The sequence below is a fragment of the Pseudomonas mandelii genome (assembly GCF_006438925.1).
Classification (GTDB): Bacteria; Pseudomonadota; Gammaproteobacteria; order Pseudomonadales; family Pseudomonadaceae; genus Aquipseudomonas; species Aquipseudomonas mandelii_C.
Genome location: NZ_RCZA01000011.1, coordinates 55,048 through 252,342, shown reverse-complemented (window position 1 = coordinate 252,342; position 197,295 = coordinate 55,048). Strand labels below are relative to the sequence as shown.

Below are 197,295 nucleotides of genomic sequence, written 5' to 3'. Positions count from 1 at the left end.
GACCTGAAAAGGCACCAGATTGCGGTGTGTGAAGACGATACAAGTCGAAAATTCGAAACGAAACACACAAATCTATCGCATACCCATTCGCTGGAGCGTGATCCGTAAGGAGAACGACCTGGCTACCGAATTTCTTGACGACCATAGAGCATTGGAACCACCTGATCCCATCCCGAACTCAGCAGTGAAACGATGCATCGCCGATGGTAGTGTGGGGTTTCCCCATGTGAGAGTAGGTCATCGTCAAGATTAAATTCCGAAACCCCTATCTGCGTATGCAGGTAGGGGTTTTGTTTTGCCCGCAGGAAAGTTCGTACAGCAATACCGGACGGCTTCCGGCTGTCACAGTCTCCCGACAATGCTAAGGTTCGGCCCTAGCTTTTGTATTTTCCCAAGGAAGCCTTTATGCCGGACGCGACGTCCCTCAGTGCTGGTTTTATGGTGGTTCACGGCAATCGCCTGGACGAGTTGCGCAGCCTGGTGGTCAGCTGGATGCGGCGTTACCCGTTGGCTCCCTTGGAAAATGAAATTGCCCTGGTTCAGAGCAACGGCATCGCCCAATGGCTGAAGCTGGCACTGGCAGAAGACCCTGAAGACGATGACATGGGCGGCTGCGGAATCGCAGCAGCCATCGACGTGCAGTTACCAGGTAGCTTCATGTGGCAGCTCTATCGCATGGTGCTTGGACGTGACGAAATCCCGGCCAAATCCCTGCTCGATAAAGCTCCCTTGACCTGGCGTCTTATGCGTCTGCTTCCGCAGTTGATCAATCAACCGCACTTCGAACCGCTGCAGCGCTTCCTTACCCATGACACCGATTTACGCAAACGCTATCAGTTGGCTGAGCGGCTGGCGGATTTGTTTGACCAATACCAGGTGTATCGGGCCGACTGGCTTGAAGACTGGGCAGAAGGTCGCCATCAATTACGAAATGGCAGAGGCGAATCCAAACCTCTGACCCCGGCTAACTGCTGGCAGGCAGAGTTGTGGCGAGCGCTGTTGCTGGATGTGGGTGAACAAGGCATGGCGCAAAGCCGAGCCGGCGTCCATCAACGGTTTATCGAGCGCATCAACAGCCTCGACGTAGCCCCAAGCGGATTGCCTTCACGGGTGATCGTTTTCGGGATTTCTTCACTGCCCGCACAAGCCCTGGAAGCACTGGCGGGGCTGGCGCGCTTCAGCCAGGTTCTGCTCTGCGTGCACAACCCGTGTCGTCACCATTGGGCAGACATCGTCGCCGATAAAGACCTGTTGCGGCATCAATACAAGCGTCAGGCTCGCAAGAGCGGAATGCCGGTTGTGCTCGACCCGCAAACCCTTCACCAGCATGCCCATCCACTACTGGCGGCATGGGGCAAGCAGGGGCGGGACTATATCAATCTGCTCGACAGCTACGACGATCCCAACAGCTATCGCTCGGCATTCCGCGATGGCCGTATCGACCTGTTCAGCGATAGCCATCCACAGAACATGCTCAATCAATTGCAGGACGACATTCTTGAGTTGCGTCCCTTGAACGAGACTCGCGAGCGCTGGCCAGCTGTCGATCCGGCGATGGACGAGTCGATCCGTTTTCACATTGCCCATAGCGCCCAGCGCGAAGTGGAGATCCTCCACGACCAGTTGCTTGCACGCTTCAGTGCTGATCCAGACTTAAGGCCTCGCGATGTGATCGTGATGGTCCCGGACATCGACAGCTACGCACCGCATATTCGTGCGGTATTTGCTCAGCTTGAACGCAACGATCCGCGTTTCATTCCCTTCACGCTCGCAGATCAAGGCCAGCGTGGTCGCGACCCGTTACTGATTGCTATCGAACATCTGCTCAAACTGCCCGACAGCCGTTTCCCCGTGAGCGAGATCCTCGATCTGCTGGATGTTCCTGCACTACGCGCTCGCTTCGGTGTAGAGGAACGTGATCTGCCGACCCTGCACCGTTGGATCGAAGGCGCAGGCATCCGCTGGGGCATGAATGCCGAGCAGCGCGCGGGTCTCGGTCTGCCGCAGGAGCTGGAACAAAACAGTTGGCGTTTCGGCCTGCGACGGATGCTGCTCGGTTATGCCGTGGGCAGTGCCAGTGCTTGCGAGGGTATCGAACCCTACGACGAGATCGGTGGTCTGGATGCCGCGCTCATTGGGCCTTTGGTCGCGCTGCTGGACGCATTGGAGATTGCCCACCAGGAGCTCTCTCTACCCGCAGCTCCCAAACAATGGGGCTTTCGATTGCACGCACTGGTTCAGTTGTTTTTCCTGGCCAGTAACGAGCATGACGACTACGTGTTGGCCCAACTCGAAGAGCTGCGTGAAACCTGGCTTGAGACCTGCGAGTCAGTTGGTTTGTATGATGAGCTGCCGTTGACCGTGGTCCGTGAAGCCTGGCTCGCCGGTCTCGACCAAGGCCGCCTGTCCCAGCGTTTTCTGGCCGGTGCGGTTAACTTTTGCACCTTGATGCCCATGCGAGCGATCCCGTTCAAACTGGTCTGTCTGCTGGGTATGAATGACGGGGACTACCCGCGCGCACAGCCGCCACTGGACTTCGACCTCATGGGCAGTGACTACCGCCCTGGCGATCGCTCCCGACGTGAAGATGACCGCTATCTGCTGTTGGAAGCGCTGTTGTCGGCACGTGACCAACTCTATATCAGCTGGGTCGGTCGCAGCATTCGCGATAACAGTGAACGCCCTGCGTCGGTACTGATTGGCCAATTGCGAGATCATCTGGCCAGCGGTTGGCGACTGCATGATGTCGACGAAGATCTGCTTGAGGCCATCACTCAGGAACATCCACTGCAACCGTTCAGCGCCCGCTACTTCCATGAAGGCGATGATTTGTTTAGCTACGCGAATGAATGGCAGGTGCTGCATCAAACCAGTGAGGCGTCGACTGATATCGAGGTCCTTGATCCCTATGTTCAGGAGGAGCCGCTAAGTCTCGGTCAACTGCAGGACTTCCTGCGTAATCCTGTGCGACATTTCTTCAGTCAGCGTCTGAAAGTGTATTTCGAAGCGGCTGAAGTGCCCTTGGCTGATGAAGAGCCATTTGTACTCGACGCGTTGCAACGTTACAGCCTCAGCGACAGCTTGCTCGAAGCGGCGCTGGGACATCTGGACAGCACCGACCAGGTACTGGAAGCACAGGCAAAACGTTTGCAAAACAGTGGGCTTCTGCCCATGGCCGGGTTCGGCGAATGCCTTCAGCGAGAGTTGATCGAACCGTTGCCGGATCTGCTGCAGCGTTACCAACAGCTTTTGGCGCTATGGCCAACGCCGCTCACCAACGCTCTGCCAGTGAGTCTGGAATTGCTGGGTCTGCGCCTGGAAGGTTGGCTCAGCGGCCTGCATCAACGTGCGGACGGTGGTTTGCTATCAGTCACTACAATCCCCAACAGCATCGGCTCAATCAAATCGCGCAAATGGCATCGGCTGACACGGCCATGGGTCAATCATCTGGTTGCCTGCGCCAGTGGTATGGCGATGACCACCGCGTTGGTGGCCAGCGACGACAGTCTGCTGCTCGGTCCGATGCCGGAGGATGCAGCCTTGCGGATTCTGGGCGACCTGTTAATGGCTTGGCAAACGGGCATGCGTCAACCACTGCCGATTGCGGTGAAGACCGGCTTCGCATGGCTTGGTCAAACTGATCCGGTCAAAGCCCAGGCCGCAGCCCGCAAGGCCTATGAAGGTGATGGCTTGACCTCCGACGGCGAGCGTCGCGAAAGCCCGGCACTCGCCCGACAGTTTGCCGACTTCGACTCGCTTGCCGCAGACGAAACGTTCCCGGATTGGTGCAACGCGTTGTACCGGCCGTTGCTTGAAGCGCCTTGGCGTTCATTGAACAGCGAGGAGGCGCGCGCATGACCACAAAACCGCTGGCCTTGGCATTTCCCCTGCGCGGCAGCCAACTGATCGAAGCGAGCGCCGGGACCGGCAAGACCTTCACCATTTCCGCGCTTTATCTGCGCCTGGTCCTTGGCCACGGCGCAGAGTCGAGCGGCTTCGGACGTGAACTGTTGCCGCCGCAAATCCTCGTTGTGACGTTCACCGATGCCGCGACCAAAGAATTGCGCGAACGTATCCGCACGCGTCTTGCTGAAGCTGCACGGTTTTTCCGTGATGAAACACCGGCGCCCGATAGCCTTATCGCGGAACTTCGTAACGAATATCTACCCGAGCAATGGTCCGGCTGCGCGAACCGCCTGGACATCGCCGCGCAGTGGATGGACGAGGCTGCAGTTTCGACTATCCACAGTTGGTGCCAGCGCATGTTGCGCGAACATGCGTTCGACAGTGGCAGCCTGTTTACACAAACCCTGGAAACCGATCACAGCGATTTGCTGGGCGAAGTCCTGCGCGATTACTGGCGCCTGTTTTGCTACCCGATGCAAGGTGATGCGCTGAGCTGGGTGCGGGGGAATTGGGGTGGTCCGGCGGCATTGCTGCCGCGAGTACGTGGTTTGTTCGCCAGTGAGCGAGACAGTGTTGAAGGTAAAGAGCCTGCCGAGCTGATCACGGAGTGTCTGCAAGAGCGACGGGCAGCCTTGCTCGAACTCAAGATGCCCTGGCGCCAGTGGGCAGACGAATTGCTTGCCGTCTGTCACCAGGGGGTTGCGAGCAAAAGTGTCGATGGTCGAAAAATGCAGGCGCGCTATTTCGAACCCTGGTTTGAAAAGATCAGGGCCTGGGCCGAAGACGAATCCCTTGAGCAACTGGATATCGGCACCGGATTCTCGCGCCTGACTCCCGAGGGTATGGCCGAAGCCTGGAAGGGCGAAGTACCCAGTCATCCCGGGCTGGACGCCATGCCCGGCCTCAAGGCCAGTCTCGATGGATTGCCGACACCTGATGCCGCCGTGCTGCAACACGCCGCCCAGTGGGTCGGTACACGGTTCGAGGAAGAAAAGCGTCGCCGTGCGGAGATGGGCTTCGATGACATGCTGCTGCGCCTCGATGCAGCGTTGCAGTCCGATGGCGGTGAGCGGCTGGCGACCCTGATTCGCGAGCAGTTCCCGGTGGCGCTGATCGATGAGTTCCAGGACACCGACCCGGTGCAGTACCGGATCTTCGAGAGCATCTATCGCATCGAAGACAACAATCCCGAATGCGGTCTGTTTCTGATCGGCGACCCCAAGCAAGCGATCTACGCATTCCGCGGTGCCGACATCTACACCTACCTGCGCGCTCGCCAGGCCACCGCTGGCCGGCTGCATACCCTAGGCACCAATTTCCGTTCAAGTCATGGCATGGTCAGAGCTGTGAACCATGTGTTCGAGCGTGCCGAGTCTCGCGAGACCGGGCGGGGCGCCTTCCTGTTTCGTGAAAAGAACGGTGAGAACCCGGTACCGTTCCTGCCCGTCGAGTCCCAGGGACGCAAAGAAGTTCTGCACGTTGATGACCAGGTCGTGCCTGCCCTGAACATCTGGCACCTGTCCGCCGATCAGCCGCTGTCCGGCGCGACGTACCGACAACAACTCGCCGCCGCCTGCGCCAGTGAAATCACCGCTTTGCTCAACGGCGGGCAACAAGGTCGCGCGGGTTTCATACAGGACGGCAAGGACTTCAGAGGTCTGCTGCCAGCGGATATCGCGATCCTGGTCCGCGACGGTAAAGAGGCCCAGGCTGTGCGCGGCGAACTCTCCGCTCGTGGCGTGCGCAGCGTCTATCTGTCGGACAAGGATTCAGTGTTCGCTGCCCAGGAAGCCCGCGACGTACTGACCTGGCTCAAGGCCTGTGCCGAGCCGGATGTCGAGCGCCCGCTGCGGGCCGCGTTGGCCTGCATCACGCTGAACCTGTCGCTGGCTGAACTGGAGCGGCTGAATCAGGACGAACTGGCATGGGAAGCGCGGGTCATGCAGTTCCGCCATTATCGCGAGCTCTGGCGCAAGCAGGGCGTCTTGCCAATGCTGCGGCGATTGCTGCATGACTTCCAGCTGCCTCAGACATTGATCATGCGCAGTGACGGCGAGCGGGTGCTGACCAATTTGCTGCACTTGTCCGAATTGCTGCAACAAGCGGCCGCCGAGCTCGATGGTGAGCAAGCGCTGATCCGTCATTTGTCCGAGCATCTGGCGCTGTCCGGTCAGGCCGGCGAAGAGCAGATCCTGCGTCTGGAGAGCGACGAACAACTGGTCAAAGTCGTGACCATTCACAAGTCCAAGGGGCTTGAGTATCCCTTGGTGTTCCTGCCGTTCATTTGCTCGGCGAAGCCGGTGGATGGCAGCCGTCTGCCGCTGCATTACCACGACGCCACGGGCAAGGCCCAAGTGACCTTGAAACCGACAGCCGAGTTGATTGTTCAGGCGGATGATGAGCGTCTTGCCGAGGATCTGCGCTTGCTTTACGTAGCCCTGACCCGGGCGCAACACGCCTGCTGGCTCGGAGTGACGGATCTCAAGCGCGGCAATAACAACAGCTCGATGCTGCACCTGTCAGCATTGGGCTATCTGATGGGCGGCGGAGCGCCATTGGCCGAGTCGGCAGGCTTGAAGCGTTGGCTGGAAGACCTGCAGCAGGATTGTGCAGCGCTGAGCTACGGTGAAATGCCTGAAGCGACCGTCGAGCACTACCATCCGCCGCGCAACGATGCGACGTTGCTTGCTCCGCTGATACCCAAGCGCAAGGCCAGCGAAAACTGGTGGATTGCTTCCTACAGTGCCCTGCGCATTGGCGACAGCATGAGCGTGGGCACTGATGAAGCGCCGGAAAGCCCGCAAGCGCAAAAGCTCTTCGACGACGAACGCCTCGATCCGCAAGCACCACGAGAAGTGGTGGCCGGTGGTGCTGATATCCATCGATTCCCTCGTGGGCCGAACCCCGGCACCTTTCTCCATGGTTTGCTCGAATGGGCCGGTGACGAAGGTTTTGCCGCCACACCGCAAGCGCTGGAAGACGCCATTGCCCGTCGTTGCAACCGACGTGGCTGGGAGGGCTGGATAACCGCCCTGAGCGACTGGCTGCAGCACCTGCTCGCGTCCCCGTTGCATATCGGCGGCGGGCAGGCCCCCGTGGTATTCGAGCGATTGACCCAGTACCGGGTCGAGATGGAATTCTGGTTCGCCAGTCATAAGGTCGATGTGCTCAAACTCGATGAACTGGTGCGTCAATACACCCACAACGGCGTGGCCCGGGTGGCTGCCGAGCCGGTGTTGCTCAATGGCATGTTCAAGGGCTTCATCGACCTGACGTTCGAGCACGACGGCCGCTACTACGTCGCCGACTACAAATCCAACTGGCTGGGCGTCGATGACGCGGCCTATACCGAGCAGGCCATGGAGCAGTCGATTCTCGACAACCGTTACGACCTGCAATATGTGCTGTACCTGTTGGCCCTGCATCGCCAGCTCAAGGCGCGACTTGCCGATTACGATTACGATCGGCATGTCGGTGGTGCGCTGTACCTGTTCCTGCGCGGTACACGCGCTTCCAGCCAGGGCGTGTATTTCGCCCGTCCTCCAAGAGAGCTGATCGAACGTCTGGACCGGCTGTTCCAGGTCAAGCCAGAACCCAAGGCCGAACCCGCCTGGGAACAGGGAGTTTTGCTATGAGTCGCACCTTCGCTGATTTGCTGCCCACTTCGTTGACAGCCGAAAGCCTGGCGGATCTGGCGCCATTGAGTCGCGCCGATGACTTGCTCTTGTTGCTGACGCGCTGGGTTGAGCGCGGCTGGCTGCGAGCGCTGGACAAAGCCTTCGTCGCTTTTCTTCATGAGCTCGCTCCCGGCGATGATCCACTGGTGCTGCTGGCCGCTGCGTTGGCCAGTCATCAACTGGGCCACGGTCATGTGTGCCTGGATGTGTTCGAGACGCTCAAGGAGCCGGACTTCGCCCTGTCGCTGCCACCGGAAGGTGATGTGCAGAGTGGTGCGATGTTGTTGCCGTCGCAATTGCTTGAGGCGCTGGACGGTGCCCATTGGTGCAAGGTCCTGGCCTCTAGTAGTCTGGTCGCATTGGCGGTCGATGGCCGCGAGGCGGCGCAGCATCGGCCATTGGTGTTATCGGGCAAACGCCTGTACTTGCGTCGCTACTGGGCTTACGAACGGCGTATCGACACCTCGCTGCGTCAACGCCTGGTCGAACACGAATCCACGCCGGATGATTTGTCCCAGCGCCTCACCCGTTTGTTCGGCCCAGCTCGGCCCGGCGAAGTGATTGACTGGCAGAAACTCGCCTGCGCCCTCGCAACCCGCAGTGCATTCAGCATCGTTACCGGTGGCCCGGGGACCGGCAAGACGACGACGGTCGTGCGTTTGTTGGCGTTGCTCCAGGCGCCGGCAGTGGAGGCGGGCAAGCCGCTGCGAATTCGTCTTGCTGCACCCACCGGCAAGGCTGCAGCCCGCCTGACGGAGTCCATCAGTCAGCAGGTCAGGACTCTGGAAGTCGATGAAACCGTGCGTGTGAAGATCCCGTCAGACGTCACCACCGTGCACCGTCTGCTCGGCAGTCGTCCCGGTACTCGACACTTCCGTCACCACGCCGGTAATCGCTTACCGCTGGATGTGTTGGTGGTGGACGAAGCCTCGATGATCGATCTGGAAATGATGGCCAACCTGCTCGATGCATTGCCGGCCCATGCCCGTCTGGTGCTGCTCGGTGACAAGGACCAACTGGCATCGGTGGAGGCCGGCGCCGTGCTGGGCGACCTGTGCCGCGACGCCGAGGCCGGTTGGTACAGCCCACAGACTCGCCTGTGGCTGCAAGCGGTCAGTGGTGAAAGCCTGGATGCCAGCGGTTTGCAGGAAGACACCCAAGGCGCTCATCCCCTGGCCCAGCAAGTTGTGATGCTGCGTCATTCACGTCGGTTCGGCGAGGGCAGCGGCATCGGCCAACTGGCTCGTTGGGTCAACCAGCAGCAACCCGAGGAAGCCCGCAAGTTGTTGGCAGCGCGAAGCCATGACGACGTCTTTTCCCTGCCCCTCAAGGGAGAACAGGACCGGGCGCTGGAACGCTTGCTGCTTGAGGGGCATGGCGATGGTCCGCAGGGTTATCGCCATTACCTGAGTCTCTTGCGCAGCCTGCGGCCACCGCTCGACAGCACGCTTGATGATCCCTGCTGGACCGATTGGGCGCGCCAGGTGCTGCAAGCCTTCGACACCTTCCAGTTGTTGTGCGCCGTACGCAAAGGGCCGTGGGGCGTGGAGGGGTTGAATCAACGCGTGACCGCCGCGCTGCTCAAGGCTCGGCTGATCGACAGCGACCAGCAGTGGTACGAAGGTCGGCCGGTGCTGATGACTCGCAACGACTATGGTTTGGGTTTGATGAACGGCGACATCGGCATTGCCCTCAAGCTACCGGAACGTGTTGGGCCGGAGGCAGGGAAGCAGGTGTTGCGTGTGGCGTTCCCGCGTAATGATGGTCAGGGCGGCGTACGGTTTGTTCTGCCAAGCCGGCTCAACGATGTCGAAACCGTGTACGCGATGACAGTGCACAAATCCCAGGGCTCGGAATTTGCCCATACGGCGTTGATTCTGCCGGATGTCCTGAACCCTGTACTCACCAAGGAGTTGATCTATACCGGAATAACCCGGGGGAAAAACTGGTTCACCCTGATCGAACCTCGCTCCGGCGTATTCGAAGAGGCGGTGCGGCGCAAGGTCAAGCGCTTGAGCGGGTTGATGCTGGAGTTGGATGAGGTGAGCGCCGACTAATCGGCGAACAGCATCTCCCGACTTTCGCCCATCAACAGACTCTGATTCTGCTCTGTGACCGAACGGATGTAATCCCACAACAGGGTGATCCGCTTGAGCTTGCGCAGGTCTTCGCGGCAGTACATCCAGAACTGTCGTGTGATGTTGATCTCTTCCGGTAACACCGGCAGCAACCGCGGGTCCTGGGCCGCCAGAAAGCACGGCAGAATCGCCAGCGACCGACCTTGCTGCGCGGCAACGAACTGCGCAATCACACTGGTGCTGCGCAGATTGGCACTGGCGCCGGGCAACACATTTGCCAGGTACAACAGCTCCGAGCTGAACGCCAGATCGTCGACGTAACTGATGAATGAATGTTTTCCCAGGTCTGCCGGGCGGCGGATGGGTGGATGCTTGTCGAGATAATCCTGAGTCGCGTAGAGCTGTAATTTGTAGTCGCAGAGTTTGCAGCAGACGTACGGACCATGCTCCGGGCGCTCCAGGGCGATGACGATGTCCGCCTCGCGTTTGGACAGGCTGATGAAGTGCGGCAGTGGCAGGATGTCCACGGAGATCGCCGGGTAGGCGTCGACGAAATGGCTCAGCTGCGGGGTGATGAAAAAGCTGCCGAAGCCTTCGGTGCAGCCCATGCGCACATGCCCGGATAACGCGACCCCGGACCCCGAAACCTGCTCGCAGGCCATGTGCAGCGTGCTTTCAATCGACTCGGCATAACCCAGCAACCGCTGGCCTTCGGTGGTCAGGACAAAACCACTGGTCCGGGATTTCTCGAACAGCAACGTGCCCAACGCCGCTTCCAGCGAGCTGATGCGCCGCGACACGGTGGTGTAGTCGACCGCAAGGCGCTTCGCTGCGGTGCTGGCCTTGCGGGTGCGGGCGACTTCAAGGAAAAACTTGAGGTCATCCCAGTTCAACGAGCCTAGAGACGTGATGTTTTTTTGCATGATGGACCGGCTTTTATGTGCGTTCTTATTAGAAGTTTGCACATCTATACTCCAAAAACAGTCCGACAACCAATTCGCAACACGCGCCTCATCTCAAGGCGACTTTCTCGCCTTGGCTCCCTAGATAGCTCTCTAAATAAGAACAACGTCCCGGAGACCCAACATGAACGCATCGCTCACGCCAAACGAAACCACTGTCCAAACGGTAAAGCTGTTGATCGACGGCGAGTGGGTCGAGTCCCAAACCACCGAGTGGCACGACATCGTCAACCCGGCGACCCAGCAAGTGCTGGCGAAAGTGCCGTTCGCGACCGCGCAGGAAGTGGACGCCGCCATCAGTGCCGCCCATCGCGCCTTCCAGACCTGGAAGCTGACGCCGATCGGCGCGCGGATGCGCATCATGCTCAAGCTCCAGGCGTTGATTCGCGAACACTCCAAGCGTATCGCCGTGGTGCTGAGCAACGAGCAAGGCAAAACCATCGCCGACGCTGAAGGCGATATCTTTCGCGGCCTGGAAGTGGTCGAGCACGCCTGCTCCATCGGCAGCCTGCAAATGGGCGAGTTCGCCGAGAACGTTGCCGGCGGCGTCGATACCTACACCCTGCGCCAGCCAATCGGCGTTTGCGCCGGCATCACCCCGTTCAACTTCCCGGCGATGATTCCGCTGTGGATGTTCCCGATGGCCATTGCCTGCGGCAACACCTTCGTGCTCAAACCGTCCGAACAGGACCCGATGTCGACCATGCTGCTGGTGGAACTGGCGATCGAGGCTGGCGTACCGGCCGGCGTACTCAACGTCGTTCATGGCGGTAAAGACGTGGTGGATGCACTCTGCACCCACAAGGACATCAAAGCTGTTTCCTTCGTCGGTTCGACTGCCGTCGGCACTCACGTCTACGACCTGGCCGGCAAACATGGCAAACGCGTGCAGTCGATGATGGGCGCGAAGAACCACGCCGTTGTGCTGCCGGATGCCAACCGCGAACAAGCGCTCAATGCACTGGTCGGCGCCGGTTTCGGTGCGGCCGGGCAACGTTGCATGGCCACTTCCGTGGTGGTGCTGGTGGGCGCAGCCAAACAATGGTTGCCTGACTTGAAGGCACTGGCGCAGAAACTCAAAGTGAATGCCGGCAGCGAGCCGGGCACTGATGTTGGTCCGGTGATTTCCAAAAAGGCCAAGGCGCGGATTCTGGATCTGATCGAGAGCGGCATCAAGGAAGGCGCCAAGCTTGAGCTGGATGGTCGCGACGTTACCGTTCCTGGTTTCGAAAAAGGCAACTTTGTCGGCCCGACCCTGTTCTCCGGCGTGAAACCCGAGATGCAGATCTACACCCAGGAAATCTTCGGTCCGGTATTGGTGGTGCTGGAAGTCGATACCCTCGACGAGGCCATCGCCCTGGTCAACGCCAACCCGTTCGGTAACGGCACTGGCCTGTTCACTCAAAGCGGTGCGGCGGCGCGTAAATTCCAGACGGAAATCGACGTTGGCCAGGTCGGCATCAACATCCCGATTCCAGTGCCGGTCCCGTTCTTCAGCTTCACCGGTTCCCGCGGTTCCAAACTCGGCGACCTCGGTCCGTATGGCAAGCAAGTGGTGCAGTTCTACACTCAGACCAAGACTGTCACCAGTCGCTGGTTCGATGACGACAGCGTCAACGACGGTGTGAACACCACCATCAACTTGCGTTAAGGAGCCGGACATGAAAATCGCTTTTATCGGTCTCGGCAACATGGGCGCGCCGATGGCGCGCAACCTGATCAAGGCCGGCCATTCGCTACGGCTGGTCGACCTGAACAAAACCGTTCTGGCAGAGCTGGAACAACTGGGCGGCAGCATCAGCGCTTCGGCACGAGAAGCCGCTCAAGACGCGGAGCTTGTGATCACCATGCTGCCCGCCGCGGTGCATGTGCGCAGCGTGTGGCTGGGTGAAGACGGCGTGCTGGCAGGTATCGCCAAGGGCGTGCCGGCAGTCGATTGCAGCACCATCGATCCGCAGACGGCGCGTGAAGTTGCTGCGGCGGCGGCCAAGCAAGGCGTGGCCATGGCGGATGCGCCTGTGTCTGGCGGTACTGGCGGTGCGGCAGCCGGGACCCTGACGTTTATGGTCGGCGCTACCCCTGAGCTGTTCGCCACCCTGCAACCCGTGCTGGCGCAAATGGGCCGCAACATCGTCCATTGCGGCGAAGTCGGCACCGGGCAAATCGCCAAGATCTGCAACAACCTGCTGCTGGCGATCTCCATGGTCGGTGTCAGCGAAGCCATGGCGCTGGGCGATGCGCTCGGGATCGACACGACGGTGTTGGCGGGAATCATCAACAGTTCCACCGGCCGTTGCTGGAGTTCGGAGATGTACAATCCGTGGCCGGGCATCGTCGAAACGGCGCCGGCTTCGCGCGGCTATACCGGTGGTTTCGGTGCCGAATTGATGCTCAAGGATCTGGGGCTGGCCACGGAAGCTGCACGTCAGGCGCACCAACCGGTGGTGCTCGGCGCGGTAGCCCAGCAGTTGTATCAGGCGATGAGCCAGCGTGGGGAAGGTGGCAAGGACTTCTCGGCGATCATCAACAGCTATCGCAAACCGCAATAATCGGGCTGGAAACCTGTGGGAGTGAGCCTGCTCGCGATAACGGTAGATCAGTTATCGTTGATGTTGAATGTGCTGGCCTCATCGCGAGCAGGCTCGCTCCCACAGGGGCAGCATGTACCCATAGATATTTACCGGGAAATCACGTCGGGTGACCTCCCGGTTTTTTTGCATCAGGCAAACACGAAATACTTGCGCACGGTCTCAACCACTTCCCACGTGCCTTTCATGCCCGGCTCAATGACGAAAATATCACCGGCACGCAGATGGATCGGCTCCTTTCCCTCTGGGGTGATGATGCAGTACCCCTCGCGGAAATCGCAGTATTCCCACTTCACGTATTCCACATACCACTTGCCTGGCGTGCAGATCCAGGTGCCCATGATTTTGCTGCCGTCTTCGCTGGTGTAGGCGTTGAGGTTGACGGTGTGCGGGTCGCCTTCGAGTTTTTCCCATTTGCAGGCATCGAGTACCGGCAGTGGGTGGGTATCGCGAAGAACGGTAATCGGTGCGGACATGATGACTCCGAGCGTTAGGGAGAACTGAAGTCGCACCCTATAGGGCTTGGTCCGGCACCAGTTGTCTGTGCTCGACATTGAGGTATCCAGAAGCGCAGCGGCCGTCGTCTGTTCATACAACGCTTGGCGGTGGAAACCGGCGATGCGTACGTTGAAATTTCCTCTCGATAAACTGCCGATTCCTGGCAGTTTGTGCGAAAGCCTCAGGCTTTTGCGAACGTTTTTGCAAGAACATGCACAGGTATCACTCGTATCATTCACTTCGGAAAAGGCCGAGAGCTTTGTAATGAAAAAAACAATGTCGTGGTGGGACATCAGCCCGCCCTTGAGTACCGCAACACCGACCTGGCCGGGTGATACGCCGTTCCAGGAGGAGCGCGTCTGGACCTTCGGGCCTGAATGCCCGGTGAATGTCGGGCGTATCACGCTGTCGCCGCACACCGGCGCTCACGTCGATGCACCGCTGCACTACAGCCCGGAGGGCGCAGCCATTGGCGATGTGTCGCTTGATGTTTATATCGGGCCTTGCCGGGTGTTGCATTGCCTGGACAGCGGCCGACTGGTGCAACCGGAGCAAATAGAGAGTCGACTGGACAACCTGCCCGAACGCGTCCTGCTGCGCACGTATCGACAAGCGCCGCTGACCAGCTGGGACCCGGATTTCACCGCCGTCGCCAAAGAAACCGTCGACCTGCTCGCCAGTCTCGGCGTGCGCTTGATCGGTATCGATACGCCATCGCTGGACCCGCAGCAATCCAAGACCATGGATTCGCACAACGCCGTGGCCCGTCACGGCATGGCTATTCTCGAAGGCATCGTGCTCGATGAGGTCCCGGAAGGGGACTATGAGTTGATCGCGCTGCCGCTGCGCTTTGCCAATCTCGACGCCAGCCCGGTGAGGGCAATTCTGCGTCCATTGAATTCACCGCAACGTGAGGAGCCTGCTCAATGAGCCAATGTCCCTATTCACCTGTTAACCAGACAGGGGAATGGCATAACGCCGAGCTGAATTTTTCTGATTCCATGAGCTACGGCGACTACTTGGATCTGGGGCGCATTCTCAGTGCACAGCACCCGTTGTCGCCGGACCATAACGAGATGCTGTTCATCATCCAGCACCAGACGTCCGAGTTGTGGATGAAGCTGATGTTGCACGAGCTCAAGGCTGCCCGCGAACACGTCCGGCTGGGAGAGTTGCCACCGGCCTTCAAGATGCTGGCGCGGGTCTCGCGGATTTTTGATCAACTGGTGCATGCCTGGACGGTGCTGGCTACCATGACTCCCACCGAATACCACTCAATCAGGCCTTTTTTGGGGCAGTCGTCCGGTTTTCAGTCGTTTCAATACCGTGAGATTGAGTTCATTTTGGGCAACAAAAGCGCGACCCTGTTGCGCCCCCATGCCCATCGGCCGGAATTATTGCAGGAACTTGAAAAGGCGATCGCGACCCCTTCGCTGTATGACGAAGCGATTCGCTTGATGGTCAGCGCGGGCTTGAAGATTGACCCACAGCGTTTCGAGCGAGACCCAACCCTCCCGACAGAGCATGACGCCTCGGTCGAAGCCGCCTGGCGCGAGGTCTACAAAGATCCTTCGCGTTATTGGGATCTCTATCAACTGGCCGAAAAACTCATCGACCTCGAGGATTCGTTCCGTCAATGGCGCTTCCGTCATGTCACCACGGTTGAGCGGATCATTGGCTTTCAACCGGGAACCGGCGGCACTGAAGGTGTCGGTTATCTGCGCAAAATGCTCGATACCGTGCTGTTCCCGGAGTTGTGGCGGGTGCGTTCGACCCTCTGATCCCGTCCGTATAAAAAAGCCCCGGCATTCATTGAATGCCGGGGCTTTTTGTTGCGCTCCGGGACTATTGAGCGACTGGCAAGCCTCGATCCCTCGCTACACGCACCCGGTAGAACACGTAGATGATCAAGACCCAGACCGGGATGGCGAAGACCGAGGCGCGTATTCCCGGAATCATCCACATCACGCAGATGATCATGGCCATGAACGCCAGGCACAGGTAGTTGCTGAAGGGAAACCAGAACGACTTGAAGCCTGGCACGATGCCTTGCTGGCCCATGACTTTACGAAACTTCAGGTGGGTCAGGCTGATCAGCGTCCAGTTAATCATCAGCGAGGCGACCACGAGTGCGAACAGCAACTCCAGCGCTTCATGGGGCGCGAGGTAGTTGACCAGCACGGACAACATAGTGATCAGCGCCGAGATACCCAGCGCCCGCAATGGCACGCCCTGTTTGTTCAGTTTCATCAGCGACTTCGGTGCGTCGCCCTGTTCGGCCAGGCCGTAGAGCATGCGGCTGTTGCAGTAGACGCCGCTGTTGTAAACCGAGAGCGCTGCGGTCAGTACCACGAAATTGAGGATATGCGCGGCGGTATTGCTGCCGATCAGCGAGAAGATCTGCACGAACGGGCTGCCACTGTAGGCATCGCCCGAAGCGCCCAGGGTCTGCAGCAGTTGATCCCACGGATACAGCGAAAGCAGAACGGTGAGTGCGCCGACGTAGAAGATCAGCACGCGATACACCACCTGGTTGATCGCCTTGGGTATCACCTTCCTCGGTTCGCTGGCTTCAGCGGCAGTGATGCCGACCAGCTCCAGGCCACCAAAGGAGAACATGATGAACGCCATCGACATCAGCAAACCGGTGGTGCCGTTGGGGAAGAAACCGCCGTGACTCCACAGGTTACTGACCGAAGCTTGCGGGCCCCCGGAGCCGCTGAACAGCATGTAGCAACCGAGGGCGATCATACCGATGATCGCCACGACCTTGATGATCGCGAACCAGAACTCCATCTCGCCGAAGACTTTGACGTTCATCGTATTGATCAGGTTGACCAGCACGAAGAACACTGCCGCGCTCACCCAAGTGGGGACTTCCGGCCACCAGAACTGCACGTACTTGCCGACAGCCGTCAGCTCGGCCATGCCCACCAGCACGTACAGCACCCAATAGTTCCACCCGGACAGAAATCCTGCATAACCGCTCCAATACTTGTGGGCGAAGTGGCTGAACGAACCGGCCACCGGCTCTTCGACAATCATTTCGCCCAACTGGCGCATGATCAGGAAGGCAATGAACCCGGCAATCGCATAGCCGAGGATCATCGACGGACCGGCCGACTTGAGTACGCCGGCAGAGCCTAAAAACAGCCCGGTGCCAATCGCCCCGCCCAATGCGATCAGTTGAATATGACGATTTTTCAACCCCCGCTTGAGCGTTCCCTGTTGCAAGATTTCATCCGCCATCTCGTTCCCTTCTGATTATTGTTGTCAGGCCTGATTTGAAAGATCAGATATTACTCTCGGTGAATTTTTCGTAATACAGATGCACGGTCTCCAGTGCCTGAGTCTGCAACCAGCTCTTGATCGACTCGACCATGGGCGGTGGCCCGCAGACGTACATGTCGATCGGCGCGTCGCGCAGTTCACTGGTGTCGAAATGCTCGGCAATGTAGCCGCGCTTTCCTGCCCATTGTGGCGAAGGATCGCTGACGACCTCGGTGTAGCGAAACCCCGGAATACGCTCGGCATAGGCGGCGATGCGTGTGCGTTCGCACAGATCGGCAGCGTCTCGCACGCCATAGTACAAATGCACCGGTTGCGCGCACCCGCGCTCGGCGAGTTCGTCGAGCATACCCAGCAGCGCGGAAAGCCCGGTTCCGCCGGCCACCAGGATCAGCGGTTTGGCGACGTGCCGAAGATAGAAGGCGCCCAGCGGTGCCTCCAGGGCGATTTCATCACCCACCTGACAGCGTTCACGGATGTAGTTACTCATCACGCCGTCGGGCAGCAAGCGAATCAGGAACTGCAGCTGATTGCTGTCGCTCGGTCGATTGGCGAACGAGTAGGAGCGCCTGCTTTGAGTCCCAGGGATCAGCAACCGGGCGTATTGCCCCGGCAAAAAATCCAGCAAGCCTGTCGTGCCCAGATCCAGATCCAGATGCAGGATCGCAGTGCTGGCTGAGACCTGCCTGACTTCAGTGACTTTGCCGCTGAGTTGCTCGGGGGCCGAGGCGCTGCACAGGCTGGAAGCGAAGTCGAAATAAAACGCAGCATCGGACTTCACCCGAGTCTGGCAGGTGAGCATTTTGCGTTGTTGCAGGTCCTGGTTGGAGAGGGCTTCCTCATCCACATAGTCCTGGCTGTAGTCGCCCGACTCGCAGCGCCCCTGGCATGTTCCGCAGACGCCTTCGCGGCAATCCAGAGGAATGTTGATGCCGTTGCGCAGGGCGGCGTCGAGCAGTATTTCGTTAGGCTGTACGGGAAAGAACAGCGTTTTGCCGTCGGCAAAGCTGAACGCGACCTTGTGGTTCATGCCCGGTCTCCATGGTTTCAGAGGTGGTAGAAATCGAGCACCGAGTTGATGGTGTCGTTGAGCAGCAGGACATGCTTGCGGGTGATCAGCCAGCTGTCTGCGTGAGGCTTGAGGCGATAGGTCGCGCGGCCATAGAACTGTTCGGACGTGGCCAGGCGATAGAACAAGGTGTGCCAGTTCAGACGCACCTCCAGCTCGCCGCCCTCGACCTCTTCGATCCGTACGTTGTTGATCAGGTGCAAGGTGCGCGGCATCGGCGTTGAGGACGCGGATTTGCCCGTGCGCAGGCGGAACACGCGGTCCTCCAGACCGGAACGATTGGGGTAGTAGATCAGCGACATTTCGCGCTTGGGGTCGACGGTGTAAACGTGTTCCGAGTCCCACTGCGGCAGGTGAAACTCGCTGTGCTCGTCGAACAGCTTGATATAGGCGTCCCACTCCTGGGCGTCGCACAGTTCGGATTTGCGATAGAAAAACTGTTCGATCTGGTACTGCAATTGCGCATTCATGTTCACACCTCACGTAGCTTCAGGGATTTCGCTTCCAGGCCATCGAGCAGGAATTTCTGCCAGTTGCTGTGCTGGTTGACGTAAAGCCCTTCGTGGGTGAATTCGGTTCCGGTCATGGCCGGGGCGATGCCGATCGACTCGCTGTTGGGCGTGGCGCCGGTTGCCCATTGGTGACTGCCACGGGAAATATCGCTCCAGCGTTCCAGGCGTGCCTGGAAACCACGCTGGGCTTCGCGGAACTCCACCAGGTCATCCGGAGTGCCCAGACCCGACACGTTGAAGAAGTCTTCGAACTGACGAATCCGGTTTTCACGATCCGCGTCCGACTCGTTTTTTACGCCCAGGCACTGGCTGATGATTTCAGTCTTGTTCCAGGCTATCGGGCGGATTATGCGCAGTTGCGAGCTGATCTGATCGAGGAAAAACAGGCTCGGATAAATGTTCAGATTACGCAGTCGGTGCATCATCCACTCAGCTTTTTCCTGACCGTGTTCTTCGATCAGCCGCGGCATGATCGTGGCGTAACCGGAGCGCACCGTCGGGTTCGGCATGTCACTGAACAGCAGGCTGTGGCCGTTATCGAAGGCGAACCAGCCGTCATCGGTATTGGCGTCGCCAGCGCCGAGTTTGCTGTAGTCGAGCGTGGTGCCGCTGTCAGTGCCGTTCTCGCTGTTGACCTGCTGGCGGTGTTGCACGGTGGCCACGTAGTTGTAGTGGACAGTGCTGACGTGATAACCGTCGAGGCCGTTTTCGTTCTGCAACTTCCAGTTGCCGTCATACGTGTAGGCTGACTTGCCGGGCAGCACCTCCAGCTCACCGGTGGGCGATTGGGCAACCATCATGTCGAAGAACACTTTGGCGTCGCCGAGGAAGTCTTCGAGGCTGTTATCGGCATGAACATCCAGGCTGATAAACACAAACCCCTTGTAGCTCTCGATGCGTGCTTTTTTCAGGCCGCGTGTGGCCTTGTCGAACCCTTCCGGGTATTCGCCGGGCGCCTTGACCTTCACCAGGCGGCCGTCGCTTTTGTAGCACCAGGCGTGGAACGGGCAGGTGAAGGTCGACTGGTTGCCCTTGCCGACACGGGTCAGGGTCGTGCCGCGATGCTGGCAGGCGTTGATCAACGCATTGAGCTGACCGTCACCGTCGCGGGTGATGATCATTGGCTGGCGGCCGGCGCGCATAGTGATGAAGTCGTGATTGTTGGCCAACTCACTTTCGTGACAGGCATAGATCCAGTTCTTCTCGAAGATCAGTTCCATCTCCAGATCGAACAACTGCGGTTCGGTGAAAATGTCCCGGGCGATCCGGAACACGCCGTCTGTCGGACGGAAGTCCAGGCAGCCTTCGATAAACGCTTTCCACTGCTCGACGTTTTTTTCGCCACTCATGGGTGTGTACCTTTTTTATTCGGACTAATCGGTTGCGCTCATTAGAGAGAGTGGGGCGGGCAGGGGTCTATCCGGTTTGTCGACGAAGGCAGTCCATAAAATTTGTGCGGTAACACCCCCGTATCGAGCTGGGCAGGTACTACTCAAACAGTGCCTGACGCGATGGACGGCTGCACCTGATTGCAGCAATCAGGTACTGTTTTGCAGGACGTCGGATGCTGTTCGATGACACTTGCGGGCTTCAAGCCGGGCGCGTTGTCCGCTTAGTAGATGATTACTATCCGCTGGGTTGGTACCGTCGTTTTGTGGCTTGGAATTTGCTCTTTCCTGCCTGATACGCGCCCTCAGAGCGCGCTTGAAAAATACCGCCGTGGGTGCCCCGTGATGAGTAGCAAAACTGATCCGCAGTTTCGCGACATTCGTATTGATAGCTTTGACGTTGAGGGTGCGCGGAACTGGATGTCCGGTATCTGCGGGCCCCATCGACTCGTGACCACCACTCCGGAGCGGATCCGCTTTCATCACAGCGCCAATGTGTTCAAGTCGATGGCCACGACCCTGGGCACGATTGAGTACGGTACCGACGTCACCGTCGATATCGAAGACCCTGAGCACTTCAGCAGTTACAGCCTGAGTTTGCCGTTGGTGGGCGAGCAGGAGCTGAGCAAGAACGGCAGCGTGGTGAAGTCCAATCGCGATCAAGGGGTGATCATTTCGCCGAATGAAAACCAGGTGCTGGCGATCTCCGGCGATTGTCGCAAGGCCCAGGTGGTCATCACCCGCGCCGCCATGAGTGAGTCTCTGGAAGGCATGCTGCAGCGACCGTTGGATGCGCCTTTGCGTTTCGAGTCGGTGATGGATGCGGTCGACGGGGCGTCGGCATCATGGTGGCGCATGGCGCGTTATTTCATCGCCGAGCTGGAACGCAGCAGTGAATTGTATGAACAAGTGGCCTTCACCCGGGATGTCGAAAGCTCTTTGATCAAGGGGCTGATCCTCGCCCAGCCGAACAATTATTCTGAAGAACTGCGGGACGTGTTGGGCGTGAAGCTGCCGCACTATCTGATCCGGGCCCGGCAATACATTCACGCAAACGCCCGGGAAGCTCTGCATCTGGAAGACATCGAAGCCGCGGCCGGAGTCTCGCGCTTCAAATTGTTCGAAGCGTTCAAGAAGTACTTCGCGCTATCGCCGATGGTCTACCTGAAAAAATACCGCTTGAACGCCGTGCGTCAGGACATTCTTGAGCACGGTTCTGCGCGCAATATTTCCGAGATCGCCATGGGGTGGGGCTTCACGCACCTTGGGCGTTTTTCTGCCGAGTACCGCAAGTTGTTCGACGAATCCCCAAGCATGACTTTGCAGCGTAACGAAGCCCGGCGCATGCGCGGCTTCTGAGGATCAGGACGCCCAGGGAGTTGTCGATATCTCCCTGGCGGTTTCCCTTACTTGCGCACCACCAGATCAAGCAATTCCTCTCGCTCCTTGATTTTCTGCAGGACGATTTCCGAGCGGATATCGGTGACCCCTGCTGTGCGGTTCAGATGGTTGACGATGAAATCGGAGAAGTGTTTGAGGTTGCGCGCCTGGACTCGCAAAACATAGTTGCTCGCGCCGGTAATCACATAAGCGGTGACCACTTCCGGCCACAACTGAACCTTCTTGATGAAGGTTTCGTGCCAGTCCTCGACGTCCTGTCGCAACGATACATGGACGATGGCTTCCAGTTCGATTCCCAGCCGTTCGGCATTCAGTACCGCGCGATAGCCGGTGATGATTCCCTCACTTTCCAACAGGCGCAAACGGCGTAAACACGCCGACGGGGACAGGGCGACTTTCTCCGCCAATTCCTGATTGCTGATGCGGCCATCCTGTTGCAGTTGGTGCAGGATTCGCAGGTCTGTCGAGTCGAGATTCATGGTTGGAATAAATCCGCGTTTATTGGAGTTAGATTCGAATTTTCTGCGAGATAACTACTATAAGGCTGCTCACTTTGCACGAAAATTCTCCAAAGCTTCGTTCATTATTTCTCCACCGAGAAGGGGGAAATAGCGCCTGAAACATGACACCGAAACCCTGGATCGACCCGATTATCGCGACCTGCCCGGACGGCATGTCATTCAAAAAACAGGACACTCAATGACGACAAGAAACGATTGCCTGGCGCTTGATGCTCAGGACGCTCTGGCGCCACTGCGTCAGCAATTTGCACTGCCCGAAGGCGTGATCTATCTGGACGGCAACTCCCTGGGCGCGCGACCGGTTGCTGCATTGGCGCGTGCTCAAGCGGTGATCGCCGAAGAATGGGGCAATGGCCTGATCCGCAGTTGGAACAGTGCTGGCTGGCGCGACCTGTCCGAGCGTCTGGGCAACCAATTGGCCGGGCTGATTGGCGCCCGTGATGGTGAAGTGGTGGTGACCGACACCACCTCGATCAACCTGTTCAAGGTGCTCAGCGCCGCCCTGCGGGTGCAGGCCACTCGGTCGCCGAAACGGCGAGTGATCGTCACCGAATCCAGCAATTTTCCGACCGATTTGTACATCGCCGAAGGTCTGGCGGACATGCTGCAACAGGGCTACACCTTGCGCCTGGTTGGTAGTCCCGAGGAGCTGCCGCAAGCGATAGACCAGAACACCGCTGTGGTCATGCTTACCCACGTCAACTACAAGACGGGCTATATGCACGACATGCAAGCCATGACCGCGCTGACTCACGAGTGCGGCGCGCTGACCATCTGGGACCTGGCGCATTCCGCCGGTGCGGTGCCGGTCGACCTGCATCAGGCACGTGCCGATTACGCCATCGGCTGCACCTACAAGTACCTCAATGGCGGTCCGGGCTCGCCAGCGTTTGTCTGGGTGTCGCCCGATCTGTGTGATCTGGTGGCGCAGCCGTTGTCTGGCTGGTTCGGGCATTCGCGGCAGTTTGCCATGGAGCCTCGCTACGAGCCGAGCGAGGGTATCGCTCGTTATCTGTGCGGTACCCAGCCGATCACTTCATTGGCGATGGTCGAGTGCGGTCTGGATATTTTCGCCCAGACCGACATGGCCAGCCTGCGCTGCAAATCCCTGGCGCTGACTGACTTGTTCATCCAGTTGGTCGAGCAGCGTTGTGCCGCACATGAGCTGACGCTGATCACCCCGCGCGAACACGCCAAGCGTGGCAGCCACGTCAGCTTCGAACATCCCGAAGGTTACGCGGTGGTCCAGGCTCTGATCGCCCGTGGCGTGATCGGTGACTACCGCGAGCCTCGGATCATGCGCTTCGGCTTCACCCCGCTGTACACGACCTTCACCGAGGTCTGGGATGCGGTGCAGATCCTGGGCGAAATTCTTGATCAGAAAACCTGGGCGCAAGCGCAATTCCAAGTGCGCCATAGCGTCACCTGAATCTCCGAGGTCCTTGTCTTGCTGCCGGATTTCACCGGTAGCAGGCTTTCGGTCGCCTCCAATAAAAAGTTCTGTGAAAACACAATAATAAGGAGCACGCAGAATGAAACTGTCCCTCTGGCCCGCCTTGCCGCTCGCCATCACTGGTTGTCTCGGTCAAATGGCCTGCGCCGCCTCCGACACTGGATTCGTCGAAGACAGCAGCCTGACACTGACTAACCGTAACTTCTATTTCTACCGCAACAACCTCAATAATCCTGGCGGTCAGAACTATCGGGACGAGTGGGCGCACGGGATCATGCTCGATTACCGTTCCGGCTATACCCAGGGCACGTTGGGTTTCGGCATCGATGCCTATGCGCAACTGGGCATCAAACTCGACAGCGGCAGGGGCCGAACCGGCACCGGTTTGCTGCCGGTCGATTCCGATGGTCGCCCCGAGGATGAGTATTCCGAAGCGGGCGGTGCGCTCAAGGCGCGGATCTCGAAGACCGAACTCAAGTACGGCAACCTGACCCCGCTTAACCCGGTATTCGGTACCGGCAATGCGCGACTGTTCACCCCTCAGGCCAATGGCTTTCAGCTGACCAGCAGCGAATTGAAAGGGCTGATGTTCGACGCCGGGCACTTCACTTCTGGTAACGACAGTACCTCGACCAACGACGATGGCGCCCTCAAGGCACTGTATGCCGGGGTGGAAACCCGCAGTGTCGATTATCTGGGCGGCAGCTACGCCCTGAGTGATCAATTGAACGTCAGCCTGTACGGTTCGCAATTCACCGATATCTGGCGGCAGTACTACGCCAATACCAACTACAGCTTCGCGCTGAGTGAAAACCAGTCGCTGAACCTGGATCTCAATATTTACCGCACCGATGACACTGGTCAGAGTCTGGCCGGCAAGATCGACAACACCACGTGGTCCCTGTCCGCCGCCTACAAGGTCGGCGCCCATCGATTGACCCTGGCGTACCAACGCGTCGATGGCGATGAGCCGTTCGACTATCTGGGTTTCGATCAGCAGCCGGGTACTTCGATTTTTCTCGCCAACTCGATTCAAGTCCTCGACTTCAACGCCCCCAACGAGCGCTCCTGGCAATTGCGTTATGACCTGGACATGGCTCCTTTCGGCGTGCCGGGCCTGAGTTTCATGTCGCGTTACGTCAGCGGTGACCATATCGACGACAGCCACTACGACGGCGGGGCCAATGGCGCTTATGGACGTTACGGCAGTGACGGCAAGCGCTGGGAACGCGACATTGAAGCGCGTTACGTCGTGCAATCAGGCAAGGCCAGGGATCTGTCGGTGCGAGTGCGTCAGGCCAGTGTGCGTTCGACCGCTCAGGTGGCCCTCGCGGACACCACCGACAACAACGAAGTCCGGGTGATCATCGAGTATCCGCTGAGTATTTTCTGATCAGTGCCCTGCTGTGTGTGGCTGATCCCCACGGGTAATTACAACGACTTGCTCTCTTCAAGAAAGACAATATTCAGAGGACGGAAAAATGACCGATACCAGCGGTTTTGAAAGCATATCCAAGCGTGAGCAAGGCCTTAGGCGCCAGCTCACGTCGGGCCAGATGAGCATGATCGCCATTGGCGGTGCGATTGGCACCGGACTGTTTATGGGCAGCGCCTACGCCATCAGCTATGCCGGGCCGAGCGTACTGCTCAGCTACGCCATTGGCGCGATCATCACCCTGCTGTTGATGGGCTGTCTTGCGGAAATGACCGTCGCCCATTCGACCTCGGGTTCGTTCGGCGCCTATGCCGAATTCTATGTCAGCCCATTGGCCGGATTTCTGGTGCGCTATGCCTATTGGGCGGCGATTGTGCTGGCTGTCGGCACGGAAGTGACGGCGGTGGCGATGTACATGAAGTACTGGTTTGCCAACGTGCCGGAGTGGATATGGATCGTCTCGTTTTCCAGCATCCTGATCGTACTCAACGCCATCAGCGTGAAGACATTCGGCACCTTCGAATACTGGTTCTCGACCATCAAGATCGGGGCGATTGTCGGTTTTATCATCCTCGCGGTGTACGTGGTATTCGGTTCCGGTAACGCGGATTACGGTGTGCACAATTACACGGCCCATGGAGGCTTTTTCCCCAATGGTCTGCAAGGGATGTGGATCGCGGTGATCGTGTCGATCTTCAGCTATTTGAGCGTTGAGATGATCGCGGTGGCCGCCGGTGAAGCACAGGACCCGGAGCGGGCAGTGAAGAAGGCCTTTCGCGCGACTATCGTGCGGTTGGTGGTGTTTTACCTGCTGACCCTGGCGCTGATGTTGGCCATCGTACCGTGGGTTCAGGCTGGCCATGCCCAAAGCCCATTCGTCACGGTCATGCAAACCATCGGCATTCCCGGCGCAACCGGGGTGATGAATTTCGTGATTCTGATCGCGGCGTTGTCGGCGATGAACAGCCAGCTCTATATCACCACGCGCATGATGTTCAGCCTGTCCCGTGGCGGCTATGCACCCAAATCCATGGGCGTATTGAGCAAGACCGGGATCCCGCTGAATGCCTTGTTGCTGTCGAGTTCGGGCATTGCCCTGGCGACCTTGCTCAACGTTCTGTACCCGGAAAGCTCCTTCACCTTGATGATGGCGATTTCCATGTTCGGCGCCATTTTCACCTGGTTCATGATCTTCCTGACGCACTACTGTTTCCGTCGCTACCACGAGCGCAATGGCGAACGAAAACTGTCTTTCCGTATGCGCCTGTTCCCGTACACCACATTGTTGGGGTTGGTGCTGATGGGCGCGGTGATGATCACCACCTACTTCACCGAAGCCTTCAAGATGACCTTGGTGTTCGGTGTGCCTTTCCTGTTGGTTCTCACGGTTGTCTACGGCCTCTTTTTCAGAAAACCCAAGGCGGCCGGGGCATTGAGTCCGCAGCCAAAGGTTTAGACAGGAGATGCCTGGTGTCGGCCGGTGGTTTTCACAGACTGCCGAGCCGGCATTGATCCTGAGCACTCTTGAGGCTCGCCTCGAAGGCTTCCAGCCCGTAATGGAGTTGCTGCAGTGCGCCGATACTGTCCATCAGTTCGCGTTTCTTGTCGGCTATGGCTACTCGAGCAAGCTCCCACGGAAGTGCCTCGCCCCGGTGTTGTTGAAACATCGCCTGCAACTCTTTGAGCCTGAATCCCAGTTGTTGAGCACACTTGATGAAGATCAACAGTTCGACGCTTTGCTGGTTGTAGATCCGGTATTTACCACTGCGCTGTGCGGGCGGTAACAAGCCGATGGCTTCGTAGTGGCGGATACTCTTGACTGTGTTTCCCGACAGCCGCGCAGCTTTGCCGATGTACATGAAAAATCCCTTTTTTGAATGTCCCGGAGTGCGCCCCAAAAGACCAGCGCATTATCCGGGAGATTCAACGGCTGGCGATAGCGTTCGCTTGTTTGAGCCACGTCTCCCGTTGCGCTGCTTTGGAGCCGAGAATCGGCCCGAAGGTGAGGGTCCTGGTTGGCTTGATGCCGCAGAATTCCAGGGTGGTTTTGCGTACCTGATGCAGTCCAGGCATGCGATAGATCCAGCGGTAATACCAGGACGGCGTGTCCATAGTCACCAGCAAATGCGCGCTTCGTCCCTGCAGGAGTTTTTCGGGAAAGGCTTTGCCTTTGCGGTATTTGAAAGCGAAACCCGGCAGGAACACCCGATCGAAAAAGCCTTTGAGCAACGCCGGAACTCCGCCCCACCAGATCGGATAAACCAGTGTCAGGTGCTCGGCCCACACAATGTCCGCCTGGGCGCGGCGCAAGTCGACTTCCAGTGGCTGGGTCTGTTGATAACCTTCACGCAGCACCGGGTCAAAGTCCATTGCACCTAGAAACAACTGGCGCACCTCATGCCCGGCGCGCACCGCTGACTGGGCGTAACATTCGGCGAGTGCGCCGCAGAAACTGTTGCTCGCCGGATGCCCGAGAATCACCAGAATTCGTTTGCCCATCGTCTCGTTCCTTGAAGATGAAAGCTCAAGGGTAAAGTCTGCCCCTCAGGGGAGAGTCAAGGCATGCAGCAAGGCCTTGGCGTAACCGGGCAAGGCGGCGAACTCCCGAGCACAGAGCAACAGTTTGCGCGTGGCCCAAGGTTCTTGCAGGGCGAGACTCTTGAAGGATTGTTCGCCACGCCAGCGCTCAACCGCCGCGAGGGGCACGATCGCCAGCCCGGCCCCCCGAGCGACCATGCGCATCACGCCATCGAAACCTTCGGCGCGGATGCGGATTTGCATGCGTGACCCGGTGTGCAGCGCCTGTTCTTCCAGGTACACCGCCAACGCGCTGTTGGCGTTCAGGCCAACGTAGTCGTGGTGCAAGGTGTCGCTGAAGCTCACGACCCCTGCGTGTGCCAAGAGATGATCGCGGGGGGTTATCAGCACCAGTGGATCGTCGCGAAACGGGCGGGTCTGCAGGTCATCGGTGTCCACGGCGTCAGAGACGATGCCCAGGTCTGCCGCACCTTGGCGCAAGGCGTGGGTGATGCGAGCGCTGGGCAGTTCTTGCAGATCGATGTCGAGGTTGGGGTGGCTGCGAAGAAAGTCCGCGAGCAACTCCGGCAGATATTCGGTCATCGCTGTGGTGTTACACAGCAGCCGCACCTGGCCTTTGACGCCGTTGGCGTATTCGGCCAGATCCTGCTGCATGCGTTCGGCCTGTTGCAGCAGGACACGGGCATGTTGCGTCAGGGCCTTGCCGGCCGGGGTCGGGCTGACACCGCGGCGACCTCGCTCGAGAAACTCGATCCCCAGTGAAGCTTCCATGGCGCGGATGCGCGCACTCGCCGCCGCCAGGGACAGATGACTGCGAGCGGCGCCGGCGGTGATGTTGCCGCTGTCGAGGATGTTCAGGTAGAGGCGCAGGTCGGTCAGGTCGAAGTGCATCGCAGCAAGCTCGGAATAGGTGTTGCCTGATAGGACGCTTTCGCGAGCAGGCTCGCTCCCACAGTAGACCGAGTCAGCCCGGACGACGCGGTCACCTGTGGGAGCGAGCCTGCTCGCGAAGGCGTCAGTAAAAACGACGAAGCCTTAAGCCTCTTGCTGAACAAGAGGCTGCCTCAGTATATGGCAGATTTTCAAGCAGCCAATCCAGGCCCAGGATAGCGCCATGAATACTCTCGCCGCGTTCTATCAAAACCTCGGTATGGCCCTTTCATTGATGGTCATCGCTACCTTTCTGCTGGCCGGCATGATCAAGGGTGTGATCGGCCTCGGCCTGCCGACCATCGCGATGGGTTTGCTCGGTCTGGCTATGGCCCCGACACAGGCTGCCGCGCTGTTGATCATCCCCGCGACGCTCACCAATGTCTGGCAACTGGCATTCGGCGGGCATTTACTCGGATTGTTCAAACGCCTGTGGCCGATGTTGCTGGCAATTTTCATCGGCACCGGGGCCGGCACGCTGTGGATCGGCATGGCCGGTGGTCATTGGGTCGTGCGGGGATTGGGCGCTGCGCTGTTGCTCTATGCGTTGAGCGGATTGTTTCTGCCGACCTTGCGTGTCGGCCGTCACACCGAGCATTGGCTCGGTCCGCTTTGCGGCCTGTTGACGGGCGTTATCACCTCGGCCACCGGCGTCTTCGTGATTCCGGCCGTGCCTTATCTGCAAGCGCTGGGCCTGAGCAAGGATGAACTGGTGCAGGCGCTGGGATTGTCGTTCACCGTCTCGACCCTGGCCCTGGCTGCCGGCCTGTTATGGCGCGGTGCGCTGGGCGGTGGCGAGTTGACGGCGTCGTTGCTGGCGCTGATCCCGGCGGTGCTCGGCATGTTGCTGGGGCAATGGCTGCGCCAGCGGATCAGCGCCGTGCTGTTCAAGCGTGTGTTCTTCATCGGCCTGGGCGTGCTCGGCGGCCACTTGTTGATCAGCGGGTAGCGGACGACGGGCTAAGCATCTCGATGGCGCGGATATCGAAATCCCGTTCCAGATACTCATCGCGCTGCTCGAGGAATTGCTTCATGTGCGGCAGGTTTGAGTGCACGTCGAGGTGAGCCTGGGACTGCCAGATCTCGTAGAAGATAAACAGCGTCGGGTCCTGTTTGTCGCGCAGCATGTGGTACTCGATGCAACCGGGCTCGGCGCGGCTCGCTTCCACATAAGCGCTGAAAAACGCTTCAAAGGCGTCAGATTTTTCCGGGCGGGTCTTGGCGTGCAGGATGAAGCCTTGCATTTCACTCATCAGAAATTTCCTCAAATTCAAAATCGGCGCAAGTGTATGGCAACAATCGCCTGTCGATTCGTGCGTATTGGTCAAATGAATTTTGTGAATCAGGCGCTTATTCCGCGCGAGGCAGATCGATACTCTGCCGTCATCGAATTCCAACCTTCCGAGACCTTTCATGAAAAAAGTCCTGTTGCTCAATGGCGGCAAAAAATTTGCCCACTCCGATGGCCGTTACAACGCCACCCTGCATGAAGCCGCGCTGAGCGTGCTGGATCGCGGCGGTGTCGACGTGAAAGCCACCTTCATCGACGAGGGTTACGACGTCGCCGAAGAAGTCGCCAAATTCCTCTGGGCCGACGTGATCATTTATCAGATGCCCGGCTGGTGGATGGGCGCGCCCTGGACCGTGAAAAAGTACATCGACGAAGTCTTCACCGAAGGCCATGGCAGCCTTTACGCCAGCGACGGCCGCACCCGTTCCGATGCCTCGCAAAAGTACGGCAGTGGCGGCCTGTTGCAAGGTAAGCAGTACATGCTTTCGCTGACCTGGAACGCACCGCAGCAAGCCTTCGACGACCCGACCGATTTCTTCGAAGCCAAGGGCGTGGACGCGGTGTACTTCCCGTTCCACAAGGCCAACACCTTCCTCGGCATGACCGGTTTGTCGACGTTCCTGTGCGTTGACGTGATGAAGCGCCCGAATGTCGAAGCCGATGTCGCACGCTATGAGCAGCATTTGATCGAGGTGTTCGGTCTGCCGGCGTAAGCGTTTCGGGCTACTATCCGTCGCAACGGCGGGAAAGATCGCAGCCTGCGGCAGCTCCTACAGGTGTACGCATAATGATGTAGGAGCTGCCGAAGGCTGCGATCTTGGCGATTCATGTCACGCCCATTCGCGAAAGAGGACACACGTGAAAGCCAGATCCGATGAGTTGCAGATATTCGTCTGCGTGATTGAGTGCGGATCGATTTCCGCTGCGGCCGAACAGGTCGGGCAAACGCCTTCGGCAGTCAGCCGTACGCTGTCGCGGCTGGAGGCGAAACTCGATACCACGCTGATCAATCGCACCACGCGGCGCATGGACCTGACCGAAGAGGGCAAGTACTTCTTCGAGCACGCCAAGCTGATTCTGGATCAGATGGACGAGCTTGAAGAGCGCCTGACCTCACGTCAGCAAACCCCGTCCGGGCGTCTGCGAATCAATGCCGCATCGCCGTTCATGCTGCACGCCATCGTGCCGTACATCGACGAGTTCCGCCGGCTCTATCCGGACATCCAGCTGGAACTCAACAGCAACGATTTGATCATCGATTTGCTCGAGCAAAGCACCGACATCGCCATCCGTATCGGCACGCTTGCAGACTCAACGCTGCATGCCCGCTCCCTGGGATGCAGTCCGCTGCACATCGTCGCCAGCCCGGCTTACCTGGAAAAACACGGCGTACCTGCGCAGGTGGCAGACCTGGCCGGGCATACGCTGCTGGGCTTTACCAACAACGAAGGCCTCAACCAATGGCCGCTGCGCTACGTGCATGGCGACCGCTGGCCGATTCAGGCGTCGATCAGCGCCTCCAGCGGCGAGACGATCAGGCACTTGGTGCTGGAAGGTCAGGGCATTGCCTGCCTGTCGCACTTCATGACGATTGATGACATCCGCGCCGGCCGTTTGCAGGTGCTGCTGGCGGATTTCAACAGCGGTTATCGTCAGCCGATCAACGCGGTGTACTACCGTAACTCGCAACTTGCGCTACGGATTCAATGCTTCCTGGACTTTATCCAGGGCAAATTGGCGGCTTACGCGAACGCCGATTTCAAGGGCTGATTCGTGACCCCTGCGCAAGAGTGAATTGGGCAACGCTGTCTGTTTCCGCAGGCATCGGTCCTCGATACTGGCTGCATCACTTATTAACGCAGGGAGTTTCTCCATGAACGTATTCGTCACCGGCGCAGCCGGTTTTATCGGCGGCTCCATCGCCACGGGTCTGGTCCGTGCCGGCCACAAGGTCACCGGTCTGGTGCGCAGCGCCGAACAAGCCAATGAACTGAGCGCTCTGGGCATCACCCCGGTGCTCGGCACGCTTGACGACAGCGCATTGCTGGCGGAACAGGCCCGGGCTGCCGACGCCGTGATCAACGCCGCCAGCAGCGACCATCGCGGCGCGGTAGAAGCGATGCTCGATGCACTTCGCGGTTCCAACAAAGTGTTCCTGCACACCAGCGGTTCGAGCATTGTTGGCGATGCGTCGGGCGGCAAATCCAGCGACGTTATCTATTACGAAGACAACCTGCCGGCACCTACCGTCGACAAGGCTGCTCGCGTGGCCATCGACAACCTGATCCTCGCCGCAGCGAAGGACGGGGTGAACTCGGCAGTGATCTGCAACACCCTGATTTACGGCCACAGCCTGGGCGTCAAACGTGACAGCGTGCAGCTTCCACGTTTGCTGAAACAGGCGCGTAAAAGTGGGGTGGTCCGGCATGTCGGTACCGGCCAGAACATCTGGTCCAACGTGCACATCGAAGACGTGGTTTCCCTGTACCTGCTGGCGCTGACCAAAAACGTACCGGGCACCTTCTACTTCGTCGAAAGCGGTGAAGCGTCGTTCATCGACATGACCACTGCGATTGCCGAAGCTTTGAAACTGGGTGAACCACAAGATTGGCCGCTGAAGGACGCCGAAGCCGAGTGGGGTTATGAAATGGCCAACTATGGCCTGGGCTCCAACAGTCGGGTTCGCGGTAAAAAGGCGCGGGAGTTGCTGGGCTGGGCGCCGAAGCGGACATCGGTGATTGAATGGATTCGTGACGAGATGGTGTGAGTTCGCTTTAAACCGCGTCATCGTTTATCGCGAGCAGGCTCGCTCCCACATTTTGATCTGCACAGGACACAGATTTTGTGTCCGACGAAGATCCACTGTGGGAGCGAGCCTGCTCGCGAATGCATTTTTGAAGTCCCAACAACTGGCCGGGCCGCCCTCAATTCCGTAACATCCGCCCCCTCTTTTCCCGCCTGTATTTTAGGTCAGCCATGAAACCCAAACATCTGCGCGCCGATACCCTGGCCGGGCTCACCACGTCTTTCGCTCTTCTACCCGAATGCATCGCCTTCGCGCTGGTTGCGCACCTCAATCCATTGATGGGGCTTTACGGCGCTTTCATCATTTGCACCCTGACCGCGCTTTTCGGCGGCCGGCCGGGCATGGTGTCCGGCGCTGCCGGGTCGATGGCCGTGGTGATCGTTGCGTTGGTGGTGCAGCACGGCGTGCAGTACTTGCTGGCCACCGTGCTGCTGGGTGGGTTGATCATGCTGGCGTTCGGGTTGCTGAAGCTTGGCAAGCTGGTGCGCATGGTGCCGCACCCGGTGATGCTCGGCTTCGTCAACGGTTTGGCGATCATCATTGCCCTGGCGCAGCTGGAACACTTCAAGAGCGGTGACGTTTGGCTCAGCGGCACGCCGCTGTACCTGATGGCGGGGCTGGTTGCCGTGACGATGGCCATCGTTTACTTGCTGCCGCGCCTGACGAGCGCCGTGCCGCCGGCGCTGGTGGCGATTCTGGGCGTTGGACTGGCGGTTTATCTGCTCGGTCTGCCAACCCGCACCTTGGGTGACATGGCGCACATTGCCGGCGGTTTGCCGACCTTTGCGCTGCCAGACATTCCCTGGAGCCTGGAAACCCTGCGCATCATCGCGCCTTACGCGATATTGATGGCGTTGGTCGGCTTGCTGGAAACCCTGCTGACCCTGAACCTCACTGACGAGATCACCGAGAGTCGTGGTTACCCGGATCGCGAGTGTGTGGCGCTGGGCGCGGCCAACATGGTCTCCGGGGTGTTTGGCGGTATGGGCGGTTGCGCCATGATCGGGCAGACCGTGATCAACCTCAGTTCCGGTGGTCGCGGTCGGCTGTCCGGTATTGTGGCCGGTGTGCTGATTCTGCTTTTCATATTGTTTTTGTCGCCGCTGATCGAACGCATCCCGCTGGCCGCGTTGGTTGGGGTCATGTTCGTGGTGTCGCAGCAGACGTTCGCCTGGGCCTCGCTGCGGGTGTTGAACAAAGTGCCGCTGAATGATGTGTTGGTGATCATCGCGGTAACGGTCATAACGGTGTTCACCGATTTGGCCACCGCCGTGCTCTGCGGGATCATCATTGCGGCGCTCAACTTCGCCTGGCAGCAGGCCCGGCAACTTTACGCCGACAGTCATCTGGAGACCGACGGCAGCAAGCTTTACCGCGTGCATGGCACCTTGTTCTTTGCCTCTACCACGGCCTTCCTCCGACAGTTCGATCACGCCAACGACCCGGTCCAGGTGACCCTTGACTGTCGCCACCTGAGCTTCGTCGACTACTCGGCCATCGCCGCGCTGAATGTGCTGCGAGAGCGCTATGCCAAGGCCGGCAAGCACCTGCGCGTGCTGCACTTGTCCGAACGCTGCAAAAAACTGCTCAAGCGCGCCCGCGTGAATCACGACTGAGGGTGATCGATCGTTCCCACGCTCCGCGTGGGAATGCCGCCCGGGACGCTCTTCGTAAGTCGTGACGCAGAGCGTCACAGGATGCATTCCCACGCGGAGCGTGGGAACGATCGGTGTGGGGGCGATGAAAGTTCCCCTGTCCGATTTTCATGACCTACGACCTCCCATACCTCTGCGCGACATCTCTTATCCCTCTACGAAAATTACTTTCACTCCGTTTGAAAATCACACCTAGAAATGTTTTATGAGTTTCACAACCCATTCGACGTGACCCTTTCGAGGAGTACCGCATGACACCGTCCTTCGGCTATTGGCTGCTGGTTTACGCCGCCATCGCCATCATCGCGTTGATCGTTCTGATCGCCCGTTACCGACTCAATCCGTTCATTGTCATCACCTTGGTGTCCATCGGCCTGGCGCTGCTGGCCGGAATGCCGCCGTCGGGCGTGGTGGGGGCGTACGAAGCGGGCGTCGGCAAGACGCTGGGCCATATCGCGCTGGTGGTCGCACTGGGCACGATGCTCGGCAAAATGATGGCCGAGTCCGGCGGCGCCGAGCAGATGGCGCGAACGTTGATCGACCGCTTCGGTGAGAAAAATGCGCACTGGGCGATGGTCTGCATCGCTTTCCTTGTAGGACTGCCGCTGTTCTTCGAGGTCGGTTTTGTACTGCTGGTGCCGATTGCATTTACCGTGGCACGGCGCGTGGGCGTGTCGATTCTGATGGTCGGTTTGCCGATGGTGGCCGGGCTCTCGGTGGTCCACGCGCTGGTGCCGCCACACCCGGCGGCGATGCTGGCAGTGCAGGCCTATCAGGCCTCGGTGGGGCAGACTTTGCTCTACGCGATCCTGATCGGGATTCCGACCGCGATTATCGCCGGTCCGCTGTACGCCAAGTTCATCGTGCCGCGCATTCAACTGCCGGAAGATAACCCGCTGGAGCGTCAGTTCCTTGAGCGTGAACCGCGCGACAGCCTGCCGGGTTTCGGCATCACCATGGCGACCATTCTGTTGCCGGTGGTGCTGATGCTGATCGGTGGCTGGGCCAATCTGATTTCCACGCCGGGCAGCGGTTTCAATCAGTTTCTGTTGTTCATCGGCAACTCGGTGATCGCCTTGCTGCTGGCGACCTTGCTGAGCTTCTGGACGCTTGGCCTGGCCCAAGGCTTCAACCGCGAATCGATCCTCAAATTCACCAACGAATGCCTGGCGCCGACCGCCAGCATCACCTTGCTGGTGGGCGCGGGCGGTGGCTTGAACCGGATTCTGGTGGACGCTGGCGTCACCGACCAGATCGTCAGCCTGGCCCAGGTATTCCACCTGTCGCCGCTGTTGATGGGCTGGCTGTTCGCTGCATTGATGCGCATCGCCACCGGATCTGCCACGGTGGCCATGACCACCGCGTCGGGCATCGTCGCGCCGGTGGCCATTGGTCTGGGTTATCCCCATCCAGAGCTGTTGGTGCTGGCGACAGGCGCGGGGTCGGTTATCTTTTCTCACGTCAATGACGGCGGTTTCTGGTTGATCAAGGAATACTTCAACATGACCGTCGCCCAGACCTTCAAGACCTGGACGGTGCTCGAGACCATTATCTCGGTCGTCGCCTTCGGTCTGACCGTTGGCCTTTCTTACCTGCTTTAGCCGGAGCCGCCCGCCATGGACATCCTCTACCAGATCCGCGCCCGTCAGGATTCCTTCAGCGCGGGTGAAGGACGCATCGCTCGGCTGATGCTCGACGACGTAGGATTTGCTTCCGCCGCCAGTCTCGATGAGCTGGCGCTGAGAGCGGAAGTCAGCACCGCCACACTCTCGCGTTTTGCCCGCACCGTTGGCTGTCGCGATTTGCGCGATCTGCGCCTGCAACTGGCTCAAGCCAGCGGTGTCGGCAGTCGCTTTTTGGACCCGGCGGGCACGCCCGAGCAGTCGGCGTTTTACGGGCAGATCGTTGGCGATATCGAGTCGACCTTGCGCCAGCATCTGTCGGCCTTCGACGAATCACGTTTCGCCGATGCGGTGAAGCTGCTGGGTAAGGCGCGGATGATTCACGCCTTCGGCATGGGGGGTTGCTCGACCTTGTGCAGTGATGAGTTGCAAGTGCGGCTGGTGCGATTCGGCTACCCGATTTCGGTGTGTCACGACCCGGTGATGATGCGCGTCACCGCCGCCAGCCTTGATGCCGAGCGCGCCGTCATTGCCTGTTCGCTGACCGGCCTAACGCCCGAACTGCTCGAGGCCGTCGAGCTGGCGCGCAACTACGGCGCACGAATTGTCGCCATCACCCGGGCCGACTCGCCGCTGGCGCAACTGGCTGATGTGCTGCTGCCGCTGCAAGGTGTCGAAACCTCGTTCATCTATAAACCCACGGCGGCGCGCTACGGCATGTTGCTGGCCATCGACGTACTCGCCACCGAGCTGGCGCTGGCCAATCCTGAAGACAATCAAGAGCGTCTGCGGCGGATCAAACTCGCCCTGGACGATTACCGCGGCGGCGACGATCACTTGCCGCTGGGAGACTGACATGATGTACGACACGCTGATCCGCAACGCCCTGATTATCGATGGCAGCAACGCGCCCGGTTATCCCGCCGACGTGGCGATTCTGAACGGCCGCATCGAGCGTATCGGTAACTTGCACGATGCCAGCGCCACCGAAGAAATTGACGCCGCCGGTCGCGTGTTGGCACCAGGTTTCATCGACGTGCACACCCACGACGACACCGTGGTGATCCGCCAGCCGCAAATGCTGCCCAAGCTCAGCCAGGGCGTGACCACGGTGATTGTCGGCAACTGCGGGATCAGTGCTTCTCCGGTGAGTTTGCGCGGCGATCCGCCCGACCCGATGAACCTGCTCGGCACCGCCGCGGCGTTTGTTTATCCAAGGTTCAGCGACTACCGCGCTGCCGTCGAAGCGGCGAACACCACGCTGAACGTGGCTGCACTGGTCGGTCACACGGCGCTGCGCAGTAATCACCTCGACGACCTGTTTCGAACCGCAACACCCGATGAAATCACCGCGATGCGCGAGCAACTGCGCGAGAGTCTTGAGGCCGGAGCGTTGGGTCTGTCCACGGGGCTTGCCTATGCCAACGCGTTCTCGGCTTCCACCGATGAAGTGATGCAATTGACCGAAGAGCTGACCGCCTTCGGCGCGGTCTACACCACCCATTTGCGCAGCGAATTCGAGCCGGTGCTGGAGGCCATGGACGAAGCATTCCGGATTGGCCGCCACGCGAAATCGCCGGTGATCATTTCCCATCTCAAATGTGCAGGCGCGGGTAACTGGGGGCGCAGTCCGCAACTGCTAGCGTCCCTCGAACACGCGGCGAAAACCCACCCGGTAGGCTGCGACTGTTATCCCTACGCGGCGAGTTCATCGACGCTGGACCTCAAGCAAGTCACCGACGCTCATCGCATCACCATCACCTGGTCAACGCCGCACCCTGAAGTGGGTGGCCGTGACCTGATGGACATCGCCGCCGAGTGGGGCGTGCCGCTACTTGACGCCGCTCGACGCCTGCAACCGGCCGGCGCGGTGTATTACGGAATGGACGAGGCTGACGTACGAAGAATCCTTGCGCATCCGCTGTCGATGATCGGCTCTGACGGCTTGCCGGAAGACCCGTTTCCGCATCCACGTTTGTGGGGCGCTTTCCCACGGGTGCTCGGACATTTCAGTCGCGACGTGGGGCTGTTTCCGCTGCACACCGCCGTGCACAAGATGACCGGGTTGTCGGCGGCGCGATTTGGATTGAAGGAACGTGGCGAAATCCGTGAAGGACATTGGGCGGATCTGGTGTTGTTCGATCCTGTGACCATCCGCGATGTGGCGGATTTCAATGATCCGCAACGGGCGGCGGAAGGGATTGATGGGGTGTGGATCAATGGTGTTTTGAGTTACAGCGAAGGTCAGGCAAATGGAAGAAGGGAAGGGCGGTTTCTGGCGCGGCAAGGGGACTTGCGTGATGGATTTCAGTAAGCATTCCGAGTGCTGCGTCACAGTGATGGCACATTGAGACTAAAGAAAGCCATTACCAAGCCGAAGCGCTGACATCTCGCCCGGCTACACTCTGGGCCTTATCAGTCTGGGAGCAACTCCATGAGCTTCGGCAAAACCACCCCGGTTCTGCGGATTTTCGATGAAACCAAGGCATTGGAGTTCTACGTCGACTTCCTGGGGTTCAAGATCGACTGGCAACATCGCTTCGAGCCGAATTTTCCGCTGTACCTTCAGGTTTCCCGAGGAGAATGCGTGCTGCATTTGTCAGAGCATCACGGCGACAGCTCGCCGGGTTCGGCACTACGTATCGAGACGGACGAGCTGGAGGCGTTTCAGCAGCAACTGCTCGCCAAGGAATACAAGTTTTCGCACCCACAGATCCAGGCCATGCCCTGGGGGAGCCAGGACATGACGATCAGTGATCCGTTCGGGAATCGGTTGGTGTTTACCAATGCGATCAGTGTTTGAACGGATAGGGCTTTTGGGAAGCGTTTCAGTCAGGCCACGCTGTCAATGTCCAGGGCCGTTTATTTGCTGTACGCGAGCGTTATACGCTGCGTAATTTATGGGCGTGCGATGGGTCCAGACCTGGACCGATTTGGGAATGATGCCGCTGCAATTTAAGCAGGCTATAAATGGCTTTGGCGCGTGCGGACCGATTAATTTAGTGGTGGAAAGATTCGTATTCGAAAGCATTCTTTCAGCCTTGTCCGGGAAGAGAGCAACAATTGAGTTCAGCGCCCGCACCTCGCCATGAGCCCCTGGTCCTCCGGTCAGTATGGGAATGATCCCGTCACTGTGCTCGATATGCTTTTCAATTAAATCGCGGGTCCATTGCTGGAGTTCATGGGCGTTCGCGGCTGTTCTGCTTAGTGTTGGGTGCTCCTCCAGCATATCCAGACTTATTGTTATTCTTTGAAGCCGGTCATCTTTCGTGGCGCTATATCGACTGGCCAAATCTGTCATGTAGTCAGCCGTATTACCGATCTTGTAGCTTCCGAAGCTCAAGTAGAAGTCAGGGCTTGTGGCGGTGCCTGCATAATTGTTATCTACCCCGGAGTAATTCCGCGGGCCAGATCTTGGCCCATTCAAGTTGTAGAACCGGCTGGCGTTCACGATCCCCTCATCCCGCTCATCCCAAAAGTCGGCAGTAGAGTGAACAACAAGATCTTTCAGACTATTTTTGCTGAGGCCGAATTCGGGATCACGTCCACCGGCATCTTCGGTTGGCTTTTTCTGTTTCTTTGCTGTGCCGCCCGCGTTGGCATTCGCAGTCGTTACGATTTTTTTCGCAACTTCATCCTTTAGCCACGGGGTAGTGAAATCAATGAATTGTATTTTGCCCAACCCTTGGTGATCGATAAATCTAACGGGGTTATTCCCCACCATGGCATACAGATTCAACCCATCCACGGCACCCGCAGGATCGGGGCTGATCCAGCGCTGCAACCACGGCGCGTAATACCGATGACCGTAGTAATACAGCCCACTGGCATCGCGCTCCTTGCCGGAATACCGGATGGTTCGGTAGTCGGCCTCCACGGCCGAGCGGGACGCTACCCATGCCGTTCCTCCATACGGCAAGTAACTCTCCTGACTGATCAGCCAGGCCTTATCGTCGAGTTCGATTGAACTTGAACCCAGATGATCATCGAGGCTATAGCGCAACTGGTTTGCCGCGATGCCGTCCGGTCGACCTTTGGTCCAGTGCAAGTAGCGCACATTGCAGCGCCCGGCTTGCAGGGTGATGACTTCCAGTCTTTCGTTATGGCGGGTACGAATTTCGAGGCCCGGCAGATAGCGGACCTCTCGGGTGTGAGTCACCGACGCGGCATGGGTTGTGTGGATTTTTCGTACGCGTTGCCCGTTACTGTCGTAGCAATAACGTTCATCGTCATCAGGGCCATCCTCACGCGTCACCAGCACTACGTTGTCAAGTTGATCGCGTATGTTCCATTGCAGCGATCGGCCGGGTTGCAGTGCTTGCAGATTGCCGTTTGTATCGAATGTTGCGGTCACACCGGGCGTTGAGTCGCCCTTGTTCCAGGACAAGAGGCGATTGCTTGCCGCTGCAACGTTCAGCGTCCGGGTGTAGTTATTGCGATCACGCACATGGCGCAGTTCGGTCAAGTTACCACCCGCGTCGTACTCGTACTGTTCTGAAAAGTTGAACAGTTGCAGCGCATCAACAGGTGCCCTGCTGGACATGGGGAGGTGGGGTTGGTTGTTCGGTCCCGCTGCTTCACGACCTGTAGCGCTGATCAGTTGATAGAGGCTGTCGTAGGTAAACGTGCTGACGGCTTCAACCTTCTGGTTACTGCCGAACTGTGCCGGCTGGGCTTTGTCTTCGATTTTCGTCACATTGCCCACGGCGTCATAGGCGTAGTGAAGATCTTGCAAGATGCTCGACGAAACGGATGCGCTGAGTGAGGTCAGTCGACCGCTGGCCGGGTCGAACACTGCACGGCTGATAACATCATTCCCGGCAGTCTGGGATTCAACCTGACCAAACGCGTTATAGCGCAGATCCTTGAAGATGATCTGTTCAGTCGTCGCCTCCTTGATCAACAGGCTGACGGCCTTGAGCTGGCCGGATACGTCAAACGAGAAGCGCTGTCGATGTCCGCCTGCATCGATCTGTTGTATGGATTGTCCCAGTGCGTCGTACTGCCAGATCGTCGCATGTCCTTTACTGTCTTCAAGCAGGCTGTCACATGCTTTCTCGTCAGCCGGCCAGTTTGGTCGATCGGCGTTGCGCAGGAAGTGCCGCGTATGGCCAAGGGGTTTGGCGCAGATCGCGTGTCCTTCAGTAATCAAGGTGCCGGCGCAGTCATCATGACGAGTCAGCTCTCCACACAGATTACGTGATGCGTTCTGTGGAGAGCTGTCGCCGTAGGTCATACGCTCGACTACGTTCAGGGTATCGCCTGCTGCTTGTTCCTGGATGCTGACCGGCCTTAGCTGGTCGTCGTAGTGGGTGTGCCGAACATTGCCGCGCTGGTCCCAGTTACGCACTATGTGTCCTGCGTCTGCGGGTAGATTGACCTGCCACCCGGCGTCAACACTGTCTGTCTGTAACAATCTGCCGGACAGGCTGTAAATGCTGCTCAGATTGGCCCTGGACTCGCCGTGGGACAGTCGTGGATCCCACTGCGCAACCAGACGCCCCGCAATGTCATGCAGTTGGCGCGTTATCCTTGCCTGTGCTGTTGCGGCCGCGTCGCTACGCCAGTAAGCGACATGCCGGGTTGTCAGACCTCGGCTGTCGACCGCGGTCAGCGTCGGTGTCTTGCTATGCAATTGCGCGCTCATGCGGCACCTCCGGAAATGGCAGGTGTCTTGGGCGTGATCTCTTCGAGCGTATCGTTCTCGTCCTCCTCAACGGTGTACCAGGGATGTCGGGTTTGCCGCCGCATACAGGAAAGGTCGCCTTGTCTGGCGAGTCGTGTGCAGGCTGGTCGGCCCAGCGCATCGTAAAACTGCAGGTCGTAGTGGCCGAACTGCCGCAAGGACACATCGTTGATGTACTGATGGTGATTGGCAAAGTACGGCCGGTAAGTGCGGATCGCCAATCCCTTGTTGTTGTATTCAACCCGTTCGCTGATACGCCAGCGCATAGCTGACACCTGCTCGAGCGGTTTTCCATTTTCAAGCGTCAATCCACCCTTGGCGTCGACAACATAAGCGGTCCCTGATTCAACCAATTGCTTGCTTTGCAATGTTCGGCCGAAGCCATCAAGGCAAGTAACGCTGATGTGGATTTGTTGCTGCTTGTCGTCGGGGTAACGATCGGCGACCAGGGTGGCGACGTGTATCGGCTCACGGGGCGACTTGTCGATTTCGATCTTCAATTTCTCATCATCGGCAGAGTGCTTCTCAAGTGCCGCCAGACGATCTCGGGCACGATTGCAAATAAACCCACCGGGTAGCAAATCGCCCTTGGTTATGCAGCGCGCCAGCCAATCAGCCTCTTTCATGGCCGCCTCCGAGATGCATCCCATCCAGCTGAACGGCGCTGAAAATGTGGTGCTGGCGGCTTTCTGTAACGCTTTTTTACCGTCTGCGATGGCATCGCCCGGCCTGGTGAATGTCGGGCGCTTGTAATCAGCAATCGGTTTGAAACCTGTGGGTTTGTTGCCTTCGGTGCCGTAAAAACTGTTGGCCAGCAACCGGCCAAAGCTGTTGTAGAGAGCTTCATGGACGTTGCCGTTCGGGTCGACGATGCGCAGAGGTAGAAGCGAACGATAGTCGTAGGTTGCTTGAGTGGCACAGCGATCGGGCAGCCTGAACTCAGTGATCAGGCAACAATGCTTGTCATAGAAAACCTTGGTCACGCCTTGGCTCTTACTCGCTTGGAAACTCTTTATTTTGTAGAAGCCCGCCAAAGTGGCGTAGGTCGAAAAAGAGCTTTTGACCGACCAGAATTTTTCTGAGGGCGCCGAAAAAAAATCGGTCATGCGCTGATAGCCCATTTGTTCGATCAGCTCTTCTGTGGGGCGACTCGCCTGCGGCAATACGTCGAAAGCAGTCAGGGCCGTTTCGTCGAGCTCGGCAGTTTCCAGATAGTCGGCAAGGGCTTCGAAGTGCGCGACACCCTCCTTGAGGGTTTCTGCGGTTGAGGTGTTCTTATAGCGCTGCACCGAAAGGCCAGTCAGAACACTCTGGTGGGTCCAGGCTGATTCCTTTACCCGTTCGAGGAGTTTTTCGTACGTCATGTCCTTTGCCGGCAGCCCTCCATTCTCGGGCGCCTTGGGTCGTTTCTGTGCCCGGGTGCGCTGACGATAGGGCAGGCCCAGTCGCCATCCTTGGGGCGCGTCCAGATGGATGAACTCGGCGCGGGTTTCGCTCAGGTAGTAGAACTGTTGCGCCGGATCATGCGCATCGCGCCACCATTGTTGTTGATCGGTATCGCTGAAGGGCGGGGTGTCGTCGGCGGCTTTGCGTCTGGCGTAATGGACGCTCACGCTGTGGGTCAGAGCGCCGTACGGGTCATGCCGCAGATTGAAGGTGTGCTGACATTGCGGGTCATCAGCGATGCCTTCGTATTGATAGCTGATGGATTCCAGCGCCAAAGGCAACATCCGGGCGTAGTGCCGTTTGCCTTGCGGCACTTGCAGCAAGCGAACCCGATAGCGGTTTTCCTGGACAGAATAGAGCGTGCTGATTCCTGAGCGCTCATCGATGCCAAAGACTTCGCTGCGCAGCACTTGGCCACTCAGGGCGCGTGCCATTTCCAGGGTTGTCGACAGGTCTGGCGAATCGATTACAGCGTCACTGTCAGTCTCGGACCGGTATTGGCAAAGCAGCGATTTGCCCGGTTCCACAGCGTGTTTGTCAGTGACGTCGAAACCGTCACGGGGCATGTCCACCGCTTGTCCCGTATGGAACCAGCTCTTTGTCAGGCATGGCGTTGTAAAACCTTCCAGTGGGGTATCACTGGGGGGCGTTTCACTGTCGACCTGTAGCAATAAGCCGAAGCCGCGAAACTCCCGCTCGATACCATCATAGTATCCTTGGCGATAGGAAAAACTCTGGGTCAGGCGATTGCCAGTGATCTCGTCGAGTTGGGTCTTTTTCGAGACCACATGCATGGCAAATGGCAGGTGACAGATGGGAGGTTTGCCGGCTTTGATTTTCTCCGCTTTCTCATCCAGCCATTCCTGCGCCGAACTGCGATAACTGATGCAGTTTGCGGCGCCCATATTGTTATTGGCGCCGATGAGCAAATAGGGTTTTGCACTGACGAAATCGTAGCGCCAATGGCGGGGCGTCATGTTCGGCGTGCTCAGTATCAGGCTGGAGCAGCCGAGCCCTTGAAGGCTGTCGAAGCTCACCTGACATAAACTGTTGAAGCGAACACCCTCTGGCCAGGTCAGCCTGACCGGCGGAGCAAAGCTGTTGCCGCTGCGGTTCATATAGATAAGCGCATGCTTGGACTCCAGGTAAATCAGGTCGGTAGCACCAGAGCCGTCCAGATCCGCCAGACGAATACGCGAAGCGTCGAACGCCTCGTATGCAATGCCCGGCGACCCGAGCACGAGACCTTTGCCGAAACGCCCGCGGCCCAGGTTTGGCCAGCACTTCACTTCGTTGTGACGTATGCGTACCAGGTGTTGTTGACCACTGCCGAGCATGTCGCTGAAGGCGACCAGTTCGCCGGGTGAAGACGTCAGCACGGGAAGGTCGTCGTCATCCTTTTTACGAGGCACTTCGACAGCGGGGGCGAAGCCTTTCTTGCGCCGGTTGGCGTACAACCGGACGCTTCGGGGTCCTATCATGGCGAGGTCGCTGAGTCCGGCACCCATCAGGTCGGCCAATTGGCTTTTTCGCTGGAAAAACTCAATCGGGAACGCATCGAACGTGGCAAATCCTGACCACTTTCGCTCGGCATCAAGCGAGAAAAACCCGCTTGACTTCGGCTGGGCAGTGATCAAGTCCAATCGACCATCGCCAGTCAGATCGCTCAGTGACTGAAACGCCATCCTGGCGGATGCAGCCGTCGGTACTGCGGGGACGACGCGCAGCTGGTCGTAAGCCACCTCGTTGCTTTTGGCTTTGGCGCGAATGGGTTCGCGGTAGTACCAGCCAGCGCTATCCCGATACAGCACACCCGCCAGACCTTCGCCGTACAGGTCCACCCATTGATAACGTTGCCCGTCGTTGAGACCGGGCATGTTCTGAAACGGCTGCCACATGCTGGAGGCTGCCGGTAGTTCAAAGGCGCTGTAGGTGAATTCCATGGGCGGGCGGTTTTCGGCGGTTGTCGCCTCTGTGTAGGCCTGCTCATGGGCGGCGCTCAGATGCTGATACCCCAGAGGCGTCTGTCGGTAATCGATTAACAGGCGTCTGACCAGAACCGGATCGTTACCCAGCTCTGCGGGAAAACGATGGAACATCAGCACCTGGCGGCACAGGCGATGTGTGCGTATTTCAAAGCCATAGGCGAAACTGGAAAAAGCGTCGTTACGTGTTAGCCATTGCTGTCCGGCGTACGCCGGTTTCTCTTGATAATCCAGGCTGCGTTCGCCGTAGTCGAACACCAGTTCGAAGTGCCATTGCACCGTTTTCAGCTGATCCGGTTTCCATAAATACAGCTGCGCGTCGGCCTTGAAATTGCCATAGCTCACGCTGCTCAGGTAGCGCTGCGCCTTTTCAGCCGTGTACTGGTAGAGAATGTGCTCGCCGTGCGGGTTCACGCTTTCCTCCAGCAACCATTCGGCAACACGGTTCGCATCCTCGGGATCGGCGCGACGCGATGCCGGTTGTCTGCCGAACACGTGAAGGCTGCCATCGGCACCGTGCACCAGCCAGAAACCCGGTCTGTCGTTTTTGGAAGACCAGTGTTCGATTCGGTCAAAGCTTTTTTCGAGGCGCGGGAAGTGGCGTACCACGGTGTAGGTTGTATCCAGTTGCAGATCGTTGTAGCGAGTAATGTTGGTTGTGAGCGTGCCCTGAGCGCCTTGCTCGGGCATCCACACCACTGCGCCGGGGCCGACGATCTCGTCATCGTCGGCATAGGCCGGCACACCTTTGCTGGTGCGTCGCGCCACGACAGGCAAAGAAACTCCCCAGCCGATGCCAAACTCACTGTTACCGACTGAACTGCCATAGCTCAGCGACAAGTCAGGTGCGAAGCCGCGTCCCGGAGAAATGGGTAAGGCGACTTCATACGAGGCAGCACCCTGGGCGCCGATATCGCCAAAACCCTTGCCGATGCTTTGAATGGCGCCCCCGCCTTTTGGCAGTACAGGAGCGGCGACGGACATTGTGCCTTGTTCACTCATCGCGAAACTCCAGGCCTTTTGGCCGTGTATTTCACATGCACGATGATGTCGGTCAGCGAATCAAGCATGGCTTTCTGCGCCGTGTGGTTCGGGAAGGTCAGGCGCCACGTTGAAATCGCCCCGGTGTATTCGAAAGGCAGGTAGCGTTCATCGAGAAGGTTGAGAGTGAACAGGCCGCTATCGTCGTCTCCGGTGGAAAGCGCGACTTGTTGTTTAACGCGCGGATCCTTGATGCTCGGTCCTTTGGTATCGGTAGACAGGTACATCGAACTGGACGTTTGAGTCAGCGTTGCCCTGATGTTTTCGTAGGGGCTCACAATGCCCGGTATCGTCACGCTGAGGGTCTTGATACGCCGCAGGTAATGTCCTTGTCCCTTCCAGTCGTCTTCAAACATTTTATGGGTCAGTTCGAAATCACAGCTCCCTTCCTCTATGAGCGAGGTGTGAATCTGCTCCCAGGTCCGATTGATCTTGCTGGTCTTGTCCTTATCCTTGAGAGTTCTCAGGGATACGGTTTTAGTGATTTCCAGGCCGCGACGGTTAGCCTTCAGGAATTCGGCCTGCATTGTCACCAGACGGCTCTTGAGGCTCTCACCTGCTGAAAAACCACGGTAAGTGGTGTTCCACTTCCCGGGTTGAATGAACCGTCTGGTGTAGTCGGCGCACTCGTATTGCCAGCAGGCCTCGGCGGCCAGGCATAAGTCCAGCGCCACTTCATAAGCCTGTTCATACAACGTTGAAAATTGATTGTTGAGCCATTGATAAAGCTGCTTGTTGGTAAAGCGCTTGCGGAGAAAGTCGTGGTTGTCTCGGGCATGGCTCAATGCTGTTTCAGCCTGTTTCAGCTGCAGGCGAGTGACCTTTTCCTGCTCGGCAGATTGCGCGATTTGTGCCGTGATCTGTGTCAGCTCAAGTTGTGCCTGATTACGATTCAACGCCCACTCCTCCCGACGGCGAGCGAACTGTGCATTACGGTCGAGGTTGCTCGCCTCGGAACGAGCCTGCGTAGCTCGCAGCTGTGCGAGAGCGCTGGTGGCATAGGCTGTCCCTTCCCAGCGCGAACCACCGTTGGCGACGCCAAAGATGTTTGGAATCAGCATCAGGCCGCCTGCGACGGCCTGGGCGGATGCTGAAGCCATTTCTTCGGTGGCGCTGCTCAAATACAGTCGACCAGCCTCGGCTTCTTCCGGGGTTACATCTTTCTCCAGTAATTGCTCGTAGTGCTTCAACCGCCCGAGGATGACTTGTTTGCCAGTGTTCAAAAACTCACGGTTTTTACTATCAACGCTGAGCGCCTGGGTTTGCAACGCGACGGAAATTTTTGCCATGTCCCAGGCTTGTTGTTGCTGCTGCTCTTGCAGATGAGCCTGTTCCTGGCGTTCGATCAGCGACAATAGCGTGGAACCGAACTGGATCACGCTGTCTACCGCACTCAACGCCTGACTGTGCATGGCGTTGAAGCGATAGTGCCAGAGCGCAGGTTTGTGTAATTGCGAATTGACGCCATAGGAGACGCCCGACGCACGGAGGCTGACCAGAACTTTCGGGTCCATGGGCGCCGCGAACAATGGCAAACGCAACGGCTTGCCGCTGATGTCGATGTTGTGTCGCAGGTTGTACAGGCGACTCTCGACAATGTCCCAGCGCTTGAGTAGCTCCGGGTTGAACGGCACGCGCAGGCTCGAAGTCTGGATAGCAGGCAGCGCCTCTCGTACGTCTCCTCCTGGGAGCCTGATCGAGCCATTGGCGTTCAACAGGTTCAGTGTCTTCTTAAGTGCACGGCGCTTCTCGGTGTGGTTCGCGCTCAGTGCTTTCAAACTGATGGACGACCATTGATCCGCCCATTGAATAACCGGGCGCGAGCCAAGAAGAGTCGATGCTCGCATATACCAAAGCTTTGCCTCGACGAGACTATCTGGCGTCAATTCCCGGTACGTGGCATCGCCCCGATTGATCAAGATGTCGAGATAAAGCAAGTAAAGCGCCTTGCGAGCGTGCACTGGGTAGCTTTGGGAAATCATGTGCGGATCATGCGGGGCGCGAGCGGCATAGGAGGGCACGTCGGTGCCGGTCAAGGGCACAGTCTTCCAGCATTCGGACAGTCTTCGGCCCGGATCGAAGAGGTATTTGATCCAGCGTTCGGCCTCGACGTATCGCCCTTCCGCGTTTAATCGATGTGCTATCAACCAAGGTAAATTAAGGAACAGCTCTGCGTAATAGCGGCCGTTGGGGCCGTGAAAGTCCATGGATTGATCAGAGTCGCCATTAGATATTTTCGGTTCCCGCAACTGTTGTGTTTCCCGGCTGAACAGTTCATCCAGACTGTTCTCGGCACGACCGGTCAGCTCGGTGGCAAGCAAGGTATTGAGTCTGATGGGTTGACGATCTACCAGACCGATATCGCTGTGCAGTATCAATGAGTCTGAAAAATCGAGATATTGCACTGAATTATTATTTGAAAGTTTTGGAGTGCTAAAACGATCCGCCGTACTAACTTCAATGCCCCCGCCAAACCAATGCTCGTCATTTTCATGTATTGTTAAACCATATTGGAATATTTCAGTGGTTCTAATTAGGTTGCAATTTTCAAAATGGAAGTGGTACGAATCCGTCCCTGAGATAAGAGGGGTGGTTTGAACGAGTTGGGGCATTGCTGACTGTTGAACTACAAATAAAGAAGCTGCTTGCGAGTTTGAAATTAAGTCCGGATTTAGATTCAGGTAAATGATTGTTTCTGAACTATGCATCGCGTAATCTACTTTGTAGTATATTGAGTCAGTTGGCAATAATGGTGTCTGGGTAGGGGCAGGTTTTATGGTTCCATGTTTCGTGTGATTTGTTTCCTGCTTTGATTGCAGGTAGAAAACAGGTTTGGATAACTCGTTTATAGGGTGTTTGTGAATGTTGTATGCAAGTTTGTAATGCGGAAGTGAAAGAGGCTCTAGTATGTTGTAGCTCCGAGAGGGAGGGCCAGGGATGTGAGTAAGATTTTTATTAATGCTTGCGGAACTTAAAAAGAGAGGGGTGTTGTTTTGCTTGTGCTCATAGCGATTCCACCCGTCGTAAACACCGTTTGTATAGGACGTCCTTGGCAGCATTAATTCTGCTTGCTCGCCATACAATACGATGGCAAGGAGCAGAACGTCTTGTGAATTCTCTCTGTTTTGGACGGCTACCGTATTTATACGTGATTTTATTTTGTCTGGGTGCAGGTCGGATAATGGAGTTTCTTCGATAGGGCGTGATGTGTGTTTGCCAAGCAAGCCATTATTGACATATTCGTTCAAGACCGTTTGCGGTGAGCTCCAGGTGTCGTTAGTCTTTTTGTAGCAGTAACTCATCAATAGTTGAGGATCTCTTCTGTTTTTTGTTACACCCGCCGGGTCTTGATGAATGCACTGGGCCCAGGTAACGAACAGCCGATTATTGAACCAGACAGGGCGAATGGTGTGTTCGATGGCGTCGTGCGGAATAGGGATATCTGCTTTTTCCCAGTCCGACCATGCGTACGGTTCGGGATGGTCCTGTTTGACACGTTTTCCACTTGCGGTTTTCTCGCCGTTATATGGCCGTTCGGCCATGTTCAGTGAGCGCCAGAAATAAGTATGCCCGGAACGCGATTTGGCAATGAAATAGTATTTGCTATTGGCGAAATCCGTGCCGTCGATATACCCATTGAGAATGTTTAGATTGGATACTTCCTCAAAGCGCGTCAGGTAAGATTTTACGGCCGACTCAATGGCCTCAGGTTGAATCCGGCTTTGGTTTATGTCGTTTTTCAGTTGTTTGAAATTATCGCTGTCCGTGTTTCTGAGGCTTGGATCGAGGTAAATCTCAGGGTAATACAATAGTTTTTGGTGGCCCGCCCAGATTGAGTAACGACGCATTTCGTCGGTCCAGGTCTTTACTCGCTCAGGCGTTTTAGTCGCTGGGCCGTAGCCGGGCTCCATGTCATGCAGAATGCGGTAAGTGTATTGCTGCAGGCTGGCAATGGCACACGCAACGGGGGAAGTGCGAACACGCTGGCTAACCTGTACATCAAGCAACCAAAACTCGCTGAGATCCTCGACAGTCTTTAGCTTGAGTGTCTTTTTGGTGGTGTCGGAGGGCACAACTTTCTTCAAGTAATACGCCAGCTGAACATCGCGCAGGGTTTCATCAAGTTTTGTTAGTACATCCTTCATATTCAATCCTTGAATATTTGCAAAAGAAAGGCGTGTCAGAAATGAGCCGCGATCAGGGCTTCCCCAACGGTTTTCCAGTCTGCAGTGGGTTTTTCGGTGTTTAACGAAGCTGCCAGTTTCAGGTTGTTGACCGACAGGCCTGTCTCTTCGCAGCATTTTTTGCAGCGTATGACCCAATCCACTTCTTCCATTGATCGGGCGCGCTGGTGCGGCAAATCGGCAGTCAAGGTACCGACCTCTTCAATCGTCCAGTTCAGGAGCTCAGCCAGTGAGGTGTTGGAATTGTTAATGGCCACAGCGTCCGACTGTCCATTGGCCTGTTCTAGGTAGTTCAGAAGCCTGGTTTCTGCTTGTACATGGTGGTGGGTGCAAGTACTGAATCGATCAAGCAGATACAGCGTATGGGGCGTCAGTGTCCCGTAGTTGCCGTGTGCAAGCCATGCCGGGTTATTCAGCAATTTCAGTAATGAGGCATTGCTTATCAACAGCGCCTGTATTGCCTCGGTAGCGCGCAGTGCGCTTGCGAATAACCGTGGTTTTTTCCCGGAGACGAACGTCTGCGGAGTCATTTCATCGAAAATCGCGACTTCGGAAGTCTCGGCCAATTTCATCGCGCACGGGACTTGTTCCCTGGAAAGAGCGGCCACATCGTGCAGAAGTTTTTGCACCAGAAAAACTTTTTTCTCATCCGTGTCATGCGGACTGTTTTGAACGGTTTTAATTTGATCTTCCAGTGTCGGGTTCAACGCCAGTTCGTCCTGGGTTTTATCGAGTAAGCGGCACCATTGCTTGACCGAATAGTTATTTTGCTTGAGCCAGTCAACGGCCCAATCCATCGCCATCAGTACGTCGAAAATGTCGCTTTCGGAACTGCTTTCCGCCTTTATGGTCCCTGTCACCAACGACTTACAGAATGCTTCGCCCCCCAGCAATCGTGCCAAGTCTGTGCATTCAGAAGGTGACAAGCCAAACATCTGGGCGATTCGTGCCTGACGGTAAATGGCAGAGGCGCTCGAGAGATCATGTTTGAATGACGTCAGGTGTTTCTTGCTTTGTCGCGCGATAAGTAGAAAGTCATCCTGTGTGACACTCGAATCTAGCCCCGCTTTTAAAAAGTGTAGTGTCGCCAGGGATTCAGGGGCGTCGATATCAATGTCTTTCCCATTGTTTTCTATCAGAGGGCTCGTGGATGGTTTGGTTTTACTGAATACCTGATCGAACAATGATTCGCGATCACCGCAGGAGTAAGTTGGCATGTTGTGGTAAAGCGAAGCAAACTCTTCTGGCTTGATGCTAAAGCGCTTGTTCATGTAGTGATACACGCCGAGTGCCCGTAACATGTTGCTGTTCATGCCATGATGTATGCCCGGTGCCGACAGGTCGACGTTAGTAGTTAAAGTGTCAAGCTCGGCGAAGGAAATATCTGTCCAGCGGTGCAGTCGGATCATTCGTAGCATGCGATCCAAACGGTGTGTGTTTAAGTTGTAAAATTTCTGGTCCGCCGCAAAAACTTTACCGTCTGATTTTCTATTGATGTACAGGCAGCCATAAAGATGGCGAGCGGACCATAAGTTATGAATTGACTCGTTTGGGAAATATTTACCGTAAGCCAGTAATTGTTCAATCTGATCGCCTGTCAGTCCGGTTAACTCCTGGAAACTATTGACGCTCCACAAAAGATGGTAGTTTTCAGAGCCGTAGGCATTCCATGCCACATCGTCACCGTACGGCGCGGTGAGCAGTTTCTGTTGTTCCGGACTTAAACCTGATAGCAGTTTTTGAGACTCGGCTCGCGTTCTCGAAGTTCCTCCATAAGTCGAATTTACTCCCGAGAACGGCAGTTCAAGACTGACCCGATAATTAAACTCACCCAGCGCCGGCTTATCATCGCCCAACGCGAGCAGGCATTTGTGGTGATGTAAATCGTAGGGCAACTGAAGCGGATAGTGCTCGCTGGCCAATACCTCTTGAACGGTCTTTTTGTTGTTGGTTTTATCCAGATGTTGTTGGATATGAGTCTTCAAGGTGTCGTTGACGATGCTCAGCATCGGGCGTTCAACGAAAGTGCTTTGTGCGTCCAGCATTAATGCCGGGATATCAGGGCGGCGTTGTTCCAAGGTGATTTTGTCTGAGTGTGTAGACGATTTTTCCAGCTCAAGGGAAAACCGATACAGCGCCCTCAGATAGGCCGCGGGAGAGTTGTTGGCCGCTATATTGCCTTCATGGCAAAACTGGTCCCAGTTTTCCTTGAACAGCGATTGATAGGTGATGGGTACGGATGCCTGTTCGGAATCTGCGTTTCGTCGGTTACGCTGTATAACGTCGTCGGACGATACCTGCTGCTCGTAATACAGACGATTAATCATGTGTGCACATGCAACCGCGTTGTCATAGATCTGCTGTGCATCGGCAGCGCTGTGCAGTGCTAGCGCATTAGCAAAATCTTCCGGCGACATGCTGACGATGTCGAACACCGAGTCAATCTGCATATTCTGCATAGCTGTTTTGAATTCGGTGTTTGTTCCGTCTTCGCTGGAAGTAGGGTCAACGAGTGGGTACAGAAGGGCGTCGTTATCGTCCATGTGTTGTGTATCTCCTGATCGAACAGAGTGTTCCGGTCAGAAGAAACTACAGAAGCTAGCAGCACGGGGAGATAGGAGGACTGAGATTGATCCGTATGAAAAGACGATTTTTCGTGCGGGTTCTTAGGGGAGGGATGCAGGTTTTTCAGGCAGATGCCGATGGCAGGCTGGTTGCCAATGGCTCCCACCTTGCGTGGGAGCCTTGGCAAATATGAGTCATAGGGGTGAGGGTTAAACCCTGAAGTGGCTAACCATCATCTGCAACTGATTGCCCAACCGCGCCAGTTCAACACTGGACGCAGCGGTTTCATCGCTGGCGGCGGCAGTCTGTTCGGACACGTCGCGCACGTTGATGATGCTGCGGCTGATCTCTTCGGCCACGGCGCTTTGCTGTTCGGCGGCGGCAGCGATCTGCTGGTTCATCGACTGGATGTTGGACACCGTGCGGGTGATGTTTTCCAGTGACACGCCAGCCTTGCGGGTCAGCGCAACGCTGCTGTCGGTCAGGGCGCGGCTGTTGTTCATCACGGCGGACACTTGTTGTGTGCCGTTCTGCAGACCGGCCACCAGGCCTTCGATTTCTTCGGTGGATTTCTGCGTTCGCTGAGCCAGGCCACGGACTTCGTCGGCAACCACGGCAAAGCCACGACCGGCTTCACCGGCACGGGCGGCTTCGATGGCGGCGTTGAGCGCCAGCAGGTTGGTCTGTTCGGCCACGGCCTTGATCACGTCCATGACGCTGCCGATCTTGTCGCTTTCCTGTTGCAGCACGCTCATGGCTTCGGTGGAGCGCGCCACTTCAGTGGCCAGGCGTTCGATCTGGGCGATGGCTTCGTTGACAACCTTATCGCCTTCGCGGGCTTCGCCGTCAGCAGCGGCGGCCGCCTGGGAGGCTTCTTCGGCGTTGCGCGCAACTTCCTGCACGGTGGCAGTCATCTCGTGCATGGCGGTCGCCACTTGATCGGTTTCGATCTTTTGGCTGTTGACCCCGGCGCTGGTTTGCTCGGTCACCGCGGATAGTTCTTCGGCAGCACTGGCGATCTGGGTGACACCGTCGCGGATGCCGCTGATCAAGTCGCGCAGGGTTACACCCATGCGAGCGATGCCTTGTTGCAACACGCCGAGTTCGTCGCGGCGAGTCACTTTGACGTCCTGGGACAGGTCGCCGCTGGCGATGCGTTCAACCACGGCCAAGGTGTCGCGCAGCGGGCCGGTAATCTGACGGGTGATGATCACGGCAGCAATGATGCCCACCAGCAACGCCAGCAAGGTGCTGATCAGCTGCAGCGTGCGAGCCTGAGCGCTTTCGGCGTCACGGCGGTCGAGCTGGATCTGATACAGCTGCTCGCTCAGGGTTACGATAGCGGCGCCCTGGTCGGTCATTTCCTTGCGCGCCTGCACTGCATCGCTGTTCGCCGCTTTATAAGCCTGCAAGGCGCTGCGGTAGTTGGTCAGTGCGGTTTCCAGCTGACGCAGGGCGTCTTGCTGGGTGTCGGCGAAATGCACGTTGAGGGGGGTAAGGCTGGCGATCGCCACGTCCAGTTGGCCGACGGCTTTTTGCTCGGTCTCGGCGTTGGTGGTCGCGGTGTAGCCGCGCACTTCGTAGCGGGCCAGCAAGAAGGCTTCCTTGGCCGCCGTGATGGCCTGGAATTGTTCGAAGCGCTGGTCGCTCAGAGGCATTTGCTGCACGCGGGTGTTGATGGCGTTGATCAGCGTGTTGGCGGTGTCGGCATTGGCGCCCATGGCGTCGCGCGCGCTGTTACCGGTGCGGTACGCGCTGCGCATTTTGTTCAGGGACGTCTTGTAGGCGTCGATGACGGCGCCTTGCTCTTTGAGCAGCTTGAGGTTTTCCGGGCTCTTGAATTTCACCAGCAGCGCTTGTTGCTGAGCGGAAAACGCCTCGAGCGTGGTCTGGACGTTCTGTGCGGCGGTTTCGTCGCCGTTGGTCAGCATGTATTGCAGGCGAACCACACGCAGCTTGGTCAGGCCGGCATTGAGCTGGGTGATGTCGCTCATCCAGTTGCTGCGGTCAATCAATCCGCCCAGGCTCGTCCAGCCGGTCAGGGCGAGGACGCAGGTCAGGGCCAGGACCAGGCCGAACCCCAGGCCCAGCTTCATGTTCACGCTGATATTGCCGAACCAGCTATTCATCAAAAGTCCTCCAGGAACGTTGTGCTTCTAGATCGTCGGTTGGCTGGAAGATTGTTGTTTTTGGTCGCCAGCAAGGTGTGTAGCAGGACTGTATCGGCAGCCATTGCGAGAGCTGAATGGTTTTTGCGGGACCGATGTGTAACAAGGCTTTTGTGCAGGTCTTAAGCTTTTTTTCACATGCGTTTCACCGACTGCCGACGCCAGCCTCCTTACTCTCGCCGCACCGAAGAAAGTGATGCGTGCCTGAGAGGCGGTTTGATGTGGTATTGAGACTGAGTCTGTTCGGGGTAAAACGCTCGATTGATCTGAGCCGTTTTGCCCGCTATCGCAATGCGGCTGTCGTGCTCGCCTCGGCGCTGTTGGTGATTCCTCTGACGGTGTGGCTGTTGCAGCCGGCCGCTGTACCGGACCTGGCCCATGGCAATGTGGCCGGCGCCCGGGCGTTGGCGGCCGATTGGGTCAAGGGCAACGTAATCGTGCTGGTGCGTCACGTCGAACGCTGCGATCATTCCAGCGCCGCCTGTCTGAGTGGTAACGATGGCATTACCGCTCGCGCTCGCAGCGTCGCGGTGGGGGTCGGTGCACAGTTCGAGCAACTGGGACTGAGCAGGGCCGACATCTACAACAGCCCCATGATCCGTACAGCGCAGACCGCTGGCTACATGTTCAACAAGGTCGGAGTCGGTGAAGAATGGTTGATCAATTGCAAGGGCAGCATGCTGCGTGACACTCTGGCGCACAAGGTGGCCGGGCGAAACCTGATTCTGGTGACCCACAGCGAATGCATGTCGCAACTTGAGAAAGACCTCAAATTACCGGCTTCCACTCTCGGTTATGGTGCTTCCTTGTTTATTTCTGCCGAAACGCCTCAGGCGCCGCACATGCTCGGCTTCATCGAAGCCTCGGATTGGCACTCGGTGACCACCGAATGAGTTTTTAATCATCTCTCTGGATCAGGACACACCATGCTCACTGCTTCCCGCTACCGCTTTTACTGGGCGAACTTCGGCATTCCGCTGGCCTGTGCGGCCGTGGTTTTCCTGCTGTTCGACCTGACCAAAATCGACATCGCGTTCAATGATCTTTTTTATGACCCGATCACCAAGACGTTTCCCCTGGATCATATTTATCTGTTCGAAAAGATCACCCATAAATGGGCGCGCATCATTCCGAACTGGACCGGTGAGATAGCGATCATCGGCGCCTTGCTGTCGTTTCTCTGGCCACGCCTGAAGGCAGAAAAGCACTCGAAAATCATCGCGTTCCTGGAAAAAATCAAGGTCGCGCCGGTGCTTCGGTTCGCCAGCAAGCACCGCCGGGACTTCCTCTACGTGGTGCTCGCGTTCTCCATCAGCACCGGTGTGATCCACTACCTCAAGGGCCACACCAGCGTGTATTGCCCGGTCGAAACGACCCAATACGCGGGGAAAATCGAGCATAAGGAGTGGTATCAGAATTTCGATCTGCTGAAAGTCGCCGGCAAGGGTCGCTGCTGGCCGGGCGGGCACGCCTCGGGCGGTTTCACCATGCTGGCGCTGTACTTCGTGGCGCGCCGCTACCGCTGGCGCTATTCCAAAGCGGTCATGTACGGCTCGCTGCTGCTCGGTTTTGTCTACGGCACGACGCGGGTTCTGCAAGGCTGGCACTACATGTCCCACACCTTGTGGGCCGGGATTTTCGTATGGCTGGCGTGTTTGCTGACAGCCCTGGCGTTCTATGGGCGGGCGCGGCTGGAGCAGCCGGTGCTGCAAGCGCATGAGCGGCCTGAAAGCGTTGCTCAGACGCAGACGGCTAGCTGATTCAAAAGACTTGAACGACAAAACCCGCCAACCCTGAAGAGGGGGGCGGGTTTTTTATTGTCTGTCCCGTGGAGCGGTGGCTGGGAGATGGCCTTCGGTGTGACTGAACCGCCGGCAGAGGGTTCACTCTCCGACGAAGTAATACGCCTGACGCCCCACCATCATGATCTTCAGCACCTTCAACGGAGCGGCCGGTTCGCTCTCACCCGGCATCACCGCCACATTGCTCGGGGACGCCTTTAAAAACTCATGCAGCTGCGCCTCGGTGTCCAGTCCCTTGATCACCCGTTGGGTGTAGAACACGGTGGCACCGCCTAGCCGTTCATTGGCCTGGAACAGCGCGACTTGCTGCCCTTTGGCCTGTAGCGTCTGAATGTGTTCGGTCAGTGGCAGGAAGGACAGCTCGACGTCGGCCCTGGGCATTGCCCATTGCGCGGCGGCCAGGTAACTGGCGATCACCACCGTGAGCAAACCGGCGGCCACACCTTGTCGGTGCCGGGCAATACGGCCGATCAGGCTCGAGGCGCCTTCACGGGCCTTCAGTCTTTGGAGCAGGACGTGGGCATACTCCGCCGCAATCACGGCGGCGGCGGGCGTCATCGACATCAAGTACACGGTGCGCTTGCTCGAGGCCAGCGTCAGCACGACGAACTGCGCCAGTATCCACAGGGTAAAAAACAGCAAATAACGGTTGGCTATCAGGCTTTTGCGAAAGTGCCACAACCCCAGATACACCAGAATGTTCCAGGGCAGGAACGCTTCCGGCAGCTTGGCCAGGTAGTAGTAGAACGGTTCGTAATGCCCGGCTTCGACGAAAGAGCCGCTGAATCGGCCGACGCTGTTGGTCAGCAGTACTTCGCTTACGGCATGGGCACCGTCGCGTTGGTACAGCGCAGCGAGCCAGATCAGCAGCGGGATCAGCCCTAGCAGTGTCAGCAGCCCTGGTCGTAGCCAGTCGGCCACTTTCAGGCGTTTGTCTATCAGGCTCTCGGCAAGCAGGAACGCGAGGATCACCACCCCGGGCATCGCCAGTCCCAATACACCTTTGCTTAAAGTGGCGATGGCAATCCCCGCGGCAAACAGCAATGCGTTGCCAACCGTGGCGTGCCGTTGTCCCTGGAAAAACGCCAGCAGCGCCATGGTCACGCCGAGGGCGAGCAAGGCGTCCTCACCGACACCGCGCACGTTGCTCCAATAACTGGCCATGGTTGCCAGCAGGATCCCGGCGGTCCAGGCAATCGTCTTCGGCCGGCCGAACCGGCGCAGCATGGCGTACAACACCATCACGGTGAACAACCCGGCAAACGCCGATGCCAGCCGCACCGTCCACGGCGTGCCACCGAACACACGGATCGCCCCGGAGTCGAGCCAGAGGCTCAGGGGCGGTTTCTCCAGGAAGGATTCACCGAACAGGCGTGGCGTCACCCAGTCGTCATCCAGGTACATTTCCATGGCGATCCCGGCGACCCGGGCCTCGGTAGAACCTTGCAATTGATGGTTGCCAAAGGCGAAGAAAAACAGCAAGCAACCAAGCAGGAAAAGCAACGGGGCAGGACGCGACATAAGGTTCTGGCCATCGACGAAAGGGGGCCGAAAAAAAGCGGGCTAAAAAAAGTATACGGGGCGAATTCTTAACAAAGTGTGAACAACTGGTGTGATCTATTAATAGCAAATGTCGACCCTTGCTTTCCCTTAATGCCTGGCTGGCCATGCCAAGTGAGCCCTTGATTGAAACGACCCCACATTCCATCACCCGCTGCAAAACGTTTTGTTCCCGGAAAAGCTGTTCGCAGGCTAAGCATCGTCGCGATCTTCTTGCTGATTGGCGCAGCGATAGTCGGTTACTGGATATTTACGCCGCCGGCGCCGTTTGTTCCGTTGAGTGGTCTGGACCCTTCCGCCGTGTCGATGATTGCCTTGGGCGACCAAGGCAGCGGCGATCTGCAACAGTGGCGAGTGGGTCAGGCCATGGAGCGAGTCGCGGCCAGAGACGGGCGGCTGGACATGGTCGTGCTGTTGGGCGACAACTTCTATGGCAAACCGCTGACCAGTACCCACGACCTTGGCTGGCAAATGAAATTCGAGCGCGTCTATTGGGGCCAGTGGCTGAGTCATGTGCCGTTTTACGCCGTACTGGGCAATCACGATTACCCCAAGTCGCAAAAGGTCGAACTCGAATATGGCCGGCAGCGCAAGGGCTCGGGTCGCTGGCAGATGTCGAGCAACTTCTACGTCAAGGATTTCGGCAGCGTCGATGGGCGCCCGTTGGTGCGAATGGTGTTCCTCGACACCTCGGCGCCACGGGAATCCTTTCAGCGTCAGATCGACATGCTTGACCAGGCCTTCCAGCAACCGGGACCGGCACCGGTATGGCGTATTGCGGCGGCCCATCACCCGGTCCGCAATCATGGACAGCATGGTGAGGACGGTGAACTGGTCAACCTGTTGTTGCCCGCACTGGAACGCAACAAAGTCGACGTGTTCCTCGCCGGGCACGACCACAATCAGCAACTGCTGCTGCGCGCGGCCGAGCCAGCCTGGGTGGTTTCCGGGGCCGGGGGGCAGAAACTCTACGCCGTTGGCGCCGCAGCGCAGGACACCTCGTTTGCCAGCGCACATGCCGGTTTTGCCAAACTTGATTTGAATCCCAGCCAATTGCGGCTGACCTACTATGACGATCGAGGTAACCTGGAAACCGGTTATCGTTGGGACCGGGATTGTCAGTGGATGGCCAAAGGCTGCCTGTTGCCCGAAGTTGCGCAAAAGGTGGTCGTGCAATAACACGATGAGCGCTTAGCGGTACTCGGTACTCGGCGCCGGGTTGATCAACGCCGTCAACACATGATCCTGCCAGCGCCCGGCGATACTCAGGTAGGCCTTGGCGTAGCCCTCACGTTCAAATCCCAGGCGCTCCAGCAGCCGCGCACTGCGTTCATTGCCAGGGATGTAATTGGCCATGATCCGGTGCAGCTTCTGCTCATCGAACATATAGCCGATTCCCGCCTCCAGTGCTTCCAGCATCAAGCCCTGGCCCTGATGAGATTCGTCGATGTGGTAACCGAGATAGCAGGCCTGAAACGCCCCGCGAGTGATGCCGCTGAAGTTGCAGGCGCCGATCATCTGACCGTTGTCCGGATCCAGCAACGCGAAATGCACCGCCAGACCGGCCTGGAAAGCGCTGGCTTGCACCTCAAGGCGCGGGCGGATGCGTTCAGGGCTGTGGTAATCGACGGGGCGAATCGGCGACCACCGGGCGAGATGCCTCAGGTTGCGCCGGTAGAAGTCGCTTTCCAGCGCCGCCTGTTCAGGGTCGAGCACTGCCAGCGTCAAGCGTTTGCAGGGCAGGGATAGCAGCGGCATAGGGCGCTCCGGTTCACGGGGGATCGTCGCGCAAGCATTACGTGGCCTGCGGAAAAACTCAAACCGCCAGCGGTAACGTCACGATAAAGGTGCTGCCCTTGCCATCACCGTCGCTCATGCCGATGACCGTGCCGCCATGGGCTTCGACCAGCTCGCGAACGACTGTCAAGCCAATGCCCAGGCCCGCGCCATTGAAGCCGACCGCGTGAACATCCTGCACAAACGGGTCGAAGATAAACGGCAGCGCCTGAGCGGAAATACCGATGCCGTCATCGCAAATGCTTATCTCCAGCACGTCGTCCTTGGCTGTGACCGAAAGCGTGACATTGCCACCCGGTGGCGTGTATTTGGCCGCATTGCCCAGCAGGTTGCCGAGAATCTGCGTGAGGCGCACCGGGTCGCCGTTCATCGCCAACGCGCACTTGGGCAGTTCAGCGGTGAAGTGCAAATGGTGAGCCGTCATCACCGGGCTGCACACGTCGATGGCCTGATGGATGATCTGCACCATGTCCACGATGCGGCAATCGAGGCGCAACTTGCCGGTGCTGGCGCGGGAGACATCGAGCAAATCGTCTACCAGCCGCGACATGTGCTGCACCTGGCCTTCGATCAGTGCCTGCATGCGCGGCAGCTCTTCACTGGGCACGCGCACCAGGCGGCCGGCGATCATGCTGATGGGTGTCAGCGGATTGCGCAGTTCGTGAGCCACCAGGGTGAGGATGTTGCGTTGTTGTTCCAGGGTGTGTTCGGCCGAGGCTTGAAGGTCTTGCGCGCTGAGGGCCGCGATCACCAATTGCGCGTTGGCTTCACGCATCTCCAGGAACAGTCGTTGTTCTTCCTGCGTGCGCTGGGGTTTTTCTGCATCGGACTGCGCCAGCAAAATCGCCAGCACCAATTGCTGATTGGCCTCGATCAATTGCTCGACCTGCTGGCTGTCGACCAGCCGGGTGTTGGCGTCGCTCAGCTCTTTTCGCAGCGCCGCCAGCACCGCCCGTGCCTCAACAGTTTTCTGGCCGAGCAGGAACAGTTCGCGAGCGGCGGTGGCCATCGCTTGCTCGTTCTTGCCATTGGCCTCACTCATGGTTTTTGCTCATCCGTCGTCTTTGCCCAAACGCTGCCGGGTTGGCCGGCCACCGAGTAAGCCTTCCTGGTCTGGCAACATCTCGCCGATGTGCAAACCGTTATTGTCGATGTGGTACTGGCGCAATTCATCGGAATGGGTGCTGGCTCGTACCTTGACCACGGCCATGATGCGGAGCAAGCGGCTTTGCACTTCAATGTAGCGCTGAACGATGATGGCGTCGGTGAGAAACGCCGTACCGTAAGGGCTGAAACGCAGGTCGGTGTAGCGGTCTTCCAGCTCGGAGGTCATCAACACGCTGACCCCGGCGCTCGTCAACGCAGTGACCATGCGCGACAGCGACTCGCGGAAGTCTTCGCGGAAGGTCGGCGCCAGCGCCAGTTCGAAGCCCGACAACGAATCGATCACCACGCGGGTGGCTTTCAACCGGCTGATGTCGCTGAGCAGCAACTGCACGATTTCGTCGATGGACAGGTCCGGGGCGCGGCTGTCCACCAGACTGACCTGTCCGCTCTGGATCAGGTCCGCAAGGGTGGCGTTCTGGGAGTGATTAGGCCGTTGTTCAAACACCGCGATCACACCGGTTTCGCCATTGCGCGCGCCCTCGGCCAGGAAGGTGGACGCCAGAATGCTTTTGCCCGAGCCCGACGGCCCGGCCACCAGCAAGGAATAACCACGGGGCAGGCCACCGCCCAGCATGTCGTCGAGCTGTGGCACGCCCATTTTCAGGCGCTTGATGGGGAACTCCAGCGGTGCTTCAACGCGGTTGAGTGGCGCAGGCGCAAAGACCTTGATCCCCGATGTCGCGATACGGAAGGTGTGCAGCCCTGGCAGCGTTGGCTGGCCGCGCATCTTCATGATTTCCATCTTGCGCACCATGGAATTGCGCTGAACGCTCTGACGCAGCCAGATCAGGCCATCGGCCACGGTGAAAATCGGGTTGGTGTCGGTTTCGGTGAAGTATTCGCCGATCAGGAAGGTCGTCGCCTGCCAGGTGGTCATCAACATGCCCAGTTGCTGAACGAACTGCGGCAGGTTGTTGTTCGGGTTGTCCTGGGTCTGGCTGGCCAGCACCACCGAACGGAACGAGTCGACGAACACCAGTGACGGGGAGTGAGCCTCCACCTCGCTGACGATACGCCGCAGCACTTCGTCCAGATTCCCGGCCAGGGTGTCGTCCGCCAGGTTGACGTAGCGAATCGACTGGTTGATCGCTTCGCTGTCGAAAAAGTCGAATTGCTGCTGGTAACGCAGCATCTTCAGCGGCGGCTCGCCGAGCACCGTAAAAAACAGCGCGGGGCGCTCGGGCGTCGCCAGGGCGAACATCATCTGATGCGCCAGGGTGGTTTTGCCACAGCCAGGCGGGCCTGCGATCAGGTTGAACGAAAACTCCGGCAATCCTCCGCCCAGCACCTCGTCCAGTCCTGGCACGCCGGTGGCCAGGCGGTTGATAGTCACTTTGGTGCTCATGGCGAATTTTCCTGCGAAGGGGTGTCGCTCAAAGAAGGTTCCCACACGCCACGAAGCAAACGTGCGGTGAGCGAGGGCCCGATCAGCGTGGTCAGCAGCTCGTAAAACGTGGTCAGCAACACGTCACCGAAAAACAGCGCATCGGTTTCGCTTTGCTCAACGAGTACGGACTTGAGGGCAGTCAGATCCAGGGAGGCCTGCACACTGTCATAGGTGCCGGCCAGACGCGGATGGCTGGAGGCGCACAGATGAAGGCTGCGGCGATAAAGCGCAACAACCCCTTGCTGGCCGATGATGGGCGTGAGGGCTGCGTCCATATCCTGCAATATTGATGCGATCGCTTGCGCGACTGTTGCAATGTCAGCGTTGGGGCCAACGCGGTGCACCAGAGAAGCTACGATCTGGCGGCTCTCTTCGCTTAGCGTGGACATGGCTAACTGATATCCGATGGACAGTGCTTGATGGTACACCCTATGGAGGTGCCGGGAGTGGTTTGCGTCAGGGGATTGCGGCAGGGCCCGAAAACCTGACTCTTTCTAGAGTATGGCTCTATAAAGTCCCTCCGGTTGGTGCACAAACAAGGAAACATTGGCTTTTTTGGCGAAATCGGATCGGCTTTTTGATCGTTTAAAGTGCCCATAGATACTGTTTTGAGCCCACTGAAAACAAAACAGCAGGCAAAAAAAAGCCCGCGGGAGGGCGGGCAAACCGTAGTTTCTTGAATGAGCGAGCGCAATGTACCCGTTGGTGGAAGGTCGTGGGGTGAAGAAAAATTCATGTCGATGAGTGCCCGCCGCTTCAGACCCTGAGACACGCCTACGGCAAATGATCCGCCGCAAAGTCCACTTCCGAGCGTGCCCGCAAACGACCCTTGCGGCAAGCCTGCTGGAATCGCTCAAAGTCGCGCTCATTCTGCTCGGCGTAGCTTTGCGCATACTTGAACAACGCGTCGGCCAGTGCATCGCTCTTGCCGATGTAGCCGCTGATGTGTGCTGCGTTTCCCGACGATTTGGCATGGGCGCGGGCCAACGCGCGACCACAAATGCGTCCGTAGGCGGCGAAGGTGTCCGCATCGAACGTCTCGAGTTCTGCCGAGACTTTCATGTCGCGCAACTGGCGCACATAGAAGTGTCGACCGCTGGGGCCGGTGGTCCAGCCGAGGAACAGGTCACTGGCCGATTGCATCAACCGTTGGCCATCGACCACGCGCTGACCGTTATGCCGCACCCGCGATTTAGTCTTCACATAATCGGCAAGCACCGAACGACGTGCCTCCTTGAACTGCAGGAACAGCGGGAACTCCTGATCATCGGTCAGCAGGGCCACCAGGCATCGAGTCCCGACGCTGCCCACTCCGACCACTTTGAACGCCATGTCCTGAACGTGAAAACGCGCCAACAGCTCACGACGGTCGGCTTGCAGTGTGCCGGGATAGTCGCGCATGAAGGCGTCGTAAAGCGCACGCCAGTCCGACAGGCGCAGCCAGTCGTCGTCGGCATCCAGCAGCGTGGTGTTTTCGTGTAAATGGAAAATTTCCGGCAGGTCATCCCGAATGATCAGTCGGCCATGTGCGTCACGTTCACTGATTTTCGGTAGCAGTTCAGCATGGGTGCGACGTTCAGCTTTTTCGATGGCGCGCTCTACATGCTCCAGTGTCGCTTTGCTCGCCTGCTGCCGCAGATCGCGGTAACTGATGGACTCGTACCAGGTTTCCATGGCGCTTTGTTCGGCGCATTCGAGCATGGTCTGCTGGTAGGCGCCGACCACCTGGCGGCAGACAGTTTCTTCGACCGTGTCGCCATGGCGCAGGTCGCGTGCCGCCACCACGAAGCTCGCCACCAGCCGTTTCAAGTCCCACTCCCAAGGGCCGGGATGGGCTTCGTCAAAATCGTTGACGCTGAACAGCAGATTGCGTTCCGGCGTTGCAAAGCCGCCGAAGTTCATCAGATGACTGTCGCCACAGATGGGCGATATCAGGCCCATGCTGGATGTTGCGGCCAAGTCGTGGGCTTGCAGCAGCGCGTTGCCGCGATAGAAGGTAAACGGCGAGACCAGCATGCGGCCATAGCGCAACTCGACCAGCGACTTGATGCGGCCTTCACTGGACGTTTTGATCAGCGGCAGCGGGTCGCGATTTAATTTCCCCATGGCCGCCTGCGAACTGCGGGAGCAGTTCTTGCGTGCATCCTTGCCTTGCTTCAAGCGGTCTTTGAGTGTGGTCATGTGGGCTCGTTTGATGAGTGTTTTCGAACGTGTGAGAGATGAGTGTAGAAGGGCTCCGGGTCTTCATCCGAAGTGTTTGGGCTTTGATGGTGGGGGCGAACGGGAGCAACTCAGCAACGAGCATCCTTCAATACTCAGTCGTCCCCGAAGCCCTCAAAACCCACCCCGCCTCACCAGGCATCAACGTGTACTGAACCTGCCGAATTTTCCCCGTCCTGCCCGCATCGGCATCTGTGCTGTCATAAACCGGGAACCGTTGCACCAACGCATTTTCCACCACGGCAAACTCATCCTCGCCCTGGTAGCCCACGGCTGTTTTCGGGTTCTCGCTGACAGGCGGTAGATAAATCTCGCTCAGCGACTTTTTGCGGTTGGCAGCGTAAGCAATGAGCTTGCCCGGCATCCCGCGTACCGGTGACCTGATGAAGACGTAAATCTCTGGAGAGCCATTGCGATCAAGGTCGGCGACATCTGCTCTGACGATGGTGCCGGTGAGGGGGCGTACGATCTCTGAGTTATCTATTTCCAGACCTTGGGGGGCAATGCGTAGAGCACGATTTCCATCGATCGACACGCTTGTCACGTGAAAGCCAATGCCCTGCAATTCAAGTGTCTGGTCGAACGGCTGGTTGCTATCCGTCGCATCACCCGAGCTCTGGCTTAATGAAAGGCTGTAGTTGGCCACTTCATTGCGCCGAGCGGCGTTGCGCATCAGGTATACCTGAACCGTATATTCGCCATCGGCGGGCAATGGTCCCAGAAAGTGATTGCCCATGATCGATCCGTTAAACAACGCATAGTCCGCACCTTTCGCGGTGATGTTGAAGTAGGCAGAGGCGTTGGAAGACTTGAAGTCCACGGTCATCATTTGGCCGGCCTTGGCGTTTAGACGGTACTGAGCAGTGAGCGGGCCTTTGATGGATTGGGCGAACCTGACGGTGTCGGAGCCATTTTTGAAGGTGACCTGCTCGACACGATGAGCGATCTCGGAGGCGGCGTGTACAGGCACAGAAACCATGGCGGCCAGGACGGCTGCGATCCATATGTTCATGTTGATCTTCCTGAGTGAGTGGTTGCTCAAGCGGTTGCAGGCAAGCCCGCAGCATAGGTCCAGTTGCGTTGAATCGCCGACTAATACGTTGATTACAACTCACCCGTGCTTGATGAAAATGCGATCGACCAGGATCAGGCTGTCATCGTCTGATGCGGGGTGCCAGCCGAGTTGTTTCTGGAAGGGTGTTTTGGATTCGTCGTGGCGCTCGACGGTGGCGACGCCGGGCAGGGTATCGATGAGTGTCTGGATACCTTCGATGAGCCATTGATGTGGGGCGAAACCGGGCCGGACGTCGATGATGAGGAGGGCTTGGCGCATGGGCGTCTCCGTGGGAGGTCGCGACGACGACGATGATGGCTTGGCTGCGGGGGTTTTTGTGGTGGTCTTGCGAGCCTTATCGCGGGCAGGCCTGCTTTTGCCGGGGGTGGTGATGCTGCCTACAGAAATGACCAAACCCCAGATGCAACAAAACCCGCACTTGGCGGGTTTTGTTTTGCTTCGTATTTGGTGGAGCCGGGGGGATTTGAACCCCCGTCCGCCAGTACTCCGCTGTCGGTACTACATGCGTAGCCGTGTCTATTAAGTTAACCCTCAGCGACCCGACGGGCAGGGTGCTTTGGGCGAGTTGTGTAAGTTTTAGCCGCTTCGTCCACAACGTACTGCACGGCGATTCTGTTCTATATGACAATCACTTTGGGTTTACAGACATCCCCTGATGATTGCTGGACCCGAAGGTACCAGGAGGGAAGGGCTAAGGCTGCTTACGCAGCGAGAGCGTATTCCCCGTAGGTTTCGTCATTGGCAACTATAGAAAGTTGCAACAGTGGATTTACGAGTTCTGTTACCAACTCGGCATGCACCTAAAGTTTCGCAACCGGCGTCGAATCCTAAACGGCCCCGAGCCTGTTGCTCTGTGAATCAAAGTGAGCAACAAGCCTGCGCAGTGTACGCCAACACACGTCAGAAGGCCAACCGGAAGGTTGGCCGCGAGTGATTATGGGTTGGGTTCGTTGCTCAGTTTGTCAGCGCCAATGCCTGGATGGCCTCGGTGGCGCATTTCTTGTCGTCCCCGGCGGCTTTTGAAGTTTTGGCGCTGGCTAGCAGTCTTTTGATCTCCGGTGCGTTGGTGGAGGTCGCTGGTAGCGCATTCACTTTGGCTTCGAGCTCCTGCAGTTTGCTCGTACAAAGGTCGTTGTCCGCTGCAAATACGGGAGAGGCCAACATTGCAGCAGACATGAACAAACCAGCGAGTGCGGTACGTTTCATGGATATCTCCTTGTGCTGATGGTCTCGGTGCTGCCGTATGAGCGGGCGGCTCGGCCGAGGTCGGAAAATAAGCCACGATTGATGGGGGCCTACATAAAAGACTACGACGCCGCGCAGAAATTCGGTTTTTTCAGAAAGGCTATGAAAAAACTGTTTGATAGTCGATAGGAGCAGTGGCACTAAAAAGGGGGGCAATTGCCTCTTTTCGCTGGTGGGCCTCTTCAAGGGCAAATCGGATCGCTGCACCGCTCGCTCCTATGGGATTCGCGCCTTCCGCGGGTTTTGTTTTGGGGCGAGTTGTGTAAGTTTTAGCTGCTTAAACCGGCGTCGAATCCTAAACGGCCCCGAGCCTGTCGCTCTGTGATTCAAAGTGAGCAACAAGCCTGCGCTGTGTACGCCACCGCGGTGGATAAGGCCAACCGGAAGGTTGGCCTGGTCACACGGGATTACTTGTTGGTTGGGTTGCGTAGTTGAATTTTCTCCAGCAAACCGCTAGTTATTCCAATGCACCCCTTGTCGTCCCCTTTGGCCTGGGCTGTTTTTGCTTTGTCCAGGCCGACTTGTATGTTGTCCTCGGCGTTTTCTGATACGGCGGGATTAGAATCCAGTGCCTGCTGAATTAGGTTTATGTTTTCTTTGCAAAGGTCTTTATCTGCCGCAAACACCGGCGAGGCCAACAGTGCGACGGTGATGAACAATCCAGCAATTGCAGAGTGCTTCATGGGTATCTCCTTGCGCATGAGGGCTCGGTGCTGCCGGTGGAGTAGGCTGCTGGCCGAGGTGGTTATAAGCCCGTTCACAGGGCCTAGCTAAATGACTATAGCGCATGCTGGAGTTCGGTTGTTTTTTGAAGGAATGGCGAGAAGATTGGCGCAACAGCAGTGCATGAAAAAGGGGCGAAATCGCCCCGTTTTCACCAAAGTACCCTCAAGCCGGGCGCACTTGAGTCACACGATCCACCAAGTAAACCAGACCGTGATAGTCGATTCCGCCATGTTGGCTCAGGCCGATTTCGCAGGTGCGGCTGGTGGAAATGCCTTCTCCGCAGAACTGCACGGCGTCTTTCAGGCTGCGCAGTGAGTGAGCGTTCAGTTCGGGGGTGGTGAAGCCCTTGTCCCCCGCAAATCCGCAGCAGTGAATACCTTCGGGAATCACCACGTTTTTACTGCACTTGCGCACCAGATCAATCAGCGCCTGACTTTCGCCAAGGTGCTGCGTGCTGCAAGTGACATGCACCGCAATCGGCGCTTCCTGCGGTGTGAAATCCAGACGATCCATCAGATGCGTACGAATGAAACGCACCGGGTCGTACAGGTCCAGGCGCACATCACCCAAGTCCTGGGCGAGGCGCAAGGTGCAGGGGCTGGTGTCGCAGTAGATCGGGTCGAGCCCGCCGCGACTGGCGTGCAGCAAGGCGCCGATCAGTTCCTGGCGTTTGTGTTCGGCCTGTTCGGCGTAGCCCTTGGAGGCGAACGGTTGCCCGCAGCAGAGGTTGTCCAAATTGTCCGGAAAGACCACTTGGTAACCGGCCTTTTCCAGCAGCCCACGGGTTTTGTCGTACAGCGACATTTGCTCTTTATCACCCGCCGCCGGGCCCATTGCCCGCGACACGCAGGCCGCGAGGTACACCACTCGAGGGCGTTCGTCCGACACTGTCGGGCTGAAGCGAATGGCTTTTTCCGGTTGCGGCATGGCGTTGGTCCACTGTGGGACCTGACCTTTGGATAGGCGCGTCAACGTTGCCGAAAGCTTTGCCAGTCGTGGCGCCCCAAACAGCATCCGCGCGCCATTGGCCACATGCAGGGTGAAACGCGCGCCTTGCAGCGCAGTGGCGAAATTACCTTCCAGCCAATTGGCGGTTTTCGTATGAGTTGCCTTCCGGCTGCGGAGCTTTTTCACCAGCTCGCCGGTGTTGATTCCTACGGGGCAACGTTGCGCGCAGAGGCCGGTGGCGGCGCAGGTGTCGATGCCTTGGTATTCGTAAGCGGCTTCGAGTTCGGTGGTGTCCACGCCGGCGCGTTTCTTTGCCTGAATGTCACGCCAGATCACGATGCGCTGGCGCGGGCTCAGGGTCAGGCCTTTCGACGGGCAGACCGGTTCACAGAAACCGCACTCGATGCACTTATCCACAATCTCATCGGCGGCCGGCAACGGCTTCAGGTGCTTGAGGTGGATCTGCGGATCCTCGCTGAGCACCACGTCCGGGTTGAGAATGCCGTTGGGGTCGAGCAGGCGTTTAAGCTGCCACATCAACTGGTAGGCATCGCTGCCCCATTCCAGTTCGACAAAGGGCGCCATGTTGCGCCCGGTGCCGTGTTCGGCTTTCAGCGAACCGCCGAATTCCACCGCAACCAGTTGCGCCACGTCGTCCATGAACGCCTGATAGCGTGCGACTTCTTCCGGGTAGTTGAAGCCTTGGGTGAAGACGAAGTGCAGATTGCCTTCCAGCGCGTGTCCGAAAAGGATCGCTTCGTCGTAGTGATGTTTGTCGAACAGCTCGATCAAGCGGTTTACGCCGATGGCCAGTTGTTCAACCGGGAAGGTCACGTCCTCGATGATCACCGTGGTGCCGGTTTTGCGCACGGCGCCGACGGCGGGGAAGGTGTCCTTGCGGATCGCCCAGAGCCGGGCGTTTTCCACCGGGTCTTCGGTGAAGTCGACCTGTTTTTCCACCGGGAAAGAAGTCAACGACGCCATGATGTGCGCCAGTTGTTCCTGCAGCAGTGTGGACGATGCGGCGCGGGATTCGATCAGCAAGGCGCAGGCATTGTTCGACAGCTGTTGTACGAAAGCGGGCATGCCGGGTTTGTCCTGCACCGAACGCAGACTGCGTCGGTCCAGCAGTTCGACGGCCGACACCGGTTGGCTTTTCAGCACGGTGACGGCGTTGCAGCAGGTCTCCACGTCCGGAAATACGATCAGCGCCGAAGCCTTGTTCGGGTGGTCGATCACCGTGTCGTAAGTCACCGCGCTGATGAAACCGAGGGTGCCTTCGGAGCCCACCAGCAAGTGGCTCAAGATATCCACAGGCTCGTCGAAATCCACCAGGGCGTTGAGTGACAGCCCGGTGGTATTTTTCAGACGATATTTGTGGCGAATTCTCGCCGCCAACTCGGCATTGGCGCGGGTTTCGCGGCCCAACGTTGCCAGGCGTTCAAGCAGCGTAGCGTGGCTCTCACGAAACGCCGCAACACTCGCCGCATCTTCGGTATCGAGACGGCTGCCGTCGGCCAGCACCAGACGAATGCCAGCCAAGGTGTGATAGGTGTTTTGCGCCGTGCCGCAACACATGCCACTGGCATTGTTGGCGACGATGCCGCCGATTTTGCAGGCATTGATCGACGCCGGGTCCGGGCCGATCTTGCGCCCGAACGGTGCCAGCCATGCGTTGGCCTGTGCGCCGATCACACCCGGTTGCAGACGGATTTGCATGCCTTGGCCCCGGATCTCGCGACCGTTCCAGTTATCCCCCAGGACGATCAACACCGAGTCACTGATGGCCTGGCCGGACAGGCTGGTGCCGGCGGCGCGGAAGGTCACCGGGACTAGATCCCGTTGCGCCAGTTTCAGCAGCGCGACTACTTCATCTTCCGACTCGACACGAATCACCAGTTTCGGAATCAGCCGGTAGAAACTGGCGTCGGTGCCGAAGGCCAACGTTGACAGCGGATCGTCGAAACGTCGCTCCTGGGGAATCAGTTGCTGCGCATCTCGCAGGAAAGCCGCGGGTAGATTCATTGGTCCTCCAGGATCATGACCACGAGATCTTTCGGACCGTGAGCGCCGTAGGCCAGGACCTGCTCGATGTCGGCGGTTTTCGACGGGCCGGACACCAGCAGGGCGTTGGTCGGCATGCCTTGGGCCCACTCGAATTCCTGCTGCACTTGATAGAAGTTGTCGCGGATTCCACTGGCCTTGAGCAGGGCGAAATGCACTGGCGGCACCAGGCTCATCAGGCGCGGTTCTTCCCGCGTCGGCCAGAGAATCAGGCTACCTGTGGCGGCGATTGCGCCGAGGGTGCCGGTCAGGCTGGCCGGCGTGTCGTTGAACAATTCTGTCTTCCATTCTTCAACCGGACGGTCGTAGGATTTGAGCGTTGGCAGATCAGGATTTTTCGCCCAGTGCTGAGTGATACGTTGACCGTGAGGCGTCGTCGGTGCAATCAACAAACTCGGCAACTGACGGTCCCGCAACAATTGAGCAAGCAACGAAGGCCAACCTTCGGCGGACGTCAGGTGGATTTCGGTGTGCACCGCTTCCATCAGTTTGCGCAGCTGCGGGATGCGTTGCTCGGCGGTGTAGGTGTAGGGCGCTGTCACCAGTTCGACGTCGAACTCGTCAGGCACCGGTGTGGTCCCCGTCAGACTGTTCCGCAACTTGGCGAGGATATTTTGCTTGGCGCTCATCAGCGATCTCCCTGTTTGGCCAAATGCTCGCGGGCCATGTCATGCAGTGAGCGGGCAGCGGGTTTCGGTGCGCTGTGGTTTTGCGTCCAGGGGCCGATGTTGCTCGGCGCCAGCATGCGCAACCGAGTGGCGAAGAAGCCGAACAGTCGATAAAGCGTGGGTGAACTGTTGAGCTTCGCCCAGGCATTCCAGATAAACCGTTCTTTGCGCGAGTACTTGCTGCCCTGGCCACGCATCACTTGATGAGGGCTGTCCGGGGCTTTGACGTTCTCTTCCCGTAGGCGACGCAACAGTGCCGGAATCGGAATTTTTACCGGACAGACTTCACCGCAGGCGCCACACAGCGACGAGGCACTCGGGTGGTCCGGGACTTTCGCCAGGCCGACCATGTGCGGGGTGATGATTTTTCCGATAGGCCCAGGGTAAACCTCCCCATAGGCGTGGCCGCCGATTCGAGTGTAGACCGGGCAATGATTCATACAGGCGCCGCAGCGGATGCAGTTCAGGGTCTGGCGCAATTCGCTGTCGGCGAAGGCCTGGCTGCGACCGTTGTCGAGCAATACCAGGTGCACTTCCTGAGGGCCGTCGAGTTCATGTTCCTTGCGCGGGCCGGAGATCATGTTGACGTAGGTGGTGATCGGCTGGCCGAGGGCTGAGCGGGTCAGCAGTGACAGCAGCGGCACCACATCGCGCAGGTTTTCCACGACTTTTTCGATGCCGGTGACGGCGATGTGCACCGGCGGCACGGTGGTGGTCATGCGCCCGTTGCCTTCGTTTTCCACCAGCAGCAAGGTGCCGGTTTCGGCCACGGCGAAGTTGACGCCGGAGACGCCGATGTCCGATTCGAAGAATTTCTGCCGCAAGACTTTGCGACCGATCTGAATGAGTTGGTCAACGTCCTTGGTGTATTCCACGCCAAGTTTGTCGTGGAACAAGGACGCGACCTGACCGGCATTCTTGTGGATCGCCGGCATAATAATGTGTGAAGGCTTCTCGTGGTCGAGCTGGACGATGTACTCGCCCATGTCCGATTCCAGGCATTCAATGCCCTGTTCAGCGAGGAAGTGATTCATTTCCATCTCTTCGCTGACCATCGATTTGCCCTTGATCACTTGCCGCCCCTCGTGAGCGCGGATGATCGAGAGGACGATGCCATTGGCCTCGTCTACCGTTTCCGCCCAGTGCACTGTCACACCGTTGCGGGTCAGGTTCTGTTCAAGCTGCTCGAGCAGGTCGGGCAACTTGGATAAAGCACGGGCGCGGACAGCATTGCCCAGCACTCGCAAATGTTCTCTTTCGTGGGCATCGCTGAAGGACGCTGCCCGTTTTGTCATCAACGAATCCATCGCCGTGCGAAAGTTATTTCGCAGTTGCTTGTCACCCAACGCCTTGTGAGCCCGGGTGCGAAAATCTTCTTCCACGGCAACCGTAGGAATAATTGCGGAAGCGTTCATTGAACACCTCCGGTTCGCTGCCAGAGGAAACTGGCCAGGTGTTGGCCGCGCAACGCTTCCTGCTGTTTCTCCAGCGAGCCGTTGATGTTCATCAGGCAACCGCAGTCGGCACTGAGTACCTTGTGCGCGCCGGATTCCTTCAACGAGCGGGTCTTGTCAGCCACCATCGCGCCGGAAATGTCTGGCATACGGACGCTGAAAGTCCCACCGAAGCCACAGCATTCACTTTCATGGTTGTGGTCGACTCGCTCCACATTGCTCAGCTGCGCCAACAACTCGCGGCCATGCAAGTGGGTGTTCATCTCACGGCGTGCCGAGCACGACGTGTGCAACGCTACTTTGACTGGCTCGCCACTGTCCTTGAGCTGCACCTGGCAGACAAACAACAGAAACTCGGCCAGTTCATAAGTCCGGGCAGCCAGCGCCTGAACCTGTTTCAGCGTGTCCGGCTCGTCCTTGAACAAGTCGGCGTAGTGTTCGCGCAACATCCCGGCACACGATCCCGATGGCACCACCACCGGAAAGTCCCCGGCAAACAGCGCCAGTTGCGAGCGTGCCACGGTCCTCGCCTGCTCGGTGTAACCCGAGGTGTAGGCCGGTTGCCCGCAGCAGCTTTGCCCCTGCGGATACTCGACATAAATGCCTTCGCGTTCCAGCAAGTGAATCGCGTCCATCCCGGCTTCAGGGTAGAACAAATCCACCACGCAGGTTCCGAACAGGTAGACCCGTGACGGTTTCTCGCTGGGGTATTGCCGAGGCTCGGGCAGTGGCGGGGCGACGCGGGTCGCATTCGGCACTGCGTTGTAAAAAAGCTCGCTCATCAGGCGTGTCTCCGGGTGGTCCCGGTTATCCGTCTGTTGAGGCTGCTGAATATAGAGAGGCAAGCTTTCAGCAGCCTTACAGACCGGGTTGTGAATAGCTGACGCCGGAATCGTGGTCCGGCGTCGGTTTTTTCGGTGTTTTCTGTAGTCCCTAGTGCACCAACATGCCAGTGAGCCAATAGGCCTGGATGTAGGTAATCAGGCCGACGATCGTTGCGAAGAATAGGCTGTGCTTGAGGGTGAAGCGGAACAGATCCGATTCCTTGCCTACCAGGCCGGTCGCGGCGCAGGCCACGGCGATCGATTGTGGCGAGATCATCTTGCCGGTCACGCCACCGCTGGTGTTCGCCGCAACCAGCAACACATCGTTGACGCCGATCTGGTGCGCAGTGGTCGCTTGCAGCGAACTGAACAGTGCGTTGGACGAGGTATCGGAACCGGTCAGGAACACACCCAACCAGCCGAGGAACGGCGAGAAGAACGGGAAGGCTGCGCCGGTGCCGGCCAGTACCAGAGCCATGGTCGAAGACATGCCCGAGTAGTTGGTGACGAAGGCAAAGGCGAGCACCATACCGATGGACAGAATCGGCCAGCGCAGCTCGTAGAAGGTCTCTTTCAAAGTGGTAAGACCAGTTTTTACATTGATCTTCAGTACCAGCATCGAGATCAGCGCGGAGAAGAAAATCGCCGTGCCGGTCGCGGAAATCGGGTCGAGTTTGAACACCGCCGGGATAGCGGTCGGAGCGGCCACGATCGGTGCGACCTTGATCACCATTTGGTCCAGGTGCGGGATCGCGAAGTTGAACACCCAGCTGTACATCGACCCGCCAGCGGCAAACATCGCCTTGAAGGGTTTCAAGGTCCAGATGGTCACCAGCACGGTGAGGATCAGGAAGGGTGACCAGGCTTTGAGAATTTCACCGAGGCTGTAGGGCGAAGCCACGGTGCTGCGCGGCAGGCCGAAACCGCCAGCGCTGGCGCTCACCACGGAAGCCGAGACGGCACCGACGATGTGTTGACCTGCGGCGCGTTTCGGTTGCCAGACTTTCAGGAACAGTGTCAGGGAAATCAGGCTGACCAGGGCCGAGGTGATGTCCGGCAGTTCCGGGCCGATGAAGTTCGATGTGAAATATTGGGTGATGGCAAAGCTCAAGCCGGCCACCAGTGCTGCCGGCCAGGTTTCGCGAACGCCGCGCAGGCCATCCATCATGAACACCAGCCAGAACGGCACGAACAGCGACAGCAGCGGCAGTTGGCGGCCCGTCATGGCGCCGATCTTGAACGCGTCGATACCGGTAACTTGCCCGGCGACAATGATCGGAATCCCCAAGGCACCGAAAGCGACCGGTGCGGTGTTGGCGATCAGGCACAGGCCCGCGGCGTACAACGGGTTGAAGCCCAGTCCTACCAACAGTGCGGCGGTAATCGCGACCGGCGCACCGAAACCGGCGGCACCTTCCAGGAAGGCGCCGAAGCAGAAGCCGATCAGCAGCACTTGCAGGCGCTGGTCGTCGGTGATCGACAGCACCGAGCTGCGGATCACTTCGAACTGACCGCTCTTGACCGTCAGTTTGTAGAGGAATACCGCCGCCACGATGATCCAGGCAATCGGCCACAGACCGTAGGCGAAACCATAGCCGGCGGCGGCGAAGGCCATGTCGACGGGCATCTGGAAGGCGAAGATCGCCACGGCAATCGACAAGGCCAGCGTGATGCTGCCGGCCACGTGTCCTTTGAGTCGGAACACGGCCAATGCCAGGAAGAAAAACACGATGGGGATAACGGCCGCGAGTGCGGACACGCCGAGACTGCCGAGCGGAGAATAGAGCTGTTGCCAGGTTTGCATATGGGGTGGCCCCTAATTGTTGTTGGTCAGGCACTGGTCAGCGTTCTTGGGTAATTGGTAATACCAATTTACAATCGCTGTTGGCTAGGGTAAAAGCCTTGTAGGCGGCGTGTCAATTTGCCGCTCTAAAACTTTTGTCGAATACGCGGTGCAGAAGTCATCTGGTCCGCTCGACCAAATGCCGTCTGGCAGGTGCTGACACAGCCCTGATAGGCCAGAATAGAGACCCCGGCGAGCCGTCGGGATCGTGGAGAATTGAGTTATGGGGTTTGATCAAATTCGTCAGCGCCGTTTGTCTGACGATATTGTCGAGCAGCTCGAGGGGATGATTCTCGAGGGCACGCTGAAGGCGGGTGAGCGCTTGCCGGCCGAACGTGCGTTGGCCGAGCAGTTCGGCGTGTCACGCCCTTCGTTGCGCGAAGCGATTCAGAAACTGGCGGCCAAGGGCTTGCTGGTCAGTCGCCAGGGTGGCGGCAATTATGTGGTGGAGTCGCTGGGGTCAACCTTCAGCGATCCGCTGCTGCATTTGCTGGAAAGCAACCCTGAAGCGCAGCGCGATCTGCTGGAATTTCGTCACACCCTGGAAGCTTCCTGCGCCTATTACGCGGCCATGCGTGCTACGGACGTTGATCGCGAGCGATTGACCGCGGCCTTCAACGAATTGCAGGACTGCTATACGCGTCACGACGAGGTAAGTCGGGCGGAAGAGGGGGCGGCGGATGCGAAATTCCACCTGGCAATTGCTGAAGCCAGTCACAACGCGGTGTTGCTGCACACCATTCGCGGCTTGTTCGATCTGCTCAAACGCAACGTGGTGACCAATATCGGCGGGATGTACAAGCAGCGTACAGAAACTCGCGACATGCTTATCACGCAACACCGGGAGTTGTACCTGGCGATTATTGAAGGAAGGGCCGAGCAGGCACGGGAAGTCTCCAGCCGACACATTTTGTACGTGCAGGAAGTGCTGGAAGAAGTGCGTCAAGAAGTACAGCGCATGGCTCGGGCGGAGCGGCGCAAGGGGATGTGATTGTTTGAAACAAAAGATCGCAGCCTGCGGCAGCTCCTACATGGATACGCGATCTATGTAGGAGCTGCCGCAGGCTGCGATCTTTTCGCTAGCGCCACAACGCTCAGGCTGAAAGATTAATCTTCCTTGCCCTTGTTGCGCACCGCACGCTGCAACTCGCGACCGGCGTCGCGTTCGCGTTCGGTATCACGCTTGTCGTATTCCTTCTTACCCTTGCCCAGGGCGATCTCGCACTTGACCATGTGCTTGCTCCAGTACCAGGACAGGCACACGCAGGCATAACCTTTTTGCTGCACGGCCGTGGCCAGCTTTTCCAGCTCGCGCCGGTTGAGCAGCAATTTTCGGGTGCGGGTCGGATCAGCGATGACGTGGGTGCTGGCGGTCATCAGCGGCGTAATGTGGCTGCCGAGCAGCCAGGCTTCGCCATCCTTGAGCAGTACGTAACTGTCAACCAGTTGTAGCTTGCTTGCCCGCAGACTTTTTACTTCCCAGCCGGCCAGGACCAGACCAGCCTCGAACTTATGCTCGATGAAGTAATCGTGTCGCGCCTTTTTGTTTTGCGCGATGGTCCCTGTTGGGTGTTTCTTCTGTTTAGCCATAGGGGCGGCATTATAGGGAGTTGCACGCGAGTCGGCTACGGTATCGCTACGTGCTTGAGCAGGTTGATTGAATCCCGGACAATGCGGCCTCTTTTTTGAACGCTTGGGCGTGATAACGATGTCGACAGACAAGGTTTCTGTCCACGGCAGTTGGGCTAGCCGCTGGGTCTTCATACTCGCCGCGACGGGTTCGGCCGTGGGCCTGGGTAGTATCTGGAAATTCCCGTACATGGTCGGCGTCTACGGCGGCGGCGCCTTCGTGCTGATGTTCCTGGCCTGTATCGCGCTGATCGGTGTGCCGGTCATGCTGGCCGAAACCCTGATCGGCCGTCGTGCACGTCAAAGCCCGGCCAACGCCTTGAAGGTATTGGCGCTGGAAGCCGGGCACTCGGGTAAATGGTCCTGGGGCGCATTCGCCGGGATGATCACGGCATTGCTGATCCTGTCTTTCTATAGTGTGGTGGGCGGCTGGTCTCTGGATTACATCATCGACATGGGCCGTGGCGACTTCCAGGGTGCAACGCCCGACCAGGTCGGCGCGTACTTTGGCAATGTCATTGCTGATCCGTGGCGCCTGACACTTTGGCACACGATTTTTATGCTGCTATCGGCCGTGGTGATCGCCAAAGGCGTGGTTGCAGGTTTGGAGCGCAGCTTGCGGATCATGATGCCGCTGCTGTTTGTGATGGTGATTGTTCTGCTGGGTTACAGCATGACTACCGGGCATTTCATGGAAGGCGTGCATTTCATGTTCGACTTCCGCCCGGAAAAAGTACTCGACGGCTTGCTGCCCGCCATGGGGCACGCGTTTTTTTCTCTGAGCGTGGGCGTCGGTTCGATCATGATTTACGGCGCTTATATGCCAAAGAACTCATCGATTTCCGGTACCATCGTCGGCGTGGCACTGCTCGATACCTTCGTTTCTCTGGTGGCCGGTCTGGCGTTGTTTCCGATTGTGTTCGCTGGCGGTCTGAACCCAAGCGAAGGTCCTGGCCTGATGTTCGTCAGTCTGCCCTTTGCCTTCGGTAACGTAGCGTTTGGTCAGTTGATGGGCGTAGTGTTCTTCGTGCTCGTAGCGATTGCTGCCTGGAGTTCGGCGATTTCCCTGCTTGAGCCGATGGTGGCTTACCTGGTTGAACGCACGAAAGTCAGCCGCGCGTGGGTCACCTTCTGGCTGGCATTTATCTGCTGGTTTGTCGGTCTGGGCACGGTGTTTTCCTTCAATATCTGGAAGGAAGCCAAATTTTTCGTGAACGAAGGCGGGGTGTTCCACCTCTATCAATGGGGTGCGGCCGGTGGCCTGGACTTCTTTGGTGTGATTGATTTCTTCACCTCGCGGATCATGTTGCCACTCGGTGGTTTGTGTTTCGTGGTGTTTGCAGGCTGGGTGATGGGGCGTGAAGCGGTACGAGACGAGTTGTCGATCCGCAGCCCGGTGTTGTTCGCCCTGTCCTTGTTCTTGATGCGCTATGTGGCGCCCATCGGCATTCTCGTAGTGTTTGCCGCCCAGCTGTGGAAGTGACGCTGACATGACGACACACATTCAACGTTCGGCCCTGCTGCCGTACCCGGCACAAGCGCTGTATGACCTGGTCAACGACGTGACCCGTTATCCGGAATTCCTGCCGTGGTGCTCCTCGGCCGAAGTCCTGGAGAGTTCTCCTGAACATATGCGCGCTAGCGTCGGCGTGGCCAAGGGCGGTCTCAGCCAGCATTTTGTAACGCGCAACACGCTGGTGCCTGGGCATTCGATCGAGATGAACCTCGAGGAAGGCCCGTTCAATCAATTGCATGGCGTCTGGGTGTTCAAGCCGTTGGGCGAGAAAGCCTGCAAGATCAGCCTGGACCTGTCGTTCGATTACGCCGGGCCGATTGTCCGCGCGACCCTGGGGCCGTTGTTCAATCAGGCGGCCAATACGCTGGTGGATGCCTTCTGCCAACGCGCCAAGCAGATGCATGGTTGAGGCCGTGATCGACGTTGAGGTGGTGTATGCCGCCATTGATCGTCAGGTGCTTCTCTCGGTGACGGTTCCAGCAGGAATAACCGTGCGGGCGGCTTTGCTGAAGTCAGGCATCGGCGAGGCGTTTTCGGAGCTGGATCTGGCCAGTTGTCCGGTGGGGATCTTCGGTAAAGTGATCGCTGATCCGGACAGGCATCTTGCCCAGGCTGGAGATCGCATCGAGATATACCGGCCATTGCTGGCTGATCCGAAAGAAGTTCGTCGGTTGCGCGCAGCCAAGGCTGCTGAGGCCAAAACCCGGAATCAGTGATTCGCTCAAATGCTGGACAATAAAAAAACCCGGACATGCCGGGTTTTTTATTGCGTCGCAAACTATTGCGGCGAGGTTTCCAGAGGTTCTGGAGTCGGGACTGGAACGGTTTCTACACCGTCGACATCCTTCTGGATCTGGTCCAGCAACGAACCTGGCTTGACCGGTTTTTCTGGTTTCGGCTTCTCGGCGTTTTCTGCTGGCGCAGCAACTGAAGCGCCGCTGTCCTTGCCGAGAATGGCTTCGTCGCGGCTCACGCCTGGCATGAAATCACCAGAGAGGCTGACAAGCTGGTCATTTGGGTTGAAGATAACGCTAATGCGTTCCTGTTGGCGTTCACCGCCACCCGGTTGCAGGCTGTACAGATAATCCCAGCGATCGGCATGGAACGTGTCGGTCAACAGAGGGTTGCCCATGATAAACCGTACTTGCTTGCGGGTCATTCCCGGGCGTAACTGGTTTATCATGTCCTGCGTGACGACATTGCCCTGCTGGATGTCGATTTTGTAAACCCCGGGGAATGAACAACCGGCGAGTGCGAGCAGTCCCACAAAGGTGAAACTGGTTAGCAAGAGCTTGGTGTTTTGCATCGGTGGGCGACTTCCACTATCTTGGCTGGGACAACGTAAACGCCGATCATACCCGCATTAAGAGAAGCTGCGAAGCAGCATCGCGAGAAAGCTGACCATGGTTGAAAATAGCGAACTACGCAAAGCCGGCCTCAAAGTGACCCTTCCACGGGTCAAAATTCTGCAAATGCTCGATTCCGCCGAGCAACGCCACATGAGTGCCGAGGACGTCTACAAGGCGCTGATGGAGGCTGGTGAGGACGTCGGTCTGGCCACGGTTTACCGTGTCCTGACCCAGTTCGAGGCAGCAGGCCTTGTGGTGCGGCACAACTTCGACGGGGGCCATGCGGTCTTCGAACTGGACGACGGCAAGCATCACGACCATATGGTCAACGTCGAGACCAGTGAAGTGATCGAATTCTTCGACGAAGAAATCGAGCGACTGCAGAAGGCAATCGTCGACAAGTATGGCTTCGAGATGGTTGATCACAACCTTGTACTGTACGTACGCAAGAAAAAGTAAGCATGTCGCGCGAACTTAAGGTTCGCGAAACGAGCGAAGGCGACCCCTGGGTCGCCTTCGTGCTTTCTGCTGGTCTTAAATTTTCGCGGTGACGACCATTTTCCTGGCATGAGCCAGAGATTCCTTTGTAAGGTCGATGCCTCCCAGCATCCGCGCCACTTCTTCAACACGATCGTTCTTGCTCAGCTTGGAGACGGCTGTGTGAGTGGCATCTTCGCCGCGCACTTTGTGTACGAATAGATGTTGATGTCCCTGCGCTGCAACTTGCGGCAAGTGAGTTACCGTCAATACCTGCCCGCGCTCCCCAAGTCGACGCAGCAATTGGCCCACGATTTCGGCGGTCGGGCCGCCGATGCCCACGTCCACTTCGTCGAACACCAGGGTCGGTACGCGGGAGGTCTGCGCGGTGATCACTTGAATTGCCAGGCTGATCCGTGACAATTCGCCGCCGGATGCCACTTTTGCCAGCGCTTTCAACGGTTGGCCCGGGTTAGCACTCACCAGCAGCTCTACCTGCTCAAGGCCATTGGGTAGCAGTTCATCGCTACTGTTGGGGCGCAGTTCGATGGTGAAGCGCCCGCCGGGCATGCCCAGTCGCTGGATTTCCTGCTCTACGGCGCAAGCCAGGCTGCTCGACGCCTGATGACGCAAATCGCTCAGCTCACGAGCCTTCTCCTGATAATGACGGGCATAGGAGGCCAGTTCATCGCTCAGTCGCTCGATGGATTCGTCGTTGGCATTCAGGGTTTCAATTTCATCCAGCAAACGCTGCTGCATCTCGGCCACTTCAGTCGGCTGGATGCGGTGTTTGCGCGCCATGGTATAGATCGCATCAAGGCGTTCCTCCAGGTACTGAAGGCGCGCTGGATCGGCATCGAAGTTATCAAGGAAGCGATTCAGTTCTCCCACGGCTTCTTCAACCTGGATCTGTGCACTGGTCAGCAGGCTGCTGGCTTCACCCAGGGCCCCAATCGAATTGTTGACGCTCGAAAGGCGATTGAGGCTGGCGGTGAGGGCGTTCAGCACATTCCCGGAATCACTTTCGCTGCATTGTTCGACCACTTGCCGGCAAATGCCCAGCAGGGTTTCGGCGTTGGTCAGGTTCTTGTGTTCCTGTTCCAGCTGCTCTAGCTCACTTTCGCCGAGGCCGAGGTTTTCCAGCTCTTCGAGTTGATAACTGAGCAATTGATGGCGAGCGCGCTGCTCATCGCCGGAATTGGAAAGGCGTTCCAGCTCCTGGCGGGTCTGGCGCCAGCGTTGGGCGGCCAGGTGTACCTGACGGGCAAGGTCCGTTGCTCCCGCGTACTCGTCGAGCAGGCGGCGATGCGTGTCGGTCTTGAGCAGGGATTGATGTTCATGCTGGCTGTGGATATCGATCAGCAGTTCACCCAGGGCTTTGAGGTCGCCGAGGGGACAGGGCGTGCCGTTGATGTAGCCACGCGAGCGCCCTTCGGCGGTGATCACCCGGCGCAGAATGCACGGGCCGTCGCTCTCCAGGTCACGCTCGGCCAGCCAGGCACTGGCTTCTGGAATATCGACCAGATCGAAGGTTGCCAGGATATCGGCCTTGTCGGCGCCGGGGCGAACCACGCCGCTGTCGGCGCGATCGCCCAGGGTCAGGCCGAGGGCGTCGAGCATGATCGACTTGCCGGCGCCGGTTTCCCCAGTGATCACGCTCATCCCGCGATCGAGTTCGAGATCGAGATGTTCAACGATGGCGTAGTTATGTACGGACAGGTGCACCAGCATAAAGGCCGCTCCCAGGCTTTAGGTCTGGTTATTTATACAGTGTTTTGTTTCTGGCTGACAATGCCCTCCCTTAGCTCGATTTGCTTGATCCGACGAAATCCTTAGTGCGCCTGGGAATGACAATGCAGTGTTTTTTGTAGGGTTAATAAATAAGCGCCCCTTGAAGCTGAATTTTGCGGCCCCATATAGCTGGGCAGAAGCGCGAGTTGAGCTCGCGGACGATATTGAAAGGAGAAATCTATGGCTGACGAACAGACAGTGGATACGCAAAATCTAGACGCCGATCAGGCTGCCCAGGACTCGGGTGATGAACTGGCGGCTCGTGTTCAAGTGCTCGAAGAGCAATTGGCTGGCGCTCATGATCAGGCTTTGCGTGTAGCGGCTGATCTGCAGAACGTCCGCCGTCGCGCCGAGCAGGATGTAGAAAAGGCTCACAAATTCGCACTGGAGAAATTCGCCGGTGACTTGTTGCCGATCATCGACAGCCTGGAGCGTGGTCTGGAGTTGTCCAGCCCGGACGACGAAAGCATACGTCCAATGCGCGAAGGCATCGAGCTGACCCTGAAAATGTTCCAGGACACCCTGAAGCGTTATCAGCTGGAAGCGATCGATCCGCATGGCGAACCGTTCAACGCCGTTCAGCATCAGGCAATGGCCATGCAGGAAAGCGCCGACGTCGAGCCGAACAGCGTGCTCAAGGTGTTCCAGAAGGGCTATCAGCTCAACGGTCGCCTGCTGCGCCCGGCCATGGTCGTGGTCAGCAAGGCGCCGGCACCGGTTTCGCCTTCGATTGACGAGCAGGCTTGAAATTAGCCGCAAGGCCCCCATTTAGAAGTCAAGCGTTTAAGTGCTACCGCAGTTAGCCACCACTGCTGCGGCAACCAAATCCAAAGTTTCGGGAGAGTGAACATGGGCAAAATTATCGGTATCGACCTGGGGACTACCAACTCCTGCGTCTCCGTGCTTGAAAACGGCGTAGCCAAAGTTATTGAAAACGCTGAAGGCACGCGTACCACGCCGTCGATCATCGCTTACGCCAACGATGGTGAAATCCTCGTTGGTCAATCGGCCAAGCGTCAGGCTGTGACCAATCCGCACAACACCCTGTATGCGGTGAAGCGTCTGATCGGTCGTAAGTTCGACGAAGAAGTCGTACAGAAAGACATCAAGATGGTCCCGTACAAAATCGCCAAGGCTGATAACGGCGATGCGTGGGTTGAAGTGAACGGCCAGAAAATGTCGCCGCCACAAATCTCGGCTGAAATTCTGAAGAAAATGAAGAAGACCGCCGAAGACTACCTCGGCGAGCCAGTGACCGAAGCGGTGATCACTGTTCCGGCCTACTTCAACGACAGCCAGCGTCAAGCCACCAAAGACGCCGGCCGCATTGCGGGCCTGGACGTAAAACGTATCATCAACGAACCAACCGCAGCCGCTCTGGCATACGGTATGGACAAGGCGAAGGGCGATCACACCGTGATCGTTTACGACTTGGGCGGCGGTACTTTCGACGTTTCCGTGATCGAAATCGCTGAAGTCGATGGCGAGCACCAGTTCGAAGTATTGGCCACCAACGGTGACACGTTCCTGGGCGGTGAAGACTTTGACATTCGTCTGATCGACTACTTGGTTGATGAATTCAAGAAAGAAAGCGGCATGAACCTTAAAGGTGATCCGCTGGCCATGCAGCGCCTGAAAGAAGCCGCTGAAAAAGCCAAGATCGAACTGTCTTCGAGCAATTCGACCGACGTGAACCTGCCGTACATCACTGCAGACGCCACCGGTCCTAAGCACTTGAACGTGAAAATCTCCCGCGCCAAGCTCGAAGCGCTGGTAGAAGACCTGGTTCAACGCACCATCGAACCTTGCCGCATCGCTCTGAAAGACTCCGGCATCGACATTGGCGCCATCAACGACGTGATCCTGGTCGGCGGTCAGACCCGTATGCCACTGGTTCAGAAGCTGGTGACCGAGTTCTTCGGTAAAGAAGCGCGTAAAGATGTGAACCCGGACGAAGCGGTTGCCATGGGTGCTGCTATCCAGGGCGCAGTATTGGCCGGTGATGTGAAAGACGTTCTGCTGCTGGACGTTAGCCCGCTGACTCTGGGTATCGAAACCATGGGCGGCGTGATGACCGCGCTGATCGAGAAAAACACCACGATTCCTACCAAGAAATCGCAAGTGTTCTCGACTGCCGACGACAACCAGGGCGCTGTGACCATTCACGTGCTGCAAGGTGAGCGTAAGCAAGCCGCTCAGAACAAGTCTTTGGGCAAGTTCGACCTGGCCGAGATTCCACCAGCACCACGTGGTGTGCCACAAATTGAAGTGACCTTCGACATCGACGCCAACGGCATTCTGCACGTAGGCGCCAAAGACAAGGCTACCGGCAAGACTCAGTCGATCGTGATCAAGGCCAACTCCGGTCTGTCCGAGGAAGAGATTCAGCAGATGATTCGCGATGCTGAAGCCAACGTCGACGCAGATCGTCAGTTCGAAGAGCTGGCAACCGCTCGCAACCAGGGCGATGCGCTGGTTCACTCGACTCGCAAAATGGTCGCAGACGCTGGCGATAAAGTGACAGCTGAAGAGAAGACTGCAATCGAAGCTGCTGTTGTTGCGCTGGAAGCCGCAGTCAAAGGCGACGACAAGGCCGCGATCGAAGCCAAGGTTGAAGAGCTGTCGAAAGTCTCCGCTCCAGTAGCGCAGAAGATGTACGCCGAGCAGGCTCAACCTGCTGAAGGTGCTGCACCGCAAGGCGAATCGGCTGAGAAGGCTGACGACGTCGTCGACGCTGAGTTCGAAGAAGTCAAAGACCACAAGTAAGTTGTTGGTCGGCCGGTTGACTGCCTTTAGGCAGTGACTGGTAGGATGTCGCCGCGCGGGGGCTTGCTCCCGCGTTGGCGTGTCTGGAGTTAGCGAATTTTTACAGCATGCGACAAGGCTCGTGTGTTGGCGGTATGGCCGGGAATGCTCCTGCTTTTCGAGCTGAAAGTACCGCATCGAATCAAAGACCAGGATCGTTGAATTGACGTGAGTTGGGTCCGGGCCTGTATTGGGGCTCAACGAGTTTGGCAAGGCTCAGGAGAGGTTTGCCGGACGTCCTTAAGAGTGCAAAGACTTATGGCAAAGCGTGACTATTACGAAGTATTGGGTGTTGAGCGTGGCTCAAGCGAAGCAGACCTGAAAAAGGCCTACCGTCGCCTGGCGATGAAGCACCACCCGGACCGTAATCCCGATGACAAAGCGTCGGAAGATATGTTCAAGGAGGCCAACGAGGCCTACGAAGTCCTGTCCGATTCCAGCAAGCGTGCGGCCTACGACCAGTATGGTCATGCCGGTGTCGATCCGAGCATGGGCGGCGGCGGTGCCGGGTTTGGCGGTCAGAACTTCTCCGACATTTTTGGTGATGTCTTCAGTGACTTCTTCGGTGGCGGTCGCGGCGGTTCTCGTGGCGGCGCTCAGCGCGGCAGCGACCTGCGTTACACCCTGGAACTGAATCTGGAAGAAGCGGTGCGCGGTACGACCGTGAATATCCGTGTTCCGACATTGGTCAACTGCAAGCCGTGCGACGGTTCGGGTGCCAAGAAAGGTTCCTCGCCGATCACTTGCCCGACGTGTGGCGGTATCGGTCAAGTCCGTATGCAGCAGGGCTTTTTCTCGGTGCAGCAGACATGCCCGCGCTGCCATGGCCAGGGCAAGATCATTTCCGATCCGTGCGACTCGTGCGACGGTCAAGGTCGTGTCGAAGAGTACAAAACCCTCTCGGTGAAAGTGCCGGCCGGCGTCGATACCGGTGATCGAATTCGTCTGTCCGGCGAAGGCGAGGCGGGGGCTCAGGGTGGTCCGACTGGCGACCTGTACGTGGTGATCAACGTGCGTGAGCACGCGATCTTCCAGCGCGACGGCAAGCACCTGTTCTGCGAAGTTCCAATCAGCTTTGTCGATGCTGCGCTGGGTGGTGAGCTGGAGATTCCGACCCTCGATGGTCGAGTCAAACTGAAAATCCCTGAAGGGACTCAGACCGGCAAGCAGTTCCGTGTTCGCGGCAAGGGCGTTGCGCCAGTGCGCGGTGGCGGTGCTGGTGACTTGATGTGCCGAGTGGCGGTCGAAACCCCGGTCAATCTGGGGCGTCGTCAGCGCGAACTGCTGGAAGAGTTCCGTAGCTCGCTGGCAGATGACAACAGCCATTCGCCTAAAACCACGGGTTGGTTCGAAGGCGTGAAGCGCTTCTTCGGCGATTTGTAAGGAGTCGGCATGCGACGTATAGCTGTGATGGGCGCTGCCGGGCGCATGGGCAAGATTCTGGTCGAGGCGGTTCAGCAACGCGCACCGCTGACCGGGCTGACGGCAGCCATCGTGCGCCCCGGCAGTACGCTGATTGGCGTGGATGCTGGTGAGCTGGCCTCGCTGGGGCGGATCGGCGTTCCACTGTCCGGCAATCTGGATGCAGTGGCTGATGAGTTTGACGTGCTGATCGACTTCACGCTCCCGGAAGTCATGCTGAAAAACCTGGCGTTCTGCCGTAAGGCGGGCAAGGCCATGGTGATCGGCACGACAGGGCTGGACGCCGCGCAGAAGCAACTGCTGGCCGAGGCCGGCAAGGAAATTCCGATCGTGTTCGCAGCCAATTTCAGTGTCGGTGTAAACCTGTCGCTGAAGCTGCTCGACATGGCTGCTCGTGTGCTGGGTGATGACGCGGATATCGAGATCATCGAGGCTCATCATCGGCACAAGATCGATGCGCCTTCAGGTACGGCTCTGCGCATGGGTGAAGTCATCGCAAATGCCCTGGATCGTGATCTGCAGAAGGTTGCGGTGTATGGCCGTGAAGGCCATACCGGGGCTCGCGAGCGTGAAACGATCGGCTTTGCCACTGTTCGCGGTGGTGATGTGGTCGGCGACCATACGGTGCTGTTCGCCTGTGAGGGTGAGCGACTGGAGATCACGCATAAAGCGTCCAGTCGCATGACCTTCGCCAAGGGCGCGGTACGTGCTGCGTTGTGGCTGGACGGTCGTGAACCGGGTCTTTACGACATGCAAGACGTGCTCGATCTGCGTTAAGATGCGCCCGAAACCGGGTTCCAACACAGCGTTTGGGCCCGGTTTTATTACGCCAAGCGACGTCCTGTCGCATTCTCCGGCCTTTAAGGCTCATTGGCGGTAGACCAAAAATGCCTTTTTCTGTAAGCTACAGCTTTAGTGTGTCCACTAAAAGCGCGCAGAATTATTCGGTGAAGAAGCGGGGTGACGTGTCCATACGTCACTCCGCTTTTTTACAACCTGCGATCGCCCTTTCAGGCTTTATTTACGGGAGGTCTTCTTGACTAAGCCAGCCATACTCGCCCTTGCTGATGGCAGCATTTTTCGCGGCGAAGCCATTGGAGCCGACGGTCAAACCGTTGGTGAGGTGGTGTTCAACACCGCAATGACCGGCTATCAGGAAATCCTTACCGATCCTTCCTACGCCCAACAGATTGTTACCCTGACTTACCCGCACATCGGCAACACCGGCACCACGCCAGAGGACGCCGAGTCCAACCAAGTCTGGTCCGCTGGCCTGGTCATTCGTGACCTGCCGCTGGTTGCGAGCAACTGGCGAAATACGATGTCCCTGTCCGACTACCTGAAAGCCAACAACGTTGTGGCAATCGCCGGTATCGACACTCGCCGCCTGACACGCATTCTGCGTGAAAAAGGCGCGCAGAACGGCTGCATCATGGCCGGTGACAACATTTCCGAAGAAGCCGCCATCGCCGCCGCTCAGGGGTTCCCTGGCCTCAAAGGCATGGACCTGGCGAAAGTCGTCAGCACCAAAGAGAAATACGAGTGGCGCTCGACTGTCTGGGATTTGAAAACCGACAGCCACGCGACTATCGAAGCCTCCGAGCTGCCGTACCACGTGGTTGCCTACGACTACGGCGTCAAACTGAATATCCTGCGTATGCTGGTCGAGCGCGGTTGCCGCGTGACGGTAGTGCCCGCGCAGACTCCAGCGGCTGAAGCGCTGGCATTGAAGCCGGATGGCGTGTTCCTGTCCAACGGCCCTGGTGACCCGGAGCCTTGCGACTACGCGATCCAAGCGATCAAAGATGTGCTGGAAACCGAAATTCCGGTCTTCGGTATCTGCCTTGGTCACCAACTGCTGGCCCTGGCCTCCGGTGCCAAAACCCTGAAAATGGGTCACGGTCACCACGGTGCCAACCACCCGGTCCAGGATCTGGATACCGGTGTGGTGATGATCACCAGCCAGAACCACGGTTTCGCGGTAGACGAAGCGACCCTGCCAGCCAACGTCCGTGCGATCCACAAATCGCTGTTCGATGGCACCCTGCAAGGTATCGAGCTTACCGACAAGAGCGCCTTCAGCTTCCAGGGTCACCCTGAAGCCAGTCCTGGCCCGAACGACGTAGCACCACTGTTTGATCGCTTCATCAGCGAAATGGCCAAGCGACGCTAATCGCTCGCCTTGATGTAGCAAAGCTTGAGGGTGGTCCCGACACCGGTGGCCCCCTCAAGACTTCAAAGATTGAACAAGACGGCTTGCCGACTGACCTGCGGATTTGAGTGACAAACCCATGCCAAAACGTACAGACATTAAAAGCATCCTGATTCTCGGCGCTGGCCCGATCGTGATCGGCCAGGCCTGCGAATTCGACTACTCCGGCGCCCAGGCCTGTAAAGCCCTGCGCGAAGAGGGTTACCGCGTCATCCTGGTGAACTCCAACCCAGCGACCATCATGACCGATCCGGACATGGCTGACGCCACCTACATCGAACCGATCAAGTGGCAGACCGTTGCCAAGATCATCGAGAAAGAGCGTCCGGACGCGCTGCTGCCGACCATGGGTGGCCAGACCGCTCTGAACTGCGCACTGGATCTGGAGCGCGAAGGCGTTCTGGAGAAGTTCGGCGTAGAGATGATCGGCGCCAACGCTGACACCATCGACAAGGCTGAAGACCGTTCGCGCTTCGACAAGGCGATGAAATCCATCGGCCTGGACTGCCCGCGTTCGGGTATCGCCCACAGCATGGAAGAGGCCAACGTGGTCCTCGAGAAGCTCGGCTTCCCGTGCATCATCCGTCCGTCCTTCACCATGGGCGGCACCGGTGGCGGTATCGCTTACAACCGTGAAGAGTTCGAAGAAATCTGCGCCCGCGGTCTCGACCTGTCGCCGACCAAAGAGCTGCTGATCGACGAATCCCTGATCGGCTGGAAAGAATATGAGATGGAGGTTGTCCGCGATAAGAAGGACAACTGCATCATCGTCTGCTCCATCGAAAACTTTGACCCGATGGGCGTGCACACCGGTGACTCGATCACCGTTGCTCCGGCACAAACCCTGACGGACAAGGAATACCAGATCATGCGTAACGCCTCGTTGGCGGTACTGCGTGAGATCGGCGTGGAAACCGGCGGCTCCAACGTTCAGTTTGGCATCTGCCCCGACACTGGCCGTATGGTCGTGATCGAGATGAACCCGCGTGTATCTCGCTCTTCGGCACTGGCCTCGAAAGCCACTGGTTTCCCGATTGCGCGTATCGCTGCCAAGCTGGCGATCGGCTACACCCTGGACGAGCTGCAGAACGAAATCACCGGCGGCGCTACTCCTGCATCCTTCGAGCCATCGATCGACTACGTCGTCACCAAGCTGCCACGGTTCGCCTTCGAAAAATTCCCGAAAGCCGACGCACGCCTGACCACTCAAATGAAGTCGGTCGGTGAAGTCATGGCCATCGGCCGGACCTTCCAGGAATCCCTGCAGAAAGCCCTGCGCGGTCTGGAAGTGGGCGTTTGCGGTCTGGACGAGAAGCTCGACCTGAGCAACCCGGAAAGCATGAGCGTGCTCAAGCGCGAACTGACCGTGCCGGGCGCCGAGCGTATCTGGTACGTGGCTGACGCCTTCCGCGCCGGCCTGTCGGTCGAAGACATCTTCGGCATGAACATGATCGACCCGTGGTTCCTGGTGCAGATCGAAGATCTGATCAAGGAAGAAGAGAAGGTCAAGACCCTGGGTCTGGCCAGCATCGACCGCGACTTGATGTTCCGCCTCAAGCGCAAAGGCTTCTCCGACATGCGTCTGGCCAAGCTGCTGGGCGTGACCGAGAAGGCTCTGCGTCGCCACCGTCACAAACTTGAGATTTTTCCGGTCTACAAGCGCGTTGACACCTGCGCGGCCGAGTTCGCCACCGACACCGCTTACCTCTACTCGACGTACGAGGAAGAGTGCGAAGCAGCGCCGTCGGGCCGCGACAAGATCATGATCCTCGGCGGCGGTCCAAACCGTATCGGCCAAGGCATCGAGTTCGACTACTGCTGCGTACACGCGGCACTGGCGCTGCGCGAAGACGGGTACGAGACCATCATGGTCAACTGCAACCCGGAAACCGTTTCCACCGACTACGACACCTCTGATCGCCTGTACTTCGAACCAGTCACCCTGGAAGACGTACTGGAAATCGTCCGCGTCGAGAAGCCGAAAGGCGTGATCGTCCAGTACGGCGGCCAAACCCCGCTGAAACTGGCTCGTGCCCTGGAAGAAGCTGGCGTGCCGATCATCGGCACCAGCCCTGACGCCATCGACCGTGCCGAAGACCGTGAGCGCTTCCAGCAAATGGTTGAGCGCCTGAACCTGCGTCAGCCGCCAAACGCCACCGTGCGCAGCGAAGACGAAGCAATTCGTGCGGCCAGCAAGATCGGTTACCCGCTGGTGGTCCGTCCGTCCTACGTACTGGGCGGCCGCGCGATGGAAATCGTTTACGAAGAAGAAGAGCTCAAGCGCTACCTGCGCGACGCGGTGAAAGTGTCCAACGACAGCCCGGTGTTGCTCGACCACTTCCTCAACTGCGCCATCGAAATGGACGTGGATGCGGTCTGCGACGGCACCGACGTAGTGATCGGCGCAATCATGCAGCACATCGAGCAGGCCGGCGTTCACTCCGGTGACTCCGCATGCTCCCTGCCGCCGTACTCGCTGCCTGCACACATCCAGGACGAGATGCGCGAACAGGTCAAGAAAATGGCCCTGGAACTGGGCGTTGTCGGCCTGATGAACGTTCAGTTGGCGCTGCAAGGCGAAGACATCTACGTCATCGAAGTCAACCCGCGCGCTTCCCGTACCGTACCGTTCGTGTCCAAGTGCATCGGTGTTTCCCTGGCGATGATCGCGGCTCGCGTGATGGCCGGTAAAACTCTGAAGGAAATCGGCTTCACCAAAGAAATCATTCCGAACTTCTACAGTGTGAAAGAGGCGGTGTTCCCATTCGCCAAATTCCCTGGCGTGGACCCGATCCTGGGCCCAGAGATGAAGTCCACCGGTGAAGTGATGGGCGTGGGCGACACCTTCGGCGAAGCGTTTGCCAAAGCCCAAATGGGCGCCAGCGAAGTGCTGCCGACCGGCGGTACCGCGTTCATCAGCGTGCGTGATGACGACAAGCCACTGGTTGCAGGCGTGGCCCGTGATCTGATCAACTTGGGCTTCGAAGTGGTCGCCACTGCCGGTACTGCCAAGCTGATCGAAGCCGCAGGCCTGAAAGTGCGTCGTGTGAACAAGGTGACCGAGGGTCGTCCGCACGTGGTCGACATGATCAAGAATGACGAAGTCACCCTGATCATCAACACCACCGAAGGTCGTCAGTCGATCGCTGATTCGTATTCCATTCGTCGTAATGCCTTGCAGCACAAGATTTACTGCACCACTACCATTGCTGCTGGCGAAGCTATCTGCGAAGCGCTGAAGTTCGGTCCCGAGAAGACCGTGCGCCGCTTGCAGGATCTACACGCAGGATTGAAGGCATGATCAAATACCCAATGACCGTCAAGGGCGCTAAAGCCCTGGAAGAAGAACACGCTCACCTGACCAAGGTCGTCCGTCCGAAGCTCAGCCAGGACATCGGTACGGCCCGCGAGTTGGGTGACTTGAAAGAAAACGCCGAATACCACGCTGCTCGCGAGCAGCAAGGTATGGTCGAGGCGCGGATCCGCGACATCGAAGGCCGCATGCAAAACGCGGTGATCATTGATGTCACGACCATTCCTCACACCGGCAAAGTGATCTTCGGCACCACCGTTGAAATCGCCAACGTCGAGACGGATGAAAGCGTCACTTACCACATCGTTGGTGAGGATGAGGCTGACTTCAAGCTCGGCAAGATTTCGGTCGGCTCGCCATTGGCCCGCGCCTTGATTGCCAAGGAAGAGGGTGATGTGGTTGCCGTGAAAACGCCTGGCGGCGTTATCGAGTACGAGATTGTCGAAGTTCGCCACATCTAAGCGCAGGCGCCCGCTACGTGCGGGCGCCATGCTTTGGCAGCTGACTCAGATGTTGTGGGTTGGTGGTCTGTGGCTATTGCACATCGGTCTGCTGCCGGTGCTGGGCAAAATTGGCCTGGCACCGCTGCTGATCGACGAAATCGCAAGCATGCTTGATGCGCTGATGGTGGGGTTCGCCGCAGCGTGTGTGATTTTTCAGGCTTTGGTGCTGGTTCAGGCCGAGGGCCTTGCCAGTCTATGGCGCGATACTCGCGGGCAGCTGCTGATGATGGCGCTGTTCGCGTGTGCGATGTATGTCGCGGTGCGTATCGGTTGGCCGGATGCCGTGCGTTGGCAGGTGTTCAGCTATCTTGTTCTGGGCTTTTGCGGGCTGGTGCTGGTGTTGCAGCCGGTGCCGGGATGGAGTGGCAGGGTGCGCGAAGCACACCCTTGACCCTTGTCATCACTTGAAGCGATGGACGTTCGACAGCTGCTTGTTGACGCTGAAGTTCTTGCGGTAAATCAGTGCCATCTTGCCGATGACCTGAACCAGGTCCGCTTTGCCGACCTTGCACAGTTCTGCAATGTTCGCCAGGCGCGACTCGCGATCGAGGATGTTGAGCTTGATTTTTATCAGCTCGTGATCCGCCAAAGCGCGTTCAAGTTCGGCTAACACACCTTCAGTCAAACCGTTGTCAGCCACAGTCAAAACTGGTTTCAGATGGTGGCCAATGGATTTGTACTGTTTCTTCTGCTCTTGAGTGAGCGGCATAATCTGACCCTTTAGTCTGGATTCTGTAAAATGGCGGCCATTTTACCCGAGGGTTCGTGGATCCGCCCAATTAATCACGACCCTTATCATCGAGGTGCCCAATGGCGCGTTCCAAGACAAGCCTTGGTTGGCTGAAAAGACATGTCAATGATCCCTATGTGAAGCAGGCGCAGAAGGATGGTTACCGCTCGCGTGCGAGTTACAAGCTTCTGGAGGTCCAGGAGAAATACAAGCTGATCCGTCCGGGTATGAGCGTTGTCGACCTGGGTGCGGCGCCCGGCGGCTGGTCGCAGGTCACTAGTCGGCTGATCGGTGGTCAGGGGCGTCTGATCGCCTCGGACATCCTGGAAATGGACAGCATTCCGGACGTGACTTTCATCCAGGGTGACTTCACCCAGGACGAAGTGCTCGCTCAGATCCTTGAGGCCGTGGGTAATTCGCAGGTGGACCTTGTGATTTCCGATATGGCCCCCAATATGAGTGGTACGCCTGAGGTGGACATGCCAAAAGCCATGTTTCTATGTGAGCTGGCTCTTGATCTGGCGGCTCGGATACTCAAGCCGGGTGGTAATTTCGTGATCAAGGTGTTTCAGGGCGAAGGGTTTGATGCTTACGTGAAGGACGCTCGTCAGAAATTCGACAAGGTCCAGATGATCAAGCCGGACTCTTCCCGTGGCAGTTCCCGCGAGCAATACATGCTGGCTTGGGGCTACCGCGGCCGTAGTGAGTAAATCGAGGTTTTTTTGCGGGTCGATAGGATTTTCGTATTTCGCCCCGTGAGCATTAGCGAATATTGTGTAGAAAGTGTTTCACAAAGGGTTACAGACGGCGCCTGCCAGAGCCGTAGGTAATGTAGTAAGTTAGGCCGGTGAATATCATGCGAAGCGCGCGCCATTAGCGGAGCTTGCTTCAGAGGGTAGTTAATTGAACGATATGGCAAAGAATCTGATCCTGTGGTTGATCATTGCGGCTGTCCTGGTGACAGTGATGAACAACTTCTCCAGCCCTAACGAGCCGCAGACCCTCAACTATTCCGACTTCATCCAGCAGGTCAAGGATGGAAAGGTCGAGCGCGTAGCGGTTGATGGCTACGTGATTACCGGCAAACGCAACGATGGCGACAGCTTCAAGACCATTCGTCCGGCAATCCAGGACAACGGTCTGATCGGCGACCTCGTGGACAACCATGTCGTAGTCGAAGGCAAGCAGCCTGAACAGCAAAGCATCTGGACTCAGCTCCTGGTCGCTAGCTTCCCGATCCTGGTGATCATCGCCGTGTTCATGTTCTTCATGCGGCAGATGCAGGGCGGCGCCGGTGGAAAGGGCGGGCCAATGAGCTTCGGCAAGAGCAAGGCGCGCCTGCTCTCCGAGGATCAGGTGAAAACCACCTTGGGTGACGTTGCCGGTTGTGACGAAGCCAAGGAAGAAGTCGGTGAGCTGGTCGAGTTTTTGCGTGATCCGGGCAAGTTTCAACGTCTGGGTGGTCGCATTCCTCGCGGCGTGCTGATGGTGGGTCCTCCGGGGACCGGTAAAACGTTGCTCGCCAAAGCGATTGCAGGTGAAGCAAAAGTACCGTTCTTCACTATTTCTGGTTCCGATTTTGTCGAAATGTTTGTGGGTGTCGGCGCCAGCCGTGTTCGTGACATGTTCGAGCAGGCCAAGAAGCACGCGCCATGCATCATCTTCATCGATGAAATCGACGCCGTCGGTCGTCATCGTGGCGCTGGGATGGGTGGTGGTCACGATGAGCGCGAGCAGACTCTCAACCAGTTGCTGGTAGAGATGGACGGCTTCGAAATGAATGACGGCATTATCGTCATCGCGGCAACCAACCGTCCGGACGTGCTGGACCCTGCGTTGCTGCGTCCGGGTCGTTTCGACCGTCAGGTTGTCGTCGGTCTGCCGGATATCCGTGGTCGCGAGCAGATTCTCAAGGTTCACATGCGAAAAGTGCCAATGGGTGACGACGTCGCTCCGGCTGTGATCGCTCGTGGTACCCCTGGTTTCTCCGGTGCCGACCTGGCTAACCTGGTGAACGAAGCGTCGTTGTTCGCGGCCCGTGCCGGCAAGCGCATCGTCGAAATGAAAGAGTTCGAATTGGCCAAAGACAAGATCATGATGGGCGCCGAGCGCAAATCCATGGTCATGTCCGAAAAAGAGAAGCAGAACACCGCTTACCACGAGGCAGGTCACGCTATTGTTGGGCGCGTCGTGCCTGAGCATGACCCGGTCTACAAGGTGTCGATCATCCCGCGCGGTCGTGCGCTGGGTGTGACCATGTTTCTGCCGGAAGAAGATCGCTACAGCCTGTCCAAGCGTGCATTGATCAGTCAAATCTGCTCGTTGTACGGCGGCCGTATTGCTGAAGAAATGACCTTGGGCTTCGACGGCGTCACCACCGGTGCGTCAAACGACATCATGCGTGCCAGCCAGATTGCACGGAACATGGTAACCAAGTGGGGCTTGTCGGAAAAACTCGGCCCGTTGATGTACGCAGAAGAAGAGGGCGAAGTGTTCCTCGGTCGCGGCGGTGGCGGTCAGGGTACAAGCTTCTCCGGTGAGACAGCCAAGTTGATCGACTCCGAAGTGCGCAGCATCATTGATCAGTGCTACGGCACGGCCAAGCAGATCCTCACCGATAACCGTGACAAGCTCGACGCCATGGCTGATGCCTTGATGAAGTACGAAACGATCGACGCTGATCAGATCGACGACATCATGGCGGGTCGTACGCCTCGTGAGCCTCGCGATTGGTCAGGCGGCGCCGGTACCTCCGGAACTCCTCCGGTGGCACAGGATCCGCGTCCGGAAACACCGATCGGCGGTCCGGCTGCTGACGTTTAAGGTTTGAAATGACTTCTGTTCAGTCCTCGACCCGGTTGCCTTGCGGCAATCGGGTTCTTGATTTAGCCGTGACGCACGTCATGGGTATTCTCAACGTCACTCCCGATTCCTTCTCTGATGGCGGCCAATATAGCCAGCTCGATGCGGCCTTGCGCCACGCTGAGGCTATGGTGGCGGCCGGCGCGACGTTGATTGATGTCGGTGGCGAATCGACCCGGCCGGGTGCCAGGGTGGTATCACCGCTGGAAGAGCTTGAGCGCGTAGCTCCGGTCGTCGAGCGAATACACCGCGAGCTGGATGTAATTATTTCGGTCGACACTTCCACGCCAGCTGTCATGCGCGAAGCTGCACGACTTGGTGCGGGGTTGATCAATGACGTGCGCTCGCTGCGGCGCGATGGTGCTCTGGATGCGGCCGCGGCCACTGGCCTGCCGGTCTGTCTGATGCATATGCTCGGTGAACCGGGCGATATGCAGGACAATCCGCAGTATCAGGACGTCACGAAAGAGGTGGGTGAGTTTCTCGCTGAGCGCATGGCTCGGTGTGCATCGGTAGGAATTACAGCGGACCGGATCATCCTTGATCCGGGCTTTGGCTTCGCAAAAACCTTGCAGCACAATCTAAGCTTGTTCAAGCATATGGAGGCCCTGCATGCCTTGGGGCGGCCCCTGTTGGTCGGGGTCTCGCGAAAGAGCATGATAGGCCAGGCGTTGAATCGTCCGATTGGCGAGCGTCTGTATGGTGGTCTGGCGCTTGCAGCGCTGGCTTCGGTCAAGGGGGCGCGTATATTGCGCGTCCATGATGTGGCCGAAACCGTCGATGTGGTGCGGATGATCGCTGCAGTGGAATCAGCCGAATAAGAATGATGGAGTACTTATGACTAAGAAATACTTTGGTACCGACGGCATTCGTGGTCGGGTCGGCGAATATCCGATTACTCCTGACTTCATGCTCAAGCTCGGCTGGGCTGCTGGTATGGCGTTCCGCAAAATGGGCGCCTGCAAGGTATTGGTGGGTAAGGACACCCGGATCTCCGGCTATATGTTCGAATCTGCGCTCGAGGCCGGACTTACTTCGGCAGGTGCTGATGTCATGCTCCTGGGCCCGATGCCGACACCGGCCATCGCCTACCTGACGCGTACCTTCCAGGCCGAAGCGGGCATCGTGATCAGTGCCTCGCACAACCCTCACGATGACAATGGCATCAAGTTTTTCTCCGGGAAGGGCACCAAGCTTCCTGATGAAGTCGAGCATATGATCGAAGAGTTGCTCGACACCCCGATGACCGTGGTTGAATCGAGCAAGATCGGCAAGGTGTCGCGCATCAACGATGCTTCAGGCCGCTATATCGAATTCTGCAAAAGCAGCGTCCCGACCGGCACCAGCTTCGCGGGCCTGAAGATCGTGATCGACTGCGCCCACGGCGCGACCTACAAGGTGGCGCCTAGTGTATTCCGTGAACTGGGGGCCGAGGTCGTTGTACTTTCTGCTCATCCTAACGGCCTGAACATCAATGAAAATTGCGGTTCGACCCATATGGAGCCGCTGCAAGCAGCCGTATTGGCCGAGCATGCTGATTTGGGTATCGCCTTTGACGGTGATGGTGACCGCGTTCAGATGGTTGATCATACCGGTACAGTTGTCGACGGTGATGAGTTGCTGTTCATCATTGCTCGCGACCTGCATGAGCGCGGCAAGTTGCAGGGCGGTGTGGTCGGTACGCTGATGAGTAACCTGGGGTTGGAATTGGCCCTGGCGGATCTGGCAATTCCTTTTGTGCGGGCCAATGTTGGCGACCGTTACGTAATCTCCGAGTTGCTGGAGCGCGATTGGCAGGTGGGTGGTGAAAATTCGGGCCACATTGTCTGCTTCGACCACACCACCACCGGTGACGCGATCATTGCCGCATTGCAGGTATTGATGGCGCTGAAGACCCGCTCCGAAGGGTTGGCGCAATCGCGTCAGGCGTTGCGCAAGTGCCCTCAGGTGCTGATCAATGTACGATTCGGCGGTGGTGCTAGCCCTCTTGATCATTCATCCGTCAAAGAGGCCAGCGAGCGCGTTACCCAGGCCATGGCTGGTCGTGGGCGTGTGCTGTTGCGCAAGTCCGGGACGGAGCCGCTGGTGCGGGTCATGGTCGAAGGCGAGGACGAAACACAGGTTCGCGGCTACGCCGAAGAGCTGGCAAAACTGGTTACTGAAGTTTCTGCCTGATTTCGGCTTGCCAGCCATGATTGTGTTGGGTAACATCTGCGCCCACTTTGACCGACGAGGTACAGCATGCGTCGCCCTATGGTAGCTGGTAACTGGAAGATGCACGGTACCCGCGCCAGCGTCGCTGAGCTGATCAATGGCCTTCGTCATCTGGCCTTGCCGAGCGATGTTGATGTAGCGGTATTCCCGCCTTGCTTGCATATCAATCAAGTGATTGATGGCTTGAACGGCAAGTCGATTTCGGTCGGCGCGCAGAACTCTGCGGTGGAATCCATGCAGGGTGCGTTGACCGGTGAAGTTGCGCCGAGTCAGTTGGTGGATGCAGGCTGTTCTTTTGTGCTTGTCGGGCACTCCGAGCGCCGCCAGATAATGGGCGAGCAGGACGGAATGCTGATTCGCAAGTTCGCAGCGGCACAGGCATGTGGCTTGATTCCGGTGTTGTGCGTAGGGGAAACCCTTGAAGAGCGCGAAGCTGGAAAAACTCTTGAGGTTGTCGGGCGTCAGCTAGGCAGTATCATAGAGGAGCTCGGTGTTGGTGCTTTTGCAAAGGCAGTAATCGCTTACGAGCCGGTCTGGGCCATTGGTACTGGGCTGACTGCTTCGCCGCAACAAGCGCAGGATGTGCATGCAGCCATTCGCGCTCAGTTGGCGGCAGAGAATTCTGAGGTCGCGCAAGGTGTGCGGCTTCTATACGGCGGCAGCGTGAAGGCGGCCAATGCGGTCGAACTGTTCGGCATGCCGGATATCGATGGGGGGCTCATTGGTGGGGCTTCCCTGAATGCAGATGAGTTCGGTGCGATTTGTCGCGCCGCGGGAAACTGAAAAAATGCTGGAAACAGTCGTAGTCGTTTTTCATCTGCTGGGTGCATTGGGCGTAGTTGCTCTGGTATTGCTGCAGCAGGGTAAAGGTGCGGATGCTGGCGCGTCTTTCGGAGCAGGTGCTTCAAATACTGTGTTCGGAAGCCAAGGTTCCTCTACCTTTCTTAGTAAGTTTACTGCTATACTTGCCGCCGGTTTCTTCATAACCAGCTTAGGGTTAGGTTACTTTGCTAAAGAGAAAGCTCACCAGCTGACTCAAGTAGGTTTGCCAAACCCGGCAGTGTTGGAAGTTCCAAAGCAACAACCGGCTTCTGATGATGTACCGGTGCTTCAAGAGCAAAAGTCGGCTACTCCAGCGACTGACGTGCCTCCAGCTCAAGAGCAAAAGTAAGAAGGGTTTCAAACGTAGTATTGCCGAGGTGGTGGAATTGGTAGACACGCAACCTTGAGGTGGTTGTGCCCATAGGGTGTAGGGGTTCGAGTCCCCTTCTCGGTACCAATTATCAGGAGAGCCCGCTGTTGCGGGCTTTCTTGTAGGTGGAAGGTTACATTGACCCTGTCAGGGATCGGTCGTATACTTCCGCCCCAGCTTTGTCGCGGGGTGGAGCAGTCTGGTAGCTCGTCGGGCTCATAACCCGAAGGTCGTCGGTTCAAATCCGGCCCCCGCAACCAGTTTAAGGAGCCCCTTTTAAGGGGCTTTTTGTTAGCTGGACACTTTCAACGCCGCTGTTCGACGGCGTTTCAAGGATGGGCGTTTCGCCCATTTTTTTATTTTGCACAGCATGCACATACATGCACGAGGGGGTTCAGGTGTCGAGCAAGCTAGAAGAGTTGCAGGCCTTGCTGGCCCCGGTGGTCGTGGCCCTAGGCTATGAATGCTGGGGTATTGAGTTTTCGGCTCAAGGTCGCCACTCAATGTTGCGCGTTTATATCGATAAAGAGGGCGGCGTGCTGGTGGACGATTGTGCCATTGTCAGCCGTCAGATCAGCGGTGTTCTGGATGTTGAAGATCCAATCGCCGTTGAATACACCCTTGAAGTTTCCTCGCCTGGCATGGAACGCCCGCTGTTCACTATTGAGCAGTTTGCAAAATTTGCCGGTGAACAAGTGAAGATCAAGCTGCGCTCGCCTTTTGAAGGCCGACGCAACTTTCAGGGCCTTCTGCGCGGTGTAGAAGAGCAGGACGTCGTGGTGCAGGTAGAAGACCATGAGTTCCTGTTGCCGATCGATATGATCGACAAGGCCAACATTATTCCCAGTTTTGACTGAGACGCGGATCCCGCGGATCCAATGGCTTGCGAAAGGCGAGGCGTACGATGAGCAAAGAAGTACTGCTGGTTGTTGAGTCGGTATCCAATGAAAAGGGCGTACCGGCAAACGTAATTTTTGAAGCGCTGGAGCTGGCTCTGGCCACTGCTACCAAAAAACGTTTCGAGGACGAAGTCGATCTGCGTGTGGAAATCAATCGCCACACCGGTGCTTACGAGACATTCCGTCGCTGGACTGTCGTCGAAGAAGCTGACCTGGACGATCCTGCCATCGAAACCTGGCCGAGCAAGGTTGCAGAAACGCATCCTGGTGCTCAGGTTGGTGATGTAGTCGAAGAAAAGATCGAGTCCATTGAGTTCGGCCGCATCGCTGCACAGACTGCCAAGCAAGTCATCGTGCAGAAAGTTCGCGAAGCCGAGCGCGCTCAAGTCGTTGATGCCTATCGCGAGCGCCTGGGAGAAATCATCTCCGGCACCGTGAAAAAAGTGACCCGCGACAACGTGATCGTCGACCTGGGCAACAACGCCGAAGCGTTGCTGGCTCGCGAAGACATCATTTCTCGCGAAACCTTCCGGGTTGGCGTGCGTCTGCGTGCGCTGCTCAAGGAAATCCGCACCGAGAACCGCGGTCCGCAGCTGATCCTGTCGCGTACTGCGCCGGAAATGCTGATTGAGTTGTTCCGCATCGAAGTGCCGGAAATCGCTGAAGGCCTGATCGAAGTAATGGCTGCGTCCCGTGATCCGGGTTCGCGCGCCAAGATCGCGGTCCGCTCCAAGGACAAACGCATCGACCCGCAAGGCGCTTGCATCGGTATGCGCGGTTCGCGCGTCCAGGCAGTGTCGGGTGAGTTGGGCGGTGAGCGTGTGGACATCGTCCTGTGGGACGACAATCCGGCTCAGTTTGTGATCAATGCAATGTCGCCGGCTGAAGTGGCGGCAATTATCGTTGACGAAGATGCCCATGCAATGGACATCGCCGTTGGCGCAGACAATCTGGCTCAGGCCATCGGTCGCGGTGGTCAGAACGTGCGTCTGGCTAGCCAGTTGACTGGCTGGACCCTGAACGTGATGACCGAATCGGACATCCAGGCTAAGCAGCAAGCAGAAACCGGCGACATCCTGCGCAACTTCATCGACGAGCTGGAAGTCGACGAAGACCTGGCACAGGTGCTGGTAGATGAAGGCTTCACCAGCCTGGAAGAGATTGCCTACGTACCGTTGGAAGAAATGCTCAACATCGACGGCTTTGACGAAGAAACCGTCAACGAGCTTCGCGCTCGCGCCAAGGATCGTTTGTTGACCAAAGCCATCGCTACTGAGGAAAAGCTGGCAGACGCCCATCCGGCCGAAGACCTGCTCTCGCTTGAGGGTATGGACAAGGATTTGGCGATGGAACTGGCGGTGCGCGGCGTAATTACCCGCGAAGACCTGGCCGAGCAGTCTATTGACGATCTGCTCGACATCGACGGCATTGACGATGATCGTGCCGGCAAGTTGATCATGGCCGCCCGAGCCCACTGGTTCGAGTAATTAGGCGCGGCCTGAGGAGAGAAGTGCATGACGCAAGTCACGGTGAAACAACTGGCCGATGAGGTCAAAACACCGGTAGAGCGCCTGTTGCAGCAGATGCGTGAGGCAGGTCTGCCGCACACCGCCGCCGATGAAGGTGTGAGCGATAGTGAGAAGCAGTCTTTGCTGACTCACTTGAAGAGCAGCCACAAGGCGAAAGTGGAAGAACCGCGCAAGATTACATTGCAGCGCAAAACCACCAGCACCCTGCGTGTTGCTGGCAGCAAAAGCATCAGCGTTGAAGTGCGCAAGAAGAAAGTCTTCGTACAGCGCAGCCCGGAAGAAATCGAAGCCGAGCGCAAACGCGAACTGGAAGAACGTCGCGCAGTAGAAAATGCTGCACGTCAGAAGGCTGAAGAAGAAGCCAAGCGTCGCGCCGAAGAAGAAGCGCGTCGCCAGCCTGCTGCTGCTCAATCCGCTACTAACGACGCCGTTGCAGCACCTGCTGCAGTTGCCGAGCCAGTACGTGAAAGCGCGCCGGTTGTGGCGGCTGCACCAGCGCCGTCTGCCGACGTTCGTAACAAGCCGAACGAACAGCGCCGTCCGGATAAACCACGTGCCGACGATAACAATCGTCGCAGCGGTGGTGGCGACGGCGAGCGTAAAAACGCTCCGCATCGTGCCTCGGTCAAAGAGAAAGCGCCTGCTCCACGCGTTGCCCCACGTACTACCGACGAAGAAAGCGATGGCTTCCGTCGTGGTGGTCGCGGCAAGGCCAAGCTGAAAAAACGCAACGCCCACGGTTTCCAGAGCCCAACCGGCCCTGTCGTGCGTGATGTGCAGATCGGCGAGACCATCACTGTTGGCGATCTCGCGAATCAGATGTCGGTCAAGGCTGCTGAAATCATCAAGTTCATGTTCAAACTGGGTACTCCAGCGACCATCAACCAGGTGCTTGATCAGGAAACTGCTCAACTGGTAGCCGAAGAACTGGGCCACAAAGTGACCCTGGTCAGCGATACCGCCCTGGAAGATTCCCTGGCCGAGTCCCTGAAGTTTGAAGGTGAGACGTTCTCCCGTGCGCCAGTCGTGACCGTAATGGGCCACGTTGACCACGGTAAGACCTCGCTGCTCGACTATATCCGTCGTGCCAAGGTAGCTGCTGGCGAAGCCGGCGGTATCACCCAGCACATCGGTGCGTACCACGTTGAAACTGATCGCGGCATGGTCACTTTCCTCGACACCCCTGGTCACGCCGCGTTTACCGCAATGCGTGCCCGTGGTGCCAAGGCGACTGACATCGTGATCCTGGTCGTTGCAGCGGACGACGGCGTAATGCCGCAGACCATTGAAGCAGTCCAGCACGCCAAGGCTGCCGGTGTTCCTCTGGTAGTTGCTGTGAACAAAATCGACAAGCCGGGCGCTGATCTTGATCGCATCCGTAGCGAACTGTCGGTTCACGGCGTGACTTCGGAAGAGTGGGGCGGCGACACCCCGTTCGTATCGGTTTCGGCGAAAGTCGGTACTGGCGTGGACGAGTTGCTCGAAGCTGTTCTGCTGCAAGCTGAAGTTCTGGAACTGAAAGCGACTCCTTCGGCTCCAGGCCGTGGCGTCGTGGTTGAATCGCGTCTCGACAAAGGTCGTGGCCCGGTTGCTACCGTTCTGGTTCAAGACGGTACCCTGCGCCAAGGCGACATGGTGCTGGTCGGTTCGAACTATGGCCGTGTACGTGCCATGCTCGACGAGAACGGCAAGCCAATCAAGGAAGCCGGTCCTTCCATCCCTGTCGAGATCCTCGGCCTGGACGGTACCCCGGACGCTGGCGACGAGATGAGCGTGCTGTCGGACGAGAAGAAAGCCCGTGAAGTGGCTCTGTTCCGTCAAGGCAAGTTCCGCGAAGTCAAACTGGCTCGCGCTCACGCCGGCAAGCTGGAAAACATCTTCGAAAACATGGGTCAGGCAGAGAAGAAGACGCTCAACATCGTCCTCAAATCCGACGTCCGTGGTTCGCTGGAAGCGTTGAACGGTGCCTTGAACGGCCTGGGTAACGACGAAGTGCAAGTGCGTGTTGTCGGTGGCGGTGTCGGTGGTATCACCGAGTCCGACGCCAACCTGGCACTGGCCTCCAACGCTGTACTGTTCGGCTTCAACGTGCGTGCCGATGCTGGCGCTCGCAAGATCGTCGAGCAGGAAGGTCTGGATATGCGTTACTACAACGTGATCTACGACATCATCGAAGACGTCAAGAAAGCCCTCACCGGTATGCTGGGCAGCGATGTTCGCGAGAACATCCTGGGTACCGCTGAAGTGCGTGACGTGTTCCGTTCGCCGAAGTTTGGCGCGATCGCCGGTTGCATGGTTATCGAAGGTGTTGTTCACCGTAACCGTCCAATCCGTGTACTGCGTGAAGACATCGTTATCTTCGAAGGCGAGCTGGAATCCCTGCGCCGCTTCAAGGATGACGCTTCCGAAGTACGTGCCGGCATGGAATGCGGTATCGGCGTGAAGAGCTACAACGACGTCAAAGTCGGTGACAAGATCGAAGTCTTCGAGAAGGTTCAGGTTGCTCGCAGCCTCTAACTCGCGCACTTCAAGGGCCACGATGAGCCGCCGCATGCAGATGCGCGGCACAGCGTCAGGACTCTAAACGCAACGCCCGGTCTGGCTTTTGTCAGGCCGGGCGTTTGCCGCTTTCAGACCCTTCGGGTTTCACCGTGGGGCAGTAACAGGTAACAAGACATGGCAAAAGAATACAGCCGTACCCAACGTATCGGCGATCAGATGCAGCGTGAGCTGGCACAGCTGATCCGTCGTGAAGTCAAAGACCCGCGCGTCGGCCTGGTCACCATTACCGCTGTTGAAGTCAGCCGTGACGTCGGTCACGCCAAGATCTTCATCACCGTGATGGGGCAAGACAACGCCGAAGACATCGCGCAAAGCATCAAGGTGCTCAACTCCGCCGCCGGTTTCCTGCGCATGCAGTTGGCTCGCGAAATGAAGTTGCGCAGCGTTCCACAGTTGCACTTCCACTACGACGAAAGCGTCGTGCGTGGTGCTCATCTGTCGGCATTGATCGAACGAGCGGTAGCTGAAGACAATCAGCATCCGGTTGCGGCAGAAGCCGAAGACACCAAGGAGTAATCGGTGGCTCAGGTCAAACGTATCCGTCGTAACGTCAGCGGCATCATCCTGCTCGACAAACCACTGGGGTTCACCTCCAATGCGGCGTTGCAGAAGGTTCGCTGGTTGCTGAACGCCGAGAAGGCCGGGCACACAGGCAGTCTCGATCCGCTGGCCACTGGCGTGTTGCCGTTGTGCTTCGGTGAGGCCACCAAGTTTTCGCAATACCTGCTCGATTCCGACAAGGGTTACGAAACCCTGGCGCAACTGGGCAAGACCACCACCACGGCGGATGCCGAGGGTGATGTGTTGCTGGAGCGCCCGGTGACCGTTGGTCGCGCCGATGTCGAAGCAGTACTGCCGAAATTTCGTGGGCAAATCAGTCAGATACCGCCCATGTACTCGGCGCTAAAACGTGATGGCCAGCCGTTGTACAAGCTGGCCCGGGCAGGTGAAGTAGTGGAGCGCGAACCGCGATCTGTTACTATTACGCGCTTGGAATTACTGGCCTTTGAAGGTGATACTGCGCGGCTTGCAGTGGATTGCACCAAAGGTACCTATATCCGCACCCTGGTGGAGGATATCGGTGAGCAACTCGGTTGTGGCGCATACGTTGCTGAACTGCGACGTACCCAGGCCGGGCCTTTCACGCTGGCCCAGACAGTCACGCTGGAAGAGTTGGAAGCGGTACATGCCGAAGGAGGCAACGAAGCGGTCGACCGCTTTTTGATGCCCTCGGACAGCGGCCTGCTGGATTGGCCACTGTTGCAGTTCTCGGAGCACAGCTCGTTCTACTGGCTTAACGGCCAACCGGTACGAGCCCCGGATGCACCGAAGTTCGGCATGGTACGGGTACAGGATCACAATGGTCGCTTCATCGGTATCGGTGAAGTGAGCGAAGACGGGCGCATCGCGCCACGTCGACTGATTCGGTCAGAATGACCGAACGAGGGTGGCTGTTAACAGGCACGGTCACTTCCTCATTTTTAGATACAGGGATTTGTCCCTGGCCTGTTGAAACCGTTTCTTTGAAACAGTTTCCTGATAAAAGGATTGCCTCATGGCTCTCGACGTTCAAGAAAAAGCTCAAATCGTAGCTGACTACCAGCAAGCTGTTGGTGACACTGGTTCGCCAGAAGTGCAAGTTGCACTGCTGACCCACAACATCAACAAGCTGCAAGGTCACTTCAAGATCAACGGTAAAGATCACCACTCCCGTCGTGGTCTGATCCGCATGGTAAACCAGCGTCGTAAGCTGCTGGACTACCTGAAAGGCAAGGATCTGGGTCGTTACCAGGCTCTGATCGGTCGCCTGGGTCTGCGTCGCTAATAAGCGATTGCGCTAGAGGTTGGTTGTCTGTCGTACGTCAGTGGGTTTCCCGCTGGCGCATGGCAGGCTCCCAGCCTCAAGTTTTATCTGGATACCTGCTTTACCTGGACAATGACAGTCGGGCCGATTCCCGGCGTTGCCCAAGAATTTCGCAAGAAGACAAGTTCCCCAAGAGCCACAAAAGAAGGTAGGACACCGTGAACCCGGTAATCAAAAAATTCCAGTTCGGTCAGTCGACCGTTACCCTCGAGACTGGCCGTATCGCCCGTCAGGCCTCCGGCGCAGTATTGGTCACCGTTGACGACGACGTCAGCGTGTTGGTGACTGTGGTCGGCGCCAAGCAAGCCGATCCAGGCAAGGGCTTCTTCCCTCTGTCCGTTCACTACCAGGAAAAGACTTACGCTGCCGGTAAGATCCCTGGCGGTTTCTTCAAGCGCGAAGGCCGTCCTTCCGAGAAAGAAACCCTGACTTCCCGACTGATCGACCGTCCGATCCGTCCGCTGTTCCCAGAAGGCTTCATGAACGAAGTGCAGGTTGTCTGCACCGTCGTTTCCACCAGCAAGAAGACCGATCCGGACATCGCTGCGATGATCGGTACCTCGGCTGCCCTGGCTATCTCCGGCATTCCTTTCGATGGCCCGATCGGCGCTGCACGCGTTGCGTTCCACGAAAGCACTGGCTACCTGCTGAACCCGACTTACGAACAACAGAAAGCTTCGAGCCTGGACATGGTCGTTGCCGGTACTTCGGAAGCCGTGTTGATGGTTGAATCGGAAGCCAAAGAGCTGACCGAAGACCAGATGCTGGGCGCGGTACTGTTTGCTCACGACGAGTTCCAGGTGGTGATCAACGCCGTTAAAGAACTGGCCGCTGAAGCTGCCAAGCCAACCTGGACCTGGGCTCCACAGCCTGAAGCCACCGCTCTGCTGGGCGCTATCCGTGCCGAGTTCGGCGACGCGATCTCCCAGGCTTACACCATCACCATCAAGGCCGACCGTTACGCTCGCCTGGGTGAGCTGAAAGACCAGGTTGTGGCCAAGCTGTCCGGTGAAGAAGGTCAGCCTTCCTCCAGCGAAGTCAAAGCTGCTTTCGGCGAAATCGAATACCGCACCGTTCGCGAAAACATCGTTAACGGCAAGCCACGTATCGACGGCCGCGACACCAAGACCGTACGTCCTTTGAACATCGAAGTCGGTGTTCTGCCAAAGACCCACGGTTCGGCTCTGTTCACCCGTGGCGAAACCCAGGCTCTGGTAGTCGCGACTCTGGGCACCGCCCGTGACGCACAACTGCTGGATACCCTGGAAGGCGAGAAAAAAGACCCGTTCATGCTGCACTACAACTTCCCTCCGTTCTCGGTAGGTGAGTGTGGTCGTATGGGTGGCGCTGGTCGTCGCGAAATCGGTCACGGCCGTCTGGCCCGTCGTTCTATTGCAGCCATGCTGCCTGCTGCCGACGTGTTCCCGTACACCATCCGTGTTGTGTCGGAAATCACCGAGTCCAACGGTTCGAGCTCCATGGCTTCGGTCTGCGGCGCTTCCCTGGCTCTGATGGATGCCGGCGTTCCGATGAAGGCACCGGTTGCCGGTATCGCCATGGGTCTGGTTAAAGAAGGCGAGAAATTCGCCGTCCTGACCGACATCCTGGGTGACGAAGACCACTTGGGCGACATGGACTTCAAAGTAGCCGGTACCGCCAAAGGTGTGACCGCGCTGCAGATGGACATCAAGATCAAAGGCATCACCGAAGAAATCATGGAAATCGCTCTGGGCCAAGCCCTGGAAGCGCGCCTGAACATCCTCGGTCAGATGAACCAGATCATTGGCCAGTCGCGTACCGAACTGTCGGAAAACGCTCCGACCATGATCGCGATGAAAATCGACACCGACAAAATCCGTGATGTCATCGGTAAAGGCGGCGCGACCATTCGTGCGATCTGTGAAGAGACCAAGGCTTCGATCGACATCGAAGACGACGGCTCGATCAAGATCTTCGGCGAAACCAAGGAAGCGGCTGAAGCGGCACGTCAGCGCGTTCTGGGCATCACCGCAGAAGCTGAAATCGGCAAGATCTACGTCGGTAAGGTTGAGCGCATCGTCGACTTCGGCGCATTCGTCAACATCCTGCCGGGCAAGGACGGTCTGGTTCACATCTCGATGCTGAGCGACGCTCGCGTTGAGAAAGTGACCGACATCCTGAAAGAAGGCCAGGAAGTGGAAGTACTGGTACTGGACGTGGACAACCGCGGCCGTATCAAGCTGTCCATCAAAGACGTAGCAGCAGCCAAGGCTTCGGGCGTTTAATCACTCCGCACGCCTGACCGCTTCAACGTTATAAAAAATGCCCCGCAGTGAAAGCTGCGGGGCATTTTTTTGCCTGCAAAAAAATGAGACGAGCCATGAAGTTGCCTGACCCCAAAGTCAGTGCTAGGTTTAGCCCACTGCCCGTGTAGCTCAGTTGGTAGAGCAGCGCACTCGTAACGCGAAGGTCGCAGGTTCGATTCCTGTCTCGGGCACGAGCGACACGTTGTTTTCAGATGATCCCGAATGGTTCTGAAGGCCAGATAAACCGGGCTTCAAACGGTTTTTTTGCGTCAGAGAGATCCTTGATGATCCAGATCCATCTTCCATTCCCCAGATCAAAGAGAACGCCATGACCGTTAAAGAATTGACCCAAGAAGCCAGACACGAAGAAGCGCTGAAGAAGTATTTGCTGGAGTCGCCCCAGCTAGCCGAAGAGATCAAGGACTTGCCCGCCGACGATCAGAAAGACCAGATCCAGTGGGCATTCGAGGATGAGGCAGAATCCCAGGGCTTGCAGCCGTGGGAACTGACGCTCAAGTACACCTCAACCCCTGAAGAGTTCGAGGCTGCGCGCCTTGTTCTGCACAAGGAGGCTGCCGAGGTGTTGGGCGTCGAGTGGGAAGAGTACTGCGAGATGAATAATCTGGTGGTCTGACCTGTGGGAGCGAGCCTGCTCGCGAAGAGGGCGTGTCAGTCGACGTAATTGACGCCTGACTCACCCCTTTCGCGAGCAGGCTCGCTCCCACATTTGGCACGAGTGTTTTCTCGATCAAAGGCTCAGGCGCATCGACAGGTCGACAGCCTTCACATCCTTGGTCATCGCACCAATCGAGATGTAATCCACCCCGGTTTCGGCGATCGGTAGCAGCGTGCTTTCGTTGATACCGCCACTGGCCTCCAGTTTCGCCTGGCCTGCGTTCAGGCGCACGGCTTCGCGCATGTCATCCAGACTCAACTCATCGAGCATGATGATGTCGGCACCGGCCGCCAGGGCTTCCTTCAGCTCCTCCAGGCTTTCCACTTCGATCTCCACCGGTTTGCCCGGGGCAATCTTGTGCGCGGCCTTGATGGCCTCCGGGATGCCACCGCAGGCGGCAATATGGTTTTCCTTGATCAGGAAGGCGTCGTACAGGCCGATGCGGTGGTTATGGCACCCGCCGCAGGTCACGGCATACTTCTGCGCCAGACGCAGCCCCGGCAAGGTTTTACGGGTGTCGAGCAACTTCACCTGGGTCTCGGCAACGTAATCCGCCAGGTACTGCGCGCGCGTGGCCACGCCAGAAAGCAACTGCAGGAAGTTCAGTGCACTGCGTTCGCCCGTCAGTAGCGAGCGCGCCGGGCCTTCGAGGTGGAACAGCACCTGATTGGGTTTCACCCGCTCGCCATCGCGCACCTGCCAGTGCACCGCAACACGTGGATCCAGCTGCCGAAACACTGCATCAACCCAGGCTGTGCCGCAGATGACGGCAGCGTCGCGGGTGATGATCGTGGCTTTGGCCAGGCGTTCGGCCGGGATCAGCTGTGCGGTGATGTCGCCGCTGCCGATGTCTTCGAGCAACGCACGGCGCACGTTGGCTTCGATTTCGGCGGTCAAATCGGCGAGACGTAGATTCGGCATAACGGACTCCACAAACAAAGTGGCGCGATTATAGGGCCATGGCGCTGGGCAACCCAAGGCATCAGAGGCATTCCCATCGCTCTGAAACCTGCATTTGGTCGATTCGCCTGTGCAATCGACACTCAGTCAGCGTCTGCCATAAGCGTCTATTTCAATGGGAAACGCAGAGTCTGCTGGTAGAGGGGACATCTTTTGCAAGATAATCCGCCTTGCTTTTGACGTCATGGCTTTGACGTGGATTTGGATTGACGATTATTCGAAGACTCACCGTTTCAGGAGGCCTGAATGCACAACGACGGGAATGTAGTGCCTTTGCACAAGGTTGCTACCGACCAGGCGACTCACTCGCCGCTCGCCCGCCTGCCTGTGATTCTGCTTCAGGTTCGCGACAAGGCCGCCCAACAGCTCAGGCATGGTTTGCAGGAACTGTTCGATAACGCCGACGACACGCTGTTCGAAATGGCCGACCGGGCCCGCAATGACGTCGAACAGAACCTCTTCTTCGAAGCCATGCGCGACTTGCGCCTCAAGCGCAAAAACATCGAACGCGGCTTTTTCGAACAATTCTTCGCGGCTTTTGTCAGCCTCACCCAGTACGACATCACTCAAACTGCCTTGCCCCAGACGTTGGCCTTCGACGCCTCGGTGGCGCTGCCCGATGACGACATGGAGCGCAGCGTGGCAGTGGAGGCGATGGTCAGCAAAGTGCTGAACCACGACGGATTCGCCCTGGACCAACTGACCGCCCGACTCAGCGCACTGTTGGGCAGGGAACTGCTCGATCTGCACAACCCCATGGGGCCGGCGATGCTCTGCGAGTACTTTTTGCAGGCCGGGGGCAACCTGGGGGTGGAGATCAAGGTCAAGCTGATCATCCTCAAACTGTTCGAGCGCTATGTGCTCAGGGATGCCAATCAGCTCTACGCCGAAGCCAATCAGTTGCTGATCGCTACCGGTGTTCTGCCTGACCTTAAGCCCGCCCCTGCGCGTCGGGCCAAGGATCGTGCGGCGTCCAGCGTCGGAGCTGAACCCGCGCCGGCCAACACTTGCGCAGGTGTCCCACCGATCGACGACAGCGTGCAGGAAGTCTTCGCCGCGTTGCAGGAATTGCTATTTCACGTGCGTGGCAGTGTCGCGCCGACTCTTGAAGCCAGTGCCCAGACACAGCCGATTTCCACCCGCGACCTAATGCGGCTGCTCTCGCACTTGCAGCAATATGTGCCGGCGCCGGCAGCCCAGGACGACTTCGATCTGCGAAACCAGCTCGAACAACTGCTGACCCGGGTCAGCGTCAAAAGTGGCAAGTCACGTGTGGTTGGGGTGGCTGACGAAGACGTGATCAACCTGATCGCCATGCTTTTCGAATGTATCCTCGATGACCGCAACCTGCCAGATTCGCTCAAGGCGTTGATCGGCCGTTTGCAGATCCCGATGCTGAAAGTGGCGGTGCTCGACAAGAGCTTCTTCAGCCGCAGCAGTCACCCGGCCCGACGCCTGCTCAATGAAATCGCCACCGCAGCCATGGGCTGGGGCGAGTGCGATGACCATGAGCGCGACAGCCTGTATCTGCGCATCGAGCAAGTGGTGCAACGGTTGCTGAACGATTTTGCCGATGATCCGGCGGTGTTTTCCGAATTGCTGGCGGATTTTCTCGCCTTCACCAGCGACGAGCGCCGTCGCAGTGAGCTGCTGGAGCAACGTACCCGTGACGCCGAAGAAGGACGCGCCAGGACTGAGCTGGCCCGTCAGCGCGTTGAACAGGTACTGAATCAGGCCTTGTTGGGCAAAGTATTGCCGCAACGGGTGGTGGTGTTTGTCCTGGAAGCGTGGAGTCAGGTGCTGCTGCTGACCTGTCTCAAGCACGGCGATCAGTCGGCCGAGTGGGACGCCGATGTGCAGTCGATGGAGCAATTGATCTGGAGCGTGCAGCGTCATGATGAACCCGATGCGAGCCTGCGCTTGTTGGCGCTGGTGCCTGGGTTGCTCAAGTCGCTGCGTGACGGGCTGAGCGGTTCGGCCTTCGATCCGTTCGCCACCAGCGAATTTTTCAGTGAGCTGGAAGCCTTGCACGTTCAGCTGTTCGAACGTCCAGGGCAAAAGCTTGAACAGCCTGTCGATACGCCGGTAATGGTCCAAGTGCTGCAGAAAGTCGTCCTCCGAACCGCGGACGAAGGGCCAGTCGATACGGCGTCAGTGCGCTTGCCGGAAGACGATGCCGGTCTGCTTCAGGTTGATCAGCTGCGGTTAGGGTGCTGGGTCGAGTTTCAGGAAGACGAGGAAAACACCCTTCGCTGCAAGTTGGTGGCGATCATTGAAGCCACCGGCAAGTACATTTTCGTCAATCGCACCGGGATGAAAGTGCTGGAACGCAGCCGCACCGGTCTGGCGCTGGAGTTCCGTCGTGGCGCGGTGCGCGCGCTGGACGACACTTTGCTGTTCGACCGGGCGCTGGAGTCGGTGATCGGCAACCTGCGGCGCCTCAATCACGGCAAGTGATCGCGCGCCGAGGGTCTATCGCGGCATACTGGCGCCTACACAGTCGTCGTTGAAGGAACCTGTATGCAGTTGGACCCCGCGAGTGGTTGGTGTCAGGGCGTAGATATTTGCCCCTCGCCCAACTTCAATGCGCGCCCCTCGGACGAAATTTCCCTGCTGGTGATCCACAACATCAGTTTGCCGCCTGCGCAATTCGCCACCGGCAAGGTGCAGGAATTTTTCCAGAATCGTCTGGATGTCACGGAGCACCCCTACTTTGAAGGGATCGCCGACCTGCGTGTGTCTGCGCACTTTCTGATCGAACGTGACGGCACCGTCACTCAGTTTGTCTCTTGTCTTGAGCGTGCCTGGCATGCCGGCGTCTCGAGTTTCGAAGGGCGGGAAACCTGTAACGATTTTTCCGTGGGCATCGAACTTGAAGGCACGGATGATCTGCCGTTCACCGACGCTCAGTATCAAGCGCTGACGACCCTGACCCGGCAGCTGCAAAGCGTGTTCACGGCCATCACCGCACAGCGCATTTGCGGGCATAGTGACATCGCACCCGGGCGTAAAACCGATCCTGGGCCGGCGTTCGACTGGGCACGCTATCGGGCGGCCCTGGCAAAAGAGGAACAACAATGAGTTTTCTGGTGTTGCTGTTGGCGGTCTGGATCGAGAAGTTCTCGGCCCTGCGTCATCGGGTTCAGCGCGATGGTGGATGGGTTCGCGAGCTGAACAAGCTTGAGGTCAGTCCGCGTCTGGCGAAAAGTCCGTGGCTGATCCTGGTGATACTGGTGTTGTTGCCAGTGGCACTGCTGGGTTTGCTGCTGCTGGTACTGGACCCGGTGGCTTACGGTCTGCTGGTGTTGCCGGTGCACCTGCTGGTGGTGATTTACAGTCTGGGTCGTGGTGATCTGCTGGCCGGTCTCGGGCCGTTTCGCGATGCCTGGCGTCGGGAAGACCTGCAAGCTGCCGCTCATGTAGCGGACCGCGATGTGGGTATCTGCGCCGATAGCGGCGAACAACTGCTGGAACGGGTCGAAGGGCATTTGCTGTGGGAGGCTTATCAGAGCTTTTTCGCGGTGATTTTCTGGTACTTCCTGCTGGGGCCGGTTGCAGCCCTGAGCTATCGACTGCTGGCCCTGGCCGAAGAGCACGGGCAGAACCCGGCCGTGGTCGAGCGCGCCGTAAAACTGCGACATGCGTTCGACTGGGTGCCGGTGCGTCTGCTGGCGGCGAGTTTTGCGTTGGTCGGCAATTTTGTCGCGGTCGGCCGAGTGATGTTGCACGAGCTGCTGAACTGGAACATCAGCGCCGCCCAATTGATCGAAAAGGTCGGGCTGGTGGCGGGTGAAATCCCGGCGCCGGTGGTCGGGCCTGACGGCATCAACAGCCTCGACCGGATCTGGGAACTGCTGCTGCGCGCGGCAGTGCTCTGGTACGCCGGCTTTGCGTTGTGGACCGTATTGCCTTGATATCTGCTTGAAAGCCTAAAAGATCGCAGCCTTCGGCAGCTCCTACAGGGATCGTGTAAATCTGTAGGAGCTGCCGAAGGCTGCGATCTTTTTCGTTAACCTTAAGTTACAAAACCTCCCGCCGATTTAAGCTATACAGAGCTAGCGCCGAATAGTGGCTATCTGCTGTCGACCCGCGCCTGCCAATAAAAATAAGAAATCAAAGGGAGACTTCCAGTGAAGAGCTTGCTCTATCCCGCCGTCGCGCTGATGAATCGCCTGAGCTTTGGCATGAAGTTCAGCCTGATCAGCGTGCTGTTCCTTGTGCCGATGTTGGTGACCAACTTCTATCTGGTGCGCGATTCTTATCGAGAATTCCAGGGCACCCGGGTCGAGCTGCAGAGCCTTGACCTGCTGGGCAGCAGCCTGACGTTACGGCGCGATCTGGAAACCCTGAACAACCTGGTGCAGATCAACGTCACCCTTGGTCAGTCCGGCAAGGCCGGCAATGTCGAGTCGCAGATCAGTACCCTGGGGCAAAATGTGCTGACCCGTTTGCAAGGGCTGACGGCGATGACCGCGGACCCCGAGCAAATCGTGGTTTTCGATGGCAAGCGCGATGAAATGATCACCGCGTTCAAGGCCCAGCAAGCGGAAAACTCCCTGCAAAGCAAAAGCGCGATGATCGGCAAGTTGCTCGGCAACGCGCAAATTTTCAGCCAGATCATCGCCAGTCAGGCCGGCCTCAGCCGCGACACCCAGAGCGACATGCGCCAGCTGAGCGAACTCATTACCAATGTCACCCCGCCCGTGACCCAGCTTCTGGGCGAAGGCCGGGCGATGGGCTCTTTTTCGCTGGGGCAGGGCTTTCTCAACTCGGCATCGAGTACCCGTTTTGATGAGTTGCTGGCGCAGATCGAAAAACTGCACGCCGAATATGCCCTGAAGTTGCAGGACGCGCTGGGCTCCAGCAAAGCGGCACGGGAAACCCTGGCCGCTCAGGCCGATAGCAGCAAGGCATCGTTGAAAAAGGCCAGTGAACTGTTCGAAGAGCAGGTGGTGATGGCCGACACGCTGGATGCGCCGTGGCAGGGTTTTTACGATCAGGTCACGGGCCTGATGGACCAGACGTACCAACTCAACGAAGCCACCCTGAAGTTTCTCGGCACCCAGCTGCAACAGCGACTGGAGCAGAACCGCGCCCATATGGTCTTGCAGTCCGTGGCGCTGTCGGTGGTGTTCGTGTTGATTTTTTACCTCTATGGCGGCTTCTACGCCTCGACCCGCACCACCCTCAAGCGTCTTGGCGCGGTGATGGACAAGGTCGCGGCCGGCGACATGACAGTGACCTTCAGCGCCAACAGTCGCGATGAACTGGGCGAGTTGGGCGAGGTGTTCAACGGCACCGTGAAGAAAATCCATGACCTGATCGAGCGGGTCGGCCAGACCGTCACTGAGGTCGAGCGCCAGGCCGGGCAGGTGGAGAACGTTTCCGCTCAGAGCAACCAGGCGGTGGCGGGTCAGCGCACGCAGATCGAGCAGGTCGCCACGGCCATGAACCAGATGTCGGCCACCTCCCTTGAGGTTGCACGCAGTGCCGCAGCAGCGGTCAGCAGCGCTCATAGCGTCAACGATGAGACCATCAGCGGGCGCGGGCTGGTGGAATCCCAGCAGGGCAGCATCGCTGCACTGGCCAGTGAGATCGACCAGTCGGTGCTGGTGATCAATCAGCTGGCCAGCGACAGCCAGTCCATCAGCCGTGTGCTGGAGGTGATCAAGAGCATCGCCGAACAGACCAACCTCTTGGCCCTCAACGCCGCCATCGAAGCCGCTCGGGCCGGTGAGCAGGGTCGTGGTTTTGCGGTGGTGGCGGACGAGGTCCGGACACTGGCCAAGCGCACCCAGCAATCGACCGAGGAAATCGAGCAGATGATCGCCAAGCTGCACAGCGGTGTCGGCGCCGCGGTGAAGGCGATGGGGACCAGTCATCAGATGGCCAACGGCACGGTGGGGCAGTCGGAAAAGGTTCAGCAAGCGCTGGAAAACATCCTCGGTGCCGTCGGCATGATTGTCGATCAGAACCAGCAAATTGCCGCCGCGGTAGAGCAGCAGACCGCCGTGGCCCATGACATCGACCAGAATATTGTCGAGATTAACCGTGCCGGTGAGCGTACTGCCGAAGGTGCACACCAGACGGAGGACGCCAGTCGCGCGTTGTCGGCTCAGGTGGTGGAGTTGAAGCAACTGATCAGCGCGTTCCGGGTCTGAAGCCACCCCGGCACACCTGTGGGAGCGAGCCTGCTCGCGAAAGCGGTCTTCAGTCGACATCAATGTTGAGTGATATACCGATTCGCGAGCAGGCTCGCTCCCACAGGTTTTTATGCTCCGTCTGTAGTATTTGTTCCCTTCTCAGGTAGGCAATGTCCGGTTTTCATCCGTCGTCTGGTTTTTGGTCTTTAATGACGGAAGATCAATCACTTGGACCTGCCCTGAGGAGGCTCGGTTATGTCAGCTGTAACGATTGGAATCCAGGGTCATTGCGCTCATTGCGGGAGCACACTTCTGCTCAAACCCTGGCAACTCAACGCCATTGCGATCAACGAAGCGTTCGAGTGTTCCCACTGCCAGAAAGCGTTGCAACTGAACGATCCGAAACAGATCAAGCGCTTCAAGTCCCTCGACTCCCTGGCATTGCTGCGGGCGAGCACGTTGGTCATGGTTTGTACCGCGTTGCTGGTGGCGTTGGTGTTGGAGTGGATCGGGATGTTCAGCGTCGTGGAGCAACTGAATTTTTCGCTGTTGGCGATTTTCGTCTATTTCGCCGTCATGCGGTTTGCCCGGCACCGGCAACACATGACGCTGACGCTGGAAGCCGCCAAAGCCCACGCCGACTGATTACCAGTTGAACAGCTCACAAGCGTTGACCGTGCTGGCGGCGGCCAATTGCTCAGGGCTGATTGCCATGATCCCGGCCAATGCCGAGCAGATCGCCGGCAGATGCGCCGGGCTGTTGCGTTGGCCGGGGAACATGGCGGGCGCCATGTCCGGCGAATCGGTTTCCAGTACCACCGATTCAAGCGGCAATTCGGCCAGCACACGATGCATGCGCAGGGCTTGAGGCCACGTCGCGGCACCGCCCAGGCCCAGTTTGAAACCGAGCTTGATGTATTCACGGGCTTCTTCTTTGCTGCCGGCGAAGGCATGAATGATCCCCGCGCGTTTCAAGCGAAACCGTTTAAGCGTGGCAATCACCGCCGCGTGGCTACGTCGCACATGAATCAGCGCGGGAAGATTGAAGTCCGCCGCCAGTTGCAGTTGCGCATCGAACAGTACCTGTTGACGTTCACGGTCCAGGGTTTCGATAAAGTAATCCAGACCGATCTCGCCCACCGCGCAGAGCTGTCGATGGCCGGTTAACCGAGTCAGCCAGTCACCGAGTGCCGTCAGGTCTTCGGGACGATGATCATCCAGATACACCGGATGCAATCCGAACGCCGCATACAGATCGGGATCGCTCTGCACCAGATCCCAGACCCGCTGCCAATTGCCCTGATAAACCCCCAGCACCACCATCCGCCGCACCCCGAGGGCGCGGCTCTCGGCCAGCAGCGCCTGACGACCCTCGTCGAAGTCCGGAAAATCCAGATGAGTGTGGCTGTCGATCAGCTCCACGGTTCAGTCCTGGCGAATACGCTGCTTGAAGGTCCGCGCGATGGCCTGCACGCCGGGTCGGTAATCCGATTGCTCGATGGCGGCCAGGGCCAGTTCCAGCGCCTTGTCGGCGATGAGCTGATGCTGCTGGGCCATGGCATTGACCGGTAGCGGCAAGAAATCCAGCAGTTGCGTGTCGCCGAATGTGCCGAGCCGCAGCGGGCGGGTTTTGAGCGGGAAGTCGTGCAAGGCATCGAATACGCCCTGAAGCAGCACGTAGGACGTGGTCACCAGCGCATCCGGCAAATGGCCCAGACGCTGCAGCAGTTCTTCCATCAACTGTTTGCCGCACTCACGGCTGAACGACTCGCCGTGTTCGATCAGGATTTCGCCTTTGAAACCGGCCAACGCTTCTCTGAAACCGCCCGCCCGCTCCTGGCTGATGCTCAGTTCGGGGCGTGCGCCGATCAGTGCGATCTGTTTGGGCAGCGGGTCCAGTAGACTGCGGGTCAGTTGCAGGCTGGCCTCGCGGTCATCACTGATTACCGAGCAGAAATGCTCAGGCTCCATGACCCGGTCGATCGCGATGATCGGAATGCCCTTGGCCTGCAATTGGCGATAGCTGTCATCGCCGGCCGGCAGGCAACTGGCAACGATCAATGCATCGCAGCGCCGGGCCCGGAATAGTTTCAGCAATTGCCGTTCACTGTCCGGTGCATCGTCGGAACTGGCGATCAGCAGCTGATAGCCGCGAGCCCGGGCGCCTTGTTCCAGCAGTTTGGCGATGCGCGCGTAACTGGGGTTTTCCAGGTCCGGCAGAATGAAACCCAAGGTGCGGGTGTGCCGACTGCGCAGCCCGGCAGCTTGGGGATTGGGCGTAAAGCCATGTTGTTCGACGACCGCGCGCACGCGCTCGACGGTGGCGCTGCTGATACGTTGTTGTTCTGCCTTGCCATTGATGACATAGCTGGCGGTGGTAACGGACACACCGGCCAGCTGGGCGATATCACTGAGTTTCAACCCGGGTTTTCCTTGTTTTTTCGAGCTTGCCTCGACATTTTCGCCAATCCTACCCGATTAAGGCAGACGACCATCGTTGCGACGCATCCGACAATTGGACTTCAAGGATGAGACATTATCGAGTAACGTGCCAATCATTCTAGATTAAACGTTTCAGCAAGCGTATTTTCTACGTTATGGGCTCCTTTGCCGGTTCTGCCGCGAAACCGCCAAAAGTTATGACTAAGGGCCTAAGCTGAATCATTCAAAACAATACCTGGCGTCACAAGACGCCAAAAAGGAGAAAGCATGCTCGAGCTCACCATAGAGCAGATATCCATGGGCCAATCGGCTGTGGATAAGTCCGCAGCGTTGCACCTGCTGGCGCAGCATCTGGTCACCGATGGCCTGGTGGCCGAGGGTTATCTCGCCGGGTTGCAGGCGCGCGAAGCCCAGGGCTCGACCTTTCTCGGTCAAGGTATTGCCATCCCCCACGGTACGCCGGAAACCCGCGATCAGGTGTTTTCCACCGGCGTGCGGCTGATGCAGTTCCCCGAAGGCGTGGACTGGGGCGACGGTCAGATCGTCTACCTGGCGATCGGTATTGCGGCCAAATCCGACGAACACCTGCGCCTGTTGCAACTGCTGACCCGCGCCCTCGGCGAAACCGACCTGGGCCAGGCGCTGCGTCGCGCCAGTTCCGCCGAAGCTTTGTTGAAACTGCTGCAAGGCGCGCCGCAAGAACTGGCGCTGGATGCACAGATGATCGGCCTCGGTGTGTCCGCCGATGACTTCGAAGAGCTGGTCTGGCGCGGTGCGCGTTTGCTGCGTCAGGCCGATTGTGTGAGCAACGGTTTCTCCGCCGTGTTGCAGCAGGTCGACGCGCTGCCGCTGGGCGATGGCCTGTGGTGGTTGCACAGCGAGCAAACGGTCAAGCGTCCGGGCCTGGCCTTCGTCACGCCGGACAAACCCATGCGCTACCTCGGCCAGCCGCTCAGCGGTCTGTTTTGCCTGGCCAGCCTCGGTGAAGCCCATCAGGCCTTGCTCGAACGCCTTTGTGCGTTGCTGATCGAAGGTCGCGGCCACGAATTGGGCCGGGCCACCAGCAGCCGTAAAGTCCTTGAAGTCCTGGGCGGTGAGCTGCCGGCGGATTGGCCGAGCGCTCGCATCGCCCTGGCCAACGCCCACGGCTTGCACGCGCGTCCGGCGAAGATCCTCGCGCAACTGGCGAAAAGTTTTGAAGGTGAAATCCGCGTACGCATCGTCGATGGCCAGGACAGCGCCGTGTCGGTGAAGAGCTTGAGCAAACTGCTCAGCCTCGGCGCCCGTCGCGGTCAGGTGCTGGAATTTGTCGCCGAACCGAGCATCGCCGCCGATGCCTTGCCAGCCTTGCTGGCCGCCATCGAAGAAGGCCTCGGTGAAGAAGTCGAGCCGTTGCCAGCCGTGAGCCAGCAGCGCGAAGTGATCGCCGATGTGGCCGAAGTGGTCCTCGCGCCAGCCTCCGGCAGTCTGGTTCAGGCCATCGCCGCCGCACCGGGCATCGCCATCGGCCCGGCGCACATTCAAGTGCTGCAAACCATTGATTACCCGCTGCGCGGTGAGTCTGCCGCGATCGAGCGCGAGCGTCTCCAGCAGGCGTTGGCGGACGTGCGTCGCGACATTGAAGGTTTGATCGAACGCAGCAAGTCCAAAGCCATTCGCGAGATCTTCATCACCCACCAGGAAATGCTCGACGACCCGGAATTGACCGATGAAGTCGACACCCGTCTCAAGCAGGGCGAAAGCGCCGAAGCGGCGTGGATGGCGGTGATTGAAGCGGCGGCCAAACAACAGGAATCGCTGCAGGACGCCTTGCTCGCCGAGCGCGCCGCCGACTTGCGTGATATCGGCCGTCGAGTGCTGGCGCAACTGAGTGGCGTCGAAACCCCGAGCGAGCCGGAGCAACCGTACATTCTGGTGATGGATGAAGTCGGTCCGTCCGATGTCGCCCGCCTTGATCCGGCACGCGTCGCCGGCATCCTCACCGCCCGTGGCGGCGCCACCGCTCACAGCGCGATTGTCGCCCGAGCCCTCGGGATTCCAGCGCTGGTCGGCGCGGGGCCGGCGGTGTTGCTCCTGGCGCCGGGTACGCCGTTGCTGATTGATGGCCAACGCGGTCGCCTGCACGTGGACGCCGACGCGGCGACCTTGCAACGTGCCACCGAAGAGCGCGATACCCGCGAGCTGCGTCTGAAAGCGGCCGCCGAACAACGCCATCAACCGGCACTGACCACTGACGGCCATGCGGTGGAAGTGTTCGCCAATATTGGTGAAAGCGCGGGCGTCACCAGCGCGGTGGAGCAGGGCGCCGAAGGCATTGGCCTGCTGCGCACCGAACTGATTTTCATGGCCCACTCGCAAGCGCCGGACGAGGCGACTCAGGAAGTCGAATACCGTCGCGTCCTCGATGGTCTGGCCGGTCGGCCGCTGGTGGTGCGCACCCTCGACGTTGGCGGTGACAAACCGCTGCCGTATTGGCCGATCGCCAAAGAAGAAAACCCGTTCCTCGGCGTGCGCGGTATTCGCCTGACCCTGCAACGTCCGCACATCATGGAAGCGCAGTTGCGCGCGTTGCTGCGCGCTGCGGACAACCGTCCACTGCGGATCATGTTTCCCATGGTCGGCAGCGTCGATGAATGGCGCCAGGCGCGGGACATGACCGAACGTCTGCGTCTGGAAATTCCGGTTGCCGACCTGCAACTGGGGATCATGATTGAAGTGCCGTCGGCTGCATTGCTGGCGTCGGTGCTGGCCAAAGAGGTCGACTTCTTCAGCGTCGGCACCAATGACCTGACCCAATACACCCTGGCCATCGACCGTGGTCATCCGACCTTGTCGGCCCAGGCTGACGGCTTGCACCCGGCGGTGCTGCAACTGATCGACATCACCGTGCGCGCGGCGCATGCCCACGGCAAGTGGGTCGGCGTGTGCGGCGAGTTGGCGGCCGATCCGCTGGCGGTGCCGGTGCTGGTCGGACTGGGTGTGGACGAGCTCAGTGTGTCGGGTCGCAGCATTGCCGAGGTCAAGGCGCGGGTTCGCGAACTCAGCCTGGCCCAGACCCAAATCCTTGCCCAACAGGCCCTGGCCGTGGGCAGCGCCAATGAAGTGCGCGCACTAGTGGAGGCCCTGTAATGGCCAAGATCCTGACCCTGACCCTCAACCCGGCGCTGGACCTCACCGTCCAGTTGCCGCTGCTGACCCCCGGCCAAGTCAACCGTAGCGACGAGATGCACACGCATGCCGCCGGCAAAGGCGTGAACGTGGCGCAAGTGCTAGCGGACCTTGGGCATCAGCTCACGGTCAGCGGTTTCCTCGGGGAGGACAACCTTCAAGCGTTCGAAACGCTGTTCGCCAAACGCGGGTTTGTCGACGCGTTCATCCGTGTTCCGGGTGAGACGCGCAGCAACATCAAACTGGCGGAAAGCAATGGACGCATCACCGACATCAACGGTCCGGGACCCTTGGTGAGTGAAGCCGCGCAGCAGGCATTGCTTGATCGACTTGATCAGATTGCACCCGATCATGATGCGGTCGTCGTTGCCGGCAGCTTGCCCCAAGGCATCAGTCCGCAATGGTTGCAGGCATTGATTGTGCGTTTGAAAAATCTCGGTTTGAACGTGGCGCTGGACACCAGTGGTGAAGCCTTGCGGGCGGCGCTCAAGGCTGGCCCTTGGCTGATCAAGCCGAACACCGAAGAACTGGCCGATGTGCTGGGCTGCGAGGTGGTTTCGGTGGCAGCGCAAGCGCAAGCCGCGAGCCGCTTGCATGCTCAAGGCATCGAGCACGTGGTGATCTCCGACGGCGCCGATGGCGTGAACTGGTTCAGTGTCGGCTCGGCGATGCATGCCACGCCACCCAAGGTCAGTGTCGTCAGCACCGTGGGCGCGGGCGATTCGTTACTGGCCGGCATGCTCCACGGTTTGCTCAGCGCCGACACGCCTGAACAGACCTTGCGCACCGCCACGGCGATTGCCGCGATGGCGGTCACCCAGATCGGTTTCGGTATTGGCGACGCCACGCAGTTGGCGCGGCTCGAACAGGGCGTGCGCATGCGCACCCTGACAGAACAATAAGAGGGTTTGTCATGAAGTTAGCCATTGTTACGGCCTGCCCGAACGGCATGGTCACCAGTGTGCTGTGCGCCCGTTTGCTCGACGCGGCGGCTCAGCGTCAGGGCTGGAGCACCAGTGTCGAAGTCAACGATGCCGCGCACCCTGAACGCCAATTGTCGGCGGCCACGATCGAGGCGGCCGAGTGGGTGTTGCTGGTGACCAGCGCGCCGGTGGACATGTCGCGATTCGTCGGCAAGCGGGTGTTCCAAAGCACTCCGGCGCAAGCCCTGCAAGATGTCGAAGCGGTGCTGCGTCGCGGTGCTGAAGAGGCTCGGGTTTACGTCGCCCCCGAAGCCGTGGCCGAGCCTGCAGCCCCCGTAAAAAACGCCCCGCGCCTGGTCGCGATTACCGCGTGCCCGACCGGCGTCGCTCACACGTTCATGGCTGCCGAGGCTTTGCAGCAAGCGGCCAAGCGTCTGGGCTACGACCTGCAAGTGGAGACTCAGGGCTCGGTCGGTGCGCGCAATCCGTTGAGTGCAGCGGCGATTGCCGATGCGGACGTGGTGCTGCTGGCCTGCGATATCGAAGTCGCCACCGAGCGTTTTGCCGGCAAGAAGATTTACCGCTGCGGTACCGGCATCGCCCTCAAACAAGCCGAGGTGACGCTGAACAAAGCGTTGGCCGAAGGCACGCAGGAAACCGCTTCGAGCGGTGCCAAAGGCCCGGCCAAGCAAGAGAAAACCGGCGTCTACAAACACCTGCTGACCGGCGTGTCGTTCATGCTGCCGATGGTGGTGGCGGGCGGTCTGATGATCGCCTTGTCGTTTGTGTTCGGCATTACGGCGTTCAAGGAGCCGGGCACGCTCGCGGCGGCGCTGATGCAGATCGGTGGCGAGACCGCGTTCAAGTTGATGGTGCCACTGCTGGCGGGTTACATCGCCTACTCGATCGCCGACCGTCCGGGCCTGGCGCCGGGGATGATTGGCGGTCTGCTGGCAAGCACCTTGGGCGCCGGTTTTATCGGCGGGATCATTGCCGGTTTCATCGCCGGTTACGCGGCGCAGGCGATCAACCGTTATGCGCGCTTGCCGCAAAGTCTTGAGGCGCTGAAACCGATCCTGATCATTCCGCTGCTGGCGAGTCTGTTCACCGGTCTGGTGATGATCTACGTGGTGGGCAAACCGGTGGCCGGAATGCTCGAAGGGCTCACGCACTTCCTCGACAGCATGGGCACCACCAACGCGATTCTGCTCGGTGTGTTGCTGGGCGGGATGATGTGCGTCGACCTTGGCGGGCCGATCAACAAAGCCGCGTATGCGTTCTCGGTGGGGCTGCTGGCGTCGCAAAGTTATGCACCGATGGCCGCGACCATGGCAGCCGGCATGGTGCCGCCGATTGGCTTGGGCATCGCTACGTTTATTGCACGGCGCAAGTTTGCCCAGACCGAACGCGAAGCCGGTAAAGCGGCGTTGGTGTTGGGGCTATGCTTCATCTCCGAAGGCGCGATTCCGTTTGCCGCGAAAGACCCGCTGCGGGTGATCCCGGCGAGCATTGCCGGTGGTGCGCTGACCGGTGCGTTGTCGATGTACTTCGGCTGCAAACTGATGGCGCCGCACGGCGGTTTGTTCGTGCTGGCGATCCCGAATGCGATCAACCATGCGCTGCTTTATTTGCTGGCGATTGTGGCCGGGAGTTTGCTGACGGCGGTGGCGTATGCGGTGCTCAAGCGGCCGGAAGTCGTTGAGCTGGCGCTGGAACCGGCTAACGCCTGACACCCAATCCTGTGGGAGCGAGCCTGCTCGCGAAGACGGACTCACATTCGACATAGACGTCGACTGTCAGGCCGCTTTCGCGAGCAGGCTCGCTCCCACAGGGGATTTGCTGCACTGGCAGATTTTTGTGTCATGCCTGAGTCATGCGGGCGTGTTTTAGTTTTCCTTTTCAGGGAGAACCTCATGAGCGAATTCGACCTCGGCCGTCGTCGTGTCATACAAGCCGTCGGTGCCGGGCTGTTGTTGCCAGGCTTGGCGCCGGCGGTGATCGCTTCGGTCAAGGATCGGCCGCAACTCACCGATGGCGTGCAGTCCGGCGACGTGCTGGGCGACCGGGCGATGATCTGGAGCCGCTGCGATCGCCCGGCGCGCATGGTGGTGGAATGGGACACCCGCAGCCTGTTCAGCAACCCCCGTCGTTTTGTCTCGCCATTGGCCGTGTCCAATACCGATTTCACTGCCCGCGTCGAACTCACTGGCCTGCCCGCCGACCAGGCGATTTTCTACCGAGTGCACTTCGAAGACGCCCAGAGCGGCGTCGCCAGCGAACCCTGGTTCGGCCATCTGCGCAGCGTGCCGCAAACCCGTCGCGACCTCCGTTTCGTCTGGAGCGGCGACACCGCTGGCCAGGGCTTCGGCATCAACCCGGACATCGGTGGCATGCGCATCTACGAAGCCATGCGTTTGCGCCTGCCAGACTTCTTTATCCACAGCGGCTACACCATCTACGCCGACGGTCCCATACCTGCGCAGCTCACCACAGAGAGCGGCCGCGTGTGGCGCAACATCACCACTGAAGCCAAGAGCAAAGTCGCCGAAACCCTCGACGACTATCGCGGTAATTACCGCTACAACCTGATGGACGAAAACATCCGCCGCTTCAACGCCGAGGTCCCGCAGATCTGGCAATGGGACGACCATGAAGTGGTTAACAACTGGTCGCCGGGCAAGCAGTTGGATGATCGCTACAAGAGCAAAGATATCCACAGCCTGGTCGGCCGCGCGCGTCAGGCCTGGCTCGAATACGCACCGATGCGGTTGCAGAGCGCCGATGGCGGCGGGCGGATATATCGCAAGCTCGGTTACGGTCCGTTGCTCGATGTGTTCGTGCTCGACATGCGCAGCTATCGCGGGGCCAATGACGACAATCTTGGCGGCGCAAAACCTTTCCTCGGTCGAGAACAACTGGACTGGCTGAAGGCTTCGTTGAAAGCCTCCAGTGCGCAATGGAAAGTCATTGCCGCCGACATGCCCATCGGCCTGGGCGTATCGGACGGCGAAGTCAGCCCCGGTGTGGCGCGCTGGGAAGCCGTGGCCAACGGCGACCCGGGACCGGCCCAGGGACGTGAGCTGGAAATCGCCGAATTGTTGGGTTTTCTGCGGGCGCAGCAGGTGCGCAATTTTGTCTGGTTGACGGCGGATGTGCATTACTGCGCGGCGCATCATTACCACCCGGACCGGGCGGCGTTTCAGGATTTCGAACCGTTCTGGGAGTTTGTCGCCGGGCCTCTGAATGCGGGGAGTTTCGGACCTGATTCGCTGGATAAGACCTTTGGTCCCGAGGTGGTGTTCGAGAAAGCACCACCGGCACAGAACACCTCGCCGTTTGCCGGGTTTCAGTTTTTTGGTGAGGTGAATATTGATGGGCAGAGGGGGGAGATGAGTGTGGTGTTGCGGGATTTGGATGGGGTTTCTGTTTTCGAACAGAAATTGCAGCCAGTCTGATAGATCCACCCCTCACCCCAGCCCTCTCCCCAGCGGGGAGAGGGGGAAAGGGAGCAGATTTGTGTTGTTTTCGAAACCTGAGTTCGACTCGATTTTTCAGGTCGACGTGTAACGTGAGACGCCTCGGTCAGTCCCCTCTCCCTCTGGGAGAGGGCTAGGGTGAGGGGGCGATGTTCGATTCGCCGCAATCTTCAGGATCTGCTCAAGCACCTCACTCATCCGCTCAATTACCTCCAGATTGCTAAACCGCACAACCTCAATACCTTGCTGCTGAAGGTAAAGCGTTCGACGCCGGTCATGTGTTTTTGCCCCAGCCTCATAATGCTGACCACCATCCAGTTCAATGGCCAGTTTCAGTTCTACGCAATAAAAATCCAGGATGTACGGCGGCCACGGAAACTGCCGACGAAACTTCAGATTGGCGATTTGCCGGGCGCGGAGTCTTTGCCAGAGGAGGAGTTCGCAGTCGGTTTGGTTGGCGCGCAGGTGGCGGGCGAATTGGCGTTGGTTGGAGGAGGGGCGGGTGGGCATGCTTCACGTCCGTGTGAAGGGGGATGGAGGTTTTACTGTAGTCGGGATTTTGCGATTCAACTTGAAATCGACCCCTCATCGGAACGCCGCCCGCCCATCCCTCTCCCCAAAGGAGAGAGGGGGAAAGGGAGCCGATTTTCATCGTTTTCAAAGCCTGAGTTCGACTTGATTTTCCAGGTCGATGTATAACGTGAGACACCTCGGTCAGCCCCCTCGCCCCTTGGGGAGAGGGCTAGGGTGAGGGGACTTTTAATAGACGTCACGCCGGTAGCGACCTTGCTCGATCAGGCGGTCGACCTCTGCAATTCCGAGTATTTCGTTGAGCACGTGATCCACGCCTGAAGCCATCCCTTGCAAGCTGCCGCAGATGTAAATGACCGCACCCTCGTCCAGCCATTTTTTCAACTCGCCCGCCGATTCGCGCAGTCGATCCTGCACGTAGATCTTCTCGGCCTGATCCCGCGAGAATGCCAGGTCCAGCCGCTCCAGATCGCCCGAAATCAACCACTCCTCAAGCTCATCGCGACACAAGTAGTCATGCTCGCGATTGCGTTCGCCGAACAACAGCCAATGACGCTGCTGCCCATCGGCGATCCGCGCCTTGAGCAAACTGCGCAGCCCGGCCAGGCCGGTGCCATTGCCCAGCAGGATCATCGGCACCGGCTCGGTCGGCAGGTGGAAACCGCTGTTGCGCCGCACGCGCAAACTGATGGTGCCGCCCATCGGGGCGTGTTCGGTCAGCCAGCCGGAGCCGACACCCAGGCTGCCGTCAGGATGCAGTTCCTGGCGTACGATCAGTTCGAGGATGCCATCGGCGGCGATCGAGGCGATGGAGTATTCGCGCATGGCCAAGGGCACCAGCGCATCCACCAGCGCCTGGGCATGCAGGCCGACCAGGTGAGCTCTGTTTTCCGGCAGTTGTCGACTGGCGAGGGCTTGCTCCAGCGTTTGCGACAGGCCATCGAGCGCAACCGTGGCGCGGCCGTCAATGCCCAGGCCATCGAGGAAATGTTCGATCGCCCACGGACAATTGCGCGGCAACACTTCCACCAGGTCACCGGCCAGCCAACTACTGGTGGTGGGGGCGGTGAGGCCGAGCAAATAAACGCCCGAACCGCTGCTGTCAGGGTTGAGTAACTCACGACGGGTCAGGGTCCAGTTGTCATAGCTTGGCGCTTGCCAGGTGTCCACGGGCGCCTGTCCGGTCAGCAGACCCAGTTGCTGCTGCCAGTGACGCAAGGCGTAAGGGTCGCCGCTGTCGACCTCCACCGGCGCGAACAGGGTCTTGCCGCCGTGCTCGCCCAGCCATGTGTGCAAGCGTCGAGCGAACCCGCAGAAATGTTGATACTGGCGATCGCCAAGCCCCAGCACGGCGTAGTTCAGGCTTTCCAGGCTCAACGTCCGGGCCAGCACTTTGCGCTCAAACCCTCGGGCGCTGTCCGGCGCTTCACCGTCGCCGAAGGTGCTGACCACGAACAACGCATTGCTGGAATCACGCAAGTCTTGCTCGCTGACGTCCGCCAGCGGCTGAACCTTCACCGGCAAGCCCGCAGCCTGCAATTGCCCGGCGGTCTGCCACGCCAGTTGCTCGGCAAAGCCGCTCTGGCTGGCGAAGCCGATCAGCCATGCAGGCGCGTCGCTACCCGGTTGTGCGAGGCCTTTGCGGGCCTCCTTGATCTGTTTTTTCTTGCGTCGACGATCGAGGTACAACAACCAGCCAGTGATGAAAAACAGCGGCATCGTCAGCGCGCTGATCGTCAGGATGATCCGCCCGATGATTCCGAAATAGCTGCCGACGTGCAGCGCGTAAATGCTGGTCAGCAGTTGCGCCTTGAGGCTCTTGTCGCTGTAGCGATCATGCCGCGCGACGATACCGGTCGCCGGGTCCAGCGTGATCTGGTTCTGCGCGCGGTCGTGAGGTGAGGTGTTCAACAGGTAGAACACGGTGGCCGGTTGTCCGGCCACGGGCGGCATGCGGATGTTGTAGGCACTCAGTGCCGGGCCGGCAGCGCTGTAAATGCTGCTCCACATCGCGGCGTAATCGGCGATGGGCGCCGGGCCGCTTGGCGCAGGACCGCGACCGCCGCGAACGCGCTCGTTCTGCGGTGAGTCGGAAAGCAATCGGGTCAGGCCCTTGTTGTACCACTCATAGGACCAGGACAATCCGGTGAGCGCTGCCAGGAGGTAAAACACCAGGCACCAGGTACCGGCGACGGAGTGCAAATCCCAGTTGAAGCTGCGGCCTTTTTTCTTCCAGTCGAGGGTCAGCCAGGCACGCCAGCTTTTCCACTGACGCGGCCAGCGCAGGTAAAGACCGGACAGGCAGAAGAACAGCAGAATCAGCGTGCACGCGCCGGTGATTTGCCGACCGGTATCGCCCATGGCGAGGAAGCGGTGCAGTTGCAGCATCAGGCCGAAGAAATCCTGGCCAGTGGCGTCGCCCATGAACTCGGCGGTGTACGGGTCGAAGTAGCGCATCTGCCCACGTCGTTCGCCCGGTGGCGGGGTAAAGATCGCGCGCGCGGCGTTACCGCTGTCGGTTTCGACCCAGAGCATCGAGACTTTTTTGCCCGAGGCACCTTCGATTTTTTCCACCAGTTCGGCGGGCGGCAGGACGCCGGCAACCTGCTTCTCGACCTGCAGCACAGAAGGGTTCAGTGCGCGCAGGATTTCATCCTGAAAAGATACCGTTGCCCCGGTGATGCCCATCAGGGCCAGGACCAGTCCGGCGCTGATGCCGAAAAACCAGTGCAACTGGAACAGGGTTTTCTTCAACACGTCGCTCGCCTTGTTCGTTCGAAAATAATGATCACGGCGCGCATTATGCCGTGGGTTGTCGAGAAACATTCTTTTTACGCACAAAAGCCCCGTTCACCTGGATGAACGGGGCCTGGCCTTATGTAGGAGCTGGCGAAGCCTGCGATCTTTTGATCTTTGGCAATTTCAGCGATGCCAAAGATCGTCCGAACGCGGCCCGAGCCTTCGGCAGCTCCTACAGTTTTGGGCTAGAAGTGGAAGTTGGCACTCAGCAGGGCGGTACGACCCGCCGCCACGTGGGCGTAGTGCGTCTGGAACACCTGGTCGAAGTAACGCTTGTCGGTCAGGTTCTGCACGTTGAGTTGCAGGTCGACGTTCTTGGTCAGGGCGTAGCTGGCCATTGCGTCGTAGCGCCAGTAGGACGGGATCTCCACCGAGTTGGCGACGTTGCCGAACTGCGAGTCGACGAACGTGGCACCGGCGCCGACGGTCAACTTGTCCGGCACCAGATCGTAGGTCGACCAGAAGGTGAAGTTGTTCCGTGGGGTGCTTGGCATGTGATTGCCTTCATCGGCGGCGAGGGTGGTTTTGACCACTTCGCTTTCCATGTAGGTGTAGCCACCGAAGACCTTCCAGTTACGGGTCAGCTTGCCGCTGTAGCTCAGTTCCACACCATTGACCCGCTGCTCGCCGTCCAGCACTTGCGTGGTGGCGCCATCCGGATCGTTCATACGCGCGTTGGTTTTCTCGGTGCGAAACAGTGCGGCGGTCAGCGACAGGTCGTCACCGAAGAAGTCCCACTTGGTGCCGATCTCGTAGTTGCGGTTCTTTTCCGGGTCCAGATCACTGTTGTTCGCCGCCAGGTCCAGGCCACCGTTGCCGCTGGTTTCACCGGACGGGTTGCTGGAGGTGGAGTAAGCCGCGTAGATGCTGCCGTTAGGCAACGGGTTGTAGACCACGCCGATCTGGTAGTTGACCAGGTCGCTGGTGTTCTCACGGGAGAAGTCGTTCGCTGGCGCTGTGCTGCTGGCGTTGGCGTGGCCGCTGGATTTGACCTGGTAGTTGTCGTAACGCAGGCCCAGGTTCAGGGACCATTGCTCGTTGAACTTCAGTGTGTCGAACACGTAGGCCGCAGCGGTTTTGGTGTCGGTGTCGGTGAACGCGGCGCTGTCGGTGATCGAGCCGTTCCAGTGATCCCCAGGCGTCGGGTTTTGCAGGCTGGTGCAGTCGCCAGAGTTGAACAGGGCGCGATTGCACCGGGTGCCGCTGGCGGCCGAGGTCAGGATGTACGGGCGGTTGTGGGTGTCTTGATAGGAAAACTCAAGGCCGGTGACCAGGCTGTGCTCGATGGCGCCGGTGTTGAACCTGGCGCTCAGGTCGGTCTGGTTGATCCAGCCACTGGACGTCGAGTTACGGCTTTTCGCACCGCGATACACGCTGCCAAGCGCCGCGTTGCCCTTGCTGTCGTCCGGGTTGGTGACGATGTAATCGAGCGTGGAACGCGACATGCGGAAGCTGTTCGACACGGTCAGGTCATCATTCAGATCGTGTTCGATCTTGATGGTGCCGCTGTCATTGCTGGTCTGGCGATAGTCGCGACCGGTGAGGCCGTAGAAGTTGTCGCGATCGACATGCACAGGTTTATCGACGTTGTACTTGCTGCGGTTGGGGCTCAAGGTCAGCGGGAGGCCGTAGTCGGGCATGTCGTCGGTTTCGACGTGGTAGTAGCCGACGGTCAGGCGGGTGTCGGTGCCCAGGCCAAACGCGAAGGAAGGTGCTACGCCCCAACGACTGACGTCCACGGCATCACGGCCGGCGACGTTGGCTTCGTGCTTCATCAGGTTCAGGCGGAAGGCCGAGGTGTCGGTCATCTGCTGGTTCAGGTCGAGGGTGGTGCGCTTGGTCTGGTCCGAGCCCCAGGTGAAACCGCCGTTGTACGAATTGCCCAGTTTGGCGGTCTTGCTCACCAGGTTCAGGCTGCCACCGGTGGAACCGGCGCCGGTGAAGGCTGATCCTGGGCCCTTGCTGACTTCGATCGATTCTACGTTGAAGATCTCGCGGCTCTGGGAGGCCGGGTCGCGCATGCCGTCGATGAACACGTCGCTTTCTGCGTTGAAGCCGCGAATGATCGGGCGATCGCCGGCCGGGTTGCCGCCTTCACCGGCACCGAACGTGATACCCGGTGTGGTGCGCAGCGCGTCGACCAGGCTGGTGGCGCCCGTGTCGCGAATCACTTGTTGTGGAATAACGGTGATGCTTTTCGGCGTTTCGCGCAGCGGCGCAGTGTATTTCTTGTTGGCCGACGTATCGGTTTTGTAGGAGGTCTCGTCCTGGGCTTCGCCGGTGACAGCAGTAGCCCCCAGGGAAATCACATTGCTCGGTGCTTTTTCGTCGACTTTTTCAGCCGCGAAAGCCATGTGGCCGGCAGAGCTGGCAGTGATTGCCACGCCAATTGCAGACGCGAGCAAACGCGGTGAACTGACTGGTAATTGTGGTTGTTGGCGCGACATGAGAATTCCCCTCCCCAAGGATTTGAGGTCGCGGAATATAGGGTAAACAGGTATTTGTATCAATTGCGAAACGTTGCTATTCGCGACTAATTTACATTCTTTACAATTTGCCCTTACGGTTTTAGGTGTCTCGTTCGTTACAGGGGTTTTACACGGGCAATAAGAATCAATACCATTGACGCCTCTTTGTCTTCAGGTGTCATCCCATGCTGCTGCACATTCCCGGCGTGTTCGCGAAAGAAGAAGTGCAGCGCATCCGCGAGGCTCTGGAGCAGGCAGATTGGGCCGACGGCAAGATCACCGCCGGCTACCAGTCGGCCAAGGCCAAGCACAATCTGCAACTGCCGGAAGGTCATCCGCTGGCCAAGGAAGTGGGCGCGGCGATGCTGGAACGGCTGTGGAAAAATCCGCTGTTCATGTCTGCTGCGTTGCCGCACAAAGTCTTCCCTCCGTTGCTGAACTGTTACACGGCCGGCGGCAGTTTCGACTTTCACATCGACAACGCCGTGCGCCAGCCCAAGGGCAGCATCGAGCGGGTGCGCACTGATTTGTCGGCCACTCTGTTTTTCAGCGAACCGGACGACTACGACGGCGGCGAGCTGGAAATCCAGGACACCTTCGGCACCCAGCAAGTGAAGTTGCCGGCCGGCGACATGGTTCTGTACCCCGGCACCAGCCTGCACAAAGTCAACGCGGTGACGCGCGGCACTCGCTACGCCTCGTTCTTCTGGACCCAAAGCCTGGTCCGCGAAGACAGCCAGCGCGCCTTGCTGTTCGAGATGGACGGGGCGATCCAGCAGCTGACCCAGGACATGCCCGACCACCCTTCGCTGATTCGCCTCACCGGCACTTATCACAACCTCTTGCGTCGCTGGGTCGAGGTATGAGTTATCAACTGCGCCGCGAGGAAGTCCTCGATGGTGATCGTCTCAAAGCCATGCTCGACGAAAGCCCGGCGCGCGCGGCACAGGCGATTCTGATCGCTGCCCGCGAAGGTGTACTCGATGCTCAGGCCTTGCTCGGGCAGATTCTGCTGGATGGGCAGGGCATCGAGCAGGATCGGCCGCTGGCGTTGCGCTGGTTCGAGATTGCCGCTCAGGGCGGTCACTTGATGGCGCGCAACATGCTCGGTCGTTGTCGTGAGCATGGCTGGGGTTGTCCTGCCGATGCGTCAGTTGCCGCTGCGCATTATCGCGTTGCAGCTGAAAGCGGTCTGGATTGGGCGATGTACAACTACGCCAACCTGTTGGCCACCGGACGCGGGGTGACTGAGGATCAGCTGCAAGCACTGAATTTGTATCGCTGCGCGGCTGAGCTGGGGCATGCAAAGTCGATGAACCTGCTGGGGCGTTATTTGGAAGATGGGCGGGTTTGCCCGGCGGATCCGCAAGCTGCGCGTGACTGGTATCGACGCTCGGCGGTCGGCGGGGATTTTCGAGGGCAGTTCAGTTATGCCGCCGTGCTGGCGGATGAAGGCGATATCGACCAGGCGCTGGACTGGCTGCACAAGGCACTGGACGGCGGGAATCTGAATTTCTTGCGGGTCGCCAGTAAGGCGTTGGCGAGCGCGACGGATCCGAAAATTCGAGCGTTGGCGGTGGATTATGCCCATCGCTCCGCGGAACTGGAGCACGATCTGAAACCCCTGTAGGAGCTGTCGAGTGCAACGAGGCTGCGATCTTTTGATCTTGCCCTTAACAATCAAAAGATCGCAGCCTCGTTGCACTCGACAGCTCCTACAGGGGGGGGGGTGATTTCGGGGGCGTATTTCAGACACAAAAAAGCCCATGACACGTCATGGGCTTTTGATTCCTGCGCGTGGTTTTTACACGTAAAACGACTTCAGCGGCGGGAAGCCATTGAACTCAACCGCGCTGTAGCTGGTGGTGTAAGCACCGGTCGACAACCAGTACAAACGATCACCAATCGCCAGGTTCAGCGGCAAACCGTACTTGTAGTTCTCGTACATGATGTCGGCGCTGTCGCAGGTCGGGCCGGCGATGACGACTTCTTCCATCTCGCCTTTCTTTTCGGTCCAGATCGGGAACTTGATGGCTTCGTCCATGGTTTCGATCAGGCCGGAGAACTTGCCCACATCCGTATACACCCATCGCTCTACCGCGGTACGGGATTTACGGGCGACCAGCACCACTTCGCTGACCAGGATGCCGGCGTTGGCGATCAACGAACGGCCTGGTTCCAGGATGATTTCCGGCAGGTCGTCACCGAAGTCTTCCTTGAGGAAACGGATGATTTCTTCAGCGTAGGTTTCCAGGCTGTTGGTGCGGGTGATGTAGTTGGCCGGGAAGCCGCCGCCCATATTGATCAGCTTCAAGTGAATGCCGTCTTCTTCTTTCAGACGTTCGAAGATCACTTTGACCTTGGCGATCGCCGCGTCCCAGACGCTGATGTCGCGCTGTTGCGAGCCGACGTGGAACGAGATGCCGTACGGCACCAGGCCCAGGTCGCGAGCGAGGATCAGCAGGTCCATGGCCATGTCGGTCTGGCAGCCGAATTTGCGCGACAACGGCCAGTCAGCGGTGGTCGAGCCTTCGGTGAGGATGCGCACGTAGACTTTCGAACCTGGTGCAGCCTTGGCGATGTTGCGCAGGTCAGCTTCGGAGTCGGTGGCATACAGACGCACGCCCTTCTCGTAGAAGTAGCGAATGTCTTTGGATTTCTTGATGGTGTTGCCGTAGCTGATGCGATCCGGGCCGACGCCCTGGTTCATCACTTTGTCGAGCTCGTAGATCGACGCGATGTCGAAGTTCGAGCCTTTCTCTTTGAGCAGGTCGATGATTTCGACGGCCGGGTTGGCCTTGACCGCGTAGTAGACCTTGGCGAATTCGAAACCGGCGCGCAGGTCGTCATAGGCCTGGCTGATCATCGCGGTGTCGATCACCACGAACGGGGTTTCTTGTTTGTCGGCGAACGCCTTCATTTTGTTGAAGGTATCGCGCGCGAAATAGTCTTCGACGTTGATCGACATGCTGGGAACTCCTACTGGCAAACTAGATTAATCAATGGGTGCAAATGAACGTCCTCCGTATCCCCACTTTGGTTCGCCTACTTCCCAAGGCATGTCGCCGAAAGCAAAAAGGCCATGGGAAGCGGTGCTTTCCCTTGGCCTTGCTGTCTCGTCGTCAGTACTTGAGCCGGATGGATCGTTTCCAGCATGGACGTTCGGCGCGAACTTTAGGGCGTGAGGGGCTTGAGATCAACAAAAAATGTCGCGTTTTTGCACGCATCCGTCGTGCGGTCCCGGACAGCTACTGATGTAACCGACCTGCATGACAGTGTGATGTTCCCGTAGAAGGGATATTTGAGGGGTTTCAGAGGGATTTGTGTTGCCCCAATCGCGAGCAAGCTCGCTCCCACAGAGATTTGTGTGGTTGCACAGATTTCATGCACATCACAGAACCTCTGTGGGAGCGAGCTTGCTCGCGAAGGCGTCAGATCAGGCGACAGCAGTCTCAGCCGGCGAAACAATGCTGGTCTTGCCCCCACGGGACTTACCGGAACTCAGGTACTCGGCAATCGACTCCTGAGTCACCTCCCCCAGGAACACCCGCTCCGCATCCATCACCGGCAACCACGAGCGGTTGAACTCGTACATGCGCGACAGCAGGATGCGCAAATGTTCGTCATAAACGGCGGTGGCGTTGAATTCGCGCAGGTATTGCGTGCAAGTACCGGTCTGACGGTGCAGGTCGCGACGGCGCACATAGCCCAGCGCCTTATTCTCGGCACACGTCACCACTACATAACGACGGTCCAGTTCGTCCATCAACTCCAGCGCTTCAGCCACCGGGGTTTCGGGACTGACCGACGGCGCGTTGTCCGCTGCATCTTCGGCTTTCACCAGCAACAGACGCTTGAGGGTGCTGTCCTGGCCGACGAAATTGCTGACAAAGTCGTCCGCCGGATGCGCCAGCAGCGTATCCGGGTGATCGATCTGTAGCAGCTTGCCGGCGCGGAAGATTGCGATCTTGTCGCCCAGTTTGATGGCTTCATCGATGTCGTGGCTGACCATGATCACGGTCTTGTTCAGCGCGCGCTGCATCTCGAAGAACTCGTTCTGGATCATCTCGCGGTTGATCGGGTCGACCGCGCCGAATGGTTCGTCCATCAGCAACAGCGGAGCATCCGCCGCCAAGGCACGAATCACGCCGATCCGTTGCTGTTGCCCACCGGACAATTCACGCGGGTAGCGATTCAGGTACTGCTTGGGTTCCAGCTTGATCATGCTCATCAACTCGCGGGCGCGGTCGTGGCATTTCTGTTTGTCCCAGCCCAGCAAGCGCGGAACGATGGTGATGTTTTCCTCGATGGTCATGTTCGGGAACAGACCGATCTGCTGGATCACATAGCCGATGTTGCGACGCAGGGTCACGGCGTCGAGGTCGGTGGTGTCTTCGCCGTTGATCAGGATCTTGCCGGAGGTCGGCTTGATCAGGCGGTTGATCATTTTCAGCGTGGTGCTTTTGCCGCAGCCCGATGGCCCGAGGAACACACAGATCTCGCCTTCATTGACGGTCAGGCTTACCGAGTCCACAGCTTTCACATCTTTGCCGTTGCTTTGGAAGGTCTTGCTGAGGTTTTGAAGTTCGATCATTTCAGGAGTCCTTTTGGAGTCAGCGTGCGTTGCAGCCATTGCAGAAGCAGGTCGGCGAAGATGGCCAGGAGACTGACCAGCACGGCGCCGACGATCAGCATCGACATGTCGCTGCGGCTGATGGAAGCGAGAATGAGTACACCGAGGCCACCGGCGCCGATGGTGGCGGCGATGGTCATGACACCAATGTTCATGACCACGGCGGTGCGCACACCAGCGAGGATCACTGGCACCGCGATCGGCAGTTCAACCATGCGCAAGCGCTGGCCGAAGGTCATGCCGATGCCGCGGGCGGCTTCGCGAATGCCGGGATCGACGCCGGTCAGCGCCAGGTAGGTGTTACGCATGATCGGCAGCAGCGAGTACAAAAACACTGCAGTGATCGCCGGCATCGGCCCCAGGCCCTGGCCGAATTTGGAGTAGAACGGCAGCAGCAGGCCGAACAGTGCAATCGACGGCACGGTCAGCAGCACCGTGGCGCTGGCCTGCAAGGGGCCGGCGAGGGTCGGGAAGCGTGTCATCAGGATGCCCAGCGGCACGCCGACGAGGATTGCCAGCGTCACAGCAATGCCGACCAGGGTGATGTGCTGCCCGGTCAGTTGCAGGACCAGCGGCCAGTCGAGATGGGAAAAGGCGTTCAGAAATTCCATGTCTTTTCCTCCTTATTTGATGGGGTGCTGGCGCAGGAAGTCTGCGGCAACGGATGAAGGGCTTTCGTGATCGACATCGACCCGTGCGTTGAGCTGGCGCATGGTGACGTCGTCGAACAGTTCGGCCAGCGGCTTGAGTTCTTCGGCGAGTTTCGGATGGGCATCGAGGTAAACCTGACGCACCACCGGCGCAGCGGTGTAGTCCGGGAAGTAGTGCTTGTCGTCTTCCAGCAGTTTCAGCTTGAAGGCGTTCAAACGACCGTCCGTGGTGTAGACCAGACCGGCAAATACCTGACCATTGCGCAGGGCGGTGTAGACCAAACCAGCATCCATCTGCCGGATGTTTTTGCGGGTCAGGTTCATGCCGTAGAGGTCCACCATGCCGTCCAGACCGTCGGAACGGTTGGCGAACTCGGTGTCGAGCGCGACCAGGTGATTGGTCTTCGCTTCAGCCTGCAGCACCGTGTTCAGCTCGCTGATGGTGTTGATCTGCGGGTAAGCCTTCGCGGTGTTTTCCGGCAGGGCCAGGGCGTAGGTGTTGCTGAATTTCGACGGGGTGAGCCAGATCAGGCCTTTTTTCGCGTCGAGTTCTTTCACCTTGGCGTAGGACTGAGCGCTGTCGAGCTTGTCAGTGATGTGGTTGTAAGCCACCAGCGACACGCCGGTGTATTCCCACATCAAATCCAGCTGACCACTTTCGTGGGCGCTGCGGGCCAGGTTGCTGCCCAGACCGCCGGTCACCTGAGTGTCGTAACCCTTGGTGCGCAGGTATTGGGAGGTGATTTCCGCCAGCAGGGTTTGTTCGGTGAACACCCGGGCGCCGATGCGGATCACCGGTTTTTCAGCGGCTTGGGCAAATCCTGCGAACAGCAGAACGCAGCCTAAAAATAAGCATACTTTTTTCATGAAAATTCCTTTGCCGAGGCTTAAGACGGGCGGAGGCCGCGTTCGAGCCAGAGGCGGCTGGCGAGTGTCACCAGGCCGTCGAGCAGCAAGGCCAGCAGGGCGGTGCAGGCCGCGCCGAGCAGCAGTTGCGGCTGATTGTTCAGGGCGATGCCAGGGAAAATCAGGCTGCCCAGACTGTTGGCGCCAATCAGGAACGCCAGCGGTGCGGTACCGACGTTGATTGCCAGCGCCACGCGCACGCCACCGATGATGATCGGCACGGCGTTTGGCAGTTCGACCCGCCACAGCACCTGAGTCGGTGTCATGCCGATGCCGACGGCCGCTTCCTTGAGCGAACCCTGAACGTTTTTCAGGCCTTCATAGGTGTTGCGCACAATCGGCAACAGCGAGGCGAGGAACAGGGCGAAAATCGCGGGGCCGCTGCCGATGCCGAGGATGCCCAGGGCGATGGCCAGTACGGCGAGAGGCGGCACGGTGTTGCCGATGTTGAAGATCTGCATGAAGCGTTCAGCGCGGCCCACCATGGTCGGGCGGCTGAGGAAGATGCCGGCGGGTATGCCCACAACGAGTGCGGCCAGCATGGAAGCGAGGACGAGAATCAAATGGGCTTGCAGGTAAAACAACAAATCGTCGCGGTAATGTTCGATCGTGTTGATGCCAATCCAGTGGACCAGCAGGGCCAGGAGGGCGACGACAACCGCACCTCCTATCAGCCCCTTGCCATAGCGAATAGCCACAGGCGGACTCCTTTTTCTTTGTCGGCGAACGCAGTCCCGTGGGGCATGCCATTCCTGGCTGCCGGGATTATCAACGTTCGCGAGAAGCAGCTCTTCATGCTGGTTAAACCGCATGAGATCGAGCCATAAGCGCAGCCTCGTCAGGCTAACTTGCTGATTTTTCAGCCCCTGGTACGAGTGCCGTAACAGGGGAGTGGACGTCTGCACCTTTTAAAAGGTTCCATATTTAGCAGCAATTAGCCACCGTTGATCTCGATTACCCGATGTAGCAGCTGCCGAGCCCGCGAGGCTGCGTTCGGCGACGAAGTCGTCGTCAAGTCACCCATCGCGGTATGCCTGATGCACCGCGGCGCCTGGTTTTACGACGGCTTCGCCGCCGAACGCAGCCTCGCAGGCTCGGCAGCTGCTACACGGGCGAACGGTGGTCCGTAGGTCACGTTTTGGGCTATACTCGCCGCCCTTTTTTGAATCACCTGCCAGGCGATTTCCCATGACCAAACAGGCCGCCGAAGTCGCGAAACGCCGCACTTTCGCCATTATTTCCCACCCCGATGCCGGTAAAACCACCATCACCGAGAAGCTCTTGCTGATGGGCAAGGCGATTGCGATTGCTGGCACGGTGAAATCTCGCAAGTCTGACCGCCATGCCACCTCCGACTGGATGGAAATGGAAAAACAACGGGGTATTTCCATTACCACGTCGGTCATGCAGTTCCCGTATCGCGACCACATGATCAACCTGCTCGACACCCCGGGCCACGAAGACTTCTCCGAAGATACCTACCGCACCCTGACGGCGGTTGACTCGGCATTGATGGTTCTCGACGGCGGTAAGGGTGTAGAGCCACGGACCATCGCGCTGATGGACGTCTGCCGTCTGCGTGACACGCCGATCGTCAGCTTCATCAACAAACTCGACCGTGACATCCGCGACCCGATCGAACTGCTCGACGAAATCGAAGCGGTCCTGAAGATCAAGGCGGCGCCGATCACCTGGCCGATCGGTTGCTACCGCGATTTCAAGGGCGTTTATCACCTCGCCGACGACTACATCATCGTTTACACCGCTGGCCACGGCCACGAGCGCACCGATGTGAAAATCATCGAGAAACTCGACTCCGATGAAGCCCGCGCACACTTGGGCGACGAGTACGATCGCTTCGTCGATCAGCTGGAACTGGTGCAGGGCGCCTGTCACGAATTCAATCAACAGGAATTCCTCGACGGCCAACTGACCCCGGTGTTCTTCGGGACTGCATTGGGCAACTTCGGTGTCGATCACGTGCTCGACGCTGTGGTCAACTGGGCGCCGAAACCGCTGGCCCGTGTCGCCAACGAGCGCACCGTGGAGCCGGTTGAAGAGAAATTCGCCGGTTTCGTGTTCAAGATCCAGGCGAACATGGACCCCAAACACCGCGACCGCATCGCCTTCATGCGTATCTGCTCCGGCAAGTACGAAAAAGGCATGAAGATGCGCCACGTGCGCACCGGCAAGGACGTGCGGATCGGCGATGCGCTGACCTTCTTCTCCTCCGAGCGTGAGCAACTGGAAGAAGCGTTTGCCGGCGACATCATCGGCCTGCACAACCACGGCACCATCCAGATCGGCGACACCTTCACTGAAGGCGAAGTCTTGGGCTTCACCGGTATCCCGCACTTCGCCCCGGAACTGTTCCGTCGCGTGCGACTGCGTGATCCGCTGAAATCCAAGCAACTGCGTCAAGGTTTGCAGCAATTGGCAGAAGAGGGCGCCACGCAGGTGTTCTTCCCTGAGCGCAGCAACGACATCATCCTCGGTGCCGTCGGTGTGCTGCAGTTCGATGTGGTCGCCAGCCGTTTGAAAGAGGAATACAAGGTCGAGTGCTCCTACGAGCCGATCACCGTGTACTCCGCACGCTGGATCGATTGCAGCGATAAGAAGAAGCTCGAAGAGTTCAGCGTCAAGGCTGTGGAAAACCTCGCCATCGACGGCGGCGGTCACCTGACCTATCTGGCCCCGACGCGGGTCAACCTGGCGTTGATGGAAGAGCGCTGGCCGGACGTGAAATTCCGTGCGACGCGTGAGCATCACTAAGCGCTGAGTTGCGAAAGCCAAAAGCCCACTGTGAACAACAGTGGGCTTTTTTTTGCTTATTGAGCGAGCTCGAATCGATTGTTGGGTAGGGTTTTTCTGTAGGCCTTTTTTCCTGATTTCGTAGCTTGTCTCTGCTTTTCTGTTCTCGGGATTTTTACCCGCGACAACGAAAGCGTTGACGTCTAACGTTCAGAGGACACTTCACAAGCAGCGACTACAAGGGATCAATGGAATGACCAGTCGGCTCACTCACCTGCTGCGGCCGGCCGGCTATTTCTGCGTAATGGCCTGGGTGCTGGCGGCGCTGTTGTTCATCAATCGCTTGAGCACCATGGTCAAGCTGTTTATGGCGTTGTACCTGCGCCACGAACTGGGACTTGCGATTGAAACCGTTGGCTGGTTGTTATCCGGATACGGGGCCGGCTTGCTGATAGGGTCAATGGCCGGCGGACTACTGAGTGATCATTTCTCCACGGCGCGGCTCACTGCCGCGTTGTTTTTTGTCTCGGCATGGGTATTGGTCTTGTTGGGGCTGGTCACTGACGTACCTTTGCTGGCTGGGTTGCTGCTGTTCAGCGGTGTACTTGATGGTGCTATTCGCACCCTTCATCAGCGGTTGATCATGGAGTATTGCCAGGTTGCGCAGCGTGCTCGTGCGCAGTCATTGAGTCGTGTTGCCAGAAACCTGGGTATGGCGGTCGCCGGGGTGGTGGGTGGGGTCCTGGCGCAGACTGATTTTCGCTGGGTGTTTTTTGTCAGTGCAGCCATGACGCTGTTGGCGTTGTTGTGGTTTGTCCGGACGACATTTCATCGGCCGGTTCTGATACCGGATGTGGTGCCTGAAATTGCTTCAGGTTCATCCGTACCGTATCGAGACAAACCTTTCCTGTGGTTGTTGGCGGCTTCTGTCGTGCTCGGCCTGGCCTTTGACCCGGTCTACAGCATGTTGGGCAATTACTTACTCGAGTTCTACCAGCTGAGCACTGAAGTCATCGGGTGGCAATTTGCACTCAATGCATCGCTGGTGGTGCTGCTGCAAATTCCGTTATCTCATTGGAGTGAGCATTGGGGCGTGCGTCGCCAACTGCTGGCGGGTAGCCTTTTACTGGCCTGCGGGCTCGGGATGTTGCCCCTGGGTTCCGGGGTGCTCTATGTCTGCCTGTCGACGGTTATCTGGACGCTTGGCGAAGCTTTTTTCATGCCGCCCCTGAATGTGCTGGTCATGCAGCATGCGCAAGGAGGAAAAAGCGGGCATTACTTTGGTCTTTTTTTCATGTGCTGGAGTGCAAGTGCGCTGCTTTCGCCTGCGCTTGGTGGCCAGCTCTATGGTCATTTCGGTGGGCATAGCGTCTGGCTCGCCAGCGCGGCGCTGGCGCTGTTGTCCATACCGCTGTTTTATCAAGCAACACGTTTGTCGGAGCGGCAACGGGTTCTCTCCTCGGCGCACGGCGAGTCCGCTTCACTTAGCTGATCTGGTTATAGCCATTATGCAAAACCAATCTCCCTCTCGGCGGCATTCTGTCCATTCGTTAGCGTCCTATCTGGAGAACCGGGTGAATCGGAACTAGATTTCACTGAGCGTCAGACACGCACCCCATGCACCACTCAAGAAAGGATGGAATCGGCTATGAGCATTTTTCAACGCATTGTGCTGTTGTTTAAGGTTTTGGTGATGCTGTCCGTTGGCATGTCGGCGGCGTGGGCAGAGTGCCAGGACCACGGTGAGCAGGCCTCGAGCGGGCCGGTGACGCATACGGCCCTGATGATCGCCAAATCCGAATCTGAGCCGGGCGACCAGGATCAGGGTGGCAGCGAGGGCGATGACGACTCGACCACTGACGAGCCGGACACCGACGAGGATAAAGGGGCTTAAATAACAGGCAAAAGAAAAACCCCTTCTATCGGACTGATGCGCAGCCCAGGCAGAAGGGGTTTGGTTAACTCTGAAAAAGCGCGCCTCAGTGACTGAGGCGCGTTTTTTTATGCCGCGCCGTCGAGGAACTGCTCGGCGTAGTGGCAAGCCACCTGGCGGCTGTCGAGCAGGCGCAGGGCCGGCTCTTCAGTGCTGCAGCGCTCGGTCGCGTACGGGCAGCGCTTGTGGAAAGCGCAGCCGGATGGCGGGTTCAGCGGGTTGGGCAATTCGCCGACGATCTTGATTTTCGGCTTGTTCGGGTCCGGGTGAATGGTCGGGGTGGCCGACAGCAGCGCCTGGGTGTACGGGTGCAGAGGACGCTCGTAGATGTCGTTCTTCGGGCCCATTTCTACCGGACGGCCGAGGTACATCACCATTACGTCATCGGCGACGTGTTGCACCACCGCCAGGTTGTGGGAGATGAACACGTAAGCGGTGTTGAACTCTTGCTGCAAGTCCATGAACAGGTTCAGCACTTGCGCCTGAATGGACACGTCCAGCGCCGAGGTCGGTTCATCTGCGACCAGCACTTTAGGCTGCAACATCATCGCGCGGGCCAGGGCGATCCGCTGGCGCTGACCGCCGGAGAACATGTGCGGATAACGCTGGTAATGCTCAGGACGCAAGCCCACCTGCTTCATCATCGCCTGGACTTTCTCGCGACGTTCGGCGGCGCTCAGGTTGGTGTTGATCAGCAGCGGCTCGGCCAGTTGATCACCGACTTTCTGCCGGGGGTTCAACGACGCGTATGGGCTCTGGAACACCATCTGCACGTCTTTGCGCAGTTGCTTGCGTTGAGCCTTGTCAGCGCCAGTGACTTCCTGCCCGGCGATTTTCAAGGAGCCTGAGGAGGGCTCTTCGATCAGCGTCAGGGCACGGGCCAGGGTGGATTTGCCGCAGCCCGATTCACCGACGACAGCGAGGGTCTTGCCGGCTTCCAGTTCGAACGACACACCGTTCAGGGCTCGAACGGTCGCATGGCCCTTGAACAGGCCACGGGACACTTCGTAGTGACGGGTCAGGTCGCGGGCGGTAAGTACGACGGCCATTACGCCACCTCCTGATTCAACGGGTAGAAGCAGCGGGCGAGGCTGTTGCTTTTCGGGTCAAGGGTTGGACGTTGCTGACGGCAGGTATCCTGCACATACGGGCAACGCGGCGACAGCAGGCAACCCTGCGGACGGTCATAACGACCGGGAACGATGCCCGGCAGCGTCGCCAGGCGGGTGGCGCCCAGACTATGTTCCGGAATCGCCTTGAGCAGCGCTTCGCTGTACGGGTGCGCCGGAATGTCGAACAGCTGAGGCACCTGACCCACTTCGACCGCTTGGCCGGCGTACATCACGCACACGCGCTGAGCGGTTTCGGCCACGACCGCGAGGTCGTGAGTGATCAGCACCAGGCCCATGTTCTGCTCTTTCTGCAGGGCCAACAACAGGTCCATGATCTGCGCCTGAATCGTTACGTCCAGTGCGGTGGTTGGTTCGTCGGCGATCAGCAATTTCGGTTCGCCGGCAATCGCCATGGCGATCGCAACACGCTGGCTCATACCACCGGACAGTTGATGCGGGTAAGCATCCATACGGCTGGCGGCGCCCGGGATTTCAACTTTTTCCAACAGTTCGATGGCGCGTGCGCGAGCTTGCTTGCCGGACATTTTCAGGTGCAGGCGCAGCACTTCTTCGATCTGGAAACCGACGGTGTAGCTCGGGTTCAGCGCGGTCATCGGGTCCTGGAAAACCATCGCCAGGTCTTTGCCGACGATCTGCCGACGCTGACGGTTGCTCAGTTTGAGCATGTTCTTGCCGTCGAAATTCAGGGCGTCGGCGGTGACAATCCCCGGATGTTCGATCAGGCCCATCAGCGCCATCATGGTCACGGACTTGCCGGAACCCGATTCGCCAACGATGGCCAGAACTTCGCCCTTGTCCACGGTAATGTCGAGACCGTCGACCACCGGAACGGCGTTCTTGTCGCCGAAGCGAACGTTGAGATTCTTGATTTCTAACAGTGACATTTGAATCTCCTCAGGCGGCGTTCTTGAGTTTTGGGTCCAGCGCATCGCGCAGGCCGTCGCCCATCAAGTTGATTGCCAGCACGCTGAGCAAAATGGTCAAACCAGGCAGACTGACGACCCACCAGGCGCGTTCAATGTAGTCGCGAGCCGAAGCCAGCATGGTGCCCCACTCAGGGGTTGGCGGTTGAACGCCAAGGCCGAGGAAGCCCAGTGCGGCGGCATCGAGAATCGCCGAAGAGAAACTCAAGGTCGCCTGAACGATCAGCGGCGCCATGCAGTTAGGCAGCACGGTGACGAACATCAGGCGTGGCAGACCGGCACCGGCCAGGCGCGCGGCGGTCACGTAGTCGCGGTTCAGTTCACCCATCACCGCGGCGCGGGTCAGACGAACATAGGACGGCAACGAAACCACGGCGATGGCAATAATGGTGTTGATCAGGCCAGGGCCGAGGATGGCGACAATTGCCACCGCCAGCAGCAGGGACGGCAGAGCCAGCATGATGTCCATCAGACGCATGATGGTCGGGCCGAGCAAGCGCGGGAAAAACCCGGCGAACAGACCCAAAAGGATGCCCGGAATCAGCGACATCACCACCGACGACAAGCCGATCAGCAGGGACAGGCGCGAACCGTGGATCAGCCGCGACAGCAGGTCGCGACCCAGTTCATCGGTGCCGAGCAGGAACTGGATTTGCCCACCTTCCAGCCAGGACGGCGGGGTCAGCAGGAAGTCGCGGTACTGCTCGCTCGGGTTATGCGGTGCCACCCAAGGGGCGAACAGTGCGCAGAAAATCACCAGCAGCATGAACAGCAGGCCGGCGACGGCGCCTTTGTTCTTGGAGAACGCTTGCCAGAATTCTTTGTAGGGAGACGGATACAGCAGGCTTTGATCGACTGCTACCGCTGGAATTGAAGTGGTCATGGTCATAATGATCTCAGCGCTGGTGACGAATGCGTGGGTTGGCAAAGCCGTAGAGGATGTCCACTACGAAGTTGACCAGAATCACCAGGCAGGCGATTAACAGGATGCCGTTTTGCACCACGGGATAGTCCCGTGCGCCAATGGCTTCGATCAGCCATTTGCCGATGCCGGGCCAGGAGAAGATGGTTTCGGTCAGGACCGCACCGGCCAGCAATGTGCCGACTTGCAGGCCGACCACGGTCAGTACCGGAATCAGCGCGTTACGCAGGCCGTGGACGAATACCACGCGCGACGGCGACAGGCCTTTGGCGCGGGCGGTACGGATGTAGTCTTCACGCAGCACTTCGAGCATCGAAGAGCGGGTCATCCGCGCGATCACTGCCAGCGGGATGGTGCCGAGCACAATGGCCGGCAGGATCAGGTGATGCAGGGCATCGAAGAATGCACCGACGTCATCGGCCAGTAGCGTGTCGATGAGCATGAAACCGGTCCGCGGCTCGATGTCATAGAGCAGGTCGATCCGCCCGGACACCGGGGTCCAGCCCAGGGACACCGAGAAGAACATGATCAGGATCAGGCCCCACCAGAAGATCGGCATCGAATATCCCGCCAGGGAGATGCCCATCACCCCGTGGTCGAACAGGGATCCTCGCTTGAGTGCCGCGATCACCCCGGCCAGAAGGCCCAGGACGCCGGCGAACAACAGGGCGGCCGTGGACAGTTCCAGGGTCGCGGGGAATAGAGACGTGAATTCGCTCCAGACGCTTTCACGGGTACGCAGGGATTGGCCAAGGTCGCCGTGGGCCAACTTGCCGATGTAATCCAGGTATTGGGCATACAGGGGTTTGTTCAGACCTAGGCGTTCCATTGCCTGAGCATGCATTTCGGGGTCGACTCGACGTTCGCCCATCATTACTTCCACGGGGTCGCCAGGAATCATGCGAATCAACGCGAAAGTCAGCAAGGTGATGCCGAAGAACGTGGGGATCAATAACCCCAATCGGCGGGCAATAAAACTAAACATCTTGTGGTGTACCTCATCAGCCGGTTAGGCGTGCCCGGCATTCCTGGGTCAGGAATGCCGGTAGTTTCTTATCTACTTCACCTGGGTGGTGGCGAAGTTATTAGTGGTGAGCGGGCTAATGTGATAGCCCTCTACGTTGTTGCGCATTGCGGTGAACATACGGGTGTGCGCCATGCTGATCCATGGCTGGTCCTGATTGAAAACCTCCTGGGCTTGCTCATAGAGCGCTGCGCGTTCCGCCGGGTTCACTTTAGCCCGGGCTTCATCGATCAGCGTCTGGAACTTCTCATTACACCAGCGTGCGTAGTTTTCGCCGTTTTTGGCGGCCTCGCAACTGAGCATAGGCGTCAGGAAGTTATCCGGGTCGCCGTTATCGCCCGCCCATCCGGCAGAAACCATGTCGTGCTCGCCGTTTTTCGCGCGCTTGAGCATTTCGCCCCATTCCATGACGCGAATATCGATCTTGATCCCGACCTTGGCCAGGTCAGCCTGCATCATCTGCGCGCCGAGCATTGGGTTAGGGTTGGTTGGACCGCCGCCGTTACGGGTGAACAGAGTGAACGTGGTGCCTTCCGGTACGCCGGCTTCCTTGAGCAAGGCGCGAGCCTTGTCCAGATCACGTGGCGGATTCTTCAGGTCGTGGTTGTAGCCCAGCAAGGTGTCCGGGTACGGATTGACCGCCACGGTCGCATTGCCTTTGCCGAACAACGCGTTGACGTACGCGGCCTTGTCGAAGGCGATGTCGATGGCTTTACGTACGCGCACATCGCTCATGTACTTGTGCGAGGTGTTCATGGCGATGTACGAGACGGTCATCGCGTTCAGTTCATCGACACTCAGCTTGGCGTCTTTCTTGATGCTCGGAATGTCATCTGGCTTGGGATACAGCGCAATCTGGCACTCGTTTGCTTTCAGTTTTTGCAAGCGCACGTTGTTGTCGGTGGCGATGGCCAGGATCAGCGAATCAGCCGGTGGCTTGCCACGGAAGTAATCCGGGTTGGCCTTGAAGCGAACTTGAGCGTCCTTGTTGTAACGCTGGAAAACGAACGGGCCGGTGCCGACAGGCTTGTTGTTCAGGTCGCCGGTCTTGTTGGCCTTGAGCAGCTGGTCGGCATACTCGGCGGAGTAAATCGAGGAGAAGGCCATGGCGATGTCGGCCAGGAACGGCGCTTCGCGGCGGGTCAGGGTGAAGGTGACCGTGTTGTCGTCGATCTTCTCGACACTTTTGAGCAGTTCCTTGAAGCCCATGCTTTCAAAGTACGGGAAGCCCACGCTCGACAGTTTGTGCCACGGGTGGTTCGGGTCCAGCTGACGCTGGAAGCTCCAGACCACGTCGTCGGCGTTCATGTCGCGGGTCGGCTTGAAGTATTCGGTGGTGTGGAACTTGACGCCTTTGCGCAGGTGGAACGTGTAGGTCAGGCCGTCCTCGCTGATGTCCCAGGAATCGGCCAGTGCCGGAATCACTTCAGTGGTGCCGGGCTTGAAGTCCGCCAGACGATTGAAGATGGTTTCGGCCACCGCATCGGCGGTGACTGCAGTCGTGTACTGGACCATATCGAAGCCTTCCGGACTGGCTTCGGTGCAGACCACCAGGGGTTTGGCCGAGGCGCCAATAGCGACACTCAGCAACGCGGCTGCGATGGCCGCACGTAGGGGAAGCATTTTCATCAAAGAACCCTCTGCAATCGGTTAAAAGGACAAAAGCCGAACGGCCGATTCGTCACTGAATCAGCCGTTTGGCAGGTTCATTACAGAATGTTGAACGGGATGGTGGTCACGAGACGGAACTCGTTGATGCTGCCATCACCCTGGTTTTCGCTGGCACGGTGTGCGGTATAGGTCGCGCGAACAGTGGTGGCTTTGAGTGGGCCGCTCTGAACGGCGTACGTAGAACCGATGCCGTATTCGTAGTGGGTTTCGCCGTCCATGTTCTTAACGTCGTAGGCAGTACCGTTGTAGTGAGTACCGTCGATACCCCAGCCGCGAGCCTGGTAGATGTTGAACTTCAGGCCTGGAACGCCGTACTCAGCCATGTTCAGGCCGTAGGCGATCTGGAAGGACTTCTCGTTCGGGCCGTTGAAGTCCGACAGCAGGGAGTTGGCCAGGTAGATGCCGTTGGTTTCGTGCAGGTAGTCGAAGTACTCGTTACCGTTAATTTCCTGGTACGAGAAGGTCAGGCTGTGAGCCTGGTGAGTCAGGCCGAACGATAGGGAGCCGGCTTGGTTGTCGATTTGGCCCAGCAGCTTTTTACCTTGGTCGACGGTTTTGTAGTAGTTCAGGCCGGTGGTCAGGCTCAGTACCGAACTGTCACCCAACACGTGGCTGGCGCCGAAGTAGTACTGGTTCCAGTAGTCTTCGGCCTGGGTCGCCCACAGGCTGGTGGTCAGGCTGGCGAAAGGGGTATAGGTGAGGCCTGCCGTATTAACGTGATCGGTTTCAGCAGTAATGTTTTGGTATTCGGAGCGGAACTTGCTCAGGCTTTCTTCGGTACGCGGCGAAACGCGGTCAAAGGTCCCTGCGTCGAAGGACAGGTTGTTCAGCTCTTCGCTGTGGATCGCGACACCTTCGAAGCTCGAAGGCAGTGGGCGGTTGCCGATCACATCGACTTGCGGGCTGCTGAAGTTCATGCGGCCAGCGGTCAGGGTGGTGTTGGAGACACGAGCCTTGACGTTGGCCAGGCCGATTTTGCTCCACTGACCTTGAGCGTCGCCGCCTTCTTTGGTCAGGGTACGGTTGTTGCCCGCGCCTGGGCGTGTGCCCGGTGCGCCGCCGTTGTTGGACGCCAGGTTCTCGCGGTCACGTTCCAGAGCAATGGCGTTGTAGGCCGCTACTTCTGTGCTGAAACCCACGGTGCCTTCGGTGAAGCCCGAGTTGTACTTGACGATGGTGCCCTGGAGCCAGTTGATACGACGATCAGTCGGGGTCGCTACACCGTCTTTACGGTAAGTGAACTTGCCACCACGTTTCAGTTGTTCGTTGGCGTACCAGTTACGCGTGCTGCCGGTGACCGTACTGCCTTCGATAAAGCCGGTTGCATCGGCTTGAGCGCTTTTGGTATTGACCGTAACCGGGGTGAATTCCTGGCTTTGGGTTTCTGCGTACGCCGAGGCGGTTACGCTGCTGATGGCCAAGGCCAGTAACGCGGTGCTACTCAGTTTCATGGGGTGAAGCTCCTTTCTTTCTTTTTTTAATGCCGGTCTTTTTTGGTGATCCGGCTATTTGGTTTAGAACTCATACAAGGCATCGCAAACGTTTGCTGTAGGCCAGATTGACGAATTACGGCAATACGCTTGCGTGAGGGCGCAATGCGCCCCCAGCGATTTGGCTAATCGGTTATTGGTCGATACTGACGCCCGAGAACACGTTACGACCGAAAGGACTCACCTTGAATCCTTCGATTTTGGCGCTCAACGGCTGGTTAACCGTCGAGTGGGCGACTGGCGTAATCGGTACCTGCTGCTTGAGGTACTGCTGCGCCTGTTTGTAAAGCACGGTGCGCTGGTCGCGGTCGGTGACGACCTTGGCCTGCTTGATCAGCTTGTCGTAAGCCGGATCACACCACATGGAGTAGTTGTTGCCGCCAATGGCGTCGCAGCTGTAAAGCGTGCCGAGCCAGTTGTCCGGGTCCCCATTGTCACCGGTCCAGCCAATCAGGCTGACGTCATGCTCGCCATTCTTGGTGCGCTTGATGTACTCGCCCCATTCATAGCTGACGATCTTCACTTTGAGGCCGATTTTTGCCCAGTCAGCCTGGAGCATTTCGGCCATTAATTTGGCGTTCGGGTTGTAAGGGCGCTGGACCGGCATCGCCCACAGAGTAATTTCAGTGCCTTCCTTCACGCCGGCAGCCTTGAGCAATTCCTTGGCTTTTTCCGGGTTGTAGGCGGCGTCTTTAATGGTCTCGTCGTAGGACCATTGGGTCGGTGGCATGGCGTTGACCGCCAGTTGACCGGCACCTTGATAGACGGCGTTGAGAATCCCTTGTTTGTTCACCGCCATGTCCAGCGCCTGGCGCACTTCGAGCTGGTCGAAAGGTTTGTGGCGCACGTTGTAGGCGATGTAACCGAGGTTGAAACCGGGCTTCTCGATGAGCTTGAGCTTCGGGTCGTTCTTCAGCGCGGTCACGTCGGCAGGGCGCGGGTGCAGGGTGATCTGGCACTCGTTGGCCTTGAGCTTCTGTACCCGCACCGAGGCGTCGGTGTTGATGGCGAAAATCAGGTTCTCAAGCTTGACCCGGCTCGGGTCCCAGTACTGCTTGTTGCCGGTGTAACGGATGTTGGAATCTTTCTGGTAGCTCTTGAACACGAACGGCCCGGTGCCGATCGGCTTCTGGTTGATATCGCTCGGCTTGCCTTCGGCCAGCAGTTTGTCGGCGTATTCGGCGGACAGGATGGCGGCGAAGCTCATGGCGATGTTCTGGATGAACGCGGCGTCCACGCTGTTGAGCGTCATGACCACGGTCAGCGGCCCGGTCTTCTCGACCTTGGCGATGTTCTTGTTCAGGCTCATTCCGTTGAAATACGGGAACTCGGTCGGATAGGCCTTACGGAAAGGTTGCTGCGGATCGAGCATGCGATTGAACGTGAACAGCACGTCATCGGCATTGAAATCACGGGTCGGCGTGAAGTATTTGGTTGTGTGAAATTTCACCCCTTCGCGTAGGTGGAATGTGTACTTGAGGCCGTCCTCGGAAATATCCCAGCGAGTGGCCAGGCCTGGTACGACGTTGGTGGCGCCTTTTTCAAACTCTGCCAGTAGGTTGTACAGCGGCTCGGCGGCGTCATTGTCGGTCGCGGTCGTGTACTGCGCGGTGTCGAAGCCAGCGGGGCTGCCTTCGGAGCAGAACACCAGGCTGTTATTGGCGGCCTGGCTGATGGAAGTGGCGGCCAGCAGGCCGGTGCCCAGCAATGCGGATAAAACCAAGGTATGGCGCATGACGCTCCCTTTCTCTTATGTGTTTTTCAATGAGTCGCCATCCCGTCCGGGGACGTGGAGGCATCACTGATCTCAAGCCATGAGCGGCAGCAACCGAGAGCCCACGCACGAACTGGTCAGATCCCGACGGTAGGAGCCGTGGGTCTGGCAGTAAATGCGTAGATTCCGAAAGACTCGTGGGAAAAGGCAATGCGTCCGAAACCGCTGCTGTAGGAGGCAGTGGATTTGGATGTCAGCGGATTCCTACTTTCTCGGCAGATAAAGCAGCGGCGACGTTAAAAACGTCGCCGTTGCAAAACCTTATTTGCTGACGCTGACGCCGTAGAAGGAGTTCAAGCCAAACGGGCTGATCTTGAAGTCCTGCACGTTGTCGCGCATGGGTTGGAACACCGTCGAGTGAGCGATAGGTGTCATTGGAACGGCATCTTTGAGGACGTGTTGCGCCTGCTTGTACAGTTCGGTGCGCTTGGACTGATCGGTCGTGCGCTTGGCTTCTTTCACGATGCCGTCGAACTTCTTGTCGCACCACTTGGAGAAGTTGTTGCCTTGCAGCGAATCGCAGCCGAACAGCACGTTCAGCCAGTTGTCCGGGTCACCGTTGTCGCCGCTCCAGCCAATCAGCATCGCGCCGTTTTCACCGCCTTTGGAGCGCTTGATGTACTCGCCCCACTCGTAGGTCACGATCTTGGCCTTGATACCGATCTTGGCCCAGTCGGACTGCAGCATTTCAGCCATCAGCTTGGCGTTCGGGTTGTACGGACGCTGCACCGGCATCGCCCACAGGTTGATCTCGGTGCCTTCCTTGATGCCGGCTTCCTTGAGCAGCTCTTTGGCTTTCTCAGGGTTGTACGGGGCATCCTTGATGGTGGTGTCGTAAGACCACTGGGTCGGCGGCATGGCGTTGACGGCCAGTTGACCTGCACCCTGGTAAACCGAGTCGATGATCTGCTGCTTGTTGACGGCCATGTCCAGTGCCTGACGCACTTTCAGTTGGGCCATCGGGTTTGGCTGATCGCTGCCCTTGATCTTGTCCATCACGTTGTAGGCGATGTAACCCAGGTTGAAACCAGCCTGGTTAGGCACTTTCAGAGTCTTGTCTTCCTGAAGAGCCTTCAGGTCGGCCGGACGTGGGAACAGAGTGATCTGGCACTCGTTCTTCTTCAGCTTCTGAATACGTACCGACGGGTCGGTGGTGATGGCGAAGATCAGGTTGTCGATCTTGACGTCGTCAGGCTTCCAGTAGTCCTTGTTCCCGGTGTAGCGGATGTTGGAATCTTTCTGGTAGCTCTTGAACACGAACGGACCAGTGCCGACCGGCTTCTGGTTGATGTCGGCGGCTTTGCCTTCTTTCAGCAGCTGGGCGGCGTACTCGGCGGACTGGACGGAAGCGAAACTCATGGCCATGTTCTGGATGAACGCGGCGTCGACTTCTTTCAGGGTGAACTTGACAGTTTTGTCGTCGACTTTATCGATCTTGGTGATGTTGGTGTCCATCCCCATGTCGGTGAAGTACGGGAATTCGGTTGGGTACGCCTTACGGAACGGATCATCCTTGTTAATCATGCGATTAAAGGTGAACAGCACGTCGTCGGCGTTGAACTCACGAGTCGGCTTGAAGTACGGGGTGGTATGGAACTTGACGCCTTCACGCAGGTGGAAGGTGTAAGTCAGGCCATCATCGGAGATGTCCCATTTGGTCGCCAAACCTGGAATAACGGCGGTGCCGCCGCGCTCGAACTGAGTCAGGCGGTTGAACATGGTTTCTGCAGAGGCGTCGAAGTCGGTTCCGGTGGTGTACTGACCAGGATCAAAACCGGCCGGGCTCCCTTCGGAGCAAAACACCAGGTTAGTCGCCGCTTGGGCGAAAGGTGCGCTAGCTAACAAGCCTGCGCCGACTAAAAACGGAATGACCGCGTGTTTAAGCATGGTGGCCTCATGATTTGTTGTCATTTTTGGAATTAGAGGACGACCTCGTGAGTCGTGCCTGCGGATACTTATGCAGGGGCCATACCCAATGCAAGATCCTGAGCGACCACAGGCGTTAAACAGTGGCACGAACGTACCTTAATGTCGCATTTGTATAAATTCAGGCGCATTTGACCGTTTGCGCAGGTTTTTTTGAGTGCAAATCGCGCACCGACAGAGGGCGGCCGGGGCGGCTGGCGCACCCGGTTAGAGCGCGGTGTTACTTATTTATACCCACACCATAGAAGGGTGTGAGGCCGAACGGGCTGATCTTGAAGTCGGTGACTTCCTTGCGCAGCGGCTGGAACACCGTCGAGTTGGCAATCGGTGTGATAGGTACTTGTTGCTTAAGGATTTGTTGTGCCTGTTGGTACAAATTGACCCGTTGCTGTTTGTCCGTGGACACTTTGGCCTGCTGAATCAATTTGTCGTACGCCGGGTCGCACCACTTGGCGTAGTTGCTACCTTTCACCGCGGCGCAGCTGTAGAGCACGCCGAGCCAGTTGTCGGGGTCGCCGTTGTCGCCGGTCCAGCCGTAAATCATCGCGTCGTGTTCTCCATTTTTGGCGCGTTTGATGTACTCGCCCCATTCATAGCTGACGATGTTGGTCTTGATCCCGACTTTCTCCCAGTCCTGCTGGATCATTTGTGCCGACATTCGAGCATTGGGGTTGGATGCGCGCTGCACGGTCATGGCCCACAGATTAATAGTGGTACCGGGTGCAACCCCTGCTTCTTTCAGTAGCGCCTTCGCTTTCGTCGGGTCGTGGGGCGCATCCTTGATGCTTGGGTCATAAGACCATTGAGCGGGAGGCAGGGCGTTCTGCGCCAGTTGGCCGGCACTTTGGTAGACAGCTTTGATGATCGCGGGTTTATCGATGGCCATGTCCAGGGCCTGGCGCACCTTGAGCTGGTCCAGCGGTGGATGAGTCACGTTGTAGGCCAGGAAACCAAGGTTGAACCCGGCTTGTTTGAGCACGGTGAGATTCGGGTCTTTCTCCATGACTTCGATGTCTGCCGGGCGTGGGTAGCCACTGACCTGGCATTCGCCGGCCTTGAGTTTCTGCAAGCGAACGGCAGCGTCCGGGGTGATCGAGAAGATCAGGTTGTCGAGTTTCACGTCCTCTGGTTTCCAGTAAGCCTTGTTGGCGGCGTAGCGGATCTGCGAGTCCTTTTGATAGCGCTTGAACACGAACGGGCCGGTGCCGACGGGTTTCTGGTTGATGTCCGCGGCTTTGCCTTCTTTTAGTAACTGGGCGCCGTACTCGGCGGATTGCACCGAGGCGAAGCTCATGGCCAGGTTTTGGATGAAGGCGGCGTCGATGTTGTTCAGGCTGAAACGCACGGTGTGGTCGTCGATTTTGTCGACGCTCTTGATCGTTTTGTTCAGGTCCATGTCGGTGAAGTACGGCGACTCGGCGGGGTAGGCTTTGCGGAAGGCGTTTTCCGGGTCGAGCAGGCGTTGGAAGGTGAACAGCACGTCATCGGCGTTGAAGTCGCGAGTCGGGGTGAAGTAGTCGGTGGTGTGGAACTTCACGCCGTCGCGCAGGTGGAAGGTGTAGGTGAGGCCGTCCGTGGATACCTCCCATTTTGTTGCCAGACCGGGTTCGACTTCGGTGCCGCCGCGTTTGAATTGGGTAAGGCGATTGAAGACGGTTTCGGCCGAGGCGTCGAAGTCGGTGCCGCTGGTGTATTGGCTGGGGTCGAAGCCGGCGGGGCTGGCTTCGGAGCAGTAGACCAGGGTGGTGGCGGCTTGGGCGAGTGGGGCGGTGGTGGCGAGGGCGAGAGCGAGCAGGAGTGGTTTGACGGTGGTTCTTTCCATGGAGTCCCCGGGGTCTGTGCGGTGGTGTTCTCCTGAGAGTAGCGGTGTTGGCGGGAGTCGCGGAAATACCCATTTGTGAGGGAGACCCCTCTATCTCGGCATATTCAAGATGGTTATGTGACATGGCGGCCTTATAGCCGACCATTTTCTTTCAGGTGTACATATCCATTTCTGCGGTAACGGCCACTTAGGGTTTCGCCCTTACGGCGACTCACTTTTTTTACAAACGCCTAAAAAAAGTAAGCAAAAAAACGCTCGCCCCAAGCGTCCGGCCCCTCGCCTAGGCTCGGCGTTCCTTCGCTCCGGTATTCATCTGGGGGCATCGCCTCCGGTCGGCTTCGCTTCGACCTCCTCTCGATGTGTTCGACTGCGTCGAACGGCGCTGCGCGCCTGCCCCCCAGATGAACACCTCCACTCAGCCTCCCGAAGGGGCGGGTGGATCAAGATCACAAGCTGCAGGCGAGCTAACGCTCGGCCTGTTGAGTGGTGAGGAGCGAAAGGCGTACGCCGATCTCCTGGGGGAGCGAGCTTGGTCCGGGCGGCGTTCCGACGATGGCGGCCTTACAGCCGACCAATGCCTCGCAGATGTACACCGTTTGATCGTTCCACGCTCCGCGCGGGAATGTAGCCTGGGACGCACCGCGTTCCGCTTTTTAAGCCTTCGGCAACTCCTACAGAGGGACTACATGGGTTTTGGTCTGGCATAAAAAAACGGCGATCACTTCGGTGATCGCCGTTTTTGTGTACGGGTTATCGAATCAAGGCATCAACACTTCAATCGAACCATCCGCCGTCATGCTGACCTGGCTGGTGCCAGCCTCAACTTCCGGCGTCACCGGTGCACCGTCCATGCTCGCCGCTTTCATCATCATTGGCGCGCGCATGTACGGTTGTGGATAACCGTTGCTGTTCAAGTTCAGGTTAACGATTTTGTAACCCTTGCCGCCCAGCGCGTCGGTGGCCAGTTGCGCACGGGCCTTGAAGGCTGTCACGGCTTCTTTAAGCAGTGCATCTTCGCTGGCCTTGCGGGTTGGTGTGGCGATGGCGAAGTCCATGCCACCCATTTTCAGGTCGGTGAGCAGTTCGCCGGTCAGTTTCGACAGCGCCGCGAAGTCGGAGCTTTCCAGGCGCAGTTCGGCGCGTTCGCGCCAGCCGGTGATTTTCTGGCCCTTGGTGTCGTAGATCGGGTAGCTGTTGCGGCTGCCCTGGCGCAGGGTGACTTCCTTGACCTGTTTGGCCTGGGCCAGCGCTTTGTTCATGGTGGTGCTGACGTCGGCGGCGAGTTTGGCCGGGTCGGTGTTTTGTTCTTCGGTGTAGAGGGTCACGATCATCAGGTCGCGGGCCACTTCCTGACTGACTTCGGCGCGCAGGGCGATCTGGTTGTAATGAAGTTCGTCGGCGGCCAGGGCCGGGAGGCTGGCGACGGTGCCAACGCTAAGGGCAAGAAGGGCGGCGCTGCGGCTGAGACTGTGCATGAAAACTCCTTGGACGTTGCGCAGGGGTTAAGGTCCGAGCCTGCGGGAAACCATCAGACTCTAGCTTTTATGATCCGGTTCGCACAGTTACAACTTCTATACAGATCGACGCGATCCTATGTAGCAGCTGGCGAAGCCTGCGTTCGGCTGCGAAGCAGTCGCAGATCCGGTATGCGCGGTTTTCCTGAAGGAGTGCAGCGTCGGATTTTACGACTGCTTCGCAGCCGAACGCAGCCTTCGGCAGCTGCTACAAGGGCTTTGTGTTGGCTGAAGGCCTGTGGTCGTTTGCCGCACTTTCGCCTCTCAGGCCCGCGGCTTGGTTATACTCCGTGCGATCCGCCTGGAGCGCTCATCAGGAGAGCTCATGCTCGCCCCCGTTCAAATCACTTCCGCAACTCGCCAGAATCTCTGGCGGCTGACGTTCATCCGCACATTGGTGTTGGCCGCTCAGGCCGGTTCCGTGGGCCTGGCCTACTGGCTCGACTTACTACCGCTGCCCTGGTTCCAACTGGCTGCGACCCTCGGTTGCTCGATGTTGCTGTGCGCGTTCACGGCGATTCGCCTGCGCACCTCATGGCCGGTAACCGAACTCGAATACGCCGTGCAACTGGCCTGCGACCTGTTTATCCACAGTGCCTTGCTGTACTTCTCCGGCGGCTCGACCAACCCCTTCGTCTCTTATTACCTGGTGCCGCTGACCATCGCCGCCGTGACGTTGCCGTGGCGTTATTCGGTGATTCTGTCCGGTATCGCGTTGACGATGTACACCTTGCTACTGGCCCGCTTCTATCCGCTGCAAACCTTCCCGATCGCTCGGGAAAACCTGCAGGTTTACGGGATGTGGCTGAGTTTCGCCCTGGCCGCGGCGGTCATCACTTTCTTCGCTGCACGCATGGCCGAAGAGCTGCGCCGTCAGGAAGAACTGCGTGCCATCCGTCGCGAAGAGGGCCTGCGCGATCAGCAACTGCTGGCCGTCGCCACCCAGGCCGCCGGTGCCGCCCATGAATTGGGTACGCCGCTGGCGACCATGAGTGTGTTGCTCAAGGAAATGCGTCAGGACCATCACGACCCGATGTTGCAGGACGACCTGAGCGTGCTGCAGGATCAGGTCAAACTCTGCAAAGAAACCTTGCAGCAACTGGTGCGCGCCGCCGAGGCCAATCGTCGATTGGCCGTGGAGATGCAGGACGTCACCGATTGGCTCGACGAAGCCCTGAACCGCTGGCACCTGATGCGCCCGGAAGCCAGTTACCGCTTCCAGCGCTTGGGCCAAGGCACCGTGCCGCGCATGGCGCCGCCGCCGGACCTGACCCAGGCGCTGCTGAATTTGCTCAACAACGCCGCCGATGCTTGCCCGGAAGGCCTGCAAGTGACGCTGGACTGGAATGCCGAGGACTTGACCATCAGCATCCGCGACCACGGCGCCGGTGTGCCGCTGGCCATCGCCGAACAGATCGGCAAACCGTTTTTTACCACCAAGGGCAAAGGTTTCGGCCTGGGCCTGTTTTTGAGCAAGGCCAGCGTGACACGCGCCGGCGGCTCAGTGAAACTCTACAGTCATGAGGAAGGCGGCACGCTCACCGAGCTGCGCCTGCCCCGTGTCGCCCGAGGAGACGAACATGAGTGACGAGATCCAAGTCGAAGGCGAAGGCGAAGAACTGCCGCATTTGCTGCTGGTAGACGACGACGCAACTTTTACCCGGGTGATGGCCCGTGCCATGGCCCGCCGCGGCTTTCGCGTCAGCACCGCCGGTTCCGCCGAAGAAGGCCTGACCATCGCTCAGGCTGACCTGCCAGACTACGCCGCGCTGGACCTGAAAATGGACGGCGATTCCGGCCTGGTGCTGTTGCCCAAGTTACTTGAGCTGGACCCGGAAATGCGCGTGGTGATCCTCACCGGTTACTCGAGCATCGCCACCGCCGTCGAGGCGATCAAACGCGGCGCCTGCAATTACCTGTGCAAACCGGCGGACGCCGATGACGTGCTGGCCGCGCTGCTCTCTGAGCACGCCGACCTCGACACGCTGGTGCCGGAAAACCCGATGTCGGTGGATCGCCTGCAGTGGGAACACATCCAGCGCGTGCTGACCGAGCACGAAGGCAACATCTCCGCCACTGCCCGCGCACTGGGCATGCACCGCCGCACGCTGCAGCGCAAACTGCAGAAGCGCCCCGTTCGTCGCTGAACCTGCGCTGAATGAATGCAGGCCGCTCCTCGCGGGGAACCGAACCGATCATCTATGATCGGTTCGTGTGTGTTCTTTTCTTTATCGAGCCTTATACATGAATCAGAACGCTGAATATTCCGCGGTCAACGATGCTGTGCGCGGGCAGTTTTTTCGCAAAGTCTGGGCGATGACCACGCCTTACTGGCGCAGCGAAGAGAAGGGTAAGGCCTGGACGTTGCTGATCGCCGTGATCGCGCTGTCGCTGTTCAGCGTGGCGATTTCGGTGTGGATCAACAGTTGGTACAAGGATTTCTACAATGCCCTGCAGAAAAAGGACGAAGCAGCCTTCTGGCAGTTGATCTTGTATTTCTGCGGTATCGCGGCGGTGGCGATTCTTGGCGCGGTGTATCGGCTTTATCTGACACAGATGCTGACGATTCGCTGGCGGGCCTGGCTCACCGAGAAGCATTTTACCCGTTGGCTCGAAAACAAGAATTACTACCAGCTGGAGCAAGGCGGTTACACCGATAACCCGGACCAGCGGATTTCCGAAGACCTCAATAAATTCACCACCAATACCTTGGGTCTGGGCCTTGGTTTGATCCGTAACATCGTCAGCTTGGTGTCGTTCTCGATCATTTTGTGGGGCGTGTCGGGCAGTATCGAAGTGTTCGGCCTCACGATCCCTAGCTACATGTTCTGGTGCGCGCTGGTTTACGCCGCCGTCGCCAGTTGGCTGACGCATTTGATTGGCCGTCGTCTGATTGGCCTCAACAACAACCAGCAACGCTTCGAAGCCGACCTGCGTTTCTCCATGGTGCGGGTTCGCGAGAATGCCGAAAGCATTGCGCTGTACAACGGCGAGCCTAATGAGAATCGTCGCTTGAGCAGCCGTTTCGGGATGGTCTGGCACAACTTCTGGGACATCATGAAAGTGTCCAAGCGCCTGACCTTCTTTACGTCCGGCTATGAGCAGATCGCAGTCATCTTCCCGTTCATGGTCGCCTCGCCGCGTTACTTCGCTGGCAAGATCGAGCTGGGTGAACTGATGCAAATCAACTCGGCGTTCGCTAACGTCCAGGACAATTTCAGTTGGTTCATCACTGCGTACCAGGACCTTGCCGAATGGCGCGCCACCTGTGATCGTCTGCTGAGTTTCCGCCAGGCCATGACCGACAACGAAGAGCGTGCGCCGGCGATTGATGTGCAAAACCTTGGCTCGGTGTTGAAAGTGCATAACCTTGGCCTCGATTTGGCGGATGGTCGTCACCTGTTGACCAACGCCGACATGACCGTGGAGGAGGGCGAGCGCGTCATGCTCAGCGGCCGTTCCGGCAGCGGCAAGTCGACCTTGCTGCGGGCGATGGGGCATTTGTGGCCGGCTGGCCACGGCAGCATTCGTCTGCCAGCGGCGCGTTATTTGTTCCTGCCGCAAAAACCCTATCTGCCGATTGGCACCTTGCGCGAGGCGTTGAGTTATCCACAACCCGGCGACACCTACCCGCACGAGCGCTACGTCCACGTGCTGGAAACCTGCCGCTTGCCGCACCTGGTTGCGCGTCTTGATGAAGCGAATCACTGGCAACGCATGCTGTCGCCGGGTGAGCAACAGCGACTGGCCTTTGCCCGTGCGCTGCTCTATGCACCGCAATGGCTGTACATGGACGAAGCGACCTCGGCGATGGACGAAGAGGACGAAGCGTCGCTGTATCAGGCCTTGATCGATGAGATCCCGGGGTTGAGCATTGTCAGCGTCGGGCATCGCAGCAGTCTGAAGCGGTTCCATCCACGGCATGTTCGTATCGAGAATGGCCATCTGGTGGACCAGACCGTGACCGCATAACACCACAATCCTGTAGGAGCTGCCGAAGGCTGCGATCTTTTGATCTTCAAAATCAAAGTCAAAAGATCGCAGCCTTCGGCAGCTCCTACGAGGTGTGGTGATCGTACAACCGCGTTGAGCTATGATGCGGTTTCAGCCGCAACTTTCGAGAAAGACGTTCACCATGGAAAACCCGATCGACGCACCACGCCTCCCTCGCAAGCGCCGCAGCCTCGCTCAGGAACTGGTGACGGTGCTGTCCGAGCAGATCCGCGACGGTCACCTCAAGCGTGGCGACAAGTTGCCCACCGAGTCGGCGATCATGGATGCCCATGGCGTCAGCCGCACTGTGGTGCGCGAAGCGATTTCCCGTTTGCAGGCGGCAGGCCAGGTTGAAACCCGCCACGGCATCGGCACCTTCGTGCTCGACACCCCGAGCCCGAGCGGCTTCCGTATCGACCCGGCGACCGTGGTCACACTGCGTGACGTACTGGCGATTCTGGAACTGCGCATCAGCCTCGAAGTGGAGTCCGCCGGCCTTGCCGCGCAGCGTCGCAGCCCCGAGCAGCTGGCGTTGATGCGCGCGGCGCTGGACGCGTTGAATGAAAGTGTCTCCCATGCCAGCGATGCCGTGGCGTCCGACTTCCAGTTCCACCTGCAAATCGCTCTCGCGACAGGCAACCGCTATTTCACCGACATCATGACCCACCTGGGCACCAGCATCATTCCGCGCACGCGGCTGAACTCGGCGCGCCTGGCCCATGACGACCAACAGCACTACATGAATCGTCTGAGCCGTGAGCACGAAGAGATTTACGATGCGATTGCCCGCCAGGATTCGGATGCGGCGCGGGCGGCGATGCGGTTGCATCTGACGAATAGCCGGGAGCGGCTGCGCCATGCGCATGAAGAGGCAGAGGCGCAGCGCTGAAGGTCTGCAGGTTAGATCGTTCCCACGCTCTGCGTGGGAATGCAGCCAGGGACGCTCCGCGTCCCAAAGCGTGACGCAGAGCGTCACAAGAGGCATTCCCATGCGGGAGCGTGGGAACGATCAGGTACGTGGAATCAGCCGGTACTGAGAATCGAACGATCCACCCTCACGGCCCACTCAGAAGCCCCAGCCTTGGCATCGAATGCCACATGCCCATGCTCATCAACCACCGCCCGGGCAATCGGCACTCCCTTGGCCAGCAACTCCAACGGCGCACCCTTCAGCGATTGCCCCGAAGCCAATTCCAGTTTCAATTTGATAGTCATCATCGATCTCCTTATCAGGCAACGTTGCCAGTGGGTTTGTAATCCTTGAGCAGCAAATAAGTGCTCCAGCCCCACCAGTCATCCACGGTGGCAGTGTCGTTCAGGTTGTTGACGTCCTTGCGCCGCAGCACCTTGTTGCCCTCGACCCTGAACAGCGGCGAGAAGTTGGTCGGCAGGTTCAGTACTGCTTGCAGATCAGGCAGCTTTTTCAAGGCGCCGAAATTGGCGGCCGACGGAGCGATTCCGCTGAGATAAGCCGCGAACACTTCATCTGCAGACACCTGCACCGCCTGGTTCACCTGGGTGCGATTGGCGCTGGAGAGGGCGTCGAAGTAGCGTTTGTCCCCGTACGCGCGCCATTGATCGCCGTTGCCATTGCGCACATTGAGGCCGAATTTGCTGTCTTCGTCGTGCATGAAGCGCGTGATCAACGAACCCAGATCGCTCGGCGTGACCACCGCTGCCAATTGTTTGCGCGGCACTCGCAAGTGGCCGGCGGAAAACAGGTCGGTCAGGTAGTGATCGGCAAAAGCGTTCATCGCATAGGCCAGCTCCAGCTGCTTTTCATCGCCACTGGCGTGGGCCAACAGCGCTTGTTGCACCGCCGCGGTGTGCCCGGCGATATAGGCCAGCAGCGCCCATTCGGCGAAGTGATCGGCATTGTTGGCGGCCAGTTTCAGGTAGCGGCCAAAGGGGAACAACGCCGAGACGACACTGCCGCCGCCGGTAATCTTGTTCCACTCCTCCGACAACGTATCACCGAGGGCGTCATAAGCCTCGTGAGGTTCTTTACCGTCCTTGATCGCCTGCTTGATCGCGGCGATTTCCTTTTGCATCACGCCGAGAATCAACTTGGCCTCAGCGTTAGAAGCAGGCAGCACGGCCAGCGAGTTGAAGGCATTGGTAAAACGCTGGATTCGGTCTGCGGCTGTCGCGCCTTCGCTGATCGGTTGATCGGGAACTCCATAGAAATCACCCCCCAGCGCAACGACCTGGCCGTAGGTCAGTGCCAGCCCATTGGGTAAATGCAGTTCCACCTGCGACGCGGGGATAGCCGGTGCGTTCTTGACGAAACGCAGCAGGGTGCTGTCGCCGATTGCAGTGTGTTCGCCACCTTCGAACCTCAGCTGTGGCTTGCCTTTCAGGGCTTTGCCGGAGGCAGTGGGCGCAGGTGCGGGAAGGGGAGTCGTAGCGCTGTGATGATCAGCAATCTGCAAGACCACGTGTTGGTTTTCCCCGATGAGAGGGATGCCCTGCTCGGTAAAAAGATCATCCAGTTCGGCAATGACCTGTTTTGGTTTTTCCTTCGGTTGTGCGTGTAGACCTGACATTTCTATCTCCTTGATATGTCGTCGGTACGATCAAAAAATAACTGTATGCATATACAGTTATCTGAATCATAGATGAGAAATTTCCTACGTCAAGAAAATACCTTTCCGACTTAAATTCTGCGGTTGGCGATGAAATGCAGTTGACGGTTATTATTTAAGTTGTACGATGACCTACAACTTCAGCGCAGGCTGAACGGTTTTCTCACACACATACGTCGCTACCCAGGGTGTTCGAATAATGAATCCACAAGAACTGAAGTCCATCCTCTCTTCCGGTCTGCTGTCTTTCCCGGTTACCGATTTCAATGCTCAGGGCGACTTCCATCGCGCGGGCTACATCAAACGTCTCGAATGGCTGGCCCCATACGGCGCCTCGGCATTGTTCGCCGCGGGCGGCACCGGTGAGTTCTTCTCTCTGGCGGCCAGCGAATATTCGGAAATCATCAAGACTGCCGTCGACACCTGCGAAACCAGCGTGCCGATTCTGGCCGGCGTTGGCGGTTCGACTCGTCAAGCCATCGAATATGCACAGGAAGCCGAGCGTCTGGGCGCCAAAGGCCTGTTGTTGCTGCCGCACTACCTGACCGAAGCCAGCCAGGACGGCGTTGCCGCCCACGTTGAAGCCGTGTGCAAATCGGTGAAAATTGGCGTGGTGGTTTACAACCGCAACGTCTGCCGCCTGACCGCGCCGCTGCTGGAACGTCTGGCCGAGCGCTGCCCGAACCTGATCGGCTACAAGGATGGCCTGGGCGATATCGAGTTGATGGTGTCGATCCGTCGCCGTCTCGGTGATCGCTTCAGCTACCTGGGCGGTTTGCCGACCGCTGAAGTCTACGCCGCAGCCTACAAGGCACTGGGCGTACCGGTTTACTCCTCGGCGGTGTTCAACTTCATCCCGAAAACCGCGATGGATTTCTACCACGCCATTGCCCGCGAAGATCACGCCACCGTCGGCAAGATCATTGATGACTTCTTCCTGCCGTACCTGGACATCCGTAACCGCAAAGCCGGTTACGCGGTGAGCATCGTCAAGGCCGGGGCAAAAATTGTCGGCTATGACGCAGGTCCTGTGCGTGCGCCGCTGACCGATCTGACGGGCGAAGAGTACGAAATGCTCGCCGCGCTGATCGACAAGCAAGGTGCGCAGTAACACACCCGATTAACAAGGCCGCTGAGTATTCAGCGGCCTTTTGCGTGAGGAGAACATCCCGTGGCAAATGCAAAGCGTTTTGATAACTACATCAACGGTGAATGGGTTGCGGGTAGCGATTACTCCACCAACATCAACCCGTCCGAACTGACCGATACCATCGGCGAGTACGCCAAGGCAGATCTGGCCCAGGTTCACGCCGCCATCGACGCCGCTCGCGCCGCGTTCCCGGCCTGGTCCACGTCGGGCATCCAGGCTCGCCACGATTCGCTGGATAAAGTCGGCAGCGAAATTCTCGCTCGCCGCGAAGAACTCGGCACCTTGCTGGCCCGGGAAGAGGGCAAGACCCTGCCCGAAGCCATCGGTGAAGTGACTCGCGCCGGCAACATCTTCAAGTTCTTCGCTGGTGAATGCCTGCGCCTGTCCGGCGACTATCTGCCGTCGGTACGTCCGGGTGTGAACGTTGAAGTCACTCGCGAAGCGCTGGGTGTGGTCGGTCTGATCACGCCATGGAACTTCCCGATCGCTATCCCTGCGTGGAAAATCGCCCCGGCCCTGGCCTACGGCAACTGCGTCGTGCTGAAACCGGCGGATCTGGTGCCGGGTTGCGCTTGGGCGTTGGCAGAAATCATCTCCCGCGCAGGCTTCCCGGCCGGCGTGTTCAACCTGGTGATGGGCAGCGGTCGTGTGGTGGGTGATGCACTGGTGCAGAGCCCGAAAGTCGATGGCATCAGCTTTACCGGTTCCGTCGGTGTGGGTCGTCAGATCGCGGTCAGTTGCGTGTCGCGCCAGGCCAAGGTTCAGCTGGAAATGGGCGGCAAGAACCCGCAGATCATTCTCGACGACGCCGACCTCAAGCAAGCGGTCGAGCTGTCGGTACAGAGCGCGTTCTACTCCACCGGCCAGCGTTGCACCGCCTCGAGCCGCTTCATCGTCACCGCCGGGATTCACGACAAGTTCGTTGAAGCCGTGGCCGAGCGCATGAAGTCGATCAAGGTCGGTCACGCGTTGAAAACCGGCACCGACATCGGTCCGGTCGTCTCGCAAGCGCAGCTTGAACAGGACATGAAGTACATCGACATCGGCCAGTCCGAAGGTGCACGTCTGGTCAGCGGCGGTGGTCTGGTGACTTGCGACACTGAAGGCTACTTCCTCGCGCCAACCCTGTTTGCCGACAGCGAAGCTGCGATGCGTATCAGCCGCGAAGAGATCTTCGGTCCGGTGGCCAACGTGGTTCGCGTAGCGGATTACGAGGCCGCGCTGGCCATGGCCAACGACACCGAGTTCGGTCTGTCGGCGGGCATCGCCACCACGTCGCTGAAGTACGCCAACCACTTCAAACGCCATTCCCAGGCCGGGATGGTGATGGTCAACCTGCCGACGGCGGGCGTGGATTACCACGTTCCATTCGGTGGGCGTAAAGGTTCATCCTATGGCTCCCGCGAGCAAGGTCGCTACGCGCAAGAGTTCTACACCGTCGTAAAAACTGCCTACATCGGTTCCTGATACACCGCAGTACCCCTGTAGGAGCTGTCGAGTGAAACGAGGCTGCGATCTTTTGATCTTGAAAAACAAAGATCGCAGCCTCGTTTCACTCGACAGCTCCTACAGCCCTACGGGGAACACAACAGTTTCACCCGCGCATAAAAATAATCAGTGGGAGTACATCTWCATGCAAGCGACCAAGCCGACCCACGTCCGCTATTTGATTTTGCTCATGCTTTTTCTGGTGACCACGATCAACTACGCCGACCGGGCTACCATCGCCATCGCGGGCTCCAGCCTGCAAAAAGACCTCGGTATCGACGCGGTCACCCTCGGTTATATCTTCTCCGCATTCGGTTGGGCCTACGTGGCCGGGCAAATTCCCGGTGGCTGGCTGCTGGACCGTTTCGGCTCGAAAAAAGTGTACGCTTTAAGCATTTTCACCTGGTCGCTGTTCACCGTGCTGCAGGGCTATGTCGGTGAGTTCGGCATGTCCACGGCGGTGGTTGCGCTGTTCATGCTGCGCTTCCTGGTGGGTCTGGCCGAAGCGCCATCCTTCCCCGGTAACGCACGCATCGTTGCGGCCTGGTTCCCGACCGCTGAACGCGGTACGGCGTCTGCGATTTTCAACTCGGCGCAATACTTCGCTACCGTGTTGTTTGCGCCGCTGATGGGCTGGATCGTCTACAGCTTCGGCTGGCAGCACGTGTTCATCGTCATGGGCGTGATCGGCATCATCTTCTCGGGGATCTGGCTGAAGGTTATCCACAGCCCGCGTCAGCACCCGATGATCAATGACGCCGAGTTCAAGCACATCGCCGACAACGGCGGCATGGTCGACATGGACCAGGACAAAGGCAAAGGCAAAAAAGTCGACGGTCCGAAGTGGGACTACATCCGCCAGTTGCTCACCAATCGCATGATGCTCGGGGTGTATCTGGGCCAGTACTGCATCAACGGCATCACCTACTTCTTCCTGACCTGGTTCCCGGTGTACCTGGTGCAAGAGCGCGGCATGACCATCCTCAAGGCCGGTTTCATTGCCTCGTTGCCGGCGATCTGCGGCTTTATCGGTGGTGTGCTCGGCGGCGTGATTTCCGACTACCTGCTGCGCAAAGGCCATTCCCTGACCTTCGCCCGCAAGGCGCCGATCATTGCCGGCTTGCTGGTCTCCAGCAGCATCGTGGCCTGCAACTATGTGGACATCGAATGGATGGTCGTCGGCTTCATGGCCCTGGCCTTCTTCGGCAAAGGCGTCGGCGCGTTGGGCTGGGCGGTGGTGTCCGACACCTCGCCGAAACAGATCGCCGGCTTGAGTGGCGGCCTGTTCAACATGTTCGGCAACATCGCTTCGATCACCACCCCGATCGTTATCGGTTACATCATCAGCTCCACCGGGTCGTTCAAATGGGCGCTGGTGTTTGTCGGTTGCAACGCCCTGGTCGCGGTGTTCAGCTACCTGGTAATCGTCGGTCCGATCAAACGTGTGGTACTCAAGGAACCGCCAGTCAGCGGTCCTGAAACCCATAACAAATTGTCTCAAGCGCATTCCTGAGGAGCGGCGTCATGCAGTTGATTGAACATTCCGACTCGCCGCGCTACATCCGCCTGCACGAGCGGGACAACGTAGTGATCGTGGTCAATGACCAAGGCGTGCCGGCCGGCACCGAATTTCCGGACGGCCTGGTCACCGTGGATTTCGTGCCGCAGAGCCACAAGGTCACCCTGGAAGACATTCCCGAGGGCGGCCAGGTGATTCGTTACGGGCAGACCATCGGCTACGCGTTGCAGCCGATTCCGCGCGGCAGTTGGGTCAAGGAAGATCAACTGCGCATGCCCACCGCGCCACCGCTGGACAGCTTGCCGCTGTCCACCGAAGTGCCGGCGGCGCAGGCACCGCTGGAAGGCTTCACGTTCGAGGGTTATCGCAACGCCGACGGCACCGTCGGCACGCGCAACATTCTCGGGATTACCACCACGGTTCAGTGCGTCACCGGCGTGCTGGACCATGCGGTCAAGCGCATCAAGGACGAGTTGCTGCCCAAGTATCCGCACGTCGATGACGTGGTGGCGCTGACCCATAGCTACGGTTGTGGCGTGGCGATTACCGCGACTGACGCGTACATCCCGATCCGTACCGTGCGCAATCTGGCGCGTAACCCGAACCTGGGTGGCGAAGCGTTGGTCATCAGCCTGGGCTGCGAGAAATTGCAGGCCGGACAGGTGATGCACGAGAACGACAGCTCGGTGGATTTGAGCGATCCGTGGTTGTACCGCTTGCAGGATTCGAGTCACGGTTTCACCGAGATGATCGAGCAGATCATGGCGCTGGCCGAAACCCGTTTGAAGAAGCTCGATCAACGTCGCCGGGAAACCGTGCCGGCGTCCGAGCTGATTCTCGGCATGCAGTGCGGTGGCAGCGACGCGTTTTCTGGCATCACCGCCAACCCGGCGTTGGGTTATGCCTCGGACCTGTTATTGCGCGCGGGTGCGACGGTGATGTTTTCCGAAGTCACCGAAGTGCGCGACGCGATTTACCTGCTCACGTCCCGTGCGGAAACCGAGGAAGTCGCTCAGGAACTGGTGCGCGAGATGGACTGGTACGACCGTTACCTGGCCAAAGGCGAAGCGGATCGCAGCGCCAACACCACGCCGGGCAACAAGAAGGGCGGGTTGTCGAACATTGTCGAGAAGTCGCTGGGCTCTATCGTCAAATCCGGCAGCAGCGCGATCAACGGGGTGCTGGGCCCCGGTGAGCGCTTCAAGCGCAAAGGCCTGATTTTCTGTGCGACCCCGGCCAGTGATTTTGTCTGCGGGACGTTGCAATTGGCGGCGGGGATGAACCTGCACGTGTTCACTACCGGGCGTGGCACGCCATATGGTTTGGCGATGGCGCCGGTGGTGAAGGTGTCGACCCGGACCGAGCTGGCGCAACGTTGGCCGGACCTGATCGACATCGATGCCGGGCGGATCGCGACCGGGCGCGCCTCGATCGAAGACCTTGGCTGGGAGTTGTTTCACTACTACCTGGACGTGGCTAGCGGGAAGCAGCAGACGTGGGCCGAGAAGCACAAACTGCATAACGACATCACCTTGTTCAACCCGGCGCCCATCACGTAAGACCGCGTTATCGTTCTTCGCGAGCAGGCTCGCTCCCACATTTGAAATGCATTCCCTTGTGGGAGCGAGCCTGCTCGCGAAAGCGCTCTACCAGACGCCGGAGTCCCTAGTGGCTTATCATTAGCCCCCTAACGACGCTCACCCAAGGTTATCCCCGGCATGCTGGCTATCTTCCTCGAAACCCTGAACATCACCGCGCCGGTGTTTGCCATGCTGTTCCTGGGGGTGCTGCTCAAGCGCATCGACTGGATCAACGACAACTTCATCCACACGGCGTCGGCCCTGGTGTTTAACGTCACCATGCCGGCGTTGTTGTTTCTGGGCATCCTGCATGCCGACCTGCACGCCGCGTTGCAACCGGCGCTGCTCATCTACTTCTCGCTCGCCACTCTGGCGTGTTTCGCCATCGCCTGGGGTTGGGCGATCTGGAAGTGCCCGCGGGAAGACCGGGGGATCTACACCCAGGGCGCCTTTCGCGGCAACAACGGGGTCATCGGGCTGGCGCTGGCGGCAAGCATGTACGGCGACTACGGGATTTCCCTCGGGGCGATTCTCGCGGCGTTGGTGATCCTGTTTTACAACACGCTCTCGACCATTGTGCTGGCGGTATACAGCCCGGTGATCAAGTCCGACCCCTGGAGCATCTGCAAAAGCGTGATGGTCAATCCGCTGATCATCAGCGTGTTTGCCGCGGCGCCGTTTGCTTACTTCAAGATCAGCTTGCCGGGATGGCTGGAGACGTCCGGCCAATATCTGGCGCAAACCACTCTGCCATTGGCACTGATCTGCATCGGCGGCACGCTGTCGCTGGCGGCACTGCGCAAAAGCGGCAACATGGCGCTCAGCTCAAGCCTGGTGAAGATGATCGGCCTGCCGGTTCTGGCGACACTGGGGGCGTGGCTCTGTGGATTTCGTGGTGCGGAGTTGGGAATTTTGTTCCTGTACTTCGGCAGCCCGACCGCCGCGGCCAGTTTTGTCATGGCCCGTCAGGCCAATGGCAATCATGAGCTGGCGGCAGCGATCATCGTGATCACCACGTTGATGGCGGCGGTCACCACCAACCTCGGGATCTTTCTGTTGCAGTGGGGCGGGTGGATCTAGCTTCAGGATTTGCAGTGTTTTATCGGGCCTCTTCGCGAGCAGGCTCGCTCCCACAAGGATCGTATGAACACTGAAGATCCACTGTGGGAGCGAGCCTGCTCGCGAAGGCAATCTCACTGCCAATACAAATGTCAGCTTGTTACTCCGGCTTCTGGTAGCTATCGATCACTTCCTGAGCCGCGCGAAACGCATCGATTGCCGCCGGGACACCGGCATACACCGCGCAATGCAGCAGCGCTTCACGAATCTCTTCCACGGTGCAGCCATTGTTCAGCGCACCGCGCACGTGACCTTTCAATTCCTGCGGGCACTTCAACGCGGTCAGCGCGGCGAGGGTGATCAGGCTGCGGGTTTTCAATGGCAAACCTTCGCGGTTCCAGACGCTGCCCCAGGCGTGCTCGTTGACGAAATCCTGCAGCGGTTGAGTGAACTCGGTGGCATTGCCCAGCGCGCGGTCGACGAAGGCATCGCCCATCACTTGGCGGCGTACTTCAACGCCAGGCTTTTTATCATCGGTCATGGCAATTCCTTATTGTGGTGTTGGCGACGCCAGGCGCGCAGCGACGTGAACAGCAAAAACGCCACCAGCGCGGGCAGGGCAAAAAACAGCATCAGGTGTTCAAGCTTGCCGGCCAGCGGCATGCCGGTGGTGAATGACACCACGTGCAGACCGTAAGCCAGATACAAGCCCAAAAACAGCAGACCTTCGGCGCGGGTCACCCGGTAACCGGAATAGAACACCGGCAGGCACAACACCGCGACGCCGAGCATCACCGGCAAGTCAAAATCCAGGGCGTTGGGCGATACCGACAGCGGCGACGGCGCGACCAACGCGGTGAAGCCCAGCACGCCCAAGAGATTGAACAGGTTGCTGCCGATCACGTTGCCCACGGCGATGTCGCGCTGACCGCGCAAGGCGGCGATCAACGAGGTTGCCAGTTCCGGCAGGGAGGTGCTGACGGCGACGATGGTCAAACCGATGATCCGCTCCGACAACCCCAGATCGGTGGCGACCGAAACCGCCGCGCCCAGCAGCAGGTGCCCGGCGTAGACCAGCATCGCCAAACCCACGACGATCATCAGCAGGCTGCTGAGCCAGGGCGCGTGGGGGACTTCGTGGGTCGTCGATTGCGGGCGGGTCGAGTGCCGCGACTGGCGCAGCAACAGGCCCAGATACAGCACCAGTGCCGCCAGCAGCAGCACGCCATCGGCGCGGGTCAGTTCTTCGTTCCACGCCAAAACGAACACCAGCAGGCTGGCGCCGATCATCAGCGGAATATCCAGGCGCACCAGTTGCCGTGAAACCCGCAGCGGGATGATCAGCGCCGAGAGCCCGAGGGTGACGAGGATGTTGAAGATGCTACTGCCGATCACGCTGCCGACGGCGATGTCGGCGTTCTGTGCCAGGGTCGCTTGCAGGCTGACCGCCATCTGCGGTGCGCTGCTGCCGAGGGCGACGATGGTCAGGCCGATAATCAGCGGTCGTACATGCAGGCGTGAGGCGAGGCGCACGGCTGCGCGCACCATCAGCTCGGCGCCGGCGATCAGCAACAGCAAGCCGCTGAGCAATTCAATCACGTTGACCAGGGGTAAATCGGCAAGTCCGAAAATGGTCAGCGCTCCATCTATCAGTCGTCGAGGGCTTGCACGCGAACCTTCGCGGTGCCGCTTCCGAGCATACCCAGTTGTTCGGCCGCTTCGTGTGAAACATCGATCAGACGCCCACGGGTGTGTGGCCCGCGATCGTTGATGCGAACCACACAGGACTTGTCGTTGTTCAGATTGGTGACCTTCACCCGTGTACCAAAGGGTAGCTGGCGGTGGGCGGCGGTCAGGGCATTCTTGTTGAAACGCTCGCCACTGGCGGTGCGTTTACCTTGGTGTTTGGCGCCGTAATACGAGGCAACACCGGTCTTGTCGTAGCCGTGTGGATCGATGACATCGGTGCTGGCGCAACCAGCCAGCAGCGAGAGCAGGGCACAGGCACTGAGCAGACGCTTCATTTAATGGTTCCCACATACAAGTGTGGGAGCGAGCCTGCTCGCGAAGGGGGCGTCACATTCAACATTTCTGTCGACTGTGACACCGCTTTCGCGAGCAGGCTCGCTCCCACAGGGGGTAGAGCCAGGCTTTATTTCTGGCTCCATGCTCATCAGCCTTCGAGCTTGCTTTTCAGCAGTTCGTTAACCTGTTGCGGGTTGGCCTTGCCTTTGGAGGCTTTCATGGCCTGGCCGACGAAGAAGCCGAACATCTTGCCGCGTTTGGCTTCGTCTGCCGCGCGGTATTGTTCAACCTGCTCGGCGTTGGCCGCGAGCATTTCGTCCAACACGGCCGAGATCGCGCCGGTGTCGGTCACTTGCTTCAGGCCACGCTTGTCGATGATCTCGTCCGCGCTGCCTTCGCCGTTGGCCATGGCTTCAAACACCACTTTGGCGATTTTGCCGGAGATGGTGTTGTCGGTGATGCGCAGCAGCATGCCGCCCAGTTGTTCGGCCGAGACCGGCGACTGATCGATGTCCAGGCCCTGTTTGTTCAACAGGCTGCCCAACTCAACCATCACCCAGTTGGCCGCCAGCTTGGCGTCGCCGCTGATGCTCACGACTTTCTCGAAGTAATCGGCTTGCTCGCGGCTGGTGGCCAGGACGCTGGCGTCATAGACCGACAGACCGAACTGCGCCTGGAAGCGCTCGCGTTTCTGCGGTGGCAATTCCGGCAGGGTGGCGCGCACGTCGTCGAGGAACGAGTCTTCGATGACCACCGGCAGCAGGTCTGGATCGGGGAAGTAACGGTAGTCGTTGGCTTCCTCTTTGCTGCGCATAGGACGGGTTTCGTCCTTGTTCGGATCGTACAGACGGGTCTGCTGGATCACCCTGCCGCCGTCCTCGATCAGTTCGATCTGACGCTGCACTTCGGTGTTGATCGCCTTCTCGATGAAGCGGAACGAGTTGACGTTCTTGATCTCGCAGCGCGTGCCGAATTCAACCTGGCCCTTTGGACGGATCGACACGTTGCAGTCGCAACGCAGCGAGCCTTCGGCCATGTTGCCGTCGCAAATGCCCAGGTAACGGACCAGCGCGTGGACAGCCTTGACGTAAGCCACGGCTTCCTTGGCGCTGCGCATGTCCGGCTCGGACACGATTTCCAGCAGCGGCGTGCCGGCGCGGTTCAGGTCGATGCCGGTGGCGCCGCTGAATTCTTCGTGCAGGCTTTTACCGGCGTCTTCTTCCAGGTGCGCGCGGGTGATGCCGACGCGTTTGACCGTGCCGTCTTCCAGCGCGATGTCCAGGTGGCCCTTGCCGACGATCGGCAATTCCATCTGGCTGATCTGGTAGCCCTTGGGCAGGTCCGGGTAGAAATAGTTTTTACGGGCGAACACGTTGTGCTGGCCGATCTCGGCATCAATCGCCAGACCGAACATCACCGCCATGCGCACCGCTTCCTGGTTCAGCACCGGCAATACGCCAGGCATACCGAGGTCAACCAGGCTGGCCTGAGTATTCGGCTCGGAACCAAAGGTAGTGGAACTACCGGAAAAGATTTTCGACCGGGTAGTGAGCTGGGTGTGAATCTCCAGCCCGATCACGACTTCCCATTGCATGTGTTTCTCCTCAGAAGCCGGTTGGGGTGCGGGTGTGCCAGTCAGTGTTGAGCTGATACTGGTGAGCAACGTTCAACAGGCGACCTTCCTGGAAATACGGGGCGAGCAATTGCACGCCGACCGGCAGGCCGTCGACAAAACCTGCCGGCATGGACAAGCCCGGCAGACCGGCGAGGTTGGCGGTGATGGTGTAGACGTCTTCCAGGTACGCAGCAACCGGGTCGCTGCTCTTGGCGCCAAGCTTCCAGGCCGGGTTTGGCGTGGTTGGGCCGAGGATGATGTCGACCTCATTAAAGGCAGCCATGAAGTCGTTCTTCACCAGACGGCGAATCTTCTGCGCCTTCAGGTAGTAAGCGTCGTAGTAACCGGCGGACAACGCGTAGGCGCCGACCATGATCCGGCGCTGTACTTCCGGGCCGAAGCCTTCGCCACGGGAACGCTTGTACAGGTCGATCAGGTTTTTCGGGTCTTCGCAGCGATAGCCGAAACGTACGCCGTCGAAACGCGACAGGTTGGAAGACGCTTCTGCCGGGGCGATCACGTAGTACGCAGGGATCGCGTGTTGCATGTTCGGCAGGCTGATTTCCTTGACCACGGCACCGAGCTTTTCCAGCTCCTTGACGCTGTTGTGGATCAGCTCGGCAATGCGCGGGTCGAGACCGGCGCTGAAATACTCTTTAGGAACGCCGATGCGCAGGCCTTGCAGCGAACCGTTGAGGCCGGCGCTGTAATCCGGAACGGGCTCGTCGATGCTGGTGGAGTCTTGCGGGTCGAAACCGGCCATGCCTTGAAGCAGGATTGCGCAGTCTTCGGCAGTGCGCGCCAATGGGCCGCCCTGATCGAGGCTGGAGGCGTAAGCGATCATGCCCCAGCGCGAAACGCGACCGTACGTCGGTTTCAGACCGGTCAGGTTGGTAAACGCGGCCGGCTGGCGGATCGAGCCGCCGGTGTCGGTCGCCGTGGCGGCCGGCAACAGACGAGCGGCAACGGCCGCGGCCGAACCACCGGACGAACCGCCGGGCACGTGTTCCAGGTTCCACGGGTTTTTCACTGCGCCGTAGTAGCTCGACTCGTTGGCCGAACCCATGGCGAATTCGTCCATGTTGGTCTTGCCCAGCGTCACGGCACCCGCGGCGGCCAGTTTGGCAACGACAGTGGCGTCGTACGGTGCTTTAAAGTTGTCGAGCATCTTCGAGCCGCAGCTGGTGCGGATGCCTTGGGTGCAGAACAGGTCTTTGTGGGCAATCGGCGCACCGAGCAGGGCGCCGCTCTCGCCATTGGCCCGGCGTGCGTCAGCGGCTTTCGCCTGCTGGAGCGCCAGGTCTTCGGTGAGGCTGATGAAACTGTTGAGCTGCGGATCGAGCTGGGCGATACGCGCCAGCAGGGTTTTGGTCAGCTCTTCGGAAGAAAACTTTTTATCGGCGAGACCGCGGGCGATCTCGGCCAGAGTCAATTGATGCATTGCAGGCTCTTTCCCTTTAGTCGATGACTTTCGGAACCAGGTACAGGCCGTTTTCGACCGCTGGTGCGATGGACTGATAGGCCTCGCGATGATTGGTCTCGGTCACGACGTCTGCACGCAGGCGCTGGCTGGCTTCCAGTGGGTGGGCGAGCGGCTCGATACCGTCGGTATTGACCGCCTGCATTTCGTCGACCAGTCCCAGAATGCTGTTCAGGGCCGAAGTGATGTGTGGAAGATCGGCATCATTAAGGCCCAGACAGGCCAGATGAGCGATTTTTTCCACGTCGGAGCGTTCAAGCGTCATGGGATTCTCCAGTGGAAGGAAAACAGAACGGATGCTATCCGTGTGTTAGATTGTCGGAACACTACCGCATTTCTACGGTCATAAGGCCGCGATTGTGGGGGTTGGTGCACAGAAAAGCGGCCAATTTAACATATTGGCGCCTTGCCCAAAATCCCTGTCGTTGTTAGAGTTTGCCGCACTTTTTTACCCACGCGTTGCCTAGGGTCCTTTCCCCATGTTCAAGAAACTGCGTGGCATGTTTTCCAGCGATCTTTCCATTGACCTGGGCACTGCCAACACCCTTATTTACGTGCGCGAGCGCGGTATCGTCCTGAATGAGCCCTCGGTTGTGGCTATTCGGACACACGGTAACCAGAAAAGTGTCGTTGCTGTCGGCACCGAGGCCAAGCGCATGCTCGGCCGTACGCCGGGCAACATTGCTGCCATTCGTCCGATGAAGGACGGCGTGATTGCCGACTTCAGCGTTTGCGAAAAGATGCTGCAATACTTTATCAACAAGGTTCACGAAAACAGCTTCCTGCAGCCTAGCCCTCGTGTGTTGATCTGCGTTCCGTGCAAATCCACCCAGGTTGAGCGTCGTGCCATCCGTGAATCGGCCCTCGGTGCCGGTGCCCGTGAAGTGTTCCTGATCGAAGAGCCAATGGCTGCTGCGATCGGTGCCGGCCTGCCGGTTGAAGAAGCTCGCGGCTCGATGGTTGTCGATATTGGTGGTGGTACCACTGAAATCGCGCTGATCTCCCTGAACGGTGTGGTTTACGCTGAATCCGTACGGGTTGGCGGCGACCGCTTCGACGAAGCGATCATCACTTACGTGCGTCGCAACTACGGCAGCCTGATCGGCGAATCCACTGCCGAGCGCATCAAGCAGGAAATCGGTACTGCCTACCCGGGCGGCGAAGTTCGCGAAGTCGACGTTCGTGGCCGTAACCTGGCCGAAGGCGTTCCACGCGCATTCACCCTGAACTCCAATGAAGTGCTGGAAGCTCTGCAAGAGTCCCTGGCCACCATCGTTCAGGCCGTGAAAAGTGCGCTGGAGCAATCGCCTCCGGAACTGGCTTCCGATATCGCCGAGCGTGGTCTGGTACTGACCGGTGGCGGCGCCTTGCTGCGTGACCTCGACAAGTTGCTGGCCCAGGAAACCGGCCTGCCGGTAATCGTTGCCGAAGACCCGCTGACCTGTGTGGCTCGCGGCGGTGGCCGTGCATTGGAAATGATGGATAAACACACCATGGACCTGCTGTCGAGCGAGTGATCTCGCCCGACGCATCTATGCTGTTGGCGCGCAGGCAGCACTTTGAAGTGCTGCCTGTTGGCGTTTATCTTCTGTCAGTCTGCATCCAGGCCGGTTTGATGCCGTATGAATAAAGAGAACATTTGCCTGGGAGGAGCGGCTTATTAAACCGCTTTTCACCAAAGGGCCTTCACTGGGCGTGCGCTTGTTGGTGCTGGTCGTGCTATCGGTCGCGCTGATGGTGGTCGATGCCCGCTTCACACTGCTCAAGCCAGTGCGTAGCCAAATGTCGCTGGTACTGATGCAGTCCTACTGGATCACCGACCTGCCGCAGCGGCTATGGCAGGGTGTGGCCAGCCAATTTGGCAGCCGTACCGAGCTCGTCGCCGAAAACGAAAAACTCAAAACCGAAAACCTGCTGTTGCAGGGCCGCATGCAAAAGCTTGCCGCCCTCACCGAGCAGAACGTTCGGCTGCGCGAGTTGCTCAACTCCTCCGCGCTGGTCAACGAGAAGGTCGAAGTGGCCGAACTGATCGGCATGGACCCCAACCCCTTCACCCATCGCATCATCATCAATAAAGGTGAGCGCGACGGTGTTGTCCTCGGTCAGCCGGTGCTCGATGCCCGCGGCCTGATGGGCCAGGTGGTCGAGTTGATGCCGTACACCTCTCGTGTGCTATTGCTGACTGACACCACTCATAGCATTCCGGTGCAGGTGAACCGCAACGGTCTGCGAGCGATTGCCAGCGGCACCGGTAACCCGGAACGCCTGGAGTTGCGTCACGTGGCCGATACCGCCGACATTAAAGAAGGTGATCTGCTGGTCAGCTCCGGTCTGGGGCAGCGGTTCCCGGCGGGTTACCCGGTGGCGACGGTCAAGGAAGTGATTCACGATTCCGGTCAGCCGTTCGCCATTGTGCGTGCCGTGCCGACCGCCGCCTTGAACCGCAGCCGTTACTTGCTGCTGGTGTTCACCGACGGCCGTACAGCCGAGGAGCGCGCCAACGAAGCCGCCCAGGCGCAAGAGGCTTTGGACCAGCACGGTGGTGGGCCAATCATTCCAGCGACCGTGCCCAAACCTGCCCTCGTCCCGGCTGCTGTTGCTGCACCCGCGACTCCGGCTGCACCGACGACTGCCCCTGCTGCCGCAACCCCGGCCAAACCTGCCGCAACTCATCCTGCGCCAGCAAAACCTGCCGCCAGCAAGCCGCCTGCGACGCAACCTGCGGCCGCTAAACCGCCGGCCACGCCACCCGCTGCCGTGAAGCCTGCAGCCAAACCGCCTGTCTCTGCGCGGGCTACCACTGGGGGACGAGAATAATGGTTGGTGCTACTGCCTCCCGAAACGGCTGGATGGTCTGGCTGACGTTCGCCATAGGCATGCTGCTCAGCGTTTCGCCGCTGCCGCAATTCATGGAAATTCTCCGTCCTCTGTGGCTGGCCCTGCTGCTGGCGTTCTGGGCGTTGGCCATGCCGCAGAAAGTCGGGATGGTCACTGCGTGGTGCCTGGGCCTGGCCGAAGATGTGCTTTATGGCACGCTGCTGGGCCAGAACGCATTGATCCTGACGCTGATTACGTATCTGGTGCTGGCGCTGCAACAACGCCTGCGCATGTTCCCGATGTGGCAACAGAGCCTGATGATCCTGGTGATCTTCGGCCTCGCGCAGCTTGTTCAACTTTGGCTCAGCGCCCTGACCGGCAATCGCCAGCCGACGCTGGCGCTGGTCTTGCCGGCACTGGTCAGCGCATTGCTCTGGCCATGGGTCAGCTACGGTTTGCGCGGTTTGCGTCGACGCTACAAAATCAATTAATTCGGTCAGGCATTTGCCCGCACCTCGACAGGGAGATGTCTGGATGAAACAGCTGTACCTCGCCTCAGGCTCGCCGCGCCGGCGTGAACTGCTCACGCAGATCGGCGTGCCGTTCTCCGCCATCAGTGCGGACATCGATGAAACCCCTTTAGAAACTGAATCTCCGTCGGCCTATGTCGAGCGCCTGGCGCGCTGCAAAGCTGAGGCAGGGCGTGGGACCGTCGTGTCCGCTGCAGACTTTTGCGTGCTGGGCGCCGACACCGCCGTGGTGCTGGACGGAAAAATTCTCGGCAAGCCGGTTGATGAAGCCGAGGCGTGCGCCATGCTTATGATGTTGTCCGGGTGTGAGCATGAAGTCCTGACGGCGATTGCACTGCGAGAGGGTGAGCGTTGCGAGTCTCGGGTCGTGCGCAGTCTGGTGCGCTTTCGCAACATCAGTCGTGATGAAGCGGTGGCCTACTGGGCCAGCGGCGAGCCGCAGGACAAGGCCGGCGGCTACGGCATTCAAGGGCTCGGTGCGGTGTTTGTCGCCGGCCTCAATGGCAGTTACTCGGCGGTGGTCGGGTTACCGCTGTGCGAAACCGCTGAGCTGCTCGGCCATTTCGGCATACCCTGTTGGCAAACCCTTAACGCGCGTTGAGCGTCGTACTGACAAGATGCGGCCATTATCGTGAACATGCCTGAACGAGACCCTGCCATGAGTGAAGAGATCCTGATCAACATCACGCCGATGGAATCGCGCGTGGCGGTGGTTGAAAACGGTGTTCTGCAAGAGGTCCATGTCGAGCGCACGCAAAAACGCGGGATCGTCGGCAACATCTATAAAGGCAAAGTCGTGCGAGTATTGCCGGGCATGCAGGCGGCATTCGTCGACATCGGCCTGGACCGCGCCGCGTTCATTCATGCCTCGGAAATCTCCCTGCGCGAAGGCCCGGCGGTCGAGAGCATCAGCGCTCTGGTTCATGAAGGCCAGAGCCTGGTAGTGCAAGTGACCAAGGACCCGATCGGCTCCAAAGGCGCACGCCTGACGACTCAGTTGTCGATTCCGTCGCGTTATCTGGTGTACATGCCGCGCACTGCACACGTTGGCATTTCGTTGAAAATTGAAGACGAAGCCGAGCGTGAGCGTCTCAAACAAGTGGTCACTGATTGCGTGGCCAAAGAAGGTATCCAAGAGGCCGGTGGCTTCATCCTGCGTACCGCTGCCGAAGGTGCCGGTGCCGATGAAATCCTCATGGACATTCGCTACCTGCGTCGTCTCTGGGATCAGATCAACGAGCAGATCAAAACCATCAGCGCGCCGAGTGTGATCTACGAAGACCTCGGCCTGGCGCTGCGCACCTTGCGTGACCTGGTGAGCCCGAAGATCGAGAAGATCCGGATCGACTCCCGGGAAACCTTCCAGAAAACCACACAGTTCGTCGCCGAGCTGATGCCGGAAATCGCCGATCGTCTGGAGCATTACCCGGGTGAGCGGCCGATTTTCGACCTGTACGGCGTCGAAGACGAAATCCAGAAGGCCCTGGAGCGCAAAGTCCCGCTGAAATCCGGTGGTTATCTGGTGGTCGATCCGGCGGAAGCCATGAGCACCATCGACGTCAACACCGGGGCGTTCGTCGGTCATCGCAACCTCGAAGAAACCATTTTCAAGACCAACCTCGAAGCCGCGACCGCCATTGCTCGCCAGCTGCGCCTGCGCAACCTGGGCGGGATCATCATCATCGACTTCATCGACATGGAAGATGAAGAGCACCAACGTCAGGTGCTGCGCACCCTCGAGAAGCAACTGGAACGCGATCACGCCAAGACCAACATCATCGGCATCACCGAGTTGGGCCTGGTGCAGATGACCCGCAAACGCACTCGCGAAAGTCTCGAACAAGTGTTGTGCGAGCCGTGCAGCAGCTGTCAGGGCCGCGGCAAGCTCAAGACGCCGGAAACCGTTTGCTACGAGATTTTCCGCGAAATCCTCCGAGAGGCTCGCGCCTATCAGGCGGAAGGCTATCGTGTATTGGCAAACCAGAAAGTGGTCGACCGTTTGCTCGATGAAGAATCGGGTAATGTCGCCGAGCTCGAAGGTTTTATCGGACGCACCATCCGGTTCCAGGTGGAAACCATGTATTCCCAGGAACAATACGACGTGGTGCTGCTCTGAATCGCTGTCTTTCAACCCTGCTAGAACGGCTGGCCTCAGCTTTTTGCAGTATTTTTGCCATGGGAGCCAACTGACATGGAACGTCTGACACGCATTTTGGCCGCACTGACCCGCTGGGGGCTGGGGCTGTGTGCGTTGGTGTTGGTGTTGTTGGCGTTATACGTCAGCCTCGGCCGAGAGCTGACGCCGCTTGTGGCTGAGTACCGTGCCGAAGTCGAAGCCAAAGCCAGCGCTGCCTTGGGCATGCCGCTGAATATCGGCGAACTGGAAGGCAAATGGAGCGGCTTTGCGCCGATCATGCTGGCTCACGACGTGATGGTCGGCGAGGGCGCCAATGCCTTGCGTCTGGATCAGGTGCGCGCGGTGCCGGATCTTTGGGCCAGTCTGATGGCTCGTGAAGTGCGCATCGCTCACCTGGAACTCAGCGGCCTGAAGATCAGCCTCAAGGAAAGCGAGGACGGCCATTGGGCGCTGGAAGGTTTGCCGGTGCAGCAGGATCAGCCGCTGGATCCTGAGCAATTGCTCAATCGCATGCAGATGGTTCAGCAACTGTCGGTACTCGATAGCCAAGTCACTTTGCAGCCACTGCAAGAGCAGCCGCTGACCCTGACTTACGTCGGGCTGAATCTGAAAACCGGCGCGACGCATCAGCGACTGGACGTGCGCCTGACGCTGCCCGACGGCCAACCAGTGGCAATGAGCCTGCGCACCCGCCTGCGCGCCAGCGAGTGGAAGGACGGCGAGGCCGAGGCCTACCTGAGCCTGCCGCAAAGCGACTGGTCGAAATGGTTGCCCGAGCGCCTGACCCAGCAATGGAATTTTTCCGAGCTTAAGGCTGGCGGCGAGTTGTGGGTGAACTGGGGCAAAGGCGCCCTGCAAAGCGGTGCGATACGCTTGAATGCGCCGCAACTCAAGGGTGCCTATGCCGAGCGCAAGCCGATCCAGATCAATAATCTGGCGTTGAACGGCTATTTCCAGCGCAGTTCCGAAGGCGTTCTGGTGACCCTGGACTCCTTGGCCATGAACCTTGGCGAGACCCGCTGGGAATCGCATCTGCAACTCAAGCAAAACGAGGCGACGGACAAGACCGAAGAGCTTTGGCACCTGCAAGCCGACCGCCTCGACCTCACTCCGATCACCCCGATACTGAATGCCTTGGGGCCGCTGCCCGAAGGCGTTGCTACGGCCGTCGAGCGGCTCAAAGTGACCGGCGGCCTGCGCAACGTGCTGATCGACTTCCGGCCCAATGCCACCGACGACACCAAGTTCAGCTTTGCCGCCAACCTGGATCGGGTGGGCTTCGATGCCTATCACGGCGCTCCGGCGGCACGAAATGTCAGTGGCAGCATCAGTGGTGATCTGGGCGGTGGTGAGCTGCGCATGGACAGCAAGGATTTTTCCCTGCATCTGGACCCGATCTTCGCCAAGCCATGGCAGTACATTCAGGCCAATGCCCGACTGACCTGGAAACTTGATAAAGAAGCCTTCACCTTGATCGCGCCGTACCTGAAGGTGCTGGGCGAAGAAGGCAAGATTGCTGGCGACTTCCTGATCCGCCTGCATTTCGACCATACCCAGGAAGACTACATGGACCTGCGGGTCGGTCTGGTGGACGGCGACGGTCGTTACACCGCCAAGTACTTGCCGACAATGCTCAGCCCGGGGCTGGACGAATGGCTGCGTACGGCGATTCTCAAAGGTGCGGTGGACGAAGGCTTCTTCCAGTACCAGGGGTCGCTGAACCACGGGGCTGACGAGACCGCGCGCAGCATCAGCCTGTTCTTCAAGGTTCACGATGCCGAACTGGCCTTCCAGCCAGGCTGGCCACATGTCAGCAACGTCACGGGTGACGTGTTTGTTGAAGACAGCGGTGTGCGGATCCTGGCCAGCAAGGGGCAGTTGCTCAATACCCAGGTCAGTGACATTTACGTCAATATTCCCCATGTGCCAGCGGGGCAAAACGTCCATCTGTTCCTCGACGGTGGATTCGACGGCGGGTTGGGCGATGGCCTGAAGATTCTCCAGGAAGCGCCGATCGGCACCGCAGCGACCTTTGCCGGTTGGGAAGGCGAGGGCGATTTGCGGGGCAAGCTGAAACTGGACATTCCATTGGTCAAAGGCGAGCAGCCGAAGATCCTCGTCGACTTCAAGACCGCCAACGCCCGTCTGAAACTGGCCGAGCCAACCCTGGAGCTGACTCAGCTCAAGGGCGATTTCCGTTTCGACAGCACCAAGGGTTTGAGCGGGCAAAACATCACCGCGCGCGCCTTCGATAAACCTGTCGCTGCACAGATTTTCGCCGATGGTGGCCCCGGCAACCTCAAGACTCGCGTCGCCGCCTCGGGCCAGGTCGAGGTCAAGAAGCTGACTGACTGGCTGAGTGTTACTCAGTCGTTGCCAGTGTCCGGTGTGATCCCTTATCAGCTGCAACTGAACCTTGATGGGGCCGACAGTCAATTGACGGTCAGCTCCAACCTCAAGGGCGTAGCAATCGATTTGCCGGCGCCGTTCGGCATGGCGCCCGACGTCGGCCGCGACACCACGTTCCGCATGACCCTGCAGGGGCCCGAGCGGCGCTACTGGGTCAACTACGGTGAGCTGGCGAACTTCACGTTTGCGGCGCCGGCCGGCAACTTTGCCGACGGGCGCGGTGAGTTGTTCCTGGGGGGCGGCAATGCCGTGCTGCCCGGCGCCAAAGGCCTGCGGGTGCGCGGTGTGCTGTCGGAACTGGACGTCGGCCCCTGGAAAGACCTGGTAGACAAGTACGCCGGCCAGGATCCGGGCGGTAACGCCAAACAGTTGCTCAGCGGTGCGGATTTCAAGATTGGCAAGCTCAGCGGTGTCGGCACTACGCTCGATCAGGCTTCCGTACAGTTGAACCGCAAACCCGCCGCGTGGGCCTTGCAACTCGACAGTCAGCAGGTGAAGGGCAGCGCCAGCATCCCCGATGCGAAAGCCGCGCCGATTGCGATCAATCTGCAATACGTGCGTTTGCCGGCGCCAGACCCGACGGTCCTGGCTGACGAAAATTCGCCGGATCCGCTGGTCTCGGTGGATCCGACGAAGATCCCGGCGCTGGATATCACCATCAATCAGCTGTTCCAGGGGCAGGACCTCGTTGGGGCCTGGTACCTGAAAGTCCGTCCGACCGCCAAGGGCATTGCGTTTACCACGCTGGATCTGGGCCTCAAGGGCATCCTCTTGCAGGGCACCGGCGGTTGGGAAGGTGTGCCCGGTTCCAGCAGCAGTTGGTACAAGGGCCGGATCGTTGGCAAGAATCTCGCCGATGTACTGAAGGGCTGGGGTTTTGCGCCGAGTGTCACCAGCGAAGATTTTCATATGGATGTCGATGGTCGTTGGCCAGGTTCCCCGGCTTGGCTGGCCACCAAGCGTTTCTCTGGAACCCTCGATGCTTCGCTGAATAAAGGCCAGTTTGTTGAAGTTGAGGGCAGTGCCCAGGCGTTGCGCGTGTTTGGCTTGCTGAACTTCAACTCCATCGGCCGCCGGCTGCGTCTGGACTTCTCCGACCTGTTCGGCAAAGGCTTGAGTTATGACCGGGTCAAAGGCCTGCTGGTCGCGACCAACGGTGTATACGTGACGCGTGAGCCGATCCGGCTGACCGGTCCGTCGAGCAACATCGAACTCAACGGTACGCTGGACCTGGTAGGCGATAAGGTCGATGCCAAGTTGCTGGTGACGTTGCCTGTGACCAACAACCTGCCGATTGCCGCGCTGATCGTCGGTGCACCGGCTATCGGCGGCGCGCTGTTCTTGATCGACAAGCTGATCGGTGACCGTGTGGCGCGTTTCGCCAGCGTCCAATACACCGTCAAGGGGCCGTGGAAAGAGCCGAAAATCACCTTCGACAAGCCTTTTTGACAACGCCACGCCTCAGGCCGATGGAGTAGCATGGCCGTAAGTCCCCTGTAGGAGCTGACGAGTGAAACGAGGCTGCGATCTTTTGATTTTGCCTTTTAAGATCAAGATCAAAAGATCGCAGCCTCGTTTCACTCGTCAGCTCCTACAGGTATGTGTTGATTCCAGATCAGGGAAAGGCCATGTCTGTAGCGGTGATTCAAATGGTCAGCCAGAGCGATGTGCTGGTCAATCTGGCCCAGGCCCGTCGGCTGCTTGAGCAAGCGGCTGCCGGTGGCGCGCAGCTGGCTGTGCTTCCGGAAAACTTCGCCGCCATGGGCCGTCGCGACATTGCCGACATCGGCCGCGCCGAGGCGTTGGGCGAAGGCCCGATCCTGCCATGGTTGAAACAGACCGCCCGCGACCTCAAGTTATGGATAGTGGCCGGTACATTGCCGTTGCCGCCGGTGGACCAACCGACGGCCAAAGTGCATGCCTGCTCGCTGCTGGTGGATGACCACGGCGAAACCGTTGCACGGTATGACAAGTTGCACCTGTTCGACGTCGATGTGGCGGACAATCGCGGGCGTTATCGCGAATCCGATGACTATGCTTATGGCAGTGGGGTAGTCGTGGCGGACACGCCCGTCGGTCGAGTCGGGCTGACGGTGTGTTACGACCTGCGCTTCCCGGAGCTGTACAGCGAATTACGCGCTGCCGGGGCGGAGTTGATTACCGCGCCGTCGGCCTTTACCGCGGTGACCGGCGCGGCGCATTGGGAGGTGTTGATTCGCGCGCGGGCCATCGAAACTCAATGTTATGTGCTCGCGGCTGCTCAGGGTGGGACGCATCCGGGGCCGCGAGAAACATTTGGCCATGCCGCGATTATCGACCCGTGGGGACGTGTGCTGGCGCAACAGGATCAAGGCGAGGCCGTGCTGCTGGCCGAACGCGATAGCAGCGAACAGGCGTCCATCAGGGCGCGGATGCCGGTGTCCAGTCACCGGCGCTTTTTCTCGCAGGGCGCCCGGCGACCTGCCTCAGAACGATGAATTTAAGGCGTAAAGCATATGAGCGAGTTGTTGTCCTCAGTCAGTGAACACCTCCTGGCGCCCGGCGGCGTAACAATCGAGAGCCTGCAAGGTGTGCTCGGCGATCTGGCCGGCCCGGGCATCGATGCTGCCGACCTGTATTTCCAGGGGCAGATTTCCGAGTCCTGGGCGCTGGAAGACGGGATCGTCAAGGAAGGCAGCTTCAATCTCGACCAAGGTGTCGGCGTGCGAGCGCAATCGGGTGAGAAAACCGGTTTTGCCTACAGCAATGCCATTACTCTCGAAGCCCTCGGCGCCGCGGCCCGTGCGGCGCGTTCGATCTCCCGCGCCGGTCAGAACGGCACGGTGCAAGCCTTCACGACCCAGGATGTCGCCCAGTTGTACGGGCCGGACAACCCGTTGGAAGTGATGACCCGTGCCGAGAAGGTCGAACTGCTCAAACGTATCGACGTCGCGACTCGCGCCCTCGACCCGCGTATCCAGCAAGTCACCGTGAGCATGGCTGGCGTCTGGGAACGAATCCTCGTGGCTTCCACCGACGGTGGCCTGGCCGCCGATGTACGGCCGTTGGTGCGCTTTAACGTCAGCGTGATCGTCGAACAGAACGGTCGCCGTGAACGCGGCGGTCATGGCGGTGGCGGTCGTACCGATTACCGTTATTTCCTCAGCGACGACCGCGCCATGAGCTACGCCCGTGAAGCGCTGCGTCAGGCGTTGGTGAATCTGGAAGCCATTCCTGCGCCGGCCGGTACGTTGCCGGTGGTGCTGGGTTCGGGCTGGTCCGGCGTGTTGCTGCACGAAGCGGTCGGCCACGGTCTGGAAGGTGACTTCAACCGCAAGGGCAGTTCGGCCTACAGCGGGCGCATGGGCGAGATGGTTGCGTCCAAGCTTTGCACCATCGTCGATGACGGCACGCTGGCCGGTCGTCGCGGTTCCCTGAGCGTCGATGATGAAGGCACCCCTACCGAGTGCACGACGCTGATCGAAAACGGCGTACTCAAAGGCTACATGCAGGACAAACTCAACGCCCGTCTAATGGGCGTGGCCCGTACCGGTAACGGTCGTCGTGAATCCTACGCACACCTGCCAATGCCGCGCATGACCAACACCTACATGCTGGCGGGCGAAAGCGACCCTGCAGAAATCATCGCCTCGGTGAAACGCGGCATCTACTGCGCCAACCTCGGCGGCGGTCAGGTGGACATCACCAGCGGCAAATTCGTGTTCTCCACCAGCGAGGCGTACCTGATCGAAGACGGCAAAATCACTGCCCCGGTCAAAGGCGCGACATTAATCGGCAACGGCCCGGAAGCGATGAGCAAGGTGTCGATGGTCGGTAACGATCTGGCGCTGGACAGCGGCGTCGGGACGTGTGGTAAGGATGGGCAGTCGGTGCCGGTGGGTGTCGGCCAGCCAACGCTGAAAATCGATGCGATCACTGTGGGTGGCACAGGATCTTAAGGGATGGAGCTTCGGGTGAGCCGCGTGGCGACTCACCCGAGAAGGGACTTAACGCAGACCGCGTTGAGTCTCGTCCAGCTCACGGATGTACTTGAAGATTTTACGGCTCGATGCCGGTGGCTTGTTGGTCGCCAGTTCGTGCTGGGCCTGACGGATCAGGGAGCGCAATTGCTGACGATCAGCCTCCGGGTAGTCGACCACGAACTTCTCCAGGACTGCATCGTCGCCCGCGATCAAGCGATCGCGCCAGCGTTCCAGGCCATGGAAACGTTCGTTGTACTGCCGGGTGGAGGCATCGAGTTGATCGAGCAGAGTCAGAATGGCGTCAGTGTCCTGATCGCGCATCAGTTTGCCGATGAACATAAGGTGCCGTTTACGCGCGATATTCGCGGTGTGCTTGGGCGCATCAGCCAGGGCCCGGCGCATAGCGTCGGTCAACGGCAGTTTTGCCAGCAAGTCAGGCTTGAGCGTTGTAAGGCGCTCGCCAAGGTCAACCAGAGCATGAAGCTCGCGTTTAACCTGGGATTTGCTTTTTTCTCCCGTATCGAGGGAGTCGTCGTAAGAATCAACCATGGTGGCCGTCCGCAAAGAAACGCCGCCATGATAACCAGTCGGGGGCCGCTTGTCCGGCCCGGTCGCTCGAAGGCCCCAGCCGAAAGCAGAATTTGAGTGGAGAACAGCATGAGTGCAGTTGAAAGCGTCGGCCCACAAGCGTTGCCGGCACTGCAAGAACAAGTCGAGCAGATCATCGCTGAAGCCAAGCGCCAGGGCGCCAGTGCCTGTGAAGTGGCGGTGTCCCTGGAGCAGGGCCTGTCGACCTCGGTGCGTCAGCGTGAAGTCGAAACCGTCGAATTCAACCGCGATCAGGGCTTTGGCATCACCTTGTACGTCGGCCAGCGCAAGGGCTCGGCCAGCACGTCCGCCAGCGGTCCGGAGGCGATTCGCGAAACCGTCGCCGCCGCACTGGCCATCGCCAAGCACACGTCTGAAGACGAAGCTTCGGGCTTGGCAGACGCCGCGCTGATGGCCAAGGATCTGCAGGATTTCGACCTGTTCCACGAATGGGACATCACCCCGGAGCAAGCCATCGAGCAGGCCCTGGCCTGTGAAGCGGCGGCGTTTGCAACCGACAGCCGGATCAAGAACGCCGATGGCACCACCCTCAGCACCCATCAGGGCTGCCGTGTCTACGGCAACAGCCACGGTTTTATCGGCGGTTACGCGTCGACCCGGCACAGCCTGAGCTGCGTGATGATCGCCGAGGCCGACGGCCAGATGCAGCGCGATTACTGGTACGACGTGAACCGCCAGGGCAACTTGCTGGCCGACCCGGTGAGCATCGGCCAGCGTGCCGCGCAACGGGCGGCGAGCCGTTTGGGCGCGCGTCCGGTGCCGACCTGCGAGGTGCCGGTGCTGTTTTCCGCCGAGCTGGCGGGTGGTTTGTTCGGCAGCTTCCTTTCGGCGATTTCCGGCGGCAGTCTGTATCGCAAATCGTCGTTCCTCGAAGGCACGCTGGGGCAGAAACTGTTCCCGGAATGGCTGACCATCGATGAGCGTCCGCACCTGATGCGCGCCATGGGCAGTTCGGCGTTCGATGGTGATGGCCTGGCGACTTACGCCAAACCGTTCGTCGAAAAGGGCGAGTTGGTCTCGTACATTCTCGGCACGTACTCCGGCCGTAAGCTCGGGATGCCGAGCACCGCCAACGCGGGTGGCGTGCACAACCTGTTCGTCACCCATGGCGACGAAGACCAGGCAGCCTTGCTGCGCCGCATGGGCCGCGGCCTGCTGGTGACTGAATTGATGGGCCAGGGCCTGAACATGGTCACTGGCGATTACTCCCGTGGCGCGGCGGGGTACTGGGTCGAGAATGGCGAAATCCAGTTTGCGGTCCAGGAAGTGACCATCGCCGGCAACATGCGTGACATGTTCAAACAGATCGTTGCCGTCGGTAATGACCTGGAACTGCGCAGCAACATTCGTACAGGTTCGGTGCTGATCGAGCGGATGACGGTAGCCGGCAGTTAACACTTAACCGTTACACAAAAAGGCGCGCCACCCATCGTTGGGTGGCGCGCCTTTTTTGTGCGTTGATTTTCTCTGGGTTGTTTTGGTTCTCATTACCAAATGAGCCCGGATCATGAGTTCTGCCTTGCACGAGCAGCCTTACCTCGAAAGCTGGCGCTGGATGAGTCGCCAGATCCGTTGCGCGATGGACCCTGACGAGCCTCGCCTGATCGAACATTACCTGGCCGAAGGTCGTTATCTCGCCTGTTGCACGGCAACCTCTCCCTGGACCATCGCCGAAACTTCTTTCCGTCTGTTGCTCGACACCGCCGCCGATGTCGCGCTGCCTTGGCACTGGCGCACCTTGTGTCTGGACCAGGCCTGGCGGCCGTTGCGCGATCTGGAACGCCTCTCTCTGTGCAAGTGCCGCCTCAAGCGCTGGCAGAGCTACACCTGGCAATTGGCGACCTGCGAGTTGCAGCCCTCGATTCCTCTCATAGAACTGGTGCAAGGATTTTCTGATGACCAAGACTCGTATTGAGCGCGACAGTGATCACGACAAGCTTGCAAGTCTTGGGTTGCTGATCGGGTTTTGCTTGATGATGGTGATGGATACGGCGTTGGCCTAGAGGACGGCGCGGACTATGTAGCAGCTGGCGAAGCCAGCTGCTACAAAGGGCTGCGGTGTTACTCGCCTTCGCCGAAGTAGTCATTGATCAAATTCACCAATGCCTGCAGCGCCTCATCAGCCTGTTCACCTTCGGTGCTCAGGTGGATTTTGGTGCCCTTGCCCGCAGCGAGCATCATCATTGCCATGATGCTTTTTCCGTCGACCGTGGATTCCGGCGTGCGTCCTACTCTGATCGTGCAATCCTTGAACTCGCCGGCGACGCCAACGAATTTTGCAGAAGCGCGGGCATGCAGGCCCAGCTTGTTGATGATTTCAATTTCCAGAGCAGGCATCGCGGTGTGAATCCTTTAGCTGAGGTCGCGGTGGCGAACCTGGACGTTCTTCAGGGATTTTTGCAGGGCCTGGCCCAGACGTTCGGTCAGGTAGACGGAGCGGTGATGGCCGCCGGTGCAGCCAATGGCAATGGTGACATAAGCGCGGTTGCTGGCGGCAAAACGGGGTAGCCACTTGAACAAGTAGGTAGAGATGTCCTGGAACATCTCTTCGACGTCCGGCTGTGCCGCCAGGTACTCGGCAACCGGTTGGTCGAGCCCGGATTGATCGCGCAACTCTGGCTTCCAGTAAGGGTTCGGCAGGCAGCGCACATCGAACACCAGATCAGCGTCCACCGGCATTCCACGCTTGAAGCCGAAAGACTCCACCAGGAACGCCGTGCCGGGTTCCGGCTGGTTCAGCAGGCGCAGCTTGATGGTATCGCGCAGCTGATACAGGTTCAGATTGGTGGTGTTTACTTTGAGATCGGCGAGATCGGCAATCGGCCCGAGCAGGGCGGTCTCGTCGTTGATGGCCTCGGCCAGCGAGCGATTGGTATTGCTCAGCGGGTGACGACGGCGGGTTTCCGAGAAACGTTTGAGCAAGGTTTCTTCGTCGGCGTCCAGATAAAGCACATCACACTGGATATGCCGGCTGCGCACTTCTTCCAGCAGTTCGGGAAACCGCGACAAGTGACTCGGCAAGTTACGCGCATCAATCGATACGGCAACCAGCGGTTGCGCCAGCTCGGTGTGAATTAACGCGCGTTCGGCCAGTTCCGGCAGCAGACCGGCGGGCAGGTTGTCGATGCAGTAGTAGCCGTTGTCCTCGAGAACATCGAGTGCGGTACTTTTACCTGAGCCGGAGCGGCCACTGACGATGATCAAGCGCATGGTTAATGACCGTTTTGCTCGTCCAGGACAACCTGATACAAGGCTTCATTGCTCGGGGCGCTGCGCAGTTTTTCGCGCACTTCCTTGCGGTCGAGCATGCTGGCGATCTGGCGCAGTAACTCCAGGTGCGCATCGGTAGCGGCTTCCGGGACCAGCAAAACGAACAGCAGGTCAACCGGGGCGCCGTCGATAGCGTCGAAATCAATGGGTGCATCAAGGTGCATCAGGGCGCTGATGGGCGAGGTGCAGCCCTTCAGGCGGCAGTGGGGAATGGCGATGCCGTTGCCAAAACCGGTTGAGCCGAGTTTTTCACGGGCAATCAGAGCCTCGAAGACATCTTGCATCTCCAGATCCGGCACTTCTTTGTGGATAAGGTTGGCAATTTGCTCGAGGGCTTTCTTTTTACTGCCGCCCGGCACGTTCACGAGGGAACGGCCGGGGGTCAGGATGCTTTCAAGTCGGATCATGGGTTGGGAGTGTTAACGACCGGTCGCGCCCTGGAGGAGGCTTTGGGTCTTTTCCTTATGCTTTTTGAGTTGTTTATCCAGCTTGTCGGTCAGTGCGTCGATCGCCGCGTACATATCGGTATGCTCCGCGTTTGCGACCACTTCATTGCCGGGAATATGCAGCGTGGCTTCGATTTTCTGCTTGAGCTTTTCGACCGTCATCGTGACCTGCACGTTGGTGATCTTGTCGAAATGCCTCTCTAATCGTTCGAGTTTTTCGCCGATGTAGGTGCGAAGAGGTTCGGTCACTTCCAGTTGGTGTCCACTGATGTTGACTTGCATACAGCTTCTCCTTCGTTGCCAGTGCATAAAGCGGCAGGCAGAAATGCCTGCCACTGGAACGCTGTGGCGTGGCTCTACATCAACCGCTTGCGTTCGCTCGAAGGCGCGATCCCGAGAGATTCGCGGTACTTGGCGACGGTGCGGCGAGCCACCTGAATGCCTTGTGCCTCCAGTAAACCAGCGATCTTGCTGTCACTCAACGGCTTTTTCTGATTTTCCGCGGCAACCAGTTTTTTGATGATCGCGCGGATCGCCGTGGACGAGCATTCACCGCCCTCGGAGGTGCTGACGTGGCTGGAGAAAAAGTATTTCAGTTCATATATGCCCCGTGGGGTATGCATGAATTTCTGCGTGGTCACCCGTGAAATCGTCGACTCGTGCATGCCCACCGCTTCGGCGATGTCATGCAGGACCAGCGGTTTCATGGCTTCGTCGCCGTATTCAAGAAAGCCGCGCTGATGCTCGACGATCTGAGTGGCTACTTTCATCAGGGTTTCGTTGCGGCTTTGCAGGCTCTTGATGAACCAGCGGGCCTCTTGCAACTGATTGCGCATGAAGGTGTTGTCGGCGCTGGTGTCGGCGCGGCGCACGAAACCGGCGTATTGAGCGTTGACCCGCAGTCGTGGCACGGATTCCTGGTTCAGCTCCACCAGCCAGCGCTCGTTGTCCTTGCGTACGATCACGTCCGGAACGACGTATTCGGCTTCGCTGGACTCGATTTGCGAGCCTGGGCGCGGGTTGAGGCTCTGCACCAGTTCAATTACTTGGCGCAGTTCATCTTCCTTGAGCTTCATGCGACGCATCAGCTGGCTGTAATCGCGGCTGCCGAGCAGGTCGATGTAATCGGTGACCAGGCGTTTGGCCTCGACCAGCCAAGGCGTCTTGGCGGGCAACTGGCGCAATTGCAGCAGCAGGCATTCGCCCAGGTTGCGGGCGCCGATGCCAGCGGGTTCGAATTGCTGGATGCGGTGCAGGACGGCTTCGATTTCGTCCAGTTCGATGTCCAGTTCCGGGTCGAAGGCTTCGAGAATCTCCTCGAGGGTTTCGTCCAGGTAGCCCTGATTGTTGATGCAGTCGATCAGGGTCACGGCGATCAGGCGATCGGTGTCTGACATAGGGGCCAGGTTCAGTTGCCACAGCAGGTGGCTTTGCAGGCTTTCGCCGGCCGATGTCCGGGTGGTGAAGTCCCACTCGTCGTCATCGTTGCTCGGCAGGCTGCTGGCGCTGGTCTGGTAGACGTCTTCCCACGCGGTATCGACGGGTAGTTCGTTGGGGATGCGCTCGTTCCAGTCGCCTTCCTCGAGGTTATCAACCGTCGGGGCGGTTTCCTGGTAGGAGGGTTCCTGAATGTCGACGTTAGGTTGCTGTTCGGCTTTGTCGGCCAAGGGGTCGGCGTTATCGAAGTCGTCGCCTTCTTCCTGGCGTTCGAGCATCGGATTGGACTCCAGGGCCTCCTGGATTTCCTGTTGCAGGTCCAGGGTCGACAATTGGAGCAGGCGGATGGCCTGTTGCAGCTGCGGTGTCATCGTCAGCTGCTGGCCCATTCTCAAGACTAGCGATGGTTTCATGGCAGGGGCTTAACACCTTATTCGCCGGCGCACATGCGCCATCCACTACAGGGCGCCGGAGCGCCAAACATAAGCAAATTATATGCCCGAAACTGCAGCGTTTGCCTAGAGCGCTGTAACAATAAAAAAATGTTGATTTTTTATCGAGACAAGCGCCCGAGCAACCAGCCAGACACCTCAGTGCTTACAGGCGGAACTCATGGCCCAGATACACTTCCTTGACCAGGTCGTTGGCCAGGATGGTGGCAGAGTCACCTTCGGCGATCAGCTGGCCATCGTTGACGATGTAGGCGGTTTCGCAGATATCCAGGGTTTCACGGACGTTGTGGTCAGTGATCAACACACCAATGCCCTTGGCCTTGAGGTGATAGATGATCTGCTTGATGTCGCCCACCGAAATCGGGTCCACGCCGGCGAACGGTTCGTCGAGCAGGATGAATTTCGGGTTGGTAGCCAGTGCTCGGGCGATTTCCACACGGCGGCGTTCGCCACCGGACAGGCTCATCCCGAGGTTGTCGCGGATGTGGCTGATGTGGAATTCCTGCAGCAGGCTTTCCAGCTCTTTGCGACGACCGGCCTTGTCGAGTTCCTTGCGGGTCTCGAGGATCGCCATGATGTTGTCGGCTACCGAGAGTTTGCGGAAGATCGATGCTTCTTGCGGAAGATAGCCGATGCCGGCCTTCGCACGACCGTGCATAGGCTGGTGGCTGACATCCAGGTCGTCAATCAGTACGCGGCCCTGATCGGCCTGCACCAGGCCGACAATCATGTAAAAGCAGGTGGTCTTGCCGGCGCCGTTGGGACCCAGCAGGCCGACGATCTGACCGCTGTCGATCGACAGGCTGACGTCACGCACGACCTGGCGGCTCTTGTAGCTCTTGGCCAGATGCTGAGCTTTCAGAGTTGCCATTACTGGGCCTTTTGCTCGTCGGTTTTCTTCTTCGGCTGGATCACCATGTCGATGCGCGGACGCGACTCGGTGACCTTGTTGCCCGTGGCGCGACCGGCGCTCGCAAGCTTCTTGACCGTGTCATAGACGATTTTCTCGCCTTGGGTGACGTTGTTGTCCTTGTCGACAACTTTTGCCTTATCGATCAGCACGACGCGGTTTTGCGCTGCGTGGTACTGGATGGTCACGCCCCAGCCCTGAACGGGTTTGGTGTCGCCTGCAGTTTGCAGTTGCTCGAAATAGGCGAGGTTGCCCACTGAAGTCACCACGTCGATGTCGCCGGTCGGCGTGCGGGTGATGGTCACGGTGTTGCCTTTAACGATCATCGAGCCCTGAGTGATGATCACGTCACCTTTATAGGTGGCAACGCCATTCTTGTCGTCCAGCTGGGCATCGTCGGCCTGAATGCGGATAGGCTGCGATTGATCGGTCGGCAGTGCCCAGGCGCTCACGCTTCCCAGTGCTGCGCTCAGACCGAGCAAAATAGGGAGGGTTTTAACGAGCCTCATACTGTCCTCTTACGTTCGATAGCAGGTGTATCCTGCTTTCTTTCAAATACGCTTTCATTCCCTTGCCAGTCGACACACCACCAGCGCCGTCGATTCTAACGGGTTGCTCGGTCTGCGCATATTGCTGCTGCGGGAACACTGTCATGCGGGTGGAGGTAATCAGGGTCTTGCGGTTTTTCTCGTCGAAGCGCGTGATGCGCACCGAGTCAATCAGTTCGACCTGAGTGCCGTCGGGATTCACTTCGCCGTGCTCGCTCTGGACGTGCCACGGAAACTCGGTGCCGCGGAACATGTTCAGGTCGGGATTGGTCAACAGCGTCACTTCGGTGGCTTTCAGGTGTTCAACCTTGTCGGACGTCATTTCGTATTGCAGTTTGCCGTCCGGCAGGTATTGCACGCTGTGGGCGTTGATCGCGTAATAGTCGATCGCGGTTTCATCGATCTTTGCCACCGGCTGATCGAGGAAGCGTTCCGGGCTGATGTTCCAGTAGCCGACCGCCGCGAATATCGCTGCGATGCAACCGAACACCAGGAATTTGCGAATCTTTTTGCTCAGCATAGTTGGCTCACAGGTACGCGGCGTTTGCCGCATCAAGGCGGCCCTGCGCGCGCAGGATCAATTCGCAGAATTCGCGAGCGGCACCCTCGCCACCACGGGCCTGGGTGATGCCGTGGGCGTGTTCACGGACGAAACTGGCAGCGTTTGCCACCGCCATGCCCAGGCCGACGCGGCGAATCACCGGCAGGTCCGGCAGGTCGTCGCCGAGATAGGCGACTTGCTCATAGCTTAGGTTGAGTTGGGCAAGAAGTTCGTCGAGCACCACCAGTTTGTCTTCGCGCCCCTGGTACACGTGTGGAATACCGAGGTTCTTCGCTCGTCGCTCGACCACCGGGGTCTTGCGGCCGCTGATGATAGCGGTCTGCACACCGGATGCCATCAACATCTTGATGCCTTGGCCGTCGAGGGTGTTGAACGTCTTGAATTCGCTGCCGTCTTCGAGGAAGTACAGGCGTCCGTCGGTCAGTACGCCATCGACGTCAAAAACCGCCAGTTTGATGCTCTTGCCGCGTTGCAGCAGGTCGGTGCTCATCACATTACTCCTGCGCGCAGCAGATCGGACAAGTTGAAGGCGCCGATCGGACGGTCCTCCTTGTCCACCACTACCAGCGCGTTGATTCGATGGTCTTCCATGATTTTCAGGGCCTCGGCCGCGAGCATGTCGGCCCGGGCGGTCTTGCCGTGGACGGTCATGACCTCGTCGATGGTCGTATGGTGGATGTCGATGGTCCGGTCAAGGGTGCGGCGCAAGTCGCCGTCGGTGAAGATTCCGGCCAGTTTTCCATCGGCCTCCACAATCGCGGTCATGCCCAGGCCCTTGCGGGTCATTTCCATCAAGGCGTCCTTGAGTAGCGTGCCACGTTGCACTTGGGGCAGTTCTGCACCGGCGTGCATGACGGTTTCCACTTTCAGCAGCAGGCGTCGGCCAAGCGCGCCGCCGGGGTGGGAAAAGGCGAAATCTTCAGCGGTAAAACCGCGGGCTTCCAGCAGCGCAACGGCCAGGGCGTCGCCCATGACCAGCGCGGCAGTGGTCGACGAGGTCGGTGCCAGGTTGAGTGGGCAGGCTTCGTGCTCGACGTGCACGTTGAGGTTGACCTCGGCAGCTTTCGCCAGCGGTGAGTCAGGGTTGCCGGTCATGCTGATCAATTGAATGCCCAGGCGCTTGATCAGCGGCAGCAGGGTGACGATTTCATTGGTAGAGCCGGAGTTCGACAGCGCCAGGATGATGTCGTCGCGGGTGATCATGCCCATATCGCCGTGGCTGGCTTCGGCCGGGTGCACGAAAAAGGCTGTGGTGCCGGTGCTGGCCAGGGTGGCGGCGATCTTGTTGCCGATGTGCCCCGATTTGCCCATGCCGACCACAACCACGCGCCCTTTGCTGGCCAGAATCATCTCGCAAGCGCGTACGAAATCTGCGTCGATATGGGGCAACAAGCCTTGTACGGCTTCCAGTTCGAGGCGGATGGTGC

General features: G+C 58.6%; 157 protein-coding genes, 3 tRNA genes, 1 rRNA gene, 1 other RNA gene and 2 pseudogenes (1 of these 164 only partly in view). 87 read left to right on the top strand and 77 right to left on the bottom strand.

Features of this window, described 5'->3' with window-relative positions:
* Window positions 1-133: 133 nt before the first annotated feature.
* The 4 genes from rrf (at window position 134) to recD (ending at window position 9,640) form a co-directional block, all read left to right on the top strand.
* Window positions 134-249, top strand: a 5S ribosomal RNA gene (rrf, locus tag EAH74_RS24735).
* Between the two features lie 156 nt (window positions 250-405).
* Window positions 406-3,858 carry an exodeoxyribonuclease V subunit gamma gene (gene recC, locus EAH74_RS24730; RefSeq protein WP_140681757.1) on the top strand — a complete coding sequence of 1,151 codons (3,453 nt, stop codon included), beginning with the start codon at window positions 406-408 and terminating at the stop codon, window positions 3,856-3,858.
* Window positions 3,855-7,541 (top strand): exodeoxyribonuclease V subunit beta, encoded by a 3,687-nt coding sequence (recB, locus tag EAH74_RS24725; RefSeq protein WP_140681755.1) that lies wholly within the window; start codon window positions 3,855-3,857, stop codon window positions 7,539-7,541. The genes recC and recB overlap by 4 nt, the downstream gene beginning before the upstream one ends.
* Window positions 7,538-9,640 (top strand): exodeoxyribonuclease V subunit alpha, encoded by a 2,103-nt coding sequence (gene recD / locus EAH74_RS24720; RefSeq protein ID WP_140681754.1) that lies wholly within the window; start codon window positions 7,538-7,540, stop codon window positions 9,638-9,640. Before recB ends, recD begins: the two co-directional genes overlap by 4 nt.
* Here recD and EAH74_RS24715 read toward each other — a convergent pair.
* The gene (locus tag EAH74_RS24715; RefSeq protein ID WP_140681752.1) at window positions 9,637-10,584 is read right to left on the bottom strand and encodes a LysR family transcriptional regulator; all 948 of its coding nucleotides are present in this window, start codon (window positions 10,582-10,584) and stop codon (window positions 9,637-9,639) included. The genes recD and EAH74_RS24715 overlap by 4 nt on opposite strands.
* Window positions 10,585-10,747: 163 nt before the next feature.
* Here EAH74_RS24715 and EAH74_RS24710 point away from each other — a divergent pair, with 163 nt between their 5' ends.
* Together EAH74_RS24710 and mmsB are read left to right on the top strand one after the other, a co-directional pair.
* Window positions 10,748-12,274, top strand: a complete 1,527-nt coding sequence (locus EAH74_RS24710; RefSeq protein WP_140681750.1) for a CoA-acylating methylmalonate-semialdehyde dehydrogenase — start codon at window positions 10,748-10,750, stop codon at window positions 12,272-12,274.
* Window positions 12,275-12,284: 10 nt separating this feature from the next.
* A complete protein-coding gene (mmsB, locus tag EAH74_RS24705; RefSeq protein WP_140681748.1) occupies window positions 12,285-13,172 on the top strand; it encodes a 3-hydroxyisobutyrate dehydrogenase in 888 nt (295 codons plus the stop codon).
* A 170-nt stretch (window positions 13,173-13,342) separates the two neighbouring features.
* On the opposite strand, the gene EAH74_RS24695 is transcribed toward mmsB, so the two are convergent.
* Window positions 13,343-13,687 (bottom strand): cupin domain-containing protein, encoded by a 345-nt coding sequence (locus EAH74_RS24695; RefSeq protein ID WP_008024653.1) that lies wholly within the window; start codon window positions 13,685-13,687, stop codon window positions 13,343-13,345.
* 286 nt (window positions 13,688-13,973) lie between these two features.
* Between EAH74_RS24695 and kynB the strand changes: the two genes are divergently transcribed.
* Together kynB and kynA are read left to right on the top strand one after the other, a co-directional pair.
* Window positions 13,974-14,639 carry an arylformamidase gene (kynB, locus tag EAH74_RS24690; RefSeq protein ID WP_140681746.1) on the top strand — a complete coding sequence of 222 codons (666 nt, stop codon included), beginning with the start codon at window positions 13,974-13,976 and terminating at the stop codon, window positions 14,637-14,639.
* Window positions 14,636-15,490 (top strand): tryptophan 2,3-dioxygenase, encoded by an 855-nt coding sequence (kynA, locus tag EAH74_RS24685; RefSeq protein WP_140681744.1) that lies wholly within the window; start codon window positions 14,636-14,638, stop codon window positions 15,488-15,490. The genes kynB and kynA overlap by 4 nt, the downstream gene beginning before the upstream one ends.
* A gap of 64 nt (window positions 15,491-15,554) precedes the next feature.
* Here kynA and EAH74_RS24680 read toward each other — a convergent pair whose 3' ends face one another.
* From EAH74_RS24680 to antA, 4 genes are read right to left on the bottom strand one after another with little or no spacing between them, the layout of a single operon-like run.
* Window positions 15,555-16,958 (bottom strand): amino acid permease, encoded by a 1,404-nt coding sequence (locus EAH74_RS24680; RefSeq protein ID WP_140681742.1) that lies wholly within the window; start codon window positions 16,956-16,958, stop codon window positions 15,555-15,557.
* A gap of 43 nt (window positions 16,959-17,001) precedes the next feature.
* Window positions 17,002-18,027 (bottom strand): anthranilate 1,2-dioxygenase electron transfer component AntC, encoded by a 1,026-nt coding sequence (gene antC / locus EAH74_RS24675; RefSeq protein WP_140681740.1) that lies wholly within the window; start codon window positions 18,025-18,027, stop codon window positions 17,002-17,004.
* 17 nt (window positions 18,028-18,044) lie between these two features.
* Window positions 18,045-18,536, bottom strand: coding sequence for an anthranilate 1,2-dioxygenase small subunit (gene antB / locus EAH74_RS24670; RefSeq protein ID WP_140681738.1), 492 nt, complete (start codon window positions 18,534-18,536; stop codon window positions 18,045-18,047).
* Between the two features lie 2 nt (window positions 18,537-18,538).
* A complete protein-coding gene (gene antA / locus EAH74_RS24665) occupies window positions 18,539-19,927 on the bottom strand; it encodes an anthranilate 1,2-dioxygenase large subunit (protein ID WP_140681736.1) in 1,389 nt (462 codons plus the stop codon).
* Window positions 19,928-20,311: 384 nt separating this feature from the next.
* On the opposite strand from antA, the gene EAH74_RS24660 reads away from it, so the two are divergent.
* Window positions 20,312-21,325: an AraC family transcriptional regulator gene (locus tag EAH74_RS24660; RefSeq protein WP_140681735.1), complete on the top strand. Its 1,014-nt coding sequence runs from the start codon at window positions 20,312-20,314 to the stop codon at window positions 21,323-21,325.
* Between the two features lie 47 nt (window positions 21,326-21,372).
* Here the strand turns inward: EAH74_RS24660 and EAH74_RS24655 are convergent, their stop codons facing one another.
* A complete protein-coding gene (locus EAH74_RS24655) occupies window positions 21,373-21,846 on the bottom strand; it encodes an Lrp/AsnC family transcriptional regulator (RefSeq protein ID WP_140681733.1) in 474 nt (157 codons plus the stop codon).
* Between the two features lie 220 nt (window positions 21,847-22,066).
* On the opposite strand from EAH74_RS24655, the gene kynU reads away from it, so the two are divergent.
* The 3 genes from kynU (at window position 22,067) to EAH74_RS24640 (ending at window position 26,232) form a co-directional block, all read left to right on the top strand.
* Entirely contained in the window at window positions 22,067-23,317 is a 1,251-nt protein-coding gene (gene kynU, locus EAH74_RS24650) for a kynureninase (RefSeq protein WP_140681731.1), read from the top strand.
* A gap of 103 nt (window positions 23,318-23,420) precedes the next feature.
* A complete protein-coding gene (locus EAH74_RS24645; RefSeq protein ID WP_140681729.1) occupies window positions 23,421-24,734 on the top strand; it encodes an OprD family porin in 1,314 nt (437 codons plus the stop codon).
* Between the two features lie 88 nt (window positions 24,735-24,822).
* A complete protein-coding gene (locus EAH74_RS24640) occupies window positions 24,823-26,232 on the top strand; it encodes an amino acid permease (protein ID WP_140681727.1) in 1,410 nt (469 codons plus the stop codon).
* A 31-nt stretch (window positions 26,233-26,263) separates the two neighbouring features.
* Here the strand turns inward: EAH74_RS24640 and EAH74_RS24635 are convergent, their stop codons facing one another.
* From EAH74_RS24635 to EAH74_RS24625, 3 genes are all read right to left on the bottom strand, one after another.
* Window positions 26,264-26,635: a MerR family transcriptional regulator gene (locus EAH74_RS24635; RefSeq protein WP_140681725.1), complete on the bottom strand. Its 372-nt coding sequence runs from the start codon at window positions 26,633-26,635 to the stop codon at window positions 26,264-26,266.
* A 64-nt stretch (window positions 26,636-26,699) separates the two neighbouring features.
* The gene (locus EAH74_RS24630) at window positions 26,700-27,275 is read right to left on the bottom strand and encodes an NAD(P)H-dependent oxidoreductase (protein ID WP_140681723.1); all 576 of its coding nucleotides are present in this window, start codon (window positions 27,273-27,275) and stop codon (window positions 26,700-26,702) included.
* Between the two features lie 45 nt (window positions 27,276-27,320).
* The gene (locus EAH74_RS24625) at window positions 27,321-28,205 is read right to left on the bottom strand and encodes a LysR substrate-binding domain-containing protein (RefSeq protein ID WP_140681720.1); all 885 of its coding nucleotides are present in this window, start codon (window positions 28,203-28,205) and stop codon (window positions 27,321-27,323) included.
* Between the two features lie 223 nt (window positions 28,206-28,428).
* Here EAH74_RS24625 and EAH74_RS24620 point away from each other — a divergent pair, with 223 nt between their 5' ends.
* Entirely contained in the window at window positions 28,429-29,193 is a 765-nt protein-coding gene (locus EAH74_RS24620; RefSeq protein WP_140681718.1) for a sulfite exporter TauE/SafE family protein, read from the top strand.
* Here the strand turns inward: EAH74_RS24620 and EAH74_RS24615 are convergent.
* Window positions 29,183-29,497 (bottom strand): putative quinol monooxygenase, encoded by a 315-nt coding sequence (locus EAH74_RS24615; RefSeq protein WP_123365397.1) that lies wholly within the window; start codon window positions 29,495-29,497, stop codon window positions 29,183-29,185. The genes EAH74_RS24620 and EAH74_RS24615 overlap by 11 nt on opposite strands.
* A 160-nt stretch (window positions 29,498-29,657) precedes the next feature.
* Between EAH74_RS24615 and EAH74_RS24610 the strand changes: the two genes are divergently transcribed.
* The 8 genes from EAH74_RS24610 to EAH74_RS24575 all read left to right on the top strand — a co-directional run bounded on the left by EAH74_RS24610 (window position 29,658) and on the right by EAH74_RS24575 (window position 38,421).
* Entirely contained in the window at window positions 29,658-30,248 is a 591-nt protein-coding gene (locus EAH74_RS24610) for an NAD(P)H-dependent oxidoreductase (RefSeq protein WP_140681716.1), read from the top strand.
* 145 nt (window positions 30,249-30,393) lie between these two features.
* Window positions 30,394-31,305 carry a LysR family transcriptional regulator gene (locus EAH74_RS24605; protein ID WP_140681714.1) on the top strand — a complete coding sequence of 304 codons (912 nt, stop codon included), beginning with the start codon at window positions 30,394-30,396 and terminating at the stop codon, window positions 31,303-31,305.
* 103 nt (window positions 31,306-31,408) lie between these two features.
* Entirely contained in the window at window positions 31,409-32,302 is an 894-nt protein-coding gene (locus tag EAH74_RS24600; RefSeq protein ID WP_140681712.1) for an NAD-dependent epimerase/dehydratase family protein, read from the top strand.
* Window positions 32,303-32,511: 209 nt separating this feature from the next.
* The gene (locus EAH74_RS24595) at window positions 32,512-33,957 is read left to right on the top strand and encodes a SulP family inorganic anion transporter (RefSeq protein ID WP_140681710.1); all 1,446 of its coding nucleotides are present in this window, start codon (window positions 32,512-32,514) and stop codon (window positions 33,955-33,957) included.
* A 290-nt stretch (window positions 33,958-34,247) separates the two neighbouring features.
* Window positions 34,248-35,597, top strand: a complete 1,350-nt coding sequence (locus EAH74_RS24590; protein WP_111450494.1) for a GntP family permease — start codon at window positions 34,248-34,250, stop codon at window positions 35,595-35,597.
* 15 nt (window positions 35,598-35,612) lie between these two features.
* The gene (locus EAH74_RS24585; RefSeq protein ID WP_140681708.1) at window positions 35,613-36,473 is read left to right on the top strand and encodes a MurR/RpiR family transcriptional regulator; all 861 of its coding nucleotides are present in this window, start codon (window positions 35,613-35,615) and stop codon (window positions 36,471-36,473) included.
* A 1-nt stretch (window position 36,474) separates the two neighbouring features.
* A complete protein-coding gene (locus tag EAH74_RS24580; RefSeq protein ID WP_140681706.1) occupies window positions 36,475-37,932 on the top strand; it encodes an N-acyl-D-amino-acid deacylase family protein in 1,458 nt (485 codons plus the stop codon).
* A 120-nt stretch (window positions 37,933-38,052) separates the two neighbouring features.
* A complete protein-coding gene (locus EAH74_RS24575; protein ID WP_140681704.1) occupies window positions 38,053-38,421 on the top strand; it encodes a glyoxalase superfamily protein in 369 nt (122 codons plus the stop codon).
* Between the two features lie 42 nt (window positions 38,422-38,463).
* Here the strand turns inward: EAH74_RS24575 and EAH74_RS24570 are convergent, their stop codons facing one another.
* The 6 genes and pseudogenes from EAH74_RS24570 to EAH74_RS33960 form a co-directional block, all read right to left on the bottom strand.
* On the bottom strand, window positions 38,464-41,265 hold the full coding sequence (locus EAH74_RS24570; protein ID WP_140681702.1) for an RHS repeat-associated core domain-containing protein: 2,802 nt from the start codon (window positions 41,263-41,265) through the stop codon (window positions 38,464-38,466).
* Window positions 41,262-45,737 (bottom strand): SpvB/TcaC N-terminal domain-containing protein, encoded by a 4,476-nt coding sequence (locus tag EAH74_RS24565; RefSeq protein ID WP_140681700.1) that lies wholly within the window; start codon window positions 45,735-45,737, stop codon window positions 41,262-41,264. The genes EAH74_RS24570 and EAH74_RS24565 overlap by 4 nt, the downstream gene beginning before the upstream one ends.
* Window positions 45,734-49,921, bottom strand: a complete 4,188-nt coding sequence (locus EAH74_RS24560) for a neuraminidase-like domain-containing protein (protein ID WP_140681698.1) — start codon at window positions 49,919-49,921, stop codon at window positions 45,734-45,736. The genes EAH74_RS24565 and EAH74_RS24560 overlap by 4 nt, the downstream gene beginning before the upstream one ends.
* Before the next feature lie 35 nt (window positions 49,922-49,956).
* Complete coding sequence (locus EAH74_RS24555) at window positions 49,957-52,503, bottom strand: Tc toxin subunit A (RefSeq protein WP_140681696.1); 2,547 nt, start codon at window positions 52,501-52,503, stop codon at window positions 49,957-49,959.
* Between the two features lie 231 nt (window positions 52,504-52,734).
* Entirely contained in the window at window positions 52,735-53,448 is a 714-nt protein-coding gene (locus tag EAH74_RS33965; RefSeq protein ID WP_403144941.1) for a methyl-accepting chemotaxis protein, read from the bottom strand.
* Window positions 53,449-53,592: 144 nt separating this feature from the next.
* Window positions 53,593-54,519 (bottom strand): annotated as a pseudogene (locus tag EAH74_RS33960) (methyl-accepting chemotaxis protein); the annotation flags it as partial.
* 395 nt (window positions 54,520-54,914) lie between these two features.
* On the opposite strand from EAH74_RS33960, the gene EAH74_RS24545 reads away from it, so the two are divergent.
* Window positions 54,915-55,586, top strand: coding sequence for a histidine phosphatase family protein (locus EAH74_RS24545; RefSeq protein WP_140681692.1), 672 nt, complete (start codon window positions 54,915-54,917; stop codon window positions 55,584-55,586).
* Window positions 55,587-55,619: 33 nt separating this feature from the next.
* Window positions 55,620-56,453, top strand: coding sequence for a phosphatase PAP2 family protein (locus EAH74_RS24540; RefSeq protein ID WP_140681690.1), 834 nt, complete (start codon window positions 55,620-55,622; stop codon window positions 56,451-56,453).
* A 123-nt stretch (window positions 56,454-56,576) separates the two neighbouring features.
* On the opposite strand, the gene EAH74_RS24535 is transcribed toward EAH74_RS24540, so the two are convergent.
* Entirely contained in the window at window positions 56,577-58,016 is a 1,440-nt protein-coding gene (locus tag EAH74_RS24535) for an ArnT family glycosyltransferase (RefSeq protein WP_140681688.1), read from the bottom strand.
* A 165-nt stretch (window positions 58,017-58,181) separates the two neighbouring features.
* On the opposite strand from EAH74_RS24535, the gene EAH74_RS24530 reads away from it, so the two are divergent.
* Window positions 58,182-59,234 carry a metallophosphoesterase gene (locus EAH74_RS24530; RefSeq protein ID WP_240050556.1) on the top strand — a complete coding sequence of 351 codons (1,053 nt, stop codon included), beginning with the start codon at window positions 58,182-58,184 and terminating at the stop codon, window positions 59,232-59,234.
* Between the two features lie 12 nt (window positions 59,235-59,246).
* On the opposite strand, the gene rimJ is transcribed toward EAH74_RS24530, so the two are convergent.
* From rimJ to EAH74_RS24455, 15 genes and pseudogenes are all read right to left on the bottom strand, one after another.
* Window positions 59,247-59,813: a ribosomal protein S5-alanine N-acetyltransferase gene (gene rimJ, locus EAH74_RS24525; protein ID WP_140681686.1), complete on the bottom strand. Its 567-nt coding sequence runs from the start codon at window positions 59,811-59,813 to the stop codon at window positions 59,247-59,249.
* A 58-nt stretch (window positions 59,814-59,871) separates the two neighbouring features.
* Complete coding sequence (locus EAH74_RS24520) at window positions 59,872-60,894, bottom strand: sensor histidine kinase (protein WP_140681684.1); 1,023 nt, start codon at window positions 60,892-60,894, stop codon at window positions 59,872-59,874.
* A 9-nt stretch (window positions 60,895-60,903) separates the two neighbouring features.
* The gene (locus tag EAH74_RS24515) at window positions 60,904-62,364 is read right to left on the bottom strand and encodes an ATPase domain-containing protein (protein ID WP_140681682.1); all 1,461 of its coding nucleotides are present in this window, start codon (window positions 62,362-62,364) and stop codon (window positions 60,904-60,906) included.
* Window positions 62,361-62,834 (bottom strand): hypothetical protein, encoded by a 474-nt coding sequence (locus tag EAH74_RS24510; RefSeq protein WP_240050555.1) that lies wholly within the window; start codon window positions 62,832-62,834, stop codon window positions 62,361-62,363. Before EAH74_RS24510 ends, EAH74_RS24515 begins: the two co-directional genes overlap by 4 nt.
* A 346-nt stretch (window positions 62,835-63,180) precedes the next feature.
* A complete protein-coding gene (locus EAH74_RS24505; RefSeq protein ID WP_140681680.1) occupies window positions 63,181-64,587 on the bottom strand; it encodes a DUF2252 domain-containing protein in 1,407 nt (468 codons plus the stop codon).
* A 127-nt stretch (window positions 64,588-64,714) separates the two neighbouring features.
* The gene (locus EAH74_RS24500) at window positions 64,715-65,638 is read right to left on the bottom strand and encodes a hypothetical protein (protein WP_140681678.1); all 924 of its coding nucleotides are present in this window, start codon (window positions 65,636-65,638) and stop codon (window positions 64,715-64,717) included.
* A 102-nt stretch (window positions 65,639-65,740) separates the two neighbouring features.
* Window positions 65,741-65,959, bottom strand: a pseudogene (locus EAH74_RS24495) (hydrolase); the annotation flags it as partial.
* A gap of 187 nt (window positions 65,960-66,146) precedes the next feature.
* Window positions 66,147-66,540, bottom strand: a transfer-messenger RNA (tmRNA) gene (gene ssrA / locus EAH74_RS24490).
* A 115-nt stretch (window positions 66,541-66,655) separates the two neighbouring features.
* A complete protein-coding gene (locus EAH74_RS24485) occupies window positions 66,656-66,907 on the bottom strand; it encodes a hypothetical protein (protein ID WP_111450480.1) in 252 nt (83 codons plus the stop codon).
* A gap of 446 nt (window positions 66,908-67,353) precedes the next feature.
* Window positions 67,354-67,629, bottom strand: a complete 276-nt coding sequence (locus EAH74_RS24480) for a hypothetical protein (protein ID WP_140681676.1) — start codon at window positions 67,627-67,629, stop codon at window positions 67,354-67,356.
* Between the two features lie 205 nt (window positions 67,630-67,834).
* A complete protein-coding gene (locus tag EAH74_RS24475; protein ID WP_140681674.1) occupies window positions 67,835-70,645 on the bottom strand; it encodes an FAD-binding and (Fe-S)-binding domain-containing protein in 2,811 nt (936 codons plus the stop codon).
* Window positions 70,642-71,313: a LutC/YkgG family protein gene (locus EAH74_RS24470; RefSeq protein WP_140681672.1), complete on the bottom strand. Its 672-nt coding sequence runs from the start codon at window positions 71,311-71,313 to the stop codon at window positions 70,642-70,644. Before EAH74_RS24470 ends, EAH74_RS24475 begins: the two co-directional genes overlap by 4 nt.
* Window positions 71,313-72,767: a LutB/LldF family L-lactate oxidation iron-sulfur protein gene (locus EAH74_RS24465; RefSeq protein ID WP_140681670.1), complete on the bottom strand. Its 1,455-nt coding sequence runs from the start codon at window positions 72,765-72,767 to the stop codon at window positions 71,313-71,315. Before EAH74_RS24465 ends, EAH74_RS24470 begins: the two co-directional genes overlap by 1 nt.
* Complete coding sequence (locus tag EAH74_RS24460; RefSeq protein WP_140681668.1) at window positions 72,764-73,588, bottom strand: (Fe-S)-binding protein; 825 nt, start codon at window positions 73,586-73,588, stop codon at window positions 72,764-72,766. Before EAH74_RS24460 ends, EAH74_RS24465 begins: the two co-directional genes overlap by 4 nt.
* Before the next feature lie 151 nt (window positions 73,589-73,739).
* On the bottom strand, window positions 73,740-75,434 hold the full coding sequence (locus tag EAH74_RS24455) for a lactate permease LctP family transporter (RefSeq protein WP_140681666.1): 1,695 nt from the start codon (window positions 75,432-75,434) through the stop codon (window positions 73,740-73,742).
* 262 nt (window positions 75,435-75,696) lie between these two features.
* Here EAH74_RS24455 and EAH74_RS24450 point away from each other — a divergent pair, with 262 nt between their 5' ends.
* Window positions 75,697-76,464 carry a GntR family transcriptional regulator gene (locus EAH74_RS24450; protein ID WP_008149047.1) on the top strand — a complete coding sequence of 256 codons (768 nt, stop codon included), beginning with the start codon at window positions 75,697-75,699 and terminating at the stop codon, window positions 76,462-76,464.
* Window positions 76,465-76,580: 116 nt separating this feature from the next.
* On the opposite strand, the gene smpB is transcribed toward EAH74_RS24450, so the two are convergent.
* The gene (gene smpB / locus EAH74_RS24445; protein ID WP_008149046.1) at window positions 76,581-77,063 is read right to left on the bottom strand and encodes an SsrA-binding protein SmpB; all 483 of its coding nucleotides are present in this window, start codon (window positions 77,061-77,063) and stop codon (window positions 76,581-76,583) included.
* Window positions 77,064-77,181: 118 nt separating this feature from the next.
* Between smpB and EAH74_RS24440 the strand changes: the two genes are divergently transcribed.
* Genes EAH74_RS24440 through EAH74_RS24430 form a run of 3 tightly spaced genes read left to right on the top strand, consistent with a single transcriptional unit; the run spans window position 77,182 to window position 79,334 of the window.
* Window positions 77,182-78,585, top strand: a complete 1,404-nt coding sequence (locus EAH74_RS24440) for a sodium-dependent transporter (protein ID WP_140681664.1) — start codon at window positions 77,182-77,184, stop codon at window positions 78,583-78,585.
* Window positions 78,586-78,592: 7 nt separating this feature from the next.
* Window positions 78,593-79,027 carry a type II toxin-antitoxin system RatA family toxin gene (locus tag EAH74_RS24435; RefSeq protein ID WP_140681662.1) on the top strand — a complete coding sequence of 145 codons (435 nt, stop codon included), beginning with the start codon at window positions 78,593-78,595 and terminating at the stop codon, window positions 79,025-79,027.
* Window positions 79,020-79,334, top strand: a complete 315-nt coding sequence (locus EAH74_RS24430) for an RnfH family protein (RefSeq protein ID WP_140681661.1) — start codon at window positions 79,020-79,022, stop codon at window positions 79,332-79,334. Before EAH74_RS24435 ends, EAH74_RS24430 begins: the two co-directional genes overlap by 8 nt.
* 62 nt (window positions 79,335-79,396) lie before the next feature.
* On the opposite strand, the gene EAH74_RS24425 is transcribed toward EAH74_RS24430, so the two are convergent.
* Window positions 79,397-79,924, bottom strand: coding sequence for an outer membrane protein assembly factor BamE (locus tag EAH74_RS24425; RefSeq protein ID WP_140681659.1), 528 nt, complete (start codon window positions 79,922-79,924; stop codon window positions 79,397-79,399).
* Between the two features lie 97 nt (window positions 79,925-80,021).
* On the opposite strand from EAH74_RS24425, the gene fur reads away from it, so the two are divergent.
* On the top strand, window positions 80,022-80,426 hold the full coding sequence (fur, locus tag EAH74_RS24420) for a ferric iron uptake transcriptional regulator (protein ID WP_003197684.1): 405 nt from the start codon (window positions 80,022-80,024) through the stop codon (window positions 80,424-80,426).
* Between the two features lie 75 nt (window positions 80,427-80,501).
* Here the strand turns inward: fur and recN are convergent, their stop codons facing one another.
* Window positions 80,502-82,175, bottom strand: a complete 1,674-nt coding sequence (gene recN / locus EAH74_RS24415) for a DNA repair protein RecN (protein ID WP_140681657.1) — start codon at window positions 82,173-82,175, stop codon at window positions 80,502-80,504.
* 240 nt (window positions 82,176-82,415) lie between these two features.
* Here recN and grpE point away from each other — a divergent pair, with 240 nt between their 5' ends.
* The 8 genes from grpE (at window position 82,416) to EAH74_RS24375 (ending at window position 92,881) form a co-directional block, all read left to right on the top strand.
* Window positions 82,416-82,982 carry a nucleotide exchange factor GrpE gene (gene grpE / locus EAH74_RS24410; protein ID WP_033058135.1) on the top strand — a complete coding sequence of 189 codons (567 nt, stop codon included), beginning with the start codon at window positions 82,416-82,418 and terminating at the stop codon, window positions 82,980-82,982.
* 102 nt (window positions 82,983-83,084) lie between these two features.
* On the top strand, window positions 83,085-85,001 hold the full coding sequence (gene dnaK / locus EAH74_RS24405; RefSeq protein ID WP_008149038.1) for a molecular chaperone DnaK: 1,917 nt from the start codon (window positions 83,085-83,087) through the stop codon (window positions 84,999-85,001).
* Between the two features lie 297 nt (window positions 85,002-85,298).
* Window positions 85,299-86,423: a molecular chaperone DnaJ gene (gene dnaJ / locus EAH74_RS24400; RefSeq protein WP_008149037.1), complete on the top strand. Its 1,125-nt coding sequence runs from the start codon at window positions 85,299-85,301 to the stop codon at window positions 86,421-86,423.
* Window positions 86,424-86,432: 9 nt separating this feature from the next.
* Entirely contained in the window at window positions 86,433-87,239 is an 807-nt protein-coding gene (gene dapB, locus EAH74_RS24395; RefSeq protein WP_140681655.1) for a 4-hydroxy-tetrahydrodipicolinate reductase, read from the top strand.
* A gap of 259 nt (window positions 87,240-87,498) precedes the next feature.
* Window positions 87,499-88,635, top strand: a complete 1,137-nt coding sequence (gene carA, locus EAH74_RS24390) for a glutamine-hydrolyzing carbamoyl-phosphate synthase small subunit (RefSeq protein ID WP_140681653.1) — start codon at window positions 87,499-87,501, stop codon at window positions 88,633-88,635.
* Between the two features lie 118 nt (window positions 88,636-88,753).
* Window positions 88,754-91,975 carry a carbamoyl-phosphate synthase large subunit gene (carB, locus tag EAH74_RS24385; RefSeq protein ID WP_140681651.1) on the top strand — a complete coding sequence of 1,074 codons (3,222 nt, stop codon included), beginning with the start codon at window positions 88,754-88,756 and terminating at the stop codon, window positions 91,973-91,975.
* On the top strand, window positions 91,972-92,448 hold the full coding sequence (gene greA, locus EAH74_RS24380; protein WP_046045786.1) for a transcription elongation factor GreA: 477 nt from the start codon (window positions 91,972-91,974) through the stop codon (window positions 92,446-92,448). The genes carB and greA overlap by 4 nt, the downstream gene beginning before the upstream one ends.
* Window positions 92,449-92,476: 28 nt before the next feature.
* Window positions 92,477-92,881 (top strand): MFS transporter, encoded by a 405-nt coding sequence (locus EAH74_RS24375; protein WP_140681649.1) that lies wholly within the window; start codon window positions 92,477-92,479, stop codon window positions 92,879-92,881.
* Between the two features lie 9 nt (window positions 92,882-92,890).
* Here the strand turns inward: EAH74_RS24375 and EAH74_RS24370 are convergent, their stop codons facing one another.
* Window positions 92,891-93,199, bottom strand: a complete 309-nt coding sequence (locus EAH74_RS24370; protein WP_008005472.1) for a YhbY family RNA-binding protein — start codon at window positions 93,197-93,199, stop codon at window positions 92,891-92,893.
* Window positions 93,200-93,300: 101 nt separating this feature from the next.
* Between EAH74_RS24370 and rlmE the strand changes: the two genes are divergently transcribed.
* From rlmE to EAH74_RS24285, 17 genes are all read left to right on the top strand, one after another.
* Window positions 93,301-93,930, top strand: a complete 630-nt coding sequence (rlmE, locus tag EAH74_RS24365; protein ID WP_007900501.1) for a 23S rRNA (uridine(2552)-2'-O)-methyltransferase RlmE — start codon at window positions 93,301-93,303, stop codon at window positions 93,928-93,930.
* A gap of 202 nt (window positions 93,931-94,132) precedes the next feature.
* On the top strand, window positions 94,133-96,043 hold the full coding sequence (gene ftsH / locus EAH74_RS24360) for an ATP-dependent zinc metalloprotease FtsH (protein WP_140681647.1): 1,911 nt from the start codon (window positions 94,133-94,135) through the stop codon (window positions 96,041-96,043).
* 8 nt (window positions 96,044-96,051) lie between these two features.
* Complete coding sequence (gene folP, locus EAH74_RS24355) at window positions 96,052-96,903, top strand: dihydropteroate synthase (RefSeq protein WP_140681645.1); 852 nt, start codon at window positions 96,052-96,054, stop codon at window positions 96,901-96,903.
* 16 nt (window positions 96,904-96,919) lie between these two features.
* Window positions 96,920-98,257, top strand: a complete 1,338-nt coding sequence (gene glmM / locus EAH74_RS24350; RefSeq protein WP_140681643.1) for a phosphoglucosamine mutase — start codon at window positions 96,920-96,922, stop codon at window positions 98,255-98,257.
* Between the two features lie 66 nt (window positions 98,258-98,323).
* The gene (gene tpiA, locus EAH74_RS24345; RefSeq protein ID WP_140681641.1) at window positions 98,324-99,079 is read left to right on the top strand and encodes a triose-phosphate isomerase; all 756 of its coding nucleotides are present in this window, start codon (window positions 98,324-98,326) and stop codon (window positions 99,077-99,079) included.
* A gap of 4 nt (window positions 99,080-99,083) precedes the next feature.
* Window positions 99,084-99,467 (top strand): preprotein translocase subunit SecG, encoded by a 384-nt coding sequence (gene secG / locus EAH74_RS24340; protein WP_017336473.1) that lies wholly within the window; start codon window positions 99,084-99,086, stop codon window positions 99,465-99,467.
* A 22-nt stretch (window positions 99,468-99,489) separates the two neighbouring features.
* Window positions 99,490-99,575 (top strand) — tRNA-Leu (locus tag EAH74_RS24335).
* A gap of 96 nt (window positions 99,576-99,671) precedes the next feature.
* Window positions 99,672-99,748, top strand: a tRNA-Met gene (locus EAH74_RS24330).
* A gap of 138 nt (window positions 99,749-99,886) precedes the next feature.
* On the top strand, window positions 99,887-100,345 hold the full coding sequence (gene rimP / locus EAH74_RS24325) for a ribosome maturation factor RimP (protein ID WP_010463487.1): 459 nt from the start codon (window positions 99,887-99,889) through the stop codon (window positions 100,343-100,345).
* A gap of 47 nt (window positions 100,346-100,392) precedes the next feature.
* Entirely contained in the window at window positions 100,393-101,874 is a 1,482-nt protein-coding gene (nusA, locus tag EAH74_RS24320) for a transcription termination factor NusA (RefSeq protein WP_008024459.1), read from the top strand.
* Window positions 101,875-101,901: 27 nt separating this feature from the next.
* Window positions 101,902-104,433, top strand: coding sequence for a translation initiation factor IF-2 (gene infB / locus EAH74_RS24315; protein ID WP_140681639.1), 2,532 nt, complete (start codon window positions 101,902-101,904; stop codon window positions 104,431-104,433).
* A 159-nt stretch (window positions 104,434-104,592) separates the two neighbouring features.
* Window positions 104,593-104,994 carry a 30S ribosome-binding factor RbfA gene (rbfA, locus tag EAH74_RS24310; RefSeq protein WP_008149016.1) on the top strand — a complete coding sequence of 134 codons (402 nt, stop codon included), beginning with the start codon at window positions 104,593-104,595 and terminating at the stop codon, window positions 104,992-104,994.
* 3 nt (window positions 104,995-104,997) lie between these two features.
* Window positions 104,998-105,915, top strand: coding sequence for a tRNA pseudouridine(55) synthase TruB (gene truB / locus EAH74_RS24305; protein ID WP_008149014.1), 918 nt, complete (start codon window positions 104,998-105,000; stop codon window positions 105,913-105,915).
* Between the two features lie 118 nt (window positions 105,916-106,033).
* Window positions 106,034-106,303, top strand: coding sequence for a 30S ribosomal protein S15 (gene rpsO / locus EAH74_RS24300; RefSeq protein WP_140681637.1), 270 nt, complete (start codon window positions 106,034-106,036; stop codon window positions 106,301-106,303).
* A 197-nt stretch (window positions 106,304-106,500) separates the two neighbouring features.
* Complete coding sequence (gene pnp, locus EAH74_RS24295; protein WP_010463478.1) at window positions 106,501-108,606, top strand: polyribonucleotide nucleotidyltransferase; 2,106 nt, start codon at window positions 106,501-106,503, stop codon at window positions 108,604-108,606.
* A gap of 139 nt (window positions 108,607-108,745) precedes the next feature.
* Window positions 108,746-108,818, top strand: a tRNA-Thr gene (locus EAH74_RS24290).
* 137 nt (window positions 108,819-108,955) lie between these two features.
* Entirely contained in the window at window positions 108,956-109,261 is a 306-nt protein-coding gene (locus EAH74_RS24285) for a DUF6388 family protein (protein ID WP_077747454.1), read from the top strand.
* 114 nt (window positions 109,262-109,375) lie between these two features.
* Here the strand turns inward: EAH74_RS24285 and nadC are convergent, their stop codons facing one another.
* Window positions 109,376-110,224, bottom strand: coding sequence for a carboxylating nicotinate-nucleotide diphosphorylase (gene nadC, locus EAH74_RS24280; protein WP_140681635.1), 849 nt, complete (start codon window positions 110,222-110,224; stop codon window positions 109,376-109,378).
* A gap of 285 nt (window positions 110,225-110,509) precedes the next feature.
* Here nadC and EAH74_RS24275 point away from each other — a divergent pair, with 285 nt between their 5' ends.
* The 5 genes from EAH74_RS24275 (at window position 110,510) to EAH74_RS24255 (ending at window position 117,051) form a co-directional block, all read left to right on the top strand.
* Window positions 110,510-112,720 (top strand): DUF1631 domain-containing protein, encoded by a 2,211-nt coding sequence (locus EAH74_RS24275; RefSeq protein ID WP_140681633.1) that lies wholly within the window; start codon window positions 110,510-110,512, stop codon window positions 112,718-112,720.
* 63 nt (window positions 112,721-112,783) lie between these two features.
* On the top strand, window positions 112,784-113,344 hold the full coding sequence (gene ampD, locus EAH74_RS24270) for a 1,6-anhydro-N-acetylmuramyl-L-alanine amidase AmpD (protein ID WP_140681631.1): 561 nt from the start codon (window positions 112,784-112,786) through the stop codon (window positions 113,342-113,344).
* Window positions 113,341-114,177 carry a regulatory signaling modulator protein AmpE gene (gene ampE / locus EAH74_RS24265; RefSeq protein WP_140681629.1) on the top strand — a complete coding sequence of 279 codons (837 nt, stop codon included), beginning with the start codon at window positions 113,341-113,343 and terminating at the stop codon, window positions 114,175-114,177. Before ampD ends, ampE begins: the two co-directional genes overlap by 4 nt.
* Before the next feature lie 216 nt (window positions 114,178-114,393).
* The gene (locus EAH74_RS24260) at window positions 114,394-116,424 is read left to right on the top strand and encodes a methyl-accepting chemotaxis protein (RefSeq protein ID WP_140681627.1); all 2,031 of its coding nucleotides are present in this window, start codon (window positions 114,394-114,396) and stop codon (window positions 116,422-116,424) included.
* 237 nt (window positions 116,425-116,661) lie between these two features.
* Complete coding sequence (locus EAH74_RS24255; RefSeq protein WP_140681625.1) at window positions 116,662-117,051, top strand: hypothetical protein; 390 nt, start codon at window positions 116,662-116,664, stop codon at window positions 117,049-117,051.
* Here the strand turns inward: EAH74_RS24255 and EAH74_RS24250 are convergent, their stop codons facing one another.
* Together EAH74_RS24250 and cra are read right to left on the bottom strand one after the other, a co-directional pair.
* The gene (locus EAH74_RS24250) at window positions 117,052-117,828 is read right to left on the bottom strand and encodes a TatD family hydrolase (protein ID WP_140681623.1); all 777 of its coding nucleotides are present in this window, start codon (window positions 117,826-117,828) and stop codon (window positions 117,052-117,054) included. It abuts the gene before it with no gap.
* A 3-nt stretch (window positions 117,829-117,831) separates the two neighbouring features.
* Complete coding sequence (gene cra, locus EAH74_RS24245) at window positions 117,832-118,827, bottom strand: catabolite repressor/activator (protein ID WP_140681621.1); 996 nt, start codon at window positions 118,825-118,827, stop codon at window positions 117,832-117,834.
* 288 nt (window positions 118,828-119,115) lie between these two features.
* Between cra and ptsP the strand changes: the two genes are divergently transcribed.
* The 4 genes from ptsP (at window position 119,116) to EAH74_RS24225 (ending at window position 126,394) form a co-directional block, all read left to right on the top strand.
* Window positions 119,116-121,977, top strand: coding sequence for a phosphoenolpyruvate--protein phosphotransferase (gene ptsP, locus EAH74_RS24240; protein ID WP_140681619.1), 2,862 nt, complete (start codon window positions 119,116-119,118; stop codon window positions 121,975-121,977).
* Window positions 121,977-122,918: a 1-phosphofructokinase gene (pfkB, locus tag EAH74_RS24235; RefSeq protein ID WP_140681617.1), complete on the top strand. Its 942-nt coding sequence runs from the start codon at window positions 121,977-121,979 to the stop codon at window positions 122,916-122,918. Before ptsP ends, pfkB begins: the two co-directional genes overlap by 1 nt.
* A gap of 11 nt (window positions 122,919-122,929) precedes the next feature.
* Window positions 122,930-124,669, top strand: a complete 1,740-nt coding sequence (locus EAH74_RS24230) for a PTS fructose-like transporter subunit IIB (protein WP_140681615.1) — start codon at window positions 122,930-122,932, stop codon at window positions 124,667-124,669.
* A 183-nt stretch (window positions 124,670-124,852) separates the two neighbouring features.
* Window positions 124,853-126,394, top strand: a complete 1,542-nt coding sequence (locus EAH74_RS24225; RefSeq protein WP_140681613.1) for an alkaline phosphatase D family protein — start codon at window positions 124,853-124,855, stop codon at window positions 126,392-126,394.
* A 96-nt stretch (window positions 126,395-126,490) separates the two neighbouring features.
* Here EAH74_RS24225 and EAH74_RS24220 read toward each other — a convergent pair whose 3' ends face one another.
* The 3 genes from EAH74_RS24220 to EAH74_RS24210 form a co-directional block, all read right to left on the bottom strand.
* A complete protein-coding gene (locus tag EAH74_RS24220) occupies window positions 126,491-126,925 on the bottom strand; it encodes an endonuclease domain-containing protein (RefSeq protein WP_140681611.1) in 435 nt (144 codons plus the stop codon).
* Between the two features lie 249 nt (window positions 126,926-127,174).
* On the bottom strand, window positions 127,175-129,703 hold the full coding sequence (locus tag EAH74_RS24215; protein ID WP_140681609.1) for a PepSY domain-containing protein: 2,529 nt from the start codon (window positions 129,701-129,703) through the stop codon (window positions 127,175-127,177).
* A gap of 227 nt (window positions 129,704-129,930) precedes the next feature.
* A complete protein-coding gene (locus tag EAH74_RS24210) occupies window positions 129,931-132,192 on the bottom strand; it encodes a TonB-dependent receptor (RefSeq protein WP_140681607.1) in 2,262 nt (753 codons plus the stop codon).
* Window positions 132,193-132,398: 206 nt separating this feature from the next.
* On the opposite strand from EAH74_RS24210, the gene EAH74_RS24205 reads away from it, so the two are divergent.
* Window positions 132,399-133,079, top strand: a complete 681-nt coding sequence (locus EAH74_RS24205) for a Fe2+-dependent dioxygenase (protein ID WP_140681605.1) — start codon at window positions 132,399-132,401, stop codon at window positions 133,077-133,079.
* The gene (locus tag EAH74_RS24200) at window positions 133,076-133,843 is read left to right on the top strand and encodes a tetratricopeptide repeat protein (protein WP_140681603.1); all 768 of its coding nucleotides are present in this window, start codon (window positions 133,076-133,078) and stop codon (window positions 133,841-133,843) included. Before EAH74_RS24205 ends, EAH74_RS24200 begins: the two co-directional genes overlap by 4 nt.
* A 174-nt stretch (window positions 133,844-134,017) precedes the next feature.
* Here the strand turns inward: EAH74_RS24200 and EAH74_RS24195 are convergent, their stop codons facing one another.
* The 5 genes from EAH74_RS24195 to EAH74_RS24175 all read right to left on the bottom strand — a co-directional run bounded on the left by EAH74_RS24195 (window position 134,018) and on the right by EAH74_RS24175 (window position 139,100).
* A complete protein-coding gene (locus EAH74_RS24195; RefSeq protein ID WP_027924486.1) occupies window positions 134,018-135,181 on the bottom strand; it encodes a type III PLP-dependent enzyme in 1,164 nt (387 codons plus the stop codon).
* A gap of 468 nt (window positions 135,182-135,649) precedes the next feature.
* On the bottom strand, window positions 135,650-136,807 hold the full coding sequence (locus EAH74_RS24190) for a betaine/proline/choline family ABC transporter ATP-binding protein (RefSeq protein WP_140681601.1): 1,158 nt from the start codon (window positions 136,805-136,807) through the stop codon (window positions 135,650-135,652).
* A complete protein-coding gene (locus EAH74_RS24185; protein ID WP_008148960.1) occupies window positions 136,804-137,457 on the bottom strand; it encodes an ABC transporter permease in 654 nt (217 codons plus the stop codon). The genes EAH74_RS24190 and EAH74_RS24185 overlap by 4 nt, the downstream gene beginning before the upstream one ends.
* 12 nt (window positions 137,458-137,469) lie before the next feature.
* On the bottom strand, window positions 137,470-138,363 hold the full coding sequence (locus EAH74_RS24180) for a glycine betaine ABC transporter substrate-binding protein (protein WP_140681599.1): 894 nt from the start codon (window positions 138,361-138,363) through the stop codon (window positions 137,470-137,472).
* 20 nt (window positions 138,364-138,383) lie between these two features.
* The gene (locus tag EAH74_RS24175; RefSeq protein WP_008148956.1) at window positions 138,384-139,100 is read right to left on the bottom strand and encodes an ABC transporter permease; all 717 of its coding nucleotides are present in this window, start codon (window positions 139,098-139,100) and stop codon (window positions 138,384-138,386) included.
* A gap of 490 nt (window positions 139,101-139,590) precedes the next feature.
* Between EAH74_RS24175 and EAH74_RS24170 the strand changes: the two genes are divergently transcribed.
* The 3 genes from EAH74_RS24170 to EAH74_RS24160 all read left to right on the top strand — a co-directional run bounded on the left by EAH74_RS24170 (window position 139,591) and on the right by EAH74_RS24160 (window position 143,047).
* Window positions 139,591-141,174 (top strand): peptide chain release factor 3, encoded by a 1,584-nt coding sequence (locus EAH74_RS24170; protein WP_123365244.1) that lies wholly within the window; start codon window positions 139,591-139,593, stop codon window positions 141,172-141,174.
* Window positions 141,175-141,406: 232 nt separating this feature from the next.
* Window positions 141,407-142,645 carry an MFS transporter gene (locus EAH74_RS24165; RefSeq protein WP_140681597.1) on the top strand — a complete coding sequence of 413 codons (1,239 nt, stop codon included), beginning with the start codon at window positions 141,407-141,409 and terminating at the stop codon, window positions 142,643-142,645.
* Window positions 142,646-142,801: 156 nt separating this feature from the next.
* Window positions 142,802-143,047 (top strand): hypothetical protein, encoded by a 246-nt coding sequence (locus tag EAH74_RS24160; protein ID WP_140681595.1) that lies wholly within the window; start codon window positions 142,802-142,804, stop codon window positions 143,045-143,047.
* A 107-nt stretch (window positions 143,048-143,154) separates the two neighbouring features.
* Here the strand turns inward: EAH74_RS24160 and EAH74_RS24155 are convergent, their stop codons facing one another.
* The 10 genes from EAH74_RS24155 to EAH74_RS24110 all read right to left on the bottom strand — a co-directional run bounded on the left by EAH74_RS24155 (window position 143,155) and on the right by EAH74_RS24110 (window position 157,246).
* Window positions 143,155-144,135, bottom strand: coding sequence for a peptide ABC transporter ATP-binding protein (locus EAH74_RS24155; RefSeq protein ID WP_140681593.1), 981 nt, complete (start codon window positions 144,133-144,135; stop codon window positions 143,155-143,157).
* Window positions 144,135-145,103, bottom strand: a complete 969-nt coding sequence (locus tag EAH74_RS24150; protein WP_129438545.1) for an ABC transporter ATP-binding protein — start codon at window positions 145,101-145,103, stop codon at window positions 144,135-144,137. Before EAH74_RS24150 ends, EAH74_RS24155 begins: the two co-directional genes overlap by 1 nt.
* 10 nt (window positions 145,104-145,113) lie before the next feature.
* The gene (locus tag EAH74_RS24145) at window positions 145,114-146,025 is read right to left on the bottom strand and encodes an ABC transporter permease subunit (RefSeq protein ID WP_140681591.1); all 912 of its coding nucleotides are present in this window, start codon (window positions 146,023-146,025) and stop codon (window positions 145,114-145,116) included.
* Between the two features lie 13 nt (window positions 146,026-146,038).
* Window positions 146,039-147,049 (bottom strand): ABC transporter permease subunit, encoded by a 1,011-nt coding sequence (locus EAH74_RS24140; protein ID WP_123365249.1) that lies wholly within the window; start codon window positions 147,047-147,049, stop codon window positions 146,039-146,041.
* Window positions 147,050-147,121: 72 nt separating this feature from the next.
* The gene (locus EAH74_RS24135) at window positions 147,122-148,717 is read right to left on the bottom strand and encodes an ABC transporter substrate-binding protein (RefSeq protein ID WP_140681589.1); all 1,596 of its coding nucleotides are present in this window, start codon (window positions 148,715-148,717) and stop codon (window positions 147,122-147,124) included.
* Window positions 148,718-148,797: 80 nt separating this feature from the next.
* Window positions 148,798-150,210, bottom strand: coding sequence for an OprD family porin (locus EAH74_RS24130; RefSeq protein WP_140681587.1), 1,413 nt, complete (start codon window positions 150,208-150,210; stop codon window positions 148,798-148,800).
* A gap of 172 nt (window positions 150,211-150,382) precedes the next feature.
* Window positions 150,383-151,984 (bottom strand): ABC transporter substrate-binding protein, encoded by a 1,602-nt coding sequence (locus EAH74_RS24125; RefSeq protein ID WP_140681585.1) that lies wholly within the window; start codon window positions 151,982-151,984, stop codon window positions 150,383-150,385.
* 300 nt (window positions 151,985-152,284) lie between these two features.
* Entirely contained in the window at window positions 152,285-153,910 is a 1,626-nt protein-coding gene (locus tag EAH74_RS24120) for an ABC transporter substrate-binding protein (RefSeq protein WP_123365253.1), read from the bottom strand.
* Between the two features lie 259 nt (window positions 153,911-154,169).
* A complete protein-coding gene (locus EAH74_RS24115) occupies window positions 154,170-155,771 on the bottom strand; it encodes an ABC transporter substrate-binding protein (RefSeq protein WP_140681583.1) in 1,602 nt (533 codons plus the stop codon).
* 758 nt (window positions 155,772-156,529) lie between these two features.
* The gene (locus EAH74_RS24110) at window positions 156,530-157,246 is read right to left on the bottom strand and encodes an SIMPL domain-containing protein (protein ID WP_140681581.1); all 717 of its coding nucleotides are present in this window, start codon (window positions 157,244-157,246) and stop codon (window positions 156,530-156,532) included.
* Between the two features lie 364 nt (window positions 157,247-157,610).
* Here EAH74_RS24110 and EAH74_RS24105 point away from each other — a divergent pair, with 364 nt between their 5' ends.
* From EAH74_RS24105 to EAH74_RS24085, 4 genes are all read left to right on the top strand, one after another.
* Window positions 157,611-158,873 (top strand): ATP-binding protein, encoded by a 1,263-nt coding sequence (locus tag EAH74_RS24105; protein WP_095129467.1) that lies wholly within the window; start codon window positions 157,611-157,613, stop codon window positions 158,871-158,873.
* Window positions 158,866-159,432, top strand: a complete 567-nt coding sequence (locus EAH74_RS24100) for a response regulator transcription factor (RefSeq protein ID WP_008148925.1) — start codon at window positions 158,866-158,868, stop codon at window positions 159,430-159,432. Before EAH74_RS24105 ends, EAH74_RS24100 begins: the two co-directional genes overlap by 8 nt.
* A 97-nt stretch (window positions 159,433-159,529) precedes the next feature.
* Window positions 159,530-161,257, top strand: coding sequence for an ABC transporter ATP-binding protein/permease (locus EAH74_RS24095; protein WP_140681579.1), 1,728 nt, complete (start codon window positions 159,530-159,532; stop codon window positions 161,255-161,257).
* Between the two features lie 163 nt (window positions 161,258-161,420).
* Window positions 161,421-162,167, top strand: a complete 747-nt coding sequence (locus tag EAH74_RS24085) for a FadR/GntR family transcriptional regulator (RefSeq protein WP_008148921.1) — start codon at window positions 161,421-161,423, stop codon at window positions 162,165-162,167.
* A gap of 134 nt (window positions 162,168-162,301) precedes the next feature.
* Here EAH74_RS24085 and EAH74_RS24080 read toward each other — a convergent pair whose 3' ends face one another.
* Window positions 162,302-162,493 carry a hypothetical protein gene (locus EAH74_RS24080; protein WP_140681577.1) on the bottom strand — a complete coding sequence of 64 codons (192 nt, stop codon included), beginning with the start codon at window positions 162,491-162,493 and terminating at the stop codon, window positions 162,302-162,304.
* Between the two features lie 14 nt (window positions 162,494-162,507).
* Window positions 162,508-163,824 carry a phospholipase gene (locus EAH74_RS24075; protein WP_140681575.1) on the bottom strand — a complete coding sequence of 439 codons (1,317 nt, stop codon included), beginning with the start codon at window positions 163,822-163,824 and terminating at the stop codon, window positions 162,508-162,510.
* Between the two features lie 238 nt (window positions 163,825-164,062).
* Between EAH74_RS24075 and kdgD the strand changes: the two genes are divergently transcribed.
* From kdgD to EAH74_RS24050, 5 genes are all read left to right on the top strand, one after another.
* Window positions 164,063-164,974 (top strand): 5-dehydro-4-deoxyglucarate dehydratase, encoded by a 912-nt coding sequence (kdgD, locus tag EAH74_RS24070; RefSeq protein ID WP_046045831.1) that lies wholly within the window; start codon window positions 164,063-164,065, stop codon window positions 164,972-164,974.
* Between the two features lie 60 nt (window positions 164,975-165,034).
* Window positions 165,035-166,480 (top strand): aldehyde dehydrogenase family protein, encoded by a 1,446-nt coding sequence (locus EAH74_RS24065; protein ID WP_140681573.1) that lies wholly within the window; start codon window positions 165,035-165,037, stop codon window positions 166,478-166,480.
* A 160-nt stretch (window positions 166,481-166,640) separates the two neighbouring features.
* A complete protein-coding gene (locus tag EAH74_RS24060) occupies window positions 166,641-168,014 on the top strand; it encodes an MFS transporter (protein ID WP_345789607.1) in 1,374 nt (457 codons plus the stop codon).
* A gap of 11 nt (window positions 168,015-168,025) precedes the next feature.
* The gene (gene garD / locus EAH74_RS24055) at window positions 168,026-169,579 is read left to right on the top strand and encodes a galactarate dehydratase (RefSeq protein ID WP_140681571.1); all 1,554 of its coding nucleotides are present in this window, start codon (window positions 168,026-168,028) and stop codon (window positions 169,577-169,579) included.
* 159 nt (window positions 169,580-169,738) lie between these two features.
* Window positions 169,739-170,680: an AEC family transporter gene (locus tag EAH74_RS24050; RefSeq protein WP_140681569.1), complete on the top strand. Its 942-nt coding sequence runs from the start codon at window positions 169,739-169,741 to the stop codon at window positions 170,678-170,680.
* A 139-nt stretch (window positions 170,681-170,819) separates the two neighbouring features.
* On the opposite strand, the gene EAH74_RS24045 is transcribed toward EAH74_RS24050, so the two are convergent.
* The 6 genes from EAH74_RS24045 to gatC all read right to left on the bottom strand — a co-directional run bounded on the left by EAH74_RS24045 (window position 170,820) and on the right by gatC (window position 176,044).
* Window positions 170,820-171,200 carry a carboxymuconolactone decarboxylase family protein gene (locus EAH74_RS24045; protein ID WP_140681567.1) on the bottom strand — a complete coding sequence of 127 codons (381 nt, stop codon included), beginning with the start codon at window positions 171,198-171,200 and terminating at the stop codon, window positions 170,820-170,822.
* Complete coding sequence (locus EAH74_RS24040) at window positions 171,197-172,258, bottom strand: calcium/sodium antiporter (RefSeq protein WP_140681565.1); 1,062 nt, start codon at window positions 172,256-172,258, stop codon at window positions 171,197-171,199. The genes EAH74_RS24045 and EAH74_RS24040 overlap by 4 nt, the downstream gene beginning before the upstream one ends.
* Window positions 172,259-172,308: 50 nt before the next feature.
* On the bottom strand, window positions 172,309-172,683 hold the full coding sequence (locus EAH74_RS24035) for a septal ring lytic transglycosylase RlpA family protein (protein WP_140681563.1): 375 nt from the start codon (window positions 172,681-172,683) through the stop codon (window positions 172,309-172,311).
* 149 nt (window positions 172,684-172,832) lie between these two features.
* Window positions 172,833-174,278 (bottom strand): Asp-tRNA(Asn)/Glu-tRNA(Gln) amidotransferase subunit GatB, encoded by a 1,446-nt coding sequence (gene gatB, locus EAH74_RS24030; RefSeq protein WP_123365266.1) that lies wholly within the window; start codon window positions 174,276-174,278, stop codon window positions 172,833-172,835.
* A gap of 10 nt (window positions 174,279-174,288) precedes the next feature.
* Window positions 174,289-175,740, bottom strand: coding sequence for an Asp-tRNA(Asn)/Glu-tRNA(Gln) amidotransferase subunit GatA (gatA, locus tag EAH74_RS24025; protein WP_123365267.1), 1,452 nt, complete (start codon window positions 175,738-175,740; stop codon window positions 174,289-174,291).
* A 16-nt stretch (window positions 175,741-175,756) separates the two neighbouring features.
* Window positions 175,757-176,044: an Asp-tRNA(Asn)/Glu-tRNA(Gln) amidotransferase subunit GatC gene (gene gatC, locus EAH74_RS24020; protein WP_008026876.1), complete on the bottom strand. Its 288-nt coding sequence runs from the start codon at window positions 176,042-176,044 to the stop codon at window positions 175,757-175,759.
* A gap of 214 nt (window positions 176,045-176,258) precedes the next feature.
* Here gatC and mreB point away from each other — a divergent pair, with 214 nt between their 5' ends.
* The 8 genes from mreB (at window position 176,259) to tldD (ending at window position 187,610) form a co-directional block, all read left to right on the top strand.
* Window positions 176,259-177,296 carry a rod shape-determining protein MreB gene (gene mreB, locus EAH74_RS24015; RefSeq protein ID WP_002555108.1) on the top strand — a complete coding sequence of 346 codons (1,038 nt, stop codon included), beginning with the start codon at window positions 176,259-176,261 and terminating at the stop codon, window positions 177,294-177,296.
* Between the two features lie 142 nt (window positions 177,297-177,438).
* Window positions 177,439-178,596 (top strand): rod shape-determining protein MreC, encoded by a 1,158-nt coding sequence (mreC, locus tag EAH74_RS24010; protein WP_140681562.1) that lies wholly within the window; start codon window positions 177,439-177,441, stop codon window positions 178,594-178,596.
* Window positions 178,596-179,087 (top strand): rod shape-determining protein MreD, encoded by a 492-nt coding sequence (gene mreD, locus EAH74_RS24005; protein ID WP_123365269.1) that lies wholly within the window; start codon window positions 178,596-178,598, stop codon window positions 179,085-179,087. Before mreC ends, mreD begins: the two co-directional genes overlap by 1 nt.
* 43 nt (window positions 179,088-179,130) lie before the next feature.
* Window positions 179,131-179,727: a Maf family protein gene (locus EAH74_RS24000; protein ID WP_140681561.1), complete on the top strand. Its 597-nt coding sequence runs from the start codon at window positions 179,131-179,133 to the stop codon at window positions 179,725-179,727.
* 57 nt (window positions 179,728-179,784) lie between these two features.
* Entirely contained in the window at window positions 179,785-181,242 is a 1,458-nt protein-coding gene (gene rng, locus EAH74_RS23995) for a ribonuclease G (RefSeq protein WP_033058026.1), read from the top strand.
* Between the two features lie 75 nt (window positions 181,243-181,317).
* Window positions 181,318-185,121, top strand: coding sequence for a YhdP family protein (locus tag EAH74_RS23990; RefSeq protein WP_140681560.1), 3,804 nt, complete (start codon window positions 181,318-181,320; stop codon window positions 185,119-185,121).
* 179 nt (window positions 185,122-185,300) lie between these two features.
* Window positions 185,301-186,149, top strand: a complete 849-nt coding sequence (locus EAH74_RS23985; RefSeq protein WP_140681558.1) for a carbon-nitrogen hydrolase family protein — start codon at window positions 185,301-185,303, stop codon at window positions 186,147-186,149.
* A gap of 18 nt (window positions 186,150-186,167) precedes the next feature.
* Window positions 186,168-187,610, top strand: a complete 1,443-nt coding sequence (gene tldD, locus EAH74_RS23980; RefSeq protein WP_008148876.1) for a metalloprotease TldD — start codon at window positions 186,168-186,170, stop codon at window positions 187,608-187,610.
* Between the two features lie 48 nt (window positions 187,611-187,658).
* Here tldD and yjgA read toward each other — a convergent pair whose 3' ends face one another.
* Window positions 187,659-188,183, bottom strand: a complete 525-nt coding sequence (gene yjgA, locus EAH74_RS23975) for a ribosome biogenesis factor YjgA (RefSeq protein ID WP_033058015.1) — start codon at window positions 188,181-188,183, stop codon at window positions 187,659-187,661.
* A 108-nt stretch (window positions 188,184-188,291) separates the two neighbouring features.
* On the opposite strand from yjgA, the gene pmbA reads away from it, so the two are divergent.
* Both pmbA and EAH74_RS23965 read left to right on the top strand, forming a co-directional pair.
* Window positions 188,292-189,638, top strand: coding sequence for a metalloprotease PmbA (pmbA, locus tag EAH74_RS23970; protein WP_134422008.1), 1,347 nt, complete (start codon window positions 188,292-188,294; stop codon window positions 189,636-189,638).
* A gap of 112 nt (window positions 189,639-189,750) precedes the next feature.
* On the top strand, window positions 189,751-190,158 hold the full coding sequence (locus tag EAH74_RS23965; protein ID WP_140681556.1) for a FagA protein: 408 nt from the start codon (window positions 189,751-189,753) through the stop codon (window positions 190,156-190,158).
* A 146-nt stretch (window positions 190,159-190,304) separates the two neighbouring features.
* On the opposite strand, the gene EAH74_RS23960 is transcribed toward EAH74_RS23965, so the two are convergent.
* From EAH74_RS23960 to EAH74_RS23915, 10 genes are all read right to left on the bottom strand, one after another.
* Complete coding sequence (locus EAH74_RS23960; RefSeq protein WP_033058002.1) at window positions 190,305-190,580, bottom strand: HPr family phosphocarrier protein; 276 nt, start codon at window positions 190,578-190,580, stop codon at window positions 190,305-190,307.
* Window positions 190,581-190,595: 15 nt separating this feature from the next.
* Window positions 190,596-191,453, bottom strand: a complete 858-nt coding sequence (gene rapZ / locus EAH74_RS23955; protein WP_140681554.1) for an RNase adapter RapZ — start codon at window positions 191,451-191,453, stop codon at window positions 190,596-190,598.
* Between the two features lie 2 nt (window positions 191,454-191,455).
* A complete protein-coding gene (ptsN, locus tag EAH74_RS23950; protein WP_056742951.1) occupies window positions 191,456-191,920 on the bottom strand; it encodes a PTS IIA-like nitrogen regulatory protein PtsN in 465 nt (154 codons plus the stop codon).
* Window positions 191,921-191,932: 12 nt separating this feature from the next.
* A complete protein-coding gene (hpf, locus tag EAH74_RS23945; protein WP_007941242.1) occupies window positions 191,933-192,241 on the bottom strand; it encodes a ribosome hibernation-promoting factor, HPF/YfiA family in 309 nt (102 codons plus the stop codon).
* 74 nt (window positions 192,242-192,315) lie between these two features.
* Window positions 192,316-193,809 (bottom strand): RNA polymerase factor sigma-54, encoded by a 1,494-nt coding sequence (locus tag EAH74_RS23940; protein ID WP_046045855.1) that lies wholly within the window; start codon window positions 193,807-193,809, stop codon window positions 192,316-192,318.
* Between the two features lie 184 nt (window positions 193,810-193,993).
* A complete protein-coding gene (gene lptB, locus EAH74_RS23935) occupies window positions 193,994-194,719 on the bottom strand; it encodes an LPS export ABC transporter ATP-binding protein (protein ID WP_027924532.1) in 726 nt (241 codons plus the stop codon).
* On the bottom strand, window positions 194,719-195,267 hold the full coding sequence (lptA, locus tag EAH74_RS23930) for a lipopolysaccharide transport periplasmic protein LptA (protein ID WP_140681552.1): 549 nt from the start codon (window positions 195,265-195,267) through the stop codon (window positions 194,719-194,721). The genes lptB and lptA overlap by 1 nt, the downstream gene beginning before the upstream one ends.
* Window positions 195,254-195,826 carry an LPS export ABC transporter periplasmic protein LptC gene (gene lptC, locus EAH74_RS23925; protein WP_140681550.1) on the bottom strand — a complete coding sequence of 191 codons (573 nt, stop codon included), beginning with the start codon at window positions 195,824-195,826 and terminating at the stop codon, window positions 195,254-195,256. The genes lptA and lptC overlap by 14 nt, the downstream gene beginning before the upstream one ends.
* Before the next feature lie 7 nt (window positions 195,827-195,833).
* A complete protein-coding gene (locus tag EAH74_RS23920; protein WP_140681548.1) occupies window positions 195,834-196,358 on the bottom strand; it encodes a KdsC family phosphatase in 525 nt (174 codons plus the stop codon).
* Window positions 196,358-197,295: the 3' portion of a KpsF/GutQ family sugar-phosphate isomerase gene (locus EAH74_RS23915; RefSeq protein WP_140681546.1), read on the bottom strand. 37 nt of this gene lie beyond the right edge of the window; the window shows 938 of its 975 coding nt (coding positions 38-975); the start codon falls outside the window, past its right edge; its stop codon occupies window positions 196,358-196,360. Before EAH74_RS23915 ends, EAH74_RS23920 begins: the two co-directional genes overlap by 1 nt.

Bases quoted from the DNA above. Each gene is read 5' to 3' on its own strand.
- kynB (WP_140681746.1), top strand. From the start codon at position 13,974: ATGAAAAAAACAATGTCGTGGTGGGACATCAGCCCGCCCTTGAGTACC.
- EAH74_RS23990 (WP_140681560.1), top strand. From the start codon at position 181,318: ATGGAACGTCTGACACGCATTTTGGCCGCACTGACCCGCTGGGGGCTG.
- recB (WP_140681755.1), top strand. From the start codon at position 3,855: ATGACCACAAAACCGCTGGCCTTGGCATTTCCCCTGCGCGGCAGCCAA.
- EAH74_RS24195 (WP_027924486.1), bottom strand. From the start codon at position 135,181: ATGTCGATCAACGTCGAAGACTATTTCGCGCGCGATACCTTCAACAAA.
- EAH74_RS24375 (WP_140681649.1), top strand. From the start codon at position 92,477: ATGCTTTGGCAGCTGACTCAGATGTTGTGGGTTGGTGGTCTGTGGCTA.
- rbfA (WP_008149016.1), top strand. From the start codon at position 104,593: ATGGCAAAAGAATACAGCCGTACCCAACGTATCGGCGATCAGATGCAG.
- EAH74_RS24630 (WP_140681723.1), bottom strand. From the start codon at position 27,275: ATGGGCAAACGAATTCTGGTGATTCTCGGGCATCCGGCGAGCAACAGT.
- EAH74_RS24135 (WP_140681589.1), bottom strand. From the start codon at position 148,717: ATGAAAATGCTTCCCCTACGTGCGGCCATCGCAGCCGCGTTGCTGAGT.
- EAH74_RS24205 (WP_140681605.1), top strand. From the start codon at position 132,399: ATGCTGCTGCACATTCCCGGCGTGTTCGCGAAAGAAGAAGTGCAGCGC.
- EAH74_RS24570 (WP_140681702.1), bottom strand. From the start codon at position 41,265: ATGAGCGCGCAATTGCATAGCAAGACACCGACGCTGACCGCGGTCGAC.
- EAH74_RS24460 (WP_140681668.1), bottom strand. From the start codon at position 73,588: ATGAGCGAGCTTTTTTACAACGCAGTGCCGAATGCGACCCGCGTCGCC.
- antB (WP_140681738.1), bottom strand. From the start codon at position 18,536: ATGAATGCGCAATTGCAGTACCAGATCGAACAGTTTTTCTATCGCAAA.
- EAH74_RS24145 (WP_140681591.1), bottom strand. From the start codon at position 146,025: ATGACCACTTCAATTCCAGCGGTAGCAGTCGATCAAAGCCTGCTGTAT.
- fur (WP_003197684.1), top strand. From the start codon at position 80,022: ATGGTTGAAAATAGCGAACTACGCAAAGCCGGCCTCAAAGTGACCCTT.
- EAH74_RS24165 (WP_140681597.1), top strand. From the start codon at position 141,407: ATGACCAGTCGGCTCACTCACCTGCTGCGGCCGGCCGGCTATTTCTGC.
- recN (WP_140681657.1), bottom strand. From the start codon at position 82,175: ATGCTGGTGCACCTGTCCGTACATAACTACGCCATCGTTGAACATCTC.
- EAH74_RS24695 (WP_008024653.1), bottom strand. From the start codon at position 13,687: ATGTCCGCACCGATTACCGTTCTTCGCGATACCCACCCACTGCCGGTA.
- EAH74_RS24485 (WP_111450480.1), bottom strand. From the start codon at position 66,907: ATGAAACGTACCGCACTCGCTGGTTTGTTCATGTCTGCTGCAATGTTG.
- EAH74_RS24220 (WP_140681611.1), bottom strand. From the start codon at position 126,925: ATGCCCACCCGCCCCTCCTCCAACCAACGCCAATTCGCCCGCCACCTG.
- EAH74_RS24035 (WP_140681563.1), bottom strand. From the start codon at position 172,683: ATGAAGCGTCTGCTCAGTGCCTGTGCCCTGCTCTCGCTGCTGGCTGGT.
- EAH74_RS24640 (WP_140681727.1), top strand. From the start codon at position 24,823: ATGACCGATACCAGCGGTTTTGAAAGCATATCCAAGCGTGAGCAAGGC.
- rng (WP_033058026.1), top strand. From the start codon at position 179,785: ATGAGTGAAGAGATCCTGATCAACATCACGCCGATGGAATCGCGCGTG.
- EAH74_RS24210 (WP_140681607.1), bottom strand. From the start codon at position 132,192: ATGTCGCGCCAACAACCACAATTACCAGTCAGTTCACCGCGTTTGCTC.
- EAH74_RS24500 (WP_140681678.1), bottom strand. From the start codon at position 65,638: ATGAACATATGGATCGCAGCCGTCCTGGCCGCCATGGTTTCTGTGCCT.
- EAH74_RS33965 (WP_403144941.1), bottom strand. From the start codon at position 53,448: ATGCACGAGATGACTGCCACCGTGCAGGAAGTTGCGCGCAACGCCGAA.
- ptsP (WP_140681619.1), top strand. From the start codon at position 119,116: ATGCTCGAGCTCACCATAGAGCAGATATCCATGGGCCAATCGGCTGTG.
- ptsN (WP_056742951.1), bottom strand. From the start codon at position 191,920: ATGATCCGACTTGAAAGCATCCTGACCCCCGGCCGTTCCCTCGTGAAC.
- recD (WP_140681754.1), top strand. From the start codon at position 7,538: ATGAGTCGCACCTTCGCTGATTTGCTGCCCACTTCGTTGACAGCCGAA.
- recC (WP_140681757.1), top strand. From the start codon at position 406: ATGCCGGACGCGACGTCCCTCAGTGCTGGTTTTATGGTGGTTCACGGC.
- EAH74_RS24535 (WP_140681688.1), bottom strand. From the start codon at position 58,016: ATGTCGCGTCCTGCCCCGTTGCTTTTCCTGCTTGGTTGCTTGCTGTTT.
- EAH74_RS23940 (WP_046045855.1), bottom strand. From the start codon at position 193,809: ATGAAACCATCGCTAGTCTTGAGAATGGGCCAGCAGCTGACGATGACA.
- ftsH (WP_140681647.1), top strand. From the start codon at position 94,133: ATGGCAAAGAATCTGATCCTGTGGTTGATCATTGCGGCTGTCCTGGTG.
- EAH74_RS24480 (WP_140681676.1), bottom strand. From the start codon at position 67,629: ATGAAGCACTCTGCAATTGCTGGATTGTTCATCACCGTCGCACTGTTG.
- glmM (WP_140681643.1), top strand. From the start codon at position 96,920: ATGACTAAGAAATACTTTGGTACCGACGGCATTCGTGGTCGGGTCGGC.
- EAH74_RS24160 (WP_140681595.1), top strand. From the start codon at position 142,802: ATGAGCATTTTTCAACGCATTGTGCTGTTGTTTAAGGTTTTGGTGATG.
- EAH74_RS24710 (WP_140681750.1), top strand. From the start codon at position 10,748: ATGAACGCATCGCTCACGCCAAACGAAACCACTGTCCAAACGGTAAAG.
- EAH74_RS24465 (WP_140681670.1), bottom strand. From the start codon at position 72,767: ATGAACGCTTCCGCAATTATTCCTACGGTTGCCGTGGAAGAAGATTTT.
- EAH74_RS24440 (WP_140681664.1), top strand. From the start codon at position 77,182: ATGTCGACAGACAAGGTTTCTGTCCACGGCAGTTGGGCTAGCCGCTGG.
- EAH74_RS24595 (WP_140681710.1), top strand. From the start codon at position 32,512: ATGAAACCCAAACATCTGCGCGCCGATACCCTGGCCGGGCTCACCACG.
- EAH74_RS24230 (WP_140681615.1), top strand. From the start codon at position 122,930: ATGAAGTTAGCCATTGTTACGGCCTGCCCGAACGGCATGGTCACCAGT.
- smpB (WP_008149046.1), bottom strand. From the start codon at position 77,063: ATGGCTAAACAGAAGAAACACCCAACAGGGACCATCGCGCAAAACAAA.
- gatB (WP_123365266.1), bottom strand. From the start codon at position 174,278: ATGCAATGGGAAGTCGTGATCGGGCTGGAGATTCACACCCAGCTCACT.
- EAH74_RS24285 (WP_077747454.1), top strand. From the start codon at position 108,956: ATGACCGTTAAAGAATTGACCCAAGAAGCCAGACACGAAGAAGCGCTG.
- lptB (WP_027924532.1), bottom strand. From the start codon at position 194,719: ATGGCAACTCTGAAAGCTCAGCATCTGGCCAAGAGCTACAAGAGCCGC.
- EAH74_RS24600 (WP_140681712.1), top strand. From the start codon at position 31,409: ATGAACGTATTCGTCACCGGCGCAGCCGGTTTTATCGGCGGCTCCATC.
- antC (WP_140681740.1), bottom strand. From the start codon at position 18,027: ATGAACCACAAGGTCGCGTTCAGCTTTGCCGACGGCAAAACGCTGTTC.
- ampE (WP_140681629.1), top strand. From the start codon at position 113,341: ATGAGTTTTCTGGTGTTGCTGTTGGCGGTCTGGATCGAGAAGTTCTCG.
- EAH74_RS24585 (WP_140681708.1), top strand. From the start codon at position 35,613: ATGGACATCCTCTACCAGATCCGCGCCCGTCAGGATTCCTTCAGCGCG.
- yjgA (WP_033058015.1), bottom strand. From the start codon at position 188,183: ATGGTTGATTCTTACGACGACTCCCTCGATACGGGAGAAAAAAGCAAA.
- EAH74_RS24110 (WP_140681581.1), bottom strand. From the start codon at position 157,246: ATGCACAGTCTCAGCCGCAGCGCCGCCCTTCTTGCCCTTAGCGTTGGC.
- EAH74_RS24255 (WP_140681625.1), top strand. From the start codon at position 116,662: ATGTCAGCTGTAACGATTGGAATCCAGGGTCATTGCGCTCATTGCGGG.
- EAH74_RS24475 (WP_140681674.1), bottom strand. From the start codon at position 70,645: ATGAATCTACCCGCGGCTTTCCTGCGAGATGCGCAGCAACTGATTCCC.
- EAH74_RS24625 (WP_140681720.1), bottom strand. From the start codon at position 28,205: ATGCACTTCGACCTGACCGACCTGCGCCTCTACCTGAACATCCTCGAC.
- EAH74_RS24085 (WP_008148921.1), top strand. From the start codon at position 161,421: ATGGAAAACCCGATCGACGCACCACGCCTCCCTCGCAAGCGCCGCAGC.
- EAH74_RS24590 (WP_111450494.1), top strand. From the start codon at position 34,248: ATGACACCGTCCTTCGGCTATTGGCTGCTGGTTTACGCCGCCATCGCC.
- EAH74_RS24435 (WP_140681662.1), top strand. From the start codon at position 78,593: ATGACGACACACATTCAACGTTCGGCCCTGCTGCCGTACCCGGCACAA.
- EAH74_RS24715 (WP_140681752.1), bottom strand. From the start codon at position 10,584: ATGCAAAAAAACATCACGTCTCTAGGCTCGTTGAACTGGGATGACCTC.
- EAH74_RS24140 (WP_123365249.1), bottom strand. From the start codon at position 147,049: ATGTTTAGTTTTATTGCCCGCCGATTGGGGTTATTGATCCCCACGTTC.
- EAH74_RS24275 (WP_140681633.1), top strand. From the start codon at position 110,510: ATGCACAACGACGGGAATGTAGTGCCTTTGCACAAGGTTGCTACCGAC.
- EAH74_RS24450 (WP_008149047.1), top strand. From the start codon at position 75,697: ATGGGGTTTGATCAAATTCGTCAGCGCCGTTTGTCTGACGATATTGTC.
- EAH74_RS24615 (WP_123365397.1), bottom strand. From the start codon at position 29,497: ATGAGTGAAATGCAAGGCTTCATCCTGCACGCCAAGACCCGCCCGGAA.
- EAH74_RS24470 (WP_140681672.1), bottom strand. From the start codon at position 71,313: ATGAGCGCCAAGCAAAATATCCTCGCCAAGTTGCGGAACAGTCTGACG.
- garD (WP_140681571.1), top strand. From the start codon at position 168,026: ATGCAGTTGATTGAACATTCCGACTCGCCGCGCTACATCCGCCTGCAC.
- EAH74_RS24105 (WP_095129467.1), top strand. From the start codon at position 157,611: ATGCTCGCCCCCGTTCAAATCACTTCCGCAACTCGCCAGAATCTCTGG.
- carB (WP_140681651.1), top strand. From the start codon at position 88,754: ATGCCAAAACGTACAGACATTAAAAGCATCCTGATTCTCGGCGCTGGC.
- EAH74_RS24560 (WP_140681698.1), bottom strand. From the start codon at position 49,921: ATGAAGGATGTACTAACAAAACTTGATGAAACCCTGCGCGATGTTCAG.
- mmsB (WP_140681748.1), top strand. From the start codon at position 12,285: ATGAAAATCGCTTTTATCGGTCTCGGCAACATGGGCGCGCCGATGGCG.
- kdgD (WP_046045831.1), top strand. From the start codon at position 164,063: ATGAATCCACAAGAACTGAAGTCCATCCTCTCTTCCGGTCTGCTGTCT.
- secG (WP_017336473.1), top strand. From the start codon at position 99,084: ATGCTGGAAACAGTCGTAGTCGTTTTTCATCTGCTGGGTGCATTGGGC.
- kynU (WP_140681731.1), top strand. From the start codon at position 22,067: ATGACGACAAGAAACGATTGCCTGGCGCTTGATGCTCAGGACGCTCTG.
- folP (WP_140681645.1), top strand. From the start codon at position 96,052: ATGACTTCTGTTCAGTCCTCGACCCGGTTGCCTTGCGGCAATCGGGTT.
- dapB (WP_140681655.1), top strand. From the start codon at position 86,433: ATGCGACGTATAGCTGTGATGGGCGCTGCCGGGCGCATGGGCAAGATT.
- infB (WP_140681639.1), top strand. From the start codon at position 101,902: ATGACGCAAGTCACGGTGAAACAACTGGCCGATGAGGTCAAAACACCG.
- antA (WP_140681736.1), bottom strand. From the start codon at position 19,927: ATGAGTGGCGAAAAAAACGTCGAGCAGTGGAAAGCGTTTATCGAAGGC.
- EAH74_RS24610 (WP_140681716.1), top strand. From the start codon at position 29,658: ATGAAAAAAGTCCTGTTGCTCAATGGCGGCAAAAAATTTGCCCACTCC.
- ampD (WP_140681631.1), top strand. From the start codon at position 112,784: ATGCAGTTGGACCCCGCGAGTGGTTGGTGTCAGGGCGTAGATATTTGC.
- EAH74_RS24095 (WP_140681579.1), top strand. From the start codon at position 159,530: ATGAATCAGAACGCTGAATATTCCGCGGTCAACGATGCTGTGCGCGGG.
- EAH74_RS24100 (WP_008148925.1), top strand. From the start codon at position 158,866: ATGAGTGACGAGATCCAAGTCGAAGGCGAAGGCGAAGAACTGCCGCAT.
- kynA (WP_140681744.1), top strand. From the start codon at position 14,636: ATGAGCCAATGTCCCTATTCACCTGTTAACCAGACAGGGGAATGGCAT.
- EAH74_RS24660 (WP_140681735.1), top strand. From the start codon at position 20,312: ATGAGTAGCAAAACTGATCCGCAGTTTCGCGACATTCGTATTGATAGC.
- nusA (WP_008024459.1), top strand. From the start codon at position 100,393: ATGAGCAAAGAAGTACTGCTGGTTGTTGAGTCGGTATCCAATGAAAAG.
- pfkB (WP_140681617.1), top strand. From the start codon at position 121,977: ATGGCCAAGATCCTGACCCTGACCCTCAACCCGGCGCTGGACCTCACC.
- gatC (WP_008026876.1), bottom strand. From the start codon at position 176,044: ATGACGCTTGAACGCTCCGACGTGGAAAAAATCGCTCATCTGGCCTGT.
- EAH74_RS24225 (WP_140681613.1), top strand. From the start codon at position 124,853: ATGAGCGAATTCGACCTCGGCCGTCGTCGTGTCATACAAGCCGTCGGT.
- EAH74_RS23985 (WP_140681558.1), top strand. From the start codon at position 185,301: ATGTCTGTAGCGGTGATTCAAATGGTCAGCCAGAGCGATGTGCTGGTC.
- dnaJ (WP_008149037.1), top strand. From the start codon at position 85,299: ATGGCAAAGCGTGACTATTACGAAGTATTGGGTGTTGAGCGTGGCTCA.
- EAH74_RS24185 (WP_008148960.1), bottom strand. From the start codon at position 137,457: ATGGAATTTCTGAACGCCTTTTCCCATCTCGACTGGCCGCTGGTCCTG.
- EAH74_RS24635 (WP_140681725.1), bottom strand. From the start codon at position 26,635: ATGTACATCGGCAAAGCTGCGCGGCTGTCGGGAAACACAGTCAAGAGT.
- EAH74_RS23920 (WP_140681548.1), bottom strand. From the start codon at position 196,358: ATGAGCACCGACCTGCTGCAACGCGGCAAGAGCATCAAACTGGCGGTT.
- EAH74_RS24655 (WP_140681733.1), bottom strand. From the start codon at position 21,846: ATGAATCTCGACTCGACAGACCTGCGAATCCTGCACCAACTGCAACAG.
- rimJ (WP_140681686.1), bottom strand. From the start codon at position 59,813: ATGCCGCTGCTATCCCTGCCCTGCAAACGCTTGACGCTGGCAGTGCTC.
- EAH74_RS24120 (WP_123365253.1), bottom strand. From the start codon at position 153,910: ATGCTTAAACACGCGGTCATTCCGTTTTTAGTCGGCGCAGGCTTGTTA.
- EAH74_RS24425 (WP_140681659.1), bottom strand. From the start codon at position 79,924: ATGCAAAACACCAAGCTCTTGCTAACCAGTTTCACCTTTGTGGGACTG.
- rlmE (WP_007900501.1), top strand. From the start codon at position 93,301: ATGGCGCGTTCCAAGACAAGCCTTGGTTGGCTGAAAAGACATGTCAAT.
- tpiA (WP_140681641.1), top strand. From the start codon at position 98,324: ATGCGTCGCCCTATGGTAGCTGGTAACTGGAAGATGCACGGTACCCGC.
- dnaK (WP_008149038.1), top strand. From the start codon at position 83,085: ATGGGCAAAATTATCGGTATCGACCTGGGGACTACCAACTCCTGCGTC.
- mreB (WP_002555108.1), top strand. From the start codon at position 176,259: ATGTTCAAGAAACTGCGTGGCATGTTTTCCAGCGATCTTTCCATTGAC.
- EAH74_RS24540 (WP_140681690.1), top strand. From the start codon at position 55,620: ATGCTCACTGCTTCCCGCTACCGCTTTTACTGGGCGAACTTCGGCATT.
- tldD (WP_008148876.1), top strand. From the start codon at position 186,168: ATGAGCGAGTTGTTGTCCTCAGTCAGTGAACACCTCCTGGCGCCCGGC.
- EAH74_RS24045 (WP_140681567.1), bottom strand. From the start codon at position 171,200: ATGACCGATGATAAAAAGCCTGGCGTTGAAGTACGCCGCCAAGTGATG.
- EAH74_RS24180 (WP_140681599.1), bottom strand. From the start codon at position 138,363: ATGAAAAAAGTATGCTTATTTTTAGGCTGCGTTCTGCTGTTCGCAGGA.
- EAH74_RS24155 (WP_140681593.1), bottom strand. From the start codon at position 144,135: ATGGCCGTCGTACTTACCGCCCGCGACCTGACCCGTCACTACGAAGTG.
- EAH74_RS24430 (WP_140681661.1), top strand. From the start codon at position 79,020: ATGGTTGAGGCCGTGATCGACGTTGAGGTGGTGTATGCCGCCATTGAT.
- pmbA (WP_134422008.1), top strand. From the start codon at position 188,292: ATGAGTGCAGTTGAAAGCGTCGGCCCACAAGCGTTGCCGGCACTGCAA.
- EAH74_RS24555 (WP_140681696.1), bottom strand. From the start codon at position 52,503: ATGGACGATAACGACGCCCTTCTGTACCCACTCGTTGACCCTACTTCC.
- EAH74_RS24000 (WP_140681561.1), top strand. From the start codon at position 179,131: ATGAAACAGCTGTACCTCGCCTCAGGCTCGCCGCGCCGGCGTGAACTG.
- EAH74_RS24125 (WP_140681585.1), bottom strand. From the start codon at position 151,984: ATGCGCCATACCTTGGTTTTATCCGCATTGCTGGGCACCGGCCTGCTG.
- EAH74_RS24080 (WP_140681577.1), bottom strand. From the start codon at position 162,493: ATGACTATCAAATTGAAACTGGAATTGGCTTCGGGGCAATCGCTGAAG.
- EAH74_RS24515 (WP_140681682.1), bottom strand. From the start codon at position 62,364: ATGAGCACCAAAGTGACTATCAACCGCCTGGCCACCGGCGTGCCAGGA.
- EAH74_RS24200 (WP_140681603.1), top strand. From the start codon at position 133,076: ATGAGTTATCAACTGCGCCGCGAGGAAGTCCTCGATGGTGATCGTCTC.
- EAH74_RS24680 (WP_140681742.1), bottom strand. From the start codon at position 16,958: ATGGCGGATGAAATCTTGCAACAGGGAACGCTCAAGCGGGGGTTGAAA.
- grpE (WP_033058135.1), top strand. From the start codon at position 82,416: ATGGCTGACGAACAGACAGTGGATACGCAAAATCTAGACGCCGATCAG.
- EAH74_RS23960 (WP_033058002.1), bottom strand. From the start codon at position 190,580: ATGCCTGCTCTGGAAATTGAAATCATCAACAAGCTGGGCCTGCATGCC.
- EAH74_RS24115 (WP_140681583.1), bottom strand. From the start codon at position 155,771: ATGGAAAGAACCACCGTCAAACCACTCCTGCTCGCTCTCGCCCTCGCC.
- EAH74_RS24620 (WP_140681718.1), top strand. From the start codon at position 28,429: ATGAATACTCTCGCCGCGTTCTATCAAAACCTCGGTATGGCCCTTTCA.
- lptC (WP_140681550.1), bottom strand. From the start codon at position 195,826: ATGCTGAGCAAAAAGATTCGCAAATTCCTGGTGTTCGGTTGCATCGCA.
- EAH74_RS24455 (WP_140681666.1), bottom strand. From the start codon at position 75,434: ATGCAAACCTGGCAACAGCTCTATTCTCCGCTCGGCAGTCTCGGCGTG.
- EAH74_RS24575 (WP_140681704.1), top strand. From the start codon at position 38,053: ATGAGCTTCGGCAAAACCACCCCGGTTCTGCGGATTTTCGATGAAACC.
- EAH74_RS24505 (WP_140681680.1), bottom strand. From the start codon at position 64,587: ATGACCACACTCAAAGACCGCTTGAAGCAAGGCAAGGATGCACGCAAG.
- EAH74_RS24075 (WP_140681575.1), bottom strand. From the start codon at position 163,824: ATGTCAGGTCTACACGCACAACCGAAGGAAAAACCAAAACAGGTCATT.
- rapZ (WP_140681554.1), bottom strand. From the start codon at position 191,453: ATGCGCTTGATCATCGTCAGTGGCCGCTCCGGCTCAGGTAAAAGTACC.
- EAH74_RS24565 (WP_140681700.1), bottom strand. From the start codon at position 45,737: ATGAGTGAACAAGGCACAATGTCCGTCGCCGCTCCTGTACTGCCAAAA.
- nadC (WP_140681635.1), bottom strand. From the start codon at position 110,224: ATGCCGAATCTACGTCTCGCCGATTTGACCGCCGAAATCGAAGCCAAC.
- EAH74_RS24150 (WP_129438545.1), bottom strand. From the start codon at position 145,103: ATGTCACTGTTAGAAATCAAGAATCTCAACGTTCGCTTCGGCGACAAG.
- EAH74_RS24645 (WP_140681729.1), top strand. From the start codon at position 23,421: ATGAAACTGTCCCTCTGGCCCGCCTTGCCGCTCGCCATCACTGGTTGT.
- hpf (WP_007941242.1), bottom strand. From the start codon at position 192,241: ATGCAAGTCAACATCAGTGGACACCAACTGGAAGTGACCGAACCTCTT.
- EAH74_RS24520 (WP_140681684.1), bottom strand. From the start codon at position 60,894: ATGAGTGAGGCCAATGGCAAGAACGAGCAAGCGATGGCCACCGCCGCT.
- EAH74_RS24170 (WP_123365244.1), top strand. From the start codon at position 139,591: ATGACCAAACAGGCCGCCGAAGTCGCGAAACGCCGCACTTTCGCCATT.
- EAH74_RS24190 (WP_140681601.1), bottom strand. From the start codon at position 136,807: ATGATCGAACTTCAAAACCTCAGCAAGACCTTCCAAAGCAACGGCAAA.
- EAH74_RS24130 (WP_140681587.1), bottom strand. From the start codon at position 150,210: ATGAAACTGAGTAGCACCGCGTTACTGGCCTTGGCCATCAGCAGCGTA.
- EAH74_RS24050 (WP_140681569.1), top strand. From the start codon at position 169,739: ATGCTGGCTATCTTCCTCGAAACCCTGAACATCACCGCGCCGGTGTTT.
- mreD (WP_123365269.1), top strand. From the start codon at position 178,596: ATGGTTGGTGCTACTGCCTCCCGAAACGGCTGGATGGTCTGGCTGACG.
- rpsO (WP_140681637.1), top strand. From the start codon at position 106,034: ATGGCTCTCGACGTTCAAGAAAAAGCTCAAATCGTAGCTGACTACCAG.
- EAH74_RS24580 (WP_140681706.1), top strand. From the start codon at position 36,475: ATGATGTACGACACGCTGATCCGCAACGCCCTGATTATCGATGGCAGC.
- lptA (WP_140681552.1), bottom strand. From the start codon at position 195,267: ATGAGGCTCGTTAAAACCCTCCCTATTTTGCTCGGTCTGAGCGCAGCA.
- gatA (WP_123365267.1), bottom strand. From the start codon at position 175,740: ATGCATCAATTGACTCTGGCCGAGATCGCCCGCGGTCTCGCCGATAAA.
- EAH74_RS24370 (WP_008005472.1), bottom strand. From the start codon at position 93,199: ATGCCGCTCACTCAAGAGCAGAAGAAACAGTACAAATCCATTGGCCAC.
- EAH74_RS23965 (WP_140681556.1), top strand. From the start codon at position 189,751: ATGAGTTCTGCCTTGCACGAGCAGCCTTACCTCGAAAGCTGGCGCTGG.
- greA (WP_046045786.1), top strand. From the start codon at position 91,972: ATGATCAAATACCCAATGACCGTCAAGGGCGCTAAAGCCCTGGAAGAA.